The organism is Massilia pinisoli (genome assembly GCF_024753285.1).
In the GTDB taxonomy this organism is placed as follows: Bacteria; Pseudomonadota; Gammaproteobacteria; order Burkholderiales; family Burkholderiaceae_D; genus Telluria; species Telluria pinisoli.
In genome coordinates, this window is record NZ_JANUGW010000003.1 from 57,672 (window position 1) to 288,357 (window position 230,686).

Genomic DNA, 230,686 nt, shown 5'->3' on the forward strand with positions numbered 1-230,686 from the left:
CTACGACTGGCTCGCACGCACGCACGAGGCGGCCGGCGCGCTGAGCGCGGCGCAGGCCGTGCTGGCGGACGCGGTGGCCGTGTCGCCGCATGCCGTGCGCCGGCTGCGCAAGCTGGGCGAGACGGCCCTCGAGGCGGGCGACAACGACACGGCGGAGAAGGTCCTCAAGCAGGTCGTCAGCAAGGCCAAGTACTCGGAATTCAAGGACCCGCAGGACCACGTGCGCCTCGTGCAGACGCTCGTGCGCAAGGGCGACCCCGTGCAGGCCGCGGCCGTCATCCGCGACCTCGACAAGTCGATGGCCTTCCAGAAGAACGCGCCGCTGTGCAGCGCGATCGCATCGAGCCTCGTGCACGAGTACACGGGCAACGAGGCGCGCCTGGCGGAATCGCTGGAGACGGCGCTCGCGGCCAGCCGCGACGCGCCCGAGCTGCGCTGCGAGCTCAAGCTGGAACTGGCCCGCACCTGCATCGAGAACGGCATGCAGGAGGGCGCCGCCGAGATCGTGCGCGACGTGATGCGCAATGCGCAGAACGGCGCCGCGATGGCACGCGCGATGGCCGTGTTCGAGCAGGCGGGCCAGGGCGAGCTGGCGCAGAAGCTGGCCATGGAGAGCCGCCAGGAAGTCATCGACCTCGTCGCCAGCGGCGCCGCCAGGGCGAAGGAAGGCGACTACAAGGGCGCCGTCGTGCTGATGCAGGAAGCGGCGACCAAGCTGCCGGACAATCCGCAGGTCGTGTTCAACGCCGCGTTGGCGGTGCTGAAATGCCTGGACCACGAAGGCTGGGACGACCGCCTCGGCCAGCAGGCGCTCGGCCTCATCACAGGCGTGCGCCGCCTCGACCCGGTCAATCCTAAACTGCCCGCACTGGCCGGGATGCACCAGCAGATCCTCAAGAAATACGATAAAGGCCCGCGCCTGAAGAAGGCCGGCTGATCCACCATGATTCCAGCCATCGGCGCCACCGCCGCTTCCGCCCCCATGGCCAACGCCACTTCCAACCCGCCGCCGGACGGGCGCCGCGTGCGCGCCGCGCTGCTGCACAAGGTGTGCGGCGACGATGACATGTTCGCGCTCGGCAGCGCCGTCGCGCGCGTCGTGCAGATGTCCACGTCGGACGACCAGGGCACGCACGACCTCGCGCACTACGTGCTGTCCGACGTCGCGCTCACGCAGCGCGTGCTGCGCCTGGCCAACACGGTGCGCTATCGCACGGCGGCCGGCACCGCCGTCACGACCGTGTCGCGCGCGATCTCCCTGCTGGGCTTCGACAACGTGCGCACGGTCGCGCTGGCGATGCTCCTCGTCGACGCGCTCGCCAGCAGCGACCATGCGTACAGCGTGCGCGTGGAACTGGAGGCGTCGCTGTGCGCGAGCCTCGTCGGGCGCGAGATGGCGCGCCACAGCTTTTACCAGGGCGCCGAGGAAGCGTCGATCGGCGCGCTGTTCAAGAATCTGGGCGCGCTGCTCGTGGCGTCGCACGAGCACGACCGCTACCGCGAAATCCAGGCCCTTCTCGGCACCGGCAAGCACACGCCGGCGCAGGCCGCGCAGATGATCCTCGGCTGCAGCTTCGACGCACTGTCCGAGGCCGTGCTGGGCGAGTGGAAGATCCCGGACGTGATCATGCGTGCCCAGCGCCCGCTCGACCCGGGTGCGTTGAAAGTGGCCGTCAACCGCGGCGAATGGATGCGCCAGGTCGCGTCGTTCAGCCTCGAGGTCGCGCGCCTGATGGCCAAGACCGCCACGCCGTCCGACTCGCCGGAGGCGCAGGCGCTGCTGGCGCGCTACGGCACCGCGCTGAACCTGGGCGCGGCCGAGCTGGACGAGCTGTTCGAGTCGGTGGCGTTCGAGATGACGAGCCTGTTGCAAAGCATGAACCTGCAGCCCGTGCCGCGCCGCGCCCCGGTCGAGGACAAGAACGGCCTGCCTAACGTGCTGCTGCTGGCGACGCTGGGCGGGGGCGAGGAAGAAGAGCAGGGCGCCTACCCGAGCGGCAAGCCGAAGAACGCGCGCGACCTGCTGCTGGCCGGCGTGCAGGACGTCACGCAGATGCGCGCTTCCGGCCAGCACAAGGTCAACGACGTCGTCATGGCCGTGCTGGAGACGCTGTACACGGCGCTGGGCTTCCGCTTCGCGACGGTCGTGCTGAAGGACGTGCGCGCCGGCCAGTACCGCGCCCGCGCCTCGTTCGGGCTCGGCGCGACGCGCGTGCAGGACGGCTTCGCGTTCCCGGTGGCGCCCGCCGGCGGGGAGAAGGCGGGCCGCGACCTGTTCCACCTGGCGATGGAAAACGACGCCGACCTGATGATCTCGGACGCGCGCAGCGCCAAGATCCGCGCCTTGCTGCCGGCCTGGCACAAGACCCTGCTGCCGGATGCGCAGAGCTTCATCGTGCTGCCGCTGGTCGTGGGCAAGGTCCAGCTGGGCCTGTTCTACGCCGACCGCACGGAGCTGGCGCCGGAAGGCGTGCCGGCGGACGAAACGGCCCTCATCAAGGCGCTCAAAGGCCAGGTACTGGCTGCGCTTGCGCCCTGACGAAGTCTCGGAATTCGCGCACCGGCATCGGCCGCCCGAACAGGAAACCCTGCGCCTCGTCGCTGCGCCGGTCGCGCAGGAAGCCCCGCTGCGCCTGCGTCTCCACCCCTTCCGCGATCACGCCCAGCCCGAGCGCATGGGCGAGGCCGATGGTCGCATCCACGATGGCCGCGTCGTTCGGATTCGTCTCGATGTCACGCACGAAGCCGCGGTCGATCTTGATCCGGTCGATCGCGAACAGCTTCAGGTAGGCCAGCGACGAATAGCCGGTGCCGAAGTCGTCGATCGCGAGCTTGAAGCCGCGCGCGCGCAGCTGCAGCAGCAGGAGGCGCGTGTTTTCCGGGTCGCGCATGGCGGCCGTTTCCGTGATCTCCAGTTCCAGCCGCGTCGGGTCGATCGCATGTTCGTCGAGCAGCTGGTCGAGGCGTGACAGCAGCGCGCCGCCGCTGAACTGGCGCGCCGACAGGTTCACCGCGAGGCGCAGGTGGTCGAGGCCGTCGTTCTGCCACTCGGCCAGCAGGGCCATGGCGCGCGCCAGCACCCAGTCGCCGAGCGGCAGGATCAGGCCCGAGTCCTCGGCGATGGGAATGAAGCGCCCCGGGTCGACGGTGCCCAGTTCCTCGTCGTGCCAGCGCAGCAGCACCTCGGCGCCGATCACGCGCCCCGTCGCCAGTTCGACCTGGGCTTGCAGGTGCACGTCGAAGCCGCCGTTTTCCAAGGTCGCCCACATGCGGTTTTCCAGCATCAGATGCTCGTGCGTGGCCGCGTTCATCGCCGGTGAGAAGAACTGGAAATTGCCGCGGCCCTCGCGCTTGGCCGCGTACATGGCCATGTCGGCGTGGCGCAGCAGCGTGTCCGGATCGTCGCCGTCGTCCGGGAACAGCGCGATGCCCACGCTGGCCCCGCTGTGCGCCGTCGTGCCGGCCAGGCGGTAGGGCTGCTGCAGCGATTCCACGAGGCGCACGGCCACCGACCGCACGCTGTCCGGCGACAGCGGGCCGCCCAGCACGATGATGAATTCGTCGCCACCGAGGCGGGCGAGGGTGTCGACGTCGCGCAGCAGGTCCTTCATGCGCGCGGCGGCACCGGTCAGCAGTTCGTCGCCGGCCTGGTGGCCCAGCGAATCGTTGATCTTCTTGAAGTGGTCGAGGTCGATGAACAGCACGGCCAGCGGCTGGCGCGCGCGCCGCGCCTGCGCGAGCTGCTGCTCCAGGCGCATGCCGAGCGCGTGCCGGTTCTCCAGCCCCGTCAGCGGGTCGTGGTGGGCCAGGCGGTGGATGCGCGCCTGCGCGCGCTGCTGCTCCGTCAGGTCGCGCAGGATGCACACGAACAGGCGTTCGCCCGCGAGGTCGACGATGGACACGGCCACGGCCAGCGGCAGCGGTTCGCCTTGCGCGTTCAGGCCGTCCAGCTGGCGGTCGTCCTGCGTGCTGCCGGCCAGGCGTGCCAGCAGGGCGGGGCCGTCCTCGTCGCCGTGCCCGGGTACCAATGTCGTGAACGCGAGGCCGGGGAGGTGGGCCAGCGGGTAGCCGAACAGCGCGGCCGTGGCACGGTTGGCGGATTGCACCAGCCCGTGGGCGTCGACGGTGACGATGGCGTCGGCCGCGTTGTCGAGGATGGCCTGCAGGCGCGCCGTGCGGTCCGCCACCTGGGCCTGGATCTGCGCCCGTTCGCCGCTGACGATCAGCATCAGTGCGCCCAGCAGCGCGGCCAGCAGCAGGCCCGTCGTGATCACGATCCAGCTGGCCAGCCCCCGCTCGCCTTCCATGTACGCGGCCGTGGGCGAGAAGCGCAGCTGCAGCGTGCGGCCGCCGTACGCCAGCTGGACCGCATAGTCGTTGCTGCCGGCACGGCGGCCCGGATCGCCCGCCAGCGTGCGCGAAGCGCTCCCCGCCGTCGTGTCGGCCAGGCTGATGTCGAAGCCGGGGAAGCCGGCGTGCCGCACCGCCTGCCCGACGAAGCTCCGCGTATCGAGGATCACGGCGAGCATACCCAGCAGCGGCCGGCCCGGTTCCCTGACGGCGCGGAACAGGGCGATGCCGCTGCCGCCCGTCGTCACGAGGCGGATCGGGCCGGTCGCCACGGGTGCGGTGGCGGTCAGCGCCCGCGCCACGGCGTCGGCCCGCTCCGGCGCCGCCAGGAAATCCAGGCCGCGCACCATCGTGTTCACGGGCGGCCACGTGTACAGCAACGGGAGGTAGCTCGGGCGCGTCGCGGCCGGCTGAAGGCGGCCTTTCAAGTCCAGGTCGCGCAGGCCGGGGAAGCCGGGATCGACGTTGATGCGGACCCAGGTCTCGAACGCGGCGCGCTCGTCGTTCGTGACGGGCACCAGCCAGTCGATGGCCGAGATGTCGGGCCGGCCGGCGACGTAGCCGCTGGCCGTGCGCAGGAAGCGGTCGCGCTCCATGAACCGGTCTTCCGCGCCGAGCGCGCGCGCGAACGTGCCGACGAAGCGTTCATGCTCGCGCAGCTCGGCCTGCAGCTCGTCGGCCACCTGCTGCGCCTTCAGCCGGTACGCCTGCAGGTATTGCAGATGTTCCCAGCGCACGGTCTGCTCGTAGGCGACGATGACGACGCCGGCCGCCAGCAGCAGCGGCAGCGCGACGAGCCGCGCGCGCCGGCGCCACAGCGCGCGCGGCTCGCCGCACGCGATCCACACGAGCGGGGCTGCGAGCAGGACGCCGATGGTATCGCCGGCCCACCAGTTGATCCAGTTCGGCGCCCGTTCGGCCGCAGTCAGCATGCCGAGCAGGTACAGCGCGGTCACGTTGGCGCTGGCGTTGACGAGGCAGAACAGGGGGGCCAGCGCGAGGAAGGCCGCGACGTCGCGCGCCGTGCCGAGCGCCGGGTCGACGACGCGGCGGAACCATTGCGCGCCAATCCAGGCCTGGGCCACCGAGCCCGCCGTGGCGACGAGCGTCGCGACCACGGCGATCCATGCCGCCGTGCCGGACTCGATCCAGCCGTCGCGCAGGTGCGTCAGGAGGGCGCCAACGGCGATGCCGGGGAGGACCCGCCACCCGAGCACGACCGCCAGTGCGAACCCGACGCCGGCCGGCAGGTAGACGGGCGTGGCGTAGCCGGCCGGCAGGTCCAGCGCGTGGCTGAGCAACCGCGTGCCGACGTAGACGGCGACGGTCACCAGGTTGGCCAGCCATGGGCGGGGCCCCTGCAGTTCGTGATTGCCGGTGCGGTTCGGGTCCATCGGGATGGCCTTTGATGTAATTACAGTGTACCGTCAAATGCCGGCAGGATCGATCTGGTGTGTTTATTGCAAACAGCCCTTGCGGACTTGTACTCCGGCCGTTACAATCACGCCCCGAAGCAACGACACTGTTTGCGTTTGATCAGTTCAGGCAAAAACGGTTGACGAAGTTGTTATCTTGCTTCATACTCTGCGGTTCTTCGCGGTGGGGTGGCCGAGTGGTTAAAGGCAGCAGACTGTAAATCTGCCCTCTCTGAGTACGCTGGTTCGAATCCAGCCCCCACCACCAAAAAGCGTTGATCGTGTAGTGAATCGAATGTTGAAGCTGAGGTGCCTCGCGCGGGTGTAGCTCAATGGTAGAGCTGAAGCCTTCCAAGCTTATGACGAGGGTTCGATTCCCTTCACCCGCTCCAGTTTCAAAATAAGCCCTTGTAGCTCAGTGGTAGAGCACTCCCTTGGTAAGGGAGAGGCCACGTGTTCAATCCACGTCAAGGGCACCAGAATTTAAACGGCTGTCGGCTGTTTCGACCGTCAGGTGTGCCTGGTAATTTTCAATATCGTTAGGATCTTAGGAGTCTAGAATGGCAAAGGAAAAATTCGAACGGACCAAGCCGCACGTGAACGTCGGCACCATTGGCCACGTTGACCACGGCAAAACCACCCTGACGGCAGCTATCGCGACCGTTCTGTCGAAGAAATTCGGCGGCGAAGCCAAGGCGTACGACCAGATCGACGCGGCTCCGGAAGAGAAAGCACGCGGCATCACGATCAACACCGCACACGTCGAGTACGAGACGGCCAACCGCCACTACGCTCACGTCGACTGCCCGGGCCACGCCGACTACATCAAGAACATGATCACCGGTGCCGCCCAGATGGACGGCGCGATCCTGGTGTGCTCCGCTGCCGACGGCCCGATGCCGCAGACGCGCGAACACATCCTGCTGGCTCGCCAGGTGGGTGTTCCGTACATCATCGTGTTCCTGAACAAGTGCGACCTGGTCGACGACGCAGAACTGCTGGAACTGGTCGAAATGGAAGTGCGCGAGCTCCTGTCGAAGTACGAGTTCCCGGGCGACGACCTGCCGATCATCAAGGGTTCGGCACGTATGGCTCTGGAAGGCCAGGCTGGCGAAATGGGCGAAGAGTGCATCATGAAGCTGGCCGACGCACTGGACACCTACATCCCGACGCCGGAACGTGCCGTTGACGGCGCCTTCCTGATGCCGGTGGAAGACGTGTTCTCGATCTCGGGCCGCGGTACCGTGGTGACCGGTCGTGTCGAGCGCGGCATCATCAAGGTCGGCGAAGAGATCGAAATCGTCGGCATCACCGACACCGTCAAGACGACCTGCACCGGCGTGGAAATGTTCCGCAAGCTGCTGGACCAGGGTCAGGCTGGCGACAACGTCGGTCTGCTGCTGCGCGGCACCAAGCGTGAAGACGTCCAGCGTGGTCAGGTTCTGGCCAAGCCGGGTTCGATCAAGCCGCACACCGACTTCACGGGCGAAGTGTACGTCCTGTCGAAGGACGAAGGCGGCCGTCACACCCCGTTCTTCAACAACTATCGTCCGCAGTTCTACTTCCGTACGACGGACGTGACCGGTTCGATCGTTCTGCCGGCCGATAAAGAGATGGTCATGCCGGGCGACAACGTGTCGATCACCGTCAAGCTGATCGCTCCGATCGCGATGGAAGAAGGTCTGCGCTTCGCAATCCGCGAAGGTGGCCGTACCGTCGGCGCTGGCGTGGTTGCCAAGATCATTGCCTAATCAGCGATATCTAAAGTAGTACCTCCGGGCGGAACGTTTCTGTTCCGCCCAACAATAGAGTGTTGCGCGAAGTATCCGCGTCGCGTATAATGCTCGATTCAACTAGAAGTTTTTGTAGGGGCGTAGCTCAATTGGCAGAGCGTCGGTCTCCAAAACCGAAGGTTGGGGGTTCGATGCCCTCCGCCCCTGCCACCGAATTCGGTGCCAGGCACCCGAAAGTAAATTAAGTATGTCTAATCAATCCGTGCAAACCGTCGGCACCTCGAACGACAAGTTCAAGGTCGCGTTGGCAGTGGTTGCTACGATTGCAGGTGTGGTCGGCTTTTTCATTCTGAAAGGCCAGAACAAACCAGCCCTGGTGTGCGCAGGCGCACTCGTGGCTGGTTTGGCTATTGCCGTCCTGCTGTTGTGGACTTCGACGACCGGCCGCGATTTCCTGGGCTTCGCGAAGGAATCCGTACGTGAAACGAAGAAGGTTGTATGGCCTACCGGCAAGGAAGCGAGACAGATCACCGCCGTGGTGTTCGGGTTCGTGCTGGTGATGGCAATTTTCCTGTGGGGCACGGATAAGATTCTCGAATTTCTGATGTACGACGTGATCCTGGGGTGGAAACAATAATGAGCGATAACGTTCAGCAAGATAACGTGCCGGGTGACGCCCCGGCACAAGACGCTGGTACGCCGCCGGCGGGTGCCCCCGTGAGTACTCCGGTCAGCAACAAGCGCTGGTACGTCGTGCATGTCTATTCCGGCATGGAAAAGAGTGTGATGCGCGGCCTGACCGATCGCATCGAGCGCGCCGGCATGCAAGAACAGTTCGGCCAGATCCTGGTCCCGACCGAAGAAGTGGTCGAGGTCAAGAATGGCAGCAAATCGGTGACCGAGCGTCGCTTCTTCCCGGGTTATGTGCTGGTCGAGATGGAAATGACCGACGAGACCTGGCACCTCGTGAAGAACACGCCGAAAGTCACCGGCTTCATCGGCGGCAAGAGCAACAAGCCGACCCCGATTCCGGCGCGCGAGATCGACAAGATCATGCAGCAGGTCCAGGAAGGTGTCGAGAAGCCTCGGCCCAAGGTGCTGTACGAAGTGGGCGAGCAGGTGCGCATCAAGGAAGGCCCGTTCACCGACTTCAACGGCAGCGTCGAAGAAGTCAACTACGAAAAATCGAAGGTGCGTGTGTCTGTCACCATCTTCGGCCGCGCGACTCCGGTGGAACTGGAGTTCGGGCAGGTGGAGAAAGTCTAAAACGCCGAATCGGAGCGTCGCAGCAGCAAGGCGGAATCCGATAAGAGGAGCTCCGCCTGATAAACAGTGGTACAGGTGGAGCGCTACCACTCAATCGACATAGGAGCCAACAAAATGGCAAAGAAAATCGTCGGTTTTATCAAGCTGCAAGTGCCGGCTGGTAAAGCAAACCCGTCCCCCCCGATCGGCCCGGCCCTCGGCCAGCGCGGTCTGAACATCATGGAATTCTGCAAGGCCTTCAATGCCAAGACTCAAGGCATGGAACCGGGCATGCCGATTCCCGTCGTGATCACCGCCTTCGCGGACAAGTCCTTCACCTTCGAGATGAAGACCCCGCCGGCTACGTACCTGATCAAGAAATTCGCAGGCGTGACCAAAGGTTCGGCCAAGCCGCACACCGACAAGGTCGGCACGCTGACCCGTGCTCAAGCTGAAGAAATCGCAAAAACCAAACAGCCGGACCTGACCGCTGCCGACATGGATGCTGCAGTGCGCATCATCGCCGGCTCGGCACGTTCGATGGGCATCACGGTGGAGGGTATCTAATATGGCCAAGCTGTCCAAGCGCGTCAAAGAAATCAAAGCCAAGGTCGATCGCAACAAGGCCTACGCTTTCGATAGCGCCGTCGCAATCGTCAAGGAATTCGCAACCGCCAAGTTCAACGAGTCGATCGACGTCGCCGTGCAACTGGGCGTGGATCCGAAGAAATCGGACCAGGTCGTCCGTGGTTCCGTCGTCCTGCCGGCTGGCACGGGCAAGACTGTCCGCGTCGCCGTCTTCGCACAGGGCGACAAGGCCGAGCAGGCTAAAGCCGCCGGCGCCGACATCGTCGGTATGGAAGACCTGGCAGAGCGCGTCAAGGCCGGCGACATGCCGTTCGACGTCGTGATCGCTTCGCCGGACACCATGCGTATCGTCGGTACCCTGGGTCAGATCCTGGGCCCGCGCGGCCTGATGCCGAACCCGAAGGTCGGCACCGTGACCCCGGACGTCGCTGGCGCCGTCAAGAACGCCAAGGCAGGTCAGGTCCAGTACCGTACCGACAAGGCAGGTATCATCCACGCCACGATCGGCCGCAAGTCGTTCAGCGACGAACAGCTGAAGACCAACCTGGTCGCGCTGATCGACGCCCTGAACAAGGCCAAGCCGGCTTCGTCGAAGGGTATCTACCTGCGCAAGGTCGCGATCTCGTCGACCATGGGCGCTGGCGTACGTGTCGATCACGCTACCCTGGCTGCTTAATAGCAAGGAATAAAGTCTCCGCAGAGTATCGCGGAGCAGATCTTTGGGCTGGCGGATTGAACTCCGCCAGGCAATCAAAGACCGTTGGGCCGAAGGCAGAAGGTTGGGCCGGAGGTTAATACACAAACCCAACGCAGATGGCGAACCCGAACAAGTTTTGTAGTCGATGCTTTGTCGTACTTCTTAACTTCGGACGCCGTGTTCGAACCGATGCGGGGGATGTCCCTCACATCATTTAAGGAGATTGACCGTGGGTCTTAATCTGAATGACAAAAAGGTCGTCGTCGAAGAAGTTAGCGCAAAAGTAGCAACCGCGCAAACGATCGTCGTCGCCGAGTACCGTGGCATCCAGGTTAGTGCTCTGACGAAACTCCGTGCAAATGCTCGTTCGCAGGGCGTGTACCTGCGTGTTCTGAAGAACACGCTGGCTCGTCGCGCTGTGGAAGGCACCCAGTTCGCACCGCTGGCTGAGACCATGGTTGGTCCGCTGATCTACTCGATCTCGGACGACGCCGTCGCAGCAGCCAAGGTGCTCAGCGACTTCTCGAAGACCAACGACAAACTGGTGGTCAAGGGCGGTAACTACGCTGGCAAGAACCTGGATGTCGCTGGCGTCAACGCGCTGGCAAGCATCCCGAGCCGTGAAGTCCTCATCGCCCAGCTGCTGGGCGTCATGCAGGCTCCGGTGTCCGGCTTTGCACGAGTTCTGGCTGCAATCGCAGCACAAAAAGGCGAAGGTTCCGCAGCTCCGGCAGAAGCCGCAGCAGCAGAATAAGCAAGCCTTTTTGGTCAAGTACTAATCACACATTAAAAATTTGGAGTTTCAAATGGCAATTAGCAAAGAAGAGTTCCTGGACGCAGTTGGCGCAATGTCGGTCATGGAACTGAACGACCTGGTCAAGGCATTCGAAGAGAAGTTCGGCGTGTCGGCAGCTGCAATGGCAGCTCCGGCAGCTGGCGGCGGCGCCGCTGCAGCAGCTGTTGAAGAGCAGACCGAGTTCAACGTCGTGCTGACCGAAGTCGGCGCGAACAAGGTCGGCGTCATCAAGGCCGTCCGTGAAATCACCGGCCTGGGCCTGAAAGAAGCCAAGGACGTCGTTGACGGCGCACCGAAGACCGTCAAGGAAGCCCTGCCGAAAGCTGACGCTGAAGCCGCTAAGAAGAAGCTGGAAGAAGCTGGCGCCAAGGCCGAGCTCAAGTAATACATATGCAAAGGGCGCTGGAATCAGCGCCCGGCGCCGGAGTCAAAGCGCGCAGATCCCCGCCGGAAGGTGGGGTATGCGGCTTTGGCTCTTTTGTCGTCCCTACGACAAAACGAGCGGTACCCCTGTTTTAGAAGCACCGCAGCACAGCATTATCGTAACACAGCAGCACCGGTTCCTAATCACCCGGCGGATCGCGGCGAGATTTGAGGCCTTGCATGTGGTGGCTTAACCACTGGCAATTCCTGAATTCTCATCCTTTCTGTCACTCACGGAGTGTCCATGCACTACTCATTTACTGAGAAGAAACGCATTCGCAAGTCGTTCGCGAAGCGCGCCAACGTTCACAACGTTCCCTACCTCCTCGCTACGCAGCTGGAGTCTTACGAGAATTTCCTGCAGGCGGACACTGGGCCCTCCGCACGCAAGAACGAAGGTCTGCAATCGGCTTTCACCTCCATCTTCCCGATCGTGTCGCACAACGGGTTTGCGCGCCTCGAATTCCTCTCTTACGTGCTGGGTGACCCCGCTTTCGACGTCAAGGAATGCCAACAACGCGGCCTGACCTTCGCGTCGCCGCTGCGCGCCAAGGTGCGTCTGGTGATCCTGGACAAGGAATCGCCGACCAAGCCGGTCGTCAAGGAAATGAAGGAACAGGAAGTGTACATGGGCGAACTGCCGCTCATGACCGCCAACGGTTCGTTCGTCATCAACGGCACGGAGCGTGTGATCGTCTCGCAGCTGCACCGTTCGCCGGGCGTGTTCTTCGAGCACGACCGCGGCAAGACGCACTCGTCGGGCAAGCTGCTGTTCTCGGCACGTATCATTCCTTACCGCGGCTCGTGGCTGGACTTCGAGTTCGACCCGAAGGACATCCTGTTCTTCCGCGTCGACCGCCGCCGCAAGATGCCGGTGACGATCCTGCTGAAAGCCATCGGCATGACGCCGGAGCAGATCCTCGCGAACTTCTTCGTGTTCGACAACTTCAACCTGCGCTCGGAAGGCGCGGAACTGGAATTCGTGGCCGAGCGCCTGCGCGGTGAAGTCGCGCGCTTCGACATCGTCGATCCGAAGACCGGCAAGACCATCGTGACGAAGGACAAGCGCATCAATGCCAAGCATGTGCGCGACATCGAAAACGCCGGCATCACCTACATCTCGGTGCCGGAAGACTACCTGATCGGCCGCGTGCTGGCGAAGAACGTCGTCGACGGCGACACGGGCGAGATCATCGCCAACGCCAACGACGAGCTGACCGACGAACTGCTGGGCAAGCTGCGCGACGCCAACATCCAGACCATCCAGACGCTGTACACCAACGACCTGGACCAGGGTGCCTACATCTCGCAGACGCTGCGCACCGACGACACGGCCGACCAGACTGCCGCCCGCGTCGCGATCTACCGCATGATGCGTCCTGGCGAACCGCCGACCGAAGAATCGGTGGAAGCGCTGTTCCACGGCCTGTTCTACAGCCCGGAACGCTACGACCTGTCGGCCGTCGGCCGCATGAAGTTCAACCGCCGCATCGGCCGTGATGAACTGGTCGGCGACATGACCCTGTCGAACGAAGACATCCTGGCCGTGATCAAGATCCTGGTCGAGCTGCGCAATGGCCGCGGCGAAGTCGACGACATCGATCACCTGGGTAACCGCCGCGTGCGTTGCGTGGGCGAACTGGCCGAAAACCAGTTCCGCGCCGGCCTCGTGCGCGTGGAGCGCGCCGTCAAGGAACGCCTCGGCCAGGCCGAAGCGGACAACCTGATGCCGCACGACCTGATCAACAGCAAGCCGATCTCGGCCGCGATCCGCGAATTCTTCGGTTCGTCGCAGCTGTCGCAGTTCATGGACCAAACGAACCCGCTGTCGGAAATCACGCACAAGCGCCGTGTTTCCGCACTGGGCCCGGGCGGCCTGACCCGCGAGCGCGCCGGCTTCGAAGTCCGCGACGTGCACCCGACCCACTACGGCCGAGTCTGCCCGATCGAAACGCCTGAAGGCCCGAACATCGGCCTGATCAACTCGCTGGCACTGTTCGCCCGCCTGAACGAATACGGCTTCCTGGAAACCCCGTACCGCAAGGTCGAAGGTTCGAAAGTCACCGACAAGATCGAATACCTGTCGGCGATCGAAGAAGGCCGCTACATCATCGCCCAGGCGAACGCGCAGATCAACGAAGCTGGCCAGCTGGTCGACGAACTGGTGTCCGCACGTGAAGCGGGCGAGACCATCCTCGTGTCGCCGGAACGCATCCAGTACATGGACGTGGCCCCGGGCCAGATCGTGTCGGTGGCAGCGTCGCTGATTCCGTTCCTCGAGCACGATGACGCGAACCGTGCACTGATGGGCGCCAACATGCAGCGCCAGGCCGTGCCTTGCCTGCGTCCGGAAAAAGCCTTCGTCGGTACCGGCATCGAGCGCACCGTGGCAGTCGACTCGGGCACGACCGTGCAGGCGACCCGTGGCGGTATCGTCGATTACGTCGACGCCGGCCGCGTGGTGATCCGCGTGAACGACGAAGAAGCGCAGGCTGGCGAAGTCGGTGTCGACATCTACAACCTGATCAAGTACACCCGTTCGAACCAGAACACCAACATCAACCAGCGTCCGATCGTGAAAGTGGGCGATCGCGTGGCACGCGGCGACGTCATCGCCGACGGCGCCTCGACCGACCTGGGCGAACTGGCACTGGGCCAGAACATGCTGGTGGCGTTCATGCCGTGGAACGGCCTGAACTTCGAGGACTCGATCCTGATCTCGGAAAACGTCGTCAAGGACGACCGCTACACCTCGATCCACATCGAGGAACTGTCGGTCGTTGCACGCGACACGAAGCTCGGCCCTGAAGAAATCACCCGCGACATCTCGAACCTGGCGGAAAACCAGCTGGCTCGCCTGGACGAGTCGGGCATCGTCTACATCGGCGCCGAAGTGCAGGCCGGTGACGTGCTGGTCGGTAAGGTGACGCCGAAGGGCGAAACCCAGCTGACGCCGGAAGAGAAGCTGCTGCGCGCGATCTTCGGTGAGAAGGCTTCGGACGTGAAGGATACGTCGCTGCGCGTGCCGTCGGGCATGGTCGGTACCGTGATCGACGTGCAAGTCTTCACCCGTGAAGGCATCGTGCGCGACAAGCGCGCCCAGCAGATCATCGACGACGAGCTGAAGCGCTTCCGCCTGGACCTGAACGACCAGCTGCGTATCGTCGAAGGCGACGCGTTCCAGCGTCTGGAGCGTCTGCTCGTCGGCAAGACCGTCAACGGCGGTCCGAAGAAGCTGGCGAAGGGTGCCGTGATCGACAAGGCTTACCTGGACGACCTGGACAAGTTCCACTGGTTCGACATCCGTCCGGCCGACGACGAAACCGCCAACGCACTGGAGGCGATGAAGGAGTCGATCAACGAGAAGCGTCACCAGTTCGACCTCGCGTTCGAAGAGAAGCGCAAGAAGCTCACGCAAGGCGATGAGCTGCAGCCGGGCGTGCAGAAGATGGTCAAGGTCTACCTGGCCGTCAAGCGCCGCCTGCAGTCGGGCGACAAGATGGCAGGCCGCCACGGTAACAAGGGTGTGGTCTCGCGTATCGTCCCGGTGGAAGACATGCCGTTCATGGCCGACGGTACGCCGGCCGACGTCGTGCTGAACCCGCTGGGCGTCCCGTCGCGTATGAACGTCGGTCAGATCCTGGAAACCCACCTGGGTTGGGCAGCGAAAGGTCTGGGCCTGCGCCTGGGCGAAATGATCAAGGCCAAGGCCGAGACCGAGCAGCTGCGCGCCTTCCTGGGCAAGATCTACAACGAAACGGGCAAGAAGGAAGACCTGGACAACTTCAGCGACGAGGAAATCGTCGAACTGGCGTACAACCTCAAGAACGGCGTGCCGTTCGCGACCCCGGTGTTCGACGGTGCGCACGAAGAAGAAATCCGCCGCATGCTGGACCTGGCCTTCCCGGACGAGATCGCGGCCCACCTCGGCATGACTCCGTCGAAGAACCAGGTCACGATGTACGACGGCCGCACGGGCGAAGCGTTCGAGCGCAAGGTCACCGTGGGCTTCATGCACATGCTGAAGCTGCACCACCTGGTCGACGACAAGATGCACGCTCGCTCGACCGGTCCGTACTCGCTCGTGACGCAGCAGCCGCTGGGTGGTAAAGCCCAGTTCGGTGGCCAGCGCTTCGGTGAGATGGAGGTGTGGGCACTGGAAGCGTACGGCGCATCGTACGTGCTGCAGGAAATGCTGACCGTGAAGTCCGACGACGTGAACGGCCGTACCAAGGTGTACGAGAACCTGGTCAAGGGCGACCACGTGATCGACGCAGGTATGCCGGAATCGTTCAACGTGCTGGTGAAAGAAATCCGCTCGCTGGGTATCGACATCGATCTCGAGCGCAACTGATTCAGCTTGCACGGCACCGCGCTCCGCCTGGAGCGGAGCGCGGTAGAAGTAAAGAATTCAATCACCCGGAGTGATAAATGAAAGCACTGCTCGATCTATTCAAGCAAGTTCAGCAAAACGAGAGCTTCGACGCCATCAAGATTGGCCTGGCGTCGCCCGAGAAAATCCGTTCGTGGTCGTTCGGCGAAGTCAAGAAGCCGGAGACCATCAACTACCGTACGTTCAAGCCGGAACGTGATGGCCTGTTTTGCGCAAAAATCTTTGGTCCGATCAAGGACTACGAATGCCTGTGCGGCAAGTACAAGCGCCTGAAGCACCGCGGCGTCATCTGCGAGAAGTGCGGCGTCGAAGTCACGCTGGCGAAAGTCCGCCGTGAGCGCATGGGCCACATCGAGCTGGCCTCGCCGGTCGCGCACATCTGGTTCCTGAAGTCGCTGCCGTCGCGTCTGGGCATGGTCCTCGACATGACCTTGCGCGATATCGAACGCGTCCTGTACTTCGAAGCATACGTCGTGACCGATCCGGGCATGACCCCGCTGAAGAAGTGCCAGATCATGTCGGAAGACGACTACGCCGCCAAGTACGAAGAGTACGGCGACGACTTCACCGCATTCATGGGCGCCGAAGGCATCCGTGAACTGCTGCGCTCGATCGACATCGACCGCGAAGCCGAAGCCCTGCGCGTCGAGCTGAAGGAATCGAAGTCGGAAGCCAAGATCAAGAAGTACGCCAAGCGCCTGAAAGTGCTCGAGGCATTCCAGCGTTCGGGCATCAAGCCGGAATGGATGATCATGGAAGTGCTCCCGGTCCTGCCGCCGGAGCTGCGTCCGCTCGTCCCGCTGGATGGCGGCCGTTTCGCCACGTCCGACCTGAATGACCTGTATCGCCGCGTCATCAACCGTAACAACCGCCTGAAGCGCCTGATGGAACTGCGCGCTCCGGAAATCATTACGCGTAACGAAAAACGCATGCTGCAGGAAGCAGTGGACTCGCTGCTGGACAACGGCCGTCGCGGCAAGGCGATGACCGGCGCCAACAAGCGTCCGCTGAAGTCGCTGGCTGAAATGATCAAGGGTAAGGGCGGCCGCTTCCGTCAGAACCTGCTGGGCAAGCGCGTCGACTACTCGGGCCGTTCGGTCATCGTGGTGGGTCCGCAGCTGAAACTGCACCAGTGCGGTCTGCCGAAACTGATGGCGCTCGAACTGTTCAAGCCGTTCATCTTCAACAAGCTGGAACTGATGGGTCTCGCGACCACCATCAAGGCTGCGAAGAAGCTCGTCGAGCAGCAGGAACCGGTCGTCTGGGACATCCTGGAAGAAGTCATCAAGGAACACCCGGTGATGCTGAACCGTGCGCCGACGCTGCACCGTCTCGGTATCCAGGCGTTCGAGCCGGTCCTCATCGAAGGCAAGGCAATCCAGCTGCACCCGCTGGTCTGCGCGGCGTTCAACGCCGACTTCGACGGCGACCAGATGGCAGTCCACGTCCCGCTGTCGATCGAAGCACAGATGGAAGCGCGTACGCTGATGCTGGCGTCGAACAACATCCTGTTCCCGTCGAACGGCGAGCCGTCGATCGTGCCGTCCCAGGATATCGTGTTGGGTCTGTACTACGCGAGCCGCGAGGCGATCAACGCCAAGGGGGAAGGCATGCTGTTCCCGGACGTGTCGGAAGTCATCCGCGCGTACGACAACAAGGAAGTCGAACTGGCGACCCGCATCACCGTGCGTATCGTGGAATTCCCGCGCAACGCCGAAGGTGGTTTCGACCAGACGCTGACCCGCTACGAGACCACGGTCGGCCGTGCGATCCTGTCCGAGATCCTGCCGAAAGGCCTGCCGTTCTCGGTGCTGAACCGCGCGCTGAAGAAGAAAGAGATCTCGAAGCTGATCAACACGTCGTTCCGCAAGTGCGGCCTGCGTGCGACCGTCGTGTTCGCCGACAAGCTGATGCAGTCGGGCTTCCGTCTCGCAACGCGCGCCGGTATCTCGATCGCCGTGGACGACATGCTGATCCCGGACGTCAAGAAGACGATGATCTCGACCGCCGAAACGGAAGTGAAACAGATCGAGCAGCAGTACGCCTCGGGTCTGGTCACCGCCGGCGAGCGTTACAACAAGGTCGTCGACATCTGGGGCAAGACCTCGGACGAAGTCGGCAAGGCGATGATGGACCAGCTGAAAGTGGAGCCGGTCACGAAGCGCGACGGCACGCAAGGCACGCAAGAGTCGTTCAACGCCATCTACATGATGGCCGACTCGGGCGCCCGTGGTTCCGCCGCCCAGATCCGTCAGCTGGCCGGTATGCGCGGCCTGATGGCGAAGCCGGACGGCTCGATTATCGAAACGCCGATTACCGCGAACTTCCGCGAAGGCCTGAACGTTCTGCAGTACTTCATCTCGACGCACGGCGCCCGTAAAGGTCTGGCCGACACCGCGCTGAAGACGGCAAACTCGGGTTACCTGACCCGTCGTCTGGTCGACGTGACGCAGGATCTGGTCGTGACGGAAGACGATTGCGGCACCACCAACGGCACGCACATGAAGGCGATGGTCGAAGGCGGTGAAGTGATCGAAGCCCTGCGCGACCGTATCCTGGGCCGCGTGACCGGTACCGACGTCGTCAATCCGGAAACGCAGGCAACCCTGTACGAAGCCGGCACGCTGCTGGACGAAGACATGGTCGAAGAGATCGAGCGTCTGGGCATCGACGAAGTCAAGGTCCGTACGCCGCTGAACTGCGACACCCGTTATGGCCTGTGCGCGAAGTGCTATGGCCGTGACCTGGGCCGCGGCATGCTGGTGAACTCCGGCGAAGCCGTCGGTGTCGTGGCTGCACAGTCGATCGGTGAGCCGGGTACCCAGCTGACCATGCGTACGTTCCACATCGGTGGTGCGGCATCGCGTGCGGCAGTGGCATCGTCGGTGGAAGCCAAGTCGAACGGTACGGTCCGCTTCACGGCGACCATGCGTTACGTGACCAACGGCAAGGGCGCCCAGATCGTCATTTCGCGTTCGGGCGAAGTGCTGATCACGGACGACCACGGCCGCGAGCGCGAGCGTCACAAGGTGCCGTACGGCGCGACCCTGGCTGTCCAGGACGGCATGGTGGTCAAGGCCGGCCTGCCGCTGGCAACGTGGGACCCGCTGACCCGTCCGATCATCACCGAGTACGCCGGTACGATCAAGTTCGAGAACGTGGAAGAGGGCGTCACCGTCGCTCGCCAGGTGGACGAGGTCACCGGCCTGTCCACGCTGGTCGCGATCGACCCGAAACGCCGCGGCTCGGGCAAGGTCAACCGTCCGCAGGTCAAGCTGCTCAACGCCGAAGGTCAGGAAGTCAAGATCGCCGGCACCGAGCACGCCGTGACGATCGGCTTCCAGGTCGGCGCGCTGATCATGGTGAAAGATGGCCAGCAAGTGTCGGTGGGTGAAGTGCTTGCACGTATCCCGACCGAATCGCAGAAGACCCGTGACATTACCGGTGGTCTGCCGCGCGTTGCCGAGCTGTTCGAAGCCCGTTCGCCGAAAGATGCCGGCATGCTGGCGGAAGTCACCGGTACTGTGGCATTCGGTAAAGAGACCAAGGGCAAGCAGCGCCTGGAAATCACCGACATGGACGGCAACAAGCACGAGTTCTTGATCACCAAGGACAAGCAAGTGCTGGTGCACGACGGCCAGGTGGTGAACAAGGGCGAGATGATCGTGGACGGCCCGGCCGATCCGCAAGACATCCTGCGCCTGCTGGGTATCGAAGCGCTGGCCCGCTACATCGTCGACGAAGTGCAGGACGTGTACCGTCTGCAGGGCGTGAAGATCAACGACAAGCACATCGAGGTGATCGTTCGCCAGATGCTGCGTCGTGTTCAGATCGTCGAAGCCGGCGACACCGACTACATCGTCGGCGAGCAGGTGGAGCGTTCGGAACTGCTGGAAGAAAACGACCGCGTGACGGCCGCAGGCAAGCTGCCGGCGACCTACGAGAACGTGCTGCTGGGTATCACGAAGGCATCGCTGTCGACGGACTCGTTCATCTCGGCCGCATCGTTCCAGGAAACCACCCGCGTGCTGACCGAAGCGGCGATCATGGGCAAGCGCGACGGTCTGCGCGGCCTGAAGGAAAACGTCATCGTCGGCCGCCTGATCCCGGGCGGTACGGGTCTCGCCTTCCACCGCGCCCGCAAGGAAAAAGAAGCGTGGGAAGCGGAAGAGCGCGCAGCGCTGCTGCAGCAGGAGAAGGCCAATATGGCTGCCGAGCTGCAGGCGATGGAAGACCAGCAGAATGCTGCGGCTTCGGTCGAGCAGCATCATGGCGACGGCGAGTGATCTTCGCTTTCCCTTAGCCTAGTCGGCTGATGAAAACGGCACCTCGAGGGGTGCCGTTTTTTTTTGCGTCATGCAGAACTATCGTGCGTTCTCGCGCAACCGGTGCACGGTCGCGAAGACGAGTGGTTTCACCTCGGCGCATGTCATATTGGCCAGCTGGCGCACGTCATGCGTCTTGCCCGCTTCCTGCGCCATGAGATAACCGAGGTAATAAGCACGCCGCCGCGGCAGCGGGGCGGTGCCGCGAAACAGGAACAGGTCCGCGTAGGTCTGCTTGTCGTCTTTGTCGAGCGCACCTTCCAGTTGCGCCAGCGCGGCCGGCAACACGGCACGCGTGCGTGCCGCCATGTCGTCCGGCACGGTGAGCAGCAACTCTTTCTCGTTGGCTTGCGGGTTCAGCACCTTGGACACATAGGTGGCCAGGCCCTCGACCCACAACGATGACCAGACGCTGTTAGAACCGCATTCCGCGACGCGGGGCAGGTGGTAGTGATGGAACAGCTCGTGATGGAAGAACGCGCTCTGGTCGCCATCGCCTCGCAACTGCACCATGCGGTCGATGCCGAAAATCAGGTAGTCCTTGCCGTCGATGGCGCGCATCCCGCCATCCATTTCGCCGAGCGAATGCACCACATAGATATCGTCGGGCGCCACGAAGTCCGGGAAGGTCGCCTTGAACGACGCCATATAGCCGGGCAGCTGCGCGCCGAACTGTTGCGCCTTCTGGACGTACGTCGTCCGTATCGCCGGAAAGTCCCGGACGGCCGTCACGATGCGTTCGTCGTATTGCGCCGGCGTGAGGAAACTCTGGAACCGTTCGGCCTTGTAAAACGCAGGGAATGTCGGTGCAACGATCGTCTTGAACGCCGCAACCTGCGCCGCAGGCGGGTGGTCGTGGTTCGCATCCCAAAAATGGACGAACGCCATCGCATCGTTATGCAGGCGCGGAGACGCCGCGCAGGCGGATGCAGAGAACACCGTTGCAATTGCCAACCACAGGAAACGCATGACCACCTCCGTGACAAGTCAAGACGGCCATCCTCGCATGTGTGTATGCAAATTGGCAACTTACTTGCATGTTGGGGTACGATGGCGGCCATCCTCACTGCCGAGCTCCGACGTGACTTCCGATTCCTTCCTGCGCGACGGTTTTGCCGTTCTCCCTGCCGTGTTGCGCGACTCGCAGTGCGATGCCATCGCGGAATTCGTCGAGGCGTTCGCTTCCGATTCGCCGGGTACGCGCAACCTGCTGGCTCATGAGGAATGCCGCGCACTCGTGGCGGAACTCCGGGCGCATCCGGCCGTGGGTGCGCTCATTCCGGCGGGCCATGTCGCCGTTCAGTGCACGTACTTCGAAAAATCGATCGACAACAACTGGCTCGTACCGATCCACCAGGACCTGAGCATCCCGGTGCGCACGCGCTTGGACCACCCGTCCCTGCGCGGTTGGTCGGACAAGGAAGGCACGCTGTTCGTCCAGCCGCCGGCAGACGTGTTGGAAACGCTCGTCGCCGTGCGCATCCACCTCGATCCTTGTCTGGAAACGGATGGACCGCTGCAGTTCGTGCCGGGTACGCACACGCGCGGGCGCGTCGATGCGGCCGAGGCCAGCCGGTTGAAGCAGGCTGGACCGGTCGTCACGTGCACGGTCGATCAGGGCGGGGCGCTCGTCATGCGTCCGCTCGCGCTGCATGCATCTTCGAAAGCGACGGGGACGAGCCGGCGCCGCGTCCTGCATATCGTCTTCGGCCCGTCTGAACTGCCTTACGGGTTGCAATGGCCCGACACGCCGCCAGCATAAAAAATCAGATCAAACGAGAAATAGACCGTCGACGACGTCGGCGCGCTGTTCGCGACGGCGAAGGCCGATGCCCAGGCCGCCGCACCGGCGCCGGCCGCGGACGGCAAGACGCTGTAACCCCGCCGTTACTGGACGATCGCCACCTTGCCGACGTGCGTGCCGTCCGCCACCGCGCGGTACGCCGCGGCCGCCTCGTCGATGCCGAATGTCCGGTCGACCACGGGCACGATCCCGTTTGCCTCGATGGCGCGCAGGGCTTCGGCCAGGTCCGCCACCGACCCCGTGCTGTTGCCGACCACGCGCAGCGCCTTGCCGATGATGGAAAACAGGTTGATCGACGTCGCCGCACCGGAAAGGAAGCCGACCGTGAACACGGTGCCGCCCATCGCCGCTGCGTGCAGCGAGCGCTCGAACGTGGCGTCGCCGACCGTCTCGACGACGAGGTCGGCGCCGCGGCCGTCCGTCAGCGCCAGCACGGCCGCGTCCCAGTCCGGCCGCGCGCGATAGTTCACCAGGTGGTCGGCGCCGAGTGCGCGTCCACGCTCCAGCTTGGCGTCCGACGACGAGATGAGGATCACCGTGGCACCGCTCGCCTTGGCGAACTGCAGCGCGAACAGGCTGACGCCGCCCGTGCCGAGGATGACGACCGTCGAGCCGGGCCGCACGGAGGCCGACCGCACGGCATTCCATGCCGTCGTGGCCGCGATCGGCAAGGTGGCGCCTTGCACGAAATCGAGATGGTCCGGCAGCCGCACGACGCTGTGTGCCGGCACGGCCACGTATTCCGACAGCGAGCCGGGCAGCGTGATGCCGCGCATGGCCGCGATCCGTTCCGGCCGCATCGGCCCGTCGAGCCAGCCGGGCATGAAGTGCGGGATCACGCGGTCGCCGAGCGCGACGTCCGTCACGCCGGCACCCAGCGCGACGACGTCGCCGGCACCGTCCGCGACGGGCACCATCGGCAACGTGGCACCGGGGAAGCTTCCCGTCGCGACGGCGACGTCGATGTAGTTCAGCGCGGCGGCGCGCAGGCGGATGAGGACGTCGCCGGGACCAGGTTCCGGATCGGGCAAGGACGTGCGGCGGAAGGAGGAGAGCGAAGGTTCGACGAGCTGGATGGCGTACATGGCATGGGCTCCTGTGGTTGAGAGGCCCAGTGTGATTGCCCATCGAAAGACGATAAACTCTGCTTTTCTTGCATCATCTTCAACCGGGACTTGCGAATGGATCTGCTGGACAGCATGAAGGTCTACGTCCTCACCGTCGAGAAGGGCAGCCTGAGCGCGGCCGCGGACGCGTGCGCCATGTCGGCCACGATGGCCGGCAACCACGTGCGCGCGCTCGAGGAGAGGCTCGGCATGCAGCTGATGCACCGCACGACGCGGCGCCAGCACGTGACCGCGTTCGGCGAGGACTACTATGCGCGCTGCAAGGAGATCCTGCGCCTCGTCGCCGAGACGGACGCGCAGGCGCACGCGATGCGCCTCGCCCCCGCGGGCACGTTGCGCGTCAGCGCGCCCGTCACGTTCGGCGTGGAGGCGCTGGCGCCGGCGCTGCCCGACTACCTGGCGCGCTATCCCGAGGTGGACGTCGAACTGGACATTTCCGACCGCGTCGTCGACCTGATGGACGGCGGCTGCGAAGCCGCGATCCGCATCGGCCAGCTGGCGCCGGATTCAAGTCTCGTCGCGCGGCCGCTGGCGCCGTACCGGTTGATGCTGTGCGCGTCGCCGGCGTACCTCGCGCGGCGCGGCATGCCGGACACGCCGGCCGACCTGGCCCACCACGACTGCCTGTCGTTCGGCGCCGCCGGCATCGCGCAATGGCGGTTCCAGCGCGATCACGACGTGTGCCAGGTGCCCGTGCAGGGCCGCGTGAAAATCAATAACGGACAGGCGCTGCGCACCGCGGCGCTGCAGGGGCTCGGCGTCGTGCTGCAGCCGACGATCCTGCTCGAGGCCGACGTGCGGGCAGGGCGCCTCGTCCAGCTGTTCCCCGATTTCGAGCTGCCCAGCCGGCCCGTGCACGTCGTCTACCTGCCGGACCGCTATCGCTCGCCCAAGCTGCGCAGTTTCATTGATTTCGTCGTCGAACGTTTCGGAGAACCGACCCCATGACCGCACTGCTCATCATCGACATGCAAAAAGGCATGCTCAGCCCCACATTGCCGCCCCGGAACAACCCGCAGGCGGAAGCCAACATCGCGCGCCTGCTGGCCGCCTGGCGCGCGGCGGGCAAGCCCGTCGTGCTCGTACGCCACATCAGCCGGTCAGCGACATCGGTGTTTGCGCCTGGTCAGCCCGGCGCCGAATTCCAGGAACGCTTCGCGCCGCTGGCGCTCGAACACGTGGTCGAGAAAAACGTGCCGGATGCCTTCGTCAACACGGGCCTCGAACGGTGGCTGCACGTGCGCGGCATCCGCGACGTCGTGATCGCCGGCGTGAGCACGAACAATTCAGTCGAGGCGACGGCGCGCACGGCCGGCAACCTGGGTTTTTCGACCGCCGTCGTCGCGGACGCGTGCTTCACGTTCGACAAGGTGGATTTCGGCGGTACGCTGCGCTGCGCCGACGACGTGCACCTGATGGCGCTCGCCAACCTGCATGGCGAGTACGCGGACGTGCGCACGACGGCCGACGTCCTGGGCGATTGATCAATCGCGCCGCAGCCGCGATGTCACGCGCGCCAGCACGTCCGCGAACCGCAGTTCGACGGGCTGGCCCGGCTGCCTGAGCCAGGCGTCGATCGCGGGCTGACGATAGAACCCGGGGGCGGACGTTTCGTACTGGAGGAAGCGGGCGATCGCGTCGCCGTCGGTGAAGCCCAGTGCCACGGCGTACGCGTACGCGCGCGCGAGCCGGTCGCGCAGGCTGGGGTCCGCGGCCAGCTCGGGATGCGTTGCGATGATGTGCTCGTGGGCGTGGGCGAGCGGGTTGTCGTCAGGCTCAAGCATGCTGTCTCCGTCGATCGGCACGGCGCCGAGGCGCCATTGTTCCTGTCTCTTTCACGATGGCCGTTGCGTCGTCTCAAAATTTCCGTAACGTTTTCCTTAATAAATTTTTATCGAATACACTATCCCGGCGACACATTCCAAACCTGAAGGCACCCTGAAAGGAGACGGTATGACTGTTAAATCCCTCATCGCATTCGCATGCGCGCTCGCGGCAGCCGCCGGCGCGCACGCCGCCGAGCACCTGCAGGCCCCGATGACCCTCGTGAACGCCGACGGCACCGGGAAGATGATCGGCCACGTGACGGTCGCGGAATCGCCGTCCGGCCTCGTATTCACGCCGAGCCTGACGGGCTTGCCGCCGGGCGCGCACGGCTTCCACGTGCACGAGATGGGCACCTGCGGCGCCAACGAGAAGGATGGCAAGAAGGTGGCGGCCGGCGCGGCCGGCGGCCACTTCGATCCGGCCGGGGCGAAGCACCACGCGGGCCCGTCCGGCGACGGCCACCTGGGCGACCTGCCCCCGCTCGTCGTGGCGGACAACGGCCGGGCCAGCACGGCCGTGACGGCACCGCGGCTGACCAAGTTGTCCGAAGTGAAGGGCAAGGCGTTGATGATCCACGCCGGCGGCGACAATTTCTCCGATCAGCCGAAGCCGCTGGGCGGCGGCGGCGAGCGCATCGCCTGCGGCGTCATCCAGTGACGGGTCACAGCCCGAGGTCGGACAGGCCGGGATGGTCGTCCGGCCGCCGTCCCAGCGGCCAGTGGAATTTGCGCTCGGATGCCTGGATGGGCATGTCGTTCAGGCAGGCATAGCGCCGGCGCATCAGGCCCATGTCGTCGAATTCCCAGTTCTCGTTGCCGAACGTGCGGAACCAGTTGCCGGAATCGTCGTGCCATTCGTAGGCGTAGCGCACGGCGATGCGGTTGCCGTCCACGGCCCACAGTTCCTTGATCAGGCGGTAGTCCAGTTCCTTCTTCCATTTGCGGTCGAGGAACTGGACGATCTCATCGCGGCCGTTGACGAATTCCGCGCGGTTGCGCCAGCGGCTGTCCGGCGTGTACGCCAGCGCGACTTTTTCCGGATTGCGGCCGTTCCAGCCGTCTTCGGCCAGGCGCACTTTCCGGATGGCCGTCTCGTGGGTAAAAGGCGGGAACGGAGGACGGGGTTCGACGGTGGACATGAAGACTCCTTAAGATGATGTAGACAGGTCTGTATCGTAAGCGATCCGCCCGACGCATGGCCTGTGCGTTCCGATAGGTGGTGTAGACAGGTCTGTATCGTTATACTGGCATCCCGTACTCCGATCCGACCCACGATGGCCCAGCCCTCCGCCCGCGACCGCATCCTCGACACGGCCAAGCGCCTGTTCTACCGCGACGGCTTGCGCGCCACCGGCATCGACCGGATCGTCGCCGAGTCCGGCGTCGCCAAGATGTCGCTGTACCGCCATTTCCCATCGAAAGACGACCTGATCGCCGCCTTCCTCGACTGGCGCCATGCGCACTGGACGGCATGGTTCATGGCCGCCGTCGAGGCGAGGCTCGTGCGCGGGCAAGGGCTGGCCGCCATCGCGGACGCGCTGGGCGAATGGTTCGCGCAAGACGATTTCCGCGGCTGCGCCTTCATCAACGCCGTCGCCGAGACGGGCGCGACGGACGACCCGCGCCACCTGGAGCAGGCCGTGCGCCACAAGCGCGACCTGCAGCGCTATCTCGGCGACGTGGCCGCGCGTCTCGGCCTGGCCGCACCGGACGACGTCGCGGACGAAGCGATGGTGTGCGTGGAGGGCATGATCGTGCGGGCGCAGATGGGGACCGACCCGAGGATCGTGGCGGCGGGCCGCCGCCTGCTCGGACGAATCGAACACGCCGCCACGGCGCGCTAGCCGGAGAGCGGTGCCGCCGCGCCAGGTTGACATCTGTTGCCGTAACGATCAGTATTGGCCGCGCTTCAGCCGTCCCTTTTCACCAGCCGACGAGCCGCCCGTGTCCCGCAAAAAGAACAGCCGCCAGTGGGCCCGCCTGCGCATCCTGTGCCACGCGGGACTGGACCTGATGACGATCGCCCAGGATGCGTTTGCGCTGGTGCGCGAGCTCGTTCCGAACACGTGCGCCGAGCTGGCGCTGCGCGTGGAGCCGGCCGGTGCCGCGCCCGCGCAGGACGCGCCGTACGTGCAGGTGCTGCCGCCGCCCAGCGGCTACGCGTTCCGCGACCACGCGGGCTTCACGGCGCCGTGCACACCCGCGCTGCATGTGCTGCAGGTGCCGCTGGAAAACGGCAGCCGCCGGCTCGGCGAGATCACGGCGTGGCGCCACGACGATCCGCCTTTCGACCGCCACGACGAGGAAGACCTGCAGCGCGTGGCGACCTATTTCGAGCACGTGCTGCGCAACGCGCCGGAACTCGCGGCCGGCGGCGCCGGCGTCATCGAGGACGAAGCCATGCTGCTGGCCACCGTCGACGGCCAGATCCTGTACCTGAGCGATTCGGCCGGCGCGCTGCTCGATCAACTGGCCGCGCAGGAACGCCACGTATTCGACCGCCGTACCTTGCCGCCGTTCTGCCTGCGCCTCGTGGAATCCGTCGCGTACGGCGACCGCTATCCGTGGCTGCTGCCGCTCGGGACCCTCGCCATGGCCGGCGGCGTGCTGGAGGCGCGCGCGCAATGGATGCGCGCCGGCGGTGCCGCCGCGCTGCATGCCGAGGACCCCGCGTACATCCGCACGGTGGGCATCTTTATGAAGTTCGTCGTGCCGCTGCCGCTGCGGATCTGGCGCGCCATCGGCTCCGTCGAGCTGTCGCCGCAACAGGCCGAGGTCGCGTTCTGGATGGGCGTCGGCGGCGGCCGCGAATCGGCGCGCGCCAACATGGAAGTCAGCGACGCCGTGCTGCGCGATTGCGTGAAGGCCGTCTACGAGAAATTCGGCTGCTCGTCCGAGGCCGGCTTGCTGGAGCTGCTGCGCCCCCCGATCTCGCGCATGTGACTCATCCGCATTCCACCCCATTCGTGGGGCTGGGCCGGCCTACGGGCCTTCCTTATCATGTTTCCAAGCTCGAAGCAGGGACCCGGCGAACGCTTCGGTCCTTGCCTGCCGCCTCATCACGAACGAACGGAAACGATCATGAAATTCCGCAGTGCCCTGGCCGCGACGGCCCTGTGCCTGTCCCTCGACGCCCACGCGGCGGCAGGGGGATCGGTGGATCTCGTCAGCCTCTACGACAACGTCCTCGGTCAAGCGCAGCTGTACGCGCTGATGGACCCGTCGCGGGTGCCGGGTCCGGCCAGCGGGGCGCTGATCGTGGTGGGGTTGTCGCTGCTAGGGTTGTCGGTGGCGAGGGGATGGCGGCGCGGCAGCTGAGCCTACAATAAAAGCGATACACCGCCGTTCCCGTGCCGCGGCGTGGGAACGGCGCGTGGGGGATACCTTTTATCGCGCGCACATCGCGCTGTAGCCCGGCAGGAACGACCCCGTCGGCACGGGCGCCGCACGCGGTTGCAGCGTGAGCCAGGCAAGCAGGAACGCGAGGCCGCCGGCCGCGCACGCGGCCCGCCTTGATACGTGACGCATCGTGCGTCTCCCTTGTCGTTGTTATTCTCGTGCGCAAAAAAAGACCCGCCGGAGGGAGGCGGGCCAAAGCGACGTAATCAATCCAATTTCCAGACGTACGCGAGTTTCGCCCAGCCGGCCTGCGGCGTGCCATTGGTCGTCGCGGGCTTGAACGTGCACAGGCTCAGGGCGTTGACGGCAGCGCGGTCCAGGTCGCGCGAGCCGCTCGAGTGCTCCACGCGCGCCGAACTCACGCGGCCGTCCGCACCCACCAGCAGGGCCAGCGTCGTCGTCCCGGTGTCGCCGCGGCGCGCGGCCGCGGCCGGGTAGTCGGGCAGGGCGCAGCCGTTGGCGTCCGCGAACACGGCCGTGTGCATCTGGCCCGGATTGGCGCTCGGCGGCGCGGCGGGTTCCGGCGGTGCGTCGGACGACGGCGCGGCCGGGAACGGCGATGGATCGGACTCGGTCGTCGCCTGGACCGGTGCCGGCACCGGCGGCGGGGCCACGTCCACGTCGACCTTCGGCACGACGATGTCGGGCGGCGCCATCTTCGGCACCGGTTTCGGCGGCTCCGGCGGCGGCTTCGGCGGGTCGGGCTGCTGCGGGTCGAGCATCACCACCAGGTCATTCGGCAGGCTCGGCAGCGCAATCTTCTTCGTGTTGATGCTGTGGACGAACATCGCTCCCAGGGCCACGTGCAGGCCGGCGACGAGTGCGATTTTGACGGCCTTGCCGTCGGGGCGGTTGCCGCTCGAGAGACTCGTGAATTGCATGGCCATCCTCCTTCTTGTTGTTGCCGGCATTGCCGGCTGTAAATCGGAGTGAAGCTGAATATCCAACGAACGGAACCAATATATGCTATCTCCTAGCAATTGGTAAAGCGATTTCGTAGCAAGATGTAATTCCACTTGTCCGCCCGTCATGTTCCGCCCGATGGGAAAATGGTTACGGTCCGCCTCGCGCCCGGTGCTGTTGTGTGGAATAATCGGCATTGTGCTTTCGCTTGAAAGCAGAAGCAGCCTGGAGAATCGAACGTGCAGAAAGAGCAAAAGCCGATCCGCGTGATGTTGGCGGACGACCACCCGATCGTGATGACGGGGTTCGCGATGTCGTTGTCGGCGCAAGGAATGGAAGTGGTGGGCCAGGCCAAGAGCCCGAGCGAAGCGGCCGCGATGTATGCGGAATTCCGGCCGGACGTGGCGGTGCTCGACATCCGCTTCGGCACCGAGCTGACGGGCATGGATGCCGCGCAGAACATCCTCAGGAACGACCCGAAGGCCAAGATCGTCTTCCTCAGCCAGTTCGACCAGGACAGCCTGATCAAGGAAACCTACCGCCTGGGCGCGCACGCGTTCGTCACGAAGGATTGCGACCCGGCCGACCTGGCCGACGCCGTGCGCCACGCGCATGCGGGCAAGCTGTACTTCCTGCCGCAGATCGCGGAGCGCCTGGCCAGCCTGGCGGTGCGCGGCGACGTCTCGCCGCAGTCGCAGCTGGACGAGCGCAGCCTGGAGATCTTCAAGCTGATGGCCGAGGGCCTGACGAACGTGGAGATCGCCGAGCGGCTGAACCTGTCGACCAAGACCATCAGCAACATCAGCCAGTCCGTGAAGGAGAAGCTCGGTGTGCACCGGCAGGCGTACATCACCAAGCTCGCCGTCAAGCATGGCTTGATCGAGCCCTGATCCGTTGTAGCGCCGTGCCGTCGTCGATGCTCTTCCGCATGAGAACAGGCCTGCTGGCCGCGCTGGCCGCCGTGGCCTGCTGCGCCAGCGCCCACGCCACCACCACGCGCGAGATCAAGCCCGATCCCGTGCAGGGCTATCGCTACCAGATCGTCACGACGGACGACAGCGCCATCACGCGCCGCATCGTGGACGACATGGTGCGCCGCCTCGTACCCGTGTTCGCCGTGTTCCGCACGGAGCTGGCCCAGCACCGCCGCATGCTGTACGTGACCGTCGGCCCGGCCGCGCTGCGCGAGGTGGCGCAGCGCCGCTGCGACTGCGTCGTCATCTCCACGTTCACGTCGAGCCAGGTCGTGCGCTCGATCCTCGGCACCTTGCCCGCCGCGCGCGCCGCCCTGTTCACGGCCGTGTACGCGGAACCGGCGCCGGCCGACCAGCTGCGCCTCGTCGCGCTGCTGTACCGCCGCCCCGTGCGCGTGGCCGCCATCCTCGGCCCGGACACCGCCTTCCTCAAGCCCGTGCTGGAGAACGAGCACGTGAACGTGCTGCAGGCCGACCCGGACGAGGACATCAACCGCCTGCTGGGCCAGATCGCGCAGACGGACGTGCTGCTGGCGCTGCCCGACAGCGCCGTCTACAACACGGAAAACTTCCGCAACATCCTGCTCTCGACCTACCGCCACAAGCAGGGCGTGATCGGCTTCTCGGCCGACATGGTGAAGGCCGGCGCGCTGGCGACGACGTATTCCGAGGTCGAGGACATCAATGCCCAGGTCGCGGAGATCGTGGGCAGCTACGTGGCCGGCGGTGAACTGCCGGCGCCCCAGTTCCCGCGCTACTTCCACACCATCGTCAACGAGGGCGTCGCGCGCTCGCTCGACGTCGAGGTGGCCGACAACGTGCGCAATTTCGCCCGGCCCGTGCCGGCGCACCAGCCATGAAACGACCCACCGCCCTGCGCGAGGCCACGCTGCGCGCCGCCGCCCTCCGATCGGCAAAACTCCGCCCGGCGAAGCTGCGTCCGGGCGCGCTGCAGTTCTGGCGCGGCTGGAGCATCGGCCTGCGCATGGCGTTCATCACGATGATGCCCGTGACCCTGCTGTTCACGTCCTTCGTCTGGTACTCGTGGTACGCGCACCGCGCCCAGGTCGATGAGGAACTGGCGGAGCGCGGCCGCATCCTCGCGCGTGCGCTGGCGGAAACGAGCGAATACAACGTCATCTCCGGCAACCTGTCGGACCTGCGCCTCACGGTGAACGGCCTCGTACAGTCGGACAGCAGCGTGTACCGCATCGACGTCGTCGACATGAACGGCCAGAGCGTCGTACCCGTCGTGTCCGAGCATCCGATCGAGGCGGAGAGCCGTTCGTTCGAGGCGCCGATCCGCAAGCAGGTCGTGTGGATCAACCTGTTCTCGGACAATGGCACGCCGCACGTCTCCGCGTCCAGCGACACGCGTCCGCCGACGCTCACCACGGAGGTCGTGGGCCTCGTGCGCGTGACGATGTCGCCCACGAACATGCTGGCCAAGCAGCTGCACCGCTTCCGCGTCGAGCTGGCGATGGCCGCGCTGGCGCTGGCCGCCAGCGGCGCACTCGCGTACATCCTCGCACGCAGCCTCACGGTGCCGCTGCGCGAGGCGATCTCCGTGCTGCGGCGCATCCGCGGCGGCAACTACCGCGTGCAGCTCCCGGTCACGACCGGCGGCGAGGTGGGCGAGCTGCAGGCGTCGATCGGCGACATGTCGGTGGCGCTGGACCAGTCCAAGCAGGACCTGGAAAACAAGGTGGCCGAGCGCACGCGCGACCTGCTCGCGTCGCGCAACGAGGCGCTGCGCGCCGACGCCGACAAGCGCAAGCTGATCCAGAAGGTCAACAGCATCATCGAGGACGAACGAAAATCCATCGCGGTCGAGATCCACGACGAATTGAACGCTTCCTTGATCGCCGTCCGCCTGGAATCGCAGACGATCCAGCAACTGGCGGCGAAAGCCACGCCGGGCGAGGAGATCGACCAGATCCGCGCCAAGGCCCAGGCCATCACGAAGCTCGCGCTCGACCTGTACGCGAACGGCCGCCGCCTCGTGCGCCGCCTGCGGCCGGAAGTGCTGGACATGCTGGGCCTGCACGGCGCCGTCGAGGAGATGGTCAGCCACTACCGCAGCAGCTCCGGCGTGCACTTCGAATTCGAGTCGCAGGGCGACTTCTCGAAGATCGGCAACGAGCTCGCGATCTCCGCCTACCGCATCGTGCAGGAAGCGCTGTCGAACATCATGAAGCACTCGCATGCGGGCTTCGCGCGCGTGAGCCTCTCGCTGTCGGACGAGGACGGCGCGCTGCACATCGAAGTGCAGGACGATGGCGAAGGCTTCGACCCGGCCGTCGCGTCCGAGGGCATCGGCATCATCGGCATGCGCGAGCGCGTGTTCGCCCTGGGCGGCGGCATCCACGTGCAGTCGCGCCCGGGCGAGGGCACCCTCGTCGCCATCACCTTGCCGCTCACGGGTGTGGCTGCTGTCTGAAAGCGCTAACTGAGGTACATTAGCGACCTCGGTTACTCCACAAGACAACACCACACCATGCTCAACGCCATGCAGACGCCCTTCGAGAAGGGCAACCAGAATCAGACCACGACCTGGTCCGATTGCATCGCCTGGTACGACGACCTCGCGCGCCAATACCCGCACGTGCTGCGCTTCTTCGTGGCCGGCACCTCGGACGCCGGCGTCCCGATCCACGCGGGCGTCGTCTCCGCCGACGGCGTGTTCGACCGCGCGCAGATCAAGGCCGCGCAGCGTCCCGTCTTCTTCAACAACAACGGCATCCATCCGGGCGAACCGGAAGGCGTCGATGCGTGCATGGCGCTCGTGCGCGATTTCTGCCAGCAGCCCGACCGGCTCGCGGCGCTGGGCAAGACGGTATTCCTGTTCGTCCCGCTGTACAACGTGGACGGCGCCTTCAACCGCGCGGCGACGTCGCGCGTGAACCAGGACGGGCCGGAAAGCTACGGCTTCCGCGGCAACAGCCGCCACCTCGACCTGAACCGCGACTTCGTCAAGTGCGACACGTTGACGGCGCAGACCTTCAACAAGCTGTTCACGGAATGGGACCCGGACGTGATGGTCGACACGCACACGTCCAACGGCGCCGACTACAGCTACACGATGACCCTGATCCCCACGCAGGCCGACAAGCTGGGTGGGAACCTCGGCGCGTTTCTGCGTGAGACCATGCTGCCCGCGATGTACGCGGAGATGGACGAACGCGGCTGGCCCATGTGCCCGTACGTGAACCCGATCAAGGACAGCCCGGATGACGGCATCGCCGACTTCCTCGAGACGGCGCGTTTCTCGACGGGCTACGCGGCGCTGCACGACACGATCGGCTTCATGCCCGAGACGCATATGCTGAAGCCCTTCGCCGACCGCTATCACTCGATGCGCGCGCTCGTCGAGACGGCGCTGGACTTCACCGTCGCCCACTGCGACAAGATCGTCGCGTTGCGCCGCGCCGCCCGGGCGGCCGGCCCCACGCGCCGCGAATGGCCCGTGCACTGGGCGATGGACGAGGCGAATCCGTCCACGTTCCACTTCAAGGGCTATGCGGCGAAGTACAAGGCGAGCGTGCTGGGCGACTACCAGCGCCTGTACTACGACCGCAACGAACCGTACGAGCGCGACATCGCGCACTACAACCGATTCCCCGCGGACGTCGTCGTGCCGGCGCCGCGCGCCTACGTCGTGCCGCAGCAGTGGCGCGAAGTGATCGAGCGCCTGCGCTGGAACGGCGTGAAGCTCGAGCGCGTGGATGCCGAGCGCACGCAGGACGCGTCCGTGTACCGCATCGCGTCCGTGAGCGCGCGGGCGCATGCGTACGAAGGCCATATGTTCCACGACGACGTGCAGCTCGAGCGCGTGCGCGAAACGGTCACGCTGCGTGCCGGCGACTTCATCGTCCCGCTCGACCAGGACCAGGCCCGCTACGCCGTCGAGACGCTGGAACCGCAGGCCCACGACAGCTTCTTCCGCTGGGGTTTCTTCAACAGCGTGCTGGAAAAGAAGGAAGCGTATTCGGACTATGTGTTCGAGGACGAGGCCGAGCGCCTGCTGGCCGCCGAACCGGAGCTCGCGGCCAAGTTCGACGCGTGGAAGGCCGCGCATCCCGAGCTGCTGAAGGACCAAGCTGCGGTGCTCGACTTCATCTTCGCCCAGTGCGCGCGCTGGCGCGAGCCGGAGTGGCGCCGCTATCCGGTCTTCATGATCGACCAATGACACCAAGAAGAAAGAGGAGAACCATGCACCACAAGATCGCCGCCGCGCTGGCGGGCGTGCTGACGTTGGCCGGCGCCGCATCGGCCGCGCCATCCGCCGGCCAGGCCTATTTCGAGCGCAACTGCGCGAGCTGCCACACGGCCGATGCCGGCATGGCGTCGCGCGCGGGCCCGCCGCTGTTCAACGTCGTGGGCCGCAAGGCCGCGTCGGCGCCAGGCTACAACTACACGGACGCGCTCGTGAAGGCCGGCGCCGCCGGCAAGACGTGGACGCGCGCGGAGCTCGACGTCTTCCTGCGTGACCCGGCCAGGGACGTGCCGGGCACCGCGATGCCGGTCGCGATCGCGGACGCGAAGGAGCGTGCCGCCGTGATCGACTACCTGGCGGCGCAGAGCGGCAAGACGGCCGCGCCGGCTGCCGCAAAGGCAGCGACGGCCGAACGCGCGGGCGCCTGGACCGAGGACAAGCCGGGCGACCTGCACCACATCACGGTCGACCAGCTGGTGGCGCCGTATGCCAGCGAGAGCGCGGGCAACGGTCCGAAGCTCGCGCAGCGCCCGGAGGACGCGCTGCCGGCCGTGGCGAAAGGCTTCAAGGTCACGGTGTTCGCCGCCGACGCGGGTCACGCGCGCTACGCGCTGCGCGCGCCGAACGGCGATATCATTGTGTCCGACGCGGGCCGCGGCACGGTCGGCATCCTGCGCCCGGACCACGGCGGCGACAAGGCCGGCGAAGTGCATGAGTTCGCGGGCGGCCTGTCGCGCCCGTACGGCCTGGCGCTGTGGCCGGCCGCGCATCCGCAATACCTGTACGTGGCCAACGCGAATTCCGTCGTGCGCTTTCCGTATTCGGTCGGCGACGTGAAAGCGAAGGGCAAGCCCGAGACGATCGTCGCCAAGCTGGTCGACGGCATGGGCAACCACGTCACGCGCACCTTGGCGTTCTCGCGCGACGAGAAGACCCTGTTCGTGTCGGTCGGCTCGGCCACCAACGTCGCGGAAGGCATCGGTGCCAAGCCGCCGCGGCCGCTCGCGCAATGGGAGGCGGAACACGGCCTGGGCGCCGCATGGGGCGTGGAAACCGACCGCGCCACCGTGCTTGCGTTCGACCCCGACGGCAAGCACCGCCGCAACTATGCCAACGGCCTGCGCAACTGCGTGGGCATGTTCGTCCACCCGGACACGGGCGACCTGTATTGCAGCGTCAACGAGCGCGACGAACTGGGCGACAACCTGCCGCCCGACTACGTCACGCGCGTGAAGCAGGGCGGCTTCTACGGCTGGCCGTGGTACTACCTCGGCGCGCATGAAGACCCGCGCCTGAAGGGCGTGCGGCCCGACCTGAAGGACAAGGTGACCGTGCCCGACGCGCTGCTGCAGGCGCACTCCGCGCCGCTGGGCATGACCGTGTACCACGCCCCGGCGGGCGCGCAGCACGCGTTCCCGAAAGAGTACGACGGCGACATCTTCCTCGCGCTGCACGGCTCGTGGAATCGCGGCATCCGTACCGGCTACAAGGTCGTGCGCGTGATGATGAAGAACGGTGCGCCCACGGGCCAGTACCAGGACTTCATGACGGGCATGGTGCTGTCCGACCGCGACGTGTGGGGCCGCCCTGCCGCCGTGACGGTGGCGGCGGATGGCGCGCTGCTCGTCGTCGACGATGGCGGCGGGGTCGTGTGGCGGATCGCGCCGGAGAAGTGATGAAAAAACCGGGGCGCGCCCCGGTTTTTTTGTGGCCGTCGCGGACGGTTATTTGTTCTCCGCGATCCAGCGATCGACCTTCTTTTCCAGCAGCGCCAGCGGTAAGGTGCCTTCGCCCAGCACGATCTCGTGGAATTTGGGGAGGCTGAATTTCGGGCCGAGTGCCTTCTCCGCGCGGGCGCGCAGTTCCTGGATCTTCAGCGCGCCGATCTTGTAGCCGAGCGCCTGCGCCGGCCACGCCATGTAGCGCTCCGTCGCGTTGCGCGCGTCCGCTTCCGTGTAGCCCAGGGTTTCGCGCATGTACTGGATCGACTGCTCGCGCGTCCAGCCCTTCGCGTGCATGCCAGTGTCGACGACGAGACGCACGGCGCGCAGCATCTCGTCGTTCAGGTGGCCGAACCAGTCTTCCGGCTTGTCGTACAGGCCCATCTCGGTCCCGAGCGTTTCCGCGTACAGCGCCCAGCCTTCGGTGAACGCGTTGTTGCCGCCGAACTTGCGGAAGTCCGGCAGGCCCAGCTCCTGCATCAGCGCGATGTGGAAGTGGTGGCCCGGCTGGCCCTCGTGCAGGAACAGCGTGACCATGCCGGTGCTGCCGTACTGCGTGGGGTCGTTCACGACGGACCAGAACACGCCCGGACGCGAGCCGTCGGCGGCTGGCGGCGTGTAGTGGTCGGATGCCGTCGCGCGCGACAGTTCCGGCTCCAGGCGCAGGTCGAGCGGCGTTTTCGGACGCAGCGAGAACAGCGCGGGCAGCTTGGTCTGCAGCTGGGCGTTCAGCTTGCGGTACACGTCGATGATCTCGCCCTCGGTCTTGAACGGTTTGTATTTCGCCTGTTCCGACACCCACCCCGGCAGGCCCGACGCCGGACCGTTGTAGCCCATCTTCGGGCCGATGCGGGCATATTCGCCCTGGATGCGCGCGACTTCCTTCAGGCCGATCTGGTGGATCTGTTCGGGCTGCAGGTCCGTCGTCGTCTGGCTCGCGACGCGCGCGAGGTACCAGTCCATTCCGTGCGGCAGCGCGCTCCAGCCCGTGCTCGTGCGGCAGGCCGGCAGGTAGTCGTGCTCGACGAAATCGGCCAGGCGCTTCAGCGCCGGATTCAGCCTGCCGGCGATCGTGGCACGATAGGCGGCCGCGAGCTTTTTCTTGTCGGCGTCCGAGAAGCCCTTGGGAAAATTCTTCACGGGCGTGTAGTAGATGCTGTCCTCGGCCTTGGCGGCCACCAGCTGCTTGAACTGGGGCAGGGCGGCGACCATGATCGCCTTCGGCTGCACGACGCCGGTCTTCATCCCCTCGCGCATGTTGGCGATGGCCTGGTCGATCCAGGGGCCCAGCTGGTTCAGGCGGTTCAGGTAGGCACGGTAATCCTTCACGGTGGCGAGCGGCTGCGCCTGCTGGCCGCTGCTGTAGTTCGCGAGCGTGACGGGCAGCGCGTCCATCTGGTTCAGCGGCAGCAGGTGCTCGGGGAACGGTTCGAAGCGCAGTGCGGTCGTGAGTTCGTAGTCGAGGATGTCGTAGCTCGTCTGGTCGCGCTGGGCGAGGCCGTCGCGGCGGATCGTGTGCAGGCGCTTCAGGTAGTCCCTGTACAGCGCGAACTGGTGGGCACGGATCTTCGGGGCGATCGACATGCCGATCTGGTCGGCGTACCGGTTGTCGCCGCTCTCGCCGGCGGAGACGGGATCGAAGCGCGCCTGCGCGTCCCAGTATTCGTCGGCCAGCTTGTTCAGTTTTTTGGATTCGGCGGTGGCCGCGGCGTTCGTGGCGCCGGCGGTGGCCGTGGGCTGGGTCGCGGTGTCGGCGACGGCCGGCGCGCACGCGATGAGGCAGGCGGCGGCGAGGGTGCCCAGTGTGAAGATCTGTTTCATTGTGTGGTGTACGTGGTGGTGAAGAAGCGGCGTCAAGGATACTCCCCGCGCCGCCAGAGGCCCAGTCTTTACGGGCGTTCTTTAATAACCGGCCAGCGGCGTCAGTTGACCGCCCTTGAAGCTGTAGACCGTGACGACGGTCTTCTTCAGATTGCCGCTCGCGTCGTAGCCGTACGTGCCGGCCACGCCCTGGTACGTCATCGTGTGCAGCTGCTTGCCGACGGCCGCGGCGTCCGTCGTGTTCGCGGCCTGGATGGCCTTCGCGATGAACATCGTCTGGTCGTAGAACGACGGCGCATACACGTCCGGGTCGTGCTGGAAGCGCTGCTTGTAGCGGGTCTTGAACGCGGGGCCGCCGGCCTGCTTGTCGAGCATCGCGCCGGCTTGGGCACACATCACGTTCTCGCCGACGGCGTCGCCCCCCAGTTTGGCCATCTCCGGGCTGCACAGCGTGTCGCCGCCCAGCAGGCGCACGTTTGCCATCCCCAGCTGCTTCATCTGGCGCGCCATCGGGGCGGCCTGCGGCGCATAGCCGCCGAAGAAAATGGCGTCGACCTTTTTCGCGCGGAACGCGGTGAGGATGGCGGAAAAATCGCTTGCCTTGTCGTTCGTGAATTCGCGGCCGGCCACACTCACGCCGGCGGCGCGCGCCTGCTTCGCGAATTCGTCGGCGATGCCCTGGCCGAACGCCGTGCGGTCGTCGATCACGCCGACCGTTTTGAGCTTCAATTCTTTCGCGGCGTACGACGCCATCGACGCGCCCACCTGGCTGTCGCTGGCGACGATGCGGAAGACGTTCGGGTAGCGCGCCTGCGTGATCTTGGGGCTCGTGCCCACGGTCGACATCAGGATGCCGGCGTCGTTGTAGACGCGCGAGGCGGGGATCGCGACGCCCGAGTTGTACGGGCCGAGCACGAACTTGACGCCGGCGTCGGCAAATTTCTGTGCGACGCTCACGCCCGCTTTCGGATCGCCCTGGTCGTCCTCGGACAGCAATTCGAATTTCAGGGCCTTGGCGCCGACCTTGAGCTTTTGCGCGTTGAGTTCCTCGACCGCGAGGCGCACGCCGTTCTCGTCGTCCTTGCCGGCGAAGGCGTTCGCGCCCGACAGCGGGCCGGTGACGCCGATGCGCACGACCTGGTCCTGGGCGAGCGCGGAGGTTGCGGTCGCGAGCAGGATCGCTGCCAGCGCCACGGTGTTGATGGTTGATGCCATGCCGTTGTCTCCGTTGTTAATCAACGGTCGCCATCATCGCACAATTGGGCTGGCGGACGGGCGCGCGGGCGCGCAAACAGCTTATGCCGGCAGCCCGTGCGAGATCAGTTCCAGCGGCAGCGCGGTGGTGCACTTGATCTGCTCCATCGAGAACGCGGAGGAGACGCCGGACAGCTGGGCCGTCTTGATCAGTTTCTTGTAGAAGCGGTCGTAGCCGTCGATGTCGGTCGTGACGACCTTCAGCAGGTAGTCGACGTCGCCGCTCATGCGGTGGAATTCCAGGACTTCGGGCAGCGCGATGACGGCGGAGGCGAAGCGCTCCAGCCATTTTTCGTCGTGCTCGTTCGTGCGCACGCTGACGAACACGGTGACGGGCAGGCCGACCTTGTGGCGGTTGACGATGCTGACCCGGCTCTCGATGTATCCCTCTTCCTCGAGGCGCTTGACTCGCTTCCAGCACGGGGTGCTGGACAGCCCGACCTTTTCGCTCAGGCCGGAAATCGACAGGGTGGCATCCGCCTGCAGCGCAGCCAGAATCGCGCAGTCGTATTTGTCGAGTGAATTCATCTTGTCCATGTCACGATTTCTAGAATGTTCGTTCTTCAGCCAAGGAAAAATCAAAGATTCTTTAGTACGTCATTTTTCGCACTAAACCGTAACATATTACTCAACAATCGCGCTCATGGCGCATTTATTTTTGGACTTTTAGCAATTATTTTATGGCCTCCGACATCTACCTCGACGCAAACGCCACTTCGCCGGTCCTGCCTGCCGCAATCGCCGCGGCCGTCGACGCGATGGAGGCCCAGTTCGGCAATCCGAGCAGCAGCCACGCCACCGGCCTGCGCGCCCGGCGCATCCTCGACGCGACCCGCGCGCGGGCGCGCCGCGTGCTCGGCGCCGGGCCGGGCCGCGTGCTGTTCACGAGCGGCGCCACCGAAGGCATCCAGACCGCGGTGCTGTCCGCGCTCGTCGCCGTGCGCGAGCGCCGCGCCGCGGGCGAATCGTGCGGCGACCTGCTGCTGTACGGCGCCACCGAACACAAGGCCGTGTCGGAAAGCCTCGCGCACTGGAACCGCCTGCTCGGCACGGGGCTCACGCTGCGCGCCTTGCCGGTCGACGAGACGGGACGTCACCGGCTGGACGTCCTCGGCGCGCTGGCGCCGCGCGCCGCAATGATCTGCACGATGGCGGCCAATAACGAGACAGGCGTGATCTCGGACCTGGACGGCATCGCGCAAACCTTGCGCGCCTGCGGCAGCAAGGCCTACTGGATGGTCGACTGCGTGCAGGCGCTGGGCAAGCTGCCGCTCGACCTCGCGAACACGCGCATCGACTACGCACCGTTCTCCGGCCACAAGCTGCATGCGCCGAAAGGCATCGGCCTCCTGTACGTGCGCGACGGCGCGCCGTACACGCCGCTGATGATCGGCGGCGGCCAGGAAGGCGGGCAGCGTTCCGGCACCGAGAACATGGCCGGCGTCGCCGCCCTCGGCGCCGTGCTGGCCGCGCTGGAAGACGGCGGCACGTTCCGCAGCCACGCCGAACTGGCCGCGCTGCGCGACCGGCTGGCGGGTGCCCTGCGCGACGCTTTTCCCTGCATCGTCTTCAACGCGCCGTTCGAGCACACGCTGCCTACCACCTTGAATTTCGCCGTACCCGGCGTCTCCAGCCGCGACCTGCTCGACCTGTTCGACGCGGCCGGCGTGCGCGTGAGCGCCGGCTCGGCGTGTTCCGCCGCCAAGGCCGCGCCCAGCTACGTGCTGGACGCGATGGGCCTGCCGTTGTGGCGCAGCGGCGGTGCCGTGCGCCTGTCGATCGGGCCGCTCGCGGACGACGCCTTCGTCGACGCGGCCTGCGCGCGCATCCGCCACTGCGGCGAGGCGCTGCGCACGCAGGCGCTTGCCGCCGGATCGTCCGGCGTCATGCAGGTCAGCGGCGACGGGCGCCATGGCTGGATCGTGTTCGACGGCGCTGCCTGCGTCGTCATCGACCCGCCGCGCGGGCAGGCCGGCCGCATCGCCGCGCTCGCGCGCGACGCGGGAATGCGCGTGCTGGCCGTGCTGGGCACCGGGGCCGATGCCGATGGCGCCGCCGAGCTGCGCGCCGCGCTCGGTCTCGACGCGGCCGCTCCGCTCGACTGGCCGGCCGCATGCGCCACCGTCGCGCTGGACGACGGCAGCCATGCGGATTGCATCGCCATCGGCACCGCCGTGCTGGCCCGCCTGCCGCAGGGCGAGCGCACCGCCTACCTGTTGGGTACCGCCGATGCGGGCCACCTGTCCCGCACGACCGTGCGCCAGGTCTTCGGCGCCGTCGATGCGGACATCCTCGCGCGCGTGGCACACGATACGACTATGCTGTGTCACGGCGCCGACACCGACGGCCTCGCGTGCGCGGCGCTGGCCGCATCGCCCGACACGGGGGCGCCGGGGCAGCTGCACCCGGAAACGCTGGGCGTGTTCCTGCGCCGCCACGCCGATGCGCTGCTCGTCGACGTGCGCGAAGCGTTCGAGGCGGCGGCGGGGCCGATGGTCCTGCACGGCCGCGCGGCGGACAACGTGCCGCTGTCGCGCCTGGCCGACCACGTGGCGGCGTGGTTGACGGAACCCGCGCGGCCCATCGTGTTCGTGTGCCGCAGCGGCAACCGCAGCGCGAAGGCGGCCGCGTGCCTGCGCCGCGCGGGCCATGCGCAGGCATGGACGGTCGCCGGCGGCATGGCGCTGGCCGGCGCGGCATGACCACCTCTGTACGCTAACGCACGGTTCCGCAGCGCCTGATTGCTTAGCATGGCTTCAGCCGTGCGCCCTCGAGTCGTCCGCCTTCACCCGAATGGTCGCGTTCCGCGTCAGCCGGCGGCCGGTTGCGCGCGCCACCATGAGGTCCCTGTTGAACGAACAAAACGCGCTCCCGCGCGCAGCCCAAGGCCTCGTCGCCGACGATGCCCCGCTGCGCGCCGAACTGTTTTCTGCCGCCCAGATGGCCGTGTACGGTCGTTCCCTCGCCGCGCGCCATCAGGTCGACGGCCGGCAGGGCAATGACGCGCTGCTGGCGCGTCTTGCCGACAATGCGGCCGCCATTGCGGATGCCTGCGCCGCCCTCACGCGCGCAGCCGGCGCCGGCGCGCGCCTTGCACCTGCGGCCGAGTGGCTGCTCGACCACCACTACCTGATCGAGGAGCAGGTCCGCCTCGCGCGCAGCCATTTGCCCGCGGCGGACTGCCGCGCGCTGCCTTGCCTGCGCGACGCCGATGCATCCGGTAACCCGCGTGCGTACCGGCTGGCGCTGGAGGTGGTCGCGCACGGCGACGGTCACGTGGACCCGGAAAGCCTGGCGCGCTTCGTCGCGGCGTACCAGGAAGGCGCGCCGCTCGCGCTGGGCGAATTGTGGGCGATGCCCATCATGCTGCGCCTCGCGCTGGTCGAGAACCTGCGCCGCATCGCTGTGCACGAGGCGGATGCGGCGCGCCAGCGCGCACGTGCCGGCCGCTGGGTCGACCGCATGGCGGCCGCGGCGGACGAGCGCCCCGGTGACCTGATCCTCGTCGTGGCCGACATGGCACGCGCCGTGCAGCCGATGGGGTCGAGCTTCGTGGCCGAGCTGGCGCGCCGGCTGCAGGGCCGCGGCGGTCCCCTGACGCAGGCATTGCAGTGGATCGCGACGCGCCTTGCCGACGAAGGCCGCACGATCGACCAGGCCGTGCAGGCCGACGTCGCCCGCCAGGCCGCCGACCAGGTGTCCACCGCCAACACGATCGCGAGCCTGCGCCTGCTCGGCAGCACGGACTGGCGCGCATTCGTCGAGACGATGAGCGCCGTCGAGCAGGCGCTGCGCGGCGACCCGGCCGGGGTGTATGCCCGCATGGATTGCGCCACGCGCGATCAGTACCGCCGCGTGGTCGAACGGCTGGCGCGTGCCGGCGGCCGTGCCGAGATCGAGGTGGCGACGGAAGCGCTGGCGCTGGCGGCCGAGCACCATCCCGATGCACGCCCGCGTCACGTGGGCTACTACCTCGTCGGCAACGGCCTGCCCCGGCTGGAAGCGTGGCTGCACCCGCATCCCGGCATGGCGGCCACGTTGCGCCATGCGTGGCGCGCGCGTCCGCTGCTGTGCTATCTCGGGCTCGTCGGCGCGCTCACGGCATTGTTCACGGGGGCGGCCGTGGTGCGCGCCGCGCAGGACGGCGCCGGTCTCGGTCTGCTTCTCGCCGTCGGCGTGCTGGTCACGCTCGGCGCGAGCCGGCTCGCGCGCGCGCTCGTCGATTTGACGGCCGCGCGGCTCGTCGCGCCCGCGCCGCTGCCGCGCCTGGATTTCGATGCCGGCATTCCGCCGGATGCGCGCGCCATCGTCGTCGTGCCGGCGCTTCTGCACGGCCGCGCGGACGTCGCCGCCCTCGTCGATGCGCTCGAGGTGCGCTACCTGGCGAACCGCGATCCGGCGCTGCGTTTTTGCCTGCTGACGGATCTCCCCGACGCGCCGCAGCAGGAGGTGTACGGCGACGCGGAACTGATCGAACAGGCGCGCGCCGCCGTCGCCGCGCTGAACGCGAAATACGACGACGCGCGCCCGTTCCTGCTGCTGCACCGCCAGCGCGTGTGGAACGAAGGCGAGGGCGCGTGGATCGGCCGCGAACGCAAGCGCGGCAAGCTGGAAGACGTAAATGCGCTGCTGCTGCGCGGCGAGCGCGCGCCGTTCGCCGTCGTCGAAGGCGACACCGATGGCCTGGACGGCATCCGCTACGTGATCACGCTCGATGCCGGCACCGAGCTGCCGCGTGACGCCGCGCGCGTCCTCGTCGCCACGATGGCGCATCCGTTGAACGAACCCGTGTTCGATGCCGCCGGCAGGCGCGTGGTCGAAGGGTACGGCATCCTGCAGCCGCGCGTGGTGCCCGCGCTGCCGCCGGAGACGGCGTCGCGCTACGCCCGCCTTTTCAGCGGCGCGGTGGGCAGCGATGTCGACCACGACCTGTTCGGCGCAGGCACGTTCGCGGGCGAGGGCATCTACGACGTGCGCGCATTTGACCGCATGCTGCGCGGACGCTTGCCGGACGACAGCGTGCTGTCGCACGACCTGCTGGAAGGCTGCTACGCGCGCTGTGGCTTCGTGCACGACGTCGTCCTCGTCGAACCATGCGCGCCGCGGTACAGCGACCACGTCGGCCGCCGGCACCGCCGGATCCGCGGCGACTGGCAGCTGGCCGGCTGGCTGCGCGCGCGCGTGCCGCTGGCTGGCGGCGGCACGGAACCGAACCCGCTGCCGCCGCTCGCGCGCTGGAAGCTGGTCGACAATCTGCGCCGCAGCCTCGTCGCGCCGGCCCTCACTGCGGCGCTGCTGCTGTGCTGGGCGCTGCTGCCGGCGCCCGCATTCTGGAGCGCGGCCGCGCTCGCGGTGTTCTTCGTGCCGTTCGCGCTGGACGCCCTGATCGGTCTCGCCGACAAGCCGCACGACGTTGCGCTGGGCCGGCATCTGCTGAACCAGGCGCACGACGCGCGCATCGGCCTGGGCCACGCGCTGCTGGACACCGCGTTCCTGCCGCACGAGGCTAGCTACAGCGTGGACGCGATCGCGCGCGGCATCTGGCGCATGCTCGTGTCGAAGCGGCGGCGCCTGGAGTGGCGCGATGCGAGCCTCGCGCGCTCCAGCACGGACCTGGAATCGAACTGGCGCAACATGTGGTTCGCGCCCGCGTTCGCGGTGGGCGCCGCCGTCCTGCTCAGCTTTGCGAACCCGTTCGCGCTGTTCGCCGCCGCGCCGTTGCTGCTGCTGTGGTTCCTGTCGCCCGTCGTCGCATGGTGGGTCAGCCTGCCGGCCACGCGTCCGGCACCGCATCTCGCGGACGGCCAGCAGCGCTTCCTCGCCACGCTCGCGCGCCGCACGTGGGCGTTCTTCGAGGACCACGTCACGGCCGCAGACAACTGGCTCGCGCCGGAAGGCATGCAGGAGCATCCCGCGCCCGCCATTGCGCACCGCACGTCGCCGACGAACATGGGGCTCACGCTGCTCGCCAACCTCGCGGCCTGGGACTTCGGCTACGTGGCCGCGGGCGAGCTGCTGGCGCGCACGCGCGCGACGCTGGGCACGATGGCTCGGCTCGAGCGCCACCGCGGCCATTTCTACGCCGGCTACGACACGCGGACGCTCGCCCCGCTGGCGCCGGCTTACGTGTCGACGGCGGACAGCGGCAACCTGGCCGCGCACCTGCTGACACTGGCCGCCGGTCTGGAACAGCTGGCCGACGCCCCGATCGCGTCCAGCCGACTGCTCGACGGCATCCGTGTCACGCTCGACGTCGTGGACGACCACGCGACACCGGCCGTACGCGATGCGGTCACCGCAGTCCGCCACCACTTGAGTCCCGAGCGCTGCCGCAACGCGGACACGCTGCCGGGTCTTGCCGACTGCCTGCATGCGCTGGCGCGCGAGGCCGATGCGCTGTGCGCCGCCGTGCCGGACGACGCCGACCCGCAGCTGCGCGACTGGGCCGGCAAGCTGGCCAGCCAGTGCGCAGCCGCGCACGCGGACCTGCTGCTGATGGCGCCATGGATGCGCGTCGAGCAGGAATACGTGATCGACGCGAGCCTCACGCGCATTCCGACGTTGCGCGAGCTGGCCGGCTCCGGCATGCAGGCGCCCGGCGACGACCTGGCCCGCCTCGTGGCCGAAGGCAGCGTCAATGCGCGGACGCGCCTGGACGAGATCGCGCAGCTCGCATACGACGCACGGGCCTGCGCCGACATGGATTTCGCCTGCCTGGTCGACGCGGACACGGGCCTGCTGGCGGCCGGCTGTCACGCGGGCGAGAGCCGCCTCGATGCCGACAACCACGACATGCTCGCGTCGCAAGCGCGCCTCGCCAGCTTCATCGGCATCGCGCAGGGCCAGCTGCCGCAAGACCACTGGTTCGCGCTGGGCCGCCAGCTGTGCGTCGCGCACGGCCAGGAAGTGCTGCTGTCGCGCGACGGGGCGATGGCCGATTATCTGGCGCCGCAGCTCGTGATGCCGGCGTACCGGGGCACACTGCTCGACCAGGCCTGCCGCGGCATCGTGCGCGCCCAGGCCGAGTACGGCCGCCGGCGCAACGTCCCGTGGGGCATCTCGGACTCGAGCTGCAACGCGATGGACGCCGCGCTGCAGTACGAATACCGCCCGTTCGGCGTGCCGGGCACGGGTGCGACGCGCGGCCTCGGTGCGGACCTCGTCGTCGCGCCGTATGCCGCCATGCTGGCGCTGACGGTGGAACCGGAGCGCGCCTGCGCCAACCTGGAACGCATGGCGAAGCTGGGCTTTGCGGGCCGCTACGGTTTCTACGAGGCCGTCGATTACACGCCGGCGCGCCTGCCGCACGGCCAGGCCTGCGCCGTCGTGCGCGCGTTCATGACGGCGCACCAGGGCATGGGCCTGCTCGCGCTGGCGCACCTGCTGCGCGACCGCCCGATGCAGCGCCGCTTCGCCAGCGATCCGCGCCTGCGCGCCACGCTGCCGCTGCTGCACGAGCCCGTGCCGGCCGCGGGCGCGCACGCGTCCGCGCGCGCCGAGGCCGAGGAGCTGCGCCAGCCGGCGCCGGCGACGGATGCGACGGCGTGCACGGTCGCGGACCCCGACGCGGTGGCGCCGGAAGTGCAGCTGCTGTCCAACGGCACGTACCACGTGATGGTGACGGCGGCCGGCACGGGGCGCAGCACCTGGGGCGACCTGCCGCTCACGCAGTGGCACGACGACCCGACCGTCGACGACCACGGGTTCTTTTGCTACGTGCGCGACCTGGACAGCGGCGCCGTGTGGTCGACGACGTGGCAGCCGACGGCGGCGCGGCCCGAGCGCTACGAAGCCGTATTCTCCGAAGGCCGCGCGACGTATCGCCGGCGCGACCACGGCATCGAGCTGCACACGGAGATCGTCGTCGCACCGGAGGACGACGTCGAACTGCGCCGCGTGCGCGTGGCCAACACGACGGATGCCGTGCGCACGATCGAGTTGACGAGCGTTGCGGAAGTCGTGCCTGCGCTCCCGACGCGCTTCGCGCACGTGGAAATCCTGGCCGACCGTGGCGCGCTGCTGTGCACGGACCGCCAGGGCATCGGCACCGCCGGCCCCTGGCTGCTGCACATGATGACAGTGCACGGCGCCAGCGTGGCGGCGCCGCAGTTCGAGACCCGGCGCGCCCGCTTCCTCGGCCGCGAAGGCAGCCGCACGCGCCCGGCTGCGCTGGAAGATCGTGCCGCGCTCGCGGGCACGGCCGGTACCGTGCTCGATCCCGTGCTGGCGATCCGCCGCGTGCTGACCGTGGCGCCGCGCAAGGAAGTGACGGTCGACCTCGTGCTGGGCGCGGCCGGCGCGCGCGAGGAGGCGCTGCGCCTCGTCGACACCTACCGCGAACGGGACGCCGCCGACCGCGTGCCCGATCTCGCGTGGACGCACTGCCAGGTCGTGCTGCGCCAGCTGAACGCGGGCGAGGCGGACGCCCAGCTGTACGCGCGCCTCGCCGGTTGGGTGCTGCATCCCCAGGCCGCGCTGCGCGCCGATCCGGCCGTTATCGCGCGCAACCAGTGCGGCCGCACGGCCCTCGCCGCGTACGGGCTGTCCGGCGATCATCCGATCGTGCTGTTGCACATGCACGACCTCGCCCACGTCGAACTGGCGCGCCAACTGGTCCAGGCGCACTCGTGGTGGCGCCTGAAAGGGCTCGCCGTCGACCTCGTGATCTGGTGCGACGACGGCGGCGCGGCGGGCGGCTACCGCCAGGCGCTGCACGACCAGGTGCTTGGCCTTGTCGCGTCCGGTCCCGCCGCGCAAATGATCGACCGGCCGGGCGGCGTGTTCGTGCGTCCGCTCGACGCGATCCCGGACGACGACCGCGTCCTGACGCAGGCGATGGCGCGCGTGATCCTGACGGACGACCACGGCGGGCTGGCCGAGCAGCTGCGCCGCGCGGCCGCGCGCAAGGCCGAGCCGGCGCCGGCGTTCGTCCCGGCGGCGCCGCCGCAGCCTTACCCGCCGGCCGTGCCGGCCGTGCCGGACCTCGTGCTCGACAACGGCATCGGCGGCTTCAGCGCGGACGGGCGCGAATACGTGATCCGCACGGGACCCGGACGCGCCACGCCGACGCCATGGGTCAACGTGCTGGCGAGCCCGATGTTCGGCACCGTCGTGTCGGACAGCGGGCAAGCGTACAGCTGGAACCAGAACGCCCGCCTGTTCCGCCTGACGCCGTGGGACGACGACCCCGTGTGCGACCGCGGCGGCGAAGCCTTCTACGTGCGCGACGAACAGACGGGCGTCTACTGGTCGCCGACAGCGCTGCCGGCGCCCTCCGGTGGCGAGTACGTCACGCGCCACGGCTTCGGCTACAGCACGTTCGAGCACGCGGCGCACGGCATCCACAGCGAGCTGCTGACGTACGTGGCGCTGGACGCGCCGCTGAAGTACGTCGTGCTCCGCCTGCGCAACGACGGTGACGCGCCGCGTCGGCTGTCCGTCACGGGCTATGTGGAATGGGTGCTGGGCGAGTTGCGGCCGGCATCCGCGCCGACCGTGGTGACGGAGCAGGACCCCGTCAGCGGCGCGCTGTTCGCCCGCAATGCCTGCGACGACGACTTTTCCGGCCGCGTCGCGTTCTTCCACCTCGACGCCGAACAGGTGGCCTTCACGTGCGACCGCACGGAATTCATCGGGCGCGGGCGAAGCCTCGCGCATCCGGCCGCGCTGGAACGCACCGCGTTGCTGGGGCGCACGGGCGCCGCGCTCGACCCGTGCGCGGCGCTGCAAACGACCGTCGAGCTGCAGCCGGGCGACGAGCAGGAGCTCGTGTTCATGCTGGGCGTGGGCGGGCGCCGCAACTTCGACGCGTCCGGTATGGTCCAGCGTCATGCAGGTGCCGCGACGGCCGCCGCCGACCTGGCCCGCGTGCGCGAGTTCTGGGACGACACGCTGTCCGGCATCCGCATCGAGACGCCGGAGCCCGCGTTCGACGTGCTGGCCAACGGCTGGCTGATGTACCAGACCATCGCCTGCCGCATGTGGGCGCGGACCAGCCATGCGGCGTCGGGCGGCGCGTACGGCTTCCGCGACCAGCTGCAGGATGCGATGGCCGCCGTGCACGCGCGCCCGGAACTGCTGCGCGACCACATCCTGCTGTTCGCCGGCCACCAGTTCGTCGAAGGCGACGTGCAGCACGGTTGGCATCCGCCGATGGGACGCGGCACGCGCACGCGCTGCTCGGACGATGCCCTGTGGCTGCCGTTCGCCGTGCACCGCTATGTCGGCGTCACCGGAGATACGTCGCTGCTGGACGAGATCGCGCCGTTCATCGAAGGCCGCGCGCTCAAGGACGACGAGGCGGCGTGGTGCGACGTGCCGGCGCCGTCGCGCGAGCAGGCCAGCATCTACGAGCACTGCGTGCGCGCGCTGCGGCGCGCCCTCGTGTTCGGCCCGCACGGCCTGCCGCCGATCGGCACAGGCGACTGGAACGACGGACTGGATGGCGTCGGCCCGGGCGGGCACGGCGAAAGCGTCTGGCTCGGCTTCTTCCTGTACGACGTGCTGTGCCGCTTCGCCGACCTCGCCGACCGTCGCGGCGACTACGGTTTCTGCACGACCTGCCGCAGCGCGGCCCAGGTCCTGGCGCATAACATCGAAGACAACGCGTGGGACGGCGAGTGGTACCGGCGCGCCTACTTCGACGACGGCACGCCGCTCGGCACGCGCGACGGCGACGCGTGCCGCATCGATGCGGTCGCGCAGAGCTGGGCCGTGCTGTCCGGCGCGGCCGACCTGGGCCGCGCGCGCATCGCGCTGGACGCGGTCGATGCGCGTCTCGTGCGGCGCGACGCGGGCCTCGTGCAAATGCTCGAGCCGCCATTCGACGGCAGCGCACTCGACCCGGGCGCCATCGGCGCGGATCCGCCCGGCGTGCGCGCCAACGGTGGCCAGTGCACGCAGGCCGCGATCTGGACGGCGATGGCGTTCGCGCATCTGGGCGACACGGAACGCGCATGGGAACTGGCGCGCATGCTCAACCCCGTGGAGCGCACCGGGACAGCCGAGGATTGCGCCACCTATGCGGCGGAACCGTATGCGATGGCGGACGACGTGGCGGCCGCCGCGCCGTACGCGGGACGGGCCGGCGGCAGCTGGTACACGGGGGCGGCCGCGTGGATGTACCGGCTGATCGTGGAATCCCTGCTCGGCGTGACGCGCGCCGGCGACACGCTGACGTTGACGCCGCGCCTGCCCGCCGGCTGGGAAGGCTTCCGCCTGCACTACCGCTACCGCGGCACCCATTACGCGATTGCCGTGTGCCGCGCGGACGAGGCCCTGCTGTGCGTGGACGGCGCGGCGCAGCAGGGCCACACGATCGTGCTGGTGGACGATGGCCGCACGCACGAGGTGGAATTGCAGGTGCCGTACCGCCAAGGCGTGTCGTTCGCCGTGCCGCCGCCGGACAGGACCTTGTGCGAAAAAATACGGCCATGACTCCGCAATGCAGGGCGGTTTATATTTTGTCAATAAGATAATATTCTTTTGATAATTTCATGAGCCCGCGATCAAGGAGCGACGGGCGTGCAATTGCAAAAATTGCATCATGAAAACCTCATTCCTCCTCTCGTCCCTGATGCTGGCCGCGGCCGGCGTTTTTCAACCGTCGGCGCATGCGGGCGTGCACGAACACCTCGAGCTCGAGGCGACTTTGCTTGCGCCGTATCGCAGCGACGTGCGCGGCGCGCATCCGGACGCGCGCACGTTCACGCTGTCGTTCGAGTATCCGGGCCTGCGCGGACGCCGTCCGGTGACGTGGCGCCTGGACCTCGTGGCCCCGTCCGGCCGGCGCGTCGCCCGCTGGCAGGGCCGCGTTGCATTGACTGGCGCGCCGGCCGACGTGGCCGTGCGCTGGACGGGCAGCGTGGCCGGCCGCCGGCCCGCACCCGGCGTGTACCGCGTCCGGCTGCATGCCGCGAGCGGCGCGGAAAGCGTCGACCAGGCCTGGGACATCGCCGTGGGCGCGCTGCCCGCGCCGGCGCTGCCTCGGTTCGCGCCGCTGGCGACAGGGCGCGCGCGCATGCTGGCCGTGCCAGCGGCGGGCGCGCTGCCGTACACAGTCTATTACGGCAACCTGCACAGCCAGACGCACGACAGCGACGGCGGCGGCCCCGTCGACACGTGCCACGGCGCGCAGGACCCGCAGTCGGCACCGTACGGCCCTGACGCCGCCTACCCGTACGCGCGCCGGCACGGGCTGGACATGCTGATGGTCTCGGAGCACAACCACATGTACGACGGCTCGGACGGCACGAACCCGGATGCCGACCCGGCGAAGGCGCGCGCCATGTACCAGGCGGGCCTCGCGACGGCGCGCGATTTCTCGAACGCGAATCCGGGCTTCCTCGCGCTGTACGGCATGGAATGGGGCGTGATCGGCAACGGCGGCCACCTGAACATCTTCGACAGCGACGAGCTGCTCGGCTGGGAGCGCAATGGCAAGGGCGAGCTGATCGCGGACACGGAGACGCCCAAGAGCGACTACGCCGCGCTGTACACGCTGATGCGTGAGCGTGGCTGGACGGGCCAGTTCAATCACCCGGCGCTCGCGGGCCAGTTCGTCGTGAACGGCACGCCGCTCGCGTACACGGCCGACGGCGACGCCGTGATGGCACTGTGCGAAGTGGTCAACAGCTCGGCATTCTCGAACAGCGAGAACGAGGGCGAGACGCGGCGCAGCAACTTCGAGCAGGCCTGCAACAAGCTGCTGGAAGCGGGCTACCACGTCGCGTTCAGCAGCAACCAGGACAACCATTGCGCCAACTGGGGCGCGTCGTACAGCAACCGCAGCGCCGTGCTGATCCCGACCGGCGTGCCGCTGACGCGCGCCAGCTTCCTCGACGCGGTGCGCGCGCGCCGCGTGTTCGCGACGATGGACAAGGATGCGCAAATTGTCCTCACGGCGAACGGCCACCTGATGGGCGAACGCTTCGACAACGCAGGCGCGCTGCACCTGCAGGTCGCGTATGCGAGTGCCGCCGGCAGGCAGGCGGCGACGGTGGCGATCATGGAAGGCGTCCCGGGACGCAACGGCGACGTGACCCGGCTCTCCGACCAGGCCGACGTCACGACGGCGCCGGCGCCCGGCGCGCATTTCTATTACGCGAAGGTTACGCAGGACGATGGCAAGGTGCTGTGGTCCGCGCCAGTGTGGGTCGCACAGGCGGCGCTGCCCTAGGACCCGAGCGCGGCGCGGCGTAGGTGAGCGCGACGCTCGCGACAATGCTATCCTGCTCGCGCTCCCGCCATCCGGGACCGTCCACCATCGAGGAATCCACGCCATGAATCGAATCGCAGCAGCGATCCTGCTCGCTTGTTCCGGCGCCGCACTGGCGCAGACGTCCACCGCTCCCGTTGCACCACCTGTCGCCACCGTCGCCGCCGTCGATGCCGCCGCAGTCCTGAACGCCCATCTGGCGGACGACGTGACACGCACGATGAAGCTGTTCGACGTGCCCGGCATCGCGATCGCCGTGGTCAAGGACGGCAAGGTCGTCGCCACCCGCGGCTTCGGCGTGCGCAAGCTGGGCGCGCCGGACAAGGTCGACGCCAGGACGCTGTTCGAGATCGCGTCGAACTCGAAGGCGTTCACGGCGGCCGCGCTGGCGATGCTCGTCGACGAAGGCAAGCTGGCGTGGGACGACCCCGTCACGAAACACCTGCCCGACTTCCAGATGTACGACGCGTACGTGACGCACGAGATGACGGTGCGCGACCTGCTCACGCACCGCAGCGGTCTGGGTCTCGGTGCCGGCGACCTGCTGTGGTGGCCGACGACGAATTTCTCGACGGACGAGATCATCCACAAGCTGCGCTACATCCGCCCCGCCACGAGCTTCCGCAGCAGCTATGCGTACGACAATCTGCTGTACATCGTCGCGGGCAAGATCATCGCCGCGAAGTCGGGCAAGACGTGGGGCGAGACGATCCGCGAACGCATCCTGCGGCCGGTGGGCATGACGGCGACGACGACGAGTGTCGCCCAGAACGCGCGCAATCCGGACGTGGCGAACGCGCACAGCAAGATCAACGACAAGATCGCGGCCGTGAAGGCGATGCCGGTGCCGAACGCCGTGGGCGCCGTCGGCATCAACACCGACGCGGAGGACATCGCGCGCTGGATGAACGTGCTGCTGGCCGGCGGCCGCGTGGGCACGGATGCGAACGGCAAGGTGGTGCGGCTGTACAGCGAGAAGCAGGCACGCGAGATGTGGACGGCGCAGACGCCGATGCGCATCACCGAGCCGAATCCGAAGCTGGCCGCCACGCGCCCGAACTTCCTCGCCTACGGCCTCGGCTTCCAGCTGCGCGACTGGCAGGGCAAGCTGCTCGCGATGCACAGCGGCGCGTTGCAGGGCTTTTATTCGAAGGTGGTGCTCGTGCCGGAAGCAAAGCTGGGCATCGCGATTCTCACGAATGCGGAAAGCGGCGGCTCGCTGAATGCGCTGCAGTACCAGCTGCTCGACCGCATGCTGAACCCGGCCGCGGCGACCGACTGGATCGGCACCGTGAAAGCCGTCGAAGACGAGAACCATGCGAAGGAACTGGAACGCCTCGGCAAGGCGAACGCCGCGCGCGCGGAAAAGTCGCAGCCGTCGCTGGCGCCCGCCGCGTACGACGGCGACTACGAGGACCCGTGGTACGGCCTCGCGACGATCCGCAACGTGGGCGGCAAGCAGGTGCTGACCTTGTCGCGCACGCCGGACCTGACGGGCGAGCTGGAACACTTCCAGTACGACACGTTCATCGTGCGCTGGAAGGAGCGCAACTTCAACGCCGACGCCTACGTGACGTTCGCGCTGAACCCGGACGGCAGCATCGAGCGCATGCGGATGCAGCCCATCTCCACGGAGACGGATTTCAGCTACGACTTCCAGGACCTGAACTTCACGCCCGTCAAGAAGGACGCTCCCAAGCAGCCTTAAATCGCCGGCACCGGCGAGAACCCGGACACCGCGCGGTACTTGCCGTTGCCGTAGCGGAGGATCTCGCGCTGGTCGATCGCGGAGGGCGGCGCCGCCGGCGCTTCCGCGCGGCTGATCGCGCCCTGGTAGTGGATGGTGAGGTCGCCGGGCTGCTCGTGCGTTGCGTCGATCGTCCAGGTGCTTTCGATCGCGTAGCAATCGTGTGCGTCGGTCGTGCTGCCGCCGCCGTCGCGCGCGGACGGATCGGACGCATGCGGCTTCACGGGCGGCGCCAGGCGGCGCTGGCAATCCGGCGCGCTGTCGACGTTGATGCCGGACAGCGCGAGCTCCACGGCCGGGTCGCGCCGGACCATGTCGCGGCCCGCTTCGTACACCGCGAGCCAGGTGCCGCAGTAACCCTGCCAGCAGCTGCCGTATTCGACGGCCACCGCGCGGCGCCGCGCGGCCAGCGCGACTTCGCGCACGGCGGCGGCGCCGGAAAAGCCGCGCAGCGCGAAGATGCCCTGGCGTCCGGTCACACCCCATGCCGTGCCGCGTTGTTCGAATTGATACGCAGCCAGCGCCATCGGCGTCGCGTGCGTCGTGTTGGCGCGGCCGTCGTCGCCGGCGGGCACGAGGCCCGCGATGAGCGTGAGGTGCGACGCATCCGTGCGCACCACCAGCTTCGGTTCGACGAGCACGCGGTTCGGTCCCGTGCTCCAGCCGGCATAGATGCCGCGCGCCATGCCGGGGAGGGGCGGCAGCGTGGCGCTGTGCACGCGTCCGGCCGTGCTGTCGCTCCAGCCGGGAAAGGCCAGCGCGGCCAGCTGGGCAGGGGAGGGCAGCGCGGGCGCGCTCGCGCCCGCGCACAGCGCCGTCATGCACGTGGCCGCGACGGCTGCGCGGCGGGCGTGGCGTCGCCAGGACATCGGGTACGTCATCAGTTCTTCTTGCCGTTCCAGACGTCCATCATGTCGGGCGACCCCTGCGAGCGGATGCCGTTGTCCTGCAGGACCGCGTCGGTCGCGTCGACCATCGCCTTGCGCGGCAGGACCATCGTCTCGCCGAAGCGCTGGTCGAAGCGCAGCACGACGAGGTCGTCCTTCAGGTCGCGCAGCAGGGTCACGAGGTGGCGCAGGCTGCGCACCGGCACGCCGTTGATGGACTCGACGACGGAACCGAAGCGGTTGCTGTAGCCGGCGACGAGCTTGTGCGGGAAGAACGGCGAGCTGACGACGACGAGTTCCTCGCGCTGGGCGTCCGGCTCGTCGCCGCGGCGCGTCACGAGCGGGCTCGCGTTGAACCCATAGCCGTTCAGCAGATTCACGTTGGTGTTCAGGAAGGACACGTAGTCGATGGTGGCGCGCGAGAACACGATCGGGCCGTACACGAAGTACGGCGGATAGCTGCCCTCCAGCGGCGGGATCAGCAGCGGACGCGGACCACCGACGGGCACCTGCACCTGCATCGTCTTGCCGGCGCGGACGATGGTCAGCGGCACCTTGCCGTTCTTCGCGACCTGCTGCACGCGGTACTTGAAGCGCACGCGCAGGTTCGGTCCCAACCTGACCATGCCCTGGTCGTCGATGGGGTACTCGCCGATGTGCGTGATGACGTCCCATTCCTTCAGCGGATATTGCTCGTCGCTGCGGTAGGGGCGGTGCACGACGACGCCGTCGACCGACTTGTCGAGCTTCAGGTATTGGCGCAGCACCGGGTTTTCGAGGGTCTGGATATCGTCCAGCAGCTGCGGCTTGCCATCGTAGCGGCCATCGGCCACGTCGCGCAGGAACAGCTCCACTTCCTCGTTCGGGATCACGTAGCCGATGTTCTGGGCGTTCGTGGCGCCGGAGAACGCGAGGCCGATCATCCTGTCGCCGTCGATCACGGGCCCGCCGCTGTTGCCCGGGTTGATCGCCGCATCGATCTGCACGCGCAGGCCCGCCGTGCCGTGGCCGTAGGGGACGAACTCCACGCGCGACACGATGCCCTTGGTGACGGACAGCGACGTGCCGCCGACCGGGTAGCCATAGGCCATCACGGCCTCGCGCACGTCCGGCAGTGCGTTCGTGCGCTTGACGGGGTGGTGCTTGTCGAAGAACGATTCGTCGTCCAGCTTCAGGATCGCGAGGTCCATGTCGTGCGCGATCGCGACGACGGTGGCGCCGACCTTGTCGCCATCCTGGCTGGCCTGCACCTCCACCTGGCTCGCATAGCCGACGACGTGGGCATTGGTGAGGATGCGCTTGCCCTCGATGACGACGCCCGATCCCGTGACGTCCTGCGGCGTCGCCTTGGTCCAGGGCTTGAAAGGGTCCGGGCGGCGCAGCGTGCTGAAGATCTTGACCACCGAGTTCTCGACGGCCGGCGAAACGGGCGGCGCCGCAGTGGGCGGCGCGGTCGCCTGGCTGATTTCCTGGGCGTGGAGCGTGCAACTGGCCAGCGCGATCGCGGCGGCCGCGGCGAAGCGGACGATCTTCATGAATTCCTGTTCCGGTAACGAAATGTGACATGCAAGCGTTGCCGTCGCAATATACACCGTGCGTAACTGTAAAAATGCGCAGATTCTCACGTGTAACCGCTCCGTAATGATTTTTTACCGGGTGTGGCTGTTGTGCGTACATACGATGGCGTCCGGCTTGCCTGTCGGCCGCTGCCCGCGTGGCCGTTCGGCGCTGAGCCGGCAGGCCTCTACGGAACGTGCGATGATCGGTCCTTGTCCTGTCATCGTCACCACCATGCCTGAACCGATCACCACCATCGCGCCGCGTCATCCCGACGGGCGTTTCCGCAACGTCGTCCCGCGCCGGCGCCAGGGCGTCCTCGAGATGCTGGCGCTGTTCTGGAAAGTGTCGACGACGAAGCCGAAGACCGCGGTGCCGGACGTGCCGTTGCCCGTGCGCGCGTTGACGGCGGCCGACATCGACTCTGCGCCGGACGCGAGCCTGTGGCGACTCGGTCATTCGACCATGCTGCTCAAGCTGGACGGCCGCTACTGGCTCACGGACCCCGTATTTTCCGAACGCGCGGCGCCGGTGCAATGGGCAGGCCCGAAGCGTTTTCACGCGCCGCCGATCGGCATCGACGCGCTGCCGCCGCTCGCCGGCGTGATCCTGTCGCACGACCATTACGACCACCTGGATTACGACAGCATCGTGCGCCTGATCCCGAAGACGGACGTGTTCATCGCGCCGCTGGGCGTCGGCGACCGCATCGTGCGCTGGGGCGTCGACGCGGCCAGGGTGCGTCAGCTCGACTGGTGGCAGACGACGCACGTCGAGGGCCTGCGCCTGACCGCCGCGCCGTCGCGGCATTTCTCCGGTCGCAGCTTGCGCGATGGCGACCGCACGCTATGGGTATCGTGGGTGATCGAAGCGTCCGGGCTGAAGCTGTTCTTCAGCGGCGACACGGGCTACCACGACGATTTCAAGACCATCGGCGAGCGCTGCGGCCCGTTCGACGTGACCTTGCTGGAAAACGGCGCCTACAACACGATGTGGCCCGAGGTGCACATGCATCCGGAAGAGACGCTGCAGGCCCACCTCGACCTGCGCGGGCGCTGGCTCATGCCCGTCCATAACGGCACGTTCGACCTGGCGCTGCATCCGTGGTACGAGCCGTTCGAGCGCATCCGCGCGCTCGCGGCGGCGGCCGGCGTGCACGTGACGACGCCGATGATGGGCGAGCGCCTGTCGCTGGCGCAGCCGCACGACGGCGGCGACTGGTGGCGCGCGGCGATGCCGGCGGCGGCGGCGGCGCCGGTCGTCACGCCAGGTGATCGCGCATCCACTCCTTCAACCCGTTGACCCAGTTCTTGGCCGGCAGGTTGTAGCGCCGCTTGATGTCGGCCGCGCGCTCGTACAGCACGGCGAAATCGATCTGCGGCGCGTCCTTGAACGCGACGACGACGATGTTGGCGTCGTGGACTTCGGGCAGCCAGACGGCGGCGTCGAACGCTTCCCGCATCGCGTCGAGGTTCTTGTCGTAGTTCGAAAAATCGCCGAACACGTTGGCCGTCATGATGCCGCCAGTCTTGAGGCAGGCGGCGCAGGCGGCGTAGAACTCGGGCGTGTCGAGCACGGGGCCGCGCGCTTCCTCGTCGTACAGGTCGACCTGCAGGACGTCGACGGTGCCGTGGTTGGCTGTGTCCAGCACGAAGTCGAGCGCGTCCGTCTCGCGCACGTCCAGGCGCGCGTCATTGGGCGGCAGGCCGAAGTGTGCGTGGCAGATGGCGATCACGTTCGGATTCAGCTCGGCGGCCGTCACCTGCGCCTGCGGGAAGCGCTGGTAACAGAACTTCGTCAGCGCGGCGCTGCCGAGGCCCAGTTGTACGATGCGGCGCGGCTCGGCCAGGAACAGCATCCACATCATCATCATCTGCACGTATTCGAGCTCGATCGCGTCGGGCCGCGCGAGGCGCATCGCGCCCTGGACCCATGAGGTGCCGAGGTGCAGCGAGCGCACGCCTTCGAACTCGGTGATGGTGGCGGGCGGGTGGCCCGGCAGGGAAAAACGGGAATCGCCGGCTTTCGACATTACGGCAGCGACCATGCATATTGGACGGGCTGCCAGGCCGCGACCGTGTGGCCGTTCTTGACCGAGGGCTTGAAGCGGCACAGCCGCAGCGCGGCTTCGGCGGTGCGGTCGAGGATCGCGTAGCCGCTCGACTTGAGCAGTCGCGAATCGCGCACGGTGCCGTCGCTGCCGACGAGGAAGGCCATCATCGACACGCCCGTCATCCGGGCCTGCACGGCTTCGGACGGATAGACGGGCGGCGCGCAGTCCTCGCCCGCCTGTTGTTGTTGCGGCGGTTGCGCGGGCGCGGGCGCGGCGGCCGTGCGTGTGGCCGGGGACTGGACGCAGCCGGCGAGCGCCAGCGCGGTCAGGCAAAACAGGGGAAGTCGCATCATCCTGCGCGTGCTCCAACATCGACGAAAGGGGAAGTATCGCACGATCGTGCGCTTCATTCCAGAATTCGGGGTCAGAGCACTTTGTAATTTCGAGTTGCGTTCAACGTCTCCCATCCGGCAGTCAAGTACCTGGAATGGCGCCGAATTCGCCGGATGTCGCTGAAAAAATGTGCTCTGACCCCGAATTTAAGCGGGCAGGATCAGCGTGACCGCCAGCCCGCCACCCTCGCGGTTGCCGAGGGTGATGCGGCCACCGTGCGCTTCGGCGATTTCGCGCGCCAGCGCGAGCCCGAGGCCCGTGCCACTGCGCTTCGTGGAGTAGAACGGGACGAGCGCGTTCGTCAGCACGGCGTCGTTCATGCCGGTGCCGCGATCCAGCACGTCGATGCGGACCACATCCTGCACGCGCCGCACCTGCAGTTCGACGTCCTCGGGACGCGACCCGGATTCGTGGGCGTTTTTTAAAAGGTTGAGGAGGGCCTGTTCCAGCTGCGCGCGGTCGATGTGCGCGGGCGTCTCCGGCAATTCGCCACCGAGGCGGAACGTCACCTGGTCTGCCAGCCCGGCGACGAAGTCGGTCCAGGCGATCGTCTCGACGCGGGGCGCCGGCAGCTTGGCGAAGCGCGCGTAGCCGAGGATGAAGCTCTCCAGGTGGCGCGTACGCTCGCCGATCGTCTGCAGGATCTGCGGCAGGCGCTCCGTCTGGCCACGGCGCACAAGCTCAGTGCCGGAATGCGCGAGCGACGCGAGCGGGGCCAGCGAGTTGTTCAACTCGTGGCTGATGACGCGGATGACTTTTTTCCACGTCTGCACTTCCTGGCGCCGCAGCTCGGCCGTCAACTGGCGCAGCAACAGCAGTTCGTGGCGCCGGCCGTTCAGGCTGAAGTTGCGGCGTGCGAGGTGGTAGACCTCTTCCTCGTCGCCGTCGCCCGCGGTGAACAGGCCGTCGCCGCCGCGCGCCAGCGCCTCCACGAGCGCGGGCGTCCTGGCCAGCACGTCGTGCAGCGCATGGCCTTCCAGCTTGGCGCCGTCGAACAGCAGCTGGCGCGCGGCCACGTTGGCGTAGACGATCACGCGGTCGGGCGCGCCCGGCGGCTGCGTCACGAGCAGCATCGCGACGGGCGTGTTCTGCACCATCGTGTCGAGCAGCAGTTCGCGCTGCACGAGGTCCAGGCGCTGCTCGCGCAGCACTTCGCCCAGCGCGTTGTGGGCGGCGATGAGGTCCGACAGCTCGTCGTTCTGCGGCCAGTGCAGGCTGAACGAAAAATCGCCGTCGCGGTAGCTCGTGACCGTGCCTTCGAGGGCGCGGAACAGCGACAGGATCGGCTGCACCTGCGAGCGCAGGGTGATGATGGAGATCGGGACCACGCACAGCAGGCAGATGCCCAGCACGGCCAGCGGCTGGCCAGGCAGCAGGTGGTCGAGCGCGAGCGCGATCAGGATCCCGACCGCCAGCAGCGTGCCGACCAAAGCCGACCAGCGCGTGACGAGGGACAGGCGAAACTTCATGCGGCGCGGGCGATGCCCAGTCGCTCCATGCGGCGATAGAGGGCCTGGCGCGACAGCCCCAGTTCCGCGGCCGCCTGCGCGATCACGCCGCCCGCGCGCGCGAGCGCCTGCATGATGGCGTCGCGGTCCGGTTCCGCGTCGGATGCGCCGCCGGCGGGCAGCGGCAGGCCGAGGTCGGCCGCCTTGATCATGTCACCCTGGGCCAGCAGATTCGCGCGCGCCATCACGTTCTTCAGTTCACGCACATTGCCCGGCCACGTGTGGGCGAGCAGGGCGGCTTCCGCGCCCGCATGCAGCGTCTTGCCGCGCGGGAGGAAGCCGTGCGCCAGCGGCAGGATGTCGCCGGGGCGCGCGGCCAGCGCCGGCAGCTTCAGTTCGATCACGTTCAGGCGATAGAACAGGTCTTCGCGGAAGGTGCCGGCGCGGATCATCGCCGCGAGGTCCGCGTTGGTCGCGCTGATCACGCGCACCTTCACCTGGCGCTCGCGGTTCGAGCCGAGGCGCTCGAAGCGTCCCGTCTCCAGCACGCGCAGGAGTTTCATCTGGCCGGCCAGCGGCAGGTTGCCGATCTCGTCGAGGAACAACGTGCCGCCGTCGGCCGCCTCGAACTTGCCTTCGCGCGCCTTCGATGCGCCCGTGTACGCGCCCGCGTCGGCGCCGAACAGCTCGGCCTCGATCAGTTCCGACGGCAGCGCGCCGCAATTCAGCACGACGAACGGGCCGTCGCGGACCATCGAGTTGGCCTGGATGATCTCGGCGATGCGTTCCTTGCCCGTGCCATTCGGCCCCGTGATCAGGACCGGCACGTCGGCGCGCGCCACCTGGCAGGCGAGGCTCAGCACGCGTTCCGTGGCCGGGTCGGCCCACACGAGGCTGCGCAGGTCGAAATTCTGTTCCAGCTCGCGCCGCGCGCGGCGTTCGCGCTGCAGGCGCTGGCCGAGGGCGCGGTTCGCCTGTCCCAGCTCGATCAGGTTCGTCACTGTCGCGAGCAGGCGGTCGTCGTTCCACGGCTTCGACAGGTAGTCGGCGGCGCCGGCCTTGATCAGGTCGACGGCCGCGTCCAGGTGCGTCCACGCCGTCAGCAGGATCACGGGGAGGTCCGGGTACAGCGTGCGGATCTCGCGGAACAGCGCCACGCCTTCCTCGCCGGACGTCGTGTCGGCCGTGAAGTTCATGTCCTGGATGACCAGGTCGACGGGCTCGCGCGCGAGGATGGCAAGACCTTCCTCGGGCGAGGCGGCGCGCAGCGACGCGATGTCGTGCAGCGAGAACAGGACGTCGAGCGCGATGCCGACGGCGGCGTTGTCGTCGATGATCAATACGGTAGGCATGCCCGCTAGCATATCACTCCCGGATCACACGCTGCGGGTCGCCGTCGCCGGAGAGATGCTGGCCGCGCGCCACGCCGGGCCGTAGGCCGCGAGCACGCCCAGCAGCCAGAAGCCGAGCGCGCCGAACACGAGGTAGCCGGCTGGCAGGCGCGCCATTTCCAGCTGGCTCACGAGGAGCTGGTTCAGTGCGAGTCCCAGCGCCACGCCGCCGAATACGCCGGCGCTCGTGATCATGAAGTTCTCCGTGATGAAGTAGCGCAGGATGTCGGACTTCTTCGCGCCCAGCGCGCGGCGCACGCCGATCTGCTTGCGCCGCTGCGTGACCCACAGGCTCGCCATGCCGACGATGCCGGAGCAGGTGATCAGCACGAGCAGCGCGCTCACCGTGATCAGCATCCACTGCAGGGCGGCGTCGCCGCGGTAGCGGTTCTTGCGGTCGTCGTCGGTGGTCCTGAGGTCCATGATCATCGGCGTGGCCGACGATTTGCGCAGCGCCGCTTCCGCCTCTTTCATCACGCGGTCGCGCTGGCCCGGTTCCGTGCGCACGGCGTACAGCGCGCCGCGGCCGCCGCCGTACTGGCGCTGCGGGATCAGCACGGAGTGCATGCCCTTGTCCCTGGTCTCGGCGTGCGCGCTGATCAGGTTCTCCACCACGCCGATGATGCGCGCCGGATGGGCGTCGGCGCCGATGCCGAAGTAGATCGTCTTGCCGACCGCGCTGGTGCCCGGCCACAGCTTGTCGGCCGTCGGTTTCGTGATGATGACACCAGGCGGATACACGTCCTCCGTGGCTTCGTTCACGTCGACGAGTTCCTGCGGCTGGAAGTCGCGGCCCTCGAGGAGCGTGAGGCCGAACGTCTTGATGAGCGAATCGCCCGACACGTACGTCGATACGTCGGTGCTGGGGCGCTCCTGGCGCGTATCGAGCACGATGCTCGTGTTGCTGCCGCTGCGCGACATCGGCACCTGGCTGACCTGGGCCGCGGCGACCACGCCGGGGACGGCGCGCAGCACCTCGGTCTGGCGCTTGATGTCGGCCAGCTGCTGCTCCGGCGTGGCGTTGCTGAGCGTGCGGACCGAGATGTGGAAGACTGCATGCTCGTCGGCGAGGCCCGAAGGACGCGACATGACGGCGCGCCGTTCGTTCACGATGTGCACGGCGTTGGCGAGGATCGCCAGGCTCAGTGCGACCTGCAGGGCCACCAGCAGGGGGCCGGTCTTGTTGCGCAGCAGCGCGGACAGGATGGGACGGAATTCCATGACGTTCTCCTCGGGCCTTATTGCGATTTGAGCTGGATGGCCGGCGTGACCTGGCACGCGCGCCAGGTCGGCAGCAGGCCGGCCAGGATGGCGGCGCCGACCGAGATCACGAAGGTCAGGCCCAGCATTTCCCAATCCATGTGGGCGACGGTCGCCATCGAATCGCTCGACATGCGGATCAGGGCCAGTGCGCCGAACGCGAGGACGAGACCGAGCACGCCGCCCACGAGGCCCACGACGGCCGTCTCGATCAGGAACTGGCGGAAGATCTCGGCGCGCGAGGCGCCCAGTGCGCGCCGCACGCCGATTTCGGCGGCGCGCACGGAAAACTTGGCCAGCAACAGGCCGATGGTGTTCACGAGGCACAGCGCGAGGAAGCCGAAGGCGAGCCAGGTCTGCAGCTTGCTGTCCTTGCCGACGACGTGCGTGTATTCCATCCAGCCCTGGACGTCGAACAGCTGGTTCGGCGCGTTGCGCGTCAGGCGGCCCAGCTTGCGCTGTTCGGCCGCATAGTTGTCGAGCCACGATTGCAGGTCGGCGCGATCGCCGGCCGACGCGGTTTCGAACCACGCGGTGATCCACGTGCAGTCGGACGCGAGGCGCGCGGCGAAGCCCGGGCCGATGTTCGCGGAGCAGGTCATGCCGCCGCGGTGCTGGGTTTCGTGGCGGACGGCCGTCGCCAGCGGCATGAAGAATTCCTCGCCGGTGGCATATGGGGAGCCGCCCTGCAGCTGATAGACGCGCGGCAGCATCTTCCACTTGGCGGCGACGCCGACGACGGTGAAAGGAAAACCCATCAGGTTCAGGCGCTGGCCGACCGGGTTGACGTCGCCGAACAGCTTGTCGGCCATCGCGCGGCTCAGCACGACGACGTCGGCGCCGCGTGCCTCGTCCGCTTCGGTCCACGGCTGGCCGTAGTCGAAGGGCACGTCGAACATGGCGAAGAAGTCGCGCGTGGGCGCGAGGCCGCCCATATTGAACGGGGCGATCTCGCGCCGCGGCGGCTCGACCGACGCCTCGACGCCGTACATCGCCGTGCGGCGCACGCCCTGGCCGCTCTTGAGCATGTTCAGCGCGTCCTGGTACGTGATCTGGATGTCGTCCGGCCGCTCGCCCGGCGTATAGCCTTTCACGGGACCCGGGTCGATCAGCGGCACGAACAGGCGGTCGCTCTTTGCCGGGATCGGGTCGCTCGACATCATGTGGAGAATCGTCAGCGTGGAGACGCTGGCGGCCACGCCGACGGCCAGGGTGACGATCATCAGCGCCGTGAGGGCGGGGTTGCGGCGCAGGCTGCGCACGCCGAGCCTGAAGTAATAGCCGAACATGATGCGTCCTTTCAAACGGGAGTCGCGGCGGTGGCGGACTTGATGTCGACGAGCGTCGGGCCGCGCCGCACGAGGTCCGACACCTGGCCGTCGATGATGTGCACGTTGCGCGTCGTGCGCACGGCCAGTTCCGGGTCGTGCGTGACCATCAGGATCGTCGTGCCGGCCGCGTTGATCTCTTCCAGCAGTTCCATCACGCCGCGCGCCATCTGCGTATCGAGGTTACCGGTCGGTTCGTCCGCCAGCAGCAGCTTCGGGGAGCCCGCGAGCGCGCGCGCGATGGCCACGCGCTGCTGCTGGCCGCCGGACAGCTCGGCCGGATAATGCTTCATGCGCGAGGCCAGGCCGACCTTGGACAGCGCGTCCTCGATGCGCTTCTTGCGCTCGCTGGCGTTGAAGCCGCGGTAGCGCAGCGGGACGTCGACGTTGTCGTACAGGTTCAGGTCGGGAATCAGGTTGAAGCCCTGGAAGATGAAGCCCAGCTTTTCGTTGCGCAGGCGCGAGCGCGCACCGTCGTCCAGGCCTTTCACGTTGACGCCGTCGAGGATGTACTCGCCCGCCGTGAATTCCTCGAGCAGGCCGGCGATGTTCAGGAAGCTCGTCTTGCCCGAGCCCGACGGCCCCGTCACCGTGACGAATTCGCCTTCCTTGACTTCGATCTCGAAGCCGCGCAGCGCGTGCGTCTCGATCATGTGGGTGCGGTACACCTTGGAGAGATTGGTCATGCGCAGCATGGCGGATCCTTTGGGTTCGTTATTGGTTGATCGAGACGCGTTGTGCGTTGTTGAAGGCATCGGTGCCGGCGACGACAATTCGGTCGCCCTGCTTCAGGCCGGAGAGGATTTCGACGGCGGACAGGCTCGTCGCGCCCATGCGGATCGGCGTGCGCGTGGCGATCCCGTCGCGCACGACGTACGCATAGCGTCCGCCTTCGCTTTCGACGAACGGGCCGCGCTGCACCATCAGGACGTTCGGCTTTTCTTCGATGAGCAGGCGCGCCGTCACGCGCTGGCTCTGGCGCAGGCCCCTCGGCTGCTCGCCATCGAAGCGCACGCGCGCCAGCACCATGCTCTTGACGACTTCCGGCGACAGCGCGGACAGCTTGCCCGTCGCGGTGCCGGAGGGCAGGGCCACTTCCGCGTTCATGCCGAGGCCCAGGTCGGCCGCATAGGTCTCCGGCACCTCGAGTTCGACTTCGAGCTTCGACAGGTCGACGAGCGTCATCAGCGGCGCGTTCGCGGCGACGACCATGCGGTCCTGCACGTTCAACGTGCCGATGAAGCCGTCGACGGGCGCGCGCACGGTCAGCTCGTCCACGCGGCGCTGCGCTTCCTCCATCGACAGGCGCGCCCGTTCGAGGTCGTTCATCTTCGTCTTCAGCGCAAGCGCCACGTCCTCGCCTTCCAGCACGGCGGCTTCGCTCGCGTGCTTCGCGCGGATCTGGGCCGACTGCACCGCGTCCTGCGCCTTCTGATAGTCGTTCTTCGCGATGATGCCGACCTGGCCCACGCTGTCGTAGCGTTCCAGCGTGCGCTGGGCGGACAGGCGGTCGATCTCGGCGGTGTCGGCCTCTTTCTGCGCCAGCAGCTTCTGCTTGCGCGACAGGATCTGCTGGCGCGCCACCTCGGCCTTCAAGCCTTCGTAGGCGGACACTTCGCGCTTCAGCACGTCCGTCAGGTCGGGCGATTCCAGCACGGCCAGCACCTGGCCTTTTTTCACCGTGTCGCCGGCGGCCACTTTCAGGTTCACGGTGGACGGCGCCTTGGCGTACAACGTGGGGCTGACGGCGGCGACGACGCGGCCGTTGACGGACGCGTCGCGCACGAGCGTGCCGCGCGTGACCTCGGCGATGCGCAGGCGCGCCGCGCTGACGGACGCCTCGCTGCCGCGCCACGTGGACACGAGGCCGGCGCACAGGGCGGCCACGACGACGGCGCTGCCGATCCAGAGGGCGCGGCGCTTCAGCTTGTGGCCCGCCGGCGGGATGAGGACGGCGTCTTGTTCGGATGTATCGCGGATCATGATGTGGACACGTTGGATGGACGGTGTCGTATTTGCATGATCCGTGCCAGATGCCAAGTCATTGATTTCATTGGGCCGGAAGGCGGACACGGCCCCGTCCGCGACCGTCCGCGCGGCGGCAGGGCGGACACCGCGGACGGTCTTGATAATCTGGAAACCCGCCATAATTTGTTGCCACCAATCATCCGGCGGCGCCGCGCAGCGGCGGCGTGGCGAGGTTGCCGCGGACCAAACACCTGCACAGCGATTTGCCGAGTGTGCTGCGTCGACCCGTTGAATGAGCAGTCGGCTGCTGCCTTTCGTGACATTGTGCGACTTTTCCACTTCGGCGAGATGCTATGCTGACTTGACCGGACAAGTCTGGCCAGGAGAAGGCGGTTACGACCGACTCCTGTCAAGCATATGTATCTTGATCGCCAGCCTGCTGCAGCGCCGCGTGCGGGCGATTTCCATCACTCGGGACACGCTACAAATGAAAAAAATCTTGGTCGCCTTCGCCGTTTCTTTGGCCTTCGTCACCCCTTTATCCTTTGCACAGAACGCGGCAGCAGCGCCGCAGGCCGCCGCCGACCCGGCGGCGCTGGCCGCCACCGGCGAGCTGTTCGAGGCGATGAATTACCGCGCCGTTGCCCAAGGCACTTTGGAACAGATGCGGCGGACGATGCCCGCCATGATGACCCAGGGCGCAACGGCTGCGATCGACAACAATCCCAAGCTGAACGCGGCCGAAAAGAAAAACGCGCACGAGAAGCTGAACAAGGAGCTGCCACAGGCAGTAAAACTTTTCGACGGCGTGTTCGGCGATCCGTCCCTGGTGGACGAGATGTTGCGGGCCACCGCGCAAATCTACGCACGTCATTTCACCGTCGACGAATTGCACCAGATCGCCGCGTTCTACAAGACACCGGTCGGGACAAAGATGCTCGCGACAATGCCGCAACTGATGGCAGAGTCCATGCAGGCCGGCCAGCAGGTCGTCATGCCGCGCGTGGCCGCAATCATGCATAAGTTGGAACAGCCGAAATAGTCGGCCGCTTGCTGTCTATGCGCTAAACGGCCGCGAGTGGCCAGGACCGGTCACTCGCGTCAAGAAAGGCCATCAATGCTTTTCATTCGCTGTCTGCAATTTTGCGCTGACGGCGGGCCGACATTCACCACGCCTTTCTTTCGCTTCAGTCCCGCGGCAGCGGCTTGCCTTTGGCAATCACTTCGTGACAATCGCCCTTGATGGTGGCGTTGTCGTAGTCCGTCCAGCCGTAGCTGTCGACATAGCGCTTGTGCTGCTTGAACGCGGCGTTCACGAAGCTCCAGTCCAGATGCTCGTCCGGGTAGCGCACGTCGCCCAGGTCGAGGATGGTGTGGAACATGTTTTCCGTCGCCAGCTTCGCCTTGCGGTGGCGGCGCAGTTGCGCGACCTTGTCCGGGTAACGTTCGGCATACGTGTCCGAGTACCACGCGAACGCGGGGACGTGGAATTCGTATTGCGTGTTGTGGCCGTGGAAGGCGAGGCGGCAGCTGTTGTCGTACAGCGTCTGGCCGTGGTCGGCCACGTACAGCATGGCGGCCGGAGCATCGGCCTCCTTCAGCGTGCCGATGACGTGGTCGAGGAACCAGTCCGTGTACAGGATCGAGCTGTCGTAGCTGTTGTTCAGCTTATCCTTGATCTTGATGTCCGTGTAGACGGGCTTGTCGATGCCGTACAGCGACGGCAGCCATTTGTCGAACTGCTTCGGGTAGCGGTGGCTGTAGTTCCAGTGGCTGCCCAGCGTGTGCAGCACGATCAGCTTCTTCGGCGCCGGGTCCGCGACGGCGTGCTTCAGCGGGCCGAACAGGATTTCGTCGTAGTTCGAATTGTCCGTGAAGCCGCCCAGGTTCAGGAAGTCGACGACATCGGCTTCCTTCGCGAACACGGACACGGGCGTGTCGAACTTGCCGAACGAGATCTGGTTCGACAGCCAGAACGTTTTATAGCCCGCCTCCTTGAACGCGGTCAGGAACGATTTTTCCGAGAACCCGTCCTTGAGGCTTTGCGTGGCGGGCTTGCGCGAGATGATGACGGGCACCGACAAGCGCGTGGCGGACACGGACGTGATCACGTCGCGCAGCGGGACGACGTTCGGTTCCTGCGACAGCAGCGGGTTCGTGTCGCGGTCGTAGCCGTTGAGGCTCCAGCGGTCGTAGCGCGACGATTCGCCGATCACCATCACGACGATTTGCGGGTCATTGTTCGGCTCGGCCAGGTGGGCGCGGAAGTGGAAGTTGGCGCTGCGGCGGTTGAGGTCGGCCAGGTAGACCCGCTCCTTGTAGAAGTCGACGCCGCGCGCGGCCAGGCCGAACGGCCACGAGCGGGCGAACGTGTCGAGGTCGAACGGCAGCTTCATCCAGCGCGCCAGCGGCGGCAGCGAGGCGGGGCGGGGCACGCTGGACGGGCGGGGCGGCGCCGTCTCTTCGCTGGCGGCATCGAGGCTGTCCGACGCGGATGCCTTCACGAGCCGGACGCCGCTTGATGCCGGGCCGCCATGGCCCGCCAGCGGCGGCGGGGCGACGCCGTACTTCACGCCGTAGCCGAACACGGCGGCCACGAGTGCCAGCACGACCAGGACGACGGGACGCGACACGTCCGCCCAGTCGAGGTCGCGCGTGCGCCAGGCCGCGATCCAGCTCGTCACGAACCACGCGACCATGCCGATGAAGACACCGATCAGCAGCCAGACCTTGTTGCCGAGGAATTCCATCGCTTCGGCCGGGCTCGTCTCCGCGATGATCCCGAGGTGGTGCGTCGAGATGCCCTGGCCGTAGAACGCGTACAGGTACAGCTCGACGGGCAGCGCGAGGAAGGCGGGCAGCAGCAGCCAGTGGAACCAGGCGGGACGCTTGAACACGGCCCACACGCCCAGCCAGGCCAGCAGTTCCACGCCGGCGATCTGGGCGGGCCGCGCGAGCGGCAGGCCGAACAGGGGCGCCACGTACGGCACGCAGGACAACAGCAGATAAGTGAGCGCGACGTACAGGTTGCGCGGGCGTAGCAGGAATGACATCGAAGCGTGCGTATGCGGCCGGAAAGGGCGAAGGCGGCTATTATCCGATTTTTGCCACAGGTAACGCTATTCCCACTGCACAATGGATGAAATCCGGCGTACACTGGTTGTAGCCTTGATACGACAATCTCTTGGCGTTTGCACATCCTCCAGCCGCTGTCGAGGTGCATGGTCAGCAAGTTTGTTGACCCGGCCCTGCTTCAGGTCTATACTCGCGAGTTCTCGAATTATTCTGCACATGGTTTACGCATAACAGCCGCTCCCGCTGGTGAGTGGCTGTCGTCGCCTGTACGGACCCTGTCGGGACAAGGTTTCAGCCCCCGGGAAGCAAGAGCCCCGGGTCATCAACTAGTAGTCATTTTGTTGGATTTTTGAACGATGCCAACCATCAATCAACTGATTCGCAAGCCGCGTGAAGCCGCGGTTGTGAAGAGCAAGTCGCCGGCACTGGAAAACTGCCCGCAAAAGCGCGGTGTTTGCACCCGTGTCTACACGACGACCCCGAAGAAGCCGAACTCGGCACTGCGTAAAGTCGCCAAAGTTCGCCTGACCAACGGTTTCGAAGTCATTTCGTACATCGGCGGTGAAGGCCACAACCTGCAGGAACACTCGGTCGTGCTGCTGCGCGGCGGTCGTGTGAAAGACTTGCCGGGTGTGCGTTACCACATGGTCCGCGGTGCACTGGATACCCAGGGCGTGAAAGACCGTAAGCAGGCCCGTTCGAAATACGGTGCCAAGCGTGCCAAGGCTGCCAAGAAGTAATCTTCTTGCAATCTGGGTAAATTAATATTGAGTTAGTTGAGGCGGCCGGAAGGCCGAGTAAGTGAAGGGTCATGATGGCCTTTCGCGAGTGCGCAAGCACTCAACTGAAGACAGGAAGGAATTGAAATGCCACGTCGTCGTGAAGTACCCAAGCGCGAAATTCTGCCGGATCCGAAATTCGGCAACATCGATCTCGCCAAGTTCGTCAACGTCCTGATGTTGTCCGGCAAGAAGTCGGTCGCAGAAAACATCATCTACGGTGCCTTCGACTACATCCAGTCGAAGTCGGGCAAGGACCCGCTGGAAGTGTTCGCAACCGCGATCAACAACTGCAAGCCGATGGTCGAGGTGAAATCCCGCCGCGTCGGTGGCGCCAACTACCAGGTGCCGGTTGAAGTGCGTCCGGTCCGCCGTATGGCCCTGTCTATGCGTTGGTTGCGCGAAGCCGCAAACAAGCGTAGCGAGAAATCCATGCAGCAGCGCCTGGGTGGCGAGCTGATGGAAGCCGCAGAAGGCCGCGGCGGCGCGATGAAGCGTCGTGACGAAGTCCACCGCATGGCTGAAGCGAACAAGGCGTTCTCGCACTTCCGCTTCTAAGCGAATGGCCAACTTCCTTGGGGGCAGAACGCCCCCGGGGTCGTGCGGCCATGCAGTATCAGTTGTTCAGGCCGAGCTCATTTTGATCACCAGAATGCTGCTCGGTTTTGTCCATTCAAAAGTTAGGAAAATTTATGGCACGCACTACCCCTATTGAGCGCTACCGTAACATCGGTATCTCCGCTCACATCGACGCCGGTAAGACGACGACCACCGAGCGCATCCTGTTCTACACCGGTGTGAACCACAAGATCGGTGAAGTGCACGACGGTGCAGCAACCATGGACTGGATGGAGCAGGAGCAAGAGCGCGGCATCACCATTACCTCGGCAGCGACGACCTGCTTCTGGAAGGGTATGGCCAACAACTTCGAGCCGCACCGCTTCAACATCATCGATACCCCGGGCCACGTCGACTTCACCATCGAGGTGGAGCGTTCGATGCGCGTCCTGGACGGCGCCTGCATGGTCTACTGTGCAGTCGGTGGCGTGCAGCCGCAGTCGGAAACCGTGTGGCGTCAGGCTAACAAGTACAAAGTCCCGCGTCTGGCGTTCGTCAACAAGATGGACCGTACCGGTGCGAACTTCTTCAAGGTGTACGAGCAGATGCGCGCGCGCCTGAAGGCCAACCCGATCCCGCTGCAGATCCCGATCGGCGCCGAAGACAACTTCCTCGGCGTGGTCGACCTGGTCAAGATGCAGGCGATCTACTGGGACGACGCGTCGCAGGGCATGAAGTTCGACTACCGCGAGATCCCGGCCGAACTGCTGGAAACGGCCAAGGAATGGCGCGAGAAGCTGGTCGAGACCGCTGCTGAAGCGAACGAAGACCTGATGAACAAATACCTCGAAGAAGGCGAACTGACGGAAGCCGAGATCAAGGCCGCACTGCGCCAGCGCACCATCGCTTCGGAAATCGTTCCGATGATGTGCGGCACCGCCTTCAAGAACAAGGGCGTGCAGGCCATGCTGGACGCGGTCATCGAGTACCTGCCGTCGCCGGTCGACATTCCGCCGGTCAGCGGTACCGACGAGGACGACCAGCCGGTCACCCGTAGCGCATCGGACGATGAGAAATTTGCCGCGCTGGCATTCAAGATCATGACCGACCCGTTCGTCGGCCAGCTGATCTTCTTCCGCGTGTACTCGGGCGTCATCAAGTCGGGCGACACCGTGTTCAACCCGATCAAGAGCAAGAAGGAACGCGTCGGCCGTATTCTGCAGATGCACGCGAACCAGCGCGAAGAGATCAAGGAAGTCCGCGCCGGCGACATCGCCGCTGCTGTCGGCCTGAAGGAAGCGACGACCGGCGAAACGCTGTGCGACCCGTCGGCACCGATCATCCTCGAAAAGATGGTGTTCCCGGAGCCGGTGATCCAGCAGGCCGTCGAGCCGAAGACCAAGGCCGACCAGGAAAAAATGGGTCTGGCACTGAACCGTCTGGCTCAGGAAGACCCGTCGTTCCGCGTGCGTACCGACGAAGAATCGGGCCAGACCATCATCGGTGGTATGGGCGAGCTGCACCTGGAGATCATCGTCGACCGCATGAAGCGTGAATTCGGCGTGGAAGCGACCGTCGGCAAGCCGCAGGTGGCCTACCGCGAAACGATCCGCAAGTCGGTCAGCGACGTCGAAGGCAAGTTCGTCAAGCAGTCGGGCGGCCGCGGTCAGTACGGCCACGCCGTGCTGTCGATCGAACCGCAGGAACCGGGCAAAGGCTTCGAGTTCATCGACGCCATCAAGGGCGGCGTGATCCCGCGCGAATTCATCCCGGCAGTCGAGAAGGGTGTGCGCGAGACGCTGTCGAGCGGCGTGATGGCCGGCTATCCGGTGGTCGACGTGAAAGTCACGCTGACCTTCGGTTCGTACCACGACGTGGACTCGAACGAAAACGCGTTCCGCATGGCCGGTTCGATGGCATTCAAAGAAGGCTGCCGTCGCGCCAACCCGGTCATCCTCGAGCCGATGATGGCCGTGGAAGTGGAAACGCCGGAAGACTACGCCGGTACCGTGATGGGCGACCTGTCGTCCCGCCGCGGTATGGTGCAGGGCATGGACGAGATCCCGGGTGGCGGCGGCAAGATCATCAAGGCCGAAGTCCCGCTGTCGGAAATGTTCGGTTACTCGACCGTGCTGCGTTCGGCAACCCAGGGTCGTGCGACCTACACGATGGAATTCAAGCACTATGCTGAAGCACCGAAGCATGTGATGGACGCCATCGTGACGGCTAAAGCCAAGTAATACAGACCAGCAGGCCGGGTGGTATCCCGCCCGGCCTGAACAAAAACTAGATAATTGTTCTTTTAAAGGAAGATCAAAATGGCAAAGGAAAAATTCGAACGGACCAAGCCGCACGTGAACGTCGGCACCATTGGTCACGTTGACCACGGCAAAACGACCCTGACGGCTGCAATCGCAACCGTTCTGTCGAAGAAGTTCGGCGGCGAAGCCAAGGCGTACGACCAGATCGACGCGGCTCCGGAAGAGAAAGCACGCGGCATCACGATCAACACCGCACACGTCGAGTACGAGACGGCCAACCGCCACTACGCTCACGTCGACTGCCCGGGCCACGCCGACTACATCAAGAACATGATCACCGGTGCCGCCCAGATGGACGGCGCGATCCTGGTGTGCTCCGCTGCCGACGGCCCGATGCCGCAGACGCGCGAACACATCCTGCTGGCTCGCCAGGTGGGTGTTCCGTACATCATCGTGTTCCTGAACAAGTGCGACCTGGTCGACGACGCAGAACTGCTGGAACTGGTCGAAATGGAAGTGCGCGAGCTCCTGTCGAAGTACGAGTTCCCGGGCGACGACCTGCCGATCATCAAGGGTTCGGCACGTATGGCTCTGGAAGGCCAGGCTGGCGAAATGGGCGAAGAGTGCATCATGAAGCTGGCCGACGCACTGGACACCTACATCCCGACGCCGGAACGTGCCGTTGACGGCGCCTTCCTGATGCCGGTGGAAGACGTGTTCTCGATCTCGGGCCGCGGTACCGTGGTGACCGGTCGTGTCGAGCGCGGCATCATCAAGGTCGGCGAAGAGATCGAAATCGTCGGCATCACCGACACCGTCAAGACGACCTGCACCGGCGTGGAAATGTTCCGCAAGCTGCTGGACCAGGGTCAGGCTGGCGACAACGTCGGTCTGCTGCTGCGCGGCACCAAGCGTGAAGACGTCCAGCGTGGTCAGGTTCTGGCCAAGCCGGGTTCGATCAAGCCGCACACCGACTTCACGGGCGAAGTGTACGTCCTGTCGAAGGACGAAGGCGGCCGTCACACCCCGTTCTTCAACAACTATCGTCCGCAGTTCTACTTCCGTACGACGGACGTGACCGGTTCGATCGTTCTGCCGGCCGATAAAGAGATGGTCATGCCGGGCGACAACGTGTCGATCACCGTCAAGCTGATCGCTCCGATCGCGATGGAAGAAGGTCTGCGCTTCGCAATCCGCGAAGGTGGCCGTACCGTCGGCGCCGGCGTGGTTGCCAAGATCATCGCCTAATTTAGCGATCATCTAAGTAGTAGCAATACGACAGAAGGGGCAGAGCGCAAGTTCTGTCCCTTCTGTTTGTGCAGTTGAGGGTGAAAGGGTGTTATACTGCCGTCCCCTCGCAGTTAGTCTCACCTTGTACACGCAGTACCTGACTTTTGATTGCCGGCCCCGTGCCGGTTCGTTCTTTTTTAAGGAAATAGCATGTCCGCTCCGAATCAGAAAATCCGTATCCGCCTGAAAGCGTTCGACTACAAGCTGATCGACCAGTCCGCCCTGGAAATCGTCGACACCGCCAAGCGTACCGGCGCAGTCGTCAAGGGCCCGGTCCCGCTGCCGACCCGCATCCAGCGCTTCGACGTGCTGCGTTCCCCGCACGTCAACAAGACCTCGCGCGACCAGTTCGAAATCCGTACGCACCAGCGTCTGATGGACATCGTGGACCCGACCGACAAGACCGTCGACGCGCTGATGAAGCTGGACCTGCCGGCTGGCGTTGACGTCGAAATCAAGCTGCAGTAATCGTTTCAAGCGCCCTGGCGGCCTTGCCGCCGGCGCATGCAAAACGGCCCATCTACTTCGCGGTAGATGGGCCGTTTGCTTTTGGTGCGGCTGGTTACGCGGCTTTTAAAGCAAGCTCCTGCGCCAGCCGGTTATGCCGCTCCAGCACGACGGGCAGGTCGACCGTCCGCAGCACGCCATCCTTCACGATCACCTTGCCGTTGATGACACTGTGATTCACGTTGGCCGGCGTGCAGAACACGAGCGCCGCCACCGGATCGTGCAGCGCCCCGGCGAAGCCGACGCCATCCAGCTTGAACAGCGCGATGTCGGCCGACATGCCCGGCGCGATGCTGCCGATGTCGTCGCGGTTCAGCACCTTCGCGCCGCCGAGGGTGGCCAGTTCCAGTGCCTGGCGCGCCGTCATCGCATCCGGGCCGAAGCCCACGCGCTGCAGCAGCATCGCCTGGCGTACCTCGCCCAGCATGTGCGCGCCGTCGTTCGATGCGCTGCCGTCCACGCCGAGGCCCACGGGCACGCCCGCGTCCACCATCCTGCGCACCGGCGCGATGCCGGACGCGAGCCGCATGTTCGAGCACGGGCAGTGCGCGACACCTGTGCCCGTGCGCGCGAACAGGCGGATGCCCGCGTCGTCCAGTTGCACGCAGTGCGCGTGCCACACGTCGTGGCCGACCCACCCGCAGTCTTCCGCGTATTCGGCCGGCGTCATGTTGAACTTTTCGCGGCTGTACGCGATGTCGCTGACGTTTTCCGCGAGGTGCGTGTGCAGCGACACGCCGTGGCTGCGCGCGAGCAGCGCCGCTTCCTTCATCAGGTCGCGCGACACGGAGAAGGGCGAGCACGGAGCCACGACCACTCTCTGCATCGCGTGACGTGAAGCGTCGTGGTACGTCTCGATGAGGCGCTGTGCATCCCGCAGGATCGCAGCCTCCGTCTCGACGACACTGTCCGGCGGCAGGCCGCCTTGCGAGCGACCGACGCTCATCGCGCCGCGCGCCGCGTGGAAGCGCATGCCGATCGTGTGTGCGGCCTCGATGCTGTCGTCCAGGCGGCAATCGTTCGGGTAGATGTACAGGTGGTCGCTGCTCGTCGTGCAGCCGGACAGAATGAGCTCCGCCATCGCCGTCAGCGTCGACACGTGGATCATCTCGCCCGTGAGGTTCGCCCACACGGGATACAAGTTCGTCAGCCAGTTGAACAACTCGCCATCCTGCGCGGCGGGGATGACGCGCGTGAGGCTCTGGTACATGTGGTGGTGCGTGTTGACGAGGCCAGGGATGACGACGTGACCGGACGCATCGATCACCTCGTCGGCCGCTTGCGGCAGGTCGTCCGTCGGGCCGACCTGCTCGATCACGTTGTCGCGGATGAAGACGGCGCCATCGGCGATTTCACGGCGCGCATCGTCCATCGTCACGAGGACGCGCGCGTTCTTGATCAGGAGAGTTTTGCTCATACGTTTTCCACTTTTTGGTTTTCAACACTGCGGAAACAATGCGCGGGCACTGCGGAAACAATGTCGGGATAAGAACCGCGCCGGCGCATGTCGATGACACGGGCCGGCGCGGCACGGACTGCGTCCCGTCAGACCGCTTCCAGATCTTTCACGAGTAACGGTTGCGGGACGTCTTCTTCGTCGTCGTGGATTTCCACGGGACGGTTCGGCAGCACGAGGTTCAGCAGCACGGCCACGATGGCGCCCGTGCTGATGCCGGAGCCGAAGATCTCGTTGACGAATGCGGGCAGCTTCGCCAGCAGTTCCGGTCGCACGCTGACGGCCAGGCCGCAGCCGATCGACACGGCGATGATGAGGCCGGTGCGCTTGTCGTGCTCGACCTTGCCAAGCATCTGCACGCCGGCCGTGAGGATCATCGCGAACATCATGAGGCCCGCGCCACCGAGCACGGGCTGCGGGATCGTGACGACGACGGCGCCCAGCACCGGGAACAGGCCCGCCAGCGCCAGCATCAAGCCGGTGAGGGCGACGACGTGGCGGCTGGCGACACCGGTCAGCGAGATGACCCCGACGTTCTGCGCGAACGTCGACATCGGCGGCGCGCCCAACGTGGAGGCGAACGCGGAACCGACGCCGTCGCACAGCACGCCGCGCTTCAGCAAGGTGCCTCGCATCTTCGTTTCCGTCGCAGCGCCCAGCGCCATGAACGTGCCCGTCGTCTCGACCATCGTGACGATGTAGGCGAGGCCCATCGCGAGGATGCCGCTCGGAGGGAAGCTCATGCCGAAGTGCAGCGGCTGCGGCAGCGCGAACACGGCGGCCCGGTGCACGCTCGAGAAGTCGACGAGGCCCAGGCCCAGGCAGATGGCGTAGCCGATCGCGATGCCGATCACGATGGCCGACGCGGAGATGATGCCCTTGCCGAACTGGACCAGCGCCACGACGATGGCCAGCACGACCAGCGCGATGACGAGGTTCGTGGGCGCGCCGTAGTCCGCCGCGCCCTTGCCGCCGGCCGCCCAGTCGACGGCGACGGGGACGAGCGACAGGCCGATCATCGTGACGACGACCGCGGTCACCTGGTGCGGGAACAGCTTGCGGATCTGCGGCATGAAGAAGCTGCCGACGATCATGACGACGGAGCCCGCCAGCGACGACCCGAGGATGCCGGGCACGCCGTGTTCGAAGCCGATGCTGATGGCCGCGCCGACGAAGGCGAAGCTGGTGCCCATCACGCACGGGAGGCGGATGCCGATCGGCCCGATGCCCTTGCACTGGATGATCGTGACGATGCCGGAGCCCAGCAGCGCCGCGTTGACGAGCGCGACGACCTGGTCCGCCGGGAGCTTGAGGATGGCGCCGACGACGAGCGGCACGGCGATGATGCCGCCCAGCGCGGCCAGCATGTGCTGGGCGGCGAGCAGCGTCGTGGTGATGAGGGGTGGCCTGTCGTCGACCTTGTACAGCAGGTTGTTCATGTATGTCTCCGTCGAATGTTGTCCTGAGTACTTCGAGGTGAACCGGACAGTGGAGAACAGTCGACCACGGCAGGCAATCCGGGATACGGATGCAACCGAAGGGCGGCAAGGCCGGGATGCGGCCGGGAACGCGCTGACGTCTCCACTCAGCTCGGGGCCGCTCTGTGGCGGCTTGTATTCAAATCATGATGCCCACGCACGGCGGTACTGTCAACGAATTTGTATACAGTTTCTGTGCATCTAGAGGTGTCCATCCCAGCCACGCCACAGAGGAGAATACGGGTGTCGTCGGGTGCGCTGTATACAATTTTTCACAACGGTTTTGCGTGGAAATATCAAATGAACGACGCACGCAGATCTGCCAAGGCGCGCGAACCTTGATAAGCCGGATGCCGACCTGATGTTGGATGGGTGGGTTCGTGCAACAGGCCCAAGGAAATGTTGTGATTACTGAAACACATCGGTGATAATCGCGCCTCAGGAGGAAACGCGATGGCGACCATGAAGCAGGTAGCGGAGCGCGCCGGGGTGTCGATCTCCACGGTGTCGCACGTGATCAACAAGACGCGCGTCGTCAGCGACGACGTGCGCCAGCGGGTGCTGGGCATCATCGACGAGATGCACTACATCCCCAGCGCGGTCGCCCGCAGCCTCAAGAACGACAAGACCCACACCATCGGCGTCCTCGTGCCGAACTCCTCCAATCCCTATTTTGCCGAACTGATCAGCTGGATCGAGGATGCGGCGTTCGAGCTCGGCTACAACATCATCCTGTGCAATGCGCATGGCGGCGCGCAGAAGCAGGCAGCCTACTTGCGCCTGCTGATGGAAAAGCGCATCGACGGGCTCGTGCTCGTCGCCAGCGGCGCCGACGACGAGCAGGACCTGCTGCCGCGCCACGAAGCCGTGCCCATCGTCCAGCTGGAGCGCGGCTTGCCGGGGCTCGATGCCGACCTCGTGCTGGCCGGGCAGGAGGAGGGCGGCTACGAAGCCACGCGCCACCTGATCGAACTGGGGCACCGCGACATCGCCTGCGTCTCCGGCCCCGCCGATCTCCCGCGCACGCGCGAGCGCGTCGGCGGCTTCCTGCGCGCGATGGCGGAGGCCGGCCTGGCGCTGCCGCCAGATCATGTCGTACACGAGGAATTCACGAGCGCCGGCGGCCACGCGGCCTTTACGCGCCTGCTGGCGCGGCTGCGGCGGCCGACTGCCGTGTTCGTCACAAGCGACCTGATGGCACTGGGTGGTTTGTGCGCGGCCGGCGCGGCGGGCGTGCGCGTGCCGGCGCAGCTGTCCGTCGTCGGCTATGACGACATCGCGGGCGCCCCGTACGCGCTGCCGCCGCTGACGACGGTGGCGCCGCCCAAGCGCGATATGGCGCGGCTCGCCATCGACCTGCTGATCGACCGTATCCGCGGCGTGCATGCGCCGCTGCGCAGTACGGCGCTGGCCAGCACGCTGGTCGTGCGGGCGTCGACGGCGCCCCCGCTGTAATTCATCACGTTCATCCGCACGGTAGGGTGGACGGCTTGCCGTCCACGCGTTCAACCGGCGCGTGAACGCGTGGACGGGAGACCCGTCCACCCTACATGGTGCTTGCCGGCGGCCCCGCTTCCACCTCGCGCGTATCGCGCATGTAGAGGGTCTGCGTCGGGAACGCGAACTCGATGCCCAGCGCCGCGAACCGGTCCATGATCTGCAGGTAGATCTCCTGCTGGATATCCATGTAGCGGTTGTAATCCGGCGTCTCCACCCAGTACACGACGTCGAAGTTCAGCGACGACGCGGCCATCCCGCCGAAGTGGGCGCGGTCGAAGGTGACGGGTTCCTGCGCCTTGACGATCTCCGTCAGCATGGCCGGGATCTGCCGCAGCTTCGCCGTCGGCGTGTCGTAGGTGACCGTCACCGTGAACGCGGCGCGGCGCCGGTTCATGCGCGTCATGTTCTGCAGGCGGCTCTTCAGCAGGTCGGCGTTCGAGAACACGAGCTGCTCGCCGCCCAGGCTGCGCAGCCGGGTCGTTTTCAAACCAACGTATTCCACGGTGCCCAGGTATTTGTCGACGATGATGAAGTCGCCGATGACGAACGGCTTGTCGAGCACGATCGACAGCGACGCGAACAGGTCACCGAGGATGTTCTGGACGGCCAGCGCCACCGCGATACCGCCGATGCCCAGCGATGCGACGAGGGTCGTGATGTTCACGCCGAGGTTGTCGAGCACCATCAGCAGCAGCACGGTCCACAGGATCGTCTGCGCGATGAAACCGACCGCGGCGGCCGACGTGGCGCGGGCCGGATCGCCGGCGCGGTTCTGGTAATAATCCGTCAGCCACGCACGCAGCGCCCGATGGCCCCACAGCGCGGCCTGGATCAGGCCCGTGACGATGGCGACGCGCGTGGCGAACACGTCGACTTCCGGCGGCAGCGCGAGGAACTTGCTGCCCACGAACAGGCCCATGATGACGATGGCCAGCAGGCGCGTGCCGTCGAGGGCTTCGACGGCGATGTCGTCGAGGCGGGTCTCGGTGCGCTCGGCCAGCTTGCGCATGTGGTGTACGCCCGCCCGCTTGGCGATGTACAGCGCCAGCGCGACCCCGGCCGCAACGCCGAGGGCCGTCAGCCAGGCCAAGGTCGTGTTGTTGAAGAACACCAGGTTCATCCGATCATCCTTTCGTTGTCTTGCCGGGCCTCATTGTAAAGGCGCGGTGCAGCGCACAAGTTTTTTCGGACGGGTATTGCGCTTTGCTAAAACATGCTCGTATAATGCGGCTCCCCGGGCGGTTAGTTCAGCTGGTTAGAATACTTGGTCGACATCCAAGGGGTCGCAGGTTCGAATCCTGCACCGCCCACCAGAATTCCTCCATAGCGCAGGCCTCGAGCCTGTAGAGAAAAGATGCCAAGGTGTCTTTTCTGTGCCGTTCAGCTCGAACGGATTCTCTGATCTCCACGACTCTAGCGTAAAACGCAACAGATCGCGTCAGCCTTCGCATTCTCTTGTTGCGTCCATCCGTAGCGCGCGCTATACTAGCCGGCTTCGGTGTGGGCCTATCTTTTTTCGGCCCACGCGTTTAAGAGGAAGTTTCACAACTTCCGAAAGTCAACTACCCCCGCCCAATCGCAGGTGGGAATGGAGAAAAAATGAGCCTGGGCCTTCTCGGTCGCAAGGTTGGCATGATGCGCATCTTCACGGACGACGGCGATTCGATTCCCGTTACCGTGCTGGACGTGTCGAACAACCGTGTTGCGCAAATCAAAAACCCTGAAACTGATGGCTATGCCGCAGTTCAGGTCGTCTTCGGTCAACGTCGCGCTTCCCGCGTGAACAAGGCTGCAGCCGGTCACTACGCCAAAGCTGGCGTCGAAGCTGGCACGATGCTGAAGGAATTCCGCGTCGAAGCCGCTCAAGCCGCTGGTTTCAAAGCTGGCGACGCAGTCAATGTCTCGATGTTCGAAGTGGGCCAGAAAATCGACGTGCAAGGCACCTCGATCGGTAAGGGCTACGCCGGTACCATCAAGCGTCACAACTTCGCTTCCGGTCGTCAGACCCACGGTAACTCGCGTTCGCACAACGTGCCGGGTTCCATCGGTATGGCACAGGATCCGGGCCGCGTGTTCCCGGGTAAGCGCATGACCGGTCACATGGGTGATGTCACTGTCACCACCCAGAACCTGGAAATCGCCCGTATCGACGCCGAGCGTCAACTGCTGCTGGTTAAAGGTGCCGTTCCTGGCGCCAAGAACGGTCAAGTGATCGTCAAGCCGGCAGTCAAAGTCAAAGCCAAGAAAGGAGCGTAAGAGATGGAACTGAAGCTCCTGAATGAGCAAGGCCAAGCTGGCGCCGCAGTCAACGCCGCCGACACCGTGTTCGGCCGTGACTACAACGAAGCCCTGATCCACCAGATCGTGGTCGCCTACGCCGCCAACGCGCGCAGCGGCAACCGCAAGCAGAAGGATCGTGAAGAAGTCTCCCACACGACCAAGAAGCCTTGGCGTCAAAAAGGTACGGGCCGTGCTCGTGCCGGTATGTCGTCGTCGCCGCTGTGGCGCGGTGGTGGTCGTATCTTCCCGAACTCGCCGGACGAGAACTTCTCGCACAAGGTCAACAAGAAGATGCATCGCGCAGGTATCTGCTCGATCTTCTCGCAGCTGGCCCGCGAAGACCGCCTGAACGTCATCGAGAACCTGACCGTCGAAGCACCGAAGACCAAGCTGCTGTCGCAAAAGCTGCAGGGCATGGGTCTGGACTCGGTCCTGGTGATCACCGACACCATCGATGAAAACCTGCTGCTGGCATCGCGCAACCTGCCGAACGTGCTGGTTGTCGAGCCGAAGCACGCCGACCCGATGTCGCTGGTGTTCTACAAGAAAGTCCTGGTCACCAAAGCTGCTCTGGCCAAGATCGAGGAGATGTACGCATGAGCGCCGCAATCAAATTCAGCGAAGAGCGCCTGATGAAGGTGCTGCTGGCTCCGGTCATTTCCGAAAAGGCGACCTTCGTCGCGGAAAAGAACGAACAGATCGTGTTCAAGGTCCTGCCGGACGCGACCAAGCCGGAAATCAAAGCCGCCGTCGAGCTGCTGTTCAAAGTCGAAGTGGAATCGGTGCAGACCGTGAACCGCGAAGGCAAGCAGAAGCGTTCGGGCCGTTTCACCGGTCGTCGCAACCACACCAAGCGCGCTTTCGTGGCCCTGAAGCCGGGGCAGGAAATCAATTTTGTCGAGGAGGCTAAATAATGGCACTCGTTAAGATGAAGCCAACCTCCCCAGGCCGCCGCGGCATGGTGAAGGTTGTGAACGCCGACCTGTACAAGGGTCGTCCGTTCGCAGCCCTGGTTGAGAAAAAATCGAAGACCGCCGGCCGTAACAACAACGGTCACATCACCACCCGCCACATCGGCGGTGGTCACAAGCACCACTACCGCGTGGTCGACTTCAAGCGCAACAAGGACGGTATCCCGGCCAAGGTCGAGCGCATCGAGTACGACCCGAACCGCACGGCGCACATCGCTCTGGTGTGCTACGCCGACGGTCACCGCGCGTACATCATCGCCACCAAAGGCATGGCTGTGGGCGACACCGTCATGAACGGCTCGGAAGCGCCGATCAAGTCGGGTAACTGCCTGCCGATCCGTAACATCCCGGTCGGCACCACCATGCACTGCGTCGAAATGCTGCCGGGTAAGGGTGCTCAGATGGCCCGTACCGCAGGCGCCGGCGTCGTGCTGATGGCTCGCGAAGGTACCTACGCTCAGGTTCGCCTGCGTTCGGGTGAAGTGCGCCGCGTGCACATCGAGTGCCGCGCCACGGTTGGCGAAGTCGGCAACGGCGAGCACAACCTGCGCAAGATCGGTAAAGCCGGTGCAATGCGTTGGCGCGGTGTCCGCCCGACCGTTCGCGGTGTCGTCATGAACCCGATCGACCACCCGCACGGTGGTGGCGAAGGTCGTACGGCTGCCGGTCGTCACCCGGTGTCCCCATGGGGCCAGCAGACGAAGGGTAAGAAGACGCGTTCGAACAAGCGCACGTCGTCGATGATCGTCTCGCGCCGCGGCAAGAAATAAGGATAAGACATGACTCGTTCATTGAAAAAAGGGCCGTTCATTGACGCCCACCTGGTGAAAAAAGTCGAAACCGCGCAAGCGAACAAAGACAAAAAGCCGGTCAAAACCTGGTCGCGCCGCTCGACGATCACCCCGGACTTCATCGGTCTGACGATCGCCGTCCACAACGGTAAAGTGCACGTGCCGGTGTACGTGTCCGAGAACATGGTGGGTCACAAGCTGGGCGAATTCGCCCTGACCCGCACGTTCAAGGGCCACGCCGCTGACAAGAAGGCGAAGAAATAATGGAAACTAAAGCTATCCTCAAAGGCGTCCGCCTGTCGGAACAGAAAGGCCGCCTCGTCGCCGATCTGATCCGCGGCAAGAAAGTCGACGCCGCGCTGAACATCCTGCAGTTCAGCCCGAAAAAAGGCGCGACCATCATCAAGAAAGTGCTGGAGTCCGCAATCGCGAACGCCGAGCACAACGATGGTGCCGACATCGACGAACTGAAGGTCGTTCAGATCTATGTCGAAAAGGGCCCGATCCTGAAGCGCTTTACGGCACGTGCCAAAGGCCGCGGCGATCGCATTTCGAAACAATCCTGTCACATCTTCGTGACTGTCGGTAACTAAGGAGTCACACGATGGGTCAGAAAATCCACCCAACCGGCTTCCGCCTGGCGGTCACCCGTAACTGGGCATCGCGCTGGTACGCTGGCAACGGCAACTTTGCCGACATGCTGAAGGAAGACCTGGAAGCTCGCGCTTTCCTGAAGAAGAAACTGAAGAACGCCTCCGTCGGCCGCATCGTCATCGAGCGTCCGGCCAAGAACGCGCGCTTCACGATCTACTCGTCGCGTCCGGGCGTCGTCATCGGCAAGAAGGGCGAAGACATCGAAGTCCTGAAGTCGTCGCTGACGAAGATCATGGGCGTGCCCGTGCACGTCAATATCGAAGAAATCCGCAAGCCGGAAATCGACTCGCAGCTGATCGCCGACTCGATCGCCCAGCAGCTCGAAAAACGTATCATGTTCCGTCGCGCCATGAAGCGCGCGATGCAGAACGCGATGCGTCTGGGCGCCGTCGGCATCAAGATCATGTCGTCGGGCCGCCTGAACGGCATCGAGATCGCACGTACCGAATGGTACCGCGAAGGCCGTGTGCCCCTGCACACCCTGCGCGCCGACATCGACTACGGCACCAGCGAAGCCTCGACCACGTACGGCATCATCGGCGTGAAAGTCTGGGTTTACAAAGGCGACCGTTCGCCGACCGGCGAAGCACCGGTGATCGACGTGCCGGCCGACGAGAAAAAGCCGCGCGGTCCGCGTCGTGACGACGGCAAACCGGCTGGCCGTGGCCGCCCGGGCGCCAAGCCAGGTACCGCACCCGCAGGCCGCCGTGCTGCCAAGCCGGCCGCTGAGAAAGCAGGAGAATAAGCATGCTGCAGCCATCCCGCAGAAAGTATCGTAAAGAGCAGAAAGGCCGTAACACCGGCATTTCGCACACCCGCGGCACCGCGGTCTCGTTCGGTGAGTTCGGCCTGAAGGCGGTTGCCCGCGGCCGTATCACCGCACGTCAGATCGAAGCTGCACGTCGTGCCATGACCCGTCACATCAAGCGTGGCGGCCGTATCTGGATCCGTATCTTCCCGGACAAGCCGATCTCGAACAAGCCGGCTGAAGTCCGTATGGGTAACGGTAAAGGTAATCCGGAGTACTACGTGGCCGAGATCCAGCCGGGCAAGGTCCTGTACGAAATGGACGGCGTCGCTGAAGAACTGGCGCGCGAAGCCTTCCGTCTGGCTGCCGCCAAACTGCCGCTGGCGACGACGTTTGTCGTGCGTCAAGTCGGCCAATAACAGGAGTTAAGAATGAAAGCAACGGAACTCCGCGGCAAGGACCAGGCAGCTCTGCAACAAGAGCTGAATGAGCTGCTGAAGGCACAGTTCGGCCTGCGCATGCAAATCGCTACGCAGCAACTGACGAACACTGCCCAGCTCAAGAAGGTGCGCCGCGATATCGCGCGTGTCAAGACTGTGATGACCCAGAAGGAAGCCAAATGAACGACACCACTAAAACGGCGCTGAAGCGTACGCTGGTCGGCAAGGTCGTGTCCGACAAAATGGACAAGACGGTGACCGTGCTGGTTGAGCGTCACGTCAAGCACCCGCTGTACGGCAAGATCATCGTGCGCTCGAACAAGTATCACGCGCACGACGAGACCAACCAGGCCAAGACCGGCGACACGGTCGAGATCATGGAAGGTCGCCCGATCTCGAAGACGAAGGCTTGGACCCTGACCAAGGTTGTGCAGGTCGCCCAGGTTCTGTAATGCCTGAAGAGGCGTTGTCACAACGTCTCTAAAATTTGTCTTGCGTGGCCCGCTGGTATGTGGAATACTAGCGGGCTTCGTTCATGTGTTGCCGCAGTTTGTCCTTCGGTAACTGCGGCCTGCAACGAACATTGGAAAGTCCAATCACCCAAACGTACGCGCTTGCAATGAGTGCGGCCGGCGGGACCAAGACTGACCGCAGGCCTACGGTTTTCCGTGGGGTTTCTTCGGCTTAAGTTGGGAAAGAAAATATCATGATTCAAACCGAAAGCCGGCTCGAAGTAGCCGACAATACCGGTGCAAAAGAAGTTCTGTGCATCAAGGTATTGGGCGGCTCCAAACGCCGTTACGCCAGCATTGGCGACGTGATCAAGGTCACCGTGAAGCAAGCTGCTCCGCGCGGCCGCGTCAAGAAAGGTGAAATCTACAACGCCGTGGTCGTGCGTACCGCTAAAGGTGTGCGCCGCCAAGACGGCTCCCTGGTGAAGTTCGACGGCAACGCCGCCGTCCTGCTGAACAGCAAGCTGGAGCCGATCGGTACCCGCATCTTTGGACCGGTGACGCGCGAACTGCGTACCGAAAAGTTCATGAAGATCGTGTCCCTGGCACCTGAAGTTCTGTAAGGGAGTCGCAATGGATAAGATTCGTAAAAACGACGAAGTCATCGTTCTGGCCGGTAAAGACAAGGGCAAGCGCGGTGTCGTTCAGCAGCGAGTAGATGCTGAGCACGTCATCGTTGAAGGCGTTAACGTGGCCAAGAAGGCCGTCAAGCCGAACCCGATGACCGGCGTAACTGGTGGTATCGTCGACAAGACCATGCCGATTCACGTGTCGAACGTCGCGCTGTTCAATGCAGCGACCGGCAAGGCTGATCGCGTTGGCTTCAAAGATGTGGATGGTAAAAAAGTCCGCGTCTTCAAGTCGAACGGCGAAGTAGTGAAAGGGTAATTAGAAATGGCCCGTCTCCAACAACTGTACAAAGACAAAGTCGTTGCCGAACTGACCGATAAATTCGGTTACAAGTCGGTGATGGAAGTGCCGCGCCTGACCAAGATCACCCTGAACATGGGTCTGTCGGAAGCCGTCGCGGACAAGAAGATCATCGAGCACGCAACTGGCGACCTGACGAAGATCGCCGGTCAGAAGCCGGTCGTGACGAAAGCTCGCAAGGCAATCGCAGGTTTCAAGATCCGCGAAGGCTACCCGATCGGCACGATGGTGACCCTGCGCGGCGCCCGCATGTACGAATTCCTGGATCGCTTCATCACCGTGGCTCTGCCGCGCGTGCGTGACTTCCGTGGCGTCAGCGGCAAATCGTTCGACGGTCGCGGCAACTACAACATCGGCGTCAAAGAGCAGATCATCTTCCCGGAAATCGATTACGACAAGATCGATGCGCTGCGTGGCATGAACATCTCGATCACCACGACCGCTAAGACCGACGAAGAAGCCAAAGCGCTGCTCGCCGCATTCAAATTCCCGTTCCGGAACTAAGAACATGGCAAAACTTGCACTGATTAACCGCGAACAGAAGCGTGCAGACCTGGTGGAGAAATTCGCCGCAAAGCGTGCCGCTCTGAAAGCAATCATCGACGACCAGTCGAAGACCGAAGAAGAGCGTTACGAAGCACGCCTGAAACTGCAGGCACTGCCGCGTAACTCGGCCCCGTCGCGCCAGCGTAACCGCTGCGCCATCACCGGCCGTCCGCGTGGCACTTTCCGTAAATTCGGTCTGGCCCGTACCAAACTCCGCGAATTCGCCATGAAAGGCGAAATCCCGGGTATGACCAAAGCTAGCTGGTAATAGGAGAATAAGCAATGAGTATGAGCGATCCTATCGCCGATATGCTGACCCGTATTCGCAACGCGCAAGGCGTGCAGAAGACCACCGTCGAAATGCCGTCGTCGAAGCTGAAGGTTGCGATTGCCAACGTCCTGAAGGACGAGGGTTACATTGAAGATTACGCCGTGTCCACCGAAGGTGGCAAGGCTGAACTGAAAATCGGTTTGAAGTACTACGTCGGCCGTCCGGTTATCGAGCGCATCGAGCGCGTCTCCCGTCCTGGCCTGCGCATCTACAAGGGCAAAGACGAGATCCCTCAGGTCATGAACGGCCTGGGCGTGGCGATCGTCTCGACCCCGAAGGGTGTGATGACCGACCGCAAAGCACGCGCTACCGGTGTCGGTGGCGAAGTGATTTGCTACGTGGCTTAAGGAGTAGACGATGTCTCGAGTAGCTAAGATGCCAATCGCCGTCCCGGCCGGTACCGATGTCGCGATCAACGCGTCGTCGATCACCGTCAAGGGCCCGCTGGGCACCCTGACCCAGCCGCTGAACGGCCTGGTCAAAGTAGAAAACAACAACGGCACGCTGTCGTTCGACGTGATCGACGATTCCCGCGAATCGAACGCCATGTCGGGCACCCTGCGTGCACTGGTGAACAACATGGTGACCGGTGTCACCAAAGGTTTCGAAAAGCGCCTGACCCTGGTCGGCGTGGGTTACAAGGCTGCCGTCCAAGGCAACGCCCTGAACCTGTCGCTGGGCTTCTCGCACCCTGTGCTGCACGCGATGCCGGAAGGCGTCACCGCAGCAACCCCGACCCCGACCGAGATCCTGATCAAGGGTATCGACCGTCAAAAGGTCGGCCAGGTTGCCGCAGAAGTGCGTGCTTACCGCTCGCCTGAGCCGTACAAAGGCAAGGGTGTCCGTTATGCGGACGAAGTGGTGAAGCTTAAAGAAACCAAGAAGAAATAATCGGAGCTGACGATGGACAAGAAAGAATCGCGTCTGCGTCGCGGACGCCAAACCCGCATCAAGATCGCGCAGCTGGGCGTGAACCGCCTGTCGGTGCATCGCACCAACCTGCACATCTATGCGAACCTGATCAGCCCGGATGCGAAGGTCCTGGTTTCGGCTTCGACGCTGGAAGCAGAAGTGCGCGCCGAACTGGCTGGCAAGACCGGCGTGGGCGGCAACGTCGCCGCCGCTGCCCTGGTTGGCAAGCGCGTCGCAGAAAAAGCACTGAAAGCAGGGATCACCGAAGTCGCATTCGACCGTTCGGGTTTCCGTTACCACGGCCGTGTGAAGGCGCTGGCAGAAGCCGCGCGCGAAGCTGGTCTGAAGTTCTAAGGAAGAATCGTCATGGCAAAAATGCAAGCGAAAATGGCAAGCGACAAGCCGGATGATGGCATGCGCGAGAAGATGATCGCGATCAACCGCGTCACCAAGGTGGTGAAGGGTGGTCGTATCATGGGTTTTGCAGCGCTGACCGTTGTCGGTGACGGCGATGGCCGCATCGGCATGGGCAAAGGCAAGTCGAAGGAAGTTCCGGTCGGCGTGCAGAAAGCGATGGAAGAAGCCCGCCGCAACCTGATCAAGGTGCCCCTCAAGAACGGCACGCTGCAGCACAGCGTCACCGGCCGCCACGGCGCGTCGTACGTGATGATGTCGCCGGCCAAGCCGGGTACCGGCGTGATCGCAGGCGGCGCAATGCGCGCAATCTTCGAAGTCATGGGCGTGACCGACGTCGTCGCCAAGTCGACCGGTTCGTCGAACCCGTACAACCTGGTTCGCGCGACCCTCGACGGTCTGGCAAAAATGAGCACTCCGGCCGACATCGCTGCCAAGCGCGGCAAGTCGGTGGAAGAGATCCTGGGTTAAGGGGAACAACTATGGCAAACACCATCAAAGTCAAGCTGGTCAAAGGCCTGATCGGTACCCGCCAGGATCACCGCGCCACCGTGCGCGGTCTGGGTCTGCGTCGTGTCAACTCGGTTTCCGAGCTGCAGGACACCCCGGCGATCCGCGGCATGATCAACAAGGTCAACTACCTCGTGAAAATTGTCGACTAAGCTTCGGCTTGGTCAACGGAGAAAATAATGCAACTCAATACCATCCAACCCGCTGAAGGCGCGAAACACGCCAAGCGCCGCGTCGGTCGCGGTATCGGCTCGGGCCTGGGCAAGACCGCCGGCCGCGGCCACAAGGGTCAGAAATCGCGTTCGGGCGGCTTCCACAAAGTCGGCTTCGAAGGCGGTCAGATGCCTCTGCAGCGCCGTCTGCCGAAGCGCGGCTTCAAGTCGCTGAACGCTACGTTCAAGGCTGAAGTGCGTCTGTCGGACCTGAACAACCTGGCCGTCGCCGATGTCGATGTCCTGGTGCTCAAGCAAGCCGGCGTGCTGCCGGTCGTCGCTCGTGACGTGCGCGTGATCCTGTCGGGCGAAATCACCAAAGCGGTGAACCTGAAAGGCATCAAGGCGACCGCTGGCGCGAAGGCAGCGATCGAAGCAGCTGGCGGTTCGGTCGCCTAAACGCGACCGCTGCCTGATCGGAGCAAAAATTGGCGACTAATTCACAACTTGGTAAAAGTGCTGCTTCCGGCTTCCCCTGGGGCCGGTTGTGGTTCTTGCTTGGCGCGTTGGTCGTGTACCGTATCGGTGCTCACATCCCGGTCCCCGGGATTGACCCGATCGCCATGGCCCAGCTGTTCAAGCAGAACGAGGGTGGCATCCTGGGCATGTTCAACATGTTCTCGGGCGGCGCCTTGTCCCGCTTTGCCGTGTTCGCTCTTGGCATCACGCCTTACATTTCGGCTTCGATCATCATGCAGCTGGTGTCGATCGTCTCGCCGCAGATGGAGGCACTGAAGAAAGAGGGCGAGTCCGGCCGCCGCAAGATCACCCAGTACACCCGTTACTTCACGGTCGTGCTGGCTCTGTTCCAGGCGTTCGGCATCGCCGTCGCGCTCGAGGCGCAGCCTGGCCTCGTGCTCGACCCGGGCATGGGCTTCCGCCTCGTGACCGTCGTGACCCTGCTGACCGGCACCATGTTCCTCATGTGGCTGGGCGAGCAGATCACGGAGCGTGGTCTTGGCAACGGTATCTCGATCATCATTTTTGCCGGTATCGCAGCTGGTCTGCCGAACGCACTGGGTAGTCTGTTCACCCTCGTGTCGAACGGTTCGATCGGCAGCTTCTCCGCGATCATCATCGTGATTCTGGTAGCCCTGGTGACTTACGCTGTCGTGTTCGTCGAACGCGGTCAGCGCAAGATCCTGGTGAATTACGCGAAACGCCAGGTCGGTAACAAGATCTATGGTGGCCAGACGAGCCACCTGCCGCTGAAGCTGAATATGGCTGGTGTGATCCCGCCAATCTTCGCTTCGTCGATCATCATGTTCCCGGCCACGATCATCGACTGGTACACGCGTGGCAAGGACGTCACGAACCCGTTCGTCGGGTTCCTGAAAGACTTGGCTGCCTCGCTGAGCCCAGGCGAACCGATCCACGCGTTGCTGTATGCGGTGGCCATCGTGTTCTTCTGCTTCTTCTACACGGCGCTGGTATTCAACAGCAAGGAAACGGCGGACAACTTGAAGAAGAGCGGCGCGTTTGTTCCGGGCATCCGTCCGGGCGAGCAGACTGCACGCTACATCGACAAGATCCTGATGCGCCTGACCCTGGCCGGTGCGGTCTATATCACGCTGGTATGCCTGGTGCCGGAGTTCTTCCAGAGCCAGTGGAAAGTGCCTTTCTACTTCGGCGGAACCTCGCTCCTGATCATCGTGGTCGTCACGATGGATTTCATGGCGCAGGTGCAGAACTACGTCATGTCGCAGCAATATGAATCACTGCTGCGCAAGGCTAATTTCAAGGGCGGTATCCCGTCGCGTTAAGCGGCTGGCGTCCCCAGGAGTGAAGAGACCGAATGGCAAAAGACGACGTCATCCAAATGCAAGGGGAGATTCTGGAGAATCTCCCGAACGCGACCTTTCGCGTGAAGCTGGAAAACGGGCACGTGGTGCTTGGACATATCTCGGGTAAAATGCGAATGAATTACATCCGCATTCTTCCGGGTGACAAGGTAACGGTGGAACTGACCCCTTACGACTTGTCCCGGGCCCGCATCGTGTTCCGCACCAAGTAAAAACTAATCAAGTTATCGAATCTGGAAGAGAGTGCAAAAATGAAAGTTAACGCTTCAGTCAAGCGGATCTGCCGCAACTGCAAGATCATCAAGCGCAAGGGCGTGGTCCGTGTGATCTGCGTCGAGCCGCGTCACAAGCAGCGTCAAGGTTAATTTCGAGGAATAACGAATGGCACGTATTGCAGGGGTCAACGTCCCCAATCATCAGCACACCGTCATCGGCCTGACGGCAATCTATGGCATCGGCCGTACCCGCTCGAAGCAGATCTGCGAATCGACCGGCGTCGCGACGAACAAGAAGGTCAAGGACCTGGACGACAACGAACTGGAAAAGCTGCGTGATGCAGTCGGCAAGTTCGTCGTCGAGGGCGACCTGCGCCGTGAGCTGTCCATGAGCATCAAGCGTCTGATGGACCTGGGCTGCTACCGTGGTATGCGTCACCGCAAGGGCCTGCCGGTCCGCGGCCAGCGCACCCGTACGAATGCACGTACCCGCAAGGGCCCGCGCAAGGCAGCTCAATCGCTCAAGAAATAATCTAGGAACTGACCATGGCTAAGCAACAAAGCTCGGCGGCTGCAGCCCGCATCCGCAAGAAAGTCAAGAAGAACGTCGCGGAAGGCATCGCACACGTCCACGCATCGTTCAACAACACCATCATCACGATCACCGATCGCCAGGGCAATGCCCTGTCGTGGGCGACGTCCGGCGGCGCAGGCTTCAAGGGTTCGCGTAAATCGACCCCGTTCGCGGCGCAGGTCGCAGCCGAAGCAGCTGGCAAGGTTGCTCAGGAATACGGCGTGAAGAACCTGGAAGTGCGCATCAAGGGCCCGGGCCCGGGCCGCGAGTCGGCTGTGCGCGCGCTGAACAACCTGGGTATCAAGATCACCGAGATCCAGGACGTGACGCCGGTGCCGCACAACGGCTGCCGTCCGCCGAAGCGTCGTCGTATCTAATCTGCATCGGGCGGTTCGCCGCCTGTCGCAGTGCCGATACGCCACGCCGTGGTGTGTCAAGAATCGCCGGTGCAGTTAACCCAGAAATGGGTTATACTGCCCGGCTATTGTCGCCTCGGGCCGTCCGGCCATGAGGTTTTTGTAAGCCACGTCCGGTCTCATCGAAGAACTGGACTAGCGCCTGTTGCAGCCTGGCTGCATCCGGGGCGTGATCATTCAAACAAAGGAAGTTTAACGTGGCACGTTATATCGGACCTAAAGCAAAACTGTCGCGCCGTGAAGGCACCGACCTGTTCCTGAAGAGCGCACGCCGCTCGCTCGACTCCAAGTGCAAACTGGACGTCAAACCTGGCCAGCACGGCGTCAAGTCGGGCCAGCGTACGTCGGACTACGGCAACCAGCTGCGTGAAAAGCAGAAGGTCAAGCGTATCTACGGCGTGCTGGAGCGTCAGTTCCGCCGCTACTTCGCCGAAGCGTCGCGCCGCAAGGGCAACACCGGTGAGACCCTGCTGAAGCTGCTGGAATCGCGCCTGGACAACGTCGTCTACCGCATGGGCTTCGGCTCGACCCGCGCCGAAGCGCGTCAGCTGGTCAGCCACAAGGCGCTGACCGTGAACGGCAACGTCGTGAACATCGCTTCGTACCAGGTCAAGACCGGCGACGTCGTCGCTGTCCGCGAAAAGGCCAAGAAGCAGACCCGTATCGTCGAAGCGCTGTCGCTGGCCGAGCAGGTTGGTTTCCCGAGCTGGGTGTCGGTCGACGCCAAGAAAATGGAAGCAACCTTCCGCGCTTACCCGGAGCGTAACGAGATCGCTGCCGACGTCAACGAAGCACTGATCGTCGAACTGTACTCGCGTTAATCGATAAAAGCGCCCTCGGGCGCTTTTATCCGCATTACCGGATTCGCTTTGCCGCCTGCTCCCAGAAGCAGGCGTTTCCACTACTGATGCCATCAGCCTTATCGGTGTAACGAGCCGAGGGTATTGAAAAGGACATTCCATGCAAAATAGTTTGTTGAAGCCACGTATCATCGACGTCGAAACCCTCGGCGCCGGCCACGCGAAAGTCGTGATGGAGCCGTTCGAACGTGGTTATGGCCACACGCTGGGCAACGCGCTGCGCCGCGTGCTGCTGTCGTCGATGATCGGCTACGCGCCGACCGAAGTGACGATCGCCGGCGTCGTGCACGAGTACTCGTCGCTGGACGGTGTGCAGGAAGACGTCGTCGACCTGCTGCTGAACCTGAAGGGCGTCGTGTTCAAAGTGCACAACCGTGACTCCGTGACGCTGACCCTGAAGAAGGAAGGCGAAGGCCCGGTCCTGGCATCCGACATCGACCTGCCGCATGACGTGGAACTGATCAATCCGGACCACGTGATCGCCCACCTGACGGCCGGCGGCAAGCTGGACATGCAGATCAAGGTCGAAAAAGGCCGCGGCTATGTGCCGGGTAACGTGCGCCGCCTGTCGGAAGACACGAACAAGACCATCGGCCGCATCATCCTGGACGCATCGTTCTCGCCGGTCCGTCGCGTGTCGTACGCCGTGGAATCGGCCCGTGTCGAACAGCGTACCGACCTGGACAAGCTGATCATCAACATCGAGACCAACGGCGTCATCACGCCGGAAGAAGCGATCCGCCAGTCGGCCCGCGTCCTCGTCGACCAGCTGAACGTGTTCGCCGCCCTGGAAGGCACGGAAGCCGCTGCGGAAGCCCCGTCGCGCGCACCGCTGGTCGATCCGATCCTGCTGCGTCCGGTGGACGACCTGGAACTGACCGTCCGTTCGGCAAACTGCCTGAAGGCCGAGAACATCTACTACATCGGCGACCTGATCCAGCGTTCGGAAAACGAGCTGCTGAAGACGCCGAACCTGGGCCGCAAGTCGCTGAACGAGATCAAGGAAGTCCTGGCTTCCCGTGGTCTGACCCTGGGCATGAAGCTGGAAAACTGGCCGCCCGCAGGTCTGGAGAAGTAATTGCATCACCTGCCCGGGCAATGTTGCTCGGGCAGTTTTTAACCTTGAACCGGTCCGCGGTCACGCGTGTGCGTGAACGATCGAAGAACTGGATGTAAAACATCGAAAGGAAATACCATGCGTCACCGTCACGGCCTTCGCAAGCTGAACCGCACTTCGTCCCACCGTCTCGCCATGCTGCGCAACATGACCGTCTCGCTGCTGCGTCACGAAGCGATCAAGACCACCGTTCCGAAAGCCAAGGAACTGCGCAAAGTCGTCGAGCCGCTCATCACCCTGGGCAAGAGCGACACGCTGGCCAACAAGCGTCTGGCATTCGCCCGCCTGCGCGACCGCGAAATCGTGCAGAAGCTGTTCGCCGAAATCGGCCCGCGCTACAACGCGCGTCCGGGCGGCTACATCCGCATCCTGAAGATGGGCTTCCGCGTTGGCGACAACGCACCGATGGCGTTCGTCGAACTGGTCGACCGTCCGGAAGTCTCGTCGGCTGACGAAGCACCGACCGCAGAGTAATCGCGTGTTGTGTTCATGAAAACCAGGCCACGCGCCTGGTTTTTTTTCGTCTGCGCGGCCCAACGGTGGCAAGGTCATGCCGTGCAGCAGAGCCGGACCCGGTGTACCATCATGATGCGTTGAACCAATCTCTCGATCCATGCCCCGATTCCCCTTCCTGACGATCGTGCGCCTGCTGGCCGCGCTGCTCCTGGCCTGCCTCGCCATCGCCCCCGCGGCCCGTGCCGACGAGGACTTCCTGCCCCCGGAACAGGCGTTCAAGTTTTCCGCGCACATGGCGGATGCGCACACGGTCGTCGTCAACTACGCGATCGCCGACGGTTATTACATGTACCGCGAGCGCTTCCACTTCAGCGCCGCCGGCGCGAAGCTGGGCGAGCCCGTGCTGCCGGCCGGGAAGGTCAAGTACGACGACACGTTCCAGAAAAACGTCGAGACTTATCACAACGGCGTCGAGATCCGCATCCCCGTCGACGCGACCGGACCCTTCACGCTGAACGCCTCCGGCCAGGGCTGCGCCGACAAGGGCTTGTGCTATCCGCCCCAGGACGCGTCGATCCGGCTCGCGCCGGGCGCGGCGGCAGGCGGCGCCGCAGGACCGCAGATCAGCATTGCGCCGGGGCAGGGCGGCGGCTTCGCATTCCCGGGGCAGGCTGCCCAGCCGGCGCCGCAAGTCGATATGCCGGCCGCGCAGCCGGTGCCGGTGCCGGCCGCAGCACCGTCGGTCGCAGCGCCGGCCGCCGGAGCGCCGGCCGCCGGATCGCCGGCCGCCGGATCGCCGGCCGCAACAACTTCCGTCGCAGCGGCGACCCAGCGGTCCGAGCTGTCCGGCATCGCCTCCCTGCTGCAAGGCGGCCGCCTGCTGGCGATCATCCCCGCGTTCATCCTGCTGGGCCTGGGCCTCGCGTTCACGCCGTGCGTATTGCCGATGGTGCCGATCCTGTCGTCGATCATCGTCGGCGAGGGCAAGGACGTGCACCGCACGCGCGGCTTCGTGCTGTCGCTCGCGTATTCGATGGGCATGGCGATCGTCTACACGGCGTTGGGCGTGGCCGCCGGCCTCGTCGGCGAAGGACTCGCGGCCGCGCTGCAGAACCCGTGGGTACTGTCCGCGTTCGCGCTGCTGATCGCGGCGATGTCGCTGTCGATGTTCGGCGTGTTCCAGCTGCAGGTTCCCGCCGCGCTGCAGACGCGTCTTGCCACCGCATCCGGGCGCCAGGCGTCCGGCAAGCTGGCCGGCGTGTTCGTGATGGGTGCGATCTCCGCGCTGATCGTCGGCCCGTGCGTGGCGGCGCCGCTCGCCGGAGCGCTCGTGTACATCAGCCAGACGCGCGACGTCGTCATCGGCGGCGCCGCGCTGTTCGCGATGGCGATCGGCATGAGCATTCCGCTGCTGCTGGTGGGCGTGTCTGCCGGTTCGCTGCTGCCGCGCGCCGGCATGTGGATGGAGTCCGTGAAACGGTTCTTCGGCGTGCTGATGCTGGCGATGGCCTTGTGGATGGCCGCGCCCGTGCTGCCGGGGCTCGTGCAGATGCTGCTGTGGGCCGCGCTGCTGCTGGGCTATGGCGTTTATCTGCTGCGCGGCCTCGGCCAGCGTGGCCATCGGGCCGGCCCCGCCATCGGTGCGGCGGCCGTCGTGCTCGGCGCGATCCAGCTGGTGGGCGCGGCGAGCGGCGCGCGCGATCCGCTCGCGCCGCTGGCCCGCTTCACGGGCGGCGCGCCGGCGCAGTCCCTCGCGTTCACGCGCATCAAGACGATGGCCCAGCTCGACGCTGCGCTGGCCGCGACCGGGAGCCGCACTGCGATGCTCGATTTTTACGCGGACTGGTGCGTGTCGTGCAAGGAGATGGAAAAGCTGACGTTCGTCGATCCGGCCGTCAAGGCGCGCCTGGCGAACACGGTGCTGCTGCAGGTCGACGTGACGGCCAACGATGCGGACGACCGGGCGATGCTCAAGCGGTTCGGCCTGTTCGGGCCGCCGGGCATCATCCTGTTCGACAAGCAGGGCAAGGAAATCGCGGACAGCCGCGTGATCGGCTACCAGGACGCGAGGAAATTCCTGCAGTCGTTAAGTAAGCTGATGTAGGGTGGACGGGTCTCCCGTCCACGCGTCCAATCCGGGCGCGCATTGCGGCAGAGCTCGCGGCAGTTGAACGCGTGGACGGCAAGCCGTCCACCCTACGCATCAGCCCTGCGCGGTATTGCCGCGGTGGCCGTGCCCAAAGCGGCCGTGGCCGAAATGCGATGCCTTCTCGTCAAACGTCTTCTTCTGGTCCGCGCTCAACGTGGAATAGAACGTGTTGAGGGCACCCTGGCGCTGCTCGAGGGCGGCCGTGCGCTGCTTCTGCATCTCGATCATCTTCGCCATGCGTTCCGGCGCCGTCAGGTGGGTCCAGGCGGCGCGGTCGTGCTGCGCGTGCGCCGGCGGCTGCATCGCGTTGACGAAGGCGGTCCAGGCGCTTTCCTGCGCGGGCGTGATCTTCAGCTCGTCGTGGAGCTTCGCGATGCGCTGTGCCCGGAATTGCTCACGCTGTTCCGGCGTCAGTTTCTCGTGCTGCATGCCGTGGCGGGCCTGCGGTGCGCTCTGGTCCGTCGTCTGGGCGTGAGCGCCCAGTGCCGTGGCGCCGAGGGTCAGCGCGGACAGTGCGGCGAGGAGGTGTTTGCGGTAGGTTTTCATCTCGTATCCTAGTCAGGGTTGAACGTGGCGAACGGCCACACGTTGTCATCTTGCTCCGATCGGCGGCTATCACGTCGTCTTCGCATGCCGTTCATCATGGGCTGGAGTTGTAAGCGCAGCGTTTCCGCTGCCTCGTTCTTTGTATCAATTTGTTTCCGTGGAAGATCCATATACACGCCGATACAAAGTCGCTGTTCAGGGGCGCGGCAAGTCGCGATAATGACGACATGGACAATCCATCTACCATCCTGATCGTCGACGACGACCGCGATATCCGCTCGCTGCTGGCCGATTACCTGGAAGCGAACGGCTACCGCGCGCTGGCCGCGGCCGACGGCACCGCCATGTGGAAAATCCTCGACGAATCTCGTCCGGACCTGATCGTGCTCGACCTGAACCTGCCGGGCGACGACGGCCTCACCCTGTGCCGCAAGCTGCGCGCGCATTCGACGATGCCCGTCATCATGCTGACGGCCCGCAGCGAGCCGCTGGACCGCATCCTCGGCCTGGAAATGGGCGCCGACGACTACCTGCCGAAGCCGTTCGAGCCGCGCGAACTGCTGGCGCGCATCCGCAGCGTGCTGCGCCGCAGCCACGCGATGCCGCCGACGTCGCAGGCCGAGAACGTGCAGCAGATGAAATTCTCCGGCTGGACGCTCGACCTCACGGCGCGCCACCTCGTCAACCCGCAGGGCGTGATCATCATGCTGTCGGGCGCCGAGTTCCGCCTGCTGCGCGTCTTCCTCGAACACCCGAACCGCGTGCTGAACCGCGACCAGCTGCTGAACCTCACGCAGGGCCGCGACGCCGATCCGTTCGACCGCTCGATCGACATCCAGATCAGTCGCCTGCGCCAGAAGCTCGGCGAAGATGCGCGCATGCCGCAGATCATCAAGACCGTCCGCAACGGCGGCTACGTGCTGGCCGGCCAGGTCACGGTGGAGCCGAGCGCGTGAGAGCTTTCCTCGGCTCGATGACGGGCCGCGTGTTCGCCACCCTGCTGCTCGGCATCCTGATCACGGCCGCGCTGACGCAGCTGCTGGCCGATACCGAGCGCGCGCACGTCATCGACGAGTTCCGCGACCTGCACAACCTCGACCGCGCGGAACAACTGATCATGGCCACGGAGATCGTGCCGGAATCGGCGCGCAAGGCCTACCTGGACGTCGCGAACCGGCCCGGCATGCAGCTCGTCGACGTCGACACCGTCCCGGCCGGGATGGCGCCGACCAATTCCGAATTCGCCCGGGCGCTGGCCGCGCGCATGGGCAAGGGCTACGTGATGCGCTCGCTGGCCGCGCGCCCGGCCGCGTGCGCGACGGCGCGCGAGCAGCCCGTCGTGTTCGGCCTGCTGCGCATGAAGTGGCGCGGCACGTGCGAGAGCATCAGCGTGCGCCTGCGCGACGGCGACGAGCTCGTGCTGTCCGTGCTGCCGCCGCGTTCGGCCACGTCGCCGCAGCGCACCGACTACAGGTGGACGATCTCGTTGACCCTCGTCAGCGTCGCCTTCCTCGCCTACCTCGTGGCGCGCATGACGACGCGGCCGCTGAAGCAGCTGGCGCAGGCCGCGAAGGATCTCGGCAACGACATCAACCACCCGGCGCTCGACCTCACCGGTGCCGACGAGATCCGCCAGGCCAGCGCCGCGTTCAACGCGATGCAGGCGCGCATCCGCCAGTACATCTTCCAGCGCACGCAGATGCTGGCCGCCATCACGCACGACCTGCAGACGCCGCTCACGCGCATGCGCCTGCGCCTGGAAAAAGTCGGCGAGCAGGAATTGAAGGAACGGCTGATCGGCGACCTGTCGGCGATGCAGGCGATGGTGCGCGAAGGCCTCGACCTGGCGCGCAGCATGGACGCGAACGAAGCCATGCAGATGCTCGACCTCGACTCGCTGCTCGATTCCGTCGTCGCGGACGCGGCCGAGAGCAGCCAGCGCGTGACCTTGTCCGGCCACGCCGGCATGGCGCTGCTGGGTCGGCCGAGCGACCTGCGCCGCTGCCTCGTCAACCTGATCGACAACGCCGTCAAGTACGGCCATGCCGCGAAGGTCCACGTCGACCGCATCAACGGGGCCGCGCGCATCCGCATCCGCGACGCCGGCCCCGGCATCCCCCGCGCCGAGCTCGCGCACGTGTTCGACCCGTTCTACCGTGTCGAAACGTCGCGCTCGCGCGAATCGGGCGGGACGGGCCTGGGCCTGACGATCGCCCGCAACATCGCCGAGCAGCACGGCGGCAGCATCGCCCTCGTCAATCACCCGGAAGGCGGGCTGGAGGCGACCCTGATGTTGCCGGAATATTACCCGGGCAAGTAATCGAGACACCGCGTGCAACGCCGCGGCAAATTCTCGCGGGTAGAAACATTCCAGATACACCCGTGTGGGAGAATCGCCGCGAAGGCTGAACGCCTGACTCATCGCATCAAACATAACGAGATCGACCGCGCGACAGCGGCACAGGGAATGGAATGAAAAGCAAAACGATCGGGATCATCGCCGCTGCCGCCGTGGTGGTCGGCGCCGGTACGTGGTGGTTGAACCGTGGGGCCGAATCGCACGGCGGCGAGGCCGGTGCCAAGGACAAGGGCGCGCAGCCGCCGGCCGTCGTCAACGTCGTGACGCCGCAACGCCAGGACGTGGCCGTCGTCCAGCAGGCCAACGGCACCGTGACGCCGATCCGTACCGTCGACCTGCACCCGCAGACGACGGCCACCATCCGGCAAGTCCACATCAAGGAAGGCCAGTTCGTCAAACAGGGCGAGCTGATGTTCTCGCTGGACGACCGCGCGGACCGCGCCAACCTCGACAAGGCCCAGGCTCAGGTCGAGCGCGACCGCGCGTCGCTCGCGGACGTCGAGCGCCAGTTCAAGCGCAGCCAGGACTTGTTTGCGCAACACTTCATCGCCCAGAGCGCCGTCGACACCTTGCGCGCGCAGGTCGACCAGGCCCGCGCCACCTTGCAGGCCGACGCCGCGGCCGCGCGCGCGAACAGCGTCGCGACGAGCTACACGGCGATCCGCGCGCCGATGTCCGGCCGCGTGGGCGGCATCGGCGTCTATCCGGGCAGCCTCGTGCAGCCGGCGACGTCGCTGACGACGATCACGCAGCTCGACCCGATCACCGTCGCGTTCACGTTGCCGGAATCCAGCTTGCCGGCGCTGCTCGCGGCGCAGAAGCGGGGCAAGGTCGACGTCGAGGCGCTGCCCGGCGCCGACCTGGCGCCCGTGAAGGGCCAGCTCAGCTTCGTCGACAACACGGTCGACCCGCAAGCCGGCACGATCAAGGTGAAGGCCGAGTTCGACAACCGCGAGACCACCTTGTGGCCCGGCCAGTACGTGAACACGAAGGTCGTCGTGCAGACCTTGAAGGATGCCGTCGTGATCCCGCAGAACGCGATCATCACGAATGCCCAGGGCACGTTCGTGTACGTGCTCGAGAAAGACCGGTCGGCCCGCCTCGTGCCCGTGCAGCGCGTGTATGGCGCAGGGCTGGACGCGGCCGTCAGCGGCCTCGCCGGCACCGAGCAGGTGATCACGGACGGCAAGCAGAACGTGCGTCCCGGCGCCAAGGTGCGCCTCGCGTCGGAACCGAACAAGGGCAGTGACAACGGCAAGGCCGTCCACGTCGCCGACAAGGGCTGAGCAATGAATTTGTCCGAACTGTGCATCCGCCGGCCTGTGATGGTCGTGCTGCTGTCGATCAGCCTGATCCTCGTCGGCATCCTCGCGTATTCGCACATCCCCGTGGCGGCGCTGCCCAGCTATAACACGCCCGTCATCAACGTCAACGCCAACCTCGACGGCGCAAGCCCGGAGACGATGGCGTCGTCCGTCGCGCTGCCGCTGGAAAAACAGTTCTCGACGATCGCAGGCATCAACCTGATCACGTCGACGAGCACGCAGGGCAGCACGTCGCTCACCTTGGAATTCGATCCGTCGATCGACGTCAACGCGGCCGCCGTCGACGTGCAGGCCGCGCTCCTGGCCGCGCAGCGCCAGCTGCCGCAGGAAATGACGACCTTGCCGTCGTACCGCAAGGTCAACCCGGCCGACGCACCCGTGCTGTTCATGACGATGACGTCGCCGTCGATGAACTTGTCGGAACTGAACGACTACGCGGAGAACCTCGTGTCGCCCGCGATCTCCACGTTGCCGGGCGTGGCGCAAGTGTCCGTCAACGGCGGCAAGCGCTTCGCCGTGCGCGTGCGCGCGAAGACGGACCTCATGAACGCCCGGAACATCACGATGGACGAGCTGGCGACGGCGCTGCGCTCGGCCAACTCGAACTCCGCGCTGGGCATCCTCGACGGCCCGCAGCAGACGCTGACGATCCAGGGCCCTGCGCAGATGATGAAGGCGGCCGACTTCGAGAACCTCATCGTCGCCACGCGCGACAACCTGCCGGTGCGCCTGAAGGACGTGGCCACCGTCGAGGACAGCTACCAGTCGACCCGCGCCTTCGGCGCCTACAACGGCGAGCGCGCCATCGTGCTGCTCGTGCAGCGCCAGCCGAACGCGAACACGGTCGAAGTGGTCGATGGCGTGCGCCGCCTGCTGCCGCGCTTCCAGTCGCAGCTGCCGAGCTCCATCAAGATCAACCTCGTCAACGACCGCTCGCGCTCGATCCGCGAAGCGATCCACGACGTCAACTTCACGCTGGCGCTGACGGTGGGCCTCGTCGTCCTCGTGATCTTCCTGTTCCTGCACCGCGCGTCGGCCACGTTCATCCCCGCCGTCACGATGCCGATCTCGCTGCTGGGCGCGCTGGCGCTGCTGTACTGGCTCGGCTACAGCCTCGACAACGTGTCGCTGCTCGGGATCACGCTGGCCGTCGGCCTCGTCGTCGACGATGCCATCGTCGTGCTGGAAAACATCGTGCGCCACATCGAGATGGGCAAGACGCCGCTGCGCGCCGCGCTCGACGGGGCGCGCGAGATGGGCTTTACCATCGTCTCGATTTCCGTGTCCCTCGTCGCCGTGTTCATCCCGATCTTCTTCATGCCCGGCGTGATCGGCCTGCTGTTCCACGAATTCGCCGTGATCGTCGGCCTCGCGATCCTCGTGTCGGCCGCCGTGTCGCTGACCCTCGTGCCGATGCTGGCGTCGCGCCTGCTGCCGGCGCACGGCCACGACCACACGCAAGAGAAGAGCTTCATCGGCCGCCACTTCGAGGCCGCGTTCACGGCCGTGCGCAACGCCTACGAAAAGACGCTGGACGTGGCGTTGCGGCACCGCTTCGTCGTGCTGCTCATCGCGTTCGGCACGTTCGCGCTGACGGTCGTGCTGTACACCACGATCCCGAAAGGCTTCTTCCCCGAGGAAGATATCGGCCAGCTGCGCGTGACGACGGAGGCGGCCGAAGACATCTCGTCGTCCGCGATGGTCACGCTGCAGACGAAAGTGGCGCAGGTGATCCAGAACGATCCGGCCGTGCAGGACGTCACGTCGTTTTCCGGCGGCGGCAACAACGGCCGCATGTTCATCGTGCTGAAACCCCGCAGCGAACGCGACAAGATGCCGCAGGTCGTCGACCGCCTGCGCAAGGCCACGCACAAGATTGCCGGCGTCAACGTCTACATGGCGCCCGTGCAGAACCTGCAGCTCGGCGGCCGCCCGAGCAAGAGCCGCTACCAGTACACGTTGCAGAGCGTGTCCGGCGCGGACATCGGCCAGTGGGCCAACGAGTATATGGAGCGCATGCGCAACAACCCGATGTTCCGCGACGTGACGAGCGACACGCAGGACAAGGGCCTGCAAGCCAAGCTCGACATCGACCGCGACAAAGCGAACCTGCTCGGTGTGCAACTGGGCGACATCCGCACGGCGCTGTACGCCGCGTTCGGCGAGCGCCAGGTGTCGACGATCTATTCGAGCGCGGCCAGCTATTACGTGATCCTGGAGACGGCGAACGAAGACCGCCAGTTCGAGGACGCGCTGTCGCGCCTGTCCGTGCGCAGCAAGACGGGCCAGCTCGTGCAACTGTCCAGCGTGGCCAACGTGAAGCGCACGGTCGGGCCCATCGCCGTCAACCACCAGGGCCAGCTGCAGGCGATCACCTTGTCGTTCAACCTCGCGCCCGACGCGCCGCTCGGCGCCGCCACCGCGGCCATCGAGCAGATGGGCCGCGACATGAAGCTGCCCGCGTCGATCATCACGAAATACGGCGGCGACGCGGCCGTGTTCCAGGATTCGCAGTCGAGCCAGCTGATCCTGATCGTGGCGGCCGTCGGCGTGATCTACGTGCTGCTGGGCGTGCTGTACGAGAGTTTCATCCACCCGATCACGATCCTGGCCGGCCTGCCGTCGGCCGCCGTCGGCGCGCTGCTCACCTTGCGGCTGTTCAACCTGGACCTGACGATGATCGCCATCATCGGCATCCTGATGCTGATCGGCATTGTCAAAAAGAACGCGATCATGATGATCGACTTCGCCCTCGACGCCCAGCGCAACGGCGGCATGACGCCGGAACAGGCGATCCGCGAGGCGTGCATCCTGCGCTTCCGCCCGATCGTGATGACCACGTTGGCCGCGTTGATGGGCGCGCTGCCGATTGCCCTCGGCCTCGGTGCCGGCGCCGAGCTGCGCCAGCCGCTGGGCCTGGCCGTTTGTGGGGGGCTGATCTTCTCGCAAGTGATCACGCTGTACATCACGCCCGTCATCTACCTGTACCTCGACAAGTACAGCGGCAGCGGGCCGATGACGGATACACAGGTCGCCGACCTGGAGCGGGAGCCGAAGGTCGTGCTCACGAAGGTCGCTTGACGATGGCGTCGTCGATGTGAAATGGAGGCAGAATCCATTTCACATCGACCGATTCCCTGACGCAAGGTTGATACACACTGTAACAACCATTAAGCTACCCGGCTTGTAAGCTCATTACAGATGCTTAACACCGCGTGCGCAGGAAATCCAAACCGGTTAGACTGCGCCTCGTCAATATCTTTTTACTGTCCCCTGACCAGGGGTGTTCATTATCTTGCGTGACCATTCCCACATCCCGATGGAAGACAGCGATGTCTGCGTACATTGCGGCCAGCCCATGCCTGGACGGAAGGTGGTCACGTACGGAGAGCGGGGCCCGAACCGGACCGGCATTGCCGTCACGATCGCGTTGCACCTGCTGCTCGTCGCCGTGTGGCTGTTCCAGCCGAAGATGGAGCGCCATGCGCCGCCGAAGTCCGGTGCGGCCGTCGTCTGGCTGCCGCCGCTGAAGCCGAACAAGCCCGCGGCCAAGCCGGCCGAGCAGGCGCCCAAGAAGACGGCGAAGGCGGAGGCACCCAAGTTCACGCCGCCGCGCATCACGATGCCGCGCCTGCCGAACACGATCACGGTGCCGGAAGTGAAACCTGTCGAGGAAAAGCCGCAGCCGAAGCCGAAGGAAGAGACGAAGGCGCCGCCGCAGGAAGTCGACATGCAGGCCTATATCGAGGCCCAGCGCAAGAAGCGCGGCGCACCGGCGCAGACCGACCAGGCCGAGGAAAGCGAAGCCGCGCGCGGCACACGCAACGCGCTCGCGAACATCGCCGCCATCAACGGCCGCGGCGGCCAGGATCCGAACGAGACGGGCGGCGTGTTCAGCGTCACCAACAAGACGTTCAACTCGGCCGACCTGAAATTCCGCGGCTGGAACCCGAACTTCAAGCGCCGCTGGCTGACCGCGGTAACGGTCGAGCGCGGCAGCGACCCGGACATCGAGACGGCGATCGTCAAGAAGATGATCGAGCTGATCCGCAAGGAAAAGACGGGCGACTTCGAGTGGGAATCGCACCGCCTGAACCGCGTCGTCACCTTGTCGGCACGCCCGCAGGATACGCAGGAACTGATGAGCTTCCTGTACAAGGAAATGTTCCCGGAATACAAACCGCCGCGCTGAGCCGGCGCCGCCGGCCCGGGCATCGTCACTCGTGCGAGGTGAACAGCTTCTCGATCGGATAGTGGTGCTTGACGAACGGGGACTGGATGACGATGTAGCTGAAGTATTTCTCGATGTTGATGCTCTGCCGGAGCACGTCCTCGGCGATGCTGTGGTAGTGCGCCACGCTGCGGGTGACGAACTTGAGCAGGTAGTCGAAACCGCCGCTGACCAGGTGGCATTCGACGATCTCGTCGATGCTGCGGATGGCGGACTCGAACTTGGCGAAGTCTTCGCGGCGGTGGTCGGACAGGGTGACCTGGGTGAACACGACCTGCATGTCGCCGAGTTTCTCGAGCTGCAGATGGGCGCCGTAGCCGTTGATGTAGCCCGCCTTCTCCAGGCGCTTCACGCGGATCAGGCACGGACTGGGAGACAAGCCCACCGCATCGGCCAGGTCCACGTTCGTGACCCGGCCGTTACGCTGCAGGTGGCTGAGGATGCGGATGTCGATCCGGTCCAGCTTGAGGTTCTCAGGGATCATCGTGGTTCGCCATGTCTGTCTCGCCGTTGATGCTGATCATCATATTATCAGCGAATTTCCACCATGCATATAACGATTTTTCCCTGACGCACGATCAAATTGACTTGAGCGCGCGGCGCACGTCGGCCTGGTCGAGCACCTCGTCGAGGGTCCGGGTCAGGCGCTCGAACATCAGGTCGAAGTCGTCGGCCGTATAGCACAGGGCCGGCGCGAAGCCGAGCACGTTGTCGCCGAAGGCGCGGAACACGAGGCGGTTGCGGTAGGCCGCGACGGCGATGCGTTCGTGCAGCTTGAGCGCGGGATCGAAGCGGGTCTTGTCGGCCTTGTCCGCGACCAGTTCGAGCGCACCGAGCAGTCCGCGGCTGCGCGCGTCGCCGACGAGCGGGTGGGCGAGCAGGTCGCGCAAACCCTGCTCGAAGCGCGGTGCCCGGGCCTGGCCGTTGGCCAGCAACCCGCCTTCCGTGTACAGGCGCAGCACCTCGAGGCCGACCGCGGCACTGACCGGATGTGCGGAATAGGTGTGGCCATGGCCCACCGGCACGCCGGCCGGCATGTTGTCGGCGATGCCGCGGTAGACCGCGTCGGACATCAGCACGGCGCCCATCGGCGCATAGCCTGCCGTGAGACCCTTGGCCACGACCATCAGGTCCGGCTCCACGTGTTCCGCCTCGCACGCGAACATCGGGCCCGTCCGGCCGAAGCCCGTGATGACTTCGTCGACGACGAACAGGACGTCCAGTTCGCGGCAGGCGTCGCGCATGGCCTTGAGCCAGCCCTTGGGCGGCACGAGCACGCCGCCGGAACCCTGGATCGGTTCGCAGAAGAACGCCGCCACATTGTCCTGGCCCAGCTCGCGCACCTTGGCGCGCAGCGCCTCGACGGACGTGCGGATGATCGTGTCGGGATCGGAACCGGCCGGATTGCGGTACGGGTACGGCGAGGGAATCTTGTGCTGCTGCGGCAGGGGCACGTCGAAATGGTGGTGGAACACGGCCAGCGCCGTGAGTCCCGCACCCATCGTGGACGAGCCGTGGTAACCGCGCTCGAGCGAGATGAAGTGCTTCTTGGCGGGGCGGCCGGTCGAGTTGTAGTAGTGCGTGATGAAGCGGATGGCGGAATCGTCCGCGTCCGAGCCGCCCAACGTGAAATACACGTGGCGCAGCGAGGCCGGCGCCAGTTCCACCAGGCGCGCGGCAAGGCGGATGGCGGGTTCGGAACCGAAATGGAAATAGCCGGTCGCATAGGGCAGCTTGCGCATCTGTTCGGCGGCGGCCCGGACCACGCTCTCCTGGCCATAGCCGACGTTGACGCACCACAGGCCGGAAAACGCGTCCAGCAGTTCCGTGCCCTGCGCGTCGCGCAGGTAGGCGCCGTGGCCCGATTCGAGGATCGTGACGCCTCTTTGCTCATGGGCCTGGTAATTGACGAGGGGGTGGATCAGGTGGTCGCGGTCCAGCGCGACGAGGGGATGAGTTGACATGGCGGGCTCCAATGAAAGGGGAAAACAGGGACATGGTAGCCACGGGAACGCAGCGATAGCTGTTGCCGGCGCCGTGCAAACAGTGCCGGAAATTGCGTATTTGGGAAGCATTCGGTATTTCCTGCTGCGCACCCGGCGCCATACTGCCTGCCGATTCCGCCCGTAACCAATCGACCTGAGCCGCCCATGGATATCCTGTTGTCCCTGCCCGATGACGATGCCGCTTCCTGGATCGACGAACTGGCCGCCGTGCTGCCGGCCGCGCGCGTGCGCCCATGGCGGCCGGGCGACCGTGCCCCGGTCGACTATGCGCTGGTCTGGAATCCGCCCATGGAGGCACTCGCCGGATGCGCGCGGCTGAAGGCCGTGTTCAACCTCGGGGCGGGCGTGGATGCCGTGCTTGCGCTGCTGGCGGCGCAGCCGGACCTGTTGCCGCCCCACGTGCCCTTGATCAAGCTGGACGATGCCGGCATGGCGCCGCAGATGGTGCAGTACGTGCTGGCCGCCGTGCTGCGCCACGTGCGCCGCTTGCCCGACTATGCCGCGTCCCAGCGGGCACGGCGTTGGCAACCCTTGCCGGGACGCGACGCCGCCACGCACGCGGTCGGAGTCATGGGCCTGGGCGCGCTCGGCACGCCCGTCGCCGGCGCGCTGGCCCAGCTGGGATTCGCCGTGCGCGGATGGAGCCGCGGCCCGCGTGCGGTCGACCGCGTCGCCTGTTTTGCCGGGACGGACGCGTTGCCGGACTTCCTCGACGGCCTGGACGTGCTGGTCAACCTGCTCCCGTTGACGCCGCACACGGCGGACATTCTCGACCGCACGCTGTTCGCGCGGCTGGCGCCGGGCGCGCAATTGATCAACATCGGACGGGGCGCCCACCTGGTCGAGGACGACTTGCTGCGCGCGCTCGACAGCGGACAGCTGGCCCAGGCCACGCTGGACGTGTTCCGCAAGGAGCCGTTGCCGCCCGACCATCCGTTCTGGGGGCATCCGCGCATCGAGATCACGCCGCACGTGGCCGCGCTGACGCTGCGCCGCGCAAGCGCGCGCCAGATCGCGACGAGGATCGATCGGATCGAGCGGGGCCTGCCAATCGACGGCGTGATCGACCGCACGAGCGGCTACTAAGATCCCGGTATAGGGTCACTCGTAGGGTGGGCACAGTGGCGCCCACCCTACTAGTTCGGTTTTGAGCGCTCGCCCGCGTCAGCAGAGCGCCTGGCTGACGATGGCGACCTGCCGCAACGTATCGTCGCGCGCCGGCACGCCGTTACGTGCCATGGTCACCGCCGTGTCCACCTGGGCCAACCCGGCCTGCGCCAGCCATTCGCCAAGGCCGCTCGACCCCGTCACGTCGACGCGGACGAAGGCGCCGGCGTAGACATCGCGCCAGGTCGCGATCAACGCCTGCGCGCTCGCGGCATCGGCCGCGACCACCGGCCCGATCACGTGGCCGCGGCCGAACGGCCGGATCAGCGAAAAGCCGGTCACGGCGCCGTCTTGCTCCAGCACGGCGCCGTCGGCCACGCCGATCAATTGTTTCAGCAACTCGTCGCGCACCATGCCCGTGCCGCGGTTCGCCAGCGCGACGATGCTAGGGATGTCGGCAGCGCTGGCCGGCCGTGCACGCGGTCCCGCCCATGCCGGCGGCGGGGTGAAGATGCCCTGGTGCTGGTGCAGTGTGCCGATGGCTTGGAAACCCAGGCTTTCGTACAGCGGCTGCCCGGCCTTGGTGGCGTTGAGCAGCGTGCAGCGGTCGCCGAGGTCGTCGAGCACCAGCCGCATCAGCTGGCGGCCGATGCCCTTGCCCTGGTGGGCCGGCGACACGATGATCAGTCCCAGCGAACCATGGTGCGGACCCTGGTGCCAGCACAGCGCGGTACCGACCACGGCGCCGTCTTCCTCCGCCACGAAGCCGGGCCCCAGGCGCAGGGCGAATTGCCAGTCATCGGGACGATGCGGCCAGCGCACGGCCTGCGACAGCGCGTGCGCCGCGGGCAGATCGGTCTCGCGCATCGGGCGGCAGGCGATGGTGGTTGTGCGGGTCGTCATGCGATGTCCTCCGGTCAGCCCAGCGACTGGCTGAGCAGGGCGAAACGCTTGGCCGGCCCCGCGGGCCGCGGTGGATCGCCGCGCGTCATGGCGTGTACCGATTCCTCCACCTGGACCAGACCCATTTCGGTCAGCCAGGGACTGAGGCCGCTGCTGTCCGGCACGTCGACGCGGACGAACGCGCCCGCTTGCGTGCCGGCCCAATGGGCGATCAGCGCCTTCGCGTGTTCGGCGTCCGGCGCGACGACGGGGCCGATCACATAGCCGTGGCCGAACTTGCGCAGCGCCGCGAACGCGATGAGCTCGCCGTAGCGATCGATGGCGACGACGTCGGCCACCGTCAGCAGGTGCTTGATCACGGTGGCGCGCGGCATGCCGGTCGAGCGCGTGGCCAGGTCGGCCAGCACCGCCTCGTCGCGCGGACCGACGGGCCGGATCCGTTCGCCCGGGCCGAGCGGCACGAACGGGGCGCGGAACACGCTGCCCTGGTGCTGGTGCACCCAGCCCGTCTGGACGAAACCGCCGTGTTCGATGAAGCGCACGCCGGTCGCGGTGGTGTGCAGCAGGATGGTGCGGTCGCCGACTTCGTTCAGGATGCGCTTGAGGAGTTCGTTCGCGATGCCGCGGCGCCGGTGGTCGGGCGCGACGATGGTCATGCCGAGCGACGCGTAGTCGGGGCCGTGCAGCCAGCACATGCTGGTGCCGACGATGCCGGACGCGTCTTCGGCGACGATGCCTTCGCCCAGTTCGTGGATGAAGGCCCAGTCTTCCAGCCGGTGCGGCCACAACACGGACAGCGACAGCTTGTGCGCCGCAGGCAGGTCGGCGGCCGTCATCCTGCGGTACCGCACCGGGCTTTTTGCGTTTCGATCTTTCATATGAATGCTCCTCGCCGAGTGGCTATCCGGCCGCATCATGCCACACACGAATGCGTCCCGCGACGGGGTAAATGCAATTCGAAACGATCCACCAATTCGCGCTTCAATACGACAGCTTGTGCCGTTCGCGGCCGGCCGGACCGCATAAAATGCTTGAGGAACGCTCGTACAATTTTTCAGAGTCGCACATGACGATCTTTGAAAGGACAGGAGATGGAACGTTTCGACCCGGACCGGGTGGCGGTACGCAGCGCCCACTTTATCGGCGGGCAGTATGTGGCGGGCAGCACGCACACGATGGACGTCAGGCGCCCGTCCGATGGCCGCGTGTATGCCGGCGTGCCGCTGGCCGACGCCGACCTCGTCGACCGCGCGGTCCAGGATGCGTGGCACGCGTGGAAGACGAGCGACTGGGCGCGCCGCGCGCCGCGCGAGCGCGCGTGCGTGCTGCGCCGCTGGGCCGATCTGATCGACGCCGACGCGTCGGCCTTGGCGCGATTGGAGGCGGTCGGCTCGACCCGCCCGTTCAAGGACGCCGCCGGCTGGGACGTGCCGTTCACCGCGGACGGCATCCGCTTCTTCGCCGAGTGGGCCGACAAGATCGGGGGCGACGTCGCGCCGACCCGCTCCGACCATCTCGGCATGACCGTCGCCGAACCCTATGGCGTGATCGCCGCCATCGCCCCGTGGAACCTGCCGCTGGTGATGGCCTCGTGGAAGGTGGCGCCGGCGCTGGCGGCCGGTAACGCGGTGGTCCTCAAGCCCTCCGAGATGACGCCGTTTTCCGTGCTGCGCCTGGCCGAACTGGCCATCGAGGCCGGCATGCCGGCCGGGATCTTCAACATCGTCCAGGGCGACGGCCAAGGTGCCGGCGCGGCCTTGTGCCGCCATCCGCGCATCGCGAAAGTGACGTTCACCGGGTCGACCCGAAGCGGCGCCGCCATCATGGCCGCCTGCGCGCACAGTGGCACCAAGCCGGTCACGCTGGAGTTGGGCGGCAAGAGCCCGCAAGTGGTGTTCGCCGACGTGCCCGACCTCGAACGCACCGTCCGCACCGTCGCGCGTGCCATCACCTTGAATGCCGGGCAGGTGTGCGTGGCCGGTTCGCGCCTCATCGTGCAGCGCGCGGTGGCGGATCGGGTCGTCGAGCGCCTGGCCGCCGTCTTCGCCGAACTCAAGGCCGGCCCGACCTGGGATCCCGAGGCGACGCTGGCGCCCATCATCGCGCGCCACGAGCTGGATCGCATCGACGGCATCGTGCAGCGCACGGTGGCCGCGGGTGCCCGCCTGGTCGCCGGCGGCGCCCCGATCGACTGCGGCAACGACGGCGCGTACTACCGGCCGACCATCCTGGTCGGCGTCGATCCCGCAATGGATGCCGTGAAGTCCGAAATCTTCGGACCGGTGATCACGGTGCAGGCGTTCGACGACGAGGAGGAGGCGCTGGCACTGGCCGACCATCCGGACTACGGCCTGGCCGCCGGCGTGCACACGGCCGACATCGGCCGCGCCCTGCGCCTGGCGCGCGGCATCGAGGCCGGCACGGTGTGGATCAACCGCTATGGCCGCACGGCCGATTTCGTGATTCCCACGGGCGGCTACAAGCGCTCCGGCATCGGCAAGGATCTCGGCCGCCAGGCCTACGAAGCGAATCTGCGCCACAAGAGCGTGCTGGTCGATTTCGCCCGCGAAGACTGACGTTCGGGGACGCCGCATAGTGTGCTGAAGGGCCCCGCAAATGCCACCGTTTCTGTTGTTTTGCCAGGGTCAGAACGCGATTTTCGTGCAGGGGGGCGGTGGTGTAATGAATGCAGGAGACGACGTTGCAGTGACCGCGAATCGCCCGACGAACGCGCTTCCTGACCAGTGCCGCCAACCGGTTTTCCCGAGCCCGCGGACGCGAACATCAATCATCTAAGGAACCCGAACCATGACTACCCACCTGCGGCCCAAATACATTTCCTTCGACTGCTACGGCACGTTGATCAACTTCCAGATGGCGGAGCTGGCGCGCGAACTGTTCGCCGACCGCGTCGCACCCGAGAACATGCAGCAGTTCACGACGGACTTCGCGCGCTACCGCCTGGATGAAGTGATGGGCGACTGGCGCCCGTACGACCAGCTGCTGTGCAATTCGGTCGAGCGCACGTGCAAGCGCTGGGGCGTCGAGTACCGCGACAACGAAGGCCTGAAGTTCTACCGCGCCGTGCCGACCTGGGCCCCGCACGCGGACGTGCCGAACGCGCTGGCGCGCCTGGCCAAGGAGTACGAGCTGGTGATCCTGTCGAACGCGATGGACGCGCAGATCCAGGCCAGCGTCGACCAGCTCGGCGCGCCGTTCCACCGCGTCTACACGGCGCAGCAGGCGCAAGCCTACAAGCCGCGCCTGCGTGCGTTCGAGTACATGATCGACGAGCTGGGCTGCAACCCGGAAGACATCCTGCACGTGTCGTCGAGCATGCGCTACGACCACCTGTCGGCCGACGACGTGGGCATCAAGCACAGGGCCTTCGTGGCGCGCGGCCACGAACCGGCGTGGCCGGTGTGGGGGTCACACCAGATCACGGACCTGGGCGGCCTGCCGGCGCTGGTCGGCCTGTAAGCGGCATGCGCATGCACCCGGAAAGCTACCTCGACAGGACACGATCATGAAGCTCGACTCTTATTGGCTCGATACGGCGCCGGCCTTTGCCGACGGCGCACCGGAACCGGTGGCGGGGCACGCCGACGTGGTCGTGGCCGGGGCCGGCTTTACCGGATTGTCGGCGGCGCTGACGCTGGCCCGGCGCGGCGCCTCGGTGGTCGTGCTGGAAGCGGGCCGCGTCGTCGGCGAAGCGTCGGGCCGCAACGGCGGCCACTGCAACAGCGGCACGGCGCACGATTTCGGCGCGCTCGCCGCCCGGCTCGGCGTCGACACGGCGCGCTCGTTCTATCAGGCCTACAACGCCGCGGTCGACACGGTCGAATCCCTGGTCGCGCGTGAACGCATCGAGTGCGACTTCGCGCGCGTGGGCAAGCTCAAGCTGGCCGCCAAGCCGGAGCACTACGACAAGCTGGCGCGCAGTTGCGACGTGCTGCGGCGCGAGGTCGATCCGCACGTCGAGATGGTGTCCGCGGCACGCATCCGCGACGAGGTCGCGTCAGGCCAGTTCTACGGCGGGCTGCTGCAGACCACGAGCGCGCAGATGCACATGGGGAAATTCGGCGTCGGCCTGGCCCGGGCCGCCGCCCGTGCCGGTGCGCGCATCCATGAACACACGCCCGTGACGGGACTGGAGCGCCTGCCCGCGGGCGGATTCCGCGTCACCACCAGCCGCGGCGTCGTGACAGCCGGCCAGGTGCTGCTGGCGACCGGCAATTCGCGCCAGGGGCCGTTCTCCTGGTTCCGCCGCCGCATGATCTCGGTGGGCAGCTTCATCGTCGCGACCGAACCGCTGGACCCGGCGCTTGTCGACCGCCTGCTGCCGCGGCGCCGCAACTATGTCACGTCCCGGACCATCGGCAATTACTTCCGCGTGTCGCCCGATCACCGCCTGCTGTTCGGCGGGCGGGCCCGCTTCGCGCTGTCGAATCCGCGCTCGGACCGGAAGAGCGGCGTCGTGCTGCGCGCGGCGATGGAGAAGATGTTCCCGGACCTGCGCGGGGTCGGCATCGACTATTGCTGGGGCGGTCTCGTCGACATGACGGCCGACCGCCTGCCGCGCGCGGGCGAGCACCGCGGGATGTACTACTCGACGGGCTACAGCGGCCACGGCGTGCAGATGTCGGTGCACATGGGGCAGGTGATGGCCGACGTGATGGCCGGCCGCGCGGAACTGAATCCGTGGCGCCACCTGGAATGGCCGGCCGTGCCCGGGCATTTCGGCACGCCCTGGTTCCTGCCGGCCGTGGGCGCGTATTACCGGCTGCAGGACTGGCTGCACTGAACAATTATTTCAAGACCAAGGAGACAATCATGAGCGACACACCATTCGACGCCGCCGGCGTTCCCGCAAGCGCCACGCGCCGCGACGTGATGCGCACGCTGCTGGCGGGCGGCATGCTGGCGTCCACCGCAGGCGGCCTGCTGACGTTTCCCGGCACCGCGCTGGCCCAGACCCCGCGCAAGGGCGGTCGGATCCGGGTCGCCATGGGGTCCGGATCGACGGCCGACACCCTCGATCCCGCCAGGGGCAGCACCATCGCCGACTACGTGCGGCACTACATGTTCTACAGCTGCCTGACCACCATCGACACGAAGCTCGCGCCGCAGATGGCGCTGGCCGAATCGATCGACAGCAAGGACGGCACGCTGTGGACCGTCAAGCTGCGCAAGGACGTGCGCTTCCACGACGGCAAGCCGCTGGGCGCCGCGGATGTCGTGTACTCGCTGCTGCGCCACAAGAATCCCGCCAACGCCTCCAAGGTCAAGACCGTGGCCGACGAGTTCGCGGACATCAAGGCCACCGGTCCGCTCGAATTGCAGATCCGGCTCAATTCCCCGAACGTCGACCTGCCGGCGCTGCTGGCCGCGTCCCATTTCGCCATCGTCAAGGACGGCACCACCGACTTCGCCACGGCGGTCGGTACCGGACCCTACAAGTGCAAGGAATTCAGGCCGGGCGTGCGCTCGATCGGCGTGCGCAACGACGAGTACTGGAAGCCTGGCAAGCCCTATCTGGACGAGATCGAATATTTCTCGGTGCCGGACGAAGCGGCCCGCGTCAACGCGCTGCTGTCGGGCGACGTGCAGATGATCAACGGCGTGAACCCGCGCTCGGCGGCCAGTTTCGCGGGCTCGGGTTGCACGCTGTTCGAATCGAAGACGGGCCTGTACACCGACCTCATCATGCGCGACCAGCTCGGCCCCGTGAAGAACCCGAACTTCGTGCTGGCGATGAAATACATGCTGGACCGCGAGCAGATCCGCAAGGTGGCGATGCGCGGCTACGGCACTGTCGCCAACGACCAGCCGGTGCAGCCCGGCAACCGCTACTATTTCGCCGGCCTGCCGCAGCGTAAGTTCGACCTGGACAAGGCGAAGTTCTACCTGAAGAAATCCGGCATGGCCGGCCAGACCCTGCCGATCGTCGCGTCGACCGCCGCCGGCGGCTCCGTCGACATGGCGCAGATCATCCAGCTGTCGGCGCAGAAGGCCGGCCTCAACCTGGACATCAAGCGCATGCCTCCGGACGGCTACTGGTCGAACCACTGGGCCAAGCATCCCATGTCGTTCGGGAATATCAATCCGCGCCAGACGGTCGACCTGATGTTCTCGCTGTTCTACAAATCCGATTCGCCGATGAACGTGTCGGGCTGGAAGAACGAGAAGTTCGACCAGTTGCTCGACCTCGCGCGCGGCGAAACCGATGAAGCCAAGCGCAAGCAGATGTACGGCGACATGCAGGTGCTCGTGCACGAGCAGTGCGGCGTCGGCATCCCGATGTTCATCCACTCGCTCGACGGCCTCAGCAACAAGATCAAGGGCTATGCCAGCCATCCGCTCGGCGGGTTGATGGGCTATATGTTCGCCGACCAGATCTGGCTCGAGGCGTGATCATGAACGGGACCACCGTACGACTGGTGTTGAACCGCGTGGGTGTCGGGGTGCTGACGCTGCTGGCGGTGTCGGTGGTGATCTTCACCATCACCAACCTGCTGCCGGGCGATGCCGCGCAGGCGGCGCTCGGCCAGGAGGCCACGCCCGAGCTGGTGGCCGCGCTGCGGGCCAAGCTCGGGCTGGACCTGCCGGCCCACGTGCGCTACCTGCACTGGCTGGGCGGCCTCCTGACCGGCCATCCCGGCGTGGCCATGGCGAACGGCCTGCCGGTGACGGAGCTGATCGGCAGCCGCCTGCCGAACTCGCTGATGCTGGCGGCGGCCACCACCGTCGTCTCGGTGCCGCTCGCGCTGGCGCTCGGCATCGTGTCCGCCATGGTCCGCGGCTCGCTGTTCGACCGTGTCGTCAGCGTGGCGACGGTGTGGACCGTGTCCGTGCCCGAATTCCTGATCGCCACGCTGGCGGTGCTGCTGTTCGCCGTCAAGCTGCGCTGGTTGTCCGCGCTGTCGCACACCGACGACATCGCCACCTTCGGGCAATTCCTGCGCACCTATGCGTTGCCGGTCATGACCTTGTGTTGCGTGATCGTGGCGCAGATGGCGCGCATGACCCGCGCCGCCGTGATCGACCAGCTCAACTCGTCCTACGTCGAGATGGCGCGCCTGAAGGGCGTGCGGCCCGTGCGCATGGTGCTGTCCCATGCGCTGCCGAACGCGATCGGCCCGATCGCCAACGCGGTGGCGCTGTCGCTGGCCTACCTGATCGGCGGCGTGATCATCGTCGAATCCATCTTCAACTATCCGGGCATCGCGAGCCTGATGGTCGATTCCGTCACCATGCGCGACATGCCCGTGGTGCAGGCCTGCGCGATGCTGTTCTGCGCAGGCTACCTCGTGCTGCTGACCGTGGCGGACGTGTGCGCAATCGTTTCCAACCCAAGGTTAAGAAAATGAAGACCTCCGTGATTTCTCCCATCGCCCGGCGCAAGCCGCGCCGCCGCCTGCCACTGGCCGGCGTGATCGGCTGCGCCATCTTCGCGTTCTGGCTGCTGATGGCCGTGGCCGGTCCATACCTGGCCCCGGACGACGCAGGCGGTGTCACCGGCGACGACGTGTTCGCGCCGATCAGCGCGCTGCATCCGCTCGGCACCGACTATCTCGGCCGCGACATGCTGAGCCGCATCCTCCACGGCGCGCCGTACACGATCGGCCTGGCGCTGGCCGCCGTGCTGCTGGCCAGCGTCGGCGGGACCGCGCTTGCGATGTGCGCCGCCGCCGCGGGCGGCTGGTTCGACGCCATCGTCAGCCGCATCGTCGACACGATGCTCAGCATCCCGCACAAGCTGCTGGCGCTGATCATCGTCGCCGGCTTCGGCACGTCGGTGCCACTGTTGATCGTGACGGCCGGCATCGGCTACATGCCGGGTGCCTACCGGATCGCACGCGCGCTGGCCGTCAACGTGCAGGCGATGGACTACGTGCAGGCGGCGCGGGCGCGCGGCGAGGGCATGGCGTACATCACCTGCCGCGAAATGCTGCCGAACATGATCCGGCCGGTGCTGGCCGATTTCGGCCTGCGCTTCCTGTTCATCGTGCTGCTGCTCAGCGGCCTGTCGTTCCTGGGCCTCGGCATCCAGCCGCCGCATGCGGACTGGGGTTCGCTGGTACGCGAAAACATCATCGGCCTGTCCGAAGGCGCGCCGGCCGTCGTCATGCCCGCCATCGCCATCGCCACGCTGACCATTGCCGTCAACATGGCCATCGACGGCCTGGTGGGCCGCAAACGCCGCGGCAGGGAGGGCTGACATGGACACGATCGTCAAGGTGGCCCGCCTGCGGGTCACGGCGCGCAACGACATGGACGAGGAGGTGCCGATCGTCCACGGCGCCGATTTTTCGATTCAACGGGGCGAGGTCCTGGCGCTGATCGGCGAGTCCGGCTCCGGCAAGACCACGATCGCGCTGGCGCTGATGGGCTATGCCCGCGCCGGCTGCCGCCTGGCCGGCGGCGACGTCACCGTGGCCGGCAACCGGGTGCTGACGATGAGCGAACACCAGCTGGCGGGGCTGCGCGGCCGCACGGTGGCGTACATCGCGCAGAGCGCCGCCGCCGCGTTCAACCCGTCCATGCGGCTGATGGACCAGGTCGTCGAGAGTGCCCTGATCCACAAGGTGATGCCGCGCGCCGAGGCCGAGGCCAAGGCCGTCGAACTGTTCCGCGCGCTGGCGCTCCCCGATCCCGAGCGCATCGGCCAGCGCTACCCGCACCAGGTCTCGGGCGGGCAGCTGCAGCGCCTGATGGCGGCCATGGCCCTGATCACCGATCCGGCCCTGGTCATCATGGACGAACCGACCACCGCACTGGACGTGACGACGCAGATCGAGGTGCTGCGCGCATTCAAGAAGGTGGTCAAGGAGCGCGGCAGCACGGCCGTCTACGTGTCGCACGACCTCGCGGTCGTCGCGCAGATGGCGGACCGCATCGTCGTGCTGCGCGACGGCGAGATCCGCGAATCGGGGCCGACCGCGCAGATCCTGTCCGCGCCGGCGCACCCCTACACGAAGAGCCTCCTGGCGGCGATCGCCCCGAAGCCGGCGCCCGCGGCCGTGCGCGAACCGAAGCCGGCGCACGAGCATCCGCTGCTCGAGGTGCGCGGCCTGCACGCGGCCTACGGCACCGCGCGGCGCGGGGTGCCCGTCAACTGCGTGCTGGACGACGTCAACCTCGTGATTCCGCGCGGCGCCACGATCGGCGTGATCGGCGAATCCGGTTCCGGCAAGACGACGCTGGCGCGCGCCATCGCCGGCATGGTGGCGCCGTCCGAAGGCGAGATCCTCCTCGACGGCAAGCGCCTCGCGCCCACGCTGGACGGGCGCACGCGCGAGCAGTTCCGCCGCATCCAGTTCGTGTTCCAGAACGCCGACACGGCGCTCAATCCGCAGCACAGCATCGAGCGCATCCTCGCCCGTCCGCTCGAGTTCTACCACGGCATGAGGGGCGAGGCGCGCCGCAAGCGCGTGCTGCAGTTGCTCGACCTCGTGCGCCTGCCGGCCGCGCTGGCCGACCGCCTGCCGGGCGAACTGTCCGGCGGCCAGAAGCAGCGCATCAACCTGGCGCGCGCGCTGGCGGCCCAGCCCGACCTGATCCTGTGCGACGAGGTCACCTCCGCGCTCGATACCGTGGTCGGCGCCGCCATCATCGAATTGATGGCCGAGCTGCGCAAGGAATTGAACGTGTCGTACATGTTCATCAGCCACGACATCGGCACCGTGCGCGCCATCTGCGACGAGATCGTCGTGCTGTACGCGGGCCGCAAGGTCGAGGCGCGCAAGCGCGAGGCGCAGGCGCTGCCGCCGTTCCATCCGTATTCGCACCTCTTGATCTCGTCCGTGCCGGCGCTGCGCCGCGGCTGGCTGGAAGAGGTGGCGGGCGCCACGCCGGCGGCGCTGCCGCCGCTGACGGCGAACGGACCGGCGCGCGCCATGTGCGCCTTCGTGGACCGCTGCGCGCTGCGTGTCGACGGCATGTGCAACCGCCTGCCGCCGCCGCGCCAGATGCTCGCCGACGGCGGCAGCATCCTGTGCCACCGCCCGGAAGCCGAGCTACGTGCCATCCAGGCACCGCTGCGCGTCGTCGAAGGAGACGTCGCATGAGCAGCCGCTTCGTACGACTGGCCGAGACGGGCCGTGCGCGCGTGCGCATCGTGATCGACGGGCACCCGGTCGAGGCGCTCGCCGGCGACACGCTGATGGTCGCGATGCTCGACAACGTGCGCCAGCTGCGCGAGTCCGAATTCGGCGACGGCCGGCGCGCCGGCTTTTGCCTGATGGGCGCCTGTCAGGATTGCTGGGTCTGGACCGCGGACGGCAGCCGCCTGCGTGCCTGCACCACCGTGGTGGCGGACGGCATGGATCTCGTGACGACACAACCGGAGGCGACATGGCCCAACCTCGCGTAATCATCGTCGGCGCCGGCCCAGCGGGCGTGCGCTGCGCGCAAACCCTGGCGGCCGCGGGGCTGCGCCCCATCGTCGTCGACGAGAACCGGCGCGACGGCGGCCAGATCTACCGGCGCCAGCCCGACAACTTCACCCGCCCGTACGCGAAGCTGTACGGCACCGAAGCCGAGCGCGCGCAGGACCTGCACGCGAGCTTCGACGCGTTGCGCGCCCAGGTCGACTACATGCCCGAGACGCTGGCCTGGAATATCTCCGGCGGCAAGCTGTACGTCGTGCGCGACCAGCGTTCCAAGGCCTTGCCCTATGACGCGCTGGTGATCTGTTCCGGCGCGACGGACCGCCTGATGCCGGTGAAAGGCTGGCATTACGCGGGCACGTACAGCCTGGGCGCGGCGCAGATCGCGCTGAAGGCGCAGGCGTGTTCGATCGGCCGCCAGGTCGTGTTCATGGGCACCGGACCGCTGCTGTACCTCGTCGCGTCGCAATACGTGAAGGCAGGCGCGAACGTCGCGGCCGTGCTCGACACGTCGCCGCTGATGCGCCGCGTGGCCGCGCTGCCGAAGCTGCTCGCGCGTCCCGCCGTGCTGCGCAACGGCCTCGCCCTCGTGGCGGGCCTGAAGCGCGCGGGCGTCGAGGTCCTGACCGGCGTCGCGCCCCTCGAGATCTCGGGGTCCGCGGACGACGGCGTGCAGGGCGTCGTCGTGCGCGACAACCGTTGCAACGAGCGCTCCTTCGATTGCGACGCAGTCGCGATGGGCTACCACCTGCGTCCCGAGACGCAGCTGGCCGACCTGGCGCGCTGCGCATTCCGCTTCGACCAGGAAACGCGCCAGTGGCTGCCCGAGGCGGACGAGGACGGACGCACGTCGGTACCGGGCGTCTATCTCGCCGGCGACGGCATGAAGGTGCTGGGCGCCGACGCCGCCGAGATCGGCGGACGCCTGGCCGCGCTGGCCGTGCTGAAGGACTTAAAGCTCGACGTGCCGGAGGCCGAAGTGCGCTCGCTCCGCGCGGAACAGGCAAAGATGGAGCGCTTCCGCCAGGGCCTGGTGCAGGCCTTCCCGTGGCCCGCGCAGCAGGCGGCGACGCTGCCGGACGACGCCATCGTCTGCCGTTGCGAAGCCGTCACGGCGGGCCAACTGCGCCGCACGGTGGCCGAGATGGGGGCACGCGAAGCGAACCGCGCCAAGGCGCTGTGCCGGGTCGGCATGGGCCGCTGCCAGGGACGGTATTGCGGACACGCCGGCGCGGAAGTCATCGCCCATGCGGCCGGCGTACCGGTGGAACTCGTGGGACGCCTGCGTGGCCAGGCGCCGGTGAAGCCGCTGTCGATGGCGGTGCGGGAGGAAGTGGAATGAGTGCGTTGAAAGCGGATGTCATCATCGTCGGCGGCGGCATCATGGGTGCGGCCAGCGCCTTCTTCCTGCGTCGGCGCGGCAAGTCCGTGATCCTGCTCGAGCGGGGATTGATCGGCCAGCAGGCCAGCGGCGTCAACTTCGGCAACACGCGCCGGATGGGCCGCCCCATCGAGCAGCTGCCGCTGTCGAACCGCGCGCGCGAGATCTGGCTGAAGTTCCAGGAATTGTTCGGTGCGGACGTCGAGCTCCTGCTGAACGGCCACCTGCGCGTGGGCGTCACGCCGGCGCACGAGGAACGCATGGTGAAGTATGCGGAGGATGCCAAGTCGTTCGGCATCGGCATGCAGATGCTGGGCGCGAAAACGCTGCACGAGCGCTTTCCGTACCTCGGACCGGAGATCACCGCGGGGTGCTATGCCCCGCACGACGGGCATGCGAATCCCCGCCTGGCGGCGCCGGCCATCGGCCGTGCGGCGGTACGCGCCGGCGCGCAGGTGTTCGAAAACACCGAGATGACGAGCCTCGACAAGGACGGCGACGACTTCGTCGCGACCACCGCGGACGGCCGCACGTTCCGCGCACCCGTGGCCCTCGTCACGGCCGGCGCCTGGGGTAATCGCATCAGCACGCACTTCGGCGAACCGGTGCCGATGGTCGCCAAGGCGCCGCAGATGTGTGTCACCGAGCCGGTGCCTTACGCCATCCGGCCGACCATCGGTGCGATGGCGGACTCGTTCGAGCAGGTCGTCTATTTCCGCCAGGTCGCGCGCGGCAACATCGTCATCGGCGGCGGCGGCCACGAACCGGCGGACATCGAGAGCCGGCGCTCGTACGTGAACCCGGCCAGGACGCTGTACAAGCTGCAAAGCGCGCCGCACGTGATGCCGGCATTCGATCGCCTGCACATCATCCGCGTGTGGAGCGGGATCGAGGGGTACATGGACGACAGCCGGCCCGCGATGGGACCGAGCGCACGCGTACCCGGCCTGTTCTATGCGTTCGGCTTTTCCGGCGAAGGTTTCCAGCTGGGGCCGGGTGTGGGCGACGTGATGGCGGAACTGATCGCCACGGGCGCCACGAGTACGCCGATCGAGTGCTACCACATCGGACGGTTCGCCACGCCCGTCGCGAACGCGGCGTGACCCGCATTGTCATCAACATTCCATTCAAGCCACCATCATGTCGAATTTTCAGCAAGCCGCAGTTGCCGTCCCGGTCCACACGCCATCGTTCGTCGACCTGCGCAAGTTCGCGCAGGAGCCGGGCCGAGGCATCGCAGTCGCCGCGCCGGCCGCCGAGGACCGGTTCCTCGCCAGCCGCCGTATCCTGGACTGGGCGCCGGGCCCGGTCACGGCCGGCGTCATCACGCTCGCTGCCGGCAGCGGCGCCGTGCAGGCGCTGCCAAACGACGAATTCATCATCGTCCACCAGGGCAGCCTCACGCTGACGCAGCAAGGCACGGCCCTCACGCTGGGGCCGAACCAGAGCGCGATTCTCAAGCATGGCGCCGCGTTCACCTGGTCCGCGCAAGGGCCGGTGTCGCTGATCTTCGTCCGCTACAACAAGAGCCGGGCGGGTGACCGCGCCATCGTGCCGATCAGGGAGAACCCGGAGATGGGCCCGTCGGCCGGCGGCCCGGCGCCCGACCTGCTGCTGACGCCCACGCCGGTGTGCCGCAATTACACCGACTACAAGTCCGAGGACGGTGAGTTCACCTGTGGCACCTGGGACTCGACACCGTATGCCCGCCGCGCGCTGTACTTCCGCCACATGGAGCTGATGTATCTGCTGGGAGGAAGCGTGACCTTCGTCGATGAAACGGGCCGCAGCGGCACGTTCTCGAAGGGCGACATCTTCCTCATCGAGCAGAAGGCCTCGTGCACCTGGGACAGCCGCGAACACGTGGCGAAGCTGTACGTGATCTACCGTCCGGCCTGACGTCGGGGAACACCATGAAAACGCTGTTACTCAACAAGGACGAGGTCGGCAGACTGATCTCCATGAAGGAAGTCATCGCCGCCGTGGAGGAAGCCTTCGTGGCGTTCAGCGGCGGGCAGGTGGACCAACCCGACTACATCGGCATCCACCTGCCTCCGCCGCGCGGGGAAATCGACTTCAAGCTCGGCTACTACCAGGCCAACGAGGTGATCTCGATGAAGGCGTCGTCCGGCGGGTTTCCGGACAACCCGGCGGCTTACGGCCTGCCCACCAACATGGGCACCATCCTGCTGTTCGACGGCAGGACCTGCGCGCTGACGTGCGTGATGGACGGGAGTTTGATCACCGGCCTCAGGACCGGTGCGGCCGGCGCCGTTTCCGTGAAAGCGCTGGCAAGGAAGAATGCGAAAACGGTCACGTCGATCGGTACGGGCATCCAGGCGAGGCTGCAGATACGGGCGATCAACGAGGTCATGACCATCGAGGAGATCCACGCCTGGGACAACCACCCCGCAACGCTGGCGCAGTACAAGGCCGATATCGAAAGGGAGTTCGGCATTCCCGTCGTGATGGCCGCGTCGAAGGAGGGCGCGGTGCGCCGGGCCGACATCCTCGTGACGACGACCCGCGGCAAAGGGACGCTGGTCGAAGCCGGCTGGGTCAAGCCCGGCACGCACATCGTGGCCATCGGCACCGACCAGCAAGGCAAGCAGGAACTCGACCCGGCGATCTTCCGCAACGCGAAGATCGTCAACGATTCCATCGCACAGTGCGTCACCAAGGGCGAAACCTGGCACCCGCTGAACGTACGCATCATCACGCAGGAAGACATCCACGGGGAGATCGGCGAGATCCTGGCGGGGAAAAAGCCGGGACGGGAGAACGACGACGAGATCACGATCTTCGATTCCACGGGCATGGCCATCCAGGACAACACCACCGCGTCGCGGATCTACCGGAATGCGCTGGAAACCGGCGTCGGCACCTTCTTCGAATTCTTTTCGCAACCTGCAGGAAGACAGCATGCTTGACTACCCGACCATCCAGGACATCCGGGAAGCCCGCGAACGGCTGCAACCCCACATCCGTCACACGCCGTTGTTACGTGCGGAGAAGATGGAAAAGGCCCTCGGTTGCCAGCTCTGGCTCAAGCCCGAAACCCTGCAGATCACGGGCGCATTCAAGATCAGGGGCGCCGTGAACAAGGCGCTGTCGCTTCCCCGGGACGACGTGGCGAACGGCCTGATCGCCACGTCGTCGGGCAACCATGCCCAGGGACTCGCGTACGCGGCGCGCTTGCTGGGCGTGAAAGCGTTCCTGGTGCTGCCGGCCACCGCGCCGGAGGTCAAGGTCGCCAACACGCGGGCGCTCGGGGCCGAGGTCATCCTGTTCGACGGCGATAACGCGGCCCGCTGGAAAAAGACGTACGAGATCGCCGCAGAAAACGGGTACGCGGTGATCCACGGTTTCGAAGACCCGCTGGTGATGGCGGGGCAGGGCACGATCGGGTGCGAAATCCTGGACGACCTCGACGACGTCGACACGGTCATCGTGCCGCTGGGCGGCGGCGGCCTCATTTCCGGGATCGCCACCGCCATCAAGGAAACGAAGCCGTCGGTGCGGGTCATCGGCGCCGAGCCTGCGCTGACGCCGAAGTATTTCCACAGCCGGATCAACGGGGAACGCACCTCGCTGCCGTTGCAGGACACCGTGGCGGACGGCTTGCGGCTCAGCGTCCCCGGCCGGAATCCGTATCCCATCATCGAGAAGTACGTCGACGAGATCGTACTGGTGGACGACGCGCACATCGTCGCGGGCATGCGCATGCTCGCCAACGACGCGAAATTGATCGCCGAGCCGGCCGCCGCCATCGGTATCGGGGCCTTGCTGGCCGGCGCAGTCGCCGTCCGGCCGGACGAGAAAGTGTGCACGGTGCTCAGTGGCGGGAACTGGGATTTGTGCGACCTCGGCGCGGTCTACCAGCGCGCCGAATGATGGTCCGGAACGGCGCAGCATATTCCGCCGTCAGGCACGGCGATTTCGCAGTTTTCATGTTGTCGGCCCACCGTCTTTCGAGGAAATGTGTTGCGGGAGCAGCCTTAAATTGATGTGTGTGGAGCGGATGATCGCGAGCTCATTCAAGCAGGTTTTTCAACCCGCTCATGCCACATCCAAAACATAATTTAAGGAGACGATCATGAAGAAATCCCTGCTGGCGCTGGCCCTCTGCAGCGCCGCCGCCGGCCCCGCGTGCGCGCAATCGAATGTCACCGTGTACGGCTTGATCAACATCGGCCTCGTGTACTCGAAATCGGACGTGGCACCCACGCGCTGGGGCGTCGACCCGGGCGGCTGGTGGGGATCGCGCCTCGGCTTCCGCGGCTCGGAAGACCTGGGCAACGGCGTGTCCGTTCTCTACCAGCTCGAAAACGGCTTCAGCCCCGACACGGGCACGGCGGGCCAGAGCGGACGCATCTTCGGCCGCCAGTCGTGGGTGGGATTGAAAGGCGACTTCGGCACGGTGCGCTTCGGCCGTTCCTGGACGCCGTCCTACTGCCTGCTCACGGATGTCATCGATCCTTTCGAGGACGGCATGTCCGGCGCCGCCGAATCCTTTTTCGGCCGTAACGTCTACTCGGTCATCGACATCCGCACGCAGAACGCCGTCTTCTACGCGAAACAGGTCGGCGGGCTGAAGGGCGAGGTGTCGTATGCGTTCGGCGAGACGGCCGGCAACATGTCTGCCAACCGCCAGATCAGCGGGGCCTTCACCTATACCGTCGGCGGGTTGAAGGTGGCGTACGGCTACCAGAACAACAACGACGCCAACGGCACCGGGGCGGCCAAGCTGCGCTTCGTCGGCGGCAATTATGACTTCGGCGTCGCGAAGCTGCATGTCGGCCTCGACCGGCAGCACACGGACGCCGTCGGCCTGGCGCCCGTGGACGCGAGCGACCTGCTGCTGGGCCTGACGATTCCGGCCGGCGGAGGACGCATCCTCGTGTCGTACAATCGCCTGAACGACCGCTCGGCGCGCAATGCCGACACGGCGCAGTATGCGCTCGGCTACACGTATGCGCTGTCCAAGCGCACCGCGCTGTTCACCTCCATCTCCCACATCGACCCCAACCACGCGAACCGCGCGGATTGGGGTATCCGCCACATGTTCTGAGCGTGAGTGCGCGTGCCGGCCGACCCGTGCCGGCACGGACCAGCCCGTCTCTCCCGGATTCGGGGTTGGATTCGGGGTCAGACCCCAATGCGGGGTCAGATCCCATGTTCGAGCAAGTTCCTTGAGGCTAGGTCGAGCGCCAGTCCATGGCGTCCGGGTGGCCACGCCGCACGGTGACGGGGCCCGTCGTCTTCGGTGCGGGAGCTTGGTGTGCCGACCGACATTGATCCGAAACGTGCTCTGACCCCGGATGTTGCTCTGATCCCGAATGTCGGGCGAAAAAAAGCCTGCGTCCCTCGCGGGGAGGCAGGCAGATGGCGCCGCGGGCCAGGCTTACGCCAGTCCGCCTTGGCAGCGGTACTTGGTCTGCGTGTAATCGTCCAGGCCGTAGCGCGAGCCTTCGCGGCCGTAGCCCGATTCCTTCACCCCGCCGAACGGCGCCGCTTCCGACGCCAGCACGCCCTCGTTGATGCCCACGAGGCCCGTCTCGAGCCGCTCGGCCACGCGCGCCACGCGGACGATGTCGCGCGAGTAGAAGTAGGCGGCGAGGCCGTACGGCGTGTCGTTGGCCTGCCGGACGACCTCGTCCTCGTCCCCGAAGCGGAACAGCGGCACCACCGGACCGAACGTCTCTTCCGAGGCGAGCGCCATGTCGTGGCTGGCGTTCGCGATCACGGTCGGCGCGTAGTAATTGGGGCCGTCGGTCAGGCGCCTGCCGCCGACGACCAGCCGGCCGCCCTTGGCCAGCGCGTCGCGCACGTGGGCGTCGATCTTGTCGACGGCGCGGGCGTTGATCATCGGGCCGATCTGCGCGTCGGGGCAGGTGGCGGGGCCGACCCGCAGCGCTTCCACGCGCGCGGCCAGTTTTTGCGTGAACGCGGCATAGACCGCATCGTGCACGTAGACGCGGTTCGGGCTCACGCACGTCTGCCCGCCGTTGCGGAACTTGGCGGCCATCAAGCCGTCGACCGCGGCATCCAGGTCGGCGTCCTCGAACACGATGAACGGGGCATTGCCGCCGAGTTCGAGCGACAGGCGCTTCAGGGTGCCGGCCGATTCCCGCGCCAGGCGTTTGCCGACCGCGGTCGACCCGGTGAACGTGATCTTGCGGACCCTGCCGTCGAGCAGCCAGGCGCCGACCACGTCCGCCACCCGGTTGCGCGACGTCGTCACGATATTCAGCACGCCGGCAGGCAGCCCCGCCTCCTCCGCCAGCCTGACGAGCGCCAGCGCGGTCAGCGGCGTGTCTTCCGCCGGCTTGGCCACGACGGTGCAGCCGGCCGCGAGGGCCGGTGCGATCTTGCGGGCGATCATCGCCAGCGGGAAGTTCCACGGGGTGATCGCGGCCACGACGCCCACCGCTTCCCGGGTCACCGTCAGCTGCATGCCGCGCACCTGTTCGGGGATGATGTCGCCGTAGCCGCGCACGGCCTCCTCGGCGAACCATTCGACATACGACGCGCCGTAGGCCACTTCGCCGCGCGCCTCGGCCAGCGGCTTGCCCTGTTCGCGCGAAATGAGCTTCGCCAGGTCGTCCGTGTTGGCCACGATCAGCGCATGCCAGCGTTTGAGGAAGCGGGCCCGTTCGCGCGCGGGCCGGGCGCGCCAGTCCGGCAGCGCGGCCTGCGCGGCGGCGACGGCCAGCGACGCGTCGTCCGCGCAGCTGGCGGGCACGGTGGCGAAGCAGTCGTCCGCGGCCGGGTCGGCGACGTCGTAGCGGGCGCCGCTGCTGCTGTCGCACCACAGTCCATTGATGAAATTCTGCTCCTTGAGCAGGTCGGTCCGGGTCAGTGTGAGAGACATGGTCATGAGTCCTTGTGTGGAAGCGGGAAGAGCCGGTAAAGAGCGCGGCACCGTTTCATGGTAGGCCCGCCCGTGCGGCAGGAGTGTGTGAGCGGCGGGCGGCAAAGCGGCGGAAATTGCGTATTTCGCGCCGCGGCGGCATGTTGTGCCGTGGTCAGTCCAGCAGTCGTCCAAGCCGCACCACGGTCACGCCGGGACGCAGCTGGCGCAGCGACGGCATGACCAGCACGCAATCGGGATAGGGCGTCGTGACCGGCTCGCCGTCGCGCCAGCCGATCACGGTGCCCGCGTCCCGGACGATTTCCAGGCCGGTGTAATCGGCGGCAAAGCGGAAGTCCATGCTGGACGCGACGACCGGCTCGGTGACGCGCACGACGCGCGTGGCGGCGGGTGGCGTCTGCAGCCACGCGGCCGGAAGATCGGACGGTTCGACGACCCCGTGCAGCAGCAGGAAGCGGGCCGTGACGTCCCGGGCGACGTCCACCGCGGCGGCTTCCCAGTGCTGGCCGCACTCGACCAGCAGCGCGTTCTTCGCGCTGTCCGGAGCGCCGAAGCCGCCATAGTCGCGCATGCGCCGGCCTTCCGGATGGCCTGCGTCGCTGACGATCCAGACGGGCGTGCCGAGCCGGCGCGCGAGCGCGATGCCCTTGTCCAGCGGGCCGCAGACCGACAGCGGCGCGCAGCGTTCGTGCATCGAATGCAGGTCGAGCAGGAAGTCGACGGTATCGAGCACGGGGCGCAATTGCCGCGCGCGGCGCAGCTCGGAAGAATCGCGGGCGGCGTCGTCGAGGATGGCCGCGGTCCACACGCGGTTGAGATCCTGGTCGACGAAGCGCGAGGCATCGGGATGGGCCGGGTCGAAGCGCAGGTACGCGTCGACGTTGGCGAAGGCGAGCGTCAGCCTGCCCCGGCGCGGACGGACGCCGAGATCGAGCAGGTCGGCGACGGCGATGGCGCCGCATACCTCGTTGCCGTGGGTGAGCGCGTTGACCATCACGTGCGGACCGGGCACGCCGCTGTCGTACGTGGTCAGGTAGGGGATGCCGCCGTTGCCGGCGGCGTAGGGCGACAGGTCCGGAAAGGCGACGTCGATCGGATAGGCTGGCAGCGTGACGGTGTCCATGGTCACGCCCCCGCCACCGCGGCCGCGATGGCCTGGCCCATGTCCGTGGTCGACGCGGTGCCGCCCAGGTCCGCCGTGCGCGGGCCGTCGCGCAGCACCTGCTGGATGGCGGCCAGGATGGCGTCGTGGGCCTGGCGTCCGGAGCCGCCGTCGGTATCGAGGAAGTCGAGCATCATCGCGCCGGACCAGATCATGCCGATCGGATTGGCGACGTTCCTGCCGTAGATGTCCGGTGCGGAGCCATGCACGGGCTCGAACAGCGACGGGAAGGCGCGTTCGGGATTCAGGTTGGCCGATGGCGCCAGGCCCAGCGTGCCGGTGCAGGCGGGGCCGAGGTCGGACAGGATGTCGCCGAACAGGTTCGAGGCGACCACCACGTCGAAGCGCTGCGGCTGCAGCACGAAGCGCGCCGACAGGATGTCGATGTGCTGCTTGTCCCAGTCGACGTCGGGGTACTGCGCCGCCATCGCGGCGGCGCGCCCGTCCCACCACGGCATGCTGACGGCCAGGCCGTTGCTCTTGGTGGCGACCGTGACCTGCTTGCGTTCGCGCTGGCGCGCCAGCTCGAAGGCGAAGCGCAGTACGCGATCGCTGCCGATGCGCGAATGCACCGATTGCTGCATCACGATCTCGCGCTCGGTGCCTTCGTACATGATGCCGCCGACGGACGAGTATTCGCCCTCGGTGTTCTCGCGCACGATCATGAAGTCGATGTCGCCCGGCTTGCGGTTGGCCAGCGGGCAGGGCACGCCGTCGAACAGGCGGGCCGGGCGCAGGTTGACGTACTGGTCGAACTCGCGCCGGAATTTCAGCAGCGAGCCCCACAGCGACACGTGGTCGGGCACGGCGGCGGGCCAGCCGGCGGCGCCGAAGTAGATGGCGTCCATGCCGGACAACTGCGCCTTCCAGTCGTCGGGCATCATCCTGCCGGTGGCTGCGTAGTAGTCGCAGCTGGCCCATTCGATGTGCTTGTAGCGGAGCTCGATGCCGAAACGGCCGGCGGCGGCGTCGAGCACGCGCAAGCCCTCGGGCATGACTTCCTTGCCGATGCCGTCACCCGGGATGACGGCGATGTTGTAGATGTGCTTCCCCATGAAGAACGCTCCTCGAAGATTCGGTTGAGACGATGGATTGCTTCATCGTAGGCGCGAAGCTGCGGTGGGAACGTTCGTCGTCGGGGGCGCAGGCGGGGGGATGTTGCGTTTTCGCGGGCCGGGTCGGCATGTTATGCCGTTCGTGGTTGATGGATCCGGTCCAGTGCGCGCAGCAGGACGAGCGTCGCCAGGATCCAGCCGATCAACGTGCCCCACACGGCATCGTAATGGCGCGTCGCATCGTGAATCATGCCCAGCGCCGGCGGCGTCAGCACGATGGCGATCTGGTTGACGGTCATGGCGGCGCCCAGCGCGAGGCCGACGCTGTCCGCCGGGGCGGAATCCGCGATATAGGTGACCCAGGGGCCATACCAGCCCAGCGCGAAAAAGCCGAGCACGGCGATCAGCCCGAACAGCCAGGGCCGCGGCGCGTCGACGGGCAGACCGACCAGCGCGAGCAGCCCGACGCACGTGACCAGCATGCAGACGGTCACCGGCAGGAACCGTTTTCCCGTCTTGCCGCAGCGGTCGCTCCAGACCGACAGCGCGATGCGGCCGACGCCGCCGCACAGCTGGATCAGCAGCAGCAACCAGCTGCCCTCGTGCAGGGGCAGCCCGAAGCGGTCGCGCAGGAACAGCATCAGGAAGACGACGATGCCGTATTGCGTCCCGACGAGCGCCATGCCCGACCAGACGACCCGCTGCATCCAGCGCTGGCGCACCATGCGGACGAGGAAGAACACCGTCAGCACGGGGCGCTTGGCCGGGCGGTCGGGCAGGGTGGGCGGCCGGTAGATCGCCCAGAACAGGGCGCCGGCCGCCAGCACGACGGCGACACTCCACAGAAAGGCCGCGCGCCAGCCCTGCAGGCCGACGACGAACGGCAACACGGCAGCCGCGGCGGCCCCGCCGAGCGGCAGGCCGGCCTGCCGCACCCCCATCGCGATGCCCAGCTGGTGGCCCTTGAACCACTGCGACACCGACCGGCTCCCGCCCGGCTGCACGGTGCTGTAGCCCATGCCGACGACGAACAGCGCGGCGCACAAGGCGAGGAAACCGGGCGCGACGCCGGCGCCCACGAGCCCGAGCGCCATGATCAGCATGCCCGCGCCGATGATCGCGCGCTCCGACTTTCGGTCGAGCAGGTCGCCGACGAACAGCAGGGTGAAGATCGGCGCCAAGGTTGAGGCAGTGACCAGGAAGCCCACCTGGGTGGCGGAGAGGTGCAGATCCTTTTGCAGGTAGCCGGCCAGGGCGGCGATGCCTTGCGTGACGAACGCCGCGCCGGCCTGCAGGACGGTGGCGACCGCGAGGATCAGCCACCGGTAGGGGGAATTCCGGGAATCGTGGGGAAGGGCAGTCATACCCGGAATCTTAGCGATCCGGGGCTGCCGAAGGCTCTCGAATTGTCACGCATGAACGCAGTGTCAGGTTCATGCGCGACGTTGCGGTGTTACGCCGCGGCCTTCAGGCGCCGCGCCACGTCCATGGCGAAATAAGTGAGCACGCCGTCGGCACCGGCGCGCTTGAACGACATCATCGTCTCCATGATGACCTTGTCCGGATCGAGCCAGCCGTTCTGGAACGCCGCCTGCAGCATCGCGTATTCGCCGCTGACCTGGTAGGCGAACGTCGGCACCTTGAACTCGTCCTTCACGCGGCGCACCACGTCCAGGTACGGCATGCCCGGCTTGACCATGACCATGTCCGCGCCTTCCGCGATGTCCAGCGCCACTTCGCGCAGCGCTTCGTCGCTGTTGGCCGGGTCCATCTGGTACGTGTTCTTGTCGGCCTTGCCCAGGTTGGCGGCCGAGCCCACGGCTTCGCGGAACGGGCCGTAATAGCCCGACGCGTACTTGGCCGAGTAGGCCATGATCCGGGTGTGGATGAATTCCTTCTCTTCCAGCGCCATGCGGATCGCGCCGATGCGGCCGTCCATCATGTCGGATGGCGCGACGACGTCGACGCCGGCCTCGGCCTGCGCGAGCGCCTGGCGCGTCAGCATCGCGATCGTCTTTTCGTTGACGATGTAGCCGTTCTCGTCCGGCAGGCCGTCCTGGCCGTGCGTCGTGTACGGGTCCAGCGCGACGTCCGTCATGATGCCCAGCTGCGGGAAGTGGCGCTTCAGTTCGCGCACGGCGCGCGGCACGAGGCCGTCCGGGTTCGTCGCCTCGACGCCGTCATAGGTCTTCAGCGACGCATCGACGACGGGGAACAGCGCGAGCACGGGGATGCCCAGCGCGACGGCTTCCTCGGCCACCTTCATCAACAGGTCGACCGACAGGCGCTCCACGCCGGGCATCGACGCCACCTGCTGGCGCTGGTTCTGGCCGTCGAGGATGAACACGGGGTAGATCAGGTCGGACGCGGTGACGACGTTTTCGCGCATCAGGGCGCGCGAGAACGGGTCGCGGCGCATGCGGCGCATGCGCACGGCGGGGTATTGCGAAGGCGTGATGATCGGCATGGCGGTTCCTGGCGAGTTTGGGTAAAACTATTGTTCGGAATCGGCCGGATCGTCCTCCAGGCCGAGCAGTTCGATGATCTTGTCGTTGGCTTCGTCGATGCCGACGCGCTTCAGGGCGGAGAACAGCTGGACGGTGAACGGGAAGCCGTTGCCTTCCTCGTCGACATAGCTGTCCAGCACTTGCCGCGCCTGGCGCAGGGCGTTGACGGATTCGTTGCGGTTGAGCTTGTCGACCTTCGTGAGGATGCAGTGGATCGGCTTGCCCGTCGGGGCGAACCATTCCAGCATCTGGATGTCGAGGTCGGTGAACGGGCGGCGCGAGTCCATGATCAGGACGAGCGCGGCCAGTTGATCGCGGCGCTGCACGTAGTCGCCCAGCAGCTTTTGCCAGTGCAGCTTGGCGTCGCCCGACACTTCCGCATAGCCATAGCCCGGCAGGTCGACGAGCAGGGCCTGGATGTCCTCGACCTTGGTCGGGTCCTTGCGGTGCATGGCGACGTGGGCGCCGCCGATCGAAAAGAAATTGATGTGCTGCGTGCGGCCCGGCGTCTTCGACGCAAAGGCGAGGCCCTTCTGGTTCGTCAGGATATTAATCGCCGTCGATTTGCCCGCATTGGACCGGCCGGCGAAGGCGATTTCCGGCACCTGCGTCTTGGGAAGATCCCGCAACTGGTTGACGGTCGTGAAGAAACGGGCTTGCCAGAGTTTGGACATGAGGGAAGTGGAGCGAAAAAGACAACGAAGGTGAGGGCAGGAAACAAAGGCTATTGTACAATAGGGAGTTACCTGCCGCCGGCGAGCCCGAAGGATGGAGGGCCGGCGCGAAGGGCACGAGCATGACCGCTGCACTGCAACTGCAAGTTTATCTTTGACTTTTTCAGGGTGCTTGAATGAATCGTGTGTTTCAACCGGCCGCGTGCGCGGCGATCGTGAAGTCCTTGCTGGCCAGTTTCCTCATCGTGGGCAGCGCTCTCGCAGCGGATGCGGCCCACGCACCCGCGGCTGCCGCGAAGGCCGATCCGGCCAAGGGCGGCTCCCTCTACGACACCGGCGACAACGCCCGCGGCCTGCCGGCCTGCGCGTCGTGCCACGGTGCCGGCGGCAATTCGACCATCAACACCAATCCGAAGCTGGCCGGCCAGATCGACACGTACATCCACAAGCAGCTCGTCGACTTCACCACGCCGGCCCGCAACCAGCCCGTGATGACGACGTACGCCAAGATGCTGAGCGACGACGAAAAGAAAAACCTCGCCGCCTACCTGTCCGCGCAGCAGCCGAAGCAGGGCGCCGCGCGCAGCAAGGAGACACTGGAACTGGGCCGCAAGATCTATCGCGGTGGCATCGCCGATCGCGGCGTGGCGGCCTGCGCCAGCTGCCACGGCGCCACCGGTGCCGGCATGCCGGCCCAGTATCCGCGCATCGGGGGCCAGCACCAGGATTACACGGTGGCCCAGTTGCAGGCGTTCAAGAGTGGCGCACGCGCCAACAGCCCGCAGATGGCCACGTTGGCCAAGCGCTTGTCGGATGAAGAAATGAAAGCCGTGGCGGACTATATTGCCGGCCTGAAGTAATTGGCAGTATTACTTGTCCACGATAACCGAGCCGACTAAGCAGCCTACAATAAGCGGCCTACAATAAAAACTGGCGGGAACAACAGGGGAGGGCGACCGCGCAAGCGGGACCGCCCTTTTGTTGTATGCTCGCTGGTTGATGTGTCTAGAGTGAAAGTCGATGAGCACCACCGGAATTGAACTGAAGACGCGCCGGCGCGGCCTGGCGGAAGCGGTCGAATTGCTGTCCTCGATGCGGTTCGCGATCACGTTGCTGGTCATGATCGCCATCGCCGCGATCATCGGCACCATCATGCAGCAGGACCGCGCGATGCCGGACTACGTCAACCAGTTCGGTCCGTTCTGGTTCGAGGTGTTCCGCAAGGTCGGCCTGTACACCGTGTATTCGGCCTGGTGGTTCCTGCTGATCCTGGCCGTGCTGATCGTGTCGACGGGCCTGTGCGTCGCCCGCAACGCACCGAAATTCCTGCGCGACATGCGCAGCTGGCGCGACAGCGTGCGCGAGGAATCGCTGCGCAATTTCCACCACCACAGCGAATGGACGGCGCCGCTGGACACGGTCCCGCTCGCGCAGCAGACGGCGAACCGCCTCGCCGACGCCGGCTACCGGACGAAGATCGTGGAGAAGCCGGGCGGCGTACTCGTCGCCGCGAAGAAGGGCGCCGCCAACAAGTTCGGCTACATCTTCGCGCACACGGCCATCATCGTGATCCTGCTGGGCGGCCTGCTCGATTCGAACCTCCCGATCCGCTTCCAGGAATGGTTCATGGGCAAGACGCCGTATGGCGGCACGGGCCTGATTTCCGCCATCGCGCCGCAGCACCGCCTCGGCCTCGGCAACCCGAGCTTCCGCGGCAATACGATGATTCCCGAAGGCCAGGCCAGCGACACGGCGCTGCTCCAGCAGGCCGACGGGGTGCTCGTGCAGGACCTGCCGTTCACCATCGAGCTGAAGAAATTCACCATCGATTTCTACTCGACCGGCATGCCGAAGCTGTTCGCCAGCGACGTCGTCATCCGCGACCACGAGACGGGCAAGGCGTTTCCCGCCACGGTGAAGGTCAACCAGCCGCTGATCTACCGCGGCATCGCGGTGTACCAGTCCAGCTTCGAGGATGGCGGCAGCAAGCTCAAGCTGACGGGCTGGCCCATGGCAGGCACGAGCGACAAACCGTTCGCCATCGAGGGCGAGGTCGGCAATGCGACCGCGCTGAAGCAGGGCGCGGACACCTATTCCGTCGAGTGGTCGGGCTTCCGGCCGTTCAACGTCGAGAACACGAGCCAGAACAACGATGCCCGGGCCGTCACGAAGGGCAAGAGCCTCGAGGAACAGTTCTCGCAGACCTTGTCGCAGCACTCCGGTTCGGCCGCCAAGAACGTGGGCAACAAGGATTTCAAGAACGTCGGGCCCAGCGTCCAGTACAAGCTGCGCGACAAGACGGGGCAGGCGCGCGAATTCCTGAACTACATGCAGCCCGTCACCTTGGAAGGCCGCCAGGTGTACCTGGCCGGCGTGCGCACCAATCCGTCCGATCAATTCAGCTTCCTGCGCATCCCGGCCGACGACGAGCACGGCGTGCGCGAATGGATGCGCCTGCGCGCCGCGCTCGCGGACGCGAGCCTGCGCGAGGAAGCAGCCCGCCGCTACGCCGCGCGCGCGCTGCCGCCGGGCGACGCGAACGGCACCCTGGCCAGGCAGTTGCAGGACTCGGCCGCCAAGACGCTGGCGATCTTCGCCGGCGACGGCAGCCAGGGCGGCTATCTGGCCGTGTCGAAATTCCTCGAGCGCATCCCCGCGGCCGAGCAGGAAAAGGCGGCCGGCGTGTTCATGAAGATGCTCAACGGTGCCATGTGGGAGCTGTGGCAGGCGGCGCGCGCGCGCGCGGGCGAGGCTGCCGTGACGCCCACCGAGACCCACGGCCGCTTCCTGCAGCAGGCGACGAATGCGTTGTCCGACAGCTTTTTCTACGGCGCGCCCGTGTTCCTCGCGCTGGACGATTTCAAGGAAGTGAAGGCGTCCGTGCTGCAGGTGACGCGTTCGCCGGGCAAGAAAGTGGTCTACGTCGGGTGTTTGCTGCTGGTGCTGGGCATTTTCTCGATGTTCTATATTCGCGAGCGCCGTGTCTGGGTATGGGTAAAACCGGCACCTAGCGGCGGCACCCACGCGTTGATGGCGATGAGCACGCAGCGCAAGACGCTCGATTTCCAGCGCGAATTCGACGACCTGAAGAACAAACTGCCGCAATCGGCGTAAGCTGTAAAAGTCGGAAAAGGAGACATCCATGGACATTTCATCCGCATCGCAAGCACCGGGCGCGGCGTACACCCGGCCCCCCGGCTTCTTCAAGCGCCTGACGGCCGTCGACTGGCTGTTCGGCGCGGGCCTGCTCGCGGCCGCGCTGTATGCACTGAACCGCTTCGGCGCCTACATGGACATTTACGAGCAGGCGATCCTCGTGCTGGCCGCGCCCGTGTTCGCGTTCGTCGGCTGGACGTTCAAGCCCGTGCGCTGGCTGATGCCGCTCGTCGCGCTGCTGGCGCTGTGGGCCGTGCAGCTGTACGGCGGCTCCCTCGATGCCGCGAACCAGAAATTTTTCCTGAAATACATGCTGTCGAGCCAGTCCGCGATCCTGTGGATGAGCGCGATGTTCGTGTTCTCCACCGTGTTCTACTGGGGCGGCCTGCTGGCGCGCTCGCCGTTCGGCGGCAGCGTCGGTTCCAAGCTGTGCTGGGCCGCCGTCGTGCTGGGCTTCACCGGCATGATGGTGCGCTGGTACGAGTCGTACCTGATCGGCACGGACGTGGGCCACATCCCCGTGTCGAACCTGTACGAAGTGTTCATCCTGTTCTCGATGATCACGGCGATGTTCTACCTGTACTACGAACAGCGCTACCAGACGCGCCAGCTGGGCCCGTTCGTGCTGCTCGTGATCTCGGCCGCCGTCGGCTTCCTGCTGTGGTACACGGTCGCGCGCGACGCCGCCGAGATCCAGCCGCTGGTGCCCGCGCTGCAGAGCTGGTGGATGAAGATCCACGTGCCCGCCAACTTCATCGGCTACGGCACGTTCGCGCTGGCGGCGATGGTCGGCGCGGCGTATCTGCTGAAGTCGCACGGCATCCTGGCCGACCGCCTGCCTTCGCTCGAGGTGCTGGACGACGTCATGTACAAGGCCATCTCCGTCGGCTTCGCGTTCTTCACCGTCGCCACGATCCTGGGCGCGCTGTGGGCGGCCGAAGCGTGGGGTGGCTACTGGTCGTGGGACCCGAAGGAAACGTGGGCGCTGATCGTCTGGCTGAACTACGCGGCGTGGCTGCACATGCGTTTGATGTCCGGGCTGCGCGGGCGCGCGGCCGCATGGTGGGCCCTCATCGGCCTCGTCGTGACGACGTTCGCCTTCCTCGGCGTGAACATGTTCCTGTCCGGACTGCACTCGTACGGCAAGCTCTAGGGGGATCGAAAACCGTCCAGGTTTTCAACGTTCCGTTTATGTCCGATTATGTCGGTAGGCGGGATTTGGTAACAAACACCCGCCTGGACGACCCGGGGGCGGCAGATGGTGTAACGTTGTTATGTCGCACGAAACATCCATTCCAGCCGGAGCCGCCATGTTGATCAGAAAAAATCCGAACGGCATCGATCTGCCGTTCCCGTCCGAAATCACGCCGCGCGAGGTCTACGAAGGCCGGCGTGCGTTCCTCGCCAAAGTGGCGGCATCGGCCGTCGTCGGCTCGTCGCTGTGGGAGATGGCCAACCGCGAAGCGTTCGCGCAAGGCACCGTGCAGAAGCTGCCGGCCACGCGCAACCCGGCATTCTCGACCAACGAGAAACAGACGTCGTTCGAGGACGCGACGCACTACAACAATTTCTATGAATTCGGCACGGACAAGTCCGACCCCGCCGCGAATGCGCACACCTTGCGCCCGCGGCCGTGGACCGTGCAGATCGACGGCGAGGTGAAAAAGCCGATGACGCTGGACCTCGACCGCCTGGTGAAGCTGGCGCCGCTGGAAGAGCGCATTTATCGCCTGCGCTGCGTCGAGGGCTGGTCGATGGTGATTCCGTGGGTCGGCTATTCGCTGTCCAGCCTCATCAAGCAGGTCGAGCCGACGGGCAACGCGAAATACGTCGAATTCACGAGCCTGGCCGACCGCAGCCAGATGCCGGGCGTACGGAGCCGCGTGCTCGAATGGCCGTACGTGGAAGGCCTGCGCATGGACGAGGCCATGCACCCGCTCGCGCTGCTGACGGTGGGCATGTACGGCCAGGTGCTGCCGAACCAGAACGGCGCGCCCGTGCGCATCATCGTGCCGTGGAAATACGGCTTCAAGTCGGCGAAGTCCATCGTCCGCATCCGCTTCGTGCGCGAGCAGCCGCGTACGGCGTGGAACGGCATCGCGCCGGAAGAATACGGTTTCTATTCGAACGTGAACCCGAACGTCGACCACCCGCGCTGGTCGCAGGCAACGGAGCGGCGCATCGGCGAGGGCGGGCTGTTCACGCCCAAGCGCAAGACGCTGATGTTCAACGGCTATAACGAGGTTGCCTCGCTGTACACGGGCATGGACCTCAAGAAGAATTTTTGACGGGTCGGCCATGGCGTTCAATCCGACCCCGACCCAGTTCAAGGCCCTGAAGGCTGGGATCTTCGTGCTCGCGCTGCTGCCGTTCCTGCGGATGGCATGGCTGACCGCGACCGGCGTGCCCGTCGAGCCCGTCGAATTCCTCACGCACGGCAGCGGCGACTGGGCGTTATATCTGCTGTGCGCGACGCTCGCCGTCACGCCGCTGCGCCGCCTGACCGACTGGAACTGGGTCGTCCGGCTGCGCCGCATGATCGGCCTGTTCACGTTTTTCTATGCGTTCATGCACTTCCTGACGTTCCTGTGGTTCGACCATAATTTCGACGTGGCCGCCATGTGGAAGGACGTGTTGAAGCGGCCGTTCATCACGGTGGGCTTCGCCTGCTTCGTGCTGCTCACGCCGCTGGCCGCGACGAGCACGAACGCGATGATCAAGCGCCTGGGCCGCAACTGGGCCAAGCTGCACAAGCTGATCTACGTGATCGCCCCGCTGGCGATCCTGCACTACTGGTGGATGAAGGCCGGCAAGCACAACTTCGAGCAGCCCATCGTGTGGGGCAGCGTCGTGGCCGTGCTCCTGCTGCTGCGCGTGTGGTGGAGCGTGAGCCGCCCGCGTGCTACCGTCGATAAACGAACTACCGCTGCTTCCGTGCGATCATGACCGGAGACCCTGATGCATACTGCCTGACATGAAATGGCCCCTCGCGCTGGTGATTCTCGTGGTATTGGCCCTCGTGCTCGTTTTCGGCATGGGGCGGCCGCGCTATGGGCAGCTCGAACGGTGTCTCGACCTGGGCAGCCGGTGGAACGAACAGGCGGCCGCCTGCGCGGCGCAGATGTGGCCGGACGACCGGTCGCGCGGGCGCGAGTGACGCCGGCCGGTGTGACAAGTTCTTAGCGCGGCGCAACCGGGCACTTCACCGGCGGTGTCACCGGTTCCAGCCGTCCTCGTACGCCGTCCACCAGCACGTCCGCCAGCGCCGGCGTGGTCACATCGACCTTGCCGGCGGCCAAGGCCGCGTCCGCGTTCTCATGCGGGCAATGCGGGCGCGGCAGCGACACCGTCGCGAGCGCCGACCAGCCGCCTTGCGCGTCTTCCTGCAGCACGAGGCTGTCCTGCGAGGCCGCCGGCCGCTCGAACAGCAGCACTTCCGGCTTGCCGTCGCCGGTCACGTCCAGCAGGAAGACATCGCAGACATGGCCGACTTCACGCAGGCAGGCCGGATACAGGTTGGACGGGTGCCTGGCTGCCCAGTCCGTGCGCAGGAAGGTGTCCGGCAGGCGCGCGCCGTCCGGATGGATGTGCAGGTTGGCCGCCAGCTCGAGCGGGCGCGGCGCCACTTCCTCGTGGCCCCAGCGGTTCACCATCCGGCGCACGGCGGCGATGCGGCGCCGCACGGCGTCGGCCTCGGGAAGGGGCATGCGCTCGAGCCGGTCGAGTGCCGCGCGCCCGAAGCGTGCGCCGTCGAAGCGCAGGAAAGCAAAATCGAAGGCATCGGGCTTGACCTTGCCGGACGCCAGCCGCGCGACCTGGCTGCCCACCGAGATCCGGGCCGGGTCGAGCAGCGGCGAGAACAGCGCCAGCAGCACCCCCAGCACGACGAAGGCGACGCCGATGTTCACCCGGGCCAGCAGCGGCAGCCAGCCGGGGCGCAGGCCGGCGCCAAAATAGCCGGCCGCGTAACAGGCCGCCACCAGCATGCAGGCAGCGGCGTCGATGCGGTCGGCGCTCCAGCCGTAGTCGCGCACCCGCAGGAACAGCGCATAGATCGCGATCAGCACGAGCGGCGCCAGCAGCAGGGCGGCGATGCGCGCAGCCACGCGCACGACGCGCGCGACCGCGCGCTCGTCCTCGCCCTGCTGCCAGGCGGCATTGATCAGCACCACGAAGGCGGCGGCCGCGCACAGCAGCACCGACGCCGCGTGCTTCGTGCTCCACAGCGGCGCCAGGCCCGTGAAGGGCAGGGTGGCCAGGAAGCCGCCGATCAGCAGCACGGTGACGGGCAGCAGCCAGGACAGCAACACCAGCAGCAGGCTGCGGATGCCACGCACGATGGCGGGACGCACGTCGGTCAGGTGCATCGCGCAGGCGAAGGCGAAGGCCGTGACGGGAATCGCGAACCACGATTCGCGCATCAACCTGGTGAGGAAGTCCAGCTTGACCAGCTCGAACAGCTGGGCGCCGAGCATCAGCACCAGCCAGGTGACGCCGGTGAACAGGCCGCTGAAGGCCAGTTGCACGCCGAGCTTCCAGGCGGTATCGAAATAAGTGGGGTAGGCGGCGATGCGACGGCCGTCGCGCACGGCGGCCAGCACCAGCGTGTGCGCGATGAAGAAGCCGGTGGCGGCGAAGAACCACAGGCGCGCCGACGGGAACAGCGAACGGTCGATGCCGGGCGTGGCAAATTGGCGCTGCGCCGCGGAAGCCGGCAGCGGCAGGTCGGCGACGCGCCAGGCGTCGTAGCCGGCCAGCGCCGCCAGCAGCAGCGCCGCGCAGGCACCCCAAAGGACGAGCCGGCGCCGATCCAGATGGCCGAGGCCGGAGATCAGGATCAGCGGCACGAAGAATGACGCCAGCACCAGCGGCCCAAATACCAGCGGCTGGGTGGCCGGCCAGCTCGAGATCGTCGCGGCGTGGTACAGGAGGTAGAGCAGCAGGCCTTGCAGCAGGCCCAGCAGGATGCGCCAGCCGCCGACCCGAGGCAGGGTCAGCAGCGGCGCTGCGGCGGAAAGACGGGCGGCATCGGACGGTTGCATGCGGATCTCCGGTGGTGGTCCGGCGATCTTAGCATCCGTGCCCGTGCCGAAAACTCTCCTTATCTCACCATCGATTCCAGCGCAAACAGCTCCGCCGGATTCTCGCGGCGGCGGATCACGTGCACCTGGTCGCCATCGACGAGCACCTCGGCCGCGCGGCCGCGCGTGTTGTAGTTCGAGGCCATCGTGAAGCCGTAGGCACCGGCCGCCATCATCGCGAGCACGTCGCCCGGCTCGACGGCCAGCGCACGGTCGCGCGCGAGCCAGTCGCCCGATTCGCACACGGGGCCGACGAGGTCGTACGTGACGGCGTCACCCGCGCGCTGCACGACCGGCTTGACGTCCATCCAGGCCTGGTACAGCGTGGGGCGTGCCATGTCGTTCATCGCGGCGTCGACGACGCAGAAATTCTTTTCCTCGCCCGGCTTCAGGAACTCCACCGACATCAGCAGGACGCCCGTGTTGCCCACGATGGAGCGGCCCGGTTCGAAGATCACCTTGATGGGGCGGCCGCCGTGCTTCTCCGCGCGCCACGCGTCCACGCGCGCGAACACGCGCTCGACGTAGTGGGCGATCGGCACCGGCGAGTCCTCGCCCGTGCCGTAGTCGATGCCCAGGCCGCCGCCCACGTCCAGGTGGTGGATGTGGATGCCCTCGGCGTCCAGCGCGTCGATCAGCTCGATCAGCTTGTCCAGCGCTTCCAGCAGCGGCGCGTCGTCCAGCAGCTGCGAGCCGATGTGGCAGTCGATGCCGACGACGTCCAGGTGCGGCAGCTTGGCGGCGGTGCGGTACGTGTCCAGCGCGTCCGAGAACGCGACGCCGAACTTGCTCGCCTTCAGGCCGGTCGCGATATACGGATGGGTCTTCGGGTCGACGTTCGGGTTCACGCGCAGCGAGACGGGCGCGCGCTTGCCCATGCGGCCCGCGACCTCGTTGATGCGGTGCAGTTCCGGGATCGACTCGACGTTGAAGCACAGGATGCCTTTTTCCAGCGCCAGCGCGATCTCGGCCGCGGTCTTGCCCACGCCGGAGAAGATCACCTTGCCCGGGTCGCCGCCGGCCGCGATCACGCGCAGCAGCTCGCCGCCCGACACGATGTCGAAGCCGGCGCCCTGGCGTGCCAGCAGGTCGAGGATGGCCAGGTTGGAATTCGCCTTCATCGCGTAGCAGACGAGCGCGTCGCGGCCCGCGCACGGGCGCGCGTAGCCGGCGAAGTTGTCCAGCAGCTGGGCTTTCGAATAGACGTAAGTCGGGGTGCCGTGTTCCGTGGCGATGTTGGACAGGGGGACGCGTTCGGCGTGCAGGACGCCGTCTTGGTAGGTGAAGTGCGACATAATGTGCTTACTGTTGGGTGGCCGGCGAGGGCGGGTTCGGGACGGGCGTATCGTTGGTGCCGCCGATCGGTGGCGTCACGCCGGCGGCGGGTGCCGGCGGCTTGAGCTGGGTGACCGGGGTGGCGGCGTCCGTCGTGTTCGTCGTGCCGGCCGGCGCCGTCGCGGGGGTGTGCGCGACGGCGGGGGGAGCGGGTGGCTTGGGCATGTAGAGCGGACCGGTCTGGCCGCAGGCCGACAGCACCACCAGGGTCGCCAGGCTTGTCAGGAGCGCAAATGGGGACTTCACGATTAGAATCACGGTTTGATTAGCAGACCTTGGAGTGTAGCATGACCGAATCCGAATTTTTGGCCCTGGCCGAGTCCACGCTGAGCGACATCGAGCACAAGTTCGACCGCCTGTTCGAGCAGGACATCGTCGACGTGGAGTGCAAGCGCAGCGGGAACGTGCTCGAGATCGAGTTCGTCGACAATGGCTCGAAGATCATCATCAACAGCCAGGCGCCGTTGCAGGAAATGTGGATCGCGGCGCGCGCCGGCGGCTTCCACTACAAGCGCGTGGGCGACGAGTGGCGCAATACGCGCGACAACACGGAGTTCTTCACGGCGTTGTCCGATTTCGCGACGCAGCAGGGTGGGGCGCCGGTCAAGCTGCGTTGAGTCGCGTAGGGTGGACGGCTATACCCCGACCGGGGATGTCGTGTTGGCGTGAATGCCGTCCACGCGTTCAACCGGCGCGTGCACATATCGTCGCATCGGTGCCGGCGTGATTTGAACGCGTGGACGGCAGAGCCGTCCACCCTACGTTAGTGCCGTTCGCGGCATGTTGGCGTCACGCGCAGGGATGACGCCCGCGCCACGTTAGAAAAGCTCGTTGCGGACGGCATCCCGCGACTTCTGCTCGGCCGCCGGCTGCGCCGGTCCCACGTCGAGCGACTGCACGCCCGTGCCCGGCGGGTTCTCGGTGTAATAGTACTCGTCGCCGTACTGCACGAGACCCGGCGGCGCCGGACGGTCGACGACCGGCTCGTTCTTCAGCGCCTTCTGCATGAACCCGATCCAGATCGGCAGCGCGAGCCCGCCGCCCGTTTCCTTGTTGCCCAGGTTACGCGGCTGGTCGTAGCCGATCCACGCGATGCCCACCAGGTGCGGCTGGTAGCCGGCGAACCAGGCGTCGATGGAATCGTTCGTCGTGCCCGTCTTGCCCGCGATGTCCGGGCGCTTCAGCACCTGTCCGGCCTTCGCGGCCGTGCCGTAGCGGGCCACGTCCTTCAGCATGCTGTCCATCAGCCACGCGTTGCGTTCGTCGATGACGCGGTTGGCGTCGACGCCGGCGCGGTCCGGACGCGCTTCCGACAACACCTTGCCATCCGCATCCGTCACCTTCGAGATCAGGTAGGGGCTGACGCGGTAGCCGCCGTTGGCGAACACGGAATAGGCGCCGGCCATCTGCAACGGCGTCGTCGCACCGGCGCCCAGCGCCAAGGTCAGGTACGGCGGATTCTTGTCCGCGTCGAAGCCGAAGCGCGTCGCGTATTCCTGGCCGTAGCGGGCGCCGATCTTGTTCAAGATGCGGATCGAAATCATGTTCTTCGACTTCGTCAGGCCGCGCCGCATCGTCATCGGGCCTTCGTACTTGCCGTCGTAGTTCTTCGGTTCCCACGCCTGGCCGCCCGTCGCGCCGGCGTCGAACGAGATCGGCGCGTCGTTGATGAGGGTCGCGGGCGAGAAGCCCCGTTCCAGCGACGCGGAATAGATGAACGGCTTGAACGAGGAGCCGGGCTGGCGCCATGCCTGGGTCACGTGGTTGAACTTGCTGCGGTTGAAGTCGAAGCCGCCCACCAGCGCGCGGATCGCGCCGTCGTCCGGGTTCACCGCGATGAACGCGGATTCCACTTCCGGCATCTGCGTGATGCTCCACGACGACGAGCCGCCGTCCTGCATGACGCGGATGACGGCGCCGCGGCGCACGCACCGTGTCTCGGCCGCTTTCGGCGACAGCCATTCGCGCGCGAACGCGATGCCCGGTCCAGTGATCGTGATCTCTTCGCCGGAGGCCAGCACGGCCTTCACCTGCGTGGGCGACGCCGACAGCACGATGGCGGCGACGATGTCGTCCGAATCGGGATGTTCCGCCAGTTCCGCCTCGATGGCCTCGTCGGCCTCGCTCTTCGTCGACGGGATCTCGATGTATTTTTCCGGGCCGCGGTACGGGTGGCGGCGCTCGTAATCCATCACGCCGCGGCGCAGCGCGAGGTAGGCCGCGTCCTGGTCGGCCTTCGTGATCGTCGTGAACACGTTCAGACCGCGCGTGTACGTGTCTTCCTTGAACTGTTCGTAGACGAGCTGGCGTGCCATCTCGGCCACGTATTCCGCGTGCACGCCGAACGCCGTGCTGTCCGTCTTGATCTTGAGCTGCTCGTTTTTCGCCTGTTCGTACTGGGCGTCGTTAATGTAGTGCAGGTCGTGCATGCGCTGCAGGATGTACTGCTGGCGCTGGCGCGCGCGCTTCGGGTTCACGACCGGGTTGTACGCGGACGGCGCCTTCGGCAGGCCGGCCAGCATCGCCGCCTCGGCGATCGAGATGTCCTTCAAGTCCTTGCCAAAATAGATCTGCGCGGCCGACGAGAAGCCGAACGCGCGCTGGCCCAGGTAGATCTGGTTCATGTAGACCTCAAGGATCTGGTCCTTCGTGAGGTTCTTCTCGATCTTGTACGCGAGCAGCGCCTCGTACGCCTTGCGCTTCAGGGTCTGTTCCGACGACAGGAAGAAGTTGCGGGCCACCTGCTGCGTGATCGTGGACGCGCCCTGGCGCGCGCCGCCCGTCGCGTTGTGCAGCGCGGCGCGCAGGATACCCCAATAGTCGATGCCGCCGTGTTCGTAGAAGCGGTCGTCCTCGATCGCGAGCACGGCCCGCTTCATGACGTCAGGGATGTCCTTGAAGTGGACGAGGGTGCGGCGCTCCTCGCCGAATTCGCCGATCAGCACGTTGTCGGCCGTGAAGATCCGCAGCGGCATCTTCGGCCGGTAGTCGGTGAGGGTGTCGAGGGCGGGCAGGTTCGGGTACGCCATCGCCAGCGCGAACACGACCACCAGCACGCCGCACACGGCCAGTCCGGCCAGGGCGGCGAGGAGGGTCAGCAGGATGCGCTTCGGGGTGTGCTTGGGCGAAGACGACTTCGGCGCGGGGTTGCCGCCGGTTTGAGATGCTTTCATGCGGATGTGGCTCGCTTTATTGATCCAATTCATTATAAGTCACGCTTGTATCTGAAGCACTCCTAGACAAGCGAACAACAGGTGTGAAAAGTCCTGCAATATTGATCGATATCACGGTGTAACGAAGTGTCGCTTTCCTGCTTCGTCACTATATGTTCCCGTGCAGAAATTTCTTGTCCTCGCACATCAGTATTGCTACGATTCAAGGCGGTGTCTGTTATATGCACACCGTATGTCTACATTTATCAATAGTTCCCACGCGGGCGTTAGCCGTTCCGAAACGCCGGAACGCAGAAGTAGCAGAGAGGGAGTGCGCTCGTGATCAGTCTAGGTTCCTTGTTCGGACAGAAGAGCCCGCCGTTGATCGGACTCGACATCAGTACGTCCGGCGTGCGCCTCGTCGAGTTGTCCGATGGCGGCAAGGGCGACTTGCGGCTGGAACGCCATGCGGCGGAACCGCTGCCGCGCGGCGCAGTCGTCGACGGCAACATCGAGAACATCGAGGCCGTGTCGGACGCCGTGCGCCGCGTCGTGCAGAAGAGCGGCACGCGCATCAAGCACGTGGCGCTCGGCATGCCGCCGGCCGCCGTCATCACCAAGAAGATCATCCTGCCGGCCGGCCTGCCGGAAGACCAGCTCGAAGTGCAGGTCGAGTCCGAGGCCAGCCAGTACATCCCGTTCGCGCTGGACGAGGTCAGCCTCGACTTCGACGTGATCGGGCCGGCCGCCAACGCGCCGGAAGACATGGAAGTGATGCTGGCCGCCGCGCGCCGCGAAAAGGTCGAGGACCGCGTCGCGATCGCCGAGGCCGCGGGCCTGACGGCCACCGTGATGGACATCGAATCGTATGCCGCCCGCGCCGCGCTGCAGCGCCTGCTCGACGCGGACAACGCCCCGAAGGACCACATCGTTGCGCTGTTCCAGATCGGCGCGCAGGCGACGCACGTGTCGATGCTGCAGAACGGCGAGACGGTGTACGAGCGCGAGCAACCGTTCGGCGGCGTGCAGCTCACGCAGGACATCGTGCGCGCCTACGGCCTCTCGTTCGAGGAAGCGGAAACGCGCAAGAAGGCGGGCGACCTGCCGGACAACTTCCGCGCCGACCTGCTGGCGCCGTGGCTCGAGAACGCCGCGCTGGAAGTCACGCGCGCGATCCAGTTCTTCTACACGTCGACGCCGTACACGCGCATCGACCAGATCCTGATCGCCGGCGGCAGCGCGCAGCTGCCCGGCCTGCCCGACATCATCGCCGGCCGCACGCGCATCGCGACGTCCGTCGTGGCGCCGTTCCACGGCATGCAACTGGGGCCGAACGTGCGCGAGCAGCAGCTGCGCCAGGACGGCCCCGGCTATCTCGTCGCCTGCGGCCTGGCACTGCGGAGGTTCGGCTGATGATCCGCATTAACCTGCTCCCGCACCGGGAAGCGAAACGCAAGCAGAAGCAGACCGCGTTCGCCGCGCTGCTGGCCCTGGGCGGCATCGCCGGCGCCGCGCTCGTGCTGCTCGTGGGCGGCTACAACGCGAGCCGCATCGCCGTCCACAACGAACGCAACCTCGTCCTCAAGAACGCCAACGCGGAACTGGACAAGAAGATCAGCAAGATCGCCACCCTGAAGGCGGAGATCGAGGGGCTGAAGGCACGCCAGCAGGCCGTCGAGGACTTGCAGGGCGACCGCAACCAGCCCGTCTACCTGCTCGACGAACTGGTGCGCCAGACGCCGGAAGGCGTGTACCTGAAAAGCTTCAAGCAGGACGGCCAGCGCGTGCTGCTGAACGGCTATGCGCAGTCGCAGGAACGCGTCGCGGAACTGCTGCGCAACCTGTCCGGCAACTCACCGTGGCTCGAACGCCCCGACCTGACCGAGGTGCGCGCCGCCATGGTCACGCAGGGCAAGACCCCACGCAAGGTCGTCGAATTCACGCTGAACGTCTCCATCAAGCGCAGCCGCGCGAGCGACGACGACGCCAAGGGCGCCAAGCCGGCCGCCGCAAGAATGGGCGCAACCGCGGGCACAACCGCGGGCGCGAGCAAGCCATGAAGAACATCGACCTGAAACAGATTTTCGCCGACCTGGGGGCCCAGTTCGAGGGCCTGCAGGGACGCCACCCGGGCCTGTGGCCGCTGGCCCCGCGCCTGCTGTGCGCCGCGGGCGTGATGGCCGTCGTCATGGGCCTCGGCTACTTCTTTTACTGGAGCGGCCAGTTCGAGGAACAGGACGCGCTGGCCGCGCAGGAACTCAAGCTGCGCGACGACTACAAGACCAAGATGGCGCAGGCCATCAACCTCGATGCGCTGGAAGCCCAGCAGCAGCAGGTGAACCGCTACGTCGAGCGCCTGGAGAAGCAGTTGCCGAGCAAGGCCGAGATGGCCGCGCTGCTGTCCGACATCAACCAGGCGGGCGTGGGCCGCGGCCTGCAGTTCGAGCTGTTCAAGCCGGGCCAGGTCGTCGTCAAGGATTACTATGCCGAGCTGCCGATCGACATCAAGGTGGTGGGCACCTACCACGACATCGGCGAATTCGCGGCCGACATGGCGAAGATGCCCCGCATCGTCACCTTGAACAACCTGGCGCTCACGGCGGGCAAGGACGGCGCGCTGTCGCTGGAAGCCATCGCCAAGACCTTCCGCTACCTCGACCAGGACGAGCTGGATGCCCAGTCCAAGGCGCGCAAGGCCAAGAAGAAGACCCCGGACGGCAAGGAGGCCAAGGCATGAGCGCCCGCATCGTGATGGGCGGCCTGCTGGCCGCGACCCTTCTGGCCGGCTGCGGCGACAGCGACGTGCGCGAGGTGCGCGACTGGATGGACCAGGTCAAGCGCGACACCCATCCGTCCGTGAAGCCGCTGCCCGAACCGAAAGATTTTCTCCCATACGCCTATGGCGCGCGGGAAGCGGTCGACCCGTTCAATCCGAACAAGCTGCTGGGCGAACTGGCCCGTGCGGCGGCGACCTCGAACAACCCGAACCAGCCCGACCTCGCGCGTCCGCGCGAACTGCTGGAGACCTTCCCGCTCGACACCATGCAGATGGTCGGCACGATGGAAAAGGGCGGCATCCGCTACGCCCTGCTGCAGGTGGACCGCTCGCTGTACCAGGTCAAGGCCGGACAGCGCATCGGCCAGAACTTCGGCGTCGTCACGCACGTGGGCGACGACGTCGTCGACGTGCGCGAAGTGGTGCAGGACGCCGCCGGTGAATGGACCGGCCGCATGTCCAAGCTGGAGCTGCAAACCAAGGAGAACCACAAATGACCCGATTCCTTTCCGTCGCAGGCGGTGTGCTGCTGGCGCTCGTCGCTGCCAGTGCCTGGGCCCAGGACAACGCGATCGAGTCGATCAGCGCCAACCAGCAGGGCGGCAACGTCGTGATCAAGGTGGCCATGAAGGAGCCGCCGAAGAAGCTGCCCATCGGCTTCTCGATCACGAACCCGGCCCGCATCGCCCTCGACTTCGGCGCCACCGCCAACGCGACCGGCAAGAACACCCAGGACATCAACCTGGGCGACGTGCGCGGCGTGAACGTCGTGCAGGCTGGCGAGCGCACGCGCCTCGTGCTGAACCTGAAGCGCGTGCTGAACTACGCGGCCGCGATCGACGGCAAGGACGTCATCGTCACCGTCGAAGGCTCGGGTGCACCCGCGCGCGCCGTCGACTCTGCCGGCCAGCCGGCACGCACCGCGGCGGCCGCACCGGTCGCGTCGCAAGTGCTGCGCGACCTCGACTTCCGCCGCGGCAGCAACGGCGAAGGCCGCATCGTCGTCGACCTGCCGAACGGCCAGGTTGCCGTCGACGTGCGCCAGGTCGGCCGCCAGATCGAGGTCGACTTCCTGAAGACGGGCGTGCCGCCGACCTTGCGCCGCCGCCTGGACGTGACCGACTTCGGCACGCCCGTGTCGCGCATCACGACGACGCCGCAGGGCGAGAACACGCACATGGTCGTCGACACCCAGGGCAACTGGGAGCAGAGCGTCTACCAGAGCGACACCCAGCTCGTCATCGACGTGAAACCCGTCAAGGAAGATCCGAACCGTCCGGCCGGCGGCGGCGCGGGCACCGCGTACCGCGGCGAAAAGGTCTCGTTCAACTTCCAGAACATCGAAGTGCGCCAGGCGCTGCAGGCGATCGCCGACCTGTCGGGCCTGAACATCATCACGAGCGATGCCGTCACGGGCAACCTCACGCTGCACCTGAAGGACGTGCCGTGGGACCAGGCGCTCGACGTGATCCTGCAGGCCAAGGGCCTCGACATGCGCAAGAACGGCAACGTGCTGTGGATCGCGCCGAAGGAAGAACTGCTGACCAAGGAAAAACTGGAGCTCGAGCAGCGCGCCCAGATCTCCGAGCTGGAACCGCTGCGCTCCGAGATCTTCCAGCTGAACTACCAGAAGGCCGAAGCCTTCCGCACCGTGTTCGGCCTCGATTCCAGCGGCGGCGCCAGCAGCGACGGCGGCAAGAACCGCGTGCTGTCCAAGCGCGGCAGCGCCATCATCGACCCGCGCACGAACCAGCTGTTCGTCACCGACATCGCGTCGAAGATCGAAGACATCCGCAAGCTGATCCAGAAGACCGACGTCGCGACCAAGCAGGTGCTCGTCGAGGCGCGCCTCGTGGAAGCGAATGACGGCTTCTCGCGCAATCTGGGCGCCAAGCTCGGTTTCGCCGACCTGCGCGGCTTCCGCGGCGGCGACGCCGGCTACCAGGTCAGCGGCAACCAGCGCGTGGCCATCGGCGGCAACCTGACGGGCGTGGGCCAGGTCACGGGCCAGACGCCGGACAAGGGCGACGGCTACACCAACACCACGCTCGTGAACCTGCCGGCGTCCGGCATCAACGGCACGAATGCGCCGTCGATCGCGTTCTCGCTGTTCTCGTCGGCCGCGAACCGCTTCCTCAACCTGGAGCTGTCGGCGCTGGAAGCGGACGGCAAGGGCAAGATCATCTCCAGCCCGCGCGTCGTCACCGAGGACAACGTCCCGGCCGTCATCGAGCAGGGCGTCGAGCTGCCGTACCAGCAGGCCACGAGCAGCGGTGCGACGTCCGTCACGTTCAAGAAGGCGAACCTGAAGCTGGAAGTCACGCCGCAGATCACGCCGGACGGCAACGTCGTGCTGGAGGTGGACGTGGCCAAGGATTCGAAGGGCGAGTCGACCGCGTCGGGCTTCGCCATCAACACGCAGCACGTGAAGACGAAGGTGATGGTCGAGAACGGCGGCACCGTCGTGCTGGGCGGTATCTACCAGATGAGCGAGAGCAACAACGACGACAAGGTGCCGGTCCTCGGCGACATCCCCGTCGTCGGCAACCTGTTCAAGACGACGTCGCGCCAGCACAGCAAGACCGAGCTGCTCGTCTTCATCACGCCGAAGATCGTGGCCGAGCGCCTGCAGACCGGTCACTGACATCACAATCAACGAACGCAAACACATGAACAACTTCACGAAGGAAGCAGCAAGAGGCCACGGCGTGCGCGCGGCGGCCCTGTTGATGGCGCTGGTGCTGACCGCCTGCGGCGGCGGCGGCGGCAATCCGGGCGCCGTCGGCGGCGGCACCGGGACCGGAACGGGTACCGGTACGGGCACGGGCACCGGCACGGGAACGGGCTCCACCGCGACCGCGACGCCGACGGTCGGCGTGCACTTCACGTCCGGCGCCGCGGGCGCGCTCACGGCCGCCGCGCCGGAGACCGTCACCGCGACGGTGCTCGACAAGGACAGCAAGCCGGTCCCGAACGCCATCGTGACCTTCGCCACGGACAATACGCTGGCCGTGTTCTCGCCGACGTCCGCCACGGCGCTGACGGACGCCAACGGCGTCGCCACCGTCACCATGCGCGCGGCCAGCCTGGCCGCCGCCGGTGCCGGCACCGTCACGGCCACGACGAGCCTCGCGGACGGCACCACCGTCGCCGGCAAGGGCAATTATTCGGTCGGCGCGACGACGCTGTCGTTCGGCACCTTGACCGCTGCGCCCACCAGCATCCAGGCCTACGGGTCGTCCGTGCTGTCCGTCGACGTGATGAACGGTTCGAGCAAGTACACGCTGCAACCGGTCAGCCTGACCTTCAGCTCGGCCTGCGCCACGGCCGGCAAGGCCACCTTGGCCACGACCGTGTCGACCAATAACGGCACCGCGCAGACGGTCTACCGCGACAAGGGCTGCGCCGGCAACGATACGATCACCGTGTCGGCCGTGGGCGTCAACACGTCGGCGACGACGACGCTGACGATCGCGCCGCCGGCCGCCGCGTCCGTGCAATTCGTCGGCGCATCGCCCACGAACCAGTCGATCGTGATCCAGGGCCAGGGCGGCAACGGCCGCACCGAGACCGCCACGCTGACCTTCAAGGTCGTCGACATCTTCGGTAACGCGCTCGCCGGCAAGACGGTGAACTTCAGCACGGCGTCGACGTCGGTCCACATCAACAAGACGAGCGACACGACGGACGCCAACGGCCAGGTCGTCACCACCGTCAATTCGGGCAGCGTGCCGACGTCGTTCCGTGTCCTGGCCACGCTGCCGGGCACCGGCACCAACGGCGGCGCGGACATCTCCACGCTGTCCGACTCCGTCGTCGTGACGACGGGGCTGCCGAAGGCGATCTCGCTGAGCTCCGCGCTGTACAACGTCGAAGGCTGGACCCTCGACAGCTCGACGACCGTCCCGGCCACGACGTTGCAGGTGCTGCTGGCCGACGCGTCCGGCAACCCGGTCGCGGACGGTACGCCGGTCGTCTTCCAGACCAATATGGGCGCCGTCGGTTCGTCCGACAAAGGCGGCTGCAACACGGTCAACGGCGGCTGCTCGGTGGCGTTCCGCACGCAGAACCCGCGCGTCGCCACGCCGGGCCAGCCGGCCACGCCGTGCAATGCCCTGACGCCGGACGCGACCCGCCCGGGCCTGGCCACCGTGTGCGCCAGCACGACGGACGGCTCGAACACGCTGTCGCAGAGCGCCGCGATCTTCTTTTCCGGCAGCAGCGTCGTCTATGCGTACATGAACGGCAGCGCGACGCCGCTCGACGTCACCCAGGTCACGGACCTCGGTTCGATCAGCGGCAGCGCGACGAAGGTCTTCACCCTGCAGCTGAACGACGTGAACAAGAACCCGATGCCGGCTTTGTCGCACGTCGAGATCACCAGCATGCTCAACGGTAACGCGGCGGCCGTCGTGCCGGCCACGGTGCCGAACGTCGCACCGCACGGCCCCGGCACGGGCGGCGGCAGCGTCGATTACCCGAACGGTATCGGCGCCAGCGGCCCGCAAGGCTCCACGCACACGTTCAGCATTTCGAGCACGAATCCGACCAGCTGCTCGCCGGCGCAGGCCTCGTTCAACGTCACCGTCACGACGCCGGCTGGCTTGGTGACCAATATTCCGTTTAAACTGTCGTTCACCTGCCCATAAGTTTTCTTAAGGGATGTCCGATTGCAACAAAACGGCCAGGGCGACCTGGCCGTTTTTATTTGAACGCGTAACGTGTCTGACTGTAAGAACAACAACATCTTCCTCGTCGGCCTGATGGGCGCCGGCAAGACCACCATCGGCCGCCTGCTGGCGCGGCGCCTGGACATGACCTTCATCGATTCCGACCACGAGATCGAGGCGCGCACGGGCGCCACGATTCCGTGGATTTTCGAGATCGAAGGCGAGGCCAGCTTCCGCCGCCGCGAGGCCGATGTGATCCGCGAACTCACGTCCAGCCGCGGCATCGTGCTGGCGACGGGTGGCGGCGCCGTGCTGGACCCGGCCAGCCGCGCGCTGCTGGCGGAGCGGGGCACGGTGATCTACCTGCGCGCGAGCGTGTCGAGCATCCTGCAGCGCACCGCGCACGACAAGAACCGCCCGCTGCTGCAGACGGCCGATCCGCGCAGGAAGCTGGAAGACCTGACGGCGCAACGGGAACCGCTGTACCGCGAGATCGCGGACATCGTCATCGACACGGGCCGACCTAACGTACAATCGATGGTTCAGACAATACTGGACCAGCTGGCGGAGCAGGCATCCGCGCACGCACGGTCCAACGCAAAGGCGACAATGAACGAACAGGCATGCATTTCCCTTAACGTCGAGCTGGGCGACCGCAGCTATCCGATCGCGATCGGACGCGGCCTGCTGGACGACGCTTCCTTACTCAATCGTCACATCGGCGGCAGCGGCAAGGTGGCCATCGTCACCAACACGACCGTCGCCCCGCTCTACCTGGACAAGGTCGCGGCGCCGCTGCGCGCGGCCGGGCGCGAGGTCGTGCCCATCGTCCTGCCGGACGGCGAGGAATACAAGAACTGGGAAAGCCTGAACCTCGTGTTCGACGCGCTGCTGGCGAACAAATGCGACCGCAAGACCACGCTGGTCGCGCTGGGCGGCGGCGTCGTCGGCGACATGACGGGCTTCGCGGCGGCCACCTACATGCGCGGCGTGCCGTTCGTGCAGATCCCGACCACGTTGCTCGCACAGGTCGATTCCTCGGTGGGCGGCAAGACGGGCATCAACCACCCACTGGGCAAGAACATGATCGGCGCGTTCTACCAGCCGCGCGCCGTCATCGCCGACACCGCCACGCTCGACACCTTGCCCGCGCGCGAACTGGCGGCCGGCCTGGCGGAAGTCATCAAGCACGGCGCCATCCTCGACGCCGGCTTCTTCGACTGGATCGAGGCGAACATCGGCAAGCTGGTGGCACGCGACCATGCGGCCCTCGCGCACGCGATCGCGCGCTCGTGCGAGATCAAGGCTGACGTCGTCGCGCGCGACGAGCGCGAAGGCGGCCTGCGCGCCGTGCTGAACTTCGGCCACACGTTCGGCCACGCCATCGAGGCGGGCATGGGCTATGGCGCGTGGCTGCACGGCGAGGCCGTCGGCTGCGGCATGGTGATGGCGGCCGACCTGTCGCACCGACTGGGCCTCATCGACGCTGCCGCCGTCGCGCGCGTGCGCGCGCTCGTGCAGGCGGCCGGGCTGCCGGTCGTCGCGCCGGACCTGGGCATCGACCGCTGGATCGAGCTGATGGAAGTCGACAAGAAGAACGAGGGCGGCGCGATCAAGTTCATCCTCCTGAAACCGCTGGGCAGCCCGAGCATCACGAACGCGCCGCGCGAGCAGTTGGAGGCCACGTTGAAGGCCTCAGTTGGAGCACCTTCGTCATGATCGACTTCGACGCCCACTTAGCTCCTTACGCGGCGCATTCGTCGAAGAGCCGTGGGCGTCGCCATCCGGAAGGCGCGCCGGGCGCGCGCAGCGAGTTCCAGCGCGACCGCGACCGCATCATCCACTCGACCGCGTTCCGCCGGCTCGAATACAAGACCCAGGTCTTCCTGAATCACGAGGGCGACCTGTTCCGCACCCGCCTCACGCACTCGATCGAAGTCGCCCAGATCGCGCGCACGCTGGCGCGCAGCCTGCGCCTGAACGAGGACCTCGTCGAGGCGACGGCGCTCGCGCACGACCTGGGGCACACGCCGTTCGGCCACGTCGGCCAGGACGTGCTGAACGAGTGCATGAAGGATTACGGCGGCTTCGAGCACAATCTGCAAAGCCTGCGCGTCGTCGACCATCTCGAGGAACACTACGGTGCTTTCGACGGCCTGAACCTCACGTTCGAGACGCGCGAAGGCATCCTGAAACACTGCTCGCTGACGAACGCACGCCAGCTGGGAGACCTCGGCCAGCGCTTCATCGACAAGAAGCAGCCCAGCCTGGAAGCGCAACTGACGAACCTCGCCGACGAAATCGCGTACAACAACCACGACATCGACGACGGCCTGCGTTCGGGCCTGCTCGCGATGAAGCAGATGGAAGAGGTGGACCTGTTCGCGCGCCTGCACCGCGAGGTGGTGCAGCAGTACCCGGGCCTGACGGGCCGGCGCGAGCTGTACGAGACGATCCGCCTGATGATCACGGCGATGACTGCCGACCTGGCCGCGACGTCGGCCCAGTTGCTGGCCGACGCCGCGCCGGGCAGCATCGACGACGTGCGCGCGGCGCCGCCGCTGATCCGCTTTTCCGACACGATGCGGGCCGAGACGACGGCGCTGAAGCGCTTCCTGCATGCGAACCTGTACCGGCACTATCAAGTGAATCGCATGCGCGTCAAAGCGAGCCGCATCGTGCACGAGCTGTTCGATGCGTTCATGACCGATCCCGTGCTGCTGCCGCCGGACTACCAGGTGGCGTCGGGCGACACGATGAAGCAGGCGCGTAAGATCGCCGACTACATCGCGGGGATGACGGACCGGTATGCCATCAAGGAACACCGGCGCATCTATTCGCTCGATACGTTCTGACGCTTACTCCGTGCGTGCAAACACGCGCAGGCGGTGCCCGTCCGGGTCCGCGGCCGTGAACGTATAACCGAAATCCACCTTGGTCGGCGCCTGCAGGATGCGCAGGCCGGCGTCACGCCATTGGCCGTGCAACGCATCGACCTTCGCATCGTCGGCCACGCGGAATGCGAGCTCGCTGCCGCTGCCGTGGAAGTCGGCGGCCGGCACCGCATCCGATTTGGCCCACAGGCCCAGCATGCGGCCGTTTTCGAGCGGGAAGAGGACGAACGTGGGTGAGCTCTCGACGTGCTGCGCGTCCAGCAGCTTGCCGTACAGGCGCGCGCTCGCGTGCGGATCGTTGACGTAGAGAATGGTGTAGGTTGGGGTCAGCATGGTGATCTCCTTCGTTGGTTGACAGTGCAGCCAGTGTAGGAAACCCCTGTGTCAATTTCTGTCAGTAGGGTGGACGGCTTTGCCGTCCACGCGTTCAACCAACGTATGCTTTCGAACCTCGCGCCTATCTCACTGTGATTTGAACGCGTGGACGGCGTTTGCGTTACCGATCATCGAACGGTCGGGTAGAGCCGTCCACCCTACGAAAACAACGACGGTGCCGCGAGTTGGCCCAGCAGCTTCTTGATCGGCGCCGGCAGCGGCGCGTCGGCGATGGTCGCCAGGTCCCACCACACGTGGCCGGGGGGCAGGGCACCGCGGGCGCGCAGGCCGATGCGGTACGGCTGGATGTGCAGGCGGTAGTGCGTGAACCCGTGCACCAGGGGCAGCAACGGCTCGGCTTCGGCCACGTCGCCGAACTCGCCGGCGGCCGCTGCCAGCGTCGCCGCCGACACGTCGTCCGCTTCGTCCAGCGCCACGTGCCCGTCGTATTCCGGCAGCGACAGCAGGCCGCCCCAGATGCCGGAATCCGGCCGCTGCTGCAACAGCACCTGGCCCGCGTCGACGACGGCCAGCATCAGCGCGCGCCGCTCAGGCGTCGCCTTCTTCGGCTTCGGCACGGGCAGCACGGACGTGCGGTCGGTGGCGAACGCCACGCAGCGGTCCTGCAGCGGACAGCGGCCGCAGTCCGGCTTGCCGCGCGTGCACAGCGTGGCGCCCAGGTCCATCAGGCCCTGCGTATAGGCCTCGATGCCGTTGCCTTCCGGCAGCAGCGCGTCGGCGCGGCGCCACAGCGCGTCTTCCACCGGCTTGATGCCCGGATATTCGTCGATGCCGAACACGCGCGCGAACACGCGCTTGACGTTCCCGTCCAGGATCGCGGCGCGCGCGCCGGCGGAAAACGCGGCGATGGCGGCGGCCGTCGAGCGGCCGATGCCGGGCAGGTCGGCCAGCAGGGCAGGGTCGCTGGGGAACACGCCGTCATAATCCGCGACGACGCGCTTCGCGCACGCGTGCAGGTTGCGCGCCCGCGTGTAGTAACCGAGGCCGCTCCAGTGCGCCATCACGTCCTCCGGCGGCGCCGCGGCGAGGTCGTGCACGCTGGGGAAGCGCTCCAGGAAGCGCGCGTAATAACCCAGCACCGCCGTCACCTGCGTCTGCTGCAGCATGATCTCGGAGAGCCAGATGCGGTAAGCGTCGCGTGTGTTCTGCCAGGGCAGGGCGTGGCGGCCGTGCGCGCGCTGCCAGTCGATGACGGCGCGCGCAAAACTCGGGTCGGACAGGACTTCGGTGTCGGTGCTGCGTTTCATGAAATGGGTCCGGGGTCCTCAGGCGGCCTGCAGTTCGGGCAGGTCGGCGCGCAGCGCGGCAGCTACCGCGCCGGACAGCCCCGCGAGGCGCGCCTTGACCTGCTCCAGGTCGTGTTGGGCCGCCTCGAAGGCGGCGATTTTCTGTTCCAGCGTGTCGGTGGCGTCGAGGATGCGCTGGATCGACGCCTGCCGTTGGCGCAGCTGGTCGCGGTGCTGGCGGATCTGCGCTTCCAGCGGCGCCATGACCACCTTCAGCCAGGCCTCCGCATCGCCGTTCGCCTCGCGGAACGCGAATTTCACGCGCGACGCGATCGAGTCGAAGAAGCGTTCGAGCAGCGCGTTGCGGCTCGTGATGAGCAACGTGGCCGTGCCGAACTGCTTCAGGTAGATGGCCTCGATGGCGTCGATCTCGTGCCGGTAGCGCTCGAGCGACAACGTCGCGGGCTGCGCGAGCGCGAGGCCGTGTTCGGTGGAGAAGCGGCGCACCATCGTCTCCATCATCGCGGCGATCTCGGCGATCTTGCCGCTGGCCGCATCGAGGCTCGCGCGCGCCTGCTCGAAGAACGTGCGCACCGGCGCGCGCATGCCGGTCGAGAAGCGCGCGGCTTCCATCGCCGTGCGCACGGCGTCGACGTGGCCCTGCACGACGTCCATGCCGATGAGGGAGTACAGCTCCGTCGACAACGTGGTGAACACGGCGCGCGTGCCCTGCAGCTTGAACAGGCTCGCGTCGAATTCCTTCTTTTCCATCTCCACGCGCCGCATCATGTGCGCGATGACGCCCTGGTTCTTGCCGCGCAGGCTTTGCAGTTCCTGCAGCTGCTCGACGAGGTCGCGTCCGCGCGCGCCCAGCAGGGCCGAATGCTCGTTCGTCAAGGCCGCCAGGTCGTCCTGCAGTTGGCGGCGCAGGATGTCCTGGCGGGCCGGGATCAGCTGGTGGAACAGCGCCGATTCCAGCGCGCCCATGCGGCTCCGTTCGAACAGCCCGAGATCCCCGGTGATCTTGCCGACGAGGGCCTTCTGCGCGGAGACAGGGAAGACCTGCGCATCCGCGACACCGAGCAGCCGGGCCGCGTCGTGCTGCTGGCGCGTGATGGCGGCGTCGTTGTCCTGCGGCGTGCGCAGCTCGTCCCACAGCGCGTCGATCTTGTTCAGCACGACGATGCGGCCCGGGCCCGAACCGATGTGCGTGCGCCAGACGTCGATGTCGCTCTTCGTGACGCCCGTCTCGGCGGCCAGGATGAACAGCACGGCGTGCGCGTTCGGGATCAGGTTCAGCGTGAGTTCCGGCTCCGTGCCGATCGCGTTCAGGCCCGGCGTGTCGAGGATGACGAGACCCTGCTTGAGCAGCGGATGCGGCACGTTGATGAGTGCGTGGCGCCAGCGCGGGATCTCGACGAGGCCGTCCGCGCCGAGCGTGGCGGCGAGGTCGGGGTCGTCCGGGTCGTACAGGCCGTAGCGCTGGGCTTCTTCGGGCGCGACGAGGCGCGTGAGGCTCACCTGCAGGAAGCTCTCGTGCATGCGCTCGGGCGCGGACAGGTCCAGCGGCAGCACGGTCCAGGCGTCCTGCGCGTCGCGATAATCGCTCGTCGCCATGCGCTCGGCGCGCGTCTCGATCGGCAGCAGGCGGATGCTGGGTGCGAGGCTCGCGTCCCACGCGAATTCGGTCGGGCACATGGTCGTGCGGCCGGGGCTCGACGGCACGATGCGCTGGCCGTAGTCCGCGAAAAAGATCGCGTTGATCAGCTCCGATTTCCCGCGCGAGAATTCCGCCACGAACGCCACCGACAGCCGGTCGTCGCGCAGCCGCGCGAGCGCGCGCGCGACGCGCTGGTCCGCGGCGCCGTCCAGCAGCTCGGCCGCCTGGGCCCAGCCGCGATATTGTTCCAGCGCCTGGGCGACCTGTGCGCGCCAATCCGCGTAATGTTGTAGATCCTGCATGTTTCGCGCCTCGTCGTTGACCTTACCGCTGGCAGACCGCGCAATAGAACGTGGACCGCTGGCCCTGCTTGATCTGGCGGACCGGGGTGCCACAGTTGCGGCAAGGCACTCCTGCACGATCATAGACGAAATATGTCTGCTGGAAATAGCCGGATTGACCATTTACGGCAATAAAGTCACGCAACGTGCTGCCGCCCTGCACGATGGCGGCCGCGAGGATGTCGCGGATCGCGTCGGCCAGCTTGTCGTAGCGGGCCCGGCTGATCTTGCCGGCCGCCGTCTTCGGGTTGATGCCGGCGCGGAACAGGCTCTCGCAAGCGTAGATATTGCCGACGCCGACGACGATGTCGCCCGCCAGCAGCACCTGCTTGATGGGTGCGCTGCGGTTGCGCGTGGCCTTGTGCAGCAGCGCGCCGGAAAATTTGTCTTCGAGCGGCTCGACGCCCAGGTCGCGCAGCAGCACGTGCTGCTCCAGTTCGCCGTCGTCGTGGTGATGCCAGAGGACGGCGCCGAACCGGCGCGGATCGTGCAGTCGCAGCACGCGCCGGCCCTCGGGCCCGCGCACGACGAGGTCGAAGTGGTCGTGCTTCCTGAGCTCGACACCTTCGGGCAGCACGCGCAAATGGCCGGACATGCCCAGGTGGACGATCAAGGTGCCGTGCTCGAAATTCAGCAGCAGGTATTTGCCGCGCCGGCCCGTGCCGAGGATGCGGCGGCCGGCGAGCAGCTCGCGCAGGTTCGGTGGAAACGGCCAGCGCAGGCCTTCGCGGCGCAGCACGACGTCTTCGACGACACGGTCTTCCAGATGGGGCGCGACACCGCGCCTCGTGACTTCCACTTCTGGTAATTCAGGCATGAACGATTAACAACGTGAGAGGAATGTAAATTCGTGTTGCTGCGGCGGACGCACAGCGGGTGCATGGCGTAGAATCGGACAATCTCGACGACGTGGGACTTGCCTTGAAAAACGCTTTCGCCATTGTAACCCTCTCCGCACTGCTGTCCGCCTGCGCTGTGGCGCCCAAGCAGCAGCAACCGGCCCAGGACCTGTCCGACCAGCCGCTCGCCGCCGCCGAAGCCCGCGACCACCCGGAGGCCACGAAGAAAGGTGACGACACCGACGAGAAGCTCCCGAACGTCAACATGAGCCCGGCCATGATGACGCAGCTGATGCAGGCCGAGATGGCGTACAAGAACGGCGACTGGCAAGGCCCGTATCTGACGATGATGAGCCTGGCCCAGCAAACGAAGGACCCGCGCCTGGCCAAGCGCGCCGCCGAGATGGCGCTGTCGGCCAAGCAGGCCGACGATGCCCTCGCCGCGGTGAAGCTGTGGCGCCAGTACGCGCCGGACTCCGAAGAGGCCAGCCAGTACTATTTGGGGTTGATCATCCTGTCCGACAACCTCGGCGAGGCCGAAACCATCTTGAAACAGCGTTTGGCGGACGCGACCCCGGGCGCCCGCGGCCTCATGATGTTCCAGATGCAGCAACTGCTGCTGCGCGCGAAGGACAAGGACGCAGCCGCCGCGATGACCGAGCGTCTCGTGGCGCCCTACGGCGACCTGATGGAAACGCACGTCGTGCTGGCGCAGGCCGCGCTGACGCGCAACGACAAGGCCGCCGCGCAGCGCGAGGCCCAGGCCGCCCTGAAGATCAAGCCCGATTCCGAGATCGCCGCCCTCACGCTGGCCCAGGTCAGCGAAAGCGAAGGCGGCGCGATCAACGTGCTGAAGGACTTCCTCGCCACCCACCCGGACGCGCGCGAGGTGCGCGCCGCGTACGCCCGCCTGCTCGTCAACGAAAAGCAGTACGAGGCCGCGCGCCAGGAATTCCTCACGCTCGACAAGGCCCAGCCCGACAATCCGGGCACCCTGTACGCGCTGGGTATCCTGTCGATGCAGATGAACGATCGTCCGGCTGCGGAAAAATATTTCACGCACTTCGTCGACGTGATGGACAAGGCGCCGGAAGACGAGCGCGACCCGTCGAAGGCCGTCATGATCCTGTCCCAGCTGGCCGAAGAGCGGGGCGACTACAAGGCCGCGGCCGACTGGCTCGACCGGCTCGACAGCGAAGACCCGAAGATCCAGTTCGGCGCCCAGTTGCGCCGCGCCCAGCTGACCGCGAAGCAGGGCGACGTGGCCGGCGCGCGTAAGCTGCTGGGCACGTTGAAGACGGCCGACAAGACGGAGCAGGCGCAGATCGTGCTCGTCGACGCCCAGATCCTGCGCGACGCGGGCCAGCCCAAGGAAGCGTTCAAGCTGATGGAGCAGGGCGTCAAGCGCTTCCCGGACAATATGGATTTCCTGTACGACTACGCGCTGATGGCGGAAAAGTTGGGCAAGACGGCCGTCATGGAAAAATCGCTGCGCAAGGTCATCGCCAAGTCGCCGGACAATATGCAGGCCTACAATGCCCTCGGCTACTCGCTGGCCGACCGCAATGTGCGCCTGAAGGAAGCCTATCAACTCATCGACAAGGCCCTCAAGATGGCGCCGGGCGACCCGTTCATCCTGGATAGCATGGGCTGGGTGCAATATCGCATGGGTAAGCTGGACGACGCGGAAACCCATCTGCGCAAGGCCTACACGTTGCGCAACGATCCGGAGATCGCCGTGCACCTGGGCGAGGTGCTGTGGAAAAAGGGGCAGAAGGACGATGCCCGCAAGCTGTGGCGCGAAGCGCAAGGCAAGGATCCGAAGAACGATGCGCTGAAGAGTACGCTGGCGCGCCTCCACGAGACTCTGTGAAATAATGGGCAGGTTGCCCAGCAACAAAGAACGGACGCTGCGGCGTCCGTCGGTTTATTGACTCACTGATTTGACTCGCCGATTGATGCCGATGCACCCACTGTCCCGTTTCGTTTTCGCAGCCGCGTTCGCCGCTGCCCTGGCCGGCTGCGCCACCACCGCCAACGTCCCGCTCGCCAACCCGACCGCCCAGGTGGGCGCGTATCGCGACACCATCGACTTGAACGGCCGCCTCGCGGCGACCTACCAGAAGGATGGCCAGCCGCAATCGATCAACGGCAATTTCACGTGGACGCAGCGTCCGGGCCGCGTCGACGTGGCGTTGTTCTCGCCGCTGGGCCAGACCGTTGCCGAGATCACCGTGACGCCCGGGACGGCCACGTTGAAACAGTCCGGCCAGGCGCCGCGCGTGGAAAAGGACATCGACACGCTGACGGCCAAATCCCTCGGCTGGACCCTGCCCGTGAGCGGCCTGCGCGACTGGCTGCAAGGCTATGCCGTCGACGCGAGCGGCAAGCGTTTCGCGGCGTCGCCCGCGCACGACAGCGTCGTCACGAACGACGGCTGGCGCCTGCGCTTCGTCGAATGGCAGAACGGCCCGGGCGGCGCCCCGATGCCGCGCCGCATCGATGCCGAGCGCAGCACGACGGCCGTCGGCGATGCGCTGACGATCCGCATCGTCATCGATCCGGTGGCCTGACATGACGGCGACCTCTCTGCACGATTGCCCTGCGCCGGCCAAGCTGAACCTGTTCCTGCACGTCGTCGGCCGCCGGCCGGACGGATACCACCTGCTGCAATCCGTGTTTCAACTCATCGACCGCAGTGACACCTTGCATTTCGACCTGCGCGACGACGAGCGCATCGTGCGCACGACGGATGTGCCCGGCGTGCCCGAAGAGCAGGACCTGATCGTGCGCGCCCTGCGTGCGCTGCAGGCGGAGTACGTGCGCCGCCACGGCCGCCTGCCGCCGGGGATAGCCGTCGCCGTCGAGAAGCGCCTGCCGATGGGTGGCGGGCTCGGCGGCGGTTCGTCCGACGCGGCGACGGCGCTGATGGCCGCGAATCACTTGTGGCAGGCCGGGCTGACGGATGCGGAATTGATCGCGCTCGGACTGCCGCTCGGGGCCGACATCCCGTTCTTCCTGTTCGGCGAGACGGCGTTCGCGGAAGGCGTGGGCGAGGCGCTGCAGGCGGTGCCGGGACCGGATTGCTGGTATGTCGTCATCGAACCGGGCGTCGCGGTGCCCACCGTTGCAATTTTTACGGCACCCGATTTGACAAGAAACACGAAAGCCATCACAATATCGGACTTTTCCAGAAGACATGTCGAATCGAATGATTTGATTGGCTTCGGGAAAAATGATTTGCAGGACGTGGCAGCCCGCCAGTTCCCGCCGGTAGCCGAGGCGATCGAATGGTTGGGAAGTTACGGAGCGGCCAGGATGACTGGTTCCGGATCGTGCGTGTTTTGCGCGTTCTCCACAGAGCAGGAAGCCGAGCGGGTACTGGCACAGGTACCGGGACGGTGGAAGGCGTGGAAAGCGCAGGCACTGCAGAGCCATCCGATGAAATCGCTCTTGCAAATCAATGAGTTGTAGAATAAAATTTTGCCTGTCGACGCATTCGACGATATAATTATCGAATGCAGCGACGAGCTGTAGTTTCAGTGTAGGGGAATCGCCAAGCTGGTTAAGGCACCGGATTTTGATTCCGGCATACCAAGGTTCGAATCCTTGTTCCCCTGCCAAAGTTTCTTTGCCTGAGCTGACGATGACGAGTGCTCCAGCAGGCAGATAAAAATGGAGCCGCCAATGAGCGGCTCATTTTTTTTTGTGGTTCAACGCTCATCATTCGACGATCAGCGGCTTTCAAGTTCTTCTTTCAACGCTTACATCTCTGGGACTCCCATGGCTTACGAAAACCTGATGGTTTTTACCGGCAATGCCAATCCGGCGCTAGCAGAAGGGGTCGCAAAAAACCTCGGCATTCCCCTCGGCAAAGCCGTGGTTTCGAAGTTCTCCGACGGCGAAGTCATGGTCGAAATCAACGAGAACGTTCGTGGCAAGGACGTCTTCGTCCTGCAATCGACCTGCGCTCCCACCAATGACAGCCTGATGGAAATCATGCTGATGGTCGACGCTCTCAAGCGCGCATCGGCTGGCCGCATCACCGCGGCGATTCCCTATTTCGGCTATGCCCGCCAGGACCGCCGTCCGCGCTCGGCGCGTGTCGCGATCTCGGCCAAGGTGGTTGCCAACATGCTGCAGGAAGCGGGCGTCGAGCGCGTCCTGATCATGGACTTGCACGCCGACCAGATCCAGGGCTTCTTCGATATCCCGGTCGACAACATCTACGCGTCGCCGCTGCTGCTGGGTGACCTGCAGAAGCGCAACTACGACGACCTGCTCGTCGTGTCGCCGGACGTCGGCGGCGTCGTGCGCGCCCGCGCGCTGGCCAAGCGCCTCGGCTGCGACCTGGCGATCATCGACAAGCGTCGTCCGAAGGCGAACGTGTCGGAAGTCATGAACATCATCGGTGAAGTCGAAGGCCGCAACTGCGTGATCATGGACGACATGGTCGACACGGCAGGCACGCTGACGAAGGCCGCCGAAGTGCTGAAAGAGCGTGGCGCGAAGAAAGTCGTCGCATACTGCACGCACCCGGTGCTGTCCGGCCCGGCGATCGAGCGCATCGCGAACTCGCCGCTGGACGAACTGGTCGTCACCGACACGATCCCGCTGAGCCCAGCCGCCCAGGCATGCGGCAAGATCCGCCAGCTGACCTGCGCACCGCTGCTGGCCGAGACGTTCAAGCGTATCGTCAAGGGCGATTCGGTCATCTCGCTGTTCGTCGACTGATCGCAACAAGGTTTCAAGCGCGGCGCGCCTGGCTGACAAGCCGGCGCGCCGTTGACGCATCAAAGATTCACAGAATTTCTTGAGCGTACGCGAGTGCGCTCTTTTACCGATGCCCCTGGTCGCGGGGGCATCACAATCCGGGTCACCGGGCCGGTACATGCCGGCATTCGGACCCACACTTTGGAGTAACACCATGAAAGTAGTCGCATTTGCACGTACTCAGCAGGGGACCGGAGCGAGCCGCCGCCTGCGCAACGCCGGCCAGACCCCGGGCATCATCTACGGTGGCGCCGCTGCCCCGGAACTGATCGCCCTGGACGGCAACGCGTTGTTCCACGCGCTCAAGAAAGAAGCTTTCCACGGTTCGATCCTGGATCTGGAACTGGACGGCAAGACGCAGAAAGTCCTGCTGCGTGACTTCCAGATGCACGCATACAAGCAACTGGTCCTGCACGCTGACTTCCAGCGCGTCGACGCTTCGCAACCGATCCACACCAAGGTCGCCCTGCACTTCGTCAACGCCGACGTCTCGCCGGCCGTCAAGCTGAGCGGCGCGATCGTGTCGCACGTGCTGAACGAACTGGAAGTGTCCTGCCTGCCGGGCCAACTGCCGGAATTCATCACCGTCGACCTGTCGAACCTGGAAGCAGGCCAGTCGGTCCACGTGTCGCAGCTGACCCTGCCGGAAGGCGTGACCGTGGTCGCCCACGGCCAGGACCAGACCGTCGCCACCTCGTCGATCCCGCGTGGTGCCGCAACGGCCGAAGCCGCTGCAGAGTAATTGCTGCACTGACCGCCGGTTCGTCCGGCGGTGCACACATCAAACCCGTCGCGACGCGAGTCCGGCGGGTTTTTTGTTGGCTAGATCAGGCCCAGGTTCAGCGCCTTCAGCGTGGCCGCGGCCCGCGTCGAGCATGCCAGCTTGCGGAAGATGCTTTCCACGTGCGTGCGCACCGTCGACGGGCTGATCTGCAGAATCCGCGCCGCCTCCTTGTTGCTTTCGCCCAGGCTGATGCGGCGCAGCACGTCGACTTCGCGCTCGGACAGCAGGCTCCTGCGCGCCGCCGCCGGGGCCGGATCGCCGCCCGCTGCCGCGATCACGCAGCGTACGGCGGCCGCATCGAAGACGCCGATGTCGGCTTGCTCGCCCAGCACGCGTGCGGCGTCGTCGCCCGAGTAGGCCGGCCGCCACGGGCGCGGCATGCACAGCGCCACGTACGCGCACGCGGCCGCGAGCAGTCGCTGCGGCGGGCCCAGCGCATCCGCTTCCAGGTTGCGGAAATAACCGCTGCCGTCCATCCGTTCGTACGCGTGCGACGCCAGCGCAGCCTCGGCCCGCAGCGCGGGGATCTGGGCACCGGCGCGTGCGGTCCAGTACGGCACGAGCCGGATCTTTTCCCAGTCCGCAGCACTGAGCCGGCCGTCGCGTTCCCACACCATGTTCGACACGGCCGCGCGGCCGATGCCGTGGATGAGGGCGGCGCGGCCCAGGCTTTGCTGCTGCGCCGGTGCCAGGTCGGACAGCGCGGCGGCCGCTTCCACGAGTTGGGCCACGCGGCGCGAATAGCCCGTCAGCCAGGGCAGCTTCAGTTCGATCATGTCGGCCACGATGGACAGCGGCACGTGCCGCGCCAGCAGCGGGTCGGTCACCGTGGGCGCCGGCGCGTCGAGTTCGTCGAGCCAGGCCTCGGCGTGGTCACCCAGCGTCCGCGCGAGTGCGGCCGGGTACTTGCGGTCGGCCATTGCCGCAATCATCGCGAGCGCCTCGCGCAGGCCGTGCGTGCGCGCGAGGATCTCGAGGTCGCCCGCGAGGCTCGCGTAGAAGACGACGGTCGGGATGGCCGCTCCGCGCAGCCGGTCCGGCAAGCCATTGCCATCGAAATGTTCCCAGACGTGGCGCAGGCCCGCCTCGACTTCCACCGGCAGCCCCAGCAGGCGCGCGATGTCGCCGGACACTTCGCAATGGATGCGCGCCAGCGGCGTCACGCTCGTGACCGTGAGCGGGTGGCCGGCCGGCAGCGAGTGCGTGAGCATGGCGTCCCGGCCACCGACGTCGTCGCCGAGCAAGGTCGCGAAGCCGGATGCGTTCGCCGTGCAACCGGACCAGCGTAGCAGCGCCACGAGGCGCGCGTGGCAACAGGCATCCGGCTCCGCACCCTCCGCTTGCGCGAGGCGCGCGGCCAGACGGGCTGCACGGATGGAGCCGTCGGTCGGCTGGCCCATGGACAGGTCGCCCACGAGGGCCAGGGCCTGGACGGCGTCTTCGACGGTGACGGTGTTGTCGGTTTGCATCCCGGTACTGTAGCGACGATGGCGCGTCGGGGCAAGGCGGGCCCGGTCTTTCGATAGGGGTGGGGGTCGGTCGATCGACCGATACCGCGAGGGAGGGCATCTCTCTACACTGGCTTGCATCGACACCCCAACAACGAACCACTTCAAGGAGCCATCATGAAAGCATCGATTTCCACCGTCCTCCGCAACGTCGCCGCAGCCGCCGCCATCGCCGCCACTGGCGTCGGCGCCGCGCACGCCGCTACCGCCGCCGAGCAGCCGTCCGTCGTCATCGTGCACGGCGCGTTCGCCGACGGCTCCGACTGGGCCAAGGTGATCCCGCTGCTGCAGGCCAAGGGCATCAAGGTCACGGCCGTGCAGAACAGCCTCACGTCGCTGGCCGACGACGTCGCTGCCGCGAAGCGCGCGATCGAGAACCAGCCCGGCAAGGTCGTGCTCGTCGGCCACTCGTGGGGCGGCACCGTGATCACGGAAGCGGGCGCCGGCGACAAGGTCGCGAGCCTCGTCTACGTCGCCGCGTTCGCGCCGGACGTCGGCCAGGCCACCAGCGACCTCGGCAAGGACCTGCCGCCCGCGCCCGGCATCACCAAGCTGACGGTCGACAAGTTCGGCTTCGCCAGTCTGTCGCCGGCCGTGCTGAAAGAGAATTTCGCCCAGGACGTTCCCGCGCCGCACGCCGCCGTGATGGCCGCCACGCAAGGCCCCATCGCCGTGAAAGCGTTCGGCGAGAAGACGACGGTCGCCGCTTGGAAGAACCACCCGAGCTGGTACATCGTCAGCAAGAACGACCGCATGATCCAGCCCGACCTGGAGCGCCGTTTCGCGAAGGCCATCGGCGCGAAGACGACGGAACTGCCGACGAGCCACGTGCCGCAGCAGTCGCGTCCGGAAGACGTCGCCAAGGTGATTCTGGAAGCCGTGGCCGCCAGCAAATAAGGTGTGTACGGCCGCGCTGTCGTCGAGTCGGCAGCGCGGCCGTGTTTTACGCGATAATCGAGCTTTACGCTCGATTTCATCGTTTTATGCACATCCGCCTGATCGTCGGCCTCGGCAACCCCGGCCCGGAGTACGAACAAACCCGTCACAACGCCGGCTTCTGGCTCGTGGACAACCTCGCCAACTCGTTACCCGGCTGCCACCTGCAGCGCGAGTCGCGCTTCAATGCCATGGTCGCCAAGACATCGATCTCGGGCAGGGACGTCTGGCTGCTCGAACCGCTGACCTTCATGAACCGCTCCGGCCAGTCGGTGGGCGCACTGGCGCGCTTCTTCAAGATCGGGCCGGAAGAGATCCTCGTCGTGCACGATGAACTCGACCTGCCACCCGGCGCCGCCAAGCTCAAGCGCGGCGGCTCCTCGGGTGGCCACAACGGCCTGAAGGACATCACGGCCGCGCTCGGCACGCAGGATTACTGGCGCCTGCGCCTGGGCATCGGCCATCCGCGCACGTTGAACCTGCAGCAGGCCGTCGCCGATTTCGTGCTGCACCGCCCGCGCCGCGAAGAGCAGACCCTGATCGAGGAAGCCATCGACAAGAGTCTGCGCATCATTCCGATGGTGTGCGAGGGCAAGATGAATGCGGCTACGATGCAGTTGCACACGGACTGAGGCGCTAAGGCATGACGACCCGTTCGCATCGCGTCGTCCGCGCGCCGGTATCACTCGCGAACCGGGCTGTCACAGCGCTGTTCGCCGGCTGTGCGATGGCCATCCTCGCGGCGCTCGCGCCACTCGGCGCCGTTATTTTTCTGAGAGACCATGCCATCGGGCTGCTCGACCTCTATGCCAGCTTCACGCACTGGGGACTGGCCGTCTCCGTGCTGGCGGCCGCTACGGGGTTCGCTTGCGGCGCAGATCGCACCATCGTACTGAGCCACCATCTGCTGCTGACTGCTCGTCCGCGCGATGCGCTGTTGACCACCGGACTGTGGTCGGTCCTTCTGCTGTGCGCGGCCGCGAGCGCGCTGTTGTCCTGAGCCGAAGCCGCTTTCAGATGAGCCCGCGCGCCAGCGCCTTCAGCGTGGCGGCCGGGCGTGATCCCGATTCCAGTTTTTGAAAGATATTGTCGACGTGCATGCGCACGCTGGCCGGGCTGATACGCATGGCACGCGCGGCCTCGCGGCTCGTTTCGCCGCGGCTGATGTGGCGCAGCACTTCGAGTTCGCGGTCGGACAGCAGCCGGTCGCGCACGGGTGACGATGATGGTGCGGACCGCGCCGCCGCGAGCACGGCCTCCACGGCGTGCCGGTCGAAGCGTCCGGCCGCCGCTTGCGCCGTCATCAGCGTGGACGCGGCCGCCGCGCCATGCGCAGGACGCCACGGACGGGGCGAACACAGCGACATGAACGCGGCCGCCGCGCCGAGCAGGCGCTCCTGCATGCCCATCGCTTCTCCGCGCGCCTTGCGGAAATAGCCGCTCCCGTCGGGGCGTTCGTAGATGAACGAGGCGAGCGTCGCGTCGTTCTGGATGGCGGGGATCTGCGCACCGGCACGCGCCGTCCAGAACGGCACCTTGCGGACCTGGTCCCAGTCGAGCGCATCGAGCTTGCCCGGTCGTTCCCACACCATGTTCGGCACCGCGACCTTGCCGATGCCATGCACCAGGGCGGCCCGTACGAGCGGGCTTTCTTCCAGCGCCAGCATGCCCGCCAGCGACGCGCTGCGCCGCGCCAGCGCGGCCACGCGGCGCGAATAGCCGGTGAGCCAGGGCAGCTTCAACTCGATGACGTCGGCCACGATCGACAGCGGCACACGCCGGTCGTGCCCCGGATAGTCGGCCGCGCAAGACGGTTCCTCGAGCATGGCCAGCCAATCCTGCGCATGCGGCGACAAGCGCTGCACCAGCGTGGCCGGATATTTCACGCCGGCCCGTTCGCCGATGAGGCGCAGGGCGCCGTCCGTGCCGTGCGCGGGCGCCAGCACTTCCAGGTCGCCGGCGAGACGCACGTAGAACACGGCGCGCGGGATGTTTGGGGCGAACAGCAGGTCTTGCATGTCGCCGCGGTGATGGTTGCCGAACAGGTGGCGCAGGCTGTTCTCGACGTCTGCCGGCAACCCCAGCAGCACGGCGATGTCGCCCGCCACTTCGCACTGCATCTGCGCGAGCGGCAGCACGTTGGCGAACGTCAGGCCGCTGTGGCCGGACAACGTGCGGGTGACCATCGCATGCCGGCCGAGGACGTCGTCGCCCAGCAGGTGCGCGAACCCGGCCGCCGTCGCCGTGCTCCCCGACCAGCGCAGCAAGGCGACGAGCCGCGTGCTCGTGCAGGCATCGGCACCGTCGCCGTTTTCCTCCGCGAGGCGTGCGGCGAGGCGGGCCGTGCGGATCGAGTGATCGGGCGGCAGGCCCATGGACAGGTCGCCGACCATGGCCAGCACCTGAACGGCGTCCTCGACGGTGATCGTTTCATCAGGTTGCATGGCCCTAATGTAACGGCCATTGCCGTGGTGGACAAGGCGCGAACTGTCGGGTGCGCCGCGCGGACGCAAAAAAGCCCGCCGAAGCGGGCTTTTAGTGCGGGACGCCCATGCTATCTGCGTGGTGCGGCCCTGTGCGCGATGCTTAGATCGCGCGGATGTTGCTCGCCTTGTCGCCCTTCGGGCTCGGCGCGCGTTCGAACGAGACGCGTTGGTTTTCGGTCAGGCTCTTGAAGCCTTCCGATTGGATGTCCTTGAAGTGCGCGAACAGATCGTCGCCGCCTGCGTCAGGCGCGATGAAGCCGAAGCCTTTGGAATCGTTGAACCATTTCACGGTGCCGGTTTGAGTAGCCATGGTGATACCTCCAGTAGATGTTGTGGGCAAAGTGCCCGATGCGCACATGCGACCAAGAGATGTAACCGAGGGGTATCAGACGGGAATGCCCGGACGGGCGAGACGGGAAAGAAACCAACAATAACGACGACTTGATGTAGTGCTCGATGGAATATACAGGGGTTGTGCGGAATCACCTAAGTATTTCGGATTTATTTTCGCGGGTGTGCGTTCGATGGGAAAGACGCAACCGTGTGCGGCGCTGTCCGCATTGCGCGAAGATAGCGGTACGTATCTACCACCGCCATCGACATGACATTGCAGATCAGACGCTATCGCCCGGGCGACCGCAAGGCCGTGTTGGCCGCTTTCCGCTCGAACGTGCCGGCGCATTTCCCGGCGGCCGAAGAATCATGGCTGCGTTCCGCGCTGGACGACCCGGACGGCCCGCTGTTCGTCGCCGTCGAGGCTGGCGAGGTCGTCGGCTTCGGCGGCTACGAATTGTCTGAGTTCTACGACCTCGGCACGCTCGTGTTCGGCCTCGTGCGTGCCGAGCGCCACGGCACCGGCGTCGGCCGCGCCCTGCTGGCCTACCGCCTGCTGCACATGGCTGGACGCAAGCTGCGGCCCCGCTACGTCACGGTCGACACGCATCCGCACACGGCCGGTTTCTTCCGCCGCTGCGGCTTCGTCGAGATCGCGCGGTGGCCCGCCGGCTACCGCTCGGGCCGCGACCGCGTCGACCTGCGCTTCGACCTCACGAACGAGGCCGTGGCCACGTTGCGCGCGCGCGGGTGGCGCGACGCGTTTGCCCGCGACGACGTGCCCTGAGCCGTTCGTCGATGGCCGCGGCGTTGCATGCGCGGCCGTGCGCGTGGCGACCGCGAGGCGGCTGTGCAGGTCGCGCCGGATGCGCTCCAGTGCCGGTCGCATCGCGCGGGCGTCGGCCGGTGTGCAGGTGGCGCGGCCGTGGCGGAACGTCAGCCGGCGCGTGACCAGCACGGCGTCATGGTCGCGGGCGTAGGTCGCACGGTAGAAGATGCCTTCGGCGACGACGTCGGCGGGCCGGGGCAGCGACATGAACCGCAGGCCCTGCGGCGGCTGCAGGCGGGTGTCGTCTTCGGCATCGACGACCGGGCAGACGAAGTCGTGGTGCCGCTCGCGTACTTGCAGCAACTGCGTGACGGCGGCGTCCACGGCGCTCCAGGCGCGGCTGGAGGTTGCCGCCGTGCTGCCCGCGTGCCGCGGTACGTCGTCGACGGCGCCCGTGCTGGACAGCGTCATCGTGTCGTTCTCGCCGCCGTCGTCGGTCGCGGTGCGGGTGGCGGCAACGTCGACGCCGCGCGCGCGTTGGCGCACTTCGTGCAGCGTGCCGACGGCGTCATCGCGCTTGACCCCTGCGTCATCGCGGGCCAACGCGCCCGACAAGGCCCGCTCCACGCTGAACGTGCCGCGGCCGATGTCGACCACCGCCACCGCGCGGATCCGCTGCGGCTGCAGCACCGGCGTCATGGCGAACGTCCCGCTCGTCAGCAGCAGCGCGGGCTTGCCCAGCAGGGCCGGCGGCAAGTTGCCGGCTCGCACGCCGTCCGTCGTAGGATCGATGAACAGGTCCAGCGCCGGTACGTACAGGATTGCGTGGTCGAGCACGTCGCGCACGGGCGCGTCCGGCAGCGTGTAGGCGTTGCCGCCGTTGACGAGGGCCCGCGTGCTGACGATGTCCACGGCCGCCAGCAATGCTTGCAGCAGCGCGGCGTGGTCCTCGCGGTCGCCGCGGCGCAGGTCGGGCATTGCGTCCGCCGCGCGCGGTGTCGCATTGCCTTCCACGCGGCGGACCCATTCCGACAGGGCCGGCACGCGGGCGCGCACGTCGGGCAACCCTGCCGTCAACCGGTGCGCCAGCGCCGCGATGGCCGGCGAGGGAAGGGACTTGCCGGCCGTGGCTGCGCGCGCGGCCGCCGCGAACGCCGCATAGTCGGCGAACGTGGAGACGGCCAGGCGCGGGCCGTCGTCGACGATGCTGACGGCGTCCGGTTCCGTACGCGGATCGCCACCGTTCACGTAGCGCCACTGGTAGCGTCGCCGGCCCGGCGGGCTGGCGCCCGGCACCTGCACGAAGCCGACGGCATCCGCATGCAGCGGCATCGCGGCGGGCATATCGTAGATCAGCAGGGTGTTGCGGTGGACGTGCGGTGATATCACCGCCAGGTCGTCGAACTGGCCGGGAAACGGCGGCGCATGGCGCCGGACGACGTAGTGCAGCACGAGCCGGTCGCCGGGAGCCGCGTCGGCAAACGCGACGATGTGAGCGCCGGCCCCGTGATCGGGACTGCCCGCCGGTGCGGGAATACGCCGCCCGTCGGGCTTTTGCGTGTACGCGTCCACGGCCACGAGCGCGTCCCGCACCCCGTCGTAGCGGATGGTCACGCGGCCGTCGTCGCCCGGGGCGCGCGGCCCGGCGATGGTCCGCGCGTCGTCGACCGTGAGCCGGTACGTGCCGTCCGGCTCGACGACGTAGTGGCGCACGTGCTGCTCGATGATGACGGATGGGGCCGGCGCGTGGGCGCGCGCGGTGCCGTACGGCGCCAAGAAGGCGACGACCGTCAGGATGAGCAAGGCGCAATATCTTGTGAGCATGCGGGCTCCAGGCGAGGACCGGAAGGACGACCGGACCATGTTACGGAGGGCCACCCGCCGATCTTTGAGCCTACGCAATCGTGCTCGTCCTGCGATAATCCGGGGATGAGCGCACTGACTTTCCACGCGGGGCCGCTGGCGCTGGCCCGCATCCGCACGCACGGTTTGCAGGCGGCCGACGTGGCCGTCGTGCCCGCGGCGGCGGGCGGACCGAAGGGCCTCGTGTTCCGTGCCCTCGACCAGTGGGTGTTCGGCGACTGGTTCCCGCGCGCGCCGCGCGAGCGCATCCTGATCGGCGCGTCGATCGGCGCCTGGCGCATGGCGGCCGCGTGCCAGCGCGATCCGGTGCAGGCGTTCACCCGGTTGGGCGAGCTGTACAGCGGTCAGCGCTACACGAGCACGAAGCCGAGCCAGGACCAGATCGACGCCGTCGTGCAGGGCCTGCTGAACGAGTTCGTGCGCGGCCACGAGGACGACATCGTCAACCACCCGCACTACCGCCTGCACGTGCTGACCGTGCGCGGCAAGCGTGCCCTCGCGGCGCCGGGCCACCGCCACGCGGAGATGCGCGGTTTCGCGGCAGCGGCGCTGCACAACCTGTTTTCGCGCGACAAGCTGGCGCACCTGATGGACCGCGTCGTGCTCGGCGACCGCCGTGCGCACGCGCCCTGGCTGCGCGACCGCTTCGACGGCTTCGCCACGCATTTCTCGGCCCTCACGCCGGACAACCTGACGGCGGGCCTGCTCGCCTCCGGCACGTTGCCGATGCTGATGAAGCCCGTGCGCGACATCGCCGGCGCGCCGCCCGGTCATTACTGGGACGGGGGCATCATCGACTACAACCTGGCGCTGCCGTACGCGCGCGTGGCCGACCAGGCGCCGGGCGACATCGTGCTGTATCCCCATTTCTCCGAGCACATCGTCCCGGGCTGGCTCGACAAGGCGTTGCCGTGGCGGCGCGCGGCGCGCGGGCCGAATCGTGGCTGGCTCGACAACGTGCTGATCGTCGCGCCGAGCCGGGAATTCCTTGCGAAAATGCCACGCGGGAAACTGATCGACCGCAGCGACTTCAAGTTCTACGGCCTCGACCATGACGCCCGCATCCGCGCCTGGCGCCAGGCGATGGACGAGGGCGAGCGGCTGCGCGATGCGTTCGCCGCGTTCGTCGCGAAGCCGGACAGCGCGGCGATTCGTCCGCTTTAAGCGACGCGAACGGGGCGGATCGGCACGAAAAGCCCGGAATACGGGCCAGTTTGCGGTCTTTGCAGGCAAGCGGAGGTACAATACGGGGTTTCGTTAATTCGACCCTGAAAGCTTCCCATGAGTCTCAAATGCGGCATCGTCGGCCTGCCCAACGTCGGCAAGTCCACCCTGTTCAACGCCCTGACCAAGGCCGGCATCCCGGCTGAAAACTACCCGTTCTGCACGATCGAGCCGAACGTCGGCGTCGTCGAGGTGCCGGATCCGCGCATCGACCAGCTGGCTGCCATCGTCAAGCCGGAGCGCGTCGTCAAGGCCATCGTCGAGTTCGTCGACATCGCGGGTCTCGTGGCCGGCGCGTCGAAGGGCGAGGGCCTGGGCAACCAGTTCCTGTCGCACATCCGCGAGACGGACGCCATCGTCAACGTCGTGCGCTGTTTCGAAGACGACAACGTCGTGCACGTGGCCGGCAAGGTCAGCCCGATCGACGACATCGAAGTCATCCAGACCGAGCTGGCGCTGGCCGACATGGGCACCGCCGAGAAAGTGCTGCACCGCGAGCAGAAGAAGGCGCGTGCCGGCGACAAGGACGCCATCAAGCTGGTCGCGATCATCGAAAAGCTGCTGCCGCACCTGAACGAAGGCCAGCCCGTGCGCACGCTGGGCCTGGACGCCGACGAGATGGAACTGATCAAGCCGCTGTGCCTGATCACGTCGAAGCCGGCGATGTTCGTGGCTAACGTGTCGGAAAGCGGTTTCAAGGACAACCCGCTGCTGGACCAGCTGACGGAATTCGCGAACAAGCAGAACGCGCCCATCGTCGCGATCTCCGCCGCGATCGAATCGGAAATCGCCAACCTGGACGACGCCGACAAGCAGGAATTCCTGTCCGACCTGGGCATGGAAGAACCGGGCCTCGACCGCCTGATCCGCGCCGCGTTCAAGCTGCTGGGCCTGCAGACCTATTTCACGGCCGGCGTGAAGGAAGTGCGCGCATGGACCGTCGCCGTCGGCGCCACCGCCCCGCAGGCGGCCGGCGTGATCCACACGGACTTCGAACGCGGCTTCATCCGCGCCCAGACCATCTCCTTCGACGATTTCATCGCCTACAAGGGCGAGGCGGGTGCCAAGGAAGCGGGCAAGATGCGCGCGGAAGGCAAGGAATACATCGTCAAGGATGGGGATGTGCTGAACTTCCTGTTCAACGTCTAAGCATGAGATCGGAATCCGGCGGATTCCAGCGGACAACGAAAGCCCTGGCTTCTCTAGGGCGCCGGGGCCTTTTTTGTCCATATCTGTCCGGCCGAGGCCGTTGCCATCCTTAAAATAGCCGGGTACGATACCGGGTAAGGAGCCAGAGCCCCGGAGATGAATACCGGGTACGGTTTAAACCGGAGACAGTCATGCTAGCCGACACCCAATGCCGCAACGCGAAGCCCAAGGACAAGCCTTACAAGATGCCGGATGGCAAAGGATTGTATCTGGAGGTAAAACCGAACGGGGTGAAGGCTTGGCGTTATCGGTTCGAGCTGCGTGAGGGCGGTATCGTCAAGGAAAGCCTCTTTGCGATCGGTGGTTACGTCACTGCTCCTCGTGGCGAAACGCTGGAGGAGGCTCAGGCACGACGCGCAGGCGGGAGTTTTACGCTGTCTGAAGCGCGGGATGAGCGTGCCAAGGCGCGCGCATTGGTCAAGCAGGGAATTAACCCGGCCCATAAGCGGCAGCTGGATCGCATCAAGCGTGAACAGGAGGGCGCAACCACATTCGACGCAGTGGCGAAAGAGTGGCTGGCAATGAAGGACTGGGAGGACGCGACCAAGGCCCGTCGTCTGAATATGCTTGAGCGCGTCGTGTTCCCGAAGATCGGGACCTTGCCAGTCAAGAGCATCACTCCTGCGCACGTCCTCGACGTGTTAAACAACGCGGCCAAGAAGAACGGTCTGACAGTCGCAGCCGAAGCTAAGCGCACTATGTCAGGCGTGTTCGAGCTTGCAGTTTCTACCTTGCGTGCTGACGCCGATCCGGTGTACCCCGTGCGGAAGGCGCTACCGGCGAATAAGACTCAGCACAAGCGGCCGCTGGATCAGGAGGAAATTGGCCAACTCCTCCGTGACGTCGAGGGGCATGGCGGTCGTCACGAAACTATCGCAGCATTTCGCTTAATGTGGCTCACCCTGTGCAGGCCCAGCGAGGCGGTCGAAGCACGATGGGCCGAGTTCGATCTCGACGCAGCGATCTGGCGGATTCCGGCAGAGCGAATGAAAAAACGGAAGGAGCATGTCGTGCCGTTGCCCAGGCAAGCCGTTGGCATGCTGCGCGCCCTACAGGGCATTACCGGCCACCGCGAACACCTGTTCCCTCACCGGGACAACAGGTCGAAACCCATGGTAACAGCATCGTTCAGACAGATGCTGAATGTACTCGGCTGGGGCGGCAAATACAGTCCGCACGCGACCAGGACGACAGGTAGCACCCGGTTGAACGAAATGGGTTTTGCCTCCGACTGGATCGAGCGGCAGTTAGCGCATACCGAGGTCAACACGGTGCGCCGTACCTACAACCATGCAATGCACGTGATCGAGCGTGCGCAGATGATGCAGGCATGGGCGGACATGCTAGACACGTGGAAGACGGATGGCAACAAGGTGATTCCGATCGGGAAAGCGGCCGCATAACGACAAGTCGCGCATGACCCATACGGGACGAAAGCCGGGAGTTCTTGCCCTGCTGGCGTGGCGCCGATCAATGATGTTAGAGAAAGGTACACGATGCTTCAAACCAGTCCAGAAGACGAATATTGCTTGGACGACCTCGGGCGAATTTGCCCAGTCCATCAAACGGGCTGGGCTCGGGAGCGTTGGCAAGATGTGTCTTCCTTTGATGAAGCAATGGAAGGTGTCGCAGCGTTTGCTATGACCGAGGCGTTCCCCGACGAAAACGAAGGGCTTCGGGCTGAGGAATTAAGTGACCTTCAGGCCAAGCGCTACTTGGACATCGTCGACGCATTTTATCTGGCTACCGCCATTGACCCGCGCTTTGGTACTTGGCGTTTCGTATGGCAGGGTGATACCTTCTTCACTATGCGTCCCGATTTCGTTTTTCAGTCGCTGGTGACGAATCTTGGTGAGGCTCCGGTCAATGTGCTTGAATCAGCGGTCCGCAAACGGCTGCTGGACAACTACCGTGAACTGGACGCCCTGGCACATGCCTTGGCCAAAGGCGAGATCGAGGCCAAGGAACTCTACCCGGTAGAGTGGTGGATCGATTTTTGGCGGATACGCGGAATCGTCGTCACAAAGCCAGTCCTGGAGCAGGGCGACGGCCCGCTCGCCACAGACAACCCGCTGAAGACGACCGAGCGGAATACACTTCTAACCATAATCGCAGCACTGTGCGACTATTCGGCGATCGATCTGAAATCGCGCGGTACGGCTGCCCAGATAGCAAGATTGACGGAACAATTCGGTGTGGCGGTATCACAGGAGACTGTGCGACGAACTCTAGCAAAGATTCCCGAAGCGTTGGAGTCCCGCTCGAAGTAAGGAGAGAATTCCACATGTGGGTTTCTTAACTCCACATGTGGATTTCTCAGGACGAAAAAATCAGAGGATGCATCCCATCGGCCAGCAATGGTCATTTATGGATACTCCTCTATGTATAAACTCCCCGAAACCGGCTTCCTGCGTTTGCCCCAGATCATCGGCAACCAGAAAGCGGAACCCCCTATCCCCGCGATCATCCCCGTCAAAAAGTCCTGCTGGTGGGATGGCGTCCGCACCGGGCGCTTCCCGAAGCCGGTGAAGCTCGGCCGCTGCACGATGTGGCGTGTCGAGGACATCCGCGCGCTTATTGCATCGGCGTAGGGGGCGAGATGTTGGAGGCAAAATACGTAGTTTCCAGCGCGCCCGGCACTGCAATTATGTTCGACGACGTTGAGCGCATTCGCGAAGCCTTGCAGTTCATCGACCCGGGCGACCGAGAGACTTGGGTCAAGATGGGTTTCGCGATCAAAGACGAATTTGGTGACGTCGGCTTCGACCTGTGGGACGAGTGGAGCCAACAAGCAAGTTCCTACGATTATCAGGCCGCGAAAGCAATGTGGAAGAGCGCTAACGTGACTGGGCCGGTGAAGATCGGAACCCTGTTTCATGCCGCGAAAGAAGGTGGATGGGTTTCGAGCCGCAGCTACCAGCAGCCGGAGCCGGAAATCCTCGTGGAGCGTCAGCGCATCGCGGCAGAAAGGACCGCAAAGCAGTCGGTTGATGAAATGCGTGAACGAGACGTTACGATGAAGAAGGCGAACGCCATCTACCAAGCGGCTAAGCCGGCGGTCGGTAACCCATACCTCGTGCGCAAAAACGTACAGCCGGTATCCACCCTGAGCCAGATTAGCGCGGGTCTCGCTGCGTCAATCCTGGGCTATTCGCCGAAATCGAATGGGGAATTGTTGGAAGGCGAGTTGCTGGTTGTCCCCGTCAAGCAAGGCGGGCAGCTCACAACGGTTGAACTGATTGATGGTAACAAGCGCAAAGCAGCGCTGGCGGGCCGTGGAACTAAGATTGGCGGCTACTGGGCTACGGAGCGCCTGCCCTGCGATGACCAAGTAGCTTTCACCTTGCTGATTGGTGAAGGTGTCGCAACCGTGTTGTCCGCGAGCAGCGCAAGCGGCCACGCCGGCGTGGCCGCTCTGTCCTCCACCAATTTGAAAGAGGTGGCGACAGCAATGCGTAGCCGCTACCCCACGGCGACCCTGATCATCCTGGCGGATCTCATAAAGGCTAGCGGCACCCCCGATCCGCATGCTATCGAGGCTGCACAGGTCGCCAATGGCAGGCTGGCTGTGCCGGACTTCGGTAGCGATCGGGAAGCGGCAATGAAAGATTTCAACGATATGATGCAGGTCTGCGGGGCGGAAGCTGTTGTGTCGGCATTGACGAACGCGAGCCAAGTGGAGAGCCTCACAACAGTTTCGACTGATAAAAGCGATGTCATCCGTACGGCAAATAATGGCTGGCAGAAACCGCAATCTCTGGCCGCGAATATGGGAAGGGAGCCCTACCCAATCGACGCTCTGCCGAGCTCTATCAGGGGAGCGGTTCAAGAGGTGGCAGCGTTCGTCAAAGCCCCTCTGCCTATGGTGGTGATGTCGGCGCTGGCGGCGCTGTCGTTGACGATTCAGGCACACGCTGACGTGAAAAGGCTGGAAAAACTGGTGGGGCCGATCGGGCTGTTTTTGATGGCAATCGCGGACAGCGGGGAGCGCAAATCGACGTGCGACGGATTCTTCACCAAATCGGTTTATGAGTATGAGGCGGCGCAGGCTGAGGCGGCGAAACCTGAACTCAAGGACTACATCGCAGCATGTGATGCCTGGGAGGCCAAGCGTAGCGGCGCCAAAGAAAAAATCCGCCAGCTCGCGAAAGAGAATAAGCCGAGCGGCTCCATGGAAGCAGCTCTGCGCGACCTGGAGCATGACAAGCCGCAGCCACCAAAAGTCCCGCGCCTGCTGTATGCCGACGCCACGCCCGAAGCGTTGGCCTTCAGCCTCGCAAAACAATGGCCGTCGGCAGGTGTCGTGTCGTCAGAAGCAGGGGTTGTGTTCGGCTCGCATGGTATGGGTAAAGATTCGGTGATGCGCAACCTGGCTCTCCTCAACCAATTGTGGGATGGGAAAAGCGTGACTGTTGACCGCCGCGCAACCGAATCCTTCAAGGTTAATAATGCTCGCTTGACGGTGGCTCTCCAAGTGCAGGAACCGACACTGCGAGAGTTCTTCTTGCGTACTGGCGCGCTCGCACGTGGTACGGGTTTCCTTGCCCGCTTCTTGATCGCCTTCCCTGAATCGACGCAGGGGACGCGTCAAATCGACCCTCGCGTTCCCGACGGCCCGATCGGGTGGCCGAAGTTGACCGCCTTCGAGCGCCGCATCACTGAGATCCTGCAAAAGCCTATTCCCCTGGGCGAAGATGACGTGCTGGCTCCGCCGATGTTATTGCTGTCTTCGGAAGCCAAGAGGGCATGGATCGAGTTTCACAACGACATTGAGAGCGGGCTGAGCCGCGACGGCGAACTCTACGACGTGCGCGACGTCGCGAGCAAATCCGCTGACAATGCTGTGCGCCTGGCGGCTTTGTTTCACATCTTTGAAGGAGAAGACGGCGCAATTAGCGTTGACACTTTCGAGGCGGCTAGTTGCATCGCCGCGTGGCACTTGCATGAGGCACGTCGATTCTTCGGCGAGTTGGCTCTGCCGGCCGAGGTGACAGACGCAGTGCGTCTGGATGGTTGGATTGTCGCGCGCTGCAAGCGGAACTGCGATAACTCGATTGGCAAGAATTATGCACGCCAGCACGGGCCGATCCGTGACGGCTTGCGCTTCAATGCCGCAATCGCCGTATTGGAGGCACTGGACCGTTTGCGAGTCGCAAAGGACGGGAAGCAACTGACCATCCAGTTGAATCCGTCGCTGTTGATCGAGGAGGCATAGTATGGCCCTCGTAGACTTGATTCGGAAGCGCGATACTAAGACCGCGATCGCTACTTCTGCTATCTCTGCTACATCGCTAGCGACAGGTGATAGTCCAGTAGCAGGAGTAGCAACAGTAGCAATAGCGCACAAGTACAGAACCAGGGAGAAAAACGCAGCACCAATGTCAATGCGCGAAACGCAAACGCTCTTGGACTGGCTGGTACGGATTGGCGAAACGGACCAAGATGTCATTGATTACGTGTTGCGTGATTGCCGAAGTGACATCGAGAAGCGTACATTCTTCCTGAATCTCGTCGCGGAGGAAGTTGGGTAGATACCCGCATAATCGAGCTTATAAGATTCGGGGTGACGCTTAGTGTTCTATGCTGTTGCCCCGTTATTTTTCCGGTACGCGATTCAACCTCTTCTTTCCAGGGTGGTTCATTTTTCCGCAACGGCAGGCGCTCGTCACCGATCCCACATGAGGTAGGCCGGCATTGTGGCATTAGCAGACAGATGCTGCTGTCAAGTATTGCCACGTAGGGCAAGTCGGTCGGCCGTAATAACGGGGCGGGCGCACTCACCACCGAAGCTTACTGGTAGGTGCTAGTACGGCCGAACCGACCTGAGCGGTGTCCCGTCCAAGACAGCTATATGTAAACATCTACACGTATCAATCTGTCGGTTGGCCGCTCTTCTCGCGCGATTGGATCTCGCCCTCATCCATCAAAATTTATTGGTTTGTGCATGGCGCAAAAGTTAGCGTTCACAAAAGTAACTAATTGGAAAATTCGAAGCCCAATGAAATTGCCAGCCAGGGCTTTCCGTTATAGCGGTAATCTGCACTTTTATTTACACGATCCGCACCGATAACGATGCCGAGGTGAAAACTGTCCTTGACAGTGCCTAACAACCCAAGTCCATAGCTAATTCCTCCCATATTTTCAGTCTTTACCTGACCGTTGGATACTTGCGAGACTGGAATGATAGCCGCACCTAGAAATAGCACCGGTTGCAATGCAATACCCAAGACGCCAGACCGGTCCCACCGATATCCCAAATAGCCTCCGACTGAGGCCCCAGAGCCAAAATCGCTGCCAGAAAAATGATATTTGTATGGAACTAACAACGTCCCGTACGTGAGCCCGAATCGGTCGGGGGGAATCATTTTCAGGTCGGCCGCAGCAAAGACAACTACGTCTCCAACTTGTATTAGATTTGAGCCAACTGTGCATCGACCTTGGGTCACTTTGGTGTCTACAGGCCCAACGTTAACGACACGAAAAATTGGACTTGGGGTGGCGTTAGGGCTCACAACTGCTTGGCCAGCACCTTTAAACCGAGATCGGGCGGGAGCGCATAGTGCTGTAGATGTATGAGGATTGACACTCATATCTACTCTTGCCACATATATATCGATGGGGTATGAAATTTGGTCCCCCATATAGTTGATACGGTCGCTATCTGGGCTTACCGGAGTGAGTACAATTACTCCTTTTGCGTCAGGGTGAGGGGATTTTTCGGGTGCGTTAGCAACGGCAGTAACTTGTGCGCTCCCATCCGAAGGGTTCCCGCTCTGGACTGCATTGGACTGTGAATTAGTTGTTAAAGGATTTTCACCGGCTGATTTATTAACCACCTTAAGTGAAGATTCTGGCAGCACTGCCGATTGTGTTGCGGTCTGTGAACCGGATGGTGGGACTTGCGCCAGGGCAAAGTCAGAACTAATGATTAGTAGTGCAAGAACCGAAAACAAAAAATGATTTTTGAATGAGGTCATGATGTCCTTCGAGCTCTAGATGGAAGACGTTGCCATTGCTTTTTTATAATATGTAAGAAATTGCCTGTGTTCAATGCATTGCGCATCAACAGGGAGAAATTTTGGATTTTTTTAAACCGCACCGGAATCGAAGCTAGTTTTGAGATTAATCAAAACGTATGCATATTGGCTGACATACATGGGACCCTATCAACGCATCCTGAATACCAGCTGTCTTCTCTAAAGTTTTCAGCTCTGTAGCACGCTTGGCTAGAAGGTCCTGCTTAGCACCACGGCATTTGCGTGGGAGCAGCTCTTCAGAATTTCGCGCGTAGTTGGCTGCCAGCGAGCCGCTTGTTGGAGGGGAGCTCAGCTGGTTGATCAGTGACCTGGATGTTGCCCATCCTATGATGCGGGCGTGGTGCTTGCTCTCAACAGCGGCTGCGTCACCAGGAGGATGCGTGATCGCATTCGGGGTGCAAAGTTGCCGCCAAAGTACTATCAAATGTTGCCTACCTGCCGTTTCACGTAATGCCAAGGCTCAGCCGGCGAAAGGGTAAAGGTGCCCACCCTTACCACGGGATGCCAGGACAATGCACCTGATTGTCTGGGCCGTGTCGCGCAGATGCCAGTGTCATCCGCTCTTCCGTTTAGAGGATTGTTGGTAGTTAATTTATAATGAGAACAAGCACTATGGCTTGTTGGTCGTAGGCGTAGATAAAGGCTATGACATGACGAGCGTAGCAGATGATATGAGCAACGTTACAAAGCCCGAAAAGTCGGCCGTCAAAAGGCTTTTCGACGACGCTCGGAAACGTCTAGTCGAAACAGGAACTCGCAATCGACTGGTGCACGTCAATCGCAAGAACAGTCGTGCCGCTGTTGTCAACGTCGTAAATGAGCGGTCCGAAGACGTTTACGAAATCCTCAGCAGTGGCAAGGCAATGCGCTTCCTAGCCATCGGCCTCGATAAGGATACCGAGGACAATGGTCTCAAACTGGCGGATGCTGGTGAGCCTGGCTTTGATGCTGAACGCTATACCGACTCCCAACTTGAGACGCGAATGGGGCCTGACGCGCTGCAAAAGCGTCTTCTCAAAATTGCCCGGGAAGCCCAAACTGCGGAAGAAGAGTCCGGCATCAATATTTTGTACCTAGCCCTGGGATTTCTGACCTGGTTCGAGGACAAGACCTCCGCGGTGCAGAGGGAGGCGCCACTCATACTGCTGCCGGTACAACTTACTCGCAACCAGAAATCCAACACGTACGAAGTCCGACTCAGGGACGATGACGTTGTCACCAATCTTCCGCTCCAGCAGAGAATGAAGGAGGATTTTGGCCTGGTGCTGCCAGAGCTTGAGATCGCGGACGAATGGCGTCCGTCGTCGTACTTCGAGCGGGTCGAGGCCGCAGTCGCTTCGCAAAGCGCCTGGCGTGTGGATCGAGATGACATGCAGCTTGGCTTCTTCTCGTTCTCCAAGCTGTTGATGTACCGTGACCTGGCGCCGGAGGCTTGGCCAGATGGTGCTATCGCCGATCATGAGCTGACCCGAGGCTTGCTCTATGAAGGGTTTGAACCAGAGCCACCGCTGATCGGTCGCGATGACCGCCTAGACGTCGCTTTGCCACCTGAGAAAATTTTTCACGTCGTAGATGCCGACGCTTCGCAAGCCATCGTCATCGAGGAGGTTCGTCAAGGGCGGAACCTCGTCGTTCAGGGACCACCTGGGACCGGAAAATCGCAGACGATTACGAATATCATCGCCGCAGCCGTCAAGGAGGGAAAACGCGTCCTGTTTGTCGCGGAGAAGATGGCGGCGCTTTCGGTTGTGCATGAGCGCCTTGTGAAAGTTGGGTTAAGGGATGTGTGCCTGGAACTTCATTCACGCACCGCCAACAAGAAGGACGTGCTCGCCGAACTGGCAAGAACGCTAATAAAGGTGTCGGCCGTACCATCTATGCCCGGGCCTCCGAGTTCGCTCACGAAGGTGCGCGACAAACTGAACACGCTCGCCGCCGCGCTCCACGAACCCATAGGGAGCTCAGGCGAGACACCGTATTCAGTACTGGGAGTTCAGGCGCGCTACATCGGGCTTAACGTTCCAGCACCGGTTTTCAACGGCAGCGTTCTGGCAGCGATGTCGCGCGAACAGGTGGATGAGCTGCTCGTTGCTGTTGCCAAGTATGGCGAACTCCTCGTCAGCGAAGGCCAGCCCGACTCTCATCCGTTTGCTGGTGTACAAAACCTGTCCCTTCAGCCAGTGGAGCTCTCTCGGCTGGCAAGTCTCCTGTCCAACGCGGTTGACGCTATTTCGGCATTGGACGAAGTACTGGGGCAGGCCTTCGCGGTCCTCGATATTGAGCTTCCGCGCACGCGAGCGAGTGCGCGTCAACTCCGTGACGCGCTCACGTATATCGACGGCCTACCCACTAACGCCGCAGATGCCGCGAGTAGACTTCTCGCCGAGGGCAGTCTTGAGCGACTGGCGAATGCATTGCGGGCGGGTGCTGCTTGGCGCGTCGCCAAGAGCCAGGCTGCCGAGCAGTTCGTGGATGCGGCTTTCGATGCGTCGCCTGTTTCCCTCCGTGGGGCTTTGGCTGGAGGCGTTCACTCGTTCTTCGCGCGCTGGGGAGGAGCATATCGCGGCGCGTCGCGCGAGCTCGCCGGCATGCTCCGTGGCCCCATGCCCAAGAGTCCGAAGGACAGACTCTCGCTTCTTGATACGCTCATCAATATTGCTGAGAAAAAGAAGTTCTGGATAGCCGACGAATCATATTGCGCGAAATGCGTTGGAGAGGCGTGGCGTGGAGAGCTGACTGATTTCGAGCAGCTCCTCCCGGTCGTGGGCTGGTGTGAAAAAGCGAGTCGGGCACCGCTGGCGTGGCCGCGCGGGGTTCTGGTCGCGTTGGGACAGAAACCCGAGGTTGTCAGCAACTTGAAGCTCCAGCTAGGACGACTCGAACCAGCGTGTGAATCGGCTATTCGCGACGTGATGAACTCGCTACAGTTCTTACCTTCGACACTGGGACATGAAGAACCGGTCGAGCACGAGCTGCCAACAGTCCGCGACTGGCTCAATCTCGTCGCGTTCTCTATGGACAGGTACTCAGGATGGTCGGCGCTTCAGAAAGCCCACGCTGCAATGGTGGAAGCAGGGCTGCCCGATGTGGCGGCGCGAATGCGAGCAGGTACGCTTTCTGCCGACCAAGCGATCACGGAGCTACGCTTCGCACGTGCCGAGCAACTTTGGAAAACGGCCCTAGGCACGTCGCCCCACCTTCGCGATATTAGTGAATTAGACCGCCACGATCTCGTCACAGAGTTCGCCGCATTGGAGCGCGAACGGTTAAAACACAATGTCATGAGCATCGTCGCAGGTCACCTGGGACAGCTTCCCCAAGGCGCGATGGGTGAGATGAAGGTTATCCGCGGAGAGATCGGAAAAAAGCGTGGCCACATCGCACTGCGTAAGCTGTTCGCCAGCGCTGGTAACGCCCTACAGCGCATCAAGCCGGTAATGTTGATGAGCCCGATCTCAGTCGCACAATTTGTTCCACCAGGAGCGCTTTCTTTCGACCTCCTTATTATCGATGAGGCGTCCCAAGTGCGTCCGGAGGATGCTTTGGGCGCGATCGCGCGAGCCGAGCAGATCGTGGTGGTGGGGGACCAAAAGCAGCTGCCACCGTCTTCTTTCTTTGCTCGTCTGCTGAGCGATGAGGCAGAGGACGAGGTCGACGAGGAAGGCGAAGAAAACCTGTTAGGTGATGCCGCCAAGGCGGGCGCGATGGAAAGCATCCTTAGCCTATGCGAAGCACGCGGACTGAATTCTCGGATGCTTCGATGGCATTACCGTTCGCGCGATCCATCTTTGATCCAAGTATCGAACAAGGAATTTTACGACGACGAGCTCATTCTGCCGCCGTCGCCCTTGCAAAAGAACCCGGATTTTGGCCTGACATTCACGCGAGTGCCAGGGGTCTATGACAAAGGCGGGAAGCGTGACAACCGCATTGAGGGGGAGGCGATTGTCACCCGTCTTGCTGAACACGCCCGTTCACATCCCGACGTATCTGTTGGTATCGTCACCTTCTCGTCCGCGCAGAAGAACCTCATTACCGAGCTGCTGGAATTGCGGCGCCGTACTGACGCAGTCTTAAACGATTTTCTGCGTGACGGCAATGCAGAGAGCGTCTTCGTCAAGAATATTGAGAACGTGCAGGGCGACGAGCGCGATGTCATATTCGTAAGTGTCTGCTATGGCCCGACCGTCGCAGGAGGCAGACTCGCGAGCATGTCCTTTGGCCCAGTGAACAGCGAAGGCGGCGAGCGTAGGCTGAATGTGCTTTTCACTCGCGCCCGGTTGAAATGCGAAGTGTTCGCGTCCTTCCACCCCAGCGACATCGATCCGGGACGAAGCGTGCGCGATGGCGTTCGCATCCTGAAGCACTATTTGGAGTTCGCAAACGGGGCGCCGCTCAGCGGTGTCGTGCCAACCGGAGTTACCGCCGATTCGCCTTTTGAGGAAGACGTGGCGAACACGATCCGTAGCTTGGGTTTCCTAGCCGACCCCCAAGTCGGCACGGCGGGTTTCCGTATCGACTTGGGAGTACGTCATCCTGACCGTCCGGGCGCTTACCTGCTCGCGGTCGAATGTGACGGCGCGACTTATCACAGCGCTTTGTGGGCGCGTGAGAGGGACCGGCTACGACAAGATGTCCTTGAGCACCTCGGGTGGCGCTTCCACCGGATCTGGAGCACTGACTGGTTTTACAATCGTAAAAACGAGGTTGAGCGTCTACGGACTGCGCTGGCGAATGCAAGCCAGGCTGCCGAGCAGGCCATCCAGCTGGAAGGAGCGAATAAGAACAGCGCGCAGCGGCCTCTTACCGAACAAACACCGGTGCTGTTGGAGCTCCCCGAAACACCACCCAGGCAGATGCCAGCGTACAAACGCTGTGTTATCCCGATGGGTACGGAGGAGCCGCACGAAGTACCAATGCATATAGTCGCCAATCTGGTGACACGTATCGTCCAGGAGGAGGGGCCAATCCATGTAGAGGAAGTCGCGCGGCGCCTTGCGTCTTGCTTCGGCAAGGAAAAAGCTGGCAGTAGAATACTTGGGACGGCGAAGAGTGCTCTTGAGATCGCACGAACGCAGGGCACTGAGCTTCTCACCGATGGGACGTTCTGGTTCACACGTGCTCAAGCCGATGACGCGCCAGTCCGGGACCGCGCGAACGAGTCAGGGGCGACTCTGAAAGCAGCTTGCTTATGCATGCTGGAAGTGATAGCTGCGTTGAAGATCGCGCAAGCAGATAACGCTGGCGGAGAGGAGTCCGAACTGATCCGTTCTGCGGGGCGCTTGCTTGGGTTTAAGCGTGTAGGGGCCGAGTTACAGGAACGATTGGCTTCGGGCCTGAGCGCTTTGCAAAAACCGTAGCGCATGACAGCTCGGACGTAATGGTTCTCAGTGTCAGGCGTTGGGGCCACTTTGGTCAGTTCTTCTATCGCGACCTGTCATCGGACACGGGAAGTCCAATCGTTTGATCGACAATCCGGTCCAACTCCTCGTAGAAGTGCTGCCGATGGTAAGCGAGATGAGCTGTGTCAATCGCATGTCCCGGCAGTATACTTAACGTGCCGTGCAAACCAACCAGCGAAAGGTCGTCGTTAATGGAAAAGACGCCAAGATCGAACATCGTGTGATGATTCGGGCACAAGCAAAGAATGTTTGATGCAGTATCCGGTCCGTTATGCGGTGAGCCTAGCGGACGTATATGAGCGGCTTCTGCATAAGATCCTGACGGCGTGCTGATCCGTAATCCACAAATCTGGCACGAATGGTCGTAACGCTGCTTCAGTTCACGTGCCAAAGCCGTGTCGCGGATCACCCTTTGGGTCGTTACAGTGGTCCGGGAAGGTATTCGGTTGCCGCGTTCGATGCCAGTCGTTTCAGGAACCGACGGTACGCTTATCGAACTCGCTGTCTCTCGTACGAGACGGAATCGCCAAATCTGGAAGCCGCCTTCCTCAACTTCACGCCAATGACTCTCCACCCTAAAAAGTCCGTCATAGCGATATCCCGAAGCCGGCGCGTAGGGGTTGCGTCGGTCCGCCCCACGGATCACTCGGACGGGCAGGCCCTCAAGTTGACTGCGAACTAGAGCTAAATTACCTTTCGTAAGCTCTTGGTCAGCGATATGTCGCCAGCGATCGTCGCGGCCCCCATGCCCTGTGTAGATGATGACATCCCCTTGGTCGATATCATCTTTGTAGCCGCCGGAAATGACAACAGAATCGGCCCCTTCTCTAGGAGTTCCTGAAATCCCGGCTTGAGTCGGCATGTGAACTCCTGCGGCATTCATCTGTATCCTGTTTTGGTACACCGTGCCCGGAGGATTATGAGGAATTTCGCCAAAAAAACGCACTTTCGCCATGTTTTAACCCGTTGTGTACATGTGGCTGCGCACAGAAGCTTAACTTCAGTTAGGTAATTAATGAAGGCCAGGACGAGGAAATGCAGTAAAACACACTAGGAAACGAATGCTAGCTTTAGCGACACCTGTGACGTGCATTTTCAAGGCATGCCTTTAGCGTATTAGGCCTGCGTGCGCAAAGGATGGATAGAAGGTTACGAAGGCCCAGCACAGCAGTAACACCAGAGACAAGATGCACATCCCGAGCGCACCGTTCGGCCGCAAGATGCCGAGGTAACTGATCGCCACGGCAGCCACGTTTTTCTTTGCCCTGTTCATACCACGCCAGCTGGTGAACATCCTCAGCGCCGCGTACAAGCCGGTACCAGCGGCGGTCGAAAGTAGCAGTACGCGAAACAACGAGTAGACATCGAGCTGGTCCAGCGTAATCTTGCGGTACACCACCCCGATGGCCGCCATGCATAGTGCCGTCAGGACGGATACTGACAAGTTGAAATACAGGGTCTTGCGACTGCGCACGGCTGCGTCTTCGAGCTCGGTACGCAGGTGGGCGACTTTCTCGGTCACCAGGAGCGACAGCTCGTCTTTGGCCACACCGAGCCGTTCGTCTATCGTCTTGCCAATCTTGTCAGAGGCGTAGTCAATCAAGGCCAAGACGTCGTCCTTGGTCACACGGCGCTGATCGTGGATCTCATTCGACAGTACGACGATGTTTGCCTGTAACTGGTCGCTCGCTTGCTTCACGACGTTGCCGAGCTCAGCGCTGGCTTGCGAGATCGCACCACCGATCATAGGGTTCAGCTTGGCGTCGACCACGTCACCAATCGCGTCCTTGACTTGCTTGAGCTCATCTCGCCAGTCAGTCGTGAACAATGCCATTAACACCTTCTCCGTTGTTAGTCGTTTACCTTATGCCGGTTAGATTGTTCTTACAATCAAACCCTCGTGTCAAAGCCGCAGGCGTAATTCGTCGAGCCCTTCGCCGGTACGGCTACTTACGAACACAATCGACGATGGGGCAAGCCCCACAAAGTGGTGACACAAGTCCATGCGCGTGGTCTTCCGCTGCTCCTCGTCGAGCGATTCGGCATGGCTGCGAACCACAATTGGTGTGACGTCATGCATGCGGATCGCCTGATAGATTTTGATGTCCGCCCCGTGAATCTTGCCGTGCACGACGAGACAGATTTTGCCAAAGTTGTCGAACGGAAAATGCAAGACGAACGCCGACACAGGATGGCTGTTGGTGTCGTATCCAGGCACATCAGCGGCGCTGCGCTTGCCCCATTGGCACAGCAGATCAATTCCGGTTCGCTCGGCCCAGTTAGTGGCGTCAGTGTGGGCACCGATCACAGGTGCAGGGCGAGCACGCCCCCGCGACAACTTGTTGACGATGGTCGATTTGCCCGCCCCTGGTTGACCCAGGAAGGCTACCCGGCGCGGATCGGGTTTCTGGGTCAATTCCCGCAACGCGCGCAGGTTTTTGATGAGCGTCGTGTCCGGTGGCGGAGTCGGCTGCGGAGGTGGCCCATCCGTAACAGTATTGTACAGAAGCTTTCCGAGCCCAACGATGGCTGGCACCGCGAGCCACCACATGGATCAGCGCCCCAGCTCGTCGCGCAAGATGCTTTCCGCGAGCTCGTGGCAGTCGTTGAGATAACTGCTGCCCACCGCATATGTGATCGTAAAGCCTGCCGATGCGGCGACCGCCTGTCCGATGAAGGGAACAAATTTTGCGACGGACTTTATAGCTTGGCGCCCAATGAACTGCTTGAGCAACAGCAGTATCCCTTCCTTAGCTGCGTAGCGGATGACGTTGTTGGCGACGGCGCTTACGGTCGGGATCGCCGACTCTTTCAGGGAGTTCAGGATCTTGTCGCTCAAGCCAAAACACTCTCGCAGTTCTACGAATAGCTTCATCAACACCGACAGGTCGACGGCGATGTCCGCGCCCGGAATCGGGTTCAACCCGTTGGCTGCCGACGCGCCCGCGGCGATCGTCACATACTTCTCGGCCGCTTCGCGCTTCTGTTGTAGGAACTTTAGACTGTGCGCCTTCGCGCCGCGCAGCCAACGCTCGCGTTTGGCAGTATCTAGATTTTCCGCGATGGTCTCGCTGAGCAGACCGAGACCCGTGTTCTTTCGACAGCTGGTGAATAGGACCTCGACGCGTTTGCCGACTTGCCTATAAATGTCTTCTCGCTTGCGCTGCTCTAGCTCTTCGATGGTGACACCGTCCTCCCACAATTCGTCGTGTTTGTTCACGACGAAGATGCACACCTTCCCCATCGCATCGAGCTTACGGAACAGTTCGGTGTCGGCGGCATGGAATTTACCGCTGGTCACGCATAGGAACAGGTCGAAGCTCTCGAGCGCAAACTTGGTCGCGTAAGTATCTTTTGGGAACCGCTGCGTTCCATAACCCGGCAGGTCGACCAAAATCAAACCGTTGTGTGCGTACTCTTTTTGGTCGACGGTCTTGTCCGTTTCAACGCCGACTTCGGCCACTTTTTTGCCAACTATTTGGTTAATTAGGGACGACTTGCCTGCCCCTGGTTGACCGAACAGGGCCACAGATACTCGGGCAGCGTTTTGTTGCTCCAGTTCGTCCCGGATCTGTCGGGCGTCATCATGAATGCGCATGGGTATAAAAAGTTGAAAGAATGACTAGGTAGAGCAGGATAGCACCGCAATTTCCCAAGCGCAATCAGCAAGCGGACACGGTCTTTGTATAATTCAACATCAAAAAATGTTATATGAGCAATAGAAGTTGATAAGATGTGAGCTGTCTAGTCTCTTGGAGATATCTTGCGTTCCCTTATTAATCGGCTTCAGCTTGTTAGTGCGCTTGCCGGGATGTTGGCATGGATGCCCGCGCAGGCAGGCTTGTACACCTACTCGCAGCTAGCCGTAGACAGCACCAATCCAAACTTGCGTACTGTCAATGCTGGCGGTTTAGTGCTCTATGAAGATTACATGACGTACCCATACGTCGCGAGGTTGTGGAATCACGGCCAGACCACCTACCTTCCGCCTGGCCAAGGTATCCAAAGCGAAGCACTGGACATCAACGCCGCCGGCGTTGTCGCCGGCATTTCGACCGCGTACGATCCCCTGTCGTTCCGCGCTACGGTCTGGAACGGCACGGTCGCGACATTACTGCCCGGGCTAGGCGCGAACCGGGACATCGCCACTGGCATCAACGACAGCGGGACGGTAGTTGGGTATGGCTACATGCCGCGTTCCGACGCGACGGTGCCGAACGTGGTTAAGGCACTGATGTGGGACACCGATGGTATGCATGAGCTGGGCACCCTGGGCGGGGCCTCGGCGACTGCGGCGGCGGTGAACAATGCCGGCGTCATCGCCGGGCAGTCGCAGACGGCTTCGGGCGAGGTGCATGCTACGGTCTGGACACATGACAGCATAATCGACCTCGGCACCCTCGGCCGCACCCGCAGCACGTCCCACGACATTAACGATGCGGGCTGGGTTGCTGGCGATGTCCTTGTAGATGAGGAAAGCTGGACTTGGCACGCAACGCTTTGGAATGGCATTGCTCTGATTGATTTGGGCACGCTGGGGGGCGGGTGGAGCACTGGCTGGGCGATTGCCGGCGATGGGACCGTGCTGGGCTCGTCGGAAACGGCCGACAACCGACAGCACGCTACGATTTGGCGAAACGGCCGAGCGATCGATCTAAACAGCGTCGTGAGCAATCTCTCGGCTCTGCAAGGTAAGGAACTGACGTACGCGATCGCGGCTGATGCCAGCGGTGTTATCTACGGCAACGTGTACGATCTCACGACCCATTCCAATGGCCTGTACATGTTAACACCGGAAACCGAGCAGGATGTGCCAGAACCGAGCAGCCTTCCGCTCTTGGCCGTCGGGTTTGTCCTGCTAGCCTGTCGCGCATGCGGGTCAGCGCGCCTCTCCTGATGGTTGGCATGACTTGCTCCTATTGCTTGGGCATATACGGAGAACTCTCACGGGGATGCTCAAGTCACATTCAAAAGTTAGCATGGTTAAGTTAGCACGATGGTTAGTTCGGAAACTTGTGCTTACTCGGCTTGATCGCAACCAATGAATAGGGATTAAGGCAAGTAGTCAGGAAAAATTTACTGTGATTTCTGTCCTGAAAGCTTGCATCAGGGACCGGATTTCGGCGAGCAGTGCGTGCCAACGCAAAACGGCACAGCACTATATGCGGGCAACGGCTTGAATCCTTCAAATGGACTCAAGCGCGCTTGATACGCGACGATTACAATTCATACCAATTAGCGCATCATATCCCTCCAGCGGCTGTCAGCATCTTGGTGAAGTCGCCCAAGGGCCACCAGGGTATTCAAGAGCGTAGGCAGGCGTTCGCGCCAGCGCCCCCGGCCGCTAAAGTGCGCTGCCACCTCATCGATCGTCAGCGTACGGCTTGTTTGGACAAATACTTCGGCCACCGCCTTGATCTGCTCTGTAAGCCCAGCGGGCCAAGGTCGGGCTATGACGCCTTTGGGAGCGGACAAACTGATTTCCTTGTCGGCGTCATTTATTACCTTGTTGTCGGCAGCGATATCCAACACGTTAACCTGCGTGAGCTGGTGCTGCTGAAAGTCGGGCCGTAGCCAACGTACCTTGCCGCCCGACTCCTCGGCGGCGCGGCTAGCGTTTAGCTCAACCAGGCGCTCTAGCAAGGTACCGGCGTCGGCCGGTAACGTTAGGTCGCTCCAGTTATAAGCTTGTAAAACGGCAGTGTCTAACTCGTCGTGCAGACTTTTCAGCACGCTTACCAAACCCTGCTCGTGCAGTAATTTCTCCTTTGCTGTTAGCGCGTCGCCAGTTCGCAGCTTCTCTAGTACGTTGTAGAGGCCAGTCAGGGTTAATTCGGCATGTACAGCTTGGCGGGCCTTACGGTGTGCGTCGATCTGTTCGGCCAACGTCCTGATCCGGTCTGACAGGGCCGGAGTGAGGCATGTATCGTCGGAGGGAAATGGGAATGTCTCAAAGCACGTCGATTTACTGTAGACAGGGCGATCCTCAAGGAGCCCGCCAGATGCGAGCGCCCACGTAATGTGCACGCTGCTGGAAAGTACCCCGAGGTGAAAAGGATCGGCACTAGCAATAGCTATTAGCTTGTCGTCTGGAAGGATCTTGGCATCTAACCACTGGAAGATCCGATGCTTGGCGACCTGGCCTGTCGCAATGAAACGAGGAATGCTATCGAGTGCCGGCCGAAACTCACCCCGCGAACGTGCGTGTAGCCACCAGTTCTCGCGAATCGCACGGTCACGGTTTTGGTCCCGCTCTGGCTTCACGCGCTCTAAAAGCCATTGAAATATTCGAGGGAATTGCGTTCTAACCTGATCCGCCGTCAGGCCAAATGTGTCGATAACAAGCTGGTTCCTTGGCTTGCCCGCAAGATCCTTGCCGTTTCGATAAGGCCTGATTCGCCGTTCCAATCCCGGTTGGGTGCCAAGTCCAAGCATGGAGGCCTGCTCTACTGTGAGAATAAAGCCTGCTCCGTGTGGAATGACTCCTCTGTTTGAAATAAGGCTGTTCGCGCGCAACGCTTTTGCGGCGGCGACATTTGCGCCTACCTTCAAGTCCGAGTGAATGCGGCCTCGCCGAGACTTGAAAATTACGGTCGCTTCGCCATCCGACTGCTGCCCCTCCTCAACAACTGAGAGAAGGTCGCCGTCAACTGTCCCTTGAACTCCGACACTCATTGCAATCCGTACCGCGGCGCCATCAGCACTATCTACCCATGGATGATCCGGCACCGCAAACACTAAGCTCAAGGGTGGTGTAGCCTTCTGCTGCGCCGCGATGACACGGCGGTTGAAGATCATTGTTAAGCTGTTTGTGGTGATAAGACCAAAACGTTCGGCCGCATTGCTGCGCACAGCCTCAGCAGCCTTATGCCACCAATACATGACAAAGTCGGCACTCTCGGGTACGTCGGGCCAAGCACTACGCAGCGCGTCGACATAGCCGCCACCCAGCGTGATGCGCATGCGCTTGTTGCCAATGAATGGTGGATTCCCCACGATGAAATCCGCCCGCGGCCAGTCGGCCTGACGAGCGTTTTCGTAGCGCCACTGCACCACCTGTGCTGTCTCGTCGGGTACCGGTTGACCGGTGACCGAGTGGGGTTTGGTAGTTGTCCCATCCCAGCTGGTGACAGGGCGACCAGCCGCGTCTATTAGCGGCTCTTGGCAGTCGTAGGCGAGCACGGCATCTCGGTGCTCGATGTTGCCGTAGTCGTGTACCACAGGCTCAGCCACACTGGCGCGACCACGGGTGCGGATGTGCCATTGTAGGAAGCCTATCCATAGCACCAGTTCAGCCAATGCAGCGGCACGACCATTAATTTCAATGCCTAGCAATTGCTGCACCGTGACAGTTTCGCGGCCGAGGTCCAAGCTGTCCTGCACGTCTCCCAAGGCATCGAGCTGGTTAAGTACCTCTCCCTCTAGACGCTTAAGGTGTTCAAGCGTCACGTAGAGGAAGTTGCCACTCCCGCAGGCCGGGTCGAGCACTCGCAGGGTGGACAGCCGGTGCAGGAAAACACGCACCCGTTCACGAGCTTCTTTCCATTTGGCGCGCACGTCTGAGTTGTAGCGGTAAATCGCCTCAAGCCCTTTTTTGGTTTTGACATTGACCTCAGGCGGGTGGGCCTCAAGGTCTGCGGCCTCGTGCGCAAGGGTCAGCGCCGCGACTTGGACATCAGCCCACTCCTTACGCAAGGGGTCGATGACGGTCGGTAGCACTAGACGTTCAACGTAGGCACGTGGAGTATAGTGAGCGCCTAAAGCATGGCGCTCGGTCGGGTCCAATGCGCGCTCCAATAAGGTGCCGAAAATGGCAGGCTCGACCTCCTTCCAGTTTGCGTGAGCGGCCGCGATGAGGCTATCGATCTGCTCGGTGTTGAGTAGCAGACTGTAGGCATTGGCACTAGCGCCCTTGAATAGCTTGCCATTGAACTTGAGTACGTCCTTAACAATGGCAGGGGCGAAGCCACCTCGGTCCATGTCAGCCCAGAGGCTGGTAAGCATGCGGCGCAGCGTGGCTGGGTCGCGGCGGTGTTGAACGAGGAGTCCGTGGAAGGAACCAGCGGGTAGTAGTTCAACGTCCTCAGCAAACATGCTGAACAGGCAGCGTGACAAATAAGCTGCCACGTCGTGTGAACTGTGCCCGTCTTGCTCCAGAGAGCGCGCCAGTGTGGCGAGTTGCTGCGAGACGTCACGCGTCACCTTGGCGCTAATAAGAGTAGGGTCCAGCGCAGCAGGATTAGTCCAAATGAGGCGCAAGCGCTCCAAGATCTCCGGCACGTTTAGGTCCGCCAAGACAATGCGGTGGCTACGGGGATCGGGGAAGGGAACGTAAGTGCCGCCGCTACGGGTAAACTCAGCGTAAACCTCAATCACGGTGCCGACATCGACCACGAGTACGAAAGGTGGGCGCCCCTCACTAGCCGGCAACGCGCGTGCGTAGCCCTCGCCCTGACTTCGAGCTCGCAGCAAGCCGTCGTCGAACCCCTTAGTGTGCTGATTGGCCTTAAGTTTCTTCGCCTCTAGTACGAAGTGGCCGCGTCGGTAGCAGTCAATGCGGCCAGGACTGCTGCTCCCGTCGCCATGAGCGAAAGTGATGGGCCGCTCGAACATATAGTCCTGTTCGGGCGTGGGGTGCGGCTTAGGCACCTCCAATAGTTCACAGAGGTCGATCACGAAAGACTGCGCGGTTGCCAACTCCGTCGCTGTTACGCCTTGCCAGCGTTCGATAAACGCGGCAATTATTTTTGTTCTGTCCATAGCGCAACATCTTAGATGTTGTTTCCGTTCTATGCTAGTCGGAAATAAACGGCTCTGCGACATTAACCGTTGGCGTTTGTTCAGCTAGACTCAAGTTCCGAAAATTGACTTGCTATAGTAGGAAATGGTGCGCAACGGCAGAGCTGCCCCGGCAGCTTTCCGCGTGCCTGTACGTTCATGCTGATCCAAGGACTTGACAAGAATGACACCAGATTGTTGCTGAGCTATCGAAAAAGGTAAGTTGTCTCGAACCGCGAAGAGCAGCCGTTCCGAGCGAGCAGGTGCGTCCTAATTTAATGATATTGAGTTTGTTCAGTCTCCCCGCAGCCTAGCAAGTCGAATGGCGAGGCGGTCTTCCTTAGATTTTGGACGAAAGTATTCCCGGACATGCCAACGAAGCCTGGCGAAAAAGCCAAGCCCTGGGTCTGGCGAAGGAGGTGCCGGAAGTCGAGGCGTCGGGCCATACCATCCTCTGTAACCCTCACATTGGCGTCGGAATTCTTCAAAGCTGCCTGGAAAGTTCATCGATCAATCTCACAAGTACAAGTTGCTCAGCGGTTGCTCTATCTTGTTACAACCCTCAAGTGTCTGGAGGAGCTACCGGGAAAATACGCGGCACCATGCGTACGCTGGTGGCTTGCGGTTAGCCAAAATGCTCCGCATCCCGCGGCGGGACCACCCGTGCAACTGAACCCGGCCGTTTGCAAGACTCAGTGTACGGCCTGTGTTGCTCTAATGGCAAGTCGGGCTTTGGTAGGTGTACTTGACTTTGCGGTTGTGCTGACTATGCGTTATGCGGTACGCGTTAGGTCTCTCGTCGAACACCCAACAGCAGCTCCACAATAACCTCAAACGCCACTCCATGGTCGAGTAGGAAAAACGCTGCAAATGGCACCCCATGAAGGCGAGAAAGCACAATCGCTGCTGCGAGTATGGCTGGGTTCATGATTTCATACGTGTGACAGGGTTACTCATGTTTAGATAGTCTTCCAATCACCTTGGCAGTCTTTGAGTTGCCTCAACGACAGGCGAATTGCCGTGCGCTTAGCCCATTCGACCCGTGCAGCGCCCTAAGTCCCTATATCGACGGAAACTGCAAATAGTCGACTGATGATTGGTGACCTAAGACCAGAGAATATGCGCTCGCGACGGCCTGGAAATCGTAAGAGATGGGATCTTTATGCAGAGCCATCACACCAGCTGCGCGGCGCTTTATCTTCGGGCTTCTACGGAACACCAGAATTACTCGACCAGTCATCAAGAGGCTGCACTTCGAGAGTACGCCGAAGCACATGATTTGGAAGTTAGAACTGTCTACCGCGATGAAGGACGCAGCGGACTGACGCTTGATGGTCGTCATGGCTTGCTACAGCTGCTAACGGATGTTCAATCGGGTGCGGCGGATTTCGATATCGTGCTCGTCTATGACGTCAGCCGATGGGGCCGGTTTCAAGATGTTGATGAGAGCGCCTACTACGAGTACGCATGCCGAAAGGCTGGCATCGATGTAGCGTATTGCGCGGAGCCGTTTGCAAATGATGGCTCGGCTCTGGCGACGATATTAAAAGGACTCAAGCGCGCGATGGCCGCCGAGTTCATTAGAGAGCTTTCCGCTAAGGTGCATCGGGCGCAATGCAGACTGACGGCAGCAGGGTTCAAACAGGGTGGCTCAGCTGGGTACGGTCTTCGGCGCCTTTGCATCTCTGCAACCGGCGAGCCTAAACGAGTTCTTGAGATGGGCGAGCGCAAGAGTGTACCTTCCGACCGGGTAACGTTCGTGCATGGGCCAGCGGATGAAGTCGCTGTTGTGCGACGTATCTTCAGCATGTGCTGTGAAGAGAATCTGCCGGACACAAGGATCGCTGATTGCCTCAATTCAGAGGGACTTCTTAATCAGCATGGCCGGCCATGGTCGAGCCACAACGTAAAAAGCATTCTGACCAACGAGAAGTACACCGGCACGCTCATCTACAACCGCAGCACTCAGCGAATGCGAAGTTCACGACGTCCTAACGATACGTCGAAGTGGATCAGGGTCGAAAGTGCCTTCGAGGCCATAGTCAGTTGCGAGACCTTTGAAGCGACGAAGACGCTCAGACGGCACCGCGGGAAACACTGGACGAATGACGAGATGCTCGACGGTCTGCGGGATATCCTGGTCGACCATGGGAAAGTAACGGCTGAGCTAATCAACCAAAGCGGGCTGCCGTCTGCCAAATCGTACGCGTTCCGCTTTCGTGGACTTGTTGCCGCATACGAGGAGGCTGGAGTGTCAGGACCGTCATTGTCTCGAACCACAATCGCTCGATACCGACTACGCTGCGTTACCAAGGACATGTCGATTGAGCTTGAGCGCTGCGCGCTTATGGCTGGCGCGGTGATTGAATCGCTGACTCCTCGCACTTATCGAATCAGGGGAGTAGTCGTACGTATCTTGTGCACCAGATGTCGCTATGAGCGAAGCCACCCTTGCTGGAAGGTGACGCTCCAACACTCGCCAACAGTGGACTTCGTGATTTGGTTTAGGATGGACGAGCTAAATGAGCATATTGGAGGAATTTACCTTCTGCCTACTGCTGAGTTCCCAGAACATCAATACCTTTGGCCGTCGACGCTTACGCTGGCTCGATACCAACGATTCTCATATCCTTCGGTGCAACATTTATTTGGCCTCGTGGACCAGTCATCGCAGGGCGAGAGCCCTTCAAACATCTAACACCACGCTACAGTTTTGTGTGCCGGTATTCACTGACGGGCTTCCGATAGTGACATCGTACCTATCGGAAGTGTTCGTCCGACGAGGGGAGGGTTACCACTTCTAACGACCTTAGATTCGATCTAATCCCACCGCTTCTTGGCAAGTTGGATGAGGAGACGTTCTTGAGCAGATTTCGGCCGCAAGTATTCGCCGATGTGCCATCGCATTCGATCCCAGAGGTTCAATCCAGGCGGAGGACAAGGAGGATCGGGAAGCCGCAGCCTTGGCCCATGACACCAGCCGCGGTGTCGTCGAAATTTCTCGAAGTTGTCTGGCGAATCCATAATCCGTTGCAGAAGGGGAGATTGAACAATCTTACATCTAGTTAAAAACTGGGCGGGAGGCGCCAAGCGGTTAGCCACCATATCTTAGATGCGCGATTCGAGGATGATGCCGACAGAATCAAAACGCTACCGGGTCGTATCTCTTGCACACTGAGTTCGCGAATTCGGACCTAACGAGCGTGACGAGGGTTGAGCGCTCTACCGTAAGAGAGCAAGCGCAGCGCAATCTTATTTCGCATTGCTGTGGTCGACGAGAGGCATGGCCTGCAAATGTCTCTTTATCTCGGTTGTAACCCGGTCGAAGTCATTCTCGACCTCTTCGTTCCAGAAGCGTATCACGGTCCAGCCGAGTGCAGTAAGGACTGCTGTTTTGCGTTGGTCGAGAAATTTCCACTTTTTCAGGCGATGGCTTTTCCCGTCAATTTCAATCGCGAGTCGGTGCGGAACACTTGCAATATCAACCTTATAGCATGGTGGAAGGCTGACAAAATCGGCCTTGACTGCGCGAGTAGCGATTGCTACCTCCGTAGGCAACTCAAGGCTATTTGCTATCAAGAGTTGCTGTCGGGTAAGTTTGGAATTGCCTCCTCTTGCCAGGAATGTCCTGCCTTTCAGCTTAGCTTTTATTTTTTCCACATTTTCTGGCCTCGACATCGGGTTGTTTGCTTTCATGCGTGCGGAGCTTTCTGGACTACTTCTGCCCCGTAGGACAACGCCACGGATACCTCGCATCCATTCGTTAAATGCTTCTGCTCGCCCAGGCTGTGCGTTTCGCCAACTAGCTGCACACGAGTTGGAGCAAAACCGACGCTTCTCGTTGTTCCTTGGCCCGACCGATCGGAAGCTGAACGCACCATCACACCATTCGCACTTCTTATGCACCTGCATGCAGACTTCACATCGGAGGTCACGTGTCCCGAGTGGGGAAAAGATGCGGCCGCATCCACAACATGTGCGCGGCTTGAGTTTACGAGTTCCCATAGAAACCCTTACTTTTTGAGTATGTGAGCGGAAGCTGAAAGCGACCAGCCAACAATCAGCGATTCGGTTTTGTTTGAGGTACATGTACCGTAGATGTGGCCGTAGTATAGCTGGATGATTCTTGGGTGCCAAACCCATCCCTCCTACGACAATCGCCTGAGCTCGTTTCGCTAGGCGGCGCTATCCGTGCTTTGCGCCTGGCTGCCGGCATGTCGCAAGAAGAGCTTGCTCATCTTGCAGAGGTCGATCGCAGCTATCTTGGTAGGGTCGAACGTGGTGACAACAACGTGGCGATCATGACCTTATGCCGAGTGGCTCAAGCCCTTGGCGTATCGGGGGCTCAACTTTTAGAGTTGGCGCACCTTTAAGGTGCCGGGTGGCCCGAATTGCGTGCGCGACAAGCGCAGGTCTGCTCTTTCGGTAAGAAAACCGGGTATAAAACCGGGTGTGATTTGCATTATTTTTCGAGAGGACATAGAGGGGGTGCGGCTTGCGGGCTTAACTTCCTGTTCAACGTCTGATCATCCAGCCGGCATCCGCTGGATGCCGCCAACCAAGGCCCCGGCCTCCCTCAGGAGCCCGGGGCTTTGTTTTAGGCCGCGCAGCGTACGGACGCGGATGTCCGGAAACGTGGGAACCGGAAACTTTGCAAACTCCTTTCAATCGCAAAGCAACACTTTACCGAACAAGTATTAGTTTCCGTCGACCAATTGTGTCTTCCTCCTTATCATGAACAAGGTTCTGTTTTTGCCGATTGAGCGATCGTCGGTCTGCCGTCAAGACCCTCCTCGGCGGCTGTGCGGACTGCTTTTTTGTAACCACTTACCGGAATTCACTGATGAAACGTCGACCCCAAACGAAGCTGTCGTTGTGCATGGTGCTGGCAGGCCTGGGCCTGTCCGCGTGGAGCCCGGTGAGCCAGGCATGCTCGAGTGACCCCTACCTCGCCAGCGTCTGCGTGATGGCGATCTCGCCCGTGCGCTTCCCGTCGTTCAGCAACACGTACATGCTGGCGATGGGGCAGACCATGCAGGTGAACCAGAACGCCGCCCTGTATTCGCTGCTCGGCACGACGTATGGCGGCAACGGGCAAACCACGTTCAACTTGCCCGACCTGCGGGGCCGGGTGATCGTCGGCTACAACCCTGTGAATCTGCCGAACATTCCGCCGATGGCGGCCGGCGCCGCAGGCGGCAGCACTTCGATCAACCTCACCGTGGCGCAATTGCCGGTCAGTGGCGTACAGATGAACAACGTGCCCGTCACGCTGGGCGGCGTGACCGCGACGACGTCATTGACGGGGCTGACGGCGACGGCGAACCTCGGCGGACTCGTCCTCAACGGGGCCGCCAGCGGCCTGACCGTCAAGGTCGCGCAGAACGCGAACGGCCTCGGGACGCCTTCCGGCAACTACCTGGGCAAGTCGGGCGGCGGCGCAGGCAATATCTACACGTCCAGCGCGCCGGACGCGACGCTGAATACCGGCACGATCGGCGGCACGCTGTCGTTCACGGTCAACCCGAACACCAACGCACCCGTGACGCTTGCCGGTGCGCCCACGACCACGCTGAGCGGGCAAGCGACGATCAGCGGGACGACCGGCCCCTTGGGCAGCGGCGCCGCCGTGCCGATCATGCAGCCCTATCTCGTCATGCCGTACTACATCGCGACCCAGGGCTTGTACCCGACGAGCGACAATTGAACCGGATGGCGTCTCTTCCACGTTTCGGGACATGATCGTGCGCGCAGTCGGATTGGCGCTTGCCCTGCTGTTGGCGGGGCAGGCGGACGCACAGGTGCCGCGACAGGCGCCGGACCCGGCTTTGAAGCTGGCCCAACAAGCCCTCGCGGCCGGCGACTACGTCAAGGCGTACCGCGAATACGAACGTCATGGCGCCGACTCTCCCCTGGCGCAATTTACGCTCGGCCTGTTCGAGCGTGAAGGCTGGGGCCGCCCTGCGAACCCGGTCGCCGCCTGTGCCTGGTTCGACAAGGCGGCCGCCGCGAACGTCCCCGCCGCGCAGCAATTTGTCGGCGATTGCTTTGCCCAGGGCATCGGGCGCGCCGTCGATGGCCAGGCCGCCGTGCAGTGGTATCGGAAGGCGGGCGCCTCGGGTATCTACGCCGCGCTGTGCTCTGCCGGCGAGCTCTATCTTTCGGGAAGAATCGTCGACAAGAACGTGCAGGAAGGCCTGGCGCTGTGCACGGCGGCGGCGCAGGCCGAATCGCCGCCGGCCATGTTGCGCCTCGCCGATCTTTACCGCGCGGGCACGCAGGTGCCGCAAGACCTGAAGCTGGCACGCTACTGGTACGAGCAGGCTGCCCAGCGCCACAACCACGAAGCCCAGTTCCGGCTGGGCGTCATGCTCAGCGAAGGCGACGGCGGGCCGGCCGACGTGACGCAGGCGCGTTTCTGGCTGGAGCACGCGGCCGCCGAAGGCTATGCGCCGGCCTATCTGCCGACCGCGGTCCTGTACGCCAATGCCCCCGTCGATCCGCACACCGGCGCGCTGACGCCGAACGACCTGGCCAAGGTCTATATGTGGAACCGCGCCGCCAAGGGCGTCACGACGAACCCGCTGCAACTGGCCGACATCGCCCGCATCGACGGCATGGTGTTGGCCGTCATGCCCGCGCAATGGCAGCCCGATCTGGACCGCAAGGTGGCGGATCATCTGGCCAAATTCCCGCCGGCTCAATCTCATTAATCCGACCCCGCGCTCATTCGCCTCAAGGACATCCCATGCACCGCCATGCTTCGCTGAACCGAATTTATCGTCTTGTCTGGAGCCATGTTCACCGAACATGGGTCGTCGTCTCGGAAACCGCCCGCGGCCGCGGGAAGCGCAGCAGCCGCAAGCTGTTGCTGGCCACGGCGACGCTCGCGGTGGCCAACCTCGCACAGGCGGGGCCGCTCGGCGGGCAGGTCACGGCGGGCACGGGCACCGTCCAGCAATCGGGCAATGTCACGACGGTGACGCAGTCCACGCAGAACCTGTCGCTGACATGGCAGAGCTTTGACACCAATGCGTCGGAATCCGTCAATTTCGTGCAGCCGTCCGCAGGCTCGATCGCGGTGAACCGCATCCTCGACACCAATCCGACGCAGTTCCTGGGCAAGCTGAACGCCAACGGCCAGGTGTACCTGATCAATCCGAACGGCGTGCTGTTCGGCGAGGGCGCGCAGGTCAACGTCGGCGGGCTGGTCGCGTCGACATTGGACGTCGCCGACAGCGCACTGAACGGCGCGGCGCGGCAGTTCAGCGGCGCCGGCACCGGCGCCATCGTCAACCGCGGCAGCATCACGGCGGCGCCCGGCGGCTATGTGGCGTTCGTCGGCAATACGGTCAGCAACCGGGGCGCGATCGCCGCGCCGGCCGGGACCGTGGCGCTGGGCGCGGGCAGCGACGTCACGCTGTCCTTCGCCGGCAACAGCCTGGTCAATATGCAGGTCAATCGCAGCACGCTCGACAACCTGGCGGAAAACGGCGGCCTGATCCGCGCGAACGCCGGGACCGTGATCATGACGGCGGGCGCCAGGGATGCGGTGCTGGCCAGTGTCGTCAACAATACGGGCATCGTCGAGGCGCGCAGCGTCCAGGATGTCGGCGGCATTATCGTGCTGGGTGGTGGCGCGCAGACCAGGACGACCAACAGCGGTACCCTCGACGCATCCGGCACGGACGCCGGCGCGCACGGCGGCACCGTCAAGGTATTGGGCGACACCGTCGGCCTCGCGGGCGGCAGCCGGATCGACGTGTCGGGCGACGCGGGCGGCGGCCTGGCGCTCGTCGGCGGCAATTTCCTCGGCAGCGGACCGGAGCGCAATGCGCAGAACACGACCGTGGCGGCCGGCGCTGCCGTGAACGCGGACGCCATCCGTTCGGGCACGGGCGGCCAGGTCGCGGTGTGGTCGGACGGGACGACGCAGTTCCACGGCGCCATCAGCGCGCGCGGCGGCCAGGCCGGCGGCGACGGGGGCCATGTCGAGACGTCGGGCAAGATCCTGAAGGTCGGCGGCGATGCGTCGGTCAACACGCTGGCCCCGCACGGCGCTGCCGGCGACTGGCTGCTCGATCCGCAGGACCTGACGATCGGCGGGTTCAACCCGGGTGACGGCGACATCGACGGCGCCGACGTCACGAATGCGCTGCAAACGTCCAACGTCACGATCAAGACCAGCGTGTTCGGCGTGTCGTGCGCGGGCGCGTTCAGCTGCAGCTCGGGCCACGCGGGCAACGGCGACATCATCCTCGCGGACGGCGCCCTCATCGGCGGCGGCAACTGGACCAGCGGGACGACCCTGACCTTGAGCGCCTATCGCAACATCGACGTGCGCGGCACCGCCAACATCGATGCGGGCTTCGGCACCGGCAGCATCGTCCTCCGCGCGGACAATGCCGGCACGGGCGTCGGCACCGTGCTCTTCAGCAATATAAGCAATGTCTGGGGCAATCCGTTCGGGACCGTCAAGATCTACTACAACCCGACCAACTACGCGACGCCGACCAATTATGCGATGCTGAACGACGGCTTTGGCAACGCCACCATCCAGGGTGCCAACCTCTACACCTACATGCTCGTCAACGTGACGGGCACCGTGGCGAACAAGACCTATGACGGCACCACCGCGGCGACCGTCAGCGGCCTGGCGGTACTGGGTGGCGCACCTGCCGGCATCACCTTCGACACGTCGGGCGCCACCGCGGTATTCGCGGACAAGAACGCCGGCACGAACAAGGCCGTCACCATCAGCGGCGTCTCTTTGAGCGGCGCCTCCGCCAGCATGTATGCGCTCAACGCCCTGGACACCAAGACGGCGACGATCAACAAGGCGAACCTGGCCGTGTCGGGCGTCTCGGCCGCCGGCAAGACCTACGACGGCACCACGGCCGCCGCCCTGACCGGCACCGCGACCGTGGCGGCCATCGGCGGCGACGTGGTGGCCGTGAGCGGCGCCGGCACCGGCACGTTCGCCGACAAGAACGTCGGCAGCGGCAAGGCCGTCACCGTCTCCGGCTACACGCTCACCGGTGCCGGCGCCGGCAACTACACGATCGTCCAGCCCACCGGCCTGACGGCCAACATCACCAAGGCGAACCTGTCTGTCACGGGCGTGACGGCGGCCAACAAGATCTACGACGGCACGACGGCCGCCACGTTGAACGGCACGCCCACCGTGACCGCGCTCGGCAGCGACGTCGTGTCCCTGGGCGGCACCGGCACCGCCACGTTCGCCGACAAGAATGCCGGCGCCGGCAAGGCCGTCACGGTCGGCGGGTACAGCCTGAGCGGCACCGACGCCGGCAACTACAACCTCGTCCAGCCGGCGGGCCTGATGGCCACCATCAACAAGGCCAACCTGGCCGTGTCGGGCATCTCGGCCGCGAACAAGACCTACGACGGCACGACGGCCGCCACGTTGACCGGCACCGCGACCGTGTCGGCCATCGGCAGCGACGTGGTGTCCGTGAGCGGTACCGGCACGGGCACGTTCGCCATCAAGAATGTCGGTACCGGCAAGGCCGTCACGGTCAGCGGCTACAGCCTGAGCGGAGCCGACGCGGGCAACTACAACGTCGTCCAGCCGAGCGGCCTGACGGCCGACGTCACCAAGGCCAATCTGGCGATCACGGGCGTGACGGCCGTGAACAAGACCTACGACGGCACCGCGGCGGCCACGTTGTCCGGCACGGCGACGATATCGCCCATCGGCGGCGACTTCGTGATGCTGATGCCCACCGGCACCGGCACCTTCGCCGACAAGAACGCGGGCACCGGCAAGGCCGTTACCGTCTCCGGCTACTCGGTCTTCGGGTTCGATGCCGGCAACTACAATCTCGTCCAGCCGAGTGGCCTGGCGGCGAATATCAGCAAGGCGAACCTGGCCATCTCGGGTGTGACGGCCGCGAACAAGACCTACGACGGTACCGTGGCCGCCACGCTGTCCGGCACCGCGACCGTGGCCGCGATCGGCAGCGACGTCGTGTCGGTGAACGGCACCGGCTCCGCCACGTTCGCCGACAAGAACGCCGGCACCGGCAAGGCCATCACGGTCAGCGGCTACACGCTGGGCGGGTCGGATGCGGGGAACTACAACGTCGTGCAGCCAAGCAGCCTGACGGCCAACATCACCAAGGCGGACCTGGCCATCACGGGCGTGATGGCCGCCAACAAGACGTATGACGGCACGACGGCCGCCACGTTGACCGGCACCGCCGCCGTAGCCGCGCTCGGCGCCGACGCGGTGTCGGTGAGCGGCACCGGTACCGCCACGTTCGCCGACAAGAATGCGGGCACCGGCAAGGCGGTCGCCGTCTCCGGCTACAGCCTGGCGGGAACCGATGCGGGCAACTACAACGTCGTGCAGCCGAGCGGCTTGACCGCCGAGATCGCCAAGGCGAACCTTGCGCTGTCCGGCCTGTCGGTCGCGGGCAAGACGTATGACGGCACGACGGTGGCCACGCTGTCGGGCACCGCGACCGTGACTGCCATCGGCGGCGACGTCGTGTCGCTGTCCGGCACCGGCAGCGCCGCGTTCGTCGACAAGAACGCAGGCGCCAACAAGGCCGTCACCGTCTCGGGCTATACGCTCGGTGGCGCCGACGCCGGCAACTACAATCTCGTCGCGCCCGCCAGCCTGACGGCTTCGATCGGCAAGGCGGATCTGGCCATCTCGGGCCTGGCGGCAGCAAACAAGACTTATGACGGCACCGCGGCCGCCACGCTGAACGGCACCGCAACCGTGTCCGCGATCGGCAGCGACGTCGTGTCGGTGAGCGGCGGGACAGCCACCTTCGCCGACAAGAACGCCGGCACCGGCAAGGCCGTCAACGTCTCCGGCTACAGCCTCGGCGGGCTCGATGCGGGCAACTACAACGTCATCCAGCCGAGCGGCCTGACGGCCGACATCGCCAAGGCCAACGTGACGGTCTCAGGCGTGACGGCTGCGAACAAGACCTATGACGGCACGACGGCCGCCACGTTGACCGGCACCGCGGCCGTGTCTGCGCTCGGCGCCGACGTGGTGGCGGTGAACGGCACCGGCAGCGCCACGTTCGCCGACAAGAACGCGGGCACCGGCAAGGCCGTCACCGTCACGGGCTACAGCCTCGGCGGGCTTGACGCGGGCAACTACAACCTCATCCAGCCGAGCGGTCTGACGGCCGAGATCGCGAAGGCGAACCTGGCGCTGTCCGGCCTGTCCGTCGCGGGCAAGACGTATGACGGCACGACCGCCGCTGCGCTGTCCGGTACGGCGACGATATCCGCCATCGGCGGCGACGCCGTGTCGCTGTCCGGCACCGGCAGCGCCGCGTTCGTCGACAAGAACGCCGGCGCCAACAAGGCGGTCACCGTCTCGGGCTATACGCTCTCCGGTCTCGATGCCGGCAACTACCGCCTCGTCGCGCCGGCCGGCCTGACGGCCTCGATCGGCAAGGCCAACGTGACCGTCTCGGGCGTGACGGCCGCCAGCAAGACCTATGACGGCACCGCGGCCGCCACGCTGAACGGCACCGCAACCGTGTCCGCGCTCGGCAGCGACGTCGTGTCGGTGAATGGCACCGGCACCGCCACGTTCGCCGACAAGAACGCCGGCGCCAATAAAGCCGTCAACGTTGGCGGCTACACGCTGGGCGGGGCGGACGCGGGCAACTACGCCGTCGTGCAGCCGAGCGGGCTGACGGCAGACATCAGCAAGGCGAACCTCGCCGTCTCCGGCGTGACCGCGACGAACAAGGTCTACGACGGCACCACGGCCGCCACGTTGAACGGCACCGCGACCGTGACCGCGATCGGCAGCGACGTCGTGTCGGTGAGCAGCGGCACGGCTTCCTTCGCCGACAGGAATGCCGGTGCGAACAAAGCCGTCACGGTCAGCGGCTACACGCTGGGCGGGGCGGACGCAGCGAACTACAACGTCATCCAGCCGAGCGGGCTGACGGCCGAGATCACGAAGGCCAGCGTGACCGTCTCGGGCGTGACGGCCGCGAACAAGGTCTACGACGGCACCGCGGCCGCCACGTTGAACGGCACGGCGACCGTGTCCGCCATCGGCAGCGACATCGTATCGGTGAACGGCACCGGCACCGCCGCCTTCCTCGACAAGAACGCGGGGACGAACAAAGCCGTCACGGTCAGCGGCTACACGCTGGGCGGGACGGACGCCGGCAACTACAACGTCATCCAGCCGAGCGGCCTGACGGCGGACATCGCGAAAGCCAACGTGACCGTCACGGGCGTGACGGCCGCGAACAAGGTCTACGACGGCAGCAAGGCCGCCACGCTGAACGGCACGGCGACCGTGTCCGCCATCGGCAGCGACGCCGTGTCGGTGAGCGGCGGCACGGCGGCCTTCGCCGACAAGAACGCCGGTGCGAACAAAGCCGTCACGGTCAACGGCTACACGCTTGGCGGGGCGGACGCCGGTAACTACAACATCATCCAGCCGAGCGGGCTGACGGCCGAGATCACGAAGGCCAGCGTGACCGTCACGGGCGTGACGGCCGCGAACAAGGTCTACGACGGCACCAAGGCCGCCACGTTGAACGGCACCGCGACCGTGTCCGCCATCGCCGGCGACGCCGTATCGGTGAGCGGCGGCACGGCGGCCTTCGCCGACAAGAACGCCGGCACGGGCAAGGCCGTCATCGCCTCCGGCTACACGCTGGCCGGGCTTGATGCCGGCAACTACGACCTCGTCCAGCCAACGGGCCTGTCGGCGGACATCACGCCGGCACGGCTGACCGTCAGCGGGATCGTCGCCGGCGACAAGGTGTTCGACGGCAGCACCGCGGCCACCGTCAGCACGGCCGGCGCGGTGTTGCGCGGCAAAGTGGGCACGGACGACGTCACGCTGTCGTCCACGGGCGCGTTTGGCGATGCGGCCGTCGGTACCGGCAAGACGGTCAACCTGCACAATACCGTCGACGGGGCCGACGCCGGCAACTATGCGATCGTCGACCAGACCACGGCGCTGGCCAGTATCACGCCGGCCGGGCTCCCCGCCACCGTCCGCGACGTCGTGACCCAGGTGCAGTCCACCGTCCTGCCGCCGCAGGCGAGCGCGCAGCCCGGTGCGTTGAACCTGTCGTCGACGGTGTCGGTGTCCGCATCCGGCGCCGGCCAGGGCCAGGACGGGACGCAGGACGCGGGCGACAAGGACAAGGCGCGCGGCGGCACCCTCAACCGATCGATCAACACGGTCATCGGCGCCGGCCCGTCGGCGCCGAGCCTGCACATCCAGAACGGCGGCCTGCAGCTCCCGCCGCTGGCGACCACTCTTACCGAATGAAGCCCATGACTCTTGCAAACCAACCGCGCCTCCTGTTGACGCCCCTCGCCGCCGCACTGCTGCTCGCGGCGACGGGCGCGCACGCGGACCAGGCCGGCGTGCCGAACGCCGGCGAAATCCTGCGGCAGCTGCAGCCGGCCGCGCCGGCGGCGCCGCCATCGAACCAGCCCGGGCTGCAGGTGCGGCAGGCGGACAGCGGCGCGGCGCCGGCATCGGTGCCGTTCGCGGTCAAGACAGTGCGCATCGTCGGCAATACCGGCTTTTCCACCGACACGCTGCATGCGCTGGTGGCCGATGCGGAAGGGCGGACGATGACGCTGGCGGCGCTGCAGGCACTCGCGGGTCGCATCACGGATTACTACCAGCGCCACGGCTTTCCCCTGAGCCGCGCGATCATCCCGGCCCAGAAGATCGCCGACGGCACGGTGACGATCGAGGTGCTGGAAGCGCGCTACGGCAAGGTCGCCGTGAACAACGGCAGCCGCGTGAACGACACCTTGCTTGCGGCCACCGCGGCCCCGCTGCAAAGCGGCCAGCCGATCGCGAACCGCGAGCTGGACCGCGTCCTGCTGCTGCTGTCCGACATCCCCGGCGTGACCGTGAACGCGGTGCTGAAACCGGGCGCCGAGGTGGGGACGTCCGACATCGACGTCGTCATGGGCCAGAGCGCTTCGTCCGCCGCGACGCTGGCCGCGGACAACTACGGCAACCGCTACATCGGCCGCGCGCGCGTGGGCGCGTCGATCGACGTGTTCAGTCCCCTGCATCACGGCGACGTCCTCGGTATCAGCGTGATCTCGACCGGTACCGACATGAACTACGGCCGCCTCGCCTACGACACGCTGCTGGACGGCGGCGGCGACCGCATCGGCGTCTCGTATTCGTTCGTGCACTACAAGCTGGGCGGGGAGGTCAGCGCGCTCGATGCGCATGGCACGGCGGGCGTCGCGAGCGCCTGGATCCGGCATCCGCTCCTGCGCAGCAAGACGGCGAACGCGTACGTCCAGGCCCAGTACGACGACAAGCGCCTGCGCGACCGCGTCGGCGTCACCGACACCCGCACCGACCGCACCCTGGGCAACTGGGTGCTGACCCTGAACGGCGACGTGCGCGACGACGTGTTGGCCGGCGGCGTGACCGTCTGGAACGTGGCGTGGACGGCAGGGCGTACAGGGTTCGACGACGCGGCCGCCGGGGAGGCCGACGCCGCGTCGGCGCGCACGCGCGGCGGATTCTCGAAGTGGAACGCGAACGTCTCGCGCATCCAGAGCGTGGGCGGGCACGACACGCTGTACCTGAACGCGGCCGCGCAATGGGCCGATGCGAACCTCGATTCGGCGGAAAAGATGACGGTGGGCGGACCGTACACGGTACGCGCCTATGACGTCGGCGCAGTGTCGAGCGACACCGGCGCGTTCGCCTCGGCCGAACTGCGCCACGACTTCGGCACGTCCGCGGCGGGGCGCTGGCAGGCCGCCGCCTTCGTCGAGGGCGCCCACGTCAAGATCAACCGCCATCCGTGGACCGCGGCCGACAACACGGCCAGCCTGTCGGGCGCCGGCCTGGGCCTGATCTGGGACGGCCCGAACGGCTGGCGCGCCAGCCTGTCGGTGGCGGCGCCGATCGGCGCCAAGTCCGCGCTGCTCGCGTCGACGTCGTCGGTACGGGCCTGGGCCATCGTGAACAAGCCGTTCTGAGCGCGTGCCATGGCCGGGCGGGTCACGTCTCCCGGTCCGCCACGTCGTGGCCCCTATGCTGCGCAAAGCGCTCGAACGCCTGCGCTAAAAAGGCAACCAGCGTGCGCACGCGTGCCGACTGATGCTGGTGCTGCGGGTAGATCGCATAAATGTCGGCATCGGGCGTCCGGTACTGCGGCAGCACCTGCACGAGGCGTCCGCTCTCGAGGTAACGCTCGATATCCCATTCCGCGCGCATCAGGATGCCATGGCCGTCGAGCGCCCAGTTCACGGCAATCTCGCCATCGTTCGTCGTCAGGTTGCCGCGCACCTTGACCAATTCGCCGGGGCCACCGTCGCCGCGGGCCCGGTGCAGGCGCCACGTGCCGTACGCCTCGTCGCCCTGGCGGATGCAGATGCAGTTGTGGCGCACGAGGTCCGACGGTAGCGCAGGCGCGCCATGCGCCGCGAGATACCTGGGCGCGGCGCACAACAGGCGCCGGTTGTTCGCCAGTTTCTTCGCGATGACGCGCGCGTCGCCAGGCTCTCCGAAACGGATGCAGACGTCGAACTGGTCGTCCGTCAGCGGCGGCGGCTTCACCGATAACTGCAGCTGCACGTCGACGTGCGGATAGGTCAGGACGTACTGCGAGATCGCCGGCGCGACGTGCAGGCGGCCGAAGCCCAAGGTCGCATTCACGCGCAACTGCCCCTTCGGCTGATCCTTCGACGCGCTCAGCAACTGGTCCAGGTCGGCAATCTCTCCCAGTATCCGGCGGGCGTGATCGAGCAGCACTTCGCCGTCCGGCGTCAGGCTCATGCGACGTGTCGTGCGGTTCACCAGCGGCACGCCCAGCCGCGATTCCATCTGCGACAAGCGCTTGCTGACGGCGGCCGTGCTGATGCCCAGTTCGCGCGCCGCGCCGCTCAGGCTGCCACACGTGCCCAAGGAGACAAAAAAGCCCAGTTCCGCCGGTTGGATGCCGCTGCTCATCTGGATTCTTAACTTGAAGTTAAAGACAGATTGAGTCTAGCCACCATTCATGCGCCCGTCCAGCCCATAGAGTGTCTTCATCGCTTCACTTCACCAGACAGGAGACAGGACCATGAAGACGTACCAGATCGCGACGATCCCCGGCGACGGCATCGGCAAAGAAGTCGTGCCGGCAGGCCGAGAAGTGCTGGAGGCGCTGGCCGCCGGCAACCGCACGTTCACATTCGCCTTCGAGGATTTCGACTGGGGCGGCGATTACTATCGCACGCACGGGGTCATGATGCCGGAGGACGGCCTCGACGCCCTGCGCGGCAAGGACGCGATCCTGTTCGGCTCGGCCGGCGACCCGGACATCCCCGACCACATCACCCTGTGGGGCCTGCGCCTGAAGATCTGCCAGGGCTTCGACCAGTATGCCAACGTGCGCCCGACGCGCATCCTGCCCGGCATCGACGGTCCGCTGAAGCGCTGCGCGCCGGACGACCTGAACTGGGTGATCGTGCGCGAAAACTCGGAAGGCGAGTATTCGGGCGTGGGCGGCCGCGTGCACCAGGGCCATCCGATCGAGGCCGCCACGGACGTCAGCATGATGACCCGTGTCGGCGTCGAGCGCATCCTGCGCTTCGCATTCAAGCTGGCCCAGTCGCGGCCACGCAAGCAGCTGACCGTCATCACCAAGAGCAATGCGCAGCGTCATGCGATGGTGATGTGGGACGAGGTGGCGGTGCAGGTCGCGCAGGACTTCCCGGACGTGAAATGGGACAAGGAACTGGTCGATGCGGCCACCGCGCGCATGGTCAACCGTCCGGCCACGCTGGACACCATCGTCGCCACCAATCTGCACGCCGACATCCTTTCCGACCTGGCCGCCGCGCTGGCCGGCAGCCTCGGGATCGCACCGACCGGCAACATCGACCCGGAGCGCCGCTATCCGTCCATGTTCGAGCCGATCCACGGCTCCGCGTTCGACATCATGGGCAAGGGCCTGGCCAATCCGATCGGTACGTTCTGGTCCGTCGTGATGCTGCTCGAGCACCTCGGCGAACACGAGGCGGCGCAGCAGGTCATGCGCGCCATCGAAAGCGTCACTGCCACGCCCGCGCTGCACACGCGCGACCTGGGCGGCACCGCCACTACGGCGGACGTCACCCGCGCCGTGTGCGCGTTCCTGACCCGCGATCAGCGCGTCGCCGCCTGACGGCCCCGATGCGTCGCGTCTTACCGGCCGCAAGAGCCTGGAAGCGCGACGTGCAAACCCCAGGAGACATCATGGCCAAATCCTTTTTCGGAAGACTGTACGTCCAGGTTCTGATTGGCGTCATCGCCGGTGGTCTGCTCGGCTACCTCTACCCCAGGCTCGGCACCGACCTGAAGCCGCTGGGCGACCTGTTCATCCGGCTCATCAAGATGGTGTTCGCGCCGGTGATTTTCGCAATGGTGGTGCTGGGCATCGCCAAGATGGAAAGCCTGAAGGAACTGGGGCGCGTCGGCGCGCGTGCCCTGATCTATTTCGAAGTCATGTCGACGTTCGCCCTGCTGCTCGGCCTGATCGTCGTGAACGTGATCCAGCCCGGTGTGGGCATGAACGTCGACCCCGCCCACCTGGACACCAAGAGCATCAGCAGCTACACGGCGGCGGCCGCGAAATCGACGGGCTTCGTCGACTTCCTGCTGAACATGGTGCCAACCAGCGCGCTCGACGCCCTGGCCAGGAACGACATCCTGCAGATCCTCGTGTTCGGCACGATGTTCGGCATCGCGTTGTCGCGCATGGGGCGTCATGCGAAGCCCGTGGTCGACATGCTGGAAGCGTTCAACACCGGCATGTTCATCGTGCTGGGCATGGTCATGCGGATCGCACCGGTGGCCGCGTTCGGCGCCATCGCCTTCACGGTCGGGAAGTACGGCCTCGGTTCGCTGCTGTCGCTCGGCCAGCTGATGGGCTCCATGTACCTGACCTGCGTGGCGTTCGTGTTCGTCGTGCTGGGGGCCGTCGCCCGGATCTCCGGCTTCAGCCTGTGGAAACTGCTGCGCTTCCTGCGCGAGGAGATCTTCACGGTGCTCGGCACCAGCTCGTCGGAATCCGTGGTGCCGCAGCTGATGAAGAAGCTGGAGCACCTGGGCGTGGCGAAACCGGTGGTGGGCCTGGTCGTGCCGGCCGGCGTCACGTTCAACCCCGATGGCCAGTGCATCTACTACACGATGGCCGCGATCTTCATCGCGCAGGCCACCAACACGCCGCTGACGCTGATGGACCAGCTGGTCGTGCTGGGCGTGCTGATGATCACGTCGAAAGGCTCGGCGGGCGTGACGGGCTCCGGCTTCATCACCTTGGCTGCCACGTTGGCATCGATGGGCAAGATCCCCGTGGCCGGCATGGTGCTGCTGCTGGGCGTCGACCGCTTCATGTCCGAAGCGCGTGCCATCACGAACACGATCGGTAACGCGGTCGGCACTGTCGTCGTGGCCCGCTGGGTCGGCGCCGTCGACCGTGCGCGGATGGCGCGTGTGCTCGATGGCGCCGACCCGGCATGCGACCAGGAGGCGGCGCCGCAGGTGAGCGAAGTGCGCGACGATGCCATGGTAAGCCTGGCGAAACCGCAGAATCTGTCGGCATGAAAAATATGGAAACCAAGCATATGTTCAAGGGACGCGAGCGCGAGCTGCTGAAGGCGATGTTCGACGCCGCCATCGCGGCAGCCCAGCCGGACGAATGCATTCCGCCGCATCTGCCGGCGCCGCCGCGCGGGCGCCTCGTCGTGATCGGCGCCGGCAAGGCATCGGCGGCGATGGCGCGGGCGGTGGAACGCCACTACCCGGGCAAGCTGGAAGGACTGGTCGTCACGCGCTATGGCTATGGGGTGCCGTGCGAACGCATCGAGATCGTCGAGGCGGCCCACCCGGTGCCCGATGCGGCCGGCGAACGCGCGGCGGTGCGCATGCTCGAGATGGTGCGCGGCTTGAGCGCCGGCGACACGGTGCTGTGCCTGATCTCCGGCGGCGGCTCGTCGCTGCTGCCGCTGCCGCTGGCCGGCATCACGCTCGCCGACAAGCAGGCGGTCAGCCGCGCGCTGCTGGCGTCGGGCGCCAGTATCGGCGAGATGAATTGCGTGCGGCGTCACCTGTCCGCCATCAAGGGCGGGCGGCTGGCTGCGGCTTGCCACCCGGCGCATGTGGTGACCCTGCTGATCTCGGACGTGCCCGGCGACGAGCCGTTCGACATCGCGTCGGGGCCGACGGTCGCCGACCCGAGTACGTGCCGCGACGCCCTCGAGATCGTGCGCCGCTACGGCATCGCGCTGCCGCCCAACGTCACGCAGGTGCTCGACAGCGGCGCCGGCGAATCCGTCAAACCGGGCGATCCACGCCTGGCCGGCCATGAGGTGCGTTTCGTGGCGACGCCGCAGATGGCTCTGGAGGCCGCGGCGCGCGTGGCGGAGGCGGCGGGCGTCGCCGTCCACATCCTCGGCGACAGCCTGGAAGGGGAGGCGCGCGACGTCGGCAAGGTCATGGCGGGCATGGCGCTGCAGGTCGCGAGGCGCGGGCAGCCTTTCAGGCCGCCGTGCATCCTGTTGTCGGGCGGCGAAACGACGGTCACCGTGCGCGGCCAGGGCAGGGGCGGGCGCAACGTCGAATTCCTGCTCGCGGCCGCAATCGCGTTGCGCGGCGAGCGCGGCGTGTACGGACTCGCCGGCGATACCGATGGCGTCGACGGGCAGGAGGAGATCGCCGGCGCCTGGTTTGCGCCGGACACCCTGGACCGGGCGTTCGACAAGGGCATCCAACCCATGTGCAGCCTGGACGACAACGATGGCCACGGCTTCTTCCAGGCGCTCGGCGACGCCGTCGTCACCGGCCCCACGCTGACCAATGTGAACGATTTCCGCGCGATCCTCGTCACGGGATGAGCGCGGTCGCCAACATTAAATTTCTGTAATGAAGGTGAAATATTTGTCAACTAACCTCCGGGCATTCCGCGCCACGAGCGCGTTCCCTTGAATGCATCCTGGAGAGTTGACGCATGAACCAGAACACCGACCTGTCCCGCCGCCGCCTGCTTCGCATGATGGGCGCCACCCCGATGCTGCCGCTGGGCGCCGGCGGTGTCGCTGCCCTGCTGGCCGGCTGCGGCGGCAACGATAGCCCGACGAGCACCGCGGCCACGCCGGCCGTGACCCTCGCGAGCGTGTCGTTCGGGTCGATGGCGGCGCCCGCGCTGGCCACAGCGGCCGCGATGGCCACGACGTCGGTGGCGTCGACGATGACCGTCAACTTCAGCGACAGCAGCAAGCTCGATTTCAAGCTGTCGTATCAACCGTTCTTCATCACGGGCGACATGGTCCCGAACGGCAGCGGCGGCACCATCCTCGCCGGCGGCTACTACGACATCAACAACAAGGCGATCGTCGACACCACGGTCGCCGGATCGGCGCGCCAGTTCTTCTCCGATTCGCCGGACGGCACGTCGCTGCTGACCGTGCCGAACGCGAACGTGGCCGGCGTGAAGGGCAATACGGTGTTCGCCGTCGTGCAATTCGAGTACACGACGTGGGCCCAGGACGGCAAGACCGACATGTACGGCAGGCTGCCGTCCCCGATCGCCGTGCTGACGCTCGACCAGGACAAGGCCACCGGCAAGCTGTCCCTCGTGAAGTATCACAACGTCGACACCTCCGGCGTGAACGGCCTGTGGATCACGTGCGGCGCCAGCTTGTCGCCGTGGGGCACGCATCTGTCGAGCGAAGAGTACGAGCCGAACGCCTTCACCGCCGCCGGCGACGACCAGTTCAAGACGTTCAGCCGCAACCTGTACGGCGACGAGACGAAAGCCAACCCGTACAACTACGGCCACCTGCCGGAAGTCACGGTGAACGCGGACGGCACCGCCACGATCAAGAAGCATTACTGCATGGGCCGCATCTCGCACGAACTCGTGCAGGTGCTGGGCGACAACCGCACCGTGATCATGGGCGACGACGCCACCAACAGCGCCTACTTCGTGTTCGTGGCCGACAAGGAGAAGGACCTGTCCTCCGGCACGCTGTACGTCGCGAAGGTCGGCGCCGGCTTCTCGCTGGACCCGGCGGCCGCCGCGGCTCCGCTCACGTGGATCAAGCTAGGCGCGGCCACCAGCGACGAGATCCGTGCGCTGGCCGCCTCGCTGAAGGCGACCGACATCATGGACCGCGCCACCACCGATCCGCAGGATGCGACCTATACGAAGATCGTCGTCGGCGGCAAGGCCGAGTGGGTCAGGCTGAAATCCGGCATGGAGAAGGCCGCGGCCTTCCTCGAGACCCATCGCTACGCCGCGCTGATGGGCGCCTCGCTGGGCTTCACCAAGATGGAAGGCACGACCGTCAACCTCAAGGACAAGGTCGCGTACTCGGCGCTGTCGTACTGCCAGGGCTCGATGGTCGCGGGTAACGCGGCCAACGTGGCGGGCAACGGCATCGCGATCCCGGCCGCGTTGAACGCCGGCGCCGTGATGGCGCTGAGCCTCAAGGGCGGCCAGAAGGACACCGCGGGCAATGCCATCAACAGCGAGTGGATGCCCGCCGATATCAAGGCCCTGATCACGGGCGAGGACATCGCCGCCGATGCCCTCGGCAACACGGCGAACCCGGACAAGATCGCGAACCCGGACAACCTGAAGTTCTCGGAAAAGATGCGCACGCTGTTCATCGGCGAGGACAGCAATCTGCACGTGAATAACTTCCTGTGGGCGTACAACGTCGACACGAAGCAGCTGTCGCGCGTGCTGTCGGTGCCGTCCGGCGCGGAGTCGACGGGCCTGCATGCGGTGGACGATGTCAATGGCTGGACCTACATCATGAGCAACTTCCAGCACCCGGGCGACTGGATCGGCATCCACGCGGGCGTGAAGGCTACGCTGGATCCGCTCGTCAAGGCCAATTACAAGGACAAGTTCGGTGCGGCGGTCGGTTACCTGACCGGCGAGCTGGCGCAGTTCAAACTGGCGAAGGCGTAACGCGCACGCAATGGTGGGCACCCCGTGCCCACCAAACGCCACCGTCACCACCGCCGCTTAAAACAACCCGACGAACTCCCGCGCGGCTGAAAACGGATCCGGCGCCTGCACCACGCTGCTGATCGCGGCCACCATGTCCGCCCCACGCGACACGAGCGGCCGCGCATTCGTTGCCGTCATCCCGCCGATCACGACGACGGGCACGCACAGACTGGCCTTCGCCTGCAGCACGATGTCCGGCGACGTCGTCACCGCATACTTCTTGACGAGCGACGGATAGAAGCCGCCGAACGCGGCATAGCTCGCGCCCTCGCCCTGCGCGCGGCGCGCCAGTTCCAGGTCGCCGTAGCACGAGGCGCCGACGATCTTGCCTGGCCCCAGCGTTGCGCGCACGGCCGCCACCGGCGCATCGAGGCCGCCCACGTGCACGCCATCGGCGTCGAGCTCCGTGCACAGCAGCACGTGGTCGTTGATCAGCAGGGGCCGGCCGTGGCGCCGGCACAGGCCGAGCAGGGCGGACGCCTGTTCGCGGCGCAGCGCCGGGCCCGCGTCCTTGTGGCGGTACTGGATGACGGCGGCGCCGGCGCGCAGCGCCTGTTCCGTCACGTCCAGCAATCGGTCGGTGTCGTCCCAGTTCGGGGTCACCAGGTACAAACCTCGCATGTCTTGTCTCCTCACGGGTGGATGCGGCGCGGGACGCGCTGGCCGGGCGCGATCGCGTACGCGTGCGCGAGCGTGCGGTCGCAGTAGCGCTGGCCCAGTTCGAGCGCCTGCACCATCGAGTCGCCCAGCGCAAGCCGGGCCGCGATGCTCGACGCCAGCGTGCAGCCGCTGCCGTGGAATTCGCCGCGCAGCCGCGGCCAGCGCCATTCGCGCCTGCCTTCGGCGCTGAGCCAGCGGTTGACGACGTCGGCGCCGTCGGCGTGCCCTCCGGTGACCAGCACATGCGGACAGGGCAGGTCTTCACCCGTCGTCGCGATGCGCAGCGCCGCCGCTTCCGGCAGGTTCGGCACGACGAGCGTAGCCACGTCCAGCAGTGGCGCCAGCGCGGCCAGTGCATCGCCGCGCGACAGGTTGTCGCCGCGCCCGCTGGCCAGCACGGGGTCGAGCACGACGGGCAAGTCAGGCTGCCGCGCGCGCAGCATCCGCACGATGGCGGCGATGGCCTCTGCGTTGTCGCGGTTGCCGGGAATGCCGATCTTCACCGCGCGAATCGGCATCGAATCGGCCAGCAGCGCGGCCTGGCGCAGCAGCAGGCCCGCGTCCACGGCCACGACTTCGTGCACGGCATTGTTGTCCTGGACCGTCAGCGCCGTCACGAGCGGCAGCGCGTGCGCGCCCTGGGCGGAAATCGCTTCGATGTCGGCCTGGATGCCCGCGCCGCCCGACGGATCGAGGCCGGCGCACACGAGCACGCAGGGCCGCAGTGGCGTCTCCATCAGATGCGGCCCGCCATCGGCGACGACGGCGATGCCGCGAACTTGCGCGGCATGCGGCCCGCGAGATATGCTTCGCGGCCCGCTTCCACGGCGAGGCGCATGGCGCCGGCCATCCGGACGGGGTCCTTGGCGCCGGCGATGGCGCTGTTCATCAGCACGCCGTCGCAGCCCAGTTCCATCGCGATGGCCGCATCCGACGCCGTGCCGACGCCGGCATCCACGATCACGGGGACTTGCGACTGCTCGATGATCAGCGAGAGGTTCCACGGGTTCAGGATGCCCATGCCGGAACCGATCAGCGACGCGAGCGGCATGATCGCCGCGCAGCCGATGTCTTCCAGCATGCGCGCCTGGATCGGGTCGTCGCTGCAGTACACCATCACGTCGAAGCCGTCGCGCACCAGTTCGCGCGCGGCGACGAGCGTCTCCGGCATGTTCGGGAACAGCGTCTTCTCGTCGCCCAGCACTTCCAGCTTGACGAGCTTGTGGCCGTTCAGCAGCTCGCGCGCCAGCTGCAGCGTGTACACGGCGTCCTTTGCGTTGTAGCAGCCGGCCGTGTTCGGAAGGATCGTCCAGCGCGACGGCGGCACCACGTCGAGCAGGTTCGGTTCGTTCGCGTGCTGGCCGATGTTCACGCGGCGGATCGCCACCGTGATGATGTCGGCGCCCGACGCTTCCGTCGCCGCGCGCGTCTGTTCCAGGTCGCGGTATTTGCCGCTGCCCACCAGCAGGCGCGAGTTGTATTCCTTGCCGGCGATGGTCAGCGGCCGGTCCGCAGGGATTGCATTCGTCATGTCGTAGTTCCTATCGTTCGAGGATCAACCACCGCCGATCGCGCGCACCACGTCCACGCGGTCGCGCGCCGAAAGAAGCGTGTCGCGCCAGCGCTCGCGCGGCACGACCTGGCGGTTCACGGCCAGCGCGAGCTTCTGTCCCGCGAGGCCCAGCGATTCGACGAGGTCGTGCAGGCTGGACTCGGCGGGCAGCTGGTGCGCAACGCCGTTCAATTCGATGTCCAGCACGGCGTCACTCCTTGTGATACAGCTCGGCGCCGCGCTTCATGAACTCGACGGCCTTCACCTGCATGCCCTGTTCCAACGCGGCGTTCGCGGCGATGCCCTGGCCGGCCGCGTAGTCGCGCACTTCCTGCGTGATCTTCATCGAGCAGAAATGCGGGCCGCACATCGAGCAGAAGTGCGCCACTTTCGCCGAGTCCTTCGGCAGGGTCTCGTCGTGGAACGAGCGCGCCTTGTCCGGATCGAGGCCCAGGTTGAACTGGTCTTCCCAGCGGAACTCGAAGCGCGCTTTCGATAACGCGTTGTCGCGGATCTGCGCGCCCGGATGGCCTTTCGCGAGGTCCGCCGCGTGCGCCGCGATCTTGTACGTGATGATGCCGTCCTTGACGTCGTCCTTGTCGGGCAGCCCCAGATGCTCCTTCGGCGTCACGTAGCACAGCATCGCCGTGCCGTACCAGCCGATGTTGGCGGCGCCGATGCCGGACGTGATGTGGTCGTAACCGGGCGCGATGTCGGTGGTCAGGGGCCCCAGCGTGTAGAACGGCGCCTCGTGGCACTGCTCCAGCTGCAGGTCCATGTTTTCCTTGATCAGCTGCAGCGGCACGTGGCCCGGGCCTTCGATCATCACCTGCACGTCGTGCTTCCACGCGATCTGCGTCAGCTCGCCGAGCGTCTTCAGTTCGGACAGCTGCGCTTCGTCGTTGGCGTCGTAGATCGAGCCGGGACGCAGGCCGTCGCCGAGGCTGAACGCGACGTCGTACGCTTTCATGATCTCGCAGATCTCTTCGAAGTGCGTGTACAGGAACGATTCCTTGTGGTGGGCGAGGCACCACTTGGCCATGATCGAACCGCCGCGCGACACGATGCCCGTGAGGCGGTTCGCCGTCATCGGCACGTAGGCGAGGCGCACGCCGGCGTGGACGGTGAAGTAGTCGACGCCTTGCTCCGCCTGCTCGATCAGCGTGTCGCGGTAGATTTCCCACGTCAGGTCCTCGGCCTTGCCGTTGACCTTTTCCAGCGCCTGGTACAGCGGCACCGTGCCGATGGGGACGGGGCTGTTGCGGATGATCCATTCGCGCGTCTCGTGGATATGCTTGCCGGTGGAGAGATCCATCACGGTGTCGCCGCCCCAGCGCGTGGCCCACGTCATCTTCTCGACCTCCTCGCCGATCGACGACGTCACGGCCGAGTTGCCGATGTTCGCATTGATCTTCACGAGGAAGTTGCGGCCGATGATCATCGGCTCCGATTCCGGGTGGTTGATATTGTTCGGCAGGATGGCGCGGCCGCGCGCGATCTCGTCGCGTACGAATTCCGGCGTGATCTCACGGGGGATCGCCGCGCCGAACGACTGGCCCGGATGCTGCCGGCCGATCATCTGCGCCATGCGCTTGCCCGTCGGGCCGGCGGCCTCCATCGCGGCGAGGTAGTCCTGGCGGCGCAGGTTTTCGCGGATCGCGACGTATTCCATCTCGGGCGTGATGATGCCCTGGCGCGCGTAGTGCATCTGCGTGACGTTGCGCCCAGGCGCGGCGCGGCGTGGCTTGCGCTGCAGGTTGAAACGCAGCTCGGCCAGCTTCGGATCGTTCAGGCGTTCGACGCCGTAGTGCGACGTCGGGCCGGCCAGTTCTTCCGTGTCGCCGCGCTCGCGGATCCAGTCGGCACGCAGCGGGGCCAGGCCGGAGCGGATGTCGATGGCGGCGTCGGGATCGGTGTACGGGCCCGACGTGTCGTAGACCCACACGGGCGGATTCGGTTCGGCCCCGAACGACGCGGGCGTGTCGGACTGGGTGATCTCGCGCATCGGCACGCGGATGTCCGGACGGCTGCCCGTCACGTAGACCTTGCGGGAATTGGGCAGCGGCGCGACGGCGGCTGCGTCGACGGTGGCGCTGGCGGAGAGGAATTTCGGATCGGCGTTCAAGTGCACTCCTTGTTGGTCACTGAAGATCGGCGATCCAGCGTCAAGGAGGTGCGGAGGATACGGCAGCGTGTGCGCGTCGACTCTGTAGCTTCCCTTCGCTGGCATTATCCAGATCAGGTTCGGAGGGTATTTCTCACCCACGCCGTCGATGACGGTGCAGGACCCCTAGCATTGGTGCCGCCCCGGTGGCCGGAGCGACGGGACGGAGTGTACGCGGGTTTTATCGGCTTTGCAAACGTGGCGTCAGGTCGTTCACGAAGCGCCGGATCGCGTGGGCGACGGCCTGCGGTGCCTCCAGCGGCAGCAGATGGCCGCGGCCGGCGACGGTTTCCAGCACGGCGTGCGGGATGAACGGCAGCAGGTGCGTGAGGAGTGTCGCCGGCGGATCGACCCTGTCCAGTTCACCCGACACGACCGTCACCGGTACGTCGATCCGGCGCGCCCGCGCCGTGATGTCTTCCGCCATCGCCCCGTTCGGCCATGCCCGTTTCGCCACCGGCGCGCCGCGCAGGCTGTCGGCGACGGCCTGGTGGCGCAGCGCGGGCGTCAGCGGAGCTGCCGTCAGCACGTGGTCGAGCGTGGCCTGGACCGAGGCCGCATCGTCGTACGCGTGCACCATCGCGTCGCGCTGCCCGGCATCGAGCGCCAGCGGCTGCGGCGGGGCGGGCGCCACGAGGACGAGGCCCAGCAGGCCGGCCGGGCGGTCCGCCGCGACGTATTGCGCGAGCTTGCCACCCATCGAGTGGCCGACGAGGACGTAGCGTTCCAGACCCAGCGTGTCGACCATGCCGCGCACGTCGGCGGCCATGTCGGCCAGGCCGTAGCCGGCGTCCGGCCTGGCGGAATCGCCCCAGCCGCGCAAGTCGACGGCCACATGCGCGTAGTCGTCCGGTAGAAAGGCGGTCACGGGCCGCCACGTGCGCGCCGAGCCGCCCCAGTAGTGCAGGTAGAGCAGGGTGGTGCCGCCGCTGCCGCAGCGGTCCACGTTCAGTTCGATGCCATTGGTCTTGATCTTCATTGCCGCTCCCGATTGGATGAATAATGCGGGCACTGTAGCTTCGTTCGATCCGGAGCATAATCCGGTAAATAGTCGCAGCATTTACAACTTCAGGTGGGAGATCGCATGGACCGGGTGACCAGCATGGCCGTATTCGTCAGGAGCGTCGACGGGGGCAGCCTCGCGGCGGCGGCGCGTCATTTCGGGCTGTCGCACGCGATGGTGAGCAAGCACCTGCGTGGGCTGGAGCAGAGCCTGGGCGTACGCCTGTTGACGCTCACGACGCGCAAGCTCGCGCTGACGGAGGCGGGCGACAACTACTACCGGCGCTGCTTGCAGATCCTCGCCGACATCGAGGACGCGAACCGCGAGGCGATGCAGCTGCAGGCGGTGCCGCGTGGCCCGCTGCGCCTGACGGCCCCCGTCGCGTTCGGCGAGCAGTACCTGGCGCCCGTGCTCGTGGACTTCCTCGAGCGCTACCCCGAAATCGTGCTCGACATCGAACTGACGGACCGCTTCGCCGACCTCGCCGGCGAAGGGTTCGACCTGGCGCTGCGCATCGGCCGCTTGCCGGATTCGTCGCTCGTCGCGCGCCGGCTCGGCGCCAGCCGGATGCTCACGTGCGCGGCGCCCGCGTACCTGGCACGCCACGGCACACCCGCGCACCCGTCCGAGCTGGCGGCGCATCGCTGCCTGTACCTGAACGGCGTGACGACGCCGGGCGAATGGTGGTACGAGGTCGACGGCAGCCAGGTCACGGTCCGGGTCGACGGCCCGCTGCGGTCGAATTCGGTGGCGCTGGCATGCCAGTCCGCGCGCCAGGGGCTGGGCATCGTGTTCGGCCCGGCATTCGCGCTCGAGCCGTCGGTAGCAAAGGGCGACCTCGTGCCCGTGCTGGCCGGCTTCTCCAGCGGCGCGCTGGACATCCACGCGCTGTACCTGAGCAAGCGCCACATGTCGAAGAAGCTGCGGCTGCTGATCGATTTCCTGGCCAGCCGGTTTTCCCGACCCGTGGGCACGGACGCCGTTTGATGCGATACTGTCGGCGTCATTCCGACCCATTCCGCCGAAGCGATCCATGGCCACCCTGACCCATCTGCTGCTGTACCCGATCAAATCCTGCGCCGGCATCGCCGTCCGCTCCGCCACCGTGCTCGAATCCGGCTTGGCCGCGCTCGGCGTGCACGACCGCGAATGGATGCTCGTGACGGAAGACGGCCAGTTCCTCACGCAGCGCGAGCACCCGCGCATGGCGCTGATCCGGCCGCTGCCCGACGGCGACCGGTTGCGCGTCCATGCGCCCGGCATGGATGAATTCGTGCTGCCGCTGGCCTGGACGGATGCGGTGCGCAAGCGCACGGTAAAAATCTGGGACGATACCGTCGACGCCGCCGATTGCGGCGACGCGGCCGCCGCGTGGTTCTCGGCCGCGCTGGGCACGCCGTGCCGCCTCGTGCGCTTCCACCGCGATGCCGTCCGCCCGACGAGCACCAAGTGGACGAACGGCGTGCCGGCACAGACGCGTTTTTCCGACGGCTATCCGCTGCTGCTGATCGGCCAGGCGTCGCTCGACGACCTCAACGCGCGCCTCGTCGCGGCGGGCCGCCATGGGCTGCCGATGGACCGCTTCCGCCCGAACCTCGTCGTCGACGGCATCGATGCCTGCGAAGAGGATTTTCTTGCCACGTTGAGCATCGGCGACGTGGAGATCCGTCCCGTGAAGCCGTGCGCGCGCTGCCCGATTCCGTCGGTCGACCAGGCGACAGGCGTGCGCGGGCCGGATCCCCTGGACATCCTGCAGACCTACCGCGCGAATCCGCGCATGGAAGGCGCCGTGTGCCTGGGCATGAACTGCATCGTGACGGCGGGCGCGGGCAGCGAGTTGCATCTGGGGCAGGAACTGGCAACCGAGATCGCGTTCTGACTTCCGCGCGGGCTCCCCGAGCCGTGGCGCAGAACTGGCAACGGAAATCGCCTTTTACGTAGGGTGGACGGCTCCGCCGTCCACGCGTTCAACGGACGCCGATCAGCGTCGCGGCGTGCACAAGCCGGCTGAACGCGTGGACGTTTGTAATTCAGGCCACTGGCCTGAATTACCCCGTCCACCCTACATTGAGGCGAACGTCGACAGCATCTCGAACGGATAGATGCCGCGCCGATGCCCGTCGCTGAACGTGAGGTTCAGTCCATACGCACCCACCGGCTCGATGTCCGCCAGGCGCACCGTCGCGTCGACGGCGACGTTGCCGCCGGCCCGGCGCAACGCGCGGCATCCCGAGCACGGACACGCCGCGCGCAGCCGCGCATGCGTGACGTGCGCCTCGCGACCGTCCGGCCAGCGCAGCGCCAGCACGCCTTGCGCCGCGTGGTTCTCGATGGCTTCCGGCAGCGCCGTCATGCGGCCGCCCCGATCTGCTGGATGGCGAGGCGCACGGACTTGCGCACCTCCGGGTCCGCATCGCTTTCCGCCGCGCGCAGCGCGGGCAGCGCGGCGGCGGCGCCGATTTCGCCCAGCGCCAGCGCCGCCTCCTTTCTCAGGTTGCTGATCGCGTGCGTGAGCGCCGCCGTCAAGCCGGGCAGCGCATCCCGGCTGCGCAGGCGGCCCAGGCTGCGCGCGGCGCGCAGGCGCACCTGCCAGTACGCGTCGTCCAGCGCGGCGATCAACGCGGGCGCCGCGTCGGCGAGGCGCAGCTTGCCGAGCGTCGTCGCGGCTTCCTCGCGCACTTGCCAGGCGGCGTCGGACAACGCGGCCAGCAGCGCGGCCAGCACGGACGGCACCCCGTCCGCAAAGCCCAGCGCGCCGGCCGCGGCACGCCGCACGTCGGGCTCGGGGTCGTGGACGGCCAGCCGTTTCAGCGCATCGACGGCATCGAGGCGTTTCAGGTAGCCCAGCACCGCGACGGCTTCGCGCCGCACGAGCGCGTCGGCATCGTCGAGTGCCGCCAGCGCGGGCGCAAAGCTGCTTGGTACGCGCAGCTCGCGCACGCCGCGCAGCGCGGCCGCGCGCACGAAAGCGTCGCCGCCAGCGATGAACGGCAGCAGTTCCTGCGCCGACTCGGGCAGCTTGAGTTCCGAGAGGCTTTGGGCGGCGGCGGTGCGCACGCCGGCATCCTCGTCCGACAGCGCGTGCGCGAGGCCCCGCACGATGGCCGGCGATTCGAACGCTTCCAGCGCCTGCGCGGCTTGCGTGCGTACGGTCGCGGCAGCGTCGTCGAGCGCGGCCAGCAGCAGCGGCACGTGGGCGTCGCCGTCCAGGTCGGCCAGGTCGAGCACGGCGATGCGGCGCACGGTCGCGTCATCGTCGTGCAGGCGCTCGGCCAGCTCGGCGAGGTCGGGGTCGTCGTAAAGTTCGGTCGTCACGGTGTGTCCTTGCATGGCAGGTTTCAGGGAGGCCCCAGTGGGCTCAGGCGCGCCAGCGGCGTGATGCTGGCCTGCGGGTGCAGCAGGTCCAGGCAGTGCCGCTTCAGGCGCGTGAAGTGGTTCGAGGTCATGAGGTCCGGATGGCGCGGGCGCGCAAAGTCCAGGCGGATCTCGTCGATGATGCGGCCCGGGCGAGGGCTCATCACGAGGATGCGGTCGGCGAGGAACAGCGCCTCGTCGATGTCGTGCGTGATGAAGACGATCGTCGTGTTCACGCGCGCCCACACGTCCAGCAGCAGTTCCTGCATTTTCAGGCGCGTCTGCGCGTCGAGGGCGCCGAACGGTTCGTCCATCAGCATCACGCGCGGATGGTTGATGAGGACGCGCGCGATCTCCACGCGCTGCTGCATGCCGCCGGACAGCTGGACCGGGTAGCGGTCCTCGAAGCCGGCCAGGCCCACGAGGCCCAGCAGCGCGCGTGCCCGTTCGCGCCGTTCGCGCCGGGCGACACCTTGCATCTTGAGGCCGAACGCGACGTTGTCCAACACCGTCTTCCACGGAAACAAGGTGTGCTGCTGGAAGACGAGGCCGCGGTCCGGATGGGGGCCGGCGACGGAGGCGCCGTCCACGTGGATGCTGCCTCGGCTCGGCGTCCAGTGGCCGGCGAGGGCACCCAGCAGCGTGGACTTGCCGCAGCCGGACGGCCCCAGCACGCAGACGAATTCACCGGGCGCGATGGACAGCGACACGTCCTGCACGGCGTCGAACGCCTGGGATCCTTCGCCGAGGCGGATTCGCAAGTCGTCGATCTCGATGGCGCCGCCCTGCGTGAGTTGCGCGCGCTCGAACGAGGTGGTCTGGTTCATCGCTTCTTCCTTTGCATGTGGTACCAGGGCATGGCGAGGTCGCCGATCTTTTTCACGAGCGCGCTGCTGCCCATGCCGATGACGCCGATGAACAGCATGCCGACGACGATGTCCGGGTAGTTCTGGATCGTGTACGCGGCCCACGTGTAGTAGCCGATGCCGAACTGGCCCGAGATCATCTCCGCCGTCACGAGGCAGAACCATGCGGTGCCCATGCCGATCGACAGGCCGGTGACGATGCTGGGCGCTGCGGCCGGCAGGATCACCTCCGAGAAGATGGTGCCGCGGCCGGCACCGAGGCTGCGCGACGACGCGACGAGGCGCGGATCGGCGCCTTCCACGCCGTGGATCGTGTTCAGCAGGATCGGGAACAGCGCGCCGATGAACGTGATGAACACCATCGACAGCTCGGACGACGGGAACATCAATATCGCCAGCGGGATCCAGGCGACGGCCGGGATCGGGCGCAGCATTTCCAGCGGCGGCAGCAGCACGTCTTCCAGCCGGCGCGAGCGGCCGATGACGAGGCCCAGCGCGATGCCGACGAGGCCCGCCGCCGCGAAGCCGGCGAACACGCGCCCCACGCTGGCCTTCAGGTGCAGCGCCAGCTTCGGTGATTCGAGCAGCGCGGCGGCCGCGTCGAGGACGTCCTTCGGCGACGGCACGTTCTGAAATGTGACGAGGCCCAGGTCGAGGTGGTGCGCAGCGGCCCACTGCCACGCCGCCACGCAGGCGACGAGCGACAGCGTGCGCAGCAGCAGGCGGCCCGCGCGGCGCAGCAGGGCCGGGTCGAACGGGCGGGTGGCGATGGCGTCCATGGTCAGATCGGCTTGCCGCTTTTGAGCGTGTCGAAATCGACGACCTTGCCTTTGACCTTGGCCGCCTGCGTCTGCGCATCCGCCTTCAGCAGGTAGGCGCTGACGTCCTTGCCGTTGCTCGCGACGACGAACCACGCATCGCCTGCCAGCAGC

At 65.3% G+C, this 230,686-nt stretch carries 193 protein-coding genes, 6 tRNA genes, 1 pseudogene and 1 riboswitch (2 of these 201 only partly in view); of the genes and pseudogenes, 134 read left to right on the forward strand and 66 right to left on the reverse strand.

Translation table 11 applies throughout. The features are described 5' to 3' along the window. Together NX784_RS04495 and NX784_RS04500 are read left to right on the forward strand one after the other, a co-directional pair. Nucleotides 1-937: the 3' portion of a tetratricopeptide repeat-containing response regulator gene (locus NX784_RS04495; protein WP_258815502.1), read on the forward strand. It extends 698 nt beyond the left edge of the window; 937 of the gene's 1,635 nt are visible here — the last part of the coding sequence; the start codon falls outside the window, past its left edge; the stop codon is at nt 935-937. Nucleotides 938-943: 6 nt separating this feature from the next. Continuing rightward, complete coding sequence (locus NX784_RS04500; protein WP_307735832.1) at nt 944-2,539, forward strand: HDOD domain-containing protein; 1,596 nt, start codon at nt 944-946, stop codon at nt 2,537-2,539. Here NX784_RS04500 and NX784_RS04505 read toward each other — a convergent pair. Beyond that, nucleotides 2,505-5,744: an EAL domain-containing protein gene (locus tag NX784_RS04505; protein WP_258815503.1), complete on the reverse strand. Its 3,240-nt coding sequence runs from the start codon at nt 5,742-5,744 to the stop codon at nt 2,505-2,507. The two genes, NX784_RS04500 and NX784_RS04505, sit on opposite strands and share 35 nt — an antisense overlap. Before the next feature lie 204 nt (nt 5,745-5,948). Here NX784_RS04505 and NX784_RS04510 point away from each other — a divergent pair. The 13 genes from NX784_RS04510 to rpoC all read left to right on the forward strand — a co-directional run bounded on the left by NX784_RS04510 (nt 5,949) and on the right by rpoC (nt 19,926). Next, nucleotides 5,949-6,033 (forward strand) — tRNA-Tyr (locus tag NX784_RS04510). 50 nt (nt 6,034-6,083) lie between these two features. Further along, nucleotides 6,084-6,157: transfer RNA gene (locus NX784_RS04515), tRNA-Gly, on the forward strand. A 12-nt stretch (nt 6,158-6,169) separates the two neighbouring features. Beyond that, nucleotides 6,170-6,244: transfer RNA gene (locus NX784_RS04520), tRNA-Thr, on the forward strand. 81 nt (nt 6,245-6,325) lie between these two features. After that, entirely contained in the window at nt 6,326-7,516 is a 1,191-nt protein-coding gene (tuf, locus tag NX784_RS04525; protein ID WP_258815504.1) for an elongation factor Tu, read from the forward strand. Nucleotides 7,517-7,632: 116 nt separating this feature from the next. After that, nucleotides 7,633-7,708: transfer RNA gene (locus tag NX784_RS04530), tRNA-Trp, on the forward strand. A gap of 37 nt (nt 7,709-7,745) precedes the next feature. Continuing rightward, on the forward strand, nt 7,746-8,135 hold the full coding sequence (gene secE / locus NX784_RS04535) for a preprotein translocase subunit SecE (protein WP_258815505.1): 390 nt from the start codon (nt 7,746-7,748) through the stop codon (nt 8,133-8,135). Further along, the gene (gene nusG / locus NX784_RS04540; RefSeq protein WP_258815506.1) at nt 8,135-8,764 is read left to right on the forward strand and encodes a transcription termination/antitermination protein NusG; all 630 of its coding nucleotides are present in this window, start codon (nt 8,135-8,137) and stop codon (nt 8,762-8,764) included. Before secE ends, nusG begins: the two co-directional genes overlap by 1 nt. A gap of 114 nt (nt 8,765-8,878) precedes the next feature. Then, a complete protein-coding gene (gene rplK / locus NX784_RS04545) occupies nt 8,879-9,310 on the forward strand; it encodes a 50S ribosomal protein L11 (protein WP_258815507.1) in 432 nt (143 codons plus the stop codon). Between the two features lies 1 nt (nt 9,311). Continuing rightward, nucleotides 9,312-10,007: a 50S ribosomal protein L1 gene (gene rplA / locus NX784_RS04550; RefSeq protein ID WP_258815508.1), complete on the forward strand. Its 696-nt coding sequence runs from the start codon at nt 9,312-9,314 to the stop codon at nt 10,005-10,007. 250 nt (nt 10,008-10,257) lie between these two features. Then, entirely contained in the window at nt 10,258-10,782 is a 525-nt protein-coding gene (gene rplJ, locus NX784_RS04555) for a 50S ribosomal protein L10 (RefSeq protein ID WP_075794183.1), read from the forward strand. A gap of 52 nt (nt 10,783-10,834) precedes the next feature. Then, a complete protein-coding gene (rplL, locus tag NX784_RS04560) occupies nt 10,835-11,209 on the forward strand; it encodes a 50S ribosomal protein L7/L12 (RefSeq protein ID WP_258815509.1) in 375 nt (124 codons plus the stop codon). Nucleotides 11,210-11,491: 282 nt separating this feature from the next. Continuing rightward, a complete protein-coding gene (gene rpoB, locus NX784_RS04565) occupies nt 11,492-15,601 on the forward strand; it encodes a DNA-directed RNA polymerase subunit beta (RefSeq protein WP_258815510.1) in 4,110 nt (1,369 codons plus the stop codon). 77 nt (nt 15,602-15,678) lie between these two features. After that, nucleotides 15,679-19,926, forward strand: coding sequence for a DNA-directed RNA polymerase subunit beta' (gene rpoC / locus NX784_RS04570; protein ID WP_258815511.1), 4,248 nt, complete (start codon nt 15,679-15,681; stop codon nt 19,924-19,926). A gap of 78 nt (nt 19,927-20,004) precedes the next feature. Here rpoC and NX784_RS04575 read toward each other — a convergent pair whose 3' ends face one another. After that, nucleotides 20,005-20,934: a hypothetical protein gene (locus NX784_RS04575; protein WP_258815512.1), complete on the reverse strand. Its 930-nt coding sequence runs from the start codon at nt 20,932-20,934 to the stop codon at nt 20,005-20,007. A gap of 112 nt (nt 20,935-21,046) precedes the next feature. On the opposite strand from NX784_RS04575, the gene NX784_RS04580 reads away from it, so the two are divergent. Next, nucleotides 21,047-21,727, forward strand: a complete 681-nt coding sequence (locus NX784_RS04580) for a phytanoyl-CoA dioxygenase family protein (protein WP_258815513.1) — start codon at nt 21,047-21,049, stop codon at nt 21,725-21,727. Nucleotides 21,728-21,852: 125 nt separating this feature from the next. On the opposite strand, the gene NX784_RS04585 is transcribed toward NX784_RS04580, so the two are convergent. After that, a complete protein-coding gene (locus tag NX784_RS04585) occupies nt 21,853-22,854 on the reverse strand; it encodes a zinc-dependent alcohol dehydrogenase family protein (protein ID WP_258815514.1) in 1,002 nt (333 codons plus the stop codon). 96 nt (nt 22,855-22,950) lie between these two features. On the opposite strand from NX784_RS04585, the gene NX784_RS04590 reads away from it, so the two are divergent. Continuing rightward, the gene (locus NX784_RS04590) at nt 22,951-23,844 is read left to right on the forward strand and encodes a LysR family transcriptional regulator (protein ID WP_258815515.1); all 894 of its coding nucleotides are present in this window, start codon (nt 22,951-22,953) and stop codon (nt 23,842-23,844) included. Beyond that, complete coding sequence (locus tag NX784_RS04595; RefSeq protein WP_258815516.1) at nt 23,841-24,380, forward strand: cysteine hydrolase family protein; 540 nt, start codon at nt 23,841-23,843, stop codon at nt 24,378-24,380. Before NX784_RS04590 ends, NX784_RS04595 begins: the two co-directional genes overlap by 4 nt. Here NX784_RS04595 and NX784_RS04600 read toward each other — a convergent pair whose 3' ends face one another. Further along, the gene (locus NX784_RS04600; protein WP_258815517.1) at nt 24,381-24,680 is read right to left on the reverse strand and encodes a hypothetical protein; all 300 of its coding nucleotides are present in this window, start codon (nt 24,678-24,680) and stop codon (nt 24,381-24,383) included. Nucleotides 24,681-24,849: 169 nt separating this feature from the next. Between NX784_RS04600 and sodC the strand changes: the two genes are divergently transcribed. Beyond that, nucleotides 24,850-25,380, forward strand: a complete 531-nt coding sequence (gene sodC, locus NX784_RS04605; protein ID WP_258815518.1) for a superoxide dismutase [Cu-Zn] SodC — start codon at nt 24,850-24,852, stop codon at nt 25,378-25,380. Between the two features lie 4 nt (nt 25,381-25,384). Here the strand turns inward: sodC and NX784_RS04610 are convergent, their stop codons facing one another. Further along, on the reverse strand, nt 25,385-25,861 hold the full coding sequence (locus tag NX784_RS04610) for a nuclear transport factor 2 family protein (RefSeq protein ID WP_258815519.1): 477 nt from the start codon (nt 25,859-25,861) through the stop codon (nt 25,385-25,387). A 135-nt stretch (nt 25,862-25,996) separates the two neighbouring features. Between NX784_RS04610 and NX784_RS04615 the strand changes: the two genes are divergently transcribed. The 3 genes from NX784_RS04615 to NX784_RS04625 all read left to right on the forward strand — a co-directional run bounded on the left by NX784_RS04615 (nt 25,997) and on the right by NX784_RS04625 (nt 28,040). Further along, the gene (locus NX784_RS04615) at nt 25,997-26,566 is read left to right on the forward strand and encodes a TetR/AcrR family transcriptional regulator (protein ID WP_258815520.1); all 570 of its coding nucleotides are present in this window, start codon (nt 25,997-25,999) and stop codon (nt 26,564-26,566) included. Nucleotides 26,567-26,666: 100 nt separating this feature from the next. Beyond that, nucleotides 26,667-27,665 (forward strand): hypothetical protein, encoded by a 999-nt coding sequence (locus tag NX784_RS04620; protein WP_258815521.1) that lies wholly within the window; start codon nt 26,667-26,669, stop codon nt 27,663-27,665. 138 nt (nt 27,666-27,803) lie between these two features. Then, nucleotides 27,804-28,040 carry a hypothetical protein gene (locus tag NX784_RS04625; protein ID WP_258815522.1) on the forward strand — a complete coding sequence of 79 codons (237 nt, stop codon included), beginning with the start codon at nt 27,804-27,806 and terminating at the stop codon, nt 28,038-28,040. A 69-nt stretch (nt 28,041-28,109) separates the two neighbouring features. Here NX784_RS04625 and NX784_RS04630 read toward each other — a convergent pair whose 3' ends face one another. Next, a complete protein-coding gene (locus NX784_RS04630) occupies nt 28,110-28,250 on the reverse strand; it encodes a hypothetical protein (protein WP_258815523.1) in 141 nt (46 codons plus the stop codon). A 77-nt stretch (nt 28,251-28,327) separates the two neighbouring features. Continuing rightward, nucleotides 28,328-29,002, reverse strand: a complete 675-nt coding sequence (locus NX784_RS04635; RefSeq protein ID WP_258815524.1) for an energy transducer TonB — start codon at nt 29,000-29,002, stop codon at nt 28,328-28,330. Between the two features lie 261 nt (nt 29,003-29,263). Between NX784_RS04635 and NX784_RS04640 the strand changes: the two genes are divergently transcribed. The 5 genes from NX784_RS04640 to NX784_RS04660 are packed head-to-tail and all read left to right on the forward strand — an operon-like array spanning nt 29,264 to nt 35,890. Continuing rightward, nucleotides 29,264-29,914: a response regulator gene (locus tag NX784_RS04640; protein ID WP_025511700.1), complete on the forward strand. Its 651-nt coding sequence runs from the start codon at nt 29,264-29,266 to the stop codon at nt 29,912-29,914. Nucleotides 29,915-29,952: 38 nt separating this feature from the next. Beyond that, nucleotides 29,953-30,858 carry a hypothetical protein gene (locus NX784_RS04645; RefSeq protein ID WP_258815525.1) on the forward strand — a complete coding sequence of 302 codons (906 nt, stop codon included), beginning with the start codon at nt 29,953-29,955 and terminating at the stop codon, nt 30,856-30,858. Beyond that, nucleotides 30,855-32,438, forward strand: coding sequence for a sensor histidine kinase (locus NX784_RS04650; RefSeq protein ID WP_258815526.1), 1,584 nt, complete (start codon nt 30,855-30,857; stop codon nt 32,436-32,438). The genes NX784_RS04645 and NX784_RS04650 overlap by 4 nt, the downstream gene beginning before the upstream one ends. Nucleotides 32,439-32,495: 57 nt before the next feature. After that, complete coding sequence (locus NX784_RS04655; RefSeq protein ID WP_258815527.1) at nt 32,496-34,187, forward strand: M14 family zinc carboxypeptidase; 1,692 nt, start codon at nt 32,496-32,498, stop codon at nt 34,185-34,187. Nucleotides 34,188-34,210: 23 nt separating this feature from the next. After that, complete coding sequence (locus NX784_RS04660) at nt 34,211-35,890, forward strand: PQQ-dependent sugar dehydrogenase (protein WP_258815528.1); 1,680 nt, start codon at nt 34,211-34,213, stop codon at nt 35,888-35,890. Nucleotides 35,891-35,938: 48 nt separating this feature from the next. Here NX784_RS04660 and NX784_RS04665 read toward each other — a convergent pair whose 3' ends face one another. The 3 genes from NX784_RS04665 to NX784_RS04675 all read right to left on the reverse strand — a co-directional run bounded on the left by NX784_RS04665 (nt 35,939) and on the right by NX784_RS04675 (nt 39,538). Continuing rightward, complete coding sequence (locus tag NX784_RS04665; RefSeq protein ID WP_258815529.1) at nt 35,939-37,756, reverse strand: DUF885 domain-containing protein; 1,818 nt, start codon at nt 37,754-37,756, stop codon at nt 35,939-35,941. An 81-nt stretch (nt 37,757-37,837) separates the two neighbouring features. Continuing rightward, nucleotides 37,838-38,971, reverse strand: coding sequence for a branched-chain amino acid ABC transporter substrate-binding protein (locus NX784_RS04670; RefSeq protein ID WP_258815530.1), 1,134 nt, complete (start codon nt 38,969-38,971; stop codon nt 37,838-37,840). 81 nt (nt 38,972-39,052) lie between these two features. Continuing rightward, complete coding sequence (locus NX784_RS04675) at nt 39,053-39,538, reverse strand: Lrp/AsnC family transcriptional regulator (protein WP_091670470.1); 486 nt, start codon at nt 39,536-39,538, stop codon at nt 39,053-39,055. A 152-nt stretch (nt 39,539-39,690) separates the two neighbouring features. On the opposite strand from NX784_RS04675, the gene NX784_RS04680 reads away from it, so the two are divergent. From NX784_RS04680 to NX784_RS04695, 4 genes are all read left to right on the forward strand, one after another. Continuing rightward, complete coding sequence (locus NX784_RS04680) at nt 39,691-41,712, forward strand: aminotransferase class V-fold PLP-dependent enzyme (protein ID WP_258815531.1); 2,022 nt, start codon at nt 39,691-39,693, stop codon at nt 41,710-41,712. Nucleotides 41,713-41,860: 148 nt separating this feature from the next. Beyond that, the gene (locus NX784_RS04685) at nt 41,861-50,446 is read left to right on the forward strand and encodes a GH36-type glycosyl hydrolase domain-containing protein (RefSeq protein ID WP_258815532.1); all 8,586 of its coding nucleotides are present in this window, start codon (nt 41,861-41,863) and stop codon (nt 50,444-50,446) included. A gap of 109 nt (nt 50,447-50,555) precedes the next feature. Further along, the gene (locus NX784_RS04690; protein ID WP_258815533.1) at nt 50,556-52,187 is read left to right on the forward strand and encodes a CehA/McbA family metallohydrolase; all 1,632 of its coding nucleotides are present in this window, start codon (nt 50,556-50,558) and stop codon (nt 52,185-52,187) included. A 103-nt stretch (nt 52,188-52,290) separates the two neighbouring features. Next, entirely contained in the window at nt 52,291-53,934 is a 1,644-nt protein-coding gene (locus NX784_RS04695) for a serine hydrolase (protein WP_258815534.1), read from the forward strand. On the opposite strand, the gene NX784_RS04700 is transcribed toward NX784_RS04695, so the two are convergent. Together NX784_RS04700 and NX784_RS04705 are read right to left on the reverse strand one after the other, a co-directional pair. Continuing rightward, nucleotides 53,931-54,854, reverse strand: coding sequence for a hypothetical protein (locus tag NX784_RS04700; protein ID WP_258815535.1), 924 nt, complete (start codon nt 54,852-54,854; stop codon nt 53,931-53,933). The two genes, NX784_RS04695 and NX784_RS04700, sit on opposite strands and share 4 nt — an antisense overlap. Then, complete coding sequence (locus NX784_RS04705; RefSeq protein WP_258815536.1) at nt 54,854-56,395, reverse strand: S1C family serine protease; 1,542 nt, start codon at nt 56,393-56,395, stop codon at nt 54,854-54,856. Before NX784_RS04705 ends, NX784_RS04700 begins: the two co-directional genes overlap by 1 nt. A 256-nt stretch (nt 56,396-56,651) precedes the next feature. Between NX784_RS04705 and NX784_RS04710 the strand changes: the two genes are divergently transcribed. Continuing rightward, nucleotides 56,652-57,719, forward strand: coding sequence for an MBL fold metallo-hydrolase (locus NX784_RS04710; protein WP_258815537.1), 1,068 nt, complete (start codon nt 56,652-56,654; stop codon nt 57,717-57,719). Here the strand turns inward: NX784_RS04710 and NX784_RS04715 are convergent. The 8 genes from NX784_RS04715 to NX784_RS04750 all read right to left on the reverse strand — a co-directional run bounded on the left by NX784_RS04715 (nt 57,679) and on the right by NX784_RS04750 (nt 66,273). Then, nucleotides 57,679-58,464, reverse strand: coding sequence for a spermine/spermidine synthase domain-containing protein (locus NX784_RS04715; protein WP_258815538.1), 786 nt, complete (start codon nt 58,462-58,464; stop codon nt 57,679-57,681). The genes NX784_RS04710 and NX784_RS04715 overlap by 41 nt on opposite strands. Continuing rightward, entirely contained in the window at nt 58,449-58,823 is a 375-nt protein-coding gene (locus NX784_RS04720; protein WP_258815539.1) for an energy transducer TonB, read from the reverse strand. Before NX784_RS04720 ends, NX784_RS04715 begins: the two co-directional genes overlap by 16 nt. A 186-nt stretch (nt 58,824-59,009) precedes the next feature. Next, nucleotides 59,010-60,332, reverse strand: a complete 1,323-nt coding sequence (locus NX784_RS04725; protein ID WP_258815540.1) for a sensor histidine kinase — start codon at nt 60,330-60,332, stop codon at nt 59,010-59,012. After that, on the reverse strand, nt 60,329-61,663 hold the full coding sequence (locus tag NX784_RS04730) for a sigma-54-dependent transcriptional regulator (RefSeq protein ID WP_258815541.1): 1,335 nt from the start codon (nt 61,661-61,663) through the stop codon (nt 60,329-60,331). Before NX784_RS04730 ends, NX784_RS04725 begins: the two co-directional genes overlap by 4 nt. A 24-nt stretch (nt 61,664-61,687) precedes the next feature. Beyond that, entirely contained in the window at nt 61,688-62,923 is a 1,236-nt protein-coding gene (locus tag NX784_RS04735; RefSeq protein ID WP_258815542.1) for an ABC transporter permease, read from the reverse strand. A gap of 17 nt (nt 62,924-62,940) precedes the next feature. Further along, nucleotides 62,941-64,251: an ABC transporter permease gene (locus NX784_RS04740; protein WP_258815543.1), complete on the reverse strand. Its 1,311-nt coding sequence runs from the start codon at nt 64,249-64,251 to the stop codon at nt 62,941-62,943. An 11-nt stretch (nt 64,252-64,262) separates the two neighbouring features. Beyond that, nucleotides 64,263-64,985, reverse strand: a complete 723-nt coding sequence (locus NX784_RS04745; protein ID WP_258815544.1) for an ABC transporter ATP-binding protein — start codon at nt 64,983-64,985, stop codon at nt 64,263-64,265. A gap of 19 nt (nt 64,986-65,004) precedes the next feature. Then, the gene (locus NX784_RS04750; RefSeq protein ID WP_258815545.1) at nt 65,005-66,273 is read right to left on the reverse strand and encodes an efflux RND transporter periplasmic adaptor subunit; all 1,269 of its coding nucleotides are present in this window, start codon (nt 66,271-66,273) and stop codon (nt 65,005-65,007) included. Nucleotides 66,274-66,682: 409 nt separating this feature from the next. Here NX784_RS04750 and NX784_RS04755 point away from each other — a divergent pair, with 409 nt between their 5' ends. Then, nucleotides 66,683-67,300, forward strand: coding sequence for a DUF2059 domain-containing protein (locus tag NX784_RS04755; RefSeq protein ID WP_258815546.1), 618 nt, complete (start codon nt 66,683-66,685; stop codon nt 67,298-67,300). 145 nt (nt 67,301-67,445) lie between these two features. On the opposite strand, the gene NX784_RS04760 is transcribed toward NX784_RS04755, so the two are convergent. Next, nucleotides 67,446-69,311 carry a phosphoethanolamine transferase gene (locus tag NX784_RS04760; protein ID WP_258815547.1) on the reverse strand — a complete coding sequence of 622 codons (1,866 nt, stop codon included), beginning with the start codon at nt 69,309-69,311 and terminating at the stop codon, nt 67,446-67,448. 378 nt (nt 69,312-69,689) lie between these two features. On the opposite strand from NX784_RS04760, the gene rpsL reads away from it, so the two are divergent. The 5 genes from rpsL (at nt 69,690) to rpsJ (ending at nt 74,689) form a co-directional block, all read left to right on the forward strand. After that, the gene (rpsL, locus tag NX784_RS04765) at nt 69,690-70,073 is read left to right on the forward strand and encodes a 30S ribosomal protein S12 (protein ID WP_005663517.1); all 384 of its coding nucleotides are present in this window, start codon (nt 69,690-69,692) and stop codon (nt 70,071-70,073) included. A 126-nt stretch (nt 70,074-70,199) separates the two neighbouring features. After that, nucleotides 70,200-70,670, forward strand: coding sequence for a 30S ribosomal protein S7 (gene rpsG / locus NX784_RS04770; protein ID WP_166857969.1), 471 nt, complete (start codon nt 70,200-70,202; stop codon nt 70,668-70,670). A gap of 134 nt (nt 70,671-70,804) precedes the next feature. Then, nucleotides 70,805-72,910, forward strand: a complete 2,106-nt coding sequence (gene fusA / locus NX784_RS04775) for an elongation factor G (RefSeq protein ID WP_258815548.1) — start codon at nt 70,805-70,807, stop codon at nt 72,908-72,910. 78 nt (nt 72,911-72,988) lie between these two features. After that, nucleotides 72,989-74,179: an elongation factor Tu gene (tuf, locus tag NX784_RS04780; RefSeq protein ID WP_258815504.1), complete on the forward strand. Its 1,191-nt coding sequence runs from the start codon at nt 72,989-72,991 to the stop codon at nt 74,177-74,179. Between the two features lie 192 nt (nt 74,180-74,371). Further along, nucleotides 74,372-74,689 carry a 30S ribosomal protein S10 gene (gene rpsJ / locus NX784_RS04785; protein ID WP_005663509.1) on the forward strand — a complete coding sequence of 106 codons (318 nt, stop codon included), beginning with the start codon at nt 74,372-74,374 and terminating at the stop codon, nt 74,687-74,689. A 94-nt stretch (nt 74,690-74,783) separates the two neighbouring features. Here the strand turns inward: rpsJ and NX784_RS04790 are convergent, their stop codons facing one another. Further along, entirely contained in the window at nt 74,784-76,145 is a 1,362-nt protein-coding gene (locus NX784_RS04790) for an 8-oxoguanine deaminase (protein ID WP_258815549.1), read from the reverse strand. Between the two features lie 128 nt (nt 76,146-76,273). Further along, complete coding sequence (locus tag NX784_RS04795; RefSeq protein WP_258815550.1) at nt 76,274-77,623, reverse strand: nucleobase:cation symporter-2 family protein; 1,350 nt, start codon at nt 77,621-77,623, stop codon at nt 76,274-76,276. Nucleotides 77,624-78,115: 492 nt separating this feature from the next. Here NX784_RS04795 and NX784_RS04800 point away from each other — a divergent pair, with 492 nt between their 5' ends. Continuing rightward, a complete protein-coding gene (locus tag NX784_RS04800) occupies nt 78,116-79,117 on the forward strand; it encodes a LacI family DNA-binding transcriptional regulator (RefSeq protein ID WP_258815551.1) in 1,002 nt (333 codons plus the stop codon). Between the two features lie 91 nt (nt 79,118-79,208). Here the strand turns inward: NX784_RS04800 and NX784_RS04805 are convergent, their stop codons facing one another. Further along, nucleotides 79,209-80,282: a mechanosensitive ion channel family protein gene (locus NX784_RS04805; protein ID WP_258815552.1), complete on the reverse strand. Its 1,074-nt coding sequence runs from the start codon at nt 80,280-80,282 to the stop codon at nt 79,209-79,211. Between the two features lie 116 nt (nt 80,283-80,398). Here NX784_RS04805 and NX784_RS04810 point away from each other — a divergent pair. The 30 genes from NX784_RS04810 to dsbD all read left to right on the forward strand — a co-directional run bounded on the left by NX784_RS04810 (nt 80,399) and on the right by dsbD (nt 96,957). Next, a tRNA-Val gene (locus tag NX784_RS04810) sits at nt 80,399-80,475 on the forward strand. Nucleotides 80,476-80,761: 286 nt separating this feature from the next. Next, complete coding sequence (gene rplC, locus NX784_RS04815; RefSeq protein WP_056449188.1) at nt 80,762-81,418, forward strand: 50S ribosomal protein L3; 657 nt, start codon at nt 80,762-80,764, stop codon at nt 81,416-81,418. Nucleotides 81,419-81,421: 3 nt separating this feature from the next. Continuing rightward, nucleotides 81,422-82,042 (forward strand): 50S ribosomal protein L4, encoded by a 621-nt coding sequence (gene rplD / locus NX784_RS04820; RefSeq protein WP_166857981.1) that lies wholly within the window; start codon nt 81,422-81,424, stop codon nt 82,040-82,042. Continuing rightward, the gene (gene rplW / locus NX784_RS04825) at nt 82,039-82,356 is read left to right on the forward strand and encodes a 50S ribosomal protein L23 (protein WP_036240333.1); all 318 of its coding nucleotides are present in this window, start codon (nt 82,039-82,041) and stop codon (nt 82,354-82,356) included. The genes rplD and rplW overlap by 4 nt, the downstream gene beginning before the upstream one ends. Then, a complete protein-coding gene (gene rplB, locus NX784_RS04830) occupies nt 82,356-83,183 on the forward strand; it encodes a 50S ribosomal protein L2 (RefSeq protein WP_258815553.1) in 828 nt (275 codons plus the stop codon). The genes rplW and rplB overlap by 1 nt, the downstream gene beginning before the upstream one ends. Before the next feature lie 9 nt (nt 83,184-83,192). Beyond that, a complete protein-coding gene (rpsS, locus tag NX784_RS04835; RefSeq protein WP_056449183.1) occupies nt 83,193-83,468 on the forward strand; it encodes a 30S ribosomal protein S19 in 276 nt (91 codons plus the stop codon). Continuing rightward, complete coding sequence (rplV, locus tag NX784_RS04840; protein ID WP_179966292.1) at nt 83,465-83,797, forward strand: 50S ribosomal protein L22; 333 nt, start codon at nt 83,465-83,467, stop codon at nt 83,795-83,797. The genes rpsS and rplV overlap by 4 nt, the downstream gene beginning before the upstream one ends. A gap of 11 nt (nt 83,798-83,808) precedes the next feature. Further along, entirely contained in the window at nt 83,809-84,603 is a 795-nt protein-coding gene (rpsC, locus tag NX784_RS04845; protein ID WP_036240339.1) for a 30S ribosomal protein S3, read from the forward strand. Between the two features lie 2 nt (nt 84,604-84,605). Next, a complete protein-coding gene (gene rplP / locus NX784_RS04850) occupies nt 84,606-85,025 on the forward strand; it encodes a 50S ribosomal protein L16 (RefSeq protein WP_005663456.1) in 420 nt (139 codons plus the stop codon). Nucleotides 85,026-85,037: 12 nt separating this feature from the next. Further along, complete coding sequence (rpmC, locus tag NX784_RS04855; RefSeq protein WP_056449176.1) at nt 85,038-85,229, forward strand: 50S ribosomal protein L29; 192 nt, start codon at nt 85,038-85,040, stop codon at nt 85,227-85,229. Further along, the gene (gene rpsQ, locus NX784_RS04860) at nt 85,226-85,498 is read left to right on the forward strand and encodes a 30S ribosomal protein S17 (RefSeq protein ID WP_075794237.1); all 273 of its coding nucleotides are present in this window, start codon (nt 85,226-85,228) and stop codon (nt 85,496-85,498) included. The genes rpmC and rpsQ overlap by 4 nt, the downstream gene beginning before the upstream one ends. Nucleotides 85,499-85,752: 254 nt before the next feature. Further along, on the forward strand, nt 85,753-86,121 hold the full coding sequence (gene rplN, locus NX784_RS04865; RefSeq protein ID WP_056126494.1) for a 50S ribosomal protein L14: 369 nt from the start codon (nt 85,753-85,755) through the stop codon (nt 86,119-86,121). 10 nt (nt 86,122-86,131) lie between these two features. Further along, the gene (gene rplX, locus NX784_RS04870) at nt 86,132-86,446 is read left to right on the forward strand and encodes a 50S ribosomal protein L24 (RefSeq protein ID WP_166857987.1); all 315 of its coding nucleotides are present in this window, start codon (nt 86,132-86,134) and stop codon (nt 86,444-86,446) included. A 6-nt stretch (nt 86,447-86,452) separates the two neighbouring features. Further along, entirely contained in the window at nt 86,453-86,992 is a 540-nt protein-coding gene (gene rplE / locus NX784_RS04875) for a 50S ribosomal protein L5 (protein ID WP_258815554.1), read from the forward strand. Nucleotides 86,993-86,996: 4 nt separating this feature from the next. Then, nucleotides 86,997-87,302, forward strand: coding sequence for a 30S ribosomal protein S14 (rpsN, locus tag NX784_RS04880; RefSeq protein WP_075794239.1), 306 nt, complete (start codon nt 86,997-86,999; stop codon nt 87,300-87,302). Nucleotides 87,303-87,316: 14 nt separating this feature from the next. After that, nucleotides 87,317-87,712, forward strand: coding sequence for a 30S ribosomal protein S8 (gene rpsH / locus NX784_RS04885; RefSeq protein ID WP_036240352.1), 396 nt, complete (start codon nt 87,317-87,319; stop codon nt 87,710-87,712). Nucleotides 87,713-87,722: 10 nt separating this feature from the next. Continuing rightward, the gene (gene rplF / locus NX784_RS04890) at nt 87,723-88,256 is read left to right on the forward strand and encodes a 50S ribosomal protein L6 (protein WP_036240354.1); all 534 of its coding nucleotides are present in this window, start codon (nt 87,723-87,725) and stop codon (nt 88,254-88,256) included. 12 nt (nt 88,257-88,268) lie between these two features. Continuing rightward, the gene (rplR, locus tag NX784_RS04895; RefSeq protein WP_166857990.1) at nt 88,269-88,631 is read left to right on the forward strand and encodes a 50S ribosomal protein L18; all 363 of its coding nucleotides are present in this window, start codon (nt 88,269-88,271) and stop codon (nt 88,629-88,631) included. 12 nt (nt 88,632-88,643) lie between these two features. After that, complete coding sequence (gene rpsE, locus NX784_RS04900; RefSeq protein ID WP_036240359.1) at nt 88,644-89,162, forward strand: 30S ribosomal protein S5; 519 nt, start codon at nt 88,644-88,646, stop codon at nt 89,160-89,162. Nucleotides 89,163-89,173: 11 nt separating this feature from the next. Continuing rightward, the gene (gene rpmD / locus NX784_RS04905; protein ID WP_036240361.1) at nt 89,174-89,353 is read left to right on the forward strand and encodes a 50S ribosomal protein L30; all 180 of its coding nucleotides are present in this window, start codon (nt 89,174-89,176) and stop codon (nt 89,351-89,353) included. Nucleotides 89,354-89,380: 27 nt separating this feature from the next. Further along, nucleotides 89,381-89,812: a 50S ribosomal protein L15 gene (gene rplO, locus NX784_RS04910; RefSeq protein WP_036240364.1), complete on the forward strand. Its 432-nt coding sequence runs from the start codon at nt 89,381-89,383 to the stop codon at nt 89,810-89,812. Between the two features lie 29 nt (nt 89,813-89,841). Continuing rightward, nucleotides 89,842-91,176, forward strand: a complete 1,335-nt coding sequence (secY, locus tag NX784_RS04915) for a preprotein translocase subunit SecY (protein WP_258815555.1) — start codon at nt 89,842-89,844, stop codon at nt 91,174-91,176. 32 nt (nt 91,177-91,208) lie between these two features. Next, entirely contained in the window at nt 91,209-91,427 is a 219-nt protein-coding gene (infA, locus tag NX784_RS04920; RefSeq protein ID WP_005663428.1) for a translation initiation factor IF-1, read from the forward strand. Between the two features lie 39 nt (nt 91,428-91,466). After that, nucleotides 91,467-91,580 carry a 50S ribosomal protein L36 gene (gene rpmJ, locus NX784_RS04925; protein ID WP_005663407.1) on the forward strand — a complete coding sequence of 38 codons (114 nt, stop codon included), beginning with the start codon at nt 91,467-91,469 and terminating at the stop codon, nt 91,578-91,580. Nucleotides 91,581-91,596: 16 nt separating this feature from the next. Next, complete coding sequence (gene rpsM / locus NX784_RS04930) at nt 91,597-91,962, forward strand: 30S ribosomal protein S13 (RefSeq protein WP_036240369.1); 366 nt, start codon at nt 91,597-91,599, stop codon at nt 91,960-91,962. A 14-nt stretch (nt 91,963-91,976) separates the two neighbouring features. Further along, complete coding sequence (gene rpsK / locus NX784_RS04935; RefSeq protein ID WP_036172227.1) at nt 91,977-92,381, forward strand: 30S ribosomal protein S11; 405 nt, start codon at nt 91,977-91,979, stop codon at nt 92,379-92,381. A gap of 236 nt (nt 92,382-92,617) precedes the next feature. Beyond that, nucleotides 92,618-93,241, forward strand: a complete 624-nt coding sequence (rpsD, locus tag NX784_RS04940; RefSeq protein WP_166857994.1) for a 30S ribosomal protein S4 — start codon at nt 92,618-92,620, stop codon at nt 93,239-93,241. Between the two features lie 139 nt (nt 93,242-93,380). Then, nucleotides 93,381-94,358 (forward strand): DNA-directed RNA polymerase subunit alpha, encoded by a 978-nt coding sequence (locus NX784_RS04945; RefSeq protein WP_056449152.1) that lies wholly within the window; start codon nt 93,381-93,383, stop codon nt 94,356-94,358. 117 nt (nt 94,359-94,475) lie between these two features. Further along, complete coding sequence (gene rplQ / locus NX784_RS04950) at nt 94,476-94,871, forward strand: 50S ribosomal protein L17 (RefSeq protein WP_258815556.1); 396 nt, start codon at nt 94,476-94,478, stop codon at nt 94,869-94,871. Between the two features lie 139 nt (nt 94,872-95,010). Beyond that, nucleotides 95,011-96,957, forward strand: a complete 1,947-nt coding sequence (gene dsbD / locus NX784_RS04955; protein ID WP_258815557.1) for a protein-disulfide reductase DsbD — start codon at nt 95,011-95,013, stop codon at nt 96,955-96,957. A 99-nt stretch (nt 96,958-97,056) separates the two neighbouring features. Here the strand turns inward: dsbD and NX784_RS04960 are convergent, their stop codons facing one another. Continuing rightward, a complete protein-coding gene (locus NX784_RS04960) occupies nt 97,057-97,548 on the reverse strand; it encodes a Spy/CpxP family protein refolding chaperone (RefSeq protein ID WP_258815558.1) in 492 nt (163 codons plus the stop codon). A gap of 227 nt (nt 97,549-97,775) precedes the next feature. Between NX784_RS04960 and NX784_RS04965 the strand changes: the two genes are divergently transcribed. The 5 genes from NX784_RS04965 to NX784_RS04985 all read left to right on the forward strand — a co-directional run bounded on the left by NX784_RS04965 (nt 97,776) and on the right by NX784_RS04985 (nt 105,424). Further along, the gene (locus NX784_RS04965; protein ID WP_091663854.1) at nt 97,776-98,504 is read left to right on the forward strand and encodes a response regulator; all 729 of its coding nucleotides are present in this window, start codon (nt 97,776-97,778) and stop codon (nt 98,502-98,504) included. Further along, nucleotides 98,501-99,868 carry an ATP-binding protein gene (locus tag NX784_RS04970; protein ID WP_258815559.1) on the forward strand — a complete coding sequence of 456 codons (1,368 nt, stop codon included), beginning with the start codon at nt 98,501-98,503 and terminating at the stop codon, nt 99,866-99,868. Before NX784_RS04965 ends, NX784_RS04970 begins: the two co-directional genes overlap by 4 nt. Nucleotides 99,869-100,020: 152 nt before the next feature. Then, a complete protein-coding gene (locus tag NX784_RS04975; RefSeq protein WP_258815560.1) occupies nt 100,021-101,193 on the forward strand; it encodes an efflux RND transporter periplasmic adaptor subunit in 1,173 nt (390 codons plus the stop codon). A 3-nt stretch (nt 101,194-101,196) separates the two neighbouring features. Continuing rightward, nucleotides 101,197-104,313: an efflux RND transporter permease subunit gene (locus tag NX784_RS04980; protein ID WP_258815561.1), complete on the forward strand. Its 3,117-nt coding sequence runs from the start codon at nt 101,197-101,199 to the stop codon at nt 104,311-104,313. Nucleotides 104,314-104,590: 277 nt separating this feature from the next. Continuing rightward, nucleotides 104,591-105,424 (forward strand): hypothetical protein, encoded by an 834-nt coding sequence (locus NX784_RS04985; RefSeq protein ID WP_258815562.1) that lies wholly within the window; start codon nt 104,591-104,593, stop codon nt 105,422-105,424. Between the two features lie 25 nt (nt 105,425-105,449). Here NX784_RS04985 and NX784_RS04990 read toward each other — a convergent pair whose 3' ends face one another. Both NX784_RS04990 and NX784_RS04995 read right to left on the reverse strand, forming a co-directional pair. Beyond that, on the reverse strand, nt 105,450-105,947 hold the full coding sequence (locus NX784_RS04990; protein ID WP_258815563.1) for an Lrp/AsnC family transcriptional regulator: 498 nt from the start codon (nt 105,945-105,947) through the stop codon (nt 105,450-105,452). A gap of 94 nt (nt 105,948-106,041) precedes the next feature. Next, a complete protein-coding gene (locus NX784_RS04995) occupies nt 106,042-107,427 on the reverse strand; it encodes an aspartate aminotransferase family protein (protein WP_258815564.1) in 1,386 nt (461 codons plus the stop codon). Nucleotides 107,428-107,613: 186 nt separating this feature from the next. Between NX784_RS04995 and NX784_RS05000 the strand changes: the two genes are divergently transcribed. Further along, the gene (locus tag NX784_RS05000; protein WP_258815565.1) at nt 107,614-108,555 is read left to right on the forward strand and encodes a 2-hydroxyacid dehydrogenase; all 942 of its coding nucleotides are present in this window, start codon (nt 107,614-107,616) and stop codon (nt 108,553-108,555) included. A gap of 78 nt (nt 108,556-108,633) precedes the next feature. On the opposite strand, the gene NX784_RS05005 is transcribed toward NX784_RS05000, so the two are convergent. Together NX784_RS05005 and NX784_RS05010 are read right to left on the reverse strand one after the other, a co-directional pair. Beyond that, complete coding sequence (locus tag NX784_RS05005) at nt 108,634-109,479, reverse strand: GNAT family N-acetyltransferase (RefSeq protein WP_258815566.1); 846 nt, start codon at nt 109,477-109,479, stop codon at nt 108,634-108,636. A 14-nt stretch (nt 109,480-109,493) separates the two neighbouring features. After that, nucleotides 109,494-110,357, reverse strand: a complete 864-nt coding sequence (locus NX784_RS05010; protein WP_258815567.1) for a GNAT family N-acetyltransferase — start codon at nt 110,355-110,357, stop codon at nt 109,494-109,496. 213 nt (nt 110,358-110,570) lie between these two features. Between NX784_RS05010 and NX784_RS05015 the strand changes: the two genes are divergently transcribed. The 14 genes from NX784_RS05015 to NX784_RS05080 all read left to right on the forward strand — a co-directional run bounded on the left by NX784_RS05015 (nt 110,571) and on the right by NX784_RS05080 (nt 126,322). Next, nucleotides 110,571-112,055 carry an aldehyde dehydrogenase family protein gene (locus NX784_RS05015; protein ID WP_258815568.1) on the forward strand — a complete coding sequence of 495 codons (1,485 nt, stop codon included), beginning with the start codon at nt 110,571-110,573 and terminating at the stop codon, nt 112,053-112,055. 232 nt (nt 112,056-112,287) lie between these two features. After that, a complete protein-coding gene (locus tag NX784_RS05020; protein ID WP_258815569.1) occupies nt 112,288-112,959 on the forward strand; it encodes a haloacid dehalogenase type II in 672 nt (223 codons plus the stop codon). Nucleotides 112,960-113,005: 46 nt separating this feature from the next. Further along, complete coding sequence (locus NX784_RS05025; protein ID WP_258815570.1) at nt 113,006-114,283, forward strand: NAD(P)/FAD-dependent oxidoreductase; 1,278 nt, start codon at nt 113,006-113,008, stop codon at nt 114,281-114,283. 29 nt (nt 114,284-114,312) lie between these two features. Continuing rightward, nucleotides 114,313-115,893, forward strand: a complete 1,581-nt coding sequence (locus tag NX784_RS05030; RefSeq protein WP_258815571.1) for an ABC transporter substrate-binding protein — start codon at nt 114,313-114,315, stop codon at nt 115,891-115,893. Between the two features lie 2 nt (nt 115,894-115,895). Continuing rightward, a complete protein-coding gene (locus NX784_RS05035) occupies nt 115,896-116,849 on the forward strand; it encodes an ABC transporter permease (protein ID WP_258815572.1) in 954 nt (317 codons plus the stop codon). Then, nucleotides 116,846-117,700 carry an ABC transporter permease gene (locus tag NX784_RS05040; protein WP_258815573.1) on the forward strand — a complete coding sequence of 285 codons (855 nt, stop codon included), beginning with the start codon at nt 116,846-116,848 and terminating at the stop codon, nt 117,698-117,700. Before NX784_RS05035 ends, NX784_RS05040 begins: the two co-directional genes overlap by 4 nt. A gap of 1 nt (nt 117,701) precedes the next feature. Further along, nucleotides 117,702-119,549, forward strand: a complete 1,848-nt coding sequence (locus NX784_RS05045) for an ABC transporter ATP-binding protein (RefSeq protein ID WP_258815574.1) — start codon at nt 117,702-117,704, stop codon at nt 119,547-119,549. Next, the gene (locus tag NX784_RS05050) at nt 119,546-119,854 is read left to right on the forward strand and encodes a (2Fe-2S)-binding protein (RefSeq protein WP_258815575.1); all 309 of its coding nucleotides are present in this window, start codon (nt 119,546-119,548) and stop codon (nt 119,852-119,854) included. Before NX784_RS05045 ends, NX784_RS05050 begins: the two co-directional genes overlap by 4 nt. After that, nucleotides 119,836-121,212, forward strand: coding sequence for an FAD/NAD(P)-dependent oxidoreductase (locus NX784_RS05055; RefSeq protein WP_258815576.1), 1,377 nt, complete (start codon nt 119,836-119,838; stop codon nt 121,210-121,212). Before NX784_RS05050 ends, NX784_RS05055 begins: the two co-directional genes overlap by 19 nt. Then, on the forward strand, nt 121,209-122,354 hold the full coding sequence (locus NX784_RS05060) for an NAD(P)/FAD-dependent oxidoreductase (RefSeq protein ID WP_258815577.1): 1,146 nt from the start codon (nt 121,209-121,211) through the stop codon (nt 122,352-122,354). Before NX784_RS05055 ends, NX784_RS05060 begins: the two co-directional genes overlap by 4 nt. A 37-nt stretch (nt 122,355-122,391) precedes the next feature. Continuing rightward, nucleotides 122,392-123,150 (forward strand): cupin domain-containing protein, encoded by a 759-nt coding sequence (locus NX784_RS05065; RefSeq protein ID WP_258815578.1) that lies wholly within the window; start codon nt 122,392-122,394, stop codon nt 123,148-123,150. A 14-nt stretch (nt 123,151-123,164) separates the two neighbouring features. Then, entirely contained in the window at nt 123,165-124,181 is a 1,017-nt protein-coding gene (locus tag NX784_RS05070) for an ornithine cyclodeaminase family protein (RefSeq protein ID WP_258815579.1), read from the forward strand. After that, a complete protein-coding gene (locus NX784_RS05075) occupies nt 124,174-125,145 on the forward strand; it encodes a threonine/serine dehydratase family protein (RefSeq protein ID WP_258815580.1) in 972 nt (323 codons plus the stop codon). Before NX784_RS05070 ends, NX784_RS05075 begins: the two co-directional genes overlap by 8 nt. Nucleotides 125,146-125,347: 202 nt before the next feature. After that, the gene (locus tag NX784_RS05080; RefSeq protein ID WP_258815581.1) at nt 125,348-126,322 is read left to right on the forward strand and encodes a porin; all 975 of its coding nucleotides are present in this window, start codon (nt 125,348-125,350) and stop codon (nt 126,320-126,322) included. Nucleotides 126,323-126,655: 333 nt separating this feature from the next. Here NX784_RS05080 and NX784_RS05085 read toward each other — a convergent pair whose 3' ends face one another. The 6 genes from NX784_RS05085 to yihA form a co-directional block, all read right to left on the reverse strand. After that, nucleotides 126,656-128,125: an NAD-dependent succinate-semialdehyde dehydrogenase gene (locus tag NX784_RS05085; protein ID WP_258815582.1), complete on the reverse strand. Its 1,470-nt coding sequence runs from the start codon at nt 128,123-128,125 to the stop codon at nt 126,656-126,658. A 154-nt stretch (nt 128,126-128,279) separates the two neighbouring features. Then, entirely contained in the window at nt 128,280-129,248 is a 969-nt protein-coding gene (locus NX784_RS05090) for a M14 family metallopeptidase (protein ID WP_258815583.1), read from the reverse strand. A 2-nt stretch (nt 129,249-129,250) separates the two neighbouring features. Further along, a complete protein-coding gene (locus NX784_RS05095; RefSeq protein WP_258815584.1) occupies nt 129,251-130,342 on the reverse strand; it encodes a tartrate dehydrogenase in 1,092 nt (363 codons plus the stop codon). Between the two features lie 131 nt (nt 130,343-130,473). Next, nucleotides 130,474-131,706 (reverse strand): MFS transporter, encoded by a 1,233-nt coding sequence (locus tag NX784_RS05100; protein WP_258815585.1) that lies wholly within the window; start codon nt 131,704-131,706, stop codon nt 130,474-130,476. Nucleotides 131,707-131,795: 89 nt separating this feature from the next. Further along, nucleotides 131,796-132,809, reverse strand: coding sequence for a porphobilinogen synthase (gene hemB / locus NX784_RS05105; RefSeq protein WP_258815586.1), 1,014 nt, complete (start codon nt 132,807-132,809; stop codon nt 131,796-131,798). A gap of 27 nt (nt 132,810-132,836) precedes the next feature. After that, nucleotides 132,837-133,523 carry a ribosome biogenesis GTP-binding protein YihA/YsxC gene (gene yihA, locus NX784_RS05110; protein WP_258815587.1) on the reverse strand — a complete coding sequence of 229 codons (687 nt, stop codon included), beginning with the start codon at nt 133,521-133,523 and terminating at the stop codon, nt 132,837-132,839. A 176-nt stretch (nt 133,524-133,699) separates the two neighbouring features. Here yihA and NX784_RS05115 point away from each other — a divergent pair, with 176 nt between their 5' ends. From NX784_RS05115 to NX784_RS05140, 6 genes are all read left to right on the forward strand, one after another. Next, nucleotides 133,700-134,383: a c-type cytochrome gene (locus NX784_RS05115; RefSeq protein ID WP_258815588.1), complete on the forward strand. Its 684-nt coding sequence runs from the start codon at nt 133,700-133,702 to the stop codon at nt 134,381-134,383. Between the two features lie 160 nt (nt 134,384-134,543). Further along, entirely contained in the window at nt 134,544-136,637 is a 2,094-nt protein-coding gene (locus tag NX784_RS05120; RefSeq protein ID WP_258815589.1) for a cytochrome c biogenesis protein ResB, read from the forward strand. Between the two features lie 28 nt (nt 136,638-136,665). Then, complete coding sequence (gene ccsB, locus NX784_RS05125; RefSeq protein WP_258815590.1) at nt 136,666-137,832, forward strand: c-type cytochrome biogenesis protein CcsB; 1,167 nt, start codon at nt 136,666-136,668, stop codon at nt 137,830-137,832. 157 nt (nt 137,833-137,989) lie between these two features. Further along, the gene (msrP, locus tag NX784_RS05130) at nt 137,990-138,967 is read left to right on the forward strand and encodes a protein-methionine-sulfoxide reductase catalytic subunit MsrP (RefSeq protein WP_258815591.1); all 978 of its coding nucleotides are present in this window, start codon (nt 137,990-137,992) and stop codon (nt 138,965-138,967) included. 10 nt (nt 138,968-138,977) lie between these two features. Further along, nucleotides 138,978-139,625, forward strand: coding sequence for a protein-methionine-sulfoxide reductase heme-binding subunit MsrQ (gene msrQ, locus NX784_RS05135; RefSeq protein ID WP_258815592.1), 648 nt, complete (start codon nt 138,978-138,980; stop codon nt 139,623-139,625). Nucleotides 139,626-139,653: 28 nt separating this feature from the next. Continuing rightward, complete coding sequence (locus NX784_RS05140) at nt 139,654-139,836, forward strand: hypothetical protein (protein WP_258815593.1); 183 nt, start codon at nt 139,654-139,656, stop codon at nt 139,834-139,836. A gap of 22 nt (nt 139,837-139,858) precedes the next feature. Here the strand turns inward: NX784_RS05140 and NX784_RS05145 are convergent, their stop codons facing one another. Genes NX784_RS05145 through lptM form a run of 3 tightly spaced genes read right to left on the reverse strand, consistent with a single transcriptional unit; the run spans nt 139,859 to nt 143,341 of the window. Next, nucleotides 139,859-141,721 carry a DUF4153 domain-containing protein gene (locus NX784_RS05145; RefSeq protein ID WP_258815594.1) on the reverse strand — a complete coding sequence of 621 codons (1,863 nt, stop codon included), beginning with the start codon at nt 141,719-141,721 and terminating at the stop codon, nt 139,859-139,861. 59 nt (nt 141,722-141,780) lie between these two features. Then, nucleotides 141,781-143,055, reverse strand: coding sequence for a diaminopimelate decarboxylase (gene lysA / locus NX784_RS05150; RefSeq protein WP_258815595.1), 1,275 nt, complete (start codon nt 143,053-143,055; stop codon nt 141,781-141,783). A 7-nt stretch (nt 143,056-143,062) separates the two neighbouring features. Beyond that, the gene (lptM, locus tag NX784_RS05155) at nt 143,063-143,341 is read right to left on the reverse strand and encodes an LPS translocon maturation chaperone LptM (RefSeq protein ID WP_258815596.1); all 279 of its coding nucleotides are present in this window, start codon (nt 143,339-143,341) and stop codon (nt 143,063-143,065) included. Nucleotides 143,342-143,382: 41 nt separating this feature from the next. On the opposite strand from lptM, the gene cyaY reads away from it, so the two are divergent. Beyond that, nucleotides 143,383-143,712 (forward strand): iron donor protein CyaY, encoded by a 330-nt coding sequence (cyaY, locus tag NX784_RS05160; RefSeq protein WP_166858036.1) that lies wholly within the window; start codon nt 143,383-143,385, stop codon nt 143,710-143,712. 201 nt (nt 143,713-143,913) lie between these two features. Here cyaY and NX784_RS05165 read toward each other — a convergent pair whose 3' ends face one another. Beyond that, complete coding sequence (locus tag NX784_RS05165) at nt 143,914-146,268, reverse strand: penicillin-binding protein 1A (RefSeq protein WP_258815597.1); 2,355 nt, start codon at nt 146,266-146,268, stop codon at nt 143,914-143,916. A 318-nt stretch (nt 146,269-146,586) separates the two neighbouring features. Between NX784_RS05165 and NX784_RS05170 the strand changes: the two genes are divergently transcribed. The 8 genes from NX784_RS05170 to NX784_RS05205 all read left to right on the forward strand — a co-directional run bounded on the left by NX784_RS05170 (nt 146,587) and on the right by NX784_RS05205 (nt 156,548). After that, nucleotides 146,587-147,660 (forward strand): pilus assembly protein PilM, encoded by a 1,074-nt coding sequence (locus tag NX784_RS05170; RefSeq protein ID WP_258815598.1) that lies wholly within the window; start codon nt 146,587-146,589, stop codon nt 147,658-147,660. Then, nucleotides 147,660-148,307 (forward strand): PilN domain-containing protein, encoded by a 648-nt coding sequence (locus tag NX784_RS05175; protein ID WP_258815599.1) that lies wholly within the window; start codon nt 147,660-147,662, stop codon nt 148,305-148,307. Before NX784_RS05170 ends, NX784_RS05175 begins: the two co-directional genes overlap by 1 nt. Then, the gene (locus NX784_RS05180) at nt 148,304-148,984 is read left to right on the forward strand and encodes a type IV pilus inner membrane component PilO (RefSeq protein ID WP_258815600.1); all 681 of its coding nucleotides are present in this window, start codon (nt 148,304-148,306) and stop codon (nt 148,982-148,984) included. The genes NX784_RS05175 and NX784_RS05180 overlap by 4 nt, the downstream gene beginning before the upstream one ends. After that, nucleotides 148,981-149,520, forward strand: a complete 540-nt coding sequence (locus NX784_RS05185) for a pilus assembly protein PilP (protein WP_258815601.1) — start codon at nt 148,981-148,983, stop codon at nt 149,518-149,520. The genes NX784_RS05180 and NX784_RS05185 overlap by 4 nt, the downstream gene beginning before the upstream one ends. After that, nucleotides 149,517-151,667, forward strand: a complete 2,151-nt coding sequence (locus NX784_RS05190; protein ID WP_258815602.1) for a type IV pilus secretin PilQ — start codon at nt 149,517-149,519, stop codon at nt 151,665-151,667. Before NX784_RS05185 ends, NX784_RS05190 begins: the two co-directional genes overlap by 4 nt. A 25-nt stretch (nt 151,668-151,692) precedes the next feature. Further along, on the forward strand, nt 151,693-153,672 hold the full coding sequence (locus NX784_RS05195) for an Ig-like domain-containing protein (RefSeq protein ID WP_258815603.1): 1,980 nt from the start codon (nt 151,693-151,695) through the stop codon (nt 153,670-153,672). 114 nt (nt 153,673-153,786) lie between these two features. Next, nucleotides 153,787-155,412 (forward strand): bifunctional shikimate kinase/3-dehydroquinate synthase AroKB, encoded by a 1,626-nt coding sequence (gene aroKB / locus NX784_RS05200; RefSeq protein ID WP_370662912.1) that lies wholly within the window; start codon nt 153,787-153,789, stop codon nt 155,410-155,412. Further along, nucleotides 155,409-156,548: a deoxyguanosinetriphosphate triphosphohydrolase gene (locus tag NX784_RS05205; RefSeq protein WP_258815605.1), complete on the forward strand. Its 1,140-nt coding sequence runs from the start codon at nt 155,409-155,411 to the stop codon at nt 156,546-156,548. The genes aroKB and NX784_RS05205 overlap by 4 nt, the downstream gene beginning before the upstream one ends. A gap of 3 nt (nt 156,549-156,551) precedes the next feature. Here NX784_RS05205 and NX784_RS05210 read toward each other — a convergent pair whose 3' ends face one another. The 4 genes from NX784_RS05210 to mutM form a co-directional block, all read right to left on the reverse strand. Beyond that, complete coding sequence (locus NX784_RS05210) at nt 156,552-156,920, reverse strand: VOC family protein (RefSeq protein ID WP_258815606.1); 369 nt, start codon at nt 156,918-156,920, stop codon at nt 156,552-156,554. A 200-nt stretch (nt 156,921-157,120) separates the two neighbouring features. Further along, on the reverse strand, nt 157,121-158,230 hold the full coding sequence (gene mutY / locus NX784_RS05215; protein WP_258815607.1) for an A/G-specific adenine glycosylase: 1,110 nt from the start codon (nt 158,228-158,230) through the stop codon (nt 157,121-157,123). 18 nt (nt 158,231-158,248) lie between these two features. Further along, nucleotides 158,249-160,171, reverse strand: coding sequence for a dynamin family protein (locus tag NX784_RS05220; RefSeq protein ID WP_258815608.1), 1,923 nt, complete (start codon nt 160,169-160,171; stop codon nt 158,249-158,251). A gap of 22 nt (nt 160,172-160,193) precedes the next feature. Then, nucleotides 160,194-161,027 carry a bifunctional DNA-formamidopyrimidine glycosylase/DNA-(apurinic or apyrimidinic site) lyase gene (mutM, locus tag NX784_RS05225; RefSeq protein WP_258815609.1) on the reverse strand — a complete coding sequence of 278 codons (834 nt, stop codon included), beginning with the start codon at nt 161,025-161,027 and terminating at the stop codon, nt 160,194-160,196. A gap of 104 nt (nt 161,028-161,131) precedes the next feature. Here mutM and NX784_RS05230 point away from each other — a divergent pair, with 104 nt between their 5' ends. The 6 genes from NX784_RS05230 to NX784_RS05255 all read left to right on the forward strand — a co-directional run bounded on the left by NX784_RS05230 (nt 161,132) and on the right by NX784_RS05255 (nt 166,564). Then, nucleotides 161,132-162,922: a tetratricopeptide repeat protein gene (locus NX784_RS05230; RefSeq protein WP_258815610.1), complete on the forward strand. Its 1,791-nt coding sequence runs from the start codon at nt 161,132-161,134 to the stop codon at nt 162,920-162,922. A gap of 91 nt (nt 162,923-163,013) precedes the next feature. Continuing rightward, a complete protein-coding gene (locus tag NX784_RS05235; protein WP_307735856.1) occupies nt 163,014-163,622 on the forward strand; it encodes an outer membrane lipoprotein LolB in 609 nt (202 codons plus the stop codon). 1 nt (nt 163,623) lies between these two features. Then, the gene (ispE, locus tag NX784_RS05240; RefSeq protein ID WP_258815612.1) at nt 163,624-164,523 is read left to right on the forward strand and encodes a 4-(cytidine 5'-diphospho)-2-C-methyl-D-erythritol kinase; all 900 of its coding nucleotides are present in this window, start codon (nt 163,624-163,626) and stop codon (nt 164,521-164,523) included. Between the two features lie 72 nt (nt 164,524-164,595). Next, a tRNA-Gln gene (locus NX784_RS05245) sits at nt 164,596-164,672 on the forward strand. A gap of 160 nt (nt 164,673-164,832) precedes the next feature. Next, nucleotides 164,833-165,783, forward strand: a complete 951-nt coding sequence (locus tag NX784_RS05250; RefSeq protein ID WP_056126570.1) for a ribose-phosphate pyrophosphokinase — start codon at nt 164,833-164,835, stop codon at nt 165,781-165,783. Nucleotides 165,784-165,976: 193 nt separating this feature from the next. Then, the gene (locus tag NX784_RS05255) at nt 165,977-166,564 is read left to right on the forward strand and encodes a 50S ribosomal protein L25/general stress protein Ctc (RefSeq protein ID WP_258815613.1); all 588 of its coding nucleotides are present in this window, start codon (nt 165,977-165,979) and stop codon (nt 166,562-166,564) included. A gap of 80 nt (nt 166,565-166,644) precedes the next feature. Here NX784_RS05255 and NX784_RS05260 read toward each other — a convergent pair whose 3' ends face one another. Further along, the gene (locus NX784_RS05260) at nt 166,645-168,075 is read right to left on the reverse strand and encodes an HD domain-containing phosphohydrolase (RefSeq protein WP_258815614.1); all 1,431 of its coding nucleotides are present in this window, start codon (nt 168,073-168,075) and stop codon (nt 166,645-166,647) included. Nucleotides 168,076-168,231: 156 nt separating this feature from the next. Between NX784_RS05260 and NX784_RS05265 the strand changes: the two genes are divergently transcribed. From NX784_RS05265 to NX784_RS05275, 3 genes are all read left to right on the forward strand, one after another. Beyond that, the gene (locus NX784_RS05265) at nt 168,232-169,011 is read left to right on the forward strand and encodes an alpha/beta fold hydrolase (protein WP_258815615.1); all 780 of its coding nucleotides are present in this window, start codon (nt 168,232-168,234) and stop codon (nt 169,009-169,011) included. A gap of 86 nt (nt 169,012-169,097) precedes the next feature. Next, entirely contained in the window at nt 169,098-169,682 is a 585-nt protein-coding gene (pth, locus tag NX784_RS05270; protein ID WP_258815616.1) for an aminoacyl-tRNA hydrolase, read from the forward strand. A gap of 11 nt (nt 169,683-169,693) precedes the next feature. Continuing rightward, nucleotides 169,694-170,050 (forward strand): hypothetical protein, encoded by a 357-nt coding sequence (locus NX784_RS05275; RefSeq protein ID WP_258815617.1) that lies wholly within the window; start codon nt 169,694-169,696, stop codon nt 170,048-170,050. 13 nt (nt 170,051-170,063) lie between these two features. Here the strand turns inward: NX784_RS05275 and NX784_RS05280 are convergent, their stop codons facing one another. Both NX784_RS05280 and NX784_RS05285 read right to left on the reverse strand, forming a co-directional pair. Next, nucleotides 170,064-171,494 (reverse strand): HD domain-containing phosphohydrolase, encoded by a 1,431-nt coding sequence (locus NX784_RS05280; RefSeq protein WP_258815618.1) that lies wholly within the window; start codon nt 171,492-171,494, stop codon nt 170,064-170,066. Nucleotides 171,495-171,636: 142 nt separating this feature from the next. Continuing rightward, nucleotides 171,637-171,846 carry a cold-shock protein gene (locus NX784_RS05285; protein ID WP_036238858.1) on the reverse strand — a complete coding sequence of 70 codons (210 nt, stop codon included), beginning with the start codon at nt 171,844-171,846 and terminating at the stop codon, nt 171,637-171,639. Nucleotides 171,847-172,137: 291 nt separating this feature from the next. Here NX784_RS05285 and NX784_RS28920 point away from each other — a divergent pair, with 291 nt between their 5' ends. After that, complete coding sequence (locus NX784_RS28920; protein ID WP_370662909.1) at nt 172,138-172,656, forward strand: GNAT family N-acetyltransferase; 519 nt, start codon at nt 172,138-172,140, stop codon at nt 172,654-172,656. Between the two features lie 1,242 nt (nt 172,657-173,898). Here the strand turns inward: NX784_RS28920 and NX784_RS28925 are convergent. Beyond that, nucleotides 173,899-174,501 (reverse strand): annotated as a pseudogene (locus NX784_RS28925) (DUF3857 domain-containing protein); the annotation flags it as partial. 66 nt (nt 174,502-174,567) lie between these two features. On the opposite strand from NX784_RS28925, the gene NX784_RS05295 reads away from it, so the two are divergent. The 6 genes from NX784_RS05295 (at nt 174,568) to NX784_RS05320 (ending at nt 182,149) form a co-directional block, all read left to right on the forward strand. Next, nucleotides 174,568-175,665 carry a patatin-like phospholipase family protein gene (locus NX784_RS05295; RefSeq protein WP_258815620.1) on the forward strand — a complete coding sequence of 366 codons (1,098 nt, stop codon included), beginning with the start codon at nt 174,568-174,570 and terminating at the stop codon, nt 175,663-175,665. Between the two features lie 117 nt (nt 175,666-175,782). Then, the gene (gene ychF, locus NX784_RS05300) at nt 175,783-176,874 is read left to right on the forward strand and encodes a redox-regulated ATPase YchF (protein ID WP_258815621.1); all 1,092 of its coding nucleotides are present in this window, start codon (nt 175,783-175,785) and stop codon (nt 176,872-176,874) included. A 191-nt stretch (nt 176,875-177,065) separates the two neighbouring features. After that, a complete protein-coding gene (locus NX784_RS05305) occupies nt 177,066-178,337 on the forward strand; it encodes a tyrosine-type recombinase/integrase (RefSeq protein WP_258815622.1) in 1,272 nt (423 codons plus the stop codon). Nucleotides 178,338-178,430: 93 nt separating this feature from the next. Then, a complete protein-coding gene (locus tag NX784_RS05310) occupies nt 178,431-179,204 on the forward strand; it encodes a hypothetical protein (RefSeq protein WP_258815623.1) in 774 nt (257 codons plus the stop codon). 111 nt (nt 179,205-179,315) lie between these two features. After that, nucleotides 179,316-179,525, forward strand: a complete 210-nt coding sequence (locus NX784_RS05315) for a helix-turn-helix transcriptional regulator (RefSeq protein ID WP_258815624.1) — start codon at nt 179,316-179,318, stop codon at nt 179,523-179,525. Between the two features lie 8 nt (nt 179,526-179,533). After that, entirely contained in the window at nt 179,534-182,149 is a 2,616-nt protein-coding gene (locus NX784_RS05320) for a DUF3987 domain-containing protein (protein ID WP_258815625.1), read from the forward strand. A 760-nt stretch (nt 182,150-182,909) separates the two neighbouring features. Here NX784_RS05320 and NX784_RS05325 read toward each other — a convergent pair. Then, nucleotides 182,910-183,911 carry a hypothetical protein gene (locus NX784_RS05325; protein WP_258815626.1) on the reverse strand — a complete coding sequence of 334 codons (1,002 nt, stop codon included), beginning with the start codon at nt 183,909-183,911 and terminating at the stop codon, nt 182,910-182,912. A 731-nt stretch (nt 183,912-184,642) separates the two neighbouring features. On the opposite strand from NX784_RS05325, the gene NX784_RS05330 reads away from it, so the two are divergent. Next, complete coding sequence (locus NX784_RS05330; RefSeq protein ID WP_258815627.1) at nt 184,643-189,331, forward strand: DUF3320 domain-containing protein; 4,689 nt, start codon at nt 184,643-184,645, stop codon at nt 189,329-189,331. Between the two features lie 64 nt (nt 189,332-189,395). On the opposite strand, the gene NX784_RS05335 is transcribed toward NX784_RS05330, so the two are convergent. The 4 genes from NX784_RS05335 to NX784_RS05350 all read right to left on the reverse strand — a co-directional run bounded on the left by NX784_RS05335 (nt 189,396) and on the right by NX784_RS05350 (nt 192,971). Beyond that, nucleotides 189,396-190,328 (reverse strand): YDG/SRA domain-containing protein, encoded by a 933-nt coding sequence (locus tag NX784_RS05335; protein WP_258815628.1) that lies wholly within the window; start codon nt 190,326-190,328, stop codon nt 189,396-189,398. 153 nt (nt 190,329-190,481) lie between these two features. Continuing rightward, nucleotides 190,482-191,207: a hypothetical protein gene (locus NX784_RS05340; protein ID WP_258815629.1), complete on the reverse strand. Its 726-nt coding sequence runs from the start codon at nt 191,205-191,207 to the stop codon at nt 190,482-190,484. A 69-nt stretch (nt 191,208-191,276) separates the two neighbouring features. Continuing rightward, entirely contained in the window at nt 191,277-191,924 is a 648-nt protein-coding gene (locus NX784_RS05345; protein ID WP_258815630.1) for a GTPase, read from the reverse strand. Between the two features lie 3 nt (nt 191,925-191,927). After that, nucleotides 191,928-192,971, reverse strand: coding sequence for a GTPase (locus NX784_RS05350; RefSeq protein WP_258815631.1), 1,044 nt, complete (start codon nt 192,969-192,971; stop codon nt 191,928-191,930). Nucleotides 192,972-193,136: 165 nt separating this feature from the next. Here NX784_RS05350 and NX784_RS05355 point away from each other — a divergent pair, with 165 nt between their 5' ends. Continuing rightward, the gene (locus NX784_RS05355; RefSeq protein ID WP_258815632.1) at nt 193,137-194,270 is read left to right on the forward strand and encodes a hypothetical protein; all 1,134 of its coding nucleotides are present in this window, start codon (nt 193,137-193,139) and stop codon (nt 194,268-194,270) included. Between the two features lie 338 nt (nt 194,271-194,608). Here the strand turns inward: NX784_RS05355 and NX784_RS05360 are convergent, their stop codons facing one another. Continuing rightward, nucleotides 194,609-198,133, reverse strand: coding sequence for a class I SAM-dependent DNA methyltransferase (locus NX784_RS05360; protein WP_258815633.1), 3,525 nt, complete (start codon nt 198,131-198,133; stop codon nt 194,609-194,611). Between the two features lie 1,180 nt (nt 198,134-199,313). Between NX784_RS05360 and NX784_RS05365 the strand changes: the two genes are divergently transcribed. Continuing rightward, a complete protein-coding gene (locus NX784_RS05365) occupies nt 199,314-200,849 on the forward strand; it encodes a recombinase family protein (protein ID WP_258815634.1) in 1,536 nt (511 codons plus the stop codon). A gap of 554 nt (nt 200,850-201,403) precedes the next feature. Here NX784_RS05365 and NX784_RS05370 read toward each other — a convergent pair. Next, nucleotides 201,404-201,847, reverse strand: a complete 444-nt coding sequence (locus NX784_RS05370) for an endonuclease domain-containing protein (RefSeq protein ID WP_258815635.1) — start codon at nt 201,845-201,847, stop codon at nt 201,404-201,406. A gap of 434 nt (nt 201,848-202,281) precedes the next feature. On the opposite strand from NX784_RS05370, the gene NX784_RS05375 reads away from it, so the two are divergent. The 5 genes from NX784_RS05375 to NX784_RS05395 all read left to right on the forward strand — a co-directional run bounded on the left by NX784_RS05375 (nt 202,282) and on the right by NX784_RS05395 (nt 213,148). Beyond that, nucleotides 202,282-202,524: a helix-turn-helix domain-containing protein gene (locus NX784_RS05375; protein WP_258815636.1), complete on the forward strand. Its 243-nt coding sequence runs from the start codon at nt 202,282-202,284 to the stop codon at nt 202,522-202,524. 470 nt (nt 202,525-202,994) lie between these two features. Further along, entirely contained in the window at nt 202,995-203,858 is an 864-nt protein-coding gene (locus tag NX784_RS05380; protein WP_258815637.1) for a phage tail protein, read from the forward strand. 31 nt (nt 203,859-203,889) lie between these two features. Further along, nucleotides 203,890-204,864, forward strand: coding sequence for a tetratricopeptide repeat protein (locus tag NX784_RS05385; protein WP_370662910.1), 975 nt, complete (start codon nt 203,890-203,892; stop codon nt 204,862-204,864). Nucleotides 204,865-204,899: 35 nt separating this feature from the next. Beyond that, complete coding sequence (locus tag NX784_RS05390; protein WP_258815639.1) at nt 204,900-211,451, forward strand: YDG domain-containing protein; 6,552 nt, start codon at nt 204,900-204,902, stop codon at nt 211,449-211,451. A gap of 5 nt (nt 211,452-211,456) precedes the next feature. Then, entirely contained in the window at nt 211,457-213,148 is a 1,692-nt protein-coding gene (locus NX784_RS05395; protein WP_258815640.1) for a ShlB/FhaC/HecB family hemolysin secretion/activation protein, read from the forward strand. A 22-nt stretch (nt 213,149-213,170) separates the two neighbouring features. Here NX784_RS05395 and NX784_RS05400 read toward each other — a convergent pair whose 3' ends face one another. Further along, nucleotides 213,171-214,121, reverse strand: a complete 951-nt coding sequence (locus tag NX784_RS05400) for a LysR family transcriptional regulator (RefSeq protein WP_258815641.1) — start codon at nt 214,119-214,121, stop codon at nt 213,171-213,173. A gap of 112 nt (nt 214,122-214,233) precedes the next feature. Between NX784_RS05400 and NX784_RS05405 the strand changes: the two genes are divergently transcribed. The 4 genes from NX784_RS05405 to NX784_RS05420 all read left to right on the forward strand — a co-directional run bounded on the left by NX784_RS05405 (nt 214,234) and on the right by NX784_RS05420 (nt 220,113). Then, nucleotides 214,234-215,319 (forward strand): tartrate dehydrogenase, encoded by a 1,086-nt coding sequence (locus NX784_RS05405; protein WP_258815642.1) that lies wholly within the window; start codon nt 214,234-214,236, stop codon nt 215,317-215,319. 71 nt (nt 215,320-215,390) lie between these two features. Beyond that, nucleotides 215,391-216,740: a C4-dicarboxylate transporter DctA gene (gene dctA / locus NX784_RS05410; RefSeq protein WP_258815643.1), complete on the forward strand. Its 1,350-nt coding sequence runs from the start codon at nt 215,391-215,393 to the stop codon at nt 216,738-216,740. Nucleotides 216,741-216,745: 5 nt separating this feature from the next. After that, a complete protein-coding gene (locus NX784_RS05415) occupies nt 216,746-218,029 on the forward strand; it encodes a glycerate kinase type-2 family protein (protein WP_258815644.1) in 1,284 nt (427 codons plus the stop codon). 113 nt (nt 218,030-218,142) lie between these two features. Continuing rightward, nucleotides 218,143-220,113 carry a PhoX family protein gene (locus NX784_RS05420; protein WP_258815645.1) on the forward strand — a complete coding sequence of 657 codons (1,971 nt, stop codon included), beginning with the start codon at nt 218,143-218,145 and terminating at the stop codon, nt 220,111-220,113. A gap of 57 nt (nt 220,114-220,170) precedes the next feature. Here NX784_RS05420 and thiE read toward each other — a convergent pair whose 3' ends face one another. The 6 genes from thiE to NX784_RS05450 all read right to left on the reverse strand — a co-directional run bounded on the left by thiE (nt 220,171) and on the right by NX784_RS05450 (nt 225,510). Next, nucleotides 220,171-220,776, reverse strand: a complete 606-nt coding sequence (gene thiE, locus NX784_RS05425) for a thiamine phosphate synthase (protein ID WP_258815646.1) — start codon at nt 220,774-220,776, stop codon at nt 220,171-220,173. Between the two features lie 11 nt (nt 220,777-220,787). Further along, nucleotides 220,788-221,552 (reverse strand): bifunctional hydroxymethylpyrimidine kinase/phosphomethylpyrimidine kinase, encoded by a 765-nt coding sequence (thiD, locus tag NX784_RS05430; RefSeq protein WP_258815647.1) that lies wholly within the window; start codon nt 221,550-221,552, stop codon nt 220,788-220,790. Then, the gene (locus tag NX784_RS05435) at nt 221,552-222,346 is read right to left on the reverse strand and encodes a thiazole synthase (protein WP_258815648.1); all 795 of its coding nucleotides are present in this window, start codon (nt 222,344-222,346) and stop codon (nt 221,552-221,554) included. The genes thiD and NX784_RS05435 overlap by 1 nt, the downstream gene beginning before the upstream one ends. 24 nt (nt 222,347-222,370) lie before the next feature. Next, complete coding sequence (gene thiS / locus NX784_RS05440; RefSeq protein ID WP_258815649.1) at nt 222,371-222,574, reverse strand: sulfur carrier protein ThiS; 204 nt, start codon at nt 222,572-222,574, stop codon at nt 222,371-222,373. A gap of 4 nt (nt 222,575-222,578) precedes the next feature. Continuing rightward, nucleotides 222,579-224,492 carry a phosphomethylpyrimidine synthase ThiC gene (gene thiC / locus NX784_RS05445; protein ID WP_258815650.1) on the reverse strand — a complete coding sequence of 638 codons (1,914 nt, stop codon included), beginning with the start codon at nt 224,490-224,492 and terminating at the stop codon, nt 222,579-222,581. Between the two features lie 73 nt (nt 224,493-224,565). Continuing rightward, a riboswitch (TPP riboswitch) is annotated at nt 224,566-224,669 on the reverse strand. Between the two features lie 43 nt (nt 224,670-224,712). Further along, entirely contained in the window at nt 224,713-225,510 is a 798-nt protein-coding gene (locus NX784_RS05450; RefSeq protein ID WP_258815651.1) for an alpha/beta fold hydrolase, read from the reverse strand. Nucleotides 225,511-225,615: 105 nt separating this feature from the next. Here NX784_RS05450 and NX784_RS05455 point away from each other — a divergent pair, with 105 nt between their 5' ends. Beyond that, the gene (locus NX784_RS05455) at nt 225,616-226,521 is read left to right on the forward strand and encodes a LysR family transcriptional regulator (RefSeq protein WP_258815652.1); all 906 of its coding nucleotides are present in this window, start codon (nt 225,616-225,618) and stop codon (nt 226,519-226,521) included. A 46-nt stretch (nt 226,522-226,567) separates the two neighbouring features. Further along, nucleotides 226,568-227,413, forward strand: coding sequence for an MOSC domain-containing protein (locus NX784_RS05460; RefSeq protein ID WP_258815653.1), 846 nt, complete (start codon nt 226,568-226,570; stop codon nt 227,411-227,413). Nucleotides 227,414-227,596: 183 nt separating this feature from the next. Here NX784_RS05460 and NX784_RS05465 read toward each other — a convergent pair whose 3' ends face one another. The 5 genes in view from NX784_RS05465 to NX784_RS05485 are tightly spaced (at most 8 nt apart) and all read right to left on the reverse strand, a layout consistent with a single transcriptional unit that may run on beyond the window. After that, nucleotides 227,597-227,887, reverse strand: a complete 291-nt coding sequence (locus tag NX784_RS05465; RefSeq protein WP_258815654.1) for a DUF971 domain-containing protein — start codon at nt 227,885-227,887, stop codon at nt 227,597-227,599. Continuing rightward, nucleotides 227,884-228,864, reverse strand: coding sequence for a HEAT repeat domain-containing protein (locus tag NX784_RS05470; RefSeq protein ID WP_307735865.1), 981 nt, complete (start codon nt 228,862-228,864; stop codon nt 227,884-227,886). Before NX784_RS05470 ends, NX784_RS05465 begins: the two co-directional genes overlap by 4 nt. 8 nt (nt 228,865-228,872) lie before the next feature. After that, nucleotides 228,873-229,715, reverse strand: coding sequence for an ABC transporter ATP-binding protein (locus NX784_RS05475; protein ID WP_258815656.1), 843 nt, complete (start codon nt 229,713-229,715; stop codon nt 228,873-228,875). Continuing rightward, nucleotides 229,712-230,533, reverse strand: a complete 822-nt coding sequence (locus NX784_RS05480) for an ABC transporter permease (RefSeq protein ID WP_258815657.1) — start codon at nt 230,531-230,533, stop codon at nt 229,712-229,714. Before NX784_RS05480 ends, NX784_RS05475 begins: the two co-directional genes overlap by 4 nt. Nucleotides 230,534-230,535: 2 nt before the next feature. Beyond that, nucleotides 230,536-230,686: the 3' portion of an ABC transporter substrate-binding protein gene (locus NX784_RS05485; protein ID WP_258815658.1), read on the reverse strand. It continues 1,265 nt past the right edge of the window; 151 of the gene's 1,416 nt are visible here — the last part of the coding sequence; the start codon falls outside the window, past its right edge; it ends in the stop codon at nt 230,536-230,538.

What these genes read in the sequence shown, in the direction of transcription:
- NX784_RS04500 (WP_307735832.1), top strand. Translation starts at nt 944, where the DNA reads ATGATTCCAGCCATCGGCGCCACCGCCGCTTCCGCCCCCATGGCCAAC.
- NX784_RS04505 (WP_258815503.1), bottom strand. Translation starts at nt 5,744, where the DNA reads ATGGACCCGAACCGCACCGGCAATCACGAACTGCAGGGGCCCCGCCCA.
- tuf (WP_258815504.1), top strand. Translation starts at nt 6,326, where the DNA reads ATGGCAAAGGAAAAATTCGAACGGACCAAGCCGCACGTGAACGTCGGC.
- secE (WP_258815505.1), top strand. Translation starts at nt 7,746, where the DNA reads ATGTCTAATCAATCCGTGCAAACCGTCGGCACCTCGAACGACAAGTTC.
- nusG (WP_258815506.1), top strand. Translation starts at nt 8,135, where the DNA reads ATGAGCGATAACGTTCAGCAAGATAACGTGCCGGGTGACGCCCCGGCA.
- rplK (WP_258815507.1), top strand. Translation starts at nt 8,879, where the DNA reads ATGGCAAAGAAAATCGTCGGTTTTATCAAGCTGCAAGTGCCGGCTGGT.
- rplA (WP_258815508.1), top strand. Translation starts at nt 9,312, where the DNA reads ATGGCCAAGCTGTCCAAGCGCGTCAAAGAAATCAAAGCCAAGGTCGAT.
- rplL (WP_258815509.1), top strand. Translation starts at nt 10,835, where the DNA reads ATGGCAATTAGCAAAGAAGAGTTCCTGGACGCAGTTGGCGCAATGTCG.
- rpoB (WP_258815510.1), top strand. Translation starts at nt 11,492, where the DNA reads ATGCACTACTCATTTACTGAGAAGAAACGCATTCGCAAGTCGTTCGCG.
- rpoC (WP_258815511.1), top strand. Translation starts at nt 15,679, where the DNA reads ATGAAAGCACTGCTCGATCTATTCAAGCAAGTTCAGCAAAACGAGAGC.
- NX784_RS04575 (WP_258815512.1), bottom strand. Translation starts at nt 20,934, where the DNA reads ATGCGTTTCCTGTGGTTGGCAATTGCAACGGTGTTCTCTGCATCCGCC.
- NX784_RS04585 (WP_258815514.1), bottom strand. Translation starts at nt 22,854, where the DNA reads ATGTACGCCATCCAGCTCGTCGAACCTTCGCTCTCCTCCTTCCGCCGC.
- NX784_RS04590 (WP_258815515.1), top strand. Translation starts at nt 22,951, where the DNA reads ATGGATCTGCTGGACAGCATGAAGGTCTACGTCCTCACCGTCGAGAAG.
- NX784_RS04595 (WP_258815516.1), top strand. Translation starts at nt 23,841, where the DNA reads ATGACCGCACTGCTCATCATCGACATGCAAAAAGGCATGCTCAGCCCC.
- NX784_RS04600 (WP_258815517.1), bottom strand. Translation starts at nt 24,680, where the DNA reads ATGCTTGAGCCTGACGACAACCCGCTCGCCCACGCCCACGAGCACATC.
- sodC (WP_258815518.1), top strand. Translation starts at nt 24,850, where the DNA reads ATGACTGTTAAATCCCTCATCGCATTCGCATGCGCGCTCGCGGCAGCC.
- NX784_RS04610 (WP_258815519.1), bottom strand. Translation starts at nt 25,861, where the DNA reads ATGTCCACCGTCGAACCCCGTCCTCCGTTCCCGCCTTTTACCCACGAG.
- NX784_RS04615 (WP_258815520.1), top strand. Translation starts at nt 25,997, where the DNA reads ATGGCCCAGCCCTCCGCCCGCGACCGCATCCTCGACACGGCCAAGCGC.
- NX784_RS04625 (WP_258815522.1), top strand. Translation starts at nt 27,804, where the DNA reads ATGAAATTCCGCAGTGCCCTGGCCGCGACGGCCCTGTGCCTGTCCCTC.
- NX784_RS04630 (WP_258815523.1), bottom strand. Translation starts at nt 28,250, where the DNA reads ATGCGTCACGTATCAAGGCGGGCCGCGTGCGCGGCCGGCGGCCTCGCG.
- NX784_RS04635 (WP_258815524.1), bottom strand. Translation starts at nt 29,002, where the DNA reads ATGCAATTCACGAGTCTCTCGAGCGGCAACCGCCCCGACGGCAAGGCC.
- NX784_RS04645 (WP_258815525.1), top strand. Translation starts at nt 29,953, where the DNA reads ATGAGAACAGGCCTGCTGGCCGCGCTGGCCGCCGTGGCCTGCTGCGCC.
- NX784_RS04650 (WP_258815526.1), top strand. Translation starts at nt 30,855, where the DNA reads ATGAAACGACCCACCGCCCTGCGCGAGGCCACGCTGCGCGCCGCCGCC.
- NX784_RS04655 (WP_258815527.1), top strand. Translation starts at nt 32,496, where the DNA reads ATGCTCAACGCCATGCAGACGCCCTTCGAGAAGGGCAACCAGAATCAG.
- NX784_RS04660 (WP_258815528.1), top strand. Translation starts at nt 34,211, where the DNA reads ATGCACCACAAGATCGCCGCCGCGCTGGCGGGCGTGCTGACGTTGGCC.
- NX784_RS04665 (WP_258815529.1), bottom strand. Translation starts at nt 37,756, where the DNA reads ATGAAACAGATCTTCACACTGGGCACCCTCGCCGCCGCCTGCCTCATC.
- NX784_RS04670 (WP_258815530.1), bottom strand. Translation starts at nt 38,971, where the DNA reads ATGGCATCAACCATCAACACCGTGGCGCTGGCAGCGATCCTGCTCGCG.
- NX784_RS04675 (WP_091670470.1), bottom strand. Translation starts at nt 39,538, where the DNA reads ATGAATTCACTCGACAAATACGACTGCGCGATTCTGGCTGCGCTGCAG.
- NX784_RS04680 (WP_258815531.1), top strand. Translation starts at nt 39,691, where the DNA reads ATGGCCTCCGACATCTACCTCGACGCAAACGCCACTTCGCCGGTCCTG.
- NX784_RS04690 (WP_258815533.1), top strand. Translation starts at nt 50,556, where the DNA reads ATGAAAACCTCATTCCTCCTCTCGTCCCTGATGCTGGCCGCGGCCGGC.
- NX784_RS04695 (WP_258815534.1), top strand. Translation starts at nt 52,291, where the DNA reads ATGAATCGAATCGCAGCAGCGATCCTGCTCGCTTGTTCCGGCGCCGCA.
- NX784_RS04700 (WP_258815535.1), bottom strand. Translation starts at nt 54,854, where the DNA reads ATGACGTACCCGATGTCCTGGCGACGCCACGCCCGCCGCGCAGCCGTC.
- NX784_RS04705 (WP_258815536.1), bottom strand. Translation starts at nt 56,395, where the DNA reads ATGAAGATCGTCCGCTTCGCCGCGGCCGCCGCGATCGCGCTGGCCAGT.
- NX784_RS04710 (WP_258815537.1), top strand. Translation starts at nt 56,652, where the DNA reads ATGCCTGAACCGATCACCACCATCGCGCCGCGTCATCCCGACGGGCGT.
- NX784_RS04715 (WP_258815538.1), bottom strand. Translation starts at nt 58,464, where the DNA reads ATGGTCGCTGCCGTAATGTCGAAAGCCGGCGATTCCCGTTTTTCCCTG.
- NX784_RS04720 (WP_258815539.1), bottom strand. Translation starts at nt 58,823, where the DNA reads ATGATGCGACTTCCCCTGTTTTGCCTGACCGCGCTGGCGCTCGCCGGC.
- NX784_RS04725 (WP_258815540.1), bottom strand. Translation starts at nt 60,332, where the DNA reads ATGAAGTTTCGCCTGTCCCTCGTCACGCGCTGGTCGGCTTTGGTCGGC.
- NX784_RS04730 (WP_258815541.1), bottom strand. Translation starts at nt 61,663, where the DNA reads ATGCCTACCGTATTGATCATCGACGACAACGCCGCCGTCGGCATCGCG.
- NX784_RS04735 (WP_258815542.1), bottom strand. Translation starts at nt 62,923, where the DNA reads ATGGAATTCCGTCCCATCCTGTCCGCGCTGCTGCGCAACAAGACCGGC.
- NX784_RS04740 (WP_258815543.1), bottom strand. Translation starts at nt 64,251, where the DNA reads ATGTTCGGCTATTACTTCAGGCTCGGCGTGCGCAGCCTGCGCCGCAAC.
- NX784_RS04745 (WP_258815544.1), bottom strand. Translation starts at nt 64,985, where the DNA reads ATGCTGCGCATGACCAATCTCTCCAAGGTGTACCGCACCCACATGATC.
- NX784_RS04750 (WP_258815545.1), bottom strand. Translation starts at nt 66,273, where the DNA reads ATGATCCGCGATACATCCGAACAAGACGCCGTCCTCATCCCGCCGGCG.
- NX784_RS04760 (WP_258815547.1), bottom strand. Translation starts at nt 69,311, where the DNA reads ATGTCATTCCTGCTACGCCCGCGCAACCTGTACGTCGCGCTCACTTAT.
- rpsL (WP_005663517.1), top strand. Translation starts at nt 69,690, where the DNA reads ATGCCAACCATCAATCAACTGATTCGCAAGCCGCGTGAAGCCGCGGTT.
- rpsG (WP_166857969.1), top strand. Translation starts at nt 70,200, where the DNA reads ATGCCACGTCGTCGTGAAGTACCCAAGCGCGAAATTCTGCCGGATCCG.
- fusA (WP_258815548.1), top strand. Translation starts at nt 70,805, where the DNA reads ATGGCACGCACTACCCCTATTGAGCGCTACCGTAACATCGGTATCTCC.
- tuf (WP_258815504.1), top strand. Translation starts at nt 72,989, where the DNA reads ATGGCAAAGGAAAAATTCGAACGGACCAAGCCGCACGTGAACGTCGGC.
- rpsJ (WP_005663509.1), top strand. Translation starts at nt 74,372, where the DNA reads ATGTCCGCTCCGAATCAGAAAATCCGTATCCGCCTGAAAGCGTTCGAC.
- NX784_RS04790 (WP_258815549.1), bottom strand. Translation starts at nt 76,145, where the DNA reads ATGAGCAAAACTCTCCTGATCAAGAACGCGCGCGTCCTCGTGACGATG.
- NX784_RS04795 (WP_258815550.1), bottom strand. Translation starts at nt 77,623, where the DNA reads ATGAACAACCTGCTGTACAAGGTCGACGACAGGCCACCCCTCATCACC.
- NX784_RS04800 (WP_258815551.1), top strand. Translation starts at nt 78,116, where the DNA reads ATGGCGACCATGAAGCAGGTAGCGGAGCGCGCCGGGGTGTCGATCTCC.
- NX784_RS04805 (WP_258815552.1), bottom strand. Translation starts at nt 80,282, where the DNA reads ATGAACCTGGTGTTCTTCAACAACACGACCTTGGCCTGGCTGACGGCC.
- rplC (WP_056449188.1), top strand. Translation starts at nt 80,762, where the DNA reads ATGAGCCTGGGCCTTCTCGGTCGCAAGGTTGGCATGATGCGCATCTTC.
- rplD (WP_166857981.1), top strand. Translation starts at nt 81,422, where the DNA reads ATGGAACTGAAGCTCCTGAATGAGCAAGGCCAAGCTGGCGCCGCAGTC.
- rplW (WP_036240333.1), top strand. Translation starts at nt 82,039, where the DNA reads ATGAGCGCCGCAATCAAATTCAGCGAAGAGCGCCTGATGAAGGTGCTG.
- rplB (WP_258815553.1), top strand. Translation starts at nt 82,356, where the DNA reads ATGGCACTCGTTAAGATGAAGCCAACCTCCCCAGGCCGCCGCGGCATG.
- rpsS (WP_056449183.1), top strand. Translation starts at nt 83,193, where the DNA reads ATGACTCGTTCATTGAAAAAAGGGCCGTTCATTGACGCCCACCTGGTG.
- rpsC (WP_036240339.1), top strand. Translation starts at nt 83,809, where the DNA reads ATGGGTCAGAAAATCCACCCAACCGGCTTCCGCCTGGCGGTCACCCGT.
- rplP (WP_005663456.1), top strand. Translation starts at nt 84,606, where the DNA reads ATGCTGCAGCCATCCCGCAGAAAGTATCGTAAAGAGCAGAAAGGCCGT.
- rpmC (WP_056449176.1), top strand. Translation starts at nt 85,038, where the DNA reads ATGAAAGCAACGGAACTCCGCGGCAAGGACCAGGCAGCTCTGCAACAA.
- rpsQ (WP_075794237.1), top strand. Translation starts at nt 85,226, where the DNA reads ATGAACGACACCACTAAAACGGCGCTGAAGCGTACGCTGGTCGGCAAG.
- rplN (WP_056126494.1), top strand. Translation starts at nt 85,753, where the DNA reads ATGATTCAAACCGAAAGCCGGCTCGAAGTAGCCGACAATACCGGTGCA.
- rplX (WP_166857987.1), top strand. Translation starts at nt 86,132, where the DNA reads ATGGATAAGATTCGTAAAAACGACGAAGTCATCGTTCTGGCCGGTAAA.
- rplE (WP_258815554.1), top strand. Translation starts at nt 86,453, where the DNA reads ATGGCCCGTCTCCAACAACTGTACAAAGACAAAGTCGTTGCCGAACTG.
- rpsN (WP_075794239.1), top strand. Translation starts at nt 86,997, where the DNA reads ATGGCAAAACTTGCACTGATTAACCGCGAACAGAAGCGTGCAGACCTG.
- rpsH (WP_036240352.1), top strand. Translation starts at nt 87,317, where the DNA reads ATGAGTATGAGCGATCCTATCGCCGATATGCTGACCCGTATTCGCAAC.
- rplF (WP_036240354.1), top strand. Translation starts at nt 87,723, where the DNA reads ATGTCTCGAGTAGCTAAGATGCCAATCGCCGTCCCGGCCGGTACCGAT.
- rplR (WP_166857990.1), top strand. Translation starts at nt 88,269, where the DNA reads ATGGACAAGAAAGAATCGCGTCTGCGTCGCGGACGCCAAACCCGCATC.
- rpsE (WP_036240359.1), top strand. Translation starts at nt 88,644, where the DNA reads ATGGCAAAAATGCAAGCGAAAATGGCAAGCGACAAGCCGGATGATGGC.
- rpmD (WP_036240361.1), top strand. Translation starts at nt 89,174, where the DNA reads ATGGCAAACACCATCAAAGTCAAGCTGGTCAAAGGCCTGATCGGTACC.
- rplO (WP_036240364.1), top strand. Translation starts at nt 89,381, where the DNA reads ATGCAACTCAATACCATCCAACCCGCTGAAGGCGCGAAACACGCCAAG.
- infA (WP_005663428.1), top strand. Translation starts at nt 91,209, where the DNA reads ATGGCAAAAGACGACGTCATCCAAATGCAAGGGGAGATTCTGGAGAAT.
- rpmJ (WP_005663407.1), top strand. Translation starts at nt 91,467, where the DNA reads ATGAAAGTTAACGCTTCAGTCAAGCGGATCTGCCGCAACTGCAAGATC.
- rpsM (WP_036240369.1), top strand. Translation starts at nt 91,597, where the DNA reads ATGGCACGTATTGCAGGGGTCAACGTCCCCAATCATCAGCACACCGTC.
- rpsK (WP_036172227.1), top strand. Translation starts at nt 91,977, where the DNA reads ATGGCTAAGCAACAAAGCTCGGCGGCTGCAGCCCGCATCCGCAAGAAA.
- NX784_RS04945 (WP_056449152.1), top strand. Translation starts at nt 93,381, where the DNA reads ATGCAAAATAGTTTGTTGAAGCCACGTATCATCGACGTCGAAACCCTC.
- rplQ (WP_258815556.1), top strand. Translation starts at nt 94,476, where the DNA reads ATGCGTCACCGTCACGGCCTTCGCAAGCTGAACCGCACTTCGTCCCAC.
- dsbD (WP_258815557.1), top strand. Translation starts at nt 95,011, where the DNA reads ATGCCCCGATTCCCCTTCCTGACGATCGTGCGCCTGCTGGCCGCGCTG.
- NX784_RS04960 (WP_258815558.1), bottom strand. Translation starts at nt 97,548, where the DNA reads ATGAAAACCTACCGCAAACACCTCCTCGCCGCACTGTCCGCGCTGACC.
- NX784_RS04965 (WP_091663854.1), top strand. Translation starts at nt 97,776, where the DNA reads ATGGACAATCCATCTACCATCCTGATCGTCGACGACGACCGCGATATC.
- NX784_RS04975 (WP_258815560.1), top strand. Translation starts at nt 100,021, where the DNA reads ATGAAAAGCAAAACGATCGGGATCATCGCCGCTGCCGCCGTGGTGGTC.
- NX784_RS04980 (WP_258815561.1), top strand. Translation starts at nt 101,197, where the DNA reads ATGAATTTGTCCGAACTGTGCATCCGCCGGCCTGTGATGGTCGTGCTG.
- NX784_RS04985 (WP_258815562.1), top strand. Translation starts at nt 104,591, where the DNA reads ATGCCTGGACGGAAGGTGGTCACGTACGGAGAGCGGGGCCCGAACCGG.
- NX784_RS04990 (WP_258815563.1), bottom strand. Translation starts at nt 105,947, where the DNA reads ATGATCCCTGAGAACCTCAAGCTGGACCGGATCGACATCCGCATCCTC.
- NX784_RS04995 (WP_258815564.1), bottom strand. Translation starts at nt 107,427, where the DNA reads ATGTCAACTCATCCCCTCGTCGCGCTGGACCGCGACCACCTGATCCAC.
- NX784_RS05000 (WP_258815565.1), top strand. Translation starts at nt 107,614, where the DNA reads ATGGATATCCTGTTGTCCCTGCCCGATGACGATGCCGCTTCCTGGATC.
- NX784_RS05005 (WP_258815566.1), bottom strand. Translation starts at nt 109,479, where the DNA reads ATGACGACCCGCACAACCACCATCGCCTGCCGCCCGATGCGCGAGACC.
- NX784_RS05010 (WP_258815567.1), bottom strand. Translation starts at nt 110,357, where the DNA reads ATGAAAGATCGAAACGCAAAAAGCCCGGTGCGGTACCGCAGGATGACG.
- NX784_RS05015 (WP_258815568.1), top strand. Translation starts at nt 110,571, where the DNA reads ATGGAACGTTTCGACCCGGACCGGGTGGCGGTACGCAGCGCCCACTTT.
- NX784_RS05020 (WP_258815569.1), top strand. Translation starts at nt 112,288, where the DNA reads ATGACTACCCACCTGCGGCCCAAATACATTTCCTTCGACTGCTACGGC.
- NX784_RS05025 (WP_258815570.1), top strand. Translation starts at nt 113,006, where the DNA reads ATGAAGCTCGACTCTTATTGGCTCGATACGGCGCCGGCCTTTGCCGAC.
- NX784_RS05030 (WP_258815571.1), top strand. Translation starts at nt 114,313, where the DNA reads ATGAGCGACACACCATTCGACGCCGCCGGCGTTCCCGCAAGCGCCACG.
- NX784_RS05035 (WP_258815572.1), top strand. Translation starts at nt 115,896, where the DNA reads ATGAACGGGACCACCGTACGACTGGTGTTGAACCGCGTGGGTGTCGGG.
- NX784_RS05040 (WP_258815573.1), top strand. Translation starts at nt 116,846, where the DNA reads ATGAAGACCTCCGTGATTTCTCCCATCGCCCGGCGCAAGCCGCGCCGC.
- NX784_RS05045 (WP_258815574.1), top strand. Translation starts at nt 117,702, where the DNA reads ATGGACACGATCGTCAAGGTGGCCCGCCTGCGGGTCACGGCGCGCAAC.
- NX784_RS05050 (WP_258815575.1), top strand. Translation starts at nt 119,546, where the DNA reads ATGAGCAGCCGCTTCGTACGACTGGCCGAGACGGGCCGTGCGCGCGTG.
- NX784_RS05055 (WP_258815576.1), top strand. Translation starts at nt 119,836, where the DNA reads ATGGCCCAACCTCGCGTAATCATCGTCGGCGCCGGCCCAGCGGGCGTG.
- NX784_RS05060 (WP_258815577.1), top strand. Translation starts at nt 121,209, where the DNA reads ATGAGTGCGTTGAAAGCGGATGTCATCATCGTCGGCGGCGGCATCATG.
- NX784_RS05065 (WP_258815578.1), top strand. Translation starts at nt 122,392, where the DNA reads ATGTCGAATTTTCAGCAAGCCGCAGTTGCCGTCCCGGTCCACACGCCA.
- NX784_RS05070 (WP_258815579.1), top strand. Translation starts at nt 123,165, where the DNA reads ATGAAAACGCTGTTACTCAACAAGGACGAGGTCGGCAGACTGATCTCC.
- NX784_RS05075 (WP_258815580.1), top strand. Translation starts at nt 124,174, where the DNA reads ATGCTTGACTACCCGACCATCCAGGACATCCGGGAAGCCCGCGAACGG.
- NX784_RS05080 (WP_258815581.1), top strand. Translation starts at nt 125,348, where the DNA reads ATGAAGAAATCCCTGCTGGCGCTGGCCCTCTGCAGCGCCGCCGCCGGC.
- NX784_RS05085 (WP_258815582.1), bottom strand. Translation starts at nt 128,125, where the DNA reads ATGTCTCTCACACTGACCCGGACCGACCTGCTCAAGGAGCAGAATTTC.
- NX784_RS05090 (WP_258815583.1), bottom strand. Translation starts at nt 129,248, where the DNA reads ATGGACACCGTCACGCTGCCAGCCTATCCGATCGACGTCGCCTTTCCG.
- NX784_RS05095 (WP_258815584.1), bottom strand. Translation starts at nt 130,342, where the DNA reads ATGGGGAAGCACATCTACAACATCGCCGTCATCCCGGGTGACGGCATC.
- NX784_RS05100 (WP_258815585.1), bottom strand. Translation starts at nt 131,706, where the DNA reads ATGACTGCCCTTCCCCACGATTCCCGGAATTCCCCCTACCGGTGGCTG.
- hemB (WP_258815586.1), bottom strand. Translation starts at nt 132,809, where the DNA reads ATGCCGATCATCACGCCTTCGCAATACCCCGCCGTGCGCATGCGCCGC.
- yihA (WP_258815587.1), bottom strand. Translation starts at nt 133,523, where the DNA reads ATGTCCAAACTCTGGCAAGCCCGTTTCTTCACGACCGTCAACCAGTTG.
- NX784_RS05115 (WP_258815588.1), top strand. Translation starts at nt 133,700, where the DNA reads ATGAATCGTGTGTTTCAACCGGCCGCGTGCGCGGCGATCGTGAAGTCC.
- NX784_RS05120 (WP_258815589.1), top strand. Translation starts at nt 134,544, where the DNA reads ATGAGCACCACCGGAATTGAACTGAAGACGCGCCGGCGCGGCCTGGCG.
- ccsB (WP_258815590.1), top strand. Translation starts at nt 136,666, where the DNA reads ATGGACATTTCATCCGCATCGCAAGCACCGGGCGCGGCGTACACCCGG.
- msrP (WP_258815591.1), top strand. Translation starts at nt 137,990, where the DNA reads ATGTTGATCAGAAAAAATCCGAACGGCATCGATCTGCCGTTCCCGTCC.
- msrQ (WP_258815592.1), top strand. Translation starts at nt 138,978, where the DNA reads ATGGCGTTCAATCCGACCCCGACCCAGTTCAAGGCCCTGAAGGCTGGG.
- NX784_RS05140 (WP_258815593.1), top strand. Translation starts at nt 139,654, where the DNA reads ATGAAATGGCCCCTCGCGCTGGTGATTCTCGTGGTATTGGCCCTCGTG.
- NX784_RS05145 (WP_258815594.1), bottom strand. Translation starts at nt 141,721, where the DNA reads ATGCAACCGTCCGATGCCGCCCGTCTTTCCGCCGCAGCGCCGCTGCTG.
- lysA (WP_258815595.1), bottom strand. Translation starts at nt 143,055, where the DNA reads ATGTCGCACTTCACCTACCAAGACGGCGTCCTGCACGCCGAACGCGTC.
- cyaY (WP_166858036.1), top strand. Translation starts at nt 143,383, where the DNA reads ATGACCGAATCCGAATTTTTGGCCCTGGCCGAGTCCACGCTGAGCGAC.
- NX784_RS05165 (WP_258815597.1), bottom strand. Translation starts at nt 146,268, where the DNA reads ATGAAAGCATCTCAAACCGGCGGCAACCCCGCGCCGAAGTCGTCTTCG.
- NX784_RS05175 (WP_258815599.1), top strand. Translation starts at nt 147,660, where the DNA reads ATGATCCGCATTAACCTGCTCCCGCACCGGGAAGCGAAACGCAAGCAG.
- NX784_RS05180 (WP_258815600.1), top strand. Translation starts at nt 148,304, where the DNA reads ATGAAGAACATCGACCTGAAACAGATTTTCGCCGACCTGGGGGCCCAG.
- NX784_RS05185 (WP_258815601.1), top strand. Translation starts at nt 148,981, where the DNA reads ATGAGCGCCCGCATCGTGATGGGCGGCCTGCTGGCCGCGACCCTTCTG.
- NX784_RS05190 (WP_258815602.1), top strand. Translation starts at nt 149,517, where the DNA reads ATGACCCGATTCCTTTCCGTCGCAGGCGGTGTGCTGCTGGCGCTCGTC.
- NX784_RS05195 (WP_258815603.1), top strand. Translation starts at nt 151,693, where the DNA reads ATGAACAACTTCACGAAGGAAGCAGCAAGAGGCCACGGCGTGCGCGCG.
- aroKB (WP_370662912.1), top strand. Translation starts at nt 153,787, where the DNA reads ATGGGCGCCGGCAAGACCACCATCGGCCGCCTGCTGGCGCGGCGCCTG.
- NX784_RS05205 (WP_258815605.1), top strand. Translation starts at nt 155,409, where the DNA reads ATGATCGACTTCGACGCCCACTTAGCTCCTTACGCGGCGCATTCGTCG.
- NX784_RS05210 (WP_258815606.1), bottom strand. Translation starts at nt 156,920, where the DNA reads ATGCTGACCCCAACCTACACCATTCTCTACGTCAACGATCCGCACGCG.
- mutY (WP_258815607.1), bottom strand. Translation starts at nt 158,230, where the DNA reads ATGAAACGCAGCACCGACACCGAAGTCCTGTCCGACCCGAGTTTTGCG.
- NX784_RS05220 (WP_258815608.1), bottom strand. Translation starts at nt 160,171, where the DNA reads ATGCAGGATCTACAACATTACGCGGATTGGCGCGCACAGGTCGCCCAG.
- mutM (WP_258815609.1), bottom strand. Translation starts at nt 161,027, where the DNA reads ATGCCTGAATTACCAGAAGTGGAAGTCACGAGGCGCGGTGTCGCGCCC.
- NX784_RS05235 (WP_307735856.1), top strand. Translation starts at nt 163,014, where the DNA reads ATGCACCCACTGTCCCGTTTCGTTTTCGCAGCCGCGTTCGCCGCTGCC.
- ispE (WP_258815612.1), top strand. Translation starts at nt 163,624, where the DNA reads ATGACGGCGACCTCTCTGCACGATTGCCCTGCGCCGGCCAAGCTGAAC.
- NX784_RS05250 (WP_056126570.1), top strand. Translation starts at nt 164,833, where the DNA reads ATGGCTTACGAAAACCTGATGGTTTTTACCGGCAATGCCAATCCGGCG.
- NX784_RS05255 (WP_258815613.1), top strand. Translation starts at nt 165,977, where the DNA reads ATGAAAGTAGTCGCATTTGCACGTACTCAGCAGGGGACCGGAGCGAGC.
- NX784_RS05260 (WP_258815614.1), bottom strand. Translation starts at nt 168,075, where the DNA reads ATGCAAACCGACAACACCGTCACCGTCGAAGACGCCGTCCAGGCCCTG.
- NX784_RS05265 (WP_258815615.1), top strand. Translation starts at nt 168,232, where the DNA reads ATGAAAGCATCGATTTCCACCGTCCTCCGCAACGTCGCCGCAGCCGCC.
- pth (WP_258815616.1), top strand. Translation starts at nt 169,098, where the DNA reads ATGCACATCCGCCTGATCGTCGGCCTCGGCAACCCCGGCCCGGAGTAC.
- NX784_RS05275 (WP_258815617.1), top strand. Translation starts at nt 169,694, where the DNA reads ATGACGACCCGTTCGCATCGCGTCGTCCGCGCGCCGGTATCACTCGCG.
- NX784_RS05280 (WP_258815618.1), bottom strand. Translation starts at nt 171,494, where the DNA reads ATGCAACCTGATGAAACGATCACCGTCGAGGACGCCGTTCAGGTGCTG.
- NX784_RS05285 (WP_036238858.1), bottom strand. Translation starts at nt 171,846, where the DNA reads ATGGCTACTCAAACCGGCACCGTGAAATGGTTCAACGATTCCAAAGGC.
- NX784_RS28920 (WP_370662909.1), top strand. Translation starts at nt 172,138, where the DNA reads ATGACATTGCAGATCAGACGCTATCGCCCGGGCGACCGCAAGGCCGTG.
- NX784_RS05295 (WP_258815620.1), top strand. Translation starts at nt 174,568, where the DNA reads ATGAGCGCACTGACTTTCCACGCGGGGCCGCTGGCGCTGGCCCGCATC.
- ychF (WP_258815621.1), top strand. Translation starts at nt 175,783, where the DNA reads ATGAGTCTCAAATGCGGCATCGTCGGCCTGCCCAACGTCGGCAAGTCC.
- NX784_RS05305 (WP_258815622.1), top strand. Translation starts at nt 177,066, where the DNA reads ATGCTAGCCGACACCCAATGCCGCAACGCGAAGCCCAAGGACAAGCCT.
- NX784_RS05310 (WP_258815623.1), top strand. Translation starts at nt 178,431, where the DNA reads ATGCTTCAAACCAGTCCAGAAGACGAATATTGCTTGGACGACCTCGGG.
- NX784_RS05315 (WP_258815624.1), top strand. Translation starts at nt 179,316, where the DNA reads ATGTATAAACTCCCCGAAACCGGCTTCCTGCGTTTGCCCCAGATCATC.
- NX784_RS05320 (WP_258815625.1), top strand. Translation starts at nt 179,534, where the DNA reads ATGTTGGAGGCAAAATACGTAGTTTCCAGCGCGCCCGGCACTGCAATT.
- NX784_RS05325 (WP_258815626.1), bottom strand. Translation starts at nt 183,911, where the DNA reads ATGACCTCATTCAAAAATCATTTTTTGTTTTCGGTTCTTGCACTACTA.
- NX784_RS05330 (WP_258815627.1), top strand. Translation starts at nt 184,643, where the DNA reads ATGAGCAACGTTACAAAGCCCGAAAAGTCGGCCGTCAAAAGGCTTTTC.
- NX784_RS05335 (WP_258815628.1), bottom strand. Translation starts at nt 190,328, where the DNA reads ATGGCGAAAGTGCGTTTTTTTGGCGAAATTCCTCATAATCCTCCGGGC.
- NX784_RS05340 (WP_258815629.1), bottom strand. Translation starts at nt 191,207, where the DNA reads ATGGCATTGTTCACGACTGACTGGCGAGATGAGCTCAAGCAAGTCAAG.
- NX784_RS05345 (WP_258815630.1), bottom strand. Translation starts at nt 191,924, where the DNA reads ATGTGGTGGCTCGCGGTGCCAGCCATCGTTGGGCTCGGAAAGCTTCTG.
- NX784_RS05350 (WP_258815631.1), bottom strand. Translation starts at nt 192,971, where the DNA reads ATGCGCATTCATGATGACGCCCGACAGATCCGGGACGAACTGGAGCAA.
- NX784_RS05360 (WP_258815633.1), bottom strand. Translation starts at nt 198,133, where the DNA reads ATGGACAGAACAAAAATAATTGCCGCGTTTATCGAACGCTGGCAAGGC.
- NX784_RS05365 (WP_258815634.1), top strand. Translation starts at nt 199,314, where the DNA reads ATGCAGAGCCATCACACCAGCTGCGCGGCGCTTTATCTTCGGGCTTCT.
- NX784_RS05370 (WP_258815635.1), bottom strand. Translation starts at nt 201,847, where the DNA reads ATGAAAGCAAACAACCCGATGTCGAGGCCAGAAAATGTGGAAAAAATA.
- NX784_RS05380 (WP_258815637.1), top strand. Translation starts at nt 202,995, where the DNA reads ATGAAACGTCGACCCCAAACGAAGCTGTCGTTGTGCATGGTGCTGGCA.
- NX784_RS05385 (WP_370662910.1), top strand. Translation starts at nt 203,890, where the DNA reads ATGATCGTGCGCGCAGTCGGATTGGCGCTTGCCCTGCTGTTGGCGGGG.
- NX784_RS05390 (WP_258815639.1), top strand. Translation starts at nt 204,900, where the DNA reads ATGCACCGCCATGCTTCGCTGAACCGAATTTATCGTCTTGTCTGGAGC.
- NX784_RS05395 (WP_258815640.1), top strand. Translation starts at nt 211,457, where the DNA reads ATGACTCTTGCAAACCAACCGCGCCTCCTGTTGACGCCCCTCGCCGCC.
- NX784_RS05400 (WP_258815641.1), bottom strand. Translation starts at nt 214,121, where the DNA reads ATGAGCAGCGGCATCCAACCGGCGGAACTGGGCTTTTTTGTCTCCTTG.
- NX784_RS05405 (WP_258815642.1), top strand. Translation starts at nt 214,234, where the DNA reads ATGAAGACGTACCAGATCGCGACGATCCCCGGCGACGGCATCGGCAAA.
- dctA (WP_258815643.1), top strand. Translation starts at nt 215,391, where the DNA reads ATGGCCAAATCCTTTTTCGGAAGACTGTACGTCCAGGTTCTGATTGGC.
- NX784_RS05415 (WP_258815644.1), top strand. Translation starts at nt 216,746, where the DNA reads ATGGAAACCAAGCATATGTTCAAGGGACGCGAGCGCGAGCTGCTGAAG.
- NX784_RS05420 (WP_258815645.1), top strand. Translation starts at nt 218,143, where the DNA reads ATGAACCAGAACACCGACCTGTCCCGCCGCCGCCTGCTTCGCATGATG.
- thiE (WP_258815646.1), bottom strand. Translation starts at nt 220,776, where the DNA reads ATGCGAGGTTTGTACCTGGTGACCCCGAACTGGGACGACACCGACCGA.
- thiD (WP_258815647.1), bottom strand. Translation starts at nt 221,552, where the DNA reads ATGGAGACGCCACTGCGGCCCTGCGTGCTCGTGTGCGCCGGCCTCGAT.
- NX784_RS05435 (WP_258815648.1), bottom strand. Translation starts at nt 222,346, where the DNA reads ATGACGAATGCAATCCCTGCGGACCGGCCGCTGACCATCGCCGGCAAG.
- NX784_RS05450 (WP_258815651.1), bottom strand. Translation starts at nt 225,510, where the DNA reads ATGAAGATCAAGACCAATGGCATCGAACTGAACGTGGACCGCTGCGGC.
- NX784_RS05455 (WP_258815652.1), top strand. Translation starts at nt 225,616, where the DNA reads ATGGACCGGGTGACCAGCATGGCCGTATTCGTCAGGAGCGTCGACGGG.
- NX784_RS05460 (WP_258815653.1), top strand. Translation starts at nt 226,568, where the DNA reads ATGGCCACCCTGACCCATCTGCTGCTGTACCCGATCAAATCCTGCGCC.
- NX784_RS05465 (WP_258815654.1), bottom strand. Translation starts at nt 227,887, where the DNA reads ATGACGGCGCTGCCGGAAGCCATCGAGAACCACGCGGCGCAAGGCGTG.
- NX784_RS05470 (WP_307735865.1), bottom strand. Translation starts at nt 228,864, where the DNA reads ATGCAAGGACACACCGTGACGACCGAACTTTACGACGACCCCGACCTC.
- NX784_RS05475 (WP_258815656.1), bottom strand. Translation starts at nt 229,715, where the DNA reads ATGAACCAGACCACCTCGTTCGAGCGCGCGCAACTCACGCAGGGCGGC.
- NX784_RS05480 (WP_258815657.1), bottom strand. Translation starts at nt 230,533, where the DNA reads ATGGACGCCATCGCCACCCGCCCGTTCGACCCGGCCCTGCTGCGCCGC.